Below are 230,686 nucleotides of genomic sequence, written 5' to 3'. Positions count from 1 at the left end.
GTTCGCCTAAAAGATGTGCGCCGCCCCCTTTTTGGGGCGTTATTTAATCGATTTGTAAGAAACGTGCGCCGGATATCGAATTCGTGTGATTAATTCCGGAGCACTTGCACGTAAAAGCGGCGTGATGCACCGCAAAGTCCGGTAAACCGGGGATGCCGGACAGCGCACGTGCGACGTGTTTGGCGAACGGCTTCTGGCGCTGTCGTTTTCGTCAACGCTCCTGGCTTGTCGCTGCGCCGGATTCGCCGTTGCCGCGCCCGACAACCGACGTGAGCAAAAGCGCTGCTCCCGCCGCGAACATCACCGCGCGCCATGGATGCTTGCGCACGTAGCGGTCGGCGGCGGCGGCGCGGCGCTCGGCTTCCAGCAGCGTCGCGGCGGTGGCGCGGGTGGCCCGGCGTTCGGCCCGAGCGACCTTGCGCCCGAATTCCAGCGCTTGCCCGGCCGCGTCGCCCGCCTCGCCGGACGCAGGCGTTCCCGCAGCGGCCGAAACCGTCGAAGCGGCAAGCGCCGACGCGAGCATCGCGCGGCTGCCCGGCGGCGTCTCGTCGCTCTGCAGCCCCCAGGCGCCGCGCGGGTCGTGCAGGTGGCCGCGGGCCGAGGCGAACTCTGCGCCGAGCAGCAGCACGGCCGCCGAAAAGTACAGCCACATCAACAGCACCGCGAGCGACCCCGCCGCGCCGAACGAATTCGCCATGCCCGCATGCGCGAGGTACAACGCAAACAGTTTCTTGCCGGCGGAGAACAGGACGGCGGCGAGGAGGCCTCCCGTGATCGCGTCGCGCCAGGCGACCGGCGCATCGGGCAGGAATTTGAGTAGCGCGGCGAACGCGAAGGCGAGCACCAGCAAGCCGACGGCCAATTGCAGCAGGTTGCCGATCACGATGTATGGCGTGTTGCCCCACAGCCATTGGCCGACGAACGTGATGGCCGTATCGAGCACGAGCGAAACGATCAGCAGAAACGCAACGCCGAGCACGAGCCCGAACGAAATGAGCCGCACCTTGACGAGCGCGACGACGGTCGACGTGCGCGAGCGGGTCGCCGGCCAGATAATGCTGAGCGCCGTGTTGAGCGACGAGAACGTCGCCGACGCGCCGACGGCAAGCAGTGCAAACGAAATGATGGCGGCGACGCCGCCCGCGCTGCCGCTGCGATGCGCGTTCTGGACGATGGTCTGCACGCCGGCGGCGGCGTCATTGCCGAGCAGGCCGTGGACGTGGCTGAAGATCTGCCCACGCGCGGCCTCGTCGCCGAAGAACCAGCCTGCCACCGCGATCACCATGACGAGCATCGGCGCGAGCGAGAATGCGGAGTAAAACGCGATGCTGGCCGCCATCGCGGCGCAGCGGTCTTCTCCGAATTGCTTGAATGCGCGAAGGCCCCAAGACGCTTCCCTGCGTAGCGATGCGTGCAGTTTTTGGGTCGAGCGTGTGCTCATGGTTCGGCCTCGCTGCTTCAAGAGGTGTAGATGCTACAGGAACTGAGCGTGATGCAGTAGGGATGATGGCAGATGAGCGCTGTTGTTCGCGGATGCCTGTCGACAGCTCTGCATGGGACCCGAGTAAGCGCTAAAGCGCTAACTCGGGTCGACAAAAACGCGGCATGGCTCCCGGAATGGAGCGACGCCGCGTGACAGAGCAAGAAAGTCAGGTCAGGAAACCAGCGCCTGCCTGATCGCGGCGGCCAGATCGGACGCCGCGAATTTCGCCACATAGCCGGTCGCGCCGGCGTTTTTCACATGCGCTTCGTTCGCCGCGCCCGTCAGCGACGAATGGATGACGACCGGAATATCGCGCGTGCGCTCGTCGCTCTTGATGAGGCGCGTCAGCATGAAGCCGTCCATCTCGGGCATTTCGAGGTCCGTCAGCACGAGCGCGATCTTGTCGCGGGCGCGCAGGCCCTCGGCCTGTGCCTCGCGGGCGATCCGATCGAGCATGTTCCAGGCTTCCTGGCCGGTCTTCGCGATCACGTGCTCCGCGCCGATCGCGGTCAGGCTCTGTTCGATCAGCTTGCGGGCGAAACCCGAATCGTCGGCGGCGAGAATCTTCGTCCCGGGCCGCATGCGGATCGACGTGCCGACGTCCTTCGCCTCGACGCTCGGATGCTGCGCCGGGAACACGTCGCGCAGCACCTGCTCGACGTCGACCACTTGCGCGAGCCGCGAATCGCCGGTGTTGCCGTCGATGCGCGCGATGCTGGTCACCGAGTTGCCGCCCGTTGCCGCGCCTTCGGCCGACAGCACCTGGTTCCATTCGAGCCGCACGATGTCGTCGACTTCCTCGACCGCGAACCCTTGCGTCGAGCGCGCGAACTCGGTGACGAGCAGGATGTTGAGGCCGCGCGTCGGGTTGCAGCCCATCAGCCTCGACAGGTCGATGACGGGAATGATCTGGCCGCGGATATCGACCGCGCCGATCATGTGGTCCGACGCGCCCGCGATCGGCGTGACCGCCGGCATCGTCATGATCTCGCGGACCTTGAAGACGTTGATGCCGTAGAGCTCGTGTTCATCGCCATCGGCAACCGTACCCAGGCGAAACAGCAGCAGTTCGAACTTGTTCGAACTCGTCAGATTGGTGCGTTCGTCGATCGAATGATGATCTGCCATCGATATGTTCTGCTCCGCGATTGCGCCGCCTGGCCCCGTGCCGGCCCGGCTCGCACGCGTGCGAAACCGGTGCGCAGTTCTCTATCTTCGATATCGGCGCGGCGCGCGAAAAGTTGAATGGATACAGGGCTTTCCGGCATTTTCTTGCTCGGCGTTTGCTTACTTGGGGTCTTTTATCAGCGTGAACAGGCCCTGAATATTGCCCAACGAATTCGGGCGAGGTAAGTTTGCAACCTTCAAGTCGCGGCATTGATGTGACGTTATCCAGGGGAGGAGACCAAAAAGCGCCCTGCGGCCAGGCCGGCAGCGCGGCCAATGCACCCCGCACTTTATCGACTTTATTAAAAAACGCTTTCATGATCGATGCGCAACACCCCAGCCTGCCGAGCATAGAGAGCGCGTTCCAGCCGATCTTTTCGCTGGCGCATCAGGCGCCCGTGGGCTACGAGGCCCTGCTGCGCCCGTCGTACCAAGGCGAGGCGTGCTCGCCCGCCGCCGCTTTCGGCATCGCCCGGCGGCTCGAGTCGAGCGGCGAATTCGAGCGGGCCTGCGTGCGTAACCACGTCGACCGCTTTCTTCGCATCGCCGATGCCGACAGCGTGCTGTTCCTCAACGTGCATCCGGCCGTGCTCGTCCATCCCGTCCACGGCCGAGGGCTCATCGACGACATCCTGGCTTGCCGGATTCCGCCGTCGCGCGTCGTGATCGAGATTCTCGAGGCGCCCGAGGACACGGAGGCCTTGCTCGCGGATGCCGTCGCGCGGCTGCGTCTCGCCGGGTTTCTGATCGCGCTCGACGATTTCGGCGCCGGCCTCACGAATCTGGGACGGGTGTGGGATCTGCGCCCCGATGTCGTAAAGATCGACGGCGAGCTGATCCGCAAGGCCGTCACGAGCTATCGGAACGCGCGCAGCCTGCTGCGCCTGATCGAATTGCTGCACGACATCGGCACCTTCATCGTGGTGGAGGGCATCGAGACCGAAGCGCAAGCGCTCTTGAGCATGGATTGCGACGCCGATTTCGTGCAGGGCTACTACTTCGCCCGCCCCGAAATCCTGACCGACGGCAAGCACAGCGCGTTGCCGGTGACGGAGCCGCTCGCGCGCCGCTTCATGGACGCCCGGAAAATTCCGCAGGTCGCCGACATGGAGGAGTTGACGCCTTACCGCCGCGCCTTTCGCGCGACGATCGAAGCGTTTGTCCACGGGCACAGTCTCGCGGAAAGCGCCGCGCATTTTCTGGCGCTCGAATGGTCGATGCGCGTGTTCCTGATCGACGAGCAAGGCGTGCAGGTCGGCGAGAACGTCGAATCGGACGCGCACCGCAAGCGCCGGCGCGTCACGTTTCCGCTGCTCTCGCGCCGGGCCGGCGCCAATTGGGCGAAGCGCGCGTACTTCAGGAACGCGCTGGCCCACCCGGGAACGATCGTGGTGAGCGAGCCGTATATGTCGTCGAGTTCGACGAATCTGTGCGTCACGCTCTCAATCCATATCAAGACCGCGCGCGGCGGGCGGGTGGTGGGCGGCGACGTGCTGTTCGAGGGATTGAGCCGCCTGCTCGAATAGCGGCGGCTATGCCGTGCCCCTGGTTGCGCCCTTAGGTGCGCTCTTAGTTGCGCTCTTAGTTGCGCCCTTAGTTGCGTCCTTAGCCGCGTCCTTAGCCGCGTCCTTTCCCGCGCCGTCGTGGGGCCACCACCCGAGCCTTCGCGACAAGTGCTGGACCGCCTCTCGCAGACGATTCGCCGGCTCGCCGTGAGGATCGCAATCGAAGCTGCCCGCCGAGCCCATCAGCGCGATGACGAGGCAGATGTCGCCCGTGTGATCGAACACGGGGGCCGCGAGCGAGTCGATGCCGGGCACCGGCTTGCCGAGCGCGGTGTCGATGCCGGCGGCGCGAATCTGCGCCAAGCGCCGCCGCAGCGGCGCGCTCAGCGCGGTCTTCCCGGCTGCGGAATCCTCGAAGATTTCGCCGGGCGCGGCGCCCGCCAGCCGCAATCCGTCCTGCGCCAAGAGCGGGGCGAGCACGTCCGCGCTCAGATGCGCCGCGCAGGTCCTGCCGATCGCGGTGTTGACGAGCGACATCACCGTGCCGACTCGCAAGCTCACATGCTGCGGCGTCGCCGATTCTTCGAGTCGCACGACCGTGGGCCCGAGCGGCCCGAGCACGGCCATTGCGACGCTCAACTCCGTGGCCGATGCAAGCTCGATGATCTCGGGCTCCGCTTCGCGGGTGGGCGAGAGCCGCTGCAGCGCGATCAGCCCCAGTTCCAGCGCAAGCGGACCGGCTTCGAAATCGCCGTTGTCGTCGCGGCTCAGCAAGCCGATCTTGAGCAGGCTGACGAGATGCGGAAACGCTTTCGCCGGCGGCATGTCCGCCGCCGCGGACAGATCGCGCAACGACAAGCGCTCGCCCGAGCCGACGAGCGCGACGAGCAACTCGCCCGTCGTGTCGAGCGAATTGATCCCGCGTTGCGGCTTCGCGCTGGAAGCGGTTTCAGCTCGCTTGCGCGAGGCGATCGGGGAAGAAGGAGTCTTAGGCATCGCGTGAGCCGGTCAATCAAGGCATCGGTGCATCAGGACGGGGACGCGAGTTCGCGGCCGATCGCAGCGCTTGCCGAGCGCAGCGCACGGGCGATCGCGCCGTCGAATCCGACGTCGATCGCGCCCGACGAACCGATGGCCGTCAGCGCGGCGCCAAGCTCGCTGTTCGCGTCGAATACGGGCACGCTCAGGCTGCTGATGCCGGGGCTCGGCGCATCGACGGCGCGCTCGATGCCGCGCCGGCGGATTTCGCCGAGCGTCGCTTCGAAGGCGCGCTGTTCGTCCGCCGATGCGAACGCGTCGCGCGCGCGCTTGGCTTGCGTCGCCCACATCGCCTGCACGCGCTCGGCCGGCAGGAACGCGCAGAAGACGCGGCCGGTGGCCGTTTTCGTCAGCGACATGACCGTGCCGACGTGCAAGTTCACATGCAGCGGAAATCCCGAGCGCTCGTAGCGCACGATGGTCGGGCCCTGGGGCCCGGCGATGCAGATCGCGACCGTATGGCCGATCGCCTCGGCGAGCGCCGCGGCGTGCGGGATGGCCGCGCGATAGACCGGCTGATGTTCGAGATGCAGGAGACCGAGGCGCAGCGACAGCGGCCCCGGCTCGTAGCGGCCGGACAGCTCGTCGCGCTTGATGAGGCCGAGGCGGGTGAGGCTGACGAGATACGTATGCGCCTGCGCGGGCGCGAGTTCGGCGCTTTCGGCGAGCTCGGTGAGCGCGAGCGGCTCGCGCGAGCGCGCCAGCGCGTGAAGCAGGCGGCCGCCGACTTCGGCGCTCTGCACGCCCCGCTGCGCTTTCTCCTTCTGCGCGCTGCCGGCATCGCCCGCTGCCGAATGCTTCATACGCTGGACCCTGTTGAAAAACGGCGAGTGTAATCGATCGCGTCCCGGAATATTAGCAAATAGCAACGTGATTTGTTATTGACAAATATTTCGGGCGCCCGCATGATTGACTCCACCCCGGCGCCGCAGCCGCATACTGAGAAACGGGGCGAGACACCTGCCGTTCCCTCAAGCCGCGCGCAACCCGCGTTTCGAGTGTCCCGCCGCCGTCAGTCCACCCTCTTGACGGAGACAACCATGGCGAAGGCATTCGCATCCCAGGCCGACCTCGAAGCGAAAAAAATCACGTTCACGCAGTTGTCCGAGAACGCGTACGCGTACACGGCCGAAGGCGATCCGAACTCGGGCGTCGTCATCGGCGACGACGGCGTGCTGATCGTCGATACCACTGCGACGCCCGCGATGGCGCAAGACCTGATCGCGAAGATCCGCACCGTCACCGACAAGCCGATCAAGTACGTCGTGCTGTCGCACTACCACGCGGTGCGCGTGCTCGGCGCGTCCGCGTATTTCGCCGAAGGCGCGCAGCAGGTGATCGCGAGCCGCGGTACGTACGAGATGATCGTCGAGCGCGGCGAGGCCGACATGAAGTCGGAAATCGAGCGCTTCCCGCGCCTGTTCGCGGGCGTCGAAACGGTGCCGGGCCTCACGTGGCCCACGCTCGTCTTCGAAAGGGAAATCACGCTGTGGCTCGGCAAGCTCGAAGTGAAGATCATGCACCTGGGCTCGGGTCACACGAAGGGCGATACGGTGGTCTGGCTGCCGTCGCAGAAGGTGCTGTTCTCGGGTGACCTCGTCGAATACGACGCCGCGTGCTACTGCGGCGATGCGCAGCTCGAACCATGGCCGGCCACGCTCGAAGCGCTGCGCGCGCTCGCTGCCGACAAGCTCGTGCCGGGACGCGGCCCGGCGCTGCTGAATCCGGCCGACGTGAACAAGGGCCTCGACTACACGAAGGATTTCGTCACGACATTGCTGGCGCAAGGCCGCAAGGCGGTCGAGCAGAAGCTCGATCTGAAGGCCGCGATGGCGCTCGCGCGCGAAGCGATGGACCCGAAGTTCGGTCACGTCTTCATCTACGAGCATTGCCTGCCGTTCGACGTGTCGCGCGCCTTTGACGAGGCGAGCGGCATCACGCATCCGCGGATCTGGACCGCCGCGCGCGACCAGGAAATGTGGGCCGCGCTGCAGGACTGAATACGAATGCCGGAGAGCAGGAGCAGCATGGAGACGCTGGAGGGAGACAAGGAATGAGCATCGACTACCAGACCGTGTCGTTCGATTACCGGCGCTGCGCGGAACAGGAGCGCGCAAAAGGCGATGAGGCGCCTCTCTATCCGGTGATCGTGGTCGGGGCCGGGCCGGTGGGCCTCGCCGCCGCGATCGACGTGGCGCAGCGCGGCGTGCCGGTGGTGCTCGTCGACGACGATTGCACGCTGTCCACCGGATCGCGCGCGATCTGCTTTGCGAAGCGCTCGCTCGATATCTTCGACCGGCTCGGCTGCGGCGAGCGCATGGTCGGCAAGGGTGTGCGCTGGCACGTCGGCAAGGTGTTCGTGCAGGACGAGCACGTTTATACGTTCGACTTGCTGCCCGAAAGCGGACACCGGCGGCCGGCGTTCATCAACCTGCAGCAGTACTACGTCGAGGGCTTTCTCGTCGAGCGGGCGCAGGAACTGCCGAATCTCGAGATCCGCTGGAAAAGCAAGGTTACGGGCATTCGCCAGGAGGACGGCGACGGCGGCGCGTGCGTGACGCTCACGGTGGAGACGCCCGATGGTTCATACGATTTGCGCGGCCGTTACGTCGTGGCGGCCGACGGTTCGAGGAGCCCGTTGCGCACCTTGCTCGGGCTCGACAGCAAAGGGCGCATTTTCAAGGACCGCTTCCTGATCGCCGACGTGAAGATGAAAGCGGACTTCCCGAGCGAGCGCTGGTTCTGGTTCGATCCGCCGTTTCATCCGAACCAGTCGGTGCTGCTGCATCGCCAGCCCGATAACATCTGGCGCATCGACTTCCAACTCGGCTGGGACGCCGACCCCGCACTCGAAAAGACGCCGGAGCGGATCATTCCGCGCGTGCGCGCGCTGCTTGGCCCCGATGTCGAATTCGAACTGGAATGGGCGAGCGTCTATACGTTTTCGTGCGTGCGGATGGAGCGCTTCCGCCACGGCAACGTGCTGTTCGCCGGCGATTCCGCGCACGGCGTCTCGCCGTTCGGCGCACGCGGCGCGAACAGCGGCATCCAGGACGCGGAAAACCTCGCGTGGAAGCTCGAAATGGTGCTCGCCGGCCGCGCGCCGGACAGCCTGCTGGACAGCTACGCAAGCGAGCGCGAATACGCGGCTGACGAAAACATCCGAAATTCTTCGCGCTCGACGGATTTCATCACACCGAAGACGCCGGTCTCCCGGGTGTTTCGCGACGCCGTGCTGAAGCTCGCGCGGCATCATCCTTTTGCGCGGCAACTGGTGAATACGGGCCGTTTGTCGGTGCCTGCGGTGCTCAGCGAATCGACGCTCAATACGCCGGATCGCGACCGTTTCGAAGGCCGGATGGTGCCGGGAGCGGCGTGCGCCGACGCGCCGGTGCGGTGCGGCGGCAAGGACGACTGGTTGCTCTCGCAACTGGGCGGCCGGTTCACTGCGCTGGTGTTTTGCGGGGCGGAAGGTGTCGACGCGGCGAGCGTTGCCGTTTTGAGCGCTTTGGGTGACTCGGCGCTGCCGGTGAAGCGAATCGTAGTCAGCGCCAGGCCGCTCGACTCATCCGACCAGACAGGCGCCGCGCTCGCCGACGCCGTGCTGCTCGAAGATACCGAAGGCATCGCGGCGCAGCGTTACGACGCGAGCCCCGGCACGTGCTATCTGATCCGTCCCGATCAGCACGTTTGCGCGCGTTGGCGGCACGCGGAGGCGGACGACATAGAAGCGGCGTTAAAGCGTGCGCTGGGTGTGCGCCAAACGGACGCCGAGGAGACGATATGAACGACCCCCACGCTCACTGTCGTTCGCTGTCGACCGGAGTTAGCGCTTTAGCGCTTAAACCGGTCCCATGCAAAGCGCCCCCCGATGGAGGCAATAGCCCCCTCGGGGGACGGGAGGCAATATGCCGCTGAACACGCAACCCAATCTGTCGCGCCCCGACGACTTCTACGAGGCCCTGCTCGAGATGCATCGCGATCTCGACGAGGCCGCGAGCCAGTCGGCCAACGCGCAATTGATCCTGCTGCTCGCGAACCATATCGGCGACTACGCGACGCTCGTCGAAGCGATTCAGCACGCACGCGAAGGCGCCGTCAGCCGGCGTGAGCCGGCACAGACGCGCGCGCCGTAGTCGACATGCTGGAGGCCGGCGGCGCGCAATCCTTCTGGTACTTCGCTTGCAGCGCCCGCTGCGCGCGTTGAAGGTTGGTGGGGTAGTCGGGGTCGTCGAAAGCCGGGTCGTAGCCGACCGACTCCAGCTCGCCGAGCTCGCGTATCAACTGCGCGTGCGTGACTTCGCCGGAAGCGGGCTGGAACGGATAACTGCTGCATTCATGCGGCGTAAGGGGCGCCGCCATTGCGCGAGCGCTGACGAGCGACAACGCCAGCAGCGCGATCGCAGTCGTGGTCGATTTCATGATCGTGCTCCATCCTTCTTTTCGCGTCTTGCCGGATTCGATCCGCCGATGGACGCGGCATCCGGCGGCAAGTTCACGATAAGCGAACACCGCTGCCGAATAGCTGTCACACGCATGAAGGATGTTTCATCGAAGCCTTGCCGAATAGGGCGCAGCCCACACGCCGGGGCGGAAATTAAAATTTTTTTAATGAAGCGGAAATCCGGCGTTTAGCGAGTTACGGGTAATCTGCAACGTGGCATCTGCCGAAATTTCCCGTTGAACCGCCCAGCCCCACGCTGAACGTTCGAGCCACATATGGCATCATGTCCCCCTGCTGATAATCTGCCGCGCCCGGTGCGTCCTCATGCCGGGGCGCTCGACCCGATCATGTCGCGAGTCCTCACGATCGAAGACGACGAAATCACCGCGAACGATATCGTCGGAGAATTGAAAAGTCGTGGCTTCACTGTCGACTGGGTTGCAAATGGCCGTGACGGCATGGCTCGTGCGATCAGCGACGAATACGACGTCATCACGCTCGATCGCATGCTGCCCGGCGTAGATGGTCTGACGATTCTCACCACGATGCGCAGCATCGGCATCCAGACCCCCGTATTGATGCTAAGCGCGCTTGGCGATGTCGACGAACGCGTGCGCGGCCTGCGCGCCGGCGGCGACGATTACCTGACCAAGCCCTTCGATCCCGAGGAAATGACCGCGCGGCTCGAAGTGCTGTTGCGCCGCCGCCAGGCACCCGCCGCTCAATTCGAAACCACGCTGCGCGCCGGGCCGCTCGAACTCGACCTGATCTCGCGAAAAGTCCAGCGCGACGGCGAAGAAATCGCGCTCCTGCCCACCGAATATCGCGTGCTCGAATTCATGATGCGCCACGCGGGGCAGACCATCACGCGCACGATGCTGTTCGAGGCGGTATGGGGTTATCACTTCGACCCCGGCACGAATCTCATCGACGTCCACATGGGCAGGCTGCGCAGGAAAATCGATCCGCCGGGCGTGCCCCCGATGATCCAGACAGTGCGCGGCTCCGGCTACATCCTCGCGTGAGCGCAACAAGTTGACGGACATCACTAACTCGACGCCGCCCGTCGAACTGGGAGGCCGCTGGCATTCGACGACGTTCCGGCTCCTCTCGATCTACGCGGTCATCTTTTCGTTTTCCGTCATGCTGCTGGTCGGCTTCATCGGCTGGACGGTGACGGGCGACATGGAGCGCAGGACCGACGTCGTGATGGATTGGCAGCTCATTTACTTCGACTCGCTGCCCGACGATCAGCTCAACGAGGCGGTTCACCGCCGGCTCGAACGCGAGCGGATGCATACGAATTACTACGGCCTTTTCGCACCTGACGGCTCGCACATCGCGGGCGACGTGGTGGCGCTGCCGCCCGGCGTGCCGGCGAACCGCAAGGGCGTGACGCTGCACCATACGCTGCCGATCGAAGGCGACGGCGAAGCGCCCGTCGTGCGTGCGATGGCGCAAAAGCGCAAGGACGGCAACACGCTCGTCATCGCGCGCGATCTCACGCATATCCTGCTGATTCGCGAAACCATCATCAATGCATTGCTCGCGGGCGGGCTGCTCTGCCTGGCGGCGGGCGTCGCGAGCGGCCTCGCGTTGAGCCTTCGGCAGATGCAGCGCGCCAAGGAAATTCGCCGCGTCACGCAGCGCATCGCGCAAGGCGATCTCGGACAGCGTTTGCCGGTGGGCGGGCGCGACGAACTCGACATGCTCGCGCACCTCGTCAATCACATGCTCCAAGAAGTCGAGCGGCTCATGAACGAAGTGAAGGGCGCGTGCGACGGCATCGCGCATGACTTGCGTACGCCGCTCGCTCACGTGCGGGTGTTGCTCGCGCGCATTGCCGAGCGTACCGGTCATTTGGACGACGAATCGATTGCCGTTCTCGTGGAGCGCGCGCGCACCGAAACCGATGCGCTGCTCGATCGCTTTCGCGCGATGCTGCGCATCTCCGAGATCGGCACGCTGCAGCGGCGCGGCGGCTTTGGCGAGGTCGAGCTCGATTCGCTCGTGCGCGAAGTCGGGGAACTGTATGAGCCGCTTGCGGAAAGCCGCGGGATTCGGTTTGCAGTGACCGCCGAGCCCACCGAATCGATTCACGGCGACCGCGCGCTGCTCTTCGAGATGTTCAGCAACTTGATCGACAACGCAATCAAGTTCACGCCCGATGGCGGCAAGGTGGAAATGGAACTCAGGCAAACGCATGCGGGGCCGCGCGTCGATGTCGTCGACAACGGCACAGGCATTGCGCCGGACGAGCGCGAAGCCGTGCTGCAGCGCTTTTATCGCGGCGAACGCACGCGTCATCTGAATGGCTCCGGCCTCGGGCTCAGCATCGTATCGGCAGTGATTCGCGTGCACGACTTCACGATGCGGATCGACGATGCGAAGCCCGGCACTCGCGTGACCATCGAGTGCTGGTCGCGCACGCTCGCTTGATAAAGAAGGTAATGCATGTCAGACAGCAGGTGCCGTTGAATGCGCGTTCTATTCATTGCTTTCCCGCATCCCGAATCCGCGTGGCTCTTCAAGGCGCTGCAGGAGAGCGCGCACAGCCTGCAACGCGCCGACGACATGCGCGACGGCATCTTCCTCGCAGGGCAGGAGCCGTTCGATGCGATCGTCGCGATGATGCTCGAGCCCGCCGCCTACGGCGGGCTGCTTGGCGTGCTGCCGGAGTTGTCGGCTGCGGCGGGGGGCGCGGCGATCATCGCCGTGCTCGGCCCCGCGGCAGCGCAGGATCGCACGCGCGTGCTGCGCGCGGGCGCGGACGCCTGCTTTTGCCAGCCTTACTCGTTCATCGAATTGCATGAGCGGATGCAGGCCTTGCATCGCACCGCACAGGCGCGGACTGTGCAGGACCAGCTTGCTGCGCCTTCGTTGCAGCTTGACGGATTGACGCGCGAGCTCGTCGACGGCGACCGGCGGCTTGCGGTGACGCGCCGCGAGTACCTGCTGCTCGAATGCCTGATGCGCCAGTTCAACGCGCCGGTGCCGCGCGACCAGCTGATCCGCTATGCGTGGCCGGAGACGGAGGATGTCGATCCGTCGAGCGTCAACCTCGTCGTTTCGCGGCTGCGCCGCAAGCTGGGGCAGCACCTGCCCGAAGTCCGCATCGAAACGGTGAGCCGCTACGGCTATCAAATCTGCATGTCGGCTCGCTAATTCGCGATTCGATGTGACGGGCGATACGTCTCGCGCGAGAAGTTTAAGAAGGGGGTGTGCCCTTTTCTCCTTATGAACCGAAGTACGGCGTGCAAAAGCCGGGCGGGCCGACGCAACCGTTCGCCGTATTCGCCGAAGCGCCGGCGCAGCCGGCGAGCAGCACGCCGACTGCCGTGGCTGCCGCCGCGTAACACGCGGCGCGTTTGATCCAGTTACGACATTTCATCGGGTTCGAAACGCCAAGAAATTGAGGAGAAGCTGAGGCGGCTAGTGAAGCCGCCTCAGCGAGGCGCGTTGCGAGCCGCAACGCGCGCGCGAGCGCGGTGCGCGTTTCGGGATCGGCGGCGCTCAGTGCGAGTACAGCGTCGAGTTCAGGTAGTTGAGCTGGCCGTCCTGCTCCGCCTGAACGAGTTCGTGATAGACCTGCGCGCGCGTTTTTTCCTGCACGGGCTGGCCATACGGCGCCGTCCATTGGCCCGGCGAGACCGTGACCGCCGTGGCGGCGGGCACATTGGCCGAGGCCACCTGTGCGGTCGAGTACGTCTGTTGCTGCTGCGTCGCCGGAGCCGATTGGGCGAATGCCGAAGCGGTTGCGGTGGCGCCGATCAGGGCAATGGCAATTATCGTGATTTTCATGTTAGCTATCCTCACAATTTCATGTTTAAAGACCGAAGCACGAATCAGAAGGGGAGTGAGCGTATCGTGGATCGGCTGATGAGAAGGATAGTCAACCGCAGATAGCGGATTGATGGTGCGAGTATGAAAATAGTTTTAGAAGCTTTAATGATGGCGGGGGAAAATCCCATCAGCGCGTTTAAGCGAATTGCGCCGCCGAATTAAAGACCAAACAACATTTGCGGCCAGCAATCGATCGTGACGTTCGGACCCGGCGCTGCGTCGTCGACGCGGATCGCGAAATCGTGGCTTCTTGCGACCGCCCACGCGATGCCGAGATGAAGCCCCGCATCTTCATCCGGCAACGCTTGCGCAGCGAGAACTGCGCCGGCATGCACGATGGCATCGCCCTCTGCGCTGTTGTCGTGAATCTCGATGCGCGGTCCCTGCTGCGTCATGGCCAGTCTCAGGCGAACTTGCGCTCCCGGCTGCGAAACGTCGACGGCGTTGCCTATCAGGATGCCCAGCATCTCGAACAGCAGCGCACGATCCGCGTGCAGCGGGGGAACCCGGCTCGCGGCTACCGTCAGCATGACGGACCGGCTTTCCGCCAAGGGCGCGTAGAGGTCGGCGACGTCGAGCACCAGTGCTTGCAGGTCGATCGTTTCGAATCCTCCGCGATGCTGCAGCCCTGCGATTTCCGCCACGCGCAGCATGGCCTTGAAGCGCACGAGCAGCGTATCGGTTTCCGAGCGGGCCTGATCGAGCAAACGGGAGAGCGGCAAGTCCCGCCCGACCCGCGGGTGCTCCGCCGTTCGTACGATCAGCGAGCGGACATGAGCGAGCGGCGTGCGCAGATCGTGCGCGATGCCATCGCATGCGCCTTTGACCTCGAACATCAGCCGCTCGATTTCGCCGAGCATGCGGTTGACGAGGTGCGACAGCATGTCGATCTCGTCTCTTCCGCCGACCGGAAATCTTTGGCTCAAGTCGCCTCGCGCCACGAGCTGCGCGACATCGCGAATCGCGCCGATGCGGCGGCGCTGCCGTATCCCGATTGCCACGCCGACAGCGCCGCTCGCCAGCAAGCAGCAGAAACCGCCGGCGATCAGCGCGGCAGTGATGGCTTCGCGAACCTTCAATAGGCGGGTCATGTCTTGCGCAACGAGCAGCGTGCGGCCGTCGCTGCGCGTTTCGGCCATGACACGCACGGTCGGCGGAGCAGGGGCGGCCACCGTCAGCGTACGTTCGAGCGTGAGGCCGGTTTGGCGCGGCGGCAGATGCGGCGGCAATGCAAGCACGTCGCCTGCCACAGGCACGCCATGCTTGTCGAAGAGCCCGTAGTAGTTCGGATGCATGTGCTCGTATTCGAGGCGTCTGTTGACGGCTCGCGCCAAATCCGCGTCGGGAATCGTGCGGAAATAGCGCAATTTCCAGGTCAGTACCCTGTCGGTCTCGTTCGTCAGCTCGTTAGAAGCCACCCAGCCGATCGACGCCAGCAGCGTCACTAGCAAAGCGGAAAACACGAGAAAATAAGCAAAGAGAAGCCGCAGCGACATCATGTTGTAGAGCCGCATCCATGTCTTGCGCCTTATCGGACGCATGCGTTCTTTTACCTGGCCGGATCGGCTAGCGCAATTTGAATTGCAAGGAAGGCCGGCACGAGGCGCAACGCCGCCTCGTGCCGGCAGTGGGAAAAGCCCGGCGCGGCGCATATGGGCCGTATCAGTGGTGGGCGTAGAGCGTCGAATTCAAGTAAGAAAGTTGACCGTCGCGTTCGGCGTGAACGAGGTCGTGATAGACGTCCGCGCGAGTCAGGCCCGATGTGGAAGGGGCCTCCGGAGAAACCCACTGACTGCCGCCCACCTGCGCGACGGACAGTGTTTGGCTTGGTTGGCTATTCGCATTCTGTGCGGCGGGCGCCTGGCTTTGCGCGAATGCCCAGCCCGGAACGGCGGCGACGGCGAGTGCAAAAACGAACGGCAATGATTTCATGTCGAACCTCATATCAACGTAGGACGGAATCGCGGCAACACGCTTTAGCGTGAGTTCATCCGCTGAGGCAAACAATAAGGTGCGTCGTTTGGCGTTACGGCCGCATCAGCATGAAGAAATGTTCACCTTTATTTCGTTCCATGTTGATCGCTCGATTTCTGCTTCCGCTTGAATGGCGTTGCTGTTCTTTAAATAAACCTTCATCTAAAGATCGCGGGTAAGCAACGTTCGCCTCGGCAGGGCGCTTCATAATTTCCGTATCGAGATCGAGTGAGGAACGGTGTTATGACACGCCCAATGAGTATCGAACTGGTGAATGAATACGGCGCGCATGCGGTGTGCGTCAAGGTCGAAAACAGCTCTGTGTTGCTGGAGGCCGACGAGGTCGATGCGATGATCGAACATCTCAGCTTCATTCGCGCATCGATGCGCCCCGAGGTGCCCAAGGTGCCGTCGCGCACGCACCAGTATGTGATCGAGATGGACCCGTGCTGGCATGCCGAAAGAAATCCGCTATTCGATGGGGCCGTGCTGTTTCTGCGGCATACGGGCCTCGGTTGGGCCGGCTTTGCGATTCCGCAGGCGAGTCTCTTGAAGCTCAACGAGGTGCTGTCGAACCATGCCGGCGCGTCGATGGAAGCGGCCGGCCTGGAACGTTCGCCGATGCTGCCTAACTGATTCGCTGCACAGTCCGGCTCGCTGAACGAACGGCGGCCGGACGTCGCGATGACGTGTCGGCCGCCCGCGTGTTGCTTCACACGCTTTACACGTGCGCCGCGAACACGTTGAAACGTTGCTTAAAAGCGGTGCCGCATGCCGACCGTCACAGCGACCTGCTTGTTGGTCGAGGACGGATCGACCCCCGTGATGTCCGCGTTGCCGAGGATCGTGCCGTCGCCGCCGACAGCGCGCTGGAAGACACCTTCAAGATAGACGTCAGTGCGCTTGCTGAGCGCGTAGTCGCTTTGCAGGCTGACCGTGTGGTACTTGAGCGTGGAGTCGCCCGTCTTCGTGCCGAATTTGCCGTCGGTGAACGTGTACGCGCCAGCCACGCTCAGCATCGGCGTCAGGAAGTAGCGTGCGTTGACCTCGTAGTTGTCGAAGCGCAGGCTGTTGCCGCTGAGCGCGTTGAAGTTGCTCGCAAGGTTCAGGCCCGTGAGCTGATCGATCTTCGTGTGCGTCCAGAGGAAACCGACCGTTGCCGGGCCGAAGGCGTAGTTCGCGCCGGCGCCGAACGTGCGCTGGCGCTGGCCGAAGAAGTCGCCCGTGCCGTCCGTGCTGCTCACGGCGCCGCCCGGGTTCGTGCCGATTCCGCCGGGGTTGTCGATCTGCAGGTAAGCCGCGGCGATATTGAGCGGGCCGTTGCCGTACGAAGCGCCGGCACTGAATGCGCGGTTGTCGGCAAAGGAGCCGGCCGAGTTGGAGAAGCCGTACAGGCCGCCGAAATGGAAGCCCGCGTAATTCGCACTTTGGAACTTCACCGCGTTATTGATGCTGTACTGGCCGTTCAAGTTGTCGTTATCGAAAGGATGCGAGGCCAGGTTGCCGCCGAAGTCTGTACCGGCCGCCGACAGCGGGCCCAGGTAGTCCACCACGGAATCGTATTGCTTGCCGAGCGTCACGGTACCGTATTGATCGCTCTGCAAGCCCACCCATGCCTGACGCCCAAAGATTTGATTGGACTGCTTCAGCGCGCCGTTGTTCAGATTGAAGCCGTTTTCCAGCTTGAAGATCGCATGCAATCCGCCGCCCAGATCTTCGCTGCCTTTCAAGCCCCAAAGCGTGTTGCTTACAGCCCCGCTGCCCAAGCTGAAGTTTTGGCCCGACGTAGAGGTGCCCGGTGCGTGAGCGTTGTTGTGAGCGTTGTTCGCGTAGACGATCCCCGCATCGAGCACGCCATAGAGCGTCACGCTGCTCTGTGCGTGTGCTGCGCCAGCAAAAGCGCCTGAGAGGCCGGCGATAAGAATGAGTTTCTTCATGTTCTACTCCTTGTGGATAGCATTTGCCAAAGCCGTGCATGACCGTTCGCTAAGCGGCTTCAGCGGCGTGAGTCTAGGAAAGCGTACGAAGAAACCCGAGACGTAATATCGCAATTCAGTTTTTCGGAATGGGAAACTGCGCTTGCCTTGACAGGTTGAGCGCTTGTCCGGCTTGGCGAAGCGAGAAATCGGCCAGCGCTTTCGCAAGCATGGACCGAGGTGGTGATGTGGCCGTCGAGCAACAAAATGCGTGTGGAGAAGCGCGCAATCGCATCGCCGGTTTGGCGTTCTTTATTTCGAATCCGGCACTAATGTATTTCAGACTGAACCGACGAACATCGTCGCGGGAGCCTTATACTCTTCGTACCGCCGAAAGCGGTGCTTTTTCATCTAAATCTCTTTAGCGCGAGCTCGGCTCGCGCTTTTTTTTTGTTGCTGTCAGGAAAAGAGCAAAGCGCCGACGGTTCATGAACATTGCACAAAATTAAACAAGACTTAATGTACCTGGCAGGAAGGATTTAATCGCCATCGTCCATGATGCACGCCATTGCGTTTTTTTTCTGTCAGAAAGAACATGAATCAGCTACAGGCAATGCGGGTGTTCACACGTGTGGTGGATCTTGGCAGCTTCAATCTGGCTGCCAAACAGCTAGGCATGTCGGCGGCGGCGGTGACGCGCAGTGTCGGCATGCTGGAAGCGCACCTGAACATGCGGCTTTTGAATCGCACGACACGCAGCCTGTCGCTGACGGAAATCGGCAAAGACTATCTGGACGGTTGCCGCACGATCATCGAAAAGCTGGACGAGATGGAATCCAATCTCGTGCAGGCCACGCGCGACCCGAGCGGCACGCTTCGGATTGCGGCGCCTATGACGTTCGTCGCATCCGGCCTCGGCGCGTTGCTCGCGTCATATCGCACGTTGCACCCGCGCATCGATTTCGACGTGACGACGTACGATACGCATATCGATATCGTCGAAGGCGGTTTCGATGTGTGCTTCTCGGATGACCGGCGCTTCACCAGCTCGACGCTCGTGAGCCGCCGCTTGACGAGCGTCGAGGAAGTGGTCGTCGCGTCGCCCACGTATCTCGCGCGACATGGCGCCCCGCGCGATCCATCGGCATTGAGCGGCCATAGTCTGCTTTCGGTATCGGACGGTTCGTCGCGCATGTGGGAGTTCAGCGATGCGAACGGCGTTTATCGCATCTGCACCGGGCGCGGCGTCAGCGCGACGGGCAGCTCGATGGTTCGCATGGCGGCACTGAATCACATCGGCATTGCACTGCTGGCCGCGCCGCTGGTGGCGGACGATCTTGCGCGCGGCACGCTCGTGCCGCTGCTCGAGCAGTTCGAAGCGAACGGCGGGCCGCGCCAGATTTCGATTCTCTATTCCGGCCGCAACAACCTGTCGAGAAAGATTCGCAGCTTCATCGATTTCACCGTGAGCCAGTATCGCGCGCCTGACAAGCCGGTCGCGCTGCGTGCTGTCGCCTGAGAAAGCGTCGAAACATGGCAAAGGTACTGACGATTGAGGACGATGAGCTGATTGCGCGAGACGTCGTGCGCACGCTCACGGCGAGCGGCCTGACGGTCGACGTCGCGCACACCGGCCGCGAGGGCTTGGCGAAAGTGATGGTGGGCGACTACGACGTGGTGACGCTCGATCGCATCCTGCCGGACCTCGACGGACTGACGATCGTCGCGACCATGCGCGGCGTGGGCATGGAGACGCCCGTGCTGGTGATGAGCGCGATGTCGGATGTCGATCAACGTATCCAGGGCTTGCGCGCCGGCGGCGACGACTATCTGACGAAGCCGTTTTCGCCGGAAGAGATGTCGGCGCGCGTGGAAGTGCTGCTGCGCCGCCGCCCGCGTGGGGCCAAGACGGAGACCCTCTTGCGTCAAGGCGCCTTGGAGCTCGACCTCGTGCGGCGCAAAGTCAAGTATCGCGATCGCGAACTCGATTTGCAGCCAACCGAACTGCGCGTGCTCGAATTCATGATGCGGCATGCAGGCCAGATCCTCACGCGCACGATGATCTTCGAAGCCGTATGGGGGTGCCGGTTCGATCCCGGCACGAACCTGATCGACGTGCACGTCGGGCGTTTGCGCAAGAAGGTCGAGATGCCTGGCGAGCGGCCGATGATCCGTACGATCCGCGGGTCGGGTTACCTGTTTGGCTGAAATGCCTGGAACGAAATGCCACGAAGGACGCGCGCTCGCTGAAGCGCGCGTCTTTGCTTTAGGGCCCGCCGCCTCAAGGCTCAGGGGCAGCGTCAAGAGAAGCTAAAACTTCTTTCATTCATTTAGCCGCCGGCTGTTAGGCCGCGCTCCTCAGAATGCTGACTCAGGTATCGCGGCAAGCGGCGATACCGCAGATTCAAGCCCGCGCCGATTCATGAGCGCCTCTGAACGGAGCAGTCGCAGATGCTGAAAATCGTCCGGTTGGCTTTGACCCGGCCATACACGTTCATCGTGCTTGCGTTGCTGATCTTGCTGGCCGGTCCGCTCGCCGCGTTGCGCACGCCTACCGATATCTTTCCCGACATTCGCATACCGGTCATCAGCGTCGTCTGGAACTATGCCGGGCTTCAACCCGACGATATGGCCGGCCGTATCGTCACTTACTACGAGCGCACGCTTGGCACGACCGTCAATGACGTCGCGCATATCGAATCGCAGTCGTTCCGCGGCTACGGCATCGTGAAGATCTTCTTTCAACCGACGGTCGATATTCGCACCGCGACCGCGCAGGTGACGTCGGTCTCTCAGACCGTGCTCAAGCAAATGCCGCCCGGCACGACGCCGCCGCAGATCATCAACTACAACGCTTCGACGGTGCCGGTGCTGCAGCTCGCGCTGACCAGCGGCACACTCGACGAGCAAAAGCTCGCTGACTATGCGGTGAACTTCATCCGGCCGCAATTGCTGAGCGTGCCCGGCGTGGCGATTCCGACGCCCTATGGCGGCAAGACTCGCGAAGTGCAGATCGACCTCGATCCGCAGGCGCTGCAAGCGAAGAAGCTCTCCGCGCAGGACGTCGCTACTGCGCTTGCGCAGCAGAACCAGATCATCCCGGCCGGTACCGAAAAGATCGGCGAATTCGAATACAACATCAAGCTCAATAACAGTCCGCTGACGATCCAGGAATTGAACGACCTGCCGATCAAATCGGTGGATGGCACGACGATTTACATTCGCGACGTGGCGCACGTGCGCGACGGCTATCCGCCGCAAACCAATGTCGTGCGAGTGGACGGACACCGCGCGGTGCTGATGAGCATCATGAAGAACGGTTCGGCATCGACCCTCGACATCATCGCGGGCGTCAAGGCCAAGCTGCCTCACATCGAGGAGACGCTGCCGCCGGGGCTCAAGATCGTCACGATGGGCGACCAGTCGGTGTTCGTCAAAGGCGCGGTGAGCGGTGTGGCGCGCGAGGGGATCATCGCGGCGGCGCTGACGTCGCTGATGATTCTGCTGTTCCTCGGCAGTTGGCGTTCGACGCTGATCATCGCGTCTTCGATTCCGCTTGCGGTGCTCGCGGCAATTGCGGGGCTGTCCGCGATGGGGGAAACGCTCAACGTGATGACGCTCGGGGGCTTGGCGCTCGCAGTCGGCATTCTCGTCGACGATGCGACCGTGACGATCGAGAACATCAATTGGCACTTGGAGCAAGGCAAGGACGTGAAGCGCGCGATTCTCGACGGCGCCGCGCAGATCGTCACCCCGGCGTTCGTCTCGCTGCTGTGCATCTGCATCGTGTTCGTGCCGATGCTGCTGTTGAAGGGCATTGCACGCTTCCTCTTCGTGCCGATGGCCGAGGCGGTGATCTTCGCGATGATCGCGTCGTTCATTTTGTCGCGCGCGTTCGTGCCGATGATGGCGCAGTATTTGTTGCGTCCGCATGCATCCGCCGGCCGCGCATCCGGCGAACTCGCCGCGATCATGGCGCCGCACGGCGCGCATGGGCATGGGCACGGAGGACGTTCGATGCCGCGCTCGCGCAATCCGCTCGTGCGTTTCCAGCGTTCGTTCGAGCATCGCTTCGAGCGGTTGCGCGCGGTGTACCGCATCCTCCTCGGCCTGGCGCTGACGAATCGCAAGCGCTTTGTCGGCGGCTTCCTGCTGGTGGTTTGCTTGTCGTTCCTGCTCGCGCCGTGGCTCGGCAGAAACTTCTTTCCGAACATCGACTCCGGCGAAATCGCGCTGCACGTGCGCGCGCCGATCGGCATGCGGATCGAGGATACGGCCGCGATGTTCGATCACATCGAGACTTCAGTGCGCGAGACGATTCCCCCCGATCAGCTCGCGAGCATCATCGATAACATCGGCTTGCCCAACAGCGGCATCAACCTGACCTACAACAACAGCGGCACGACGGGCCCGCAAGACGGCGACATCCTGATCTCGCTGAAAGAAGATCACAGCCCGACCGCCCAATACGTCAAAACGCTGCGCGAAAAGCTGCCGCGCGAATTCCCGGGCACGACGTTCTCATTCCTGCCTGCCGACATCGTCAGCCAGATCCTGAACTTCGGCTCGCCGGCACCGGTCGACGTGCAGGTCGCGGGCCCGAATCAGGCCGCAAACCGCCGCTATGCGGCGGAGCTGCTGCGCCGCGTGCGGACGATTTCCGGCATCGCGGACCCGCGCATCCAGCAAGACGCGACCTATCCCGAGCTCACGATCCACGTCGACCGCTCGCGCGCGGATCAACTTGGCATTACGGAGCAGGACGTCACGAACTCGGTGGTGGCGAGCCTGTCGGGCACGAGCCAGGTTTCGCCGGCGTACTGGCTCAATCCGAATAACGGCGTGTCGTATCCGATCGTCGCGCAGACCCCGCAATACCGCATGACGTCGCTTTCGAGCCTGAACAACCTGCTCGTGACCGGCAAGAGCGGATCCGACCAGATCCTCGGCGGAATCGCGACGATTACGCGCGGCGTCGGCGATACCGTGGTCTCGCACTACAACATCGAACCGCTCTACGACATCTTCGCGACGACGCAAGGGCGAGACCTCGGCGCAGTGGCCGCGGATATCGATCACATCGTGCGCGCGACGGCGAAGGACGTGCCGAAAGGCTCGACCGTCACCGTGCGCGGCCAAGTGCAGACGATGAACAGCGCGTTCACCGGCTTGCTGCTGGGCCTCATGGGCGCGATTTTGCTGATCTATCTGCTGATCGTCGTGAACTTCCATTCGTGGAGCGACGCGTTCGTCATCGTGAGCGCGTTGCCCGCGGCGCTCGCGGGCATCGTGTGGATGCTGTTCACGACGCACACGCCGCTTTCGGTGCCCGCGCTGACGGGGGCCATCCTCTGCATGGGCGTGGCGACCGCGAACAGCATTCTGGTGGTGAGCTTTGCGCGTGAGCGCCTCGCGGCAACCGGCAACGCGCTCGTCGCCGCAATGGAAGCGGGCTTCACGCGTTTCCGCCCGGTGCTGATGACGGCGCTCGCGATGATCATCGGCATGGCGCCGATGGCGCTCGGCATGGGCGACGGCGGCGAGCAGAATGCGCCGCTCGGCCGCGCGGTGATCGGCGGCCTGATCTGCGCGACGTTCGCCACGCTGCTTTTCGTGCCCGTCGTATTCAGTCTCGTGCATCGGCGCGACACGGCCGTCGGCGAGCCGCCCACTTCCGAATCCGAAGAATCTGGAGCCCTCAATGTCAACTGAAATCGACCTCGTTGCGTCGCCGAAACGTCTTCGCCATCTAAGGCTCGCCGGCATCGTGGCGCTGCTGGCGGCGGCCGCCGTCGTGACCAACGGCATCGTCGGCCGCGTGCACGCCAAGCAGGAGATGACCACCTGGTCCGCCGAACAGGCGATCCCGTCCGTGACCACGTTCGTGCCGAGCCTGCAGGCGCCGACGCAGTCGCTCGTGCTGCCGGGCCATCTCGCCGCGTATGTGAACGCGCCGATCTATGCCCGCGTGTCCGGCTATCTGCACGCGTGGTATGCGGACATCGGCACGCGCGTGAAGGCGGGGCAGCTGCTCGGCGTGATCGATACCCCCGATCTCGACCAGCAATTGCAGCAGGCGAAGGCGGACCTCGCGAACTCGATCGCACAGGAGAAGCTCGCGCAGACGACGGCGACGCGCTGGACCAAGATGCTGCAGCAGGATTCGGTCTCGGAACAGGCGGCCGACGAGAAGACCAGCGATCTCGCCGCGAAAGAGGCGACGGTCGCGGCCAACCAGGCGAACGTGGGACGCCTCGAAGCGCTCGAATCGTTCAAGCGGATCACCGCGCCGTTCGACGGCATCGTGACGGCGCGCAAGACCGATGTCGGGCAGCTGATCGCCGCGGGCAGCGGCACGGGGCCGGAATTGTTCACGGTGTCCGACGCGCATCAGCTGCGCGTCTACGTGAGCGTGCCGCAGGACGAAGCGGCCGCGATCAAGCCGGGCATGACCGCTACGCTGACCGTGCCCGAGCGTCCGGGCATGAAGTTCGACGCCAAGCTCGTCGACACCGACGATTCGATTGCCGCGTCGTCGGGCACGCTGCTCGTGCAGCTGGAAGTCGATAACAGCGCCGGTCTGCTGATCCCAGGCGAGTACACCGAAGTCCATTTTTCGCTGCCGACGAACGCGCACTCGCTGTTGATTCCCGCGAGCGCGCTGATCTTCCGGCAACACGGCTTGCAGGTCGCCGTGGTCGGCAAGGACAACCGCGCGGTGCTGAAACCCGTGAGCGTTGCGACGGACCTCGGCACGCAGGTGGAAATCGCGTCGGGTCTCAACGCGGATGAACGCGTGATCGACAATCCTCCCGATTCGCTGGCCTCGGGCGACGAAGTGCGCCTGGTGTCGAACACGGCGTCGCCGGCAGCCGATGCCTCGCTCGCCGACCACCGCGAGGCGGAGCGGGCGCATGGTTAAACGCAGTCTTTGTATCGGGCTTGCCGTGGCGGCCCTGCTGAGCGGCTGCTCGCTGGCGCCGGTCTATCGGGTGCCGCCGACGGCGATGCCCACGGCGTTCAAGGAAAGCGGCAACTGGCAACTGGCGAAGCCCGCCGACCGCATTCCGCGCGACGCGTGGTGGAGCGTGTACCGCGACCCGATGCTCGATCAGCTCGAATCGCAGGTCGCCAAGGCAAACCCGACCGTCGCGGCAGCGGTGGCGCGTCACGACGAGGCAATGGACTATCTCGACGTGCAGCGCTCGGGCCTGTTCCCGACGATCGGCGCCGGCGCCCAGGTCCAGCGCGACCGCCAGTCGGACAACCGGCCGCTGCGCGGAGGCGGAGAGCCTGACGTGTACGACGCGGATACGCTCGACGTGAGCCTGAACTACGACGTCGACCTGTGGGGCAGGGTGCGCAACGAAGTGGCCGCGGGCAAGGCCGCCGCGCAGGCGAGCGCGGACGACCTGGCCTCGGTGCGGCTGAGCCTGCAGGCGAGCCTCGCGAATGCCTATTTCGACCTGCGAGGGCTCGATGAGCAGCAGCGGCTCCTTGCCGATACGATCAAGACTTACCAGCGCGCGCTCCAGTTGACCGAGAGCCGCCACGCGGGCGGCATCGCATCGGATCTCGACGTGTCGCGCGCGCAGACGCAGCTCGAATCGGCGCAAGCGCAAGCGGAGGACGTCAAGGCGCACCGCGCGCTTTACGAGCATGCGATTGCGACGCTGATCGGCGTGCCTGCCTCGAACTTCTCGCTGGCCCCCGATACGGCGGCCGCCTACCTGCCTTCGGTGCCGGCCGGCATCCCGGCGGCGCTGCTGCAGCGCCGCCCCGATATCGCGGCCGCCGAGCGGCGCGTGGCGCAGGCGAACGCGAAGATCGGCGTTGCCAAGGCCGCGTTCTTCCCCGATCTCTCACTGGGGCTCGACGGCGGCTACCAGAGCGACACGTTCTCGCCCTGGATCGCTGCGCCCAATGAAATCTGGTCGATCGGCCCGAATCTCGTGGCGACGCTCTTCGACGGCGGCCTCCGCGAGGCGCTCACGCAGCACGCGCGCGCCAAGCTCGCGGAGAACGGCGCGCAATACAAGGAAACGGTGCTGCAGGCGTTCCAGCAAGTCGAAGACAATCTTGCGCTCGAGCATCACTTGGGCGACGAAGCGGCGCGAGAAAGCGAAGCGCTTGAATCTGCACGGCGCACGCTGAAGCTTTCCATGTCGCGCTATCGCGACGGCGTGGTGAGCTACCTCGAAGTCGTGACTGCGCAAACGACGGAGCTTCAAACCGAGATCGTCGATCTCAATCTGAATACGCAACGGCTCGTGGCTTCGGTGGGCCTGATCGAGGCGCTCGGCGGCGGCTGGACGGCCGATGGGCGTCCCGCTGCCCAAAGCCTTCACCCCGCGTCTTCTGCATGACACTCATATTTCCGAGTTGCCCGCTTGAAACGCAGAATCTGAAAGACTAACTTTCACGTGGGCCTCCCGCTACCCGACTCTATATTTTCGCAGTCCGTTCTTTCGACGCCTCGTAAATAAAGCAAGGGTAGAACCACCATGAAGAAACAGGTTATCGCCACGGCGATTCTCAGCGCGCTCGCCGGGGTTGCACACGCGGACGACGGCAACAGCGTCACGCTTTACGGCATTCTCGACGTTGCAGTCGGCACCGTCGAGCACAACCCGAACGGCAGCCCCACGTTCGCCCCAACCGTCAATCCGGTGAACAAGGTTTCGACCGCTTTCAACCATTCCGTGACCGGCATGTTCAACGGCGGCATTTCGGATTCGCGTTGGGGCATCAAGGGCACGGAAGATCTCGGCGGCGGACTGCACGCGTTCTTCGATTTGGAGTCGGGCATCAACGTGCCGTCGGGCGACCTCAACAACGCAGCCGCTTCGATCGCGGGTTCGAAGAACACCACGGGGGCGGCTTCCGCTCTCGACGGCCAGCTGTTCAATCGCGGCGCTTACGTCGGCTTGAGGCACGACGTCTACGGATCGGTGGAATTAGGCCGCACGCCGACAATCGGTCTCGATACGATCAGCAACTATGACCCGGTGTTTGCCGCGCAGCTCTTCTCGCCGCTCGGCTTCTCGGGTTCGTATTCGGCGGGCGGCATCACCGAAGGGTCGCGCACGGATAACAACATCAAGTACCAGAACCATATCGGCGACTTCAACGTCGGGCTGTCGTACAGCTTCGGCGGCGTCGCGGGCAACTTCGGCGAAGGCTCGACTTGGGGCGCGAACATCGGCTATGAAGCCCATCAGTTCGGCATTCAGGCGGTCTATTACTCGGCGCGCGACGCCGTTCACTCGGGCGCGCTCACCGGCGTGAACCCGGTGGGCAGCACGCTGATCGGCCAGAACGTCGGCGCGCTGACGGTCGCGAACGATAACGATGTGCTCGTCGCCGCGAAATATTCGTTCGGCGCGTTGACGGTGAAGGGCGGCTACGAACACTATGAGCTCAAGCCGCCGACCGACCCCGCCGCGGCCAACGCGGCCTACGACTACTACGGCTATTCGGGCACGCTGTCGAATACGGTCTACACGACGAAGTCGAACGTGTACTTCTTCGGCGGCGACTACGAGTTCACCCCGGAATTCGACGTGGCTGCGGGCTTTTACGACACGCAGACGGTGCAAACCACCGGCGTGGCGGGCGGCAATCAGCTTCAGTACTCGATCCTCGCCGATTACCACTTGAGCCGCCGTACGGACGTGTATGCAGGCTACATGTTCTCGAAGTACAACGGCGCCGCCTTCATTGGCGACGAGCCGACCAACTACATCGCCGCGGCGGGTATTCGCACGTTGTTCTAAGCAAGCGGAAAACGCCTCAAGCACCGCTTAAGCGGTGCTTGAGGCGCGTGAGTGGAAACGAGGGCGGCGCTAATGCGCCGCTTTTTTTTGCACGCACATCTCAAGACGAAGGTGTGGGATTCGTTGTTGCGCCGCGTTGAAAGACTGAATTTCAGGCAAATTTCGCCGCCCCGAAAAGTGGCTTCTTAGACTCACACCGCAATCGCATTCCGTAGGTCAGTCAAACTTCACTAAGGTGATTTACTCATGAAAATGAAATGGAAGGTTTGGATTCCTGCGCTGCTGGTTTGCAGCGGTGCACACGCACAAAGCAGCGTCACGCTGTACGGCTTGATCGATGAAGGCCTGAACTTCACGAACAATGCGGGCCACGGCCAAAACTATCAGCTCAAGAGCGGCGACACGGCGGGCAGCCGTTTCGGCCTCAAGGGCTCGGAAGATTTGGGCGGCGGCCTCAAGGCGATTTTCCAGTTGGAAAGCGGCTATAACGCGAGCAACGGCGAGCAGGGGCAGGGCCAGCGCATGTTCGGCCGTCAGGCGTTCGTCGGCTTGGCGTCGGATCAGTACGGCACGATCACGCTCGGCCGCCAATACGATCCGACGATCGACCTGTTCAGCGACCTGACCGCGGCAGGCAATTGGGCGGGCGATGTCGGTGCCACCCCGTTCGACAATGACAACTCCGACTGGGATTTCCGCGTCAACAACTCGGTCAAGTACGTTTCGCCGACGATTGCCGGCTTCACGGGCGAAGCGATGTACGGCTTCAGCAACACGGCGGGCGGCTTTGCGGACAACCGCGTGATCAGCGCGGCCGGCCAGTACCAGATGGGCGGCCTGACGGCGGCGGTCGCTTACATGAAGATCGACAACCCGGGTCTCGGTTCGTCGGGCGCGGTGACGAACGACAGTGTCTTCGCCGCCTCGTCGCAGCAGAACATCGATGCGGCCGTCGCGTACAAGTTCAGCAAGGCGATGATCGCGTTCGACTACTCGCACACGAGTATCGACGATCCGACCAGCAACGCGTATCTGAGCGGCTCGATCTTGCCCGCCAACGGCGGCGCGTGGTCGAACTGGAAGTTCGACAACTTCCAATTGAACGGCCAGTACTATTTCACGCCGGCCTTCTGGCTCGGCGCATCGTACACGTACACGATGGGCAAGCTCGATTCGACCGCCGGCAACTACAGCCCGAAGTGGCACACCGTTGCGCTGATGCTCGACTATGACCTGAGCCATCGCACCTCGGTGTACGTGCAGGGTGCGTATCAGCATGTCCAAAGCGCGAACACGGGCACGCAGTTCGACGATGCGCAGGTCCTCGCAAGCTCGGGTCCGTCGTCGACGAGCAACCAGATGGTGTATCGCATCGCGATGATGCATCGCTTCTGATTTTTGCTGCGTAGTTTGCCGCCCCGCATTGGGTTGTTGGCTGCCCAATGCGGGGCGATGCCGTTTTGGCGAACCGGCACCGGCGAGCCAGCGCGCAGGATTCGCGCGATCGTCGTCGAGCGTCGCCTGCACTTCGCCGACGCTCATCTTCGCGAGCTTTTGCGACCAGAACGCGTCGAAATGCGGGAACCGTCCACGTCGCCGCTAAAGCGCTAAAAAAATCCGCTTCAGTGACCTGTACTGCCGCATCCGCTATCTTGACCGCGTGGGCGTCGTCGTGCGAAAAGGAAAGCGGCGCGTTTGAAGCTGTTCCAAAGTGTCGCCCAGCGCGCCACGGGCGAACAGCGCCACGGGCGGCGTCAGCTTGTTGCAACTTGTCGTTCTTGAATCAACTTGCTTTTTTCAGGAGAAATCGTCATGAAAGCAAAGTGGGCACTCGTTTTTGTCGCAGCGTCGGTATTTAGCGCGGTTTGCGAGTCGGCAAGCGCACAGGTAGCGGGCGCGCAGACCATCGGCGTCTCGGTCGAGCAGTCGCAGTTGATCGTCGAGGGGTGGAGCGTCAAGAAGAGCCTGCTCGGCAAAAGCATCTTCAACGACAGCGGCGAGAAGGTCGGCGTGCTGCACGACATCATCGTCGCGCCGGATAACGCCGTTTCGTTCGCGATCGTGGCGGCGCACCAGTTTCTCGGTGTGTCCCAGCACGACGTAGCAATCCCAATGTCGCAACTCGACGTTGTGGACGGGAAGCTCGTGTGGGCCGGCGCCACGCGCGATGCAGTCAAGTCGATTCCGGCCTTTCAGTATGCGAAGGTCAAGGAGGTTCCGGTTGCACGCAAGGAGTATGGCCGCCATTGACCACAGCGCCACCGGCTTGCTCAGCAGGCCGGTGGACGCAACGGTTGCACCTGCCTATCCGGAAACGCCGAGCCGCCCTTGGCCGTTTCGCAACCACAGGTATCCCGATGACACTCGCCTTGTACGACACGTGGACGCGCTCAGTGCGCCCCTTCGAACCGATCCGGCCGGGCCACGCGGGCTTGTATTGCTGCGGCCCGACCGTGTACGACTACGCCCACATCGGCAACCTGCGCACCTACGTATTCGAAGACGTGCTGCGGCGCGTGCTGGCGGAGAACGGCTACGAAGTGCGGCATGTCGTGAACATCACCGACGTCGGCCACCTCGTTTCCGATGCCGATGACGGCGAAGACAAGATGGAAAAAGGCAGCCGCCGCACGGGCGAGACGGCGTGGGCGATCGCCGAGCGCTACACGGCCGCGTTCATGGACGACTGGCGCGCATTGAACCTGCTCGAACCGGCGATCTGGTGCCGCGCAACCGGCCATCTCGCCGAGCAGATCGACTTCATCGCCGCGATCGAGCGAAACGGCTACACCTACCGCACTGCGGACGGCCTCTATTTCGACACCAGCAAGCAGGACGACTACGGCTATCTGGCGCGCCTCGACCCTGCCGGCTTGCAAGGCGGCATGCGTGTGGCGATGGGCGAAAAGCGCCACGCCACCGACTTCGCGCTATGGAAATTCAGCCCGCCCGATGCGAAGCGCCAGATGGAATGGGAGAGCCCCTGGGGCCGCGGCTTTCCCGGCTGGCACATCGAATGCTCCGCGATGTCGGCGAAGTACCTGAGCCCGTGGTTCGATATCCATTGCGGGGGCGAGGATCACATCCCGGTGCACCACAGCAACGAGATTGCGCAGACGCAGGCGTGCCACGGCACGCGTCTCGCGAACTTCTGGATGCACGGCCGGTTCCTGACGAGCGCCGACGACGCGAAGATGTCCAAGTCGGCGGGCGATTTCCTGCGCATGCAGACGTTGACCGAACGCGGCGTCGATCCGCTTGCGTATCGCTATCTGTGCCTGACGGCGCACTATCGAAGCGAGCTGCGCTTTACGTTCGATGCGCTCGACGCCGCGCAGGCCGCGCTCGTCCGCTTGCGCAACGCCTATTCGAACTGGCCCGAAGGCGGCGTGGCCGACGAGGGATTTGTCGCGCGCTTTCGCGCCGAGATCGACGAGGACCTCAACATGCCGCGTGCGCTGGCCGTGCTGTGGGAATTGGTGAGAAGCGATTTGCCGCCCGCCGTGCGGCGGGCGACGGTCGATCGGTTGGACGTCGTGCTCGGCTTGCGGCTCGCCGATTGGAAGGCGGCAGACGAAGCCGTTCCGTCCGATGTCGCCGCGTTGCTCGCGCAACGGGAAGCGGCGCGCGCCGCGAAGAACTGGGCGCTTGCCGACCAGTTGCGCGACAGGTTGAAGCAATTGGGCTGGCGAGTCGAAGACAGTGCGAACGGCCAGCGCGCGACGCGTCGATGATCGCCGCTGCCGCTTCAGTCGGCTTCGACAGCATCGGCATGTGGCTTGCCTCCACCTTTTTCGCCAAGCCAGGACAGAACCGCGCTTACTTACGCTGCGCGACGAGCACTTCGAACGTGCCGGGAATGACCGTCGGACGCGGATGCGGATTCTGCGCAGTCGCCGCTTCAGCAGGACCGAACTTTGACGACACCAGATACACGCGGTGCCTCTGCGGATCGAGCGCCATCGTCTTCGCACCTTCCAGCGTCTGCACGTTTTGCACGACGCTGTAGTGGTCCGCGTCGTCTTCGTGAATCACCGTCAGGGTGCCATTCGCCCCATTCGAACTGAACGCAAGCTTCAACGCAGGATCGAACGCGGCAGCGTCCGGATGGCCGCCAATCGGCAAGTCGGCAACCGCATGACCGGAAGTCGCATCGACCACCATCATGTGCTGGTTCGCGCAAACGGTGAACAGACGATTGTTCTTCGCATCGATGGCGAGCCCGCTCGGCGCCTCACAAGGTGCGACCGGCCAATGCGCCAGCGCGGCGGCAGACGCTGCGCCGATCTCCACGATCTCGTTCTTGTCTTCCACATTGACGAAGACGTGTCCGTGATTGTCGGCAGCGAGAGACTCCGGTTTGCCACCCACCGGCGTGGTCGAAACCACCTTGCGCGTCGCGACGTCGATTGCGCTCACGCTCTTGTCGTGTCCGTTGCTCACATATACACGCTGCAGTGCGGGCACATACAGGATGCCGTCCGGATCGCGACCCGCAGCTTTGATCGTGTCGATCACCTTCAGCGTGTCGAGATCGAAGACGGTAATCGTGTTCGCGCGGCCATTGGTCGCGAAACCGAGCTTGCGGTCCTGCACGAACGCAAAGCCGTGCACGCCGTCGGTGTTTTCAATTTCGCCGATCAGCTTGCCGGTATGCGTATCGATCACCTGGACATGGTTGTCGCGGCTGACGAACAGGTGGTGGCGCACCGGCTCGTAAGCCACATAATCCCAGCGCTCGGCTCCGGCGAGCGCGTACCGCTCGGCTACTTCGAACTGTGCGCCGGCCTTGGCAGTGGCCGCATGCGCGCCGCCACACAGCAGTGCGGACACGAGACCGCCGGCGATCAGCGTTTGCAGAATGTTGCTTCGTTTCACGTTGAATTGGCTCCGGTTAATTCTATTAATTTGCTTCTCGGATTCATGAAATACCCGCGGCGATGCTCGACGCTTCTTGCGCCGGATCAGCGCGGCCAAAGAGTCGTCAGTCGTGGTCGTCGAGATTGAACGTGACCCATAACTGCTCCGACAGCGTCTTGCCCACGAAGGCCGGCTCGGGCTTCGGATAGGCCGCGTCACGCACCGCCGCCAGCGCGGCTCGATCCAGCAGTCCAATGCCGCTTGACACGACAACGCTCACATCCGACACCACGCCGTCGCGATACTGAAACGCGACGCGTGTGCGGCCGGCCATACCGGCCATGCGCGCGGACTCCGGGTAATGCAGCGCTGCCTGAATTGCCGCGCGCAATGCGCTCTCGAAACTCGGCGACGCCGACGTAGCAGCCGGAGCAGGCGCCGGTGCCGGCGGGGGACGCGGCGCGGGCGCCGCCTCGGTCGGCGCGGCCGAAGGCATCATCGGAGCGGGCGTTGGAGCCGGCTGCGGCGGCGCAACCGCTGGCTTCGGCGGCGGCATATGTGTCACGACGTGATGCACCGGCACGACCGGCCGCACCGGAGGCGGCGTCTGGGGCTTCGGCGGCGTTTGCACAACCGCTTTTGGCGCGGGAGGCGTTGGCGGCGCAGGAGGCGCAGCAAGCGTCAGCATGGTCGGCGGTGGTTCGACCGGGGCCGGAGCCTTGTGCGTCAGGAGCACGAACGCGCCGCCGAGCAACAGCACCTCGGCGACTAGCGCGATCGCCGCGGCGGGATACAGACGGGTGCGTTCTTGCGGCATGCCGGAGACGGGTACAGTCGCCATATCAGTTCGCCACGGGTTGCGCGGCCAGCGCGATTTGCGTCACGCCTGCCGCCCGGCACGCATCCATTACGGCGACGAGCTTCTGAATCTGTGCTTCCTTCGAGCCGGTAATCGTCACCGCCGTATGTGCCGCGTCCGCGCGCGCCGCGAGCATCGCGGTCAATTGCGTCGTGCTCAGCATTTGACCGTCGACGGACAAACTGCCGTCGGCGAAAAGCGCGACCGTCACCTTCGGCGGCGGCAAGGATTGCGTGGTGGCGCTCGAAGGCAATTGCGTGCGCAGACCGGCATTCGGGATCATGTGCAGGGTGATCATGACGAAGAACACCAGCAGAAAGAACATGATGTCAATCATCGGGATGATCTCGATGCGAGCCTTGCGCGCTTCGAAGTACTTCATCGTCACACTCCCTGCGACGCGAGCTTGCCGACTACCGCGCGCGGCGCTTCGCGCACCGCCTTCGAGGCTTCCTGCGACGTAGACGTCAGGCGGTTGACGAGCGCCGCCTTCATGGTCTCGAGCTGGTGCAAAACGGCGCGCACCCGATTGTGCAGGCCGTTGAAAAACACCAGCCCGATCATCGCCACGAACAAGCCCGATGCGGTCGCGACCAGCGCTTCGGCGACGCCGCCCGTGACCTGGGTCGGCGCATTGCCCGGATTCGAGAGGACCTGAAACGCGTTGAACATGCCGACGATCGTGCCGAACAGGCCGAGCAACGGCGCCAGCGTGACGATCGTATCGAGCACCCACAGCAGGCGGTCGATGCGCGGCGCTTCGCGCATGATCGCTTCGTCGAGGCACGCGCCGAGTTCTTCGCGCGACGCCTGCCCGCCAAGGCTCGCGGCCGTCGTCATCAGTCTGCCGGTGGGCAAGTTGTCGAATTGCTCAGCGCAGGATGCGAGCGTGGCCGCATTCAGCGGGTTGAGGTGGTCGAGCTGTTCGAGTGCGGCGCGGCCACTGCCTGCTACGCGGTGCAGATACCAGAAGCGCTCGATGATGATCGTCAAGGCGACGAACAGCATCGCGGCGATGACGTAGAGTACGCCGCCCGAATCGTTGGCTAGGTCGGTGAGGTGGGCAAAGTTCATGGATATACGTTTCCTGGTGAAGATCAGAAGTCCATCTGCATCGTGCCGATGAACGCGCGGCCTGGGACTGTGTAGTAGAGCGGCGTGCCGTCAGCTACGGTTTGGCCGGCGAGCCAATTGATGCTTGTCCGATTGAAGAGGTTGTCGATCTGGAAGCCAAGCCGTACATCGCGGAACCACGGCGAGGGGCTCTTGAATGTGTATCCCGTTGCGAGGTTTGTCACGGCATAGCCGCCGATCGGGATCTGGTTGCCCGTGAGGCCGTACTGCCGGCCGATGAACTTTGTGATTAGCGAGCCGGTCAACGGTCCGTGTTCATAGATCAGACCGAGCGCGGCCGTGTCGCGCGGCGCGTTCGGCATCCAGTCGTTGGTGCCCTTCTGCTTGGCCGAGTTGATCGTGAAGTTGCCGTACAGGCTGAAGCCGAGCCCCGCGTAGTACGTCCCTTCCGTCTCGACGCCCTTGTAGATCGCCCCACCGGCGTTCTGGAAGAATGTGACGCCGCCGATCGTCTGGCTCGTGACCGCGTTCTTGAAGTCGATGTAGTACAGATCGACGGAGGCCGTCAAGCGATCGGTCTTATAGGTGGTGCCGATCTGGTAATTGTCTGTCTGCTCCGGCGAGGGTTGGCCGGAGATAGCCGGATTGTTAACGTAGAGGGCGTTCAGATTGGGCGCGAGCAAGCCCTGCGCATACTGAGCGTAGGCACTCCAGCTTGGATTGATCTGCTCATGGATCTGGAGCGAAGGCAGCACCTTGCTCCAAGTATGGCTGAAGTCTACGGGCGTGCCCGAGCCCTGGTTCATGTCCGAGTACAGATGACGCGTGAACGAAACGTATTTCGCGCCGGGCGTGATCGTGAGACCGTACGGCAACTTCAGCGCGTATTGCAAATACGGCTGCCACGAGAGGAAGTTGTCGTTCATGGAGAAGTTCGGCGACACGAACGCGAAGTTAAGGGTGTCGTCGACGTTGAAGTTGTTGCGGAAGTTCGTCTGGTACGTGAGCCAGGTTCCAAGCTCAAGCGTACCCGGGCCAAGATCCCTTTGCGCGCGCAGCACGTCGCCCCACGCGCGGTAGTTGTTGTTCATCTCCTGGCCAGGTACGTTGTTCGCGCCGTAGATCGTGCCGTTCGGCGTTTCGCCGTTCGGATCCATACCGTTGAAGCCGTTATGGTAGTACCCGTACGTGTAGAGCTTGTTGTCGATCGCCCACTGCGCGACCTTTGTCTGGAGACCGATGTACTCGAAGTCCGTATTGATCAGGTCGAAGTTGTAACCCGAGAACGCCTGGCTCATCGGGTCGCTGGAGAGGCCGTAGTTGGGGCCCAATTGCGCGATCTGGGCCGCGGTCGTGCCGTACGATACGTCCTGATGGATCTTGGTGTAGGTGGCGAACAGCGTGAGCAGCGTATTGTCGCCAAGCGGCTTCTTGAGCTTGAAGTAGACGTTCTGACGACGCTGGGCCGCACCGGTCAGATAACCGTCGCTGCTGCTTTGCGTGTAGCCGAACATCGCGCGCGCGTCGCCGAGCTGCTGTATGTCGCCCGTGTTGAACTCGGCGCCGGCGAGCCAAGTGTTATAGCTGCCATACGAGCCGATCAGCGAGGCCGACGGGGTCATCGTCGGGTCCTTCGACTCCATGCCGAGCGTGCCGCCGAACGTGGCGAAGCCAATTTGCGACGCGTCGCCGGGCCCGCGATCGACGTTGATGCTGTTGAGGAATTGCGACGTGAAGAACGATGTCGAGTGGTGCGTGAAGTCGTTCGTGTCGCCGAAGGGAATGCCGTCGAAAGTCACATTGTACTGGCCGTCCTGGAAGCCGCGAATGGTGACACCCGCCGACTCCATCAAGCCGGGTCCGTTCGGATTGACGCTCTGAACACTCGGTGCGATCTGGGCGATGTCGCTGTAGTTCGCGGTCGGCGCGGTGCTGTTTTCGATGTAGCGGCGGCCGATCGTCGACTGCGGCTCAGTCGCCGTGAGCGAGCCTTGCGAAGGCGCTTGAGCCGGTGCGGTTTCTATTTTCTTGCTTGCAGCCGCGCTGTTAGCCGACGATGAAGCAGCCGTGCTTTGCACCGTGCCCAGGTCACCCGAGGTCTGGGCCCCGATGGTTTGAGCGTAAGAAACCTGTGTTCCGGCGGCGCAGAGTGTGGCGAGAACGAACTGCGTAAGCGGTTTTTTACGAAGCTTTGAACGTACCAGTTGCATGGTGCATGCATCCTTGTTTTGGAATGTGGCCGTGAGGCGTTGAGTCAGACAAGGCGCGATATTAGAGACGGTGCGTTAATACCCAGTGATGGCTAACTTACGAAGTTAAGGTTCTTATTACGGATCCCAAACAAGTTGCGGGAAGCACACTACAGGTCCCGCGCGAGCTTAGATTTGTAAGTTTGCGGACACCGCTCATTCATCGGTTCAAGCTAGGATCGTCACCTTCAGCCGCGCTTGATGCGTAGCTGCAATCCGCTAGCCTGACGCGCATTGCGTGCGCCATGTCCGGGCTTCGCTGCAACCCATCCTCTTTTCGCGGGCACCATGAAACGTCTTTCTTCTTTGTCGCTGGTTGTTTCTTTATTGATTGCAGCAGGCACAACGGGCGCGGCAATCCAGCCTGTGCAGGCGCAAACCGCCACGTATTTCGACGCGCACCAGGTCGACCTGAGCAAGCTTCTTGCACCTCCGCCCGCAGCGGAGTCCGCGCGTGGACAGGCGGATATGGCGACTGTTTTAGAAGTGCAGCGAACCCGCACGCCGGAACAAGTCGAGCGCGCGAGAGCCGATGTTAAAAAATCGGTGTTCCGTTTTGCAGATGTGTTCGGCCCCGCGTTCAACGAAGCCAATCTGCCGAAGACGACGGCGCTCTTTGACGCCGCGAACCATGACGCGTCGATGATCGCGAAGAGCGGCAAGGACTTTTTCTCGCGTGCACGGCCTTATATTGCAAACAGCGATGTGCATCCGTCGGTGCCGCTCAATCCGAAGGACGGTTACGATTCGTATCCGAGCGGCCACGCGACCTTTGGCTATATGACCGCGATCTTGCTCGCGCAGATGGTGCCGGAAAAACGTGATGCGATCTTCGCACGCGGCCGCGAATACGGCGAGAACCGGGTTGTGGATGGCGTTCACTATCCGAGCGATGTGGAAGCCGGCCGGGTCGACGGCACACTGGTCGCGGAGGCGCTGATGGCCAATCCCCAGTTTCAGAAGGCCTTTGCCGAGGCGAAAGCCGAAGTGCGCGCAGCCTTGGCGCTCAATTAAGACGACGTGAGCGAACGGGTCGTGCCAGCCTGTCACGAAGCGGCAACATTCACATGTCACGCTGCGCGCCCGGACGGAGTACGTCACAACGTGTAGCGCAATGCGCGGCGAATTGGGAAAAGCTTCAGGGCTCAACCCCGTGCCGCATGGATCAAATGGGAAAAAGTCCTTTTGGAAAGTGAATCGCCGCCCGCCTGGCCGAAGGCCCGCAAACCGCGCGTGCTGGTTGTTGAAGACGATGATCACGCGCGTCTCGAAGTCACCGCAGCGTTCGAAGACTACGGCTTCGCAGTAGAGGGTGTCGCAAGTGGACACACCGGCCTGCTGCGCGCGCTGGATGGCGATTTCGACGCGGTCGTACTGGATCGCATGCTGCCGGACGTCGACGGCCTGTCGATCCTGTCTACGTTGCGCAACGTCGGCAAGCAAACGCCGGTGCTGATCCTGAGCGCGCTGTCGGCCGTCGATGAGCGCGTGCGAGGCTTGCGCGCAGGCGGCGACGATTATCTGACCAAGCCATTCGACAGCCTGGAACTGACCGCACGTCTTAACGCATTGCTGCGGCGCCGTTCGGCGCCGAAAGAGCCGTCGGCGATGAGCGTCGGCGATCTCGTCCTCGATATGGGTACGCACGTTGTCAAACGCGCGGGCGAGGTGATCGATCTGAAACCGCGTGAGTATCAATTGCTCGAATACATGATGCGTCATGCCGGGCAACCGGTCACGCGCGCGATGCTGTTCGAATCCGTGTGGAATTACCATTTCAACGCGCAAACCAACGTGATCGACATGCATATCGGCCAATTACGCCGCAAGATCAGCCTGAACGGCCGGCTTTCGGTGTTGATCCACACGGTGCGCAATGTCGGTTACATCCTCCATGCCGGCGAATAAGCGCCGGCCCCGCGTGCACATCAGCAGCGTTGCGTGGCTGCTGGCGGTGTTTATCAGCTCGGCGATCGTGCTTTTCGCGATGCTGTACTGGGTGACGCACAGTTATTTAATGCACGAGGTCGATGAGCGTTTGCTCGGAGAAGTCGCCGAGTTTCATTCGGTTGGACGTGCCGAGGCAATTGCTGACATCACGGCGTTGAGCGAGCGCGATGTGGCGAGCAGCAGACCGTACGGCGTGTTCGATGCGGACGGCATGTGGCTCGCAGGCAATATCCCCGTGCTGCCTGACGCCCGCGACGGCAAGCCGTTCGACTACGATCAGACGATACGTGACGGCAATCGCATTAAAGACGCGCATTATCGCGGCATCATCGTGCCGACGCGCGGCGGTCTGCGCATTGTCGTGGGCCACTCGATTGACGAAACACGCAGCTTCGATCGCACGCTCGTGAACATGCTCTGCGTCGGCCTGACGCTGACGATCGTTCTTGCAGTGGGGTGCGGCGCGGCGCTCAACGTGATGTCGAACCGCCGTATCAGAGCGATCAGCCTGACCGGGCGCGAGATCATGGCGGGGCAGCTGAGCCACCGCTTGCCGACGCGCGGCACGCATCACGACCTGGATCGCCTGGCCGGAATCGTCAATACGATGCTCGACGAAATCGAGCGGCTCGTTGCCGAGGTACGCGGCGTGTGCGCGGGCATCGCACATGACTTGCGTACGCCGATGACGCATCTGCGTGCGGGCCTCGAACGCGCGCGGCGCCGCTCTGAGACCGTGACCGACTATGAAGACGCCGTCGACGCCGCCATCCTGCAATCGGACGTCGTGCTGAATCGCTTTACGGCGCTGCTCCGAATTGCGGAAATCGAAGCCGACGGCAGGCGCGCGAGCTTTGGCGATGTGTCGCTGGACACGGTCTTGCGTGATGTCGTCGAGTTGTACGAGCCGGTGGCGGACAATCGTGGCTTGTCGATCTTCGTGCGTGCGCCGGAATCCGTGAAAGTGCACGGCGACGTCGACCTGCTGTTCGGCGCGATTGAAAACCTGCTCGATAACGCGCTCAAATTCACGCCCAGCGGGGGCATGATTACGCTCGAAGCGGGCATCAATGCAGGACAACCGGTCTTGCACGTTGCAGACTCGGGCCCCGGCATCGAAGTCGGCGAGCGCGAAGCCGTGCTGCGTCCGTTCTATCGCGGCCCGAGTCAGCGTGCGCGTGCAACCGCCGGGCATGGCCTCGGCTTGAGTCTCGTCGCGGCTATTGCGCGCGTCCATGACGCGGACGTGGAAATTCACGACAACCAGCCCGGTTGCAAAATGGTGCTGCGTTTCAGGGGGTGTTTGCTCGCGCGGTGATCCGTCCGCGCTTGCCTTGTCGATTGGAAGCATGGGCCGGCCAATCCAGACCGATCGCATCAGGGTCATACGATTCTCTTGGCTTTGGAACGCCGAGCGCAAACCCGGTCAAGCCGATTGCGGCATCCGCGCCTAGCCCGCGTTACCGCGACTCCTGCGTGCTCTGCACGATATGGAGCTCGCGGGTGCGGATCGGCCACGAGCACTGTGCGTCGGCGAGCGTCTTGCGGACCTTGCGCGCGAGATTCCAGCGCATGTCCCAGAAGGTGTCGATGCTCGACCAGACGCGAATGTTGAGGACGGCCGTGCTGTCGTCGAAGCGGAGCACCATGACTTGCGGCGCGGGATCCTTCAACGCGGCGGGCTCGCTCTCGGCGAGCCCGCGCAATGCTTCGAGCGCGCGATTGACGTCGTCGCGCACCGACACTTCCACTTCGAGATCGAGCCGGCGAGTGGGGTTGCGCGTGTAGTTGCGGATCGAATTGCTCCACAGCGCGCTGTTCGGCACGTATTCGCAGATGCCGTCGGGTTTCGTGAGGCGTGTCGTGAACAGGCTGATCTCCTCGACGGTGCCGGCCACCGTTGCCCCGCCTCCGTCGATGTAGTCGCCGACCTTGAACGGACGCAGGAGCAGCAGCATGATGCCGGCCGCGATGTTCTGCATCGTGCCTTGCAGCGCAAGACCGATTGCCAGGCCGGCCGCGCCGAGCACCGCGACGATGCTGGCGGTCTGGATGCCGAGCTGCGAGAGCGCGCCGACGATCGCGACGATGCGGATGCTCCAGACGCTGGCGTCGCAGACGATCGGGCGCAGCGTCGTGTCCACGCGCGCTTGATTGGCCAGCACGCGATTGAGCCAACGGCCGACGCGCGTCGATATCCACCAGCCGATGCAGAGCACCAGTACCGCGGTGCAGGCATTGATCGAGAACGTCGAGAGCGCGTTCCACAGGAAGGTCCAGCGGTCCGGATGAAGGTGAGCGAGAAGGTCTTGCACGATATCGCCTCCTGGTGAGGTCCGCAGACGGCAAGTCACTGCGGAGTTCAAGTAAGCCGGGGATTCTAATCGATCTCTGCGGCGGGCCGCCCGCCAGGAACCAAGCGGCTACGGGAAGGCCCCGTTTGTGCATACGCATGGCGGGATTGGAGAAAACCCGCATTCTATGAAAATATATTTTTCTAATAAAATTTTTGTGTAAATATACTTTCATTACCGATTGAAAGTTTTCCGTCCCCACTTCAGCCAACGCTCCTGTTGAACCGCATGGCCCGTCACGCTTCCACGCAGCCGCCGCCCGTCGAACAGACGATTTCCGCGCGCATTTCCGCTGCGATGCCGAACCTCACGCCGATTCACCGGCGCATGGGCGAGTACGTGCAGGCCAACCTGTTTCGCGCGGCGACGATGCGCATCGACGAACTGGCGAACGCCATCGGCGCATCGGTCGCGAGCGCCAATCGCTTTGCGCGCGCGCTCGGTTTCGATGGCTACCCGGCGTTTCGCGAAGCGCTCGTGCGCGGCTTCGAAGCCACGCTCGCGCCGGTCGAGCGCCTGCGCAGCGCGCAGGAATCGCCTGCGGGCGGCGGCGAATTGCTCGGCGCGTCGCTCGATCAAGCCATCGCCAATCTGCGCGCCACGAAAAGCACGATCGATGCGGCGAGCGCCGAGGCCGCCGTCGAAGCGATCCTCGCCGCGCGCCGCGTGTTCGTGCTCGGCTACGGCTCGAGCGCCTTCCTCGCCGGGCTGATGGAGCACGGCCTCGCGCCTTATCACGAGAACGTCGAATCGCTTGCGTTGATCGGCGGCCCCACGCACGCGGCGCGGCGCCTCTTCAACGCGAATGCCGGCGATCTCGTCATCGCCATCGCGTTTCCGCGCTATGTCGACGATACGATCGCGCTCGCTTCGCGCGCCGCGGGGCTCGGCGCGCGCGTGCTCGCGCTGACCGACAGCGTCGATTCGCCGCTCGCGCAGTTCGCGCACCTTGCGCTATACGTTCGGGCCGAGCGGCGCCTCGCGGCGAATTGCGATGCGTCGGTGCTCGCCGTGATCGAGGCGCTCTGCGATGCGGTCGCGCACCGCAAGACGCGCTCCGTCAAGGCCGCGGCCGAGATGACCGAATTCGTGCTGCCGTGGCTCACGAAGCCGCGCGCGGCGTCCGAACCGGCTGTGGCCGGCATGCCGCAGAAATCCCGTCTTTCCAAAGGTTCGAAAAAACCATGACTCGCACCGCCGTTCTCGCCATCCATGGAGGCGCAGGCACGATCCTGCGCGCCGCGATGGATCCAGCCGCCGAACAGTCGTATCACGCGGCGCTCAACGATGTGCTCGCCGCCGGCCAGCGTGTGCTCGCCGATGGCGGCAGCGCGCTCGATGCAGTGAGCGTCGCCGTGCGCCTGCTCGAAGACTGTCCGCTCTTCAACGCCGGGCACGGAGCGGTCTTCACGTCCGACGGCACGCATGAACTCGACGCTTCGATCATGGACGGCCGCACGCTCGAAGCGGGCGCCGTGTGCGGCTTGAAGCGCGTGAAGAATCCGGTCCTGGCCGCGCGTCGCGTGATGGAGCAGAGCGAGCACTTGATGTTCGCGGGCGCCGGCGCCGAAGCGTTTGCCGAGAAGCAAGGGCTCGAAATGGCCGACCCGTCGTATTTCCATACCGACGCGCGCTATCGGCAATGGCAAATGGCGCGCGAAGCCGGGAAGGCGCTGCTCGATCACGATGCCGCCACGCTCGCGGCGCGCGCCGATGCAGAAGGCATCCCGCACGAACCCATCGATCCGAACCGCAAGTTCGGCACTGTCGGCGCGGTCGCGCTCGATCTGCACGGCCACCTCGCCGCCGCGACGTCGACGGGCGGCATCACGAACAAAGAGCCTGGCCGCGTCGGCGATACGCCGCTGATCGGCGCGGGCTGCTACGCGAACGACGCGACTTGCGCCGTCTCGACCACGGGCAGCGGCGAGATGTTCATGCGGATGGTCGCCGCGTACGACGTGGCCGCGCAGATGGAATATCGCGGTATCTCGCTCGAGGCCGCTGCCGCCGACGTCGTGATGAACAAACTGCCGCGCATCGACGGACGCGGCGGCCTCATCGCCGTCGACAAGCACGGCAACGTCGCGCTGCCGTTCAATACCGAAGGGATGTACCGCGGCTTCGCGCGCGTGGGCGAGGCGCCCGTGACCGCGATCTATCGATGAGCGCGGCTCGCGAGCACAACAGGCACTAAACCCAAGCGCCAAACGACCAGGACGAGGAATCGATCGTGTTGACTTCATCGAATGCGGCGGGGCCGCTTGCCGGGCTGTTGCCTCAGTTGCTGACCGAGCCGCGCGTGATCGCTGTGGACGGCCTGTCGGTCGCGTTCAGGCGCGATTCGCGCACGTTCGAGGCGGTGCGCCATCTGTCGTTCTCGGTCGATCGCGGCGAGACGCTCGCGATCGTCGGCGAATCGGGTTCGGGCAAGTCCGTGACGTCGCTTGCGCTGATGCGGCTCATCGAGAACGGCGGCGGCCGGCTCACGAGCGGCCGCATCGCGTTCAAGCGCCGCAACGGCCGCGTGCTCGATCTCGCGCAGGCGTCGAACGCGACGATGCGCTCGATTCGCGGCGCGGACATCGCGATGATCTTCCAGGAGCCGATGACGTCGCTGAACCCGGTGTTCACGGTCGGCGATCAGATCGCCGAGGCGATCGCGCTGCATCAGCGCAAGAGCCGTTCGGAAGCGCGCGCCGAAGCGCTGCGTCTCCTCGATCTCGTGCGCATTCCGCAGTCGCGGCGCGTGTTCGCGCGCTATCCGCATCAACTGTCGGGCGGGATGCGGCAGCGCGTGATGATTGCGATGGCGCTTTCGTGCAGGCCGGCGCTCCTGATTGCCGACGAGCCGACCACCGCGCTCGACGTGACGATCCAGGCGCAGATCCTGCAATTGATCCGCGGCTTGCAGGACGAGATGAACATGGGCGTGATCTTCATCACGCACGATATGGGCGTAGTGGCGGAAGTCGCCGATCGCGTGCTCGTGATGTATCGCGGCGAGAAGGTCGAAGAAGGGCGTTCGGACCGGATTTTTGCGGCGCCGTCGCATGCTTATACGAAGGCGCTGCTCGCCGCGGTGCCGCGTTTGGGCTCGATGCAGGGCACGGAGCGGCCCGCGAAGTTTCCGATTTTACAGGTGGAGACGGAGGCGGCTGCGGACGCCGCGGCCAATGCCGTTGCGCGCGCAACGGTCGCGAAGGCCGCAAAGTACGATGCAGCGCCCGCTCCCGTGTCCGATGCCCAGCAACCGGAAGTGCACGAAAGCACCCCGCCGATCCTGCGCGTGCGCGACCTCGTCACGCGCTTCCCCGTAAAAAGCGGTCTGTTCGGACGCGTGTCGCAGAACGTGCACGCGGTCGAGCGGGTGAGTTTCGATCTGCGTCCCGGCGAGACCCTTGCGCTCGTCGGCGAATCGGGCTGCGGCAAATCGACGACCGGGCGCTCGCTCTTGAGGCTCGTGGAAAGCCAGAGCGGCACGATCGAGTTCGACGGCCGCGATATCAGCGCTTTGACGGGCGCGGACTTGCAAGCGTTGCGCCGCCATATCCAGTTCATTTTCCAAGACCCGTTCGCATCGCTCAATCCGCGCCTCACGGCAGGCTTTTCGATCATGGAGCCGCTGCTCGTGCACGGCGTCGCGCGCGGAGAAGAGGCGCAAGCGCGCGTCGCGTGGCTGCTCGAGAAAGTCGGCCTGCCTGCCGACGCCGCGCGCCGCTATCCGCACGAGTTCTCGGGCGGCCAGCGCCAGCGCATCGCGATCGCGCGTGCGCTCGCGCTGAATCCGAAGGTCGTGATCGCCGACGAATCGGTGTCCGCGCTCGACGTTTCGGTGCAGGCGCAGATCGTCAACCTGATGCTCGATCTGCAGCGCGAGCTGGGCGTCGCCTATCTGTTCATCTCGCACGACATGGCGGTCGTGGAGCGCGTGAGCCATCGCGTGGCGGTGATGTATCTCGGCCAGATCGTCGAGATCGGCCCGCGCCGCGCGGTATTCGAAACGCCGCGCCATCCGTACACGAAGAAGCTGATGAGCGCGGTGCCGGTCGCGGACCCGGCGCGCCGGCATGCGAAGCGGATGCTCGCCGCCGATGAAATCCCGAATCCGATTCGCGCGCTCGGCGACGAGCCGGCCGTCGCGCCGCTCGTCGCGGTCGGGCCGGATCACTACGTCGCCGAGCACCGGATCGGCGGCGCGTACTAAGAACCGATTTCACCCACGAATGGCAGCCGCCGGACCTGCGCGGCGCGTTACGTTGATAGACCACAAGGAGCCCAAGGCATGACGTCGTCTCTCTCATCTTCCAAGTTCCGCTTGCGAGCCCTGATCGCCGGCGGCGTGTGCGTGTTCGCGCTCGCCGCGGGAGGCCCGGCGCATGCCGAGCAGCAGGCCGTGATGGCGGTCGCGTCGACTTTCACGACGCTCGATCCGTACGACGCGAACGACACGCTGTCGATAGCGGTCGCGAAGTCGTTCTACCAGGGCCTCTTCGGCTTCGACAAGGACATGAAGCTCGTCGACGTGCTCGCGACGAGCTACGAGTCGAGTCCCGACGCGCGCGTCTATACGTTCAAGCTGCGCCAGGGCGTCAAGTTCCAGGACGGCACGGACTTCAACGCGGCGGCGGTGAAGGCGAACTTCGACCGCATCACCGATCCGGCGAACAAGCTGAAGCGCTACAACTTGTTCAACCGCATCGAGAAGACCGAGGTGGTCGATCCTTACACGGTGCGCGTGACGCTGAAGACGCCGTTCTCCGCATTCATCAACGTGCTCGCGCATCCGTCGGCGGTGATGATCTCGCCGACTGCGCTCAAGAAGTGGGGCAAGGACATCGCGTTCCATCCGGTCGGCACGGGCCCGTTCGAGCTGGTCGAATGGAAGCAGACCGACGATCTGAAGGTGAAGAAATTCGACGGCTACTGGAAGAAGGGCTACCCGAAGATCGACGCGATCGACTGGAAGCCGGTGGTCGACAACAACACGCGCGCCGCGCTGATGCAGACGGGCGAAGCCGACTTCGCGTTCCAGATTCCGTTTGAGCAGGCGGGCGTGCTGAAGGCGAGCCCGAAGGTCGATCTGATTTCGGTGCCGTCGATCATTCAGCGCTACGTGAGCCTGAATACGATGCAAAAGCCGTTCGACAATCCGAAGGTGCGTGAAGCGCTGAACTACGCGATCAACAAGGACGCACTTGCGAAGGTCGCGTTCTCCGGTTTCGCAACGCCTTCTGACGGCGTCGTGCCGCAAGGTGTCGACTATTCGGTGAAGCTCGGCCCGTGGCCGTACGATCCGGCGAAGGCGCGCGCGCTCCTGAAGGAAGCGGGCTATCCCAACGGCTTCGAGACGACGCTCTGGTCGGCGTACGACAACACGACCTCGCAAAAGGCGATCCAGTTCATCCAGCAGCAGCTCGCGCAAGTCGGCGTCAAGGCGCAGGTGCAGGCGCTCGAAGCGGGGCAGCGCGTCGCGAAGGTCGAGAGCGCGCCGGACCCGGCGAGCGCGCCGGTGCGGATGTACTACATCGGCTGGTCGTCGTCGACGGGTGAAGCCGATTGGGCGATTTCGCCGCTGCTCGCGTCCGCGTCGTTTCCGCCGAGGCTCGAGAACACCGCGTACTACAAGAACGCGGACGTCGACCAGGCTTTGTCGAAGGCGCTCGAAACGACCGACCGCACGCAGAAGGCCGCGCTCTACGGCGACGCGCAAAAGCGCATCTGGGCCGACGCGCCGTGGCTCTTCCTCGTGCAGGAAAAGATCGTCTACGCGCGCAGCAAGCGCCTGTCCGGCGCGTACGTCATGCCGGACGGATCGTTCAACTTCGACGAAATCGCCATCAAGTAAGGGTGGCCCAGTGGTGCCGCCGGGCAGCGTCGTTCGATGGCGCTTGCCGGGCGGTTTGGTTGCGCGCACAACGAGCGCGCACGCTGACCGCGTCTCGATCCGGACTCGTTCGTATGCTGAATTTTCTCGTCAAGCGTCTTTTCGGCCTCTTGCCGACGCTCTTGATCGTCGCCGTGCTGGTGTTCCTGTTCGTGCACGTGCTGCCGGGCGACCCCGCACGTCTTGCGGCGGGCCCCGAGGCCGACGACGCCACGATCGCGCTCGTGCGCGCCGACCTCGGGCTCGACAAGCCGCTGCCCACGCAGTTCGCGAACTTCTTCGTCCGCATTGCGCACGGCGACTTCGGCGTATCGACGCGCAGCAAGCGCCCGGTCGCGACCGAGATCGGCGAGCGCTTCATGCCGACGATGATGCTCACGCTCGTGAGCATGGTGTGGGCGACGGTGTTCGGGATGGCGATCGGCATCGTCTCGGCCGTGTGGCGCAATCGCTGGCCGGACCGGATCGGCATGACGCTGGCGGTTTCCGGCATCTCGTTTCCTGCGTTCGCGCTCGGCATGCTGCTGATGGAAATCTTTTCGGTGAAGCTCGGCTGGCTGCCGATCGTCGGCGACGGCACGTGGAAGAGCTACGTGCTGCCGTCGATCACGCTCGGCGCGGCGGTGGCCGCCGTGATGGCGCGCTTCACGCGCGCGTCGTTCGTCGAGGTGATGAACGAAGACTTCGTGCGGACCGCGCGCGCGAAGGGCGTGCGCGAATCGATCGTCGTCGTGAAGCATTGCCTGCGCAACGCGCTGATTCCCGTCGTCACGATGATGGGCCTGCAGTTCGGCTTCCTGCTCGGCGGCTCGATCGTCGTCGAGGCCGTGTTCAACTGGCCGGGACTTGGGCGGCTGCTCGTCGATGCCGTTTCGATGCGCGACTATCCCGTGATTCAGGCCGAAGTGCTGCTGTTCTCGCTCGAATTCATCGTCATCAATCTGGTCGTCGACGTGCTGTACGCCGTCATCAATCCGACCATCCGCTTCAAGTGAGGTCTCGATGAATACAACAGCCAATCAAGACGGCGCGGTGAAATCCCTCTCCACGGCCGCCGCCGCGCCCGAAGCACGCGCGATCCGCACGCCGTGGAGCGAGTTCTGGCGCAAGTTCAAGAAGCAGCCGGTGGCGCTTGCCGCCGGCGTGTTCGTGCTGCTGCTCGTGATCTGCGCAATCGTCGCGCCGCATCTCGTGCCGTACGATCCCGAGAACTACTTCGACTACGACGCGCTCAACGCGGGCCCGTCCGCTGCGCATTGGTTCGGCGTCGATTCGCTGGGCCGCGATATCTTCAGCCGCATTCTCGCGGGCACGCGCATTTCGCTCGCGGCGGGATTCTTCTCGGTGGCGATCGGCGCGGTGATCGGCACGTTCTTCGGGCTGCTCGCCGGTTACTACGAAGGCTGGTGGGATCGCATCACGATGCGCGTCGCCGACGTGCTGTTCGCGTTCCCCGGCATCCTGCTTGCGATCGGCGTCGTCGCGATTCTCGGCAACGGGATGGTCAACGTGATCTGTGCGGTGGCGGTGTTCAGCGTCCCGGCGTTCGCGCGGCTCGTGCGCGGCAACACGCTGATGCTCAAGCACCTCACGTACGTCGAAGCGGCGCGCAGCATCGGCGCGTCCGACTGGACGATCATCGTGCGGCACATCCTGCCGGGGACGATCTCGTCGGTGGTCGTGTACTTCACGATGCGTATCGGCACCTCGATCATCACGGCGGCGAGCCTGTCGTTCCTCGGCCTCGGCGCGCAGCCGCCGATGCCCGAGTGGGGCGCGATGCTCAACGAAGCGCGCGCCGACATGGTGACGGCGCCGCATATCGCACTCTTTCCGAGCCTCGCGATTTTCCTGACGGTGCTCGCGTTCAACCTGTTCGGCGACGGCCTGCGCGATGCGCTCGATCCGAAGCTGGACCGGTCATGAGCGGGCGCACGATGACCGAGGGGGTGTCGCAAACCGCGCGCGCGCCTGCGCCTCACGTGGGCGCGCTGCCTGCCGGGCCGCGCGGCACGATCGCCGATGTGGCGGGTGTCGTCGTCGGGCATTGCACGCTCGACGACGGGCCGGTTCAAACAGGCGTGACCGTGGTGCGCCCGCATGACGGCAATCTCTATCGCGACAAGGTTGCGGCGGCGGCGACGGTCATCAACGGCTTCGGCAAGAGCATCGGTCTCGTGCAGGTCGAGGAGCTGGGCGTGCTCGAGACACCGATCGCGTTGACGAACACGTTCGGCGTCGGCGCCGTCGCGCACGCGCAAATTCGCGCGGCGATTGCGGCGAATCCGCTGATCGGCCGCGAATGGCCGACGGTCAATCCGCTCGTGTTCGAATGCAACGACGGTTACTTGAACGACATTCAAGCGCTTGCCGTGCGAGAGCGGCACTACGACGCCGCGCTCGCGGCGGCGGGCGATACGTTCGCGCGCGGTGCGGTTGGTGCGGGCCGCGGGATGTCTTGCTTCGATCTGAAAGGCGGAATCGGTTCGGCTTCGCGCGTGGTATCGGTCGCGAGCGCCGCGTATACCGTCGGCGCGCTCGTGCTCGCCAACTTCGGACGCCTGCCGATGCTGTCGATCGGCGGCATGCCGCTTGGCCGCGCGCTCGCCGAACGGGCGGCCTTGGAGCCGCGCGCACGCGAAGACGCCGCAAAACCCGAGCAAGGCTCGATCATCATGCTGATCGCAACCGACGCAGCGCTCGACGCGCGCCAATTGAAACGCCTGTCGATGCGTGCAGCTGCGGGTCTTGCGCGCACCGGCTCGACGTATGGCCAGGGCAGCGGCGATATCGCGCTGGCGTTCTCGACGGCGTACACGGTGCCGCACGAAGCGGACTTCGTCGCCTTGCCGCCATGTGTGGCCGATGCCCGGCTCGACCCGCTCTTTCAGGCGGCAGCCGACAGCGTCGAACAAGCGATCGTCGACGCGCTCTGGCAGGCGACGACAGTCGCGGGCCGCGACGGTCATCGACGCTTGTCGCTCGCCGACGCGGCGCCCGATCTCACGCGAATCCTCGCTCAAACGACACGATGAAAGTTCTGATTTCCACCGATATTGAAGGCGTCGCGGGTGTCTTCCACGCTGAACAAACGCGCCCCGGCAACGGCGAATACGAACGCGCCCGGCGCTGGATGACCGAAGAGGCGAACGCGGCGATAGAAGGCGCGTTCGCGGGCGGCGCGACCGAAGTGTGGGTCAACGATTCGCACGGCGGCTTTCGCAATCTGCTGCCCGATCTGCTCGACGAGCGCGTGCACGCGGTGCTCGGCAAGCCGCGCACGCTCGGGATGATGGCGGGACTCGAGTCCGGGGCCGAGCTGGTGTTCATGATCGGTTATCACGCGAAGGCGCAAAGCCGCGGAATTCTTGCGCATACGATCAACAGCTTCGCGTTTGCGCGCGTGCTGATGAACGGAGCGGAAGCGGGCGAGGCGGGATTGTATGGGGCGCTGGCGGCGGAATACGGCGCACGGGTGGCGCTGCTGTCGGGCGACGACGTGTTCGTCGAGGAGACGCGGGAAGCGTTTCCTGAAGCGGATTTCGTTACGGTGAAGACGGCGTCCGGTCATGCCAGCGGCACGACGCAGACGCCGGCCGCTGCGTGTGCTGCGATTCGCGCGGCGGCGCGAGAGGCGGTGGCGCGGCGAATTGGCGGTGGCGCCGGCCGGTCAGAGCGATTGAACGTGACGCGCAGCGCCGCGCAGGGCCGCCCTATCGAATGCGAACTCCGCGTTCAGACGACCGCGCTCGCCGACCTGTTCTGCCAATGGCCGACTCTCGCACGCGTCGACGGCGTGACGCTGCGCTTCGAGACACCCTCCGTCGAACACGCGGTGCGGACGCTGAACTGCCTGTCGGCGATGTCGTTTATGTTGCGGTAGTGGGCGGGGCTGCCATAAAACCATCGCGAAACGCGGCCAGCGTCTTATCGGAGCCATCCGCAAAATCGTCGAGCAACTGCGCGGCGGCGCGCGCCAGCATGTCGCGCCTTAGCGTTTCGTACGTGCCTTCGTCTGCGAGAAGTGCCGTGACGGCGGTGAGGGTTGCGGGAAGCGCGGTCTGCCTTGCTTGACGTCCGAGCAACGCTGTCGAGGCCAAATCGACGTCGAAGTCATGTGCATCGAGCAGGTCGGCCCCGATTTCCCAGATGCGTTCCTCGTTCCCAGCCTTGTGGCAGTTGCGAAGAATCAGTAGCAGGTCCGCTGCGTCCGTGTTCTTACTGGTGCGGCGGTCATGCCACGCGAGGAGCTTCAGCAAGGCGAGCGCTGGCAGCGCGGCGACCGGTACCGAATAATTCTCGCCGATGTTGATATTGATCGACGTGTCGACTGCTTCGCGGAATCCGAGCACGTTCATCACAAAGTCGCCTTTCGGCGGCCATGCGATGTAACCGTCAGGCGCTTCGAGTGGGCCAAACGGAACCAGGTCGAGCGGCACGGGTTTGCCGATGCTGGCGTCGTCGAAGATCAGCGACTGCTGCGACCTGCCATCTGCCTTGAAGCGTCCGGTTGCCTCGAGTGCTGCGATGAGATCACCGTGGGCTTCCCAATTGACCGCACACACCGCAACGTCGACGTCTCGCGTGGCTCGCTCCGCGCGAATGCCATGGACGTGCCATAGGACGATATCGCGCGCGGTGGCACCCGCTGCGACGAACTCGCTTTTCAAGCTGCGTACGGCCTCGCTGACGTGTCTCAACAGCGCGATGGTGACCGGGTGGACTGGGCGATCCTCGCCGACTTTAAGGCTGGAGTTGGGCAAGATGCTTGTCATAGATTTGCTCTGCAGCGGAGGCATTGCGACTGTCGCCCGAGGCGAGCAGGTCGGCGTATATCAGAAGCGGATGAACCAGCGGCGGATCGTGAGCCTCCCAGGCCGTCGCGGACTGAGCCGGCCAGAAGGCATCGAGGATCTCGACGTCGCCATGTTCATCCGGCCGCAGACGTGCTTTGAGCATGAAACGACTCGTTATCGCGCCTTGAGCGTAGAGCGTGACGTTTGCCGCTTTCAGCTCGTGCGTCAAGATGTCGGCGGCTGCTTCGCCTCCGAGCCGGGCGCCGAATTCGGCGAAGTCGAACGAGCGCCACCAATCGCGCGACGCGCTGGAGTAGCGCCGTGTGCCCAATTTGGCGCGCAGGCGGGAAGGATAGAGATTGACCCACTCTTGTACGAGCCGCACCCAGTCGGGCAGTATCCGCTCGCCATTGCGCTTCGTCGCGACTAGCCCGCGTGTGATCAAGTCGTCGACGACTTGATTGACGGTATTCAATGCCACTCCGGAAGCGTCGGCGATCGCGCGGTACGACTGTGCAACGAGTGCGGGCCGGGTCGCGAGGATGAACGTCACCTGCATGCCCTTGGGAGTGGTAGCGCGCGCGCTTGGCGTGGCGAGCGTGACCCGCGATTTCGGGCGGCCGGTAATCATGATCATGCACTCGGGTTCGTTGACGAAGACGTTGCCGGCTGCATCAAGAAACGGCGCGTTTTGTTCGATGAGCTTTTCGGCGAGTTTCGGCCCGATGTAAGGGGCGACGAGCATGAGCGGCCGACGGCGTTCATCTCCTTCGCCGACGCCATGATGGAGTCGCGCGAGGAGTGAGTAAGAAGCAGGGACGCGCGAGCGCACAAGCACCTGCATGTCGAGTAACTTCCCGCCAACTTCGAACCGGATTGCGCCGCTGCGCGGGCCTGGCTGCCCGGTGCGCGCGCGAACGGGCTTCGCCTTGTAGTAGCGAGTGGCACGCTGGAACGCGTCGCATGCTTCGTCGAGAAGCTGCATTTCCGAGAACGAGAGTTCGGACGAGGGCGGCATCTAGAGGCTCATGTACGATTTCATGAGAGTGTACGATAAAAGCGTACGCGCATCAAAAAACGTACAAAATTAATATAAGCTTTTGATAAATATAAAAAATATCCATGTGACACCCGGCGACATAATTTGTAGCCGCTCAGAAATTGCTTTCCAGGCCCCCGTGGCCAAGAATTCGCCCTGCCGCCGAACGCATCGCAGCACAACGCCAGCGACGAACGGCGGCTCGCCCCACGGAGAACCTCATGAACGCAATCCACAAGATGCTGGCCATTCAAGCGCTGTGCCTCGCCTCGACCTGCGCCTTCGCGCAAACCGCGCCGCAGCCCGGCATGGGCAACATGAGCCCCCAGCGGATGGAGCGCATGGCCCAGCAACTGCAGACCCGCTTCGCGAACGCGAACACCACCCGCGACGGCAAGCTCACGCGCGAACAAGCCGCCGCCGGCATGCCGATGGTCGCCAAGCACTTCGACGAGATCGATACGCAAAAGCTCGGCTACGTGACGCTGGCGCAGATCGCAGCATTCGTCCAGCAACGCGGGGTAGCGAACTGAAACGCGCAAACATCGGAGGGATCGTAGGCGTGTCGCGCGCCGCGAGTCGCCGCGTGCGGGACATTGCGCGCAGCGTGACTGCCGGCTGCCTTGATCCGGACATCGACCTGGCCTCAGCAAAAAATCGCAATGAAACCTGTCACGTCACGTCGGCTGTGGCTCGCTTGTGCGCTGTGCACTGCGCTCGCCGGCTGCGTGACGGTCGGCCCCGACTTCAAGCAGCCGGACGTCACGCTCGAAGAACAATGGTTCGAGAGCCTGCCTCCAGCGGCGCAAGCGTCGCCCGCCGCCGAGGCTGCGTGGTGGAAAGCCTTCAACGATCCGGTCCTGAGCGCGCTCGAACAGCGCGCTTATGAGCGCAACCTCTCGATTCAAGTCGCTGGGCTCAACGTTCTCAAGGCGCGCGCGCAATTGTCGATCAGCGACGAAAACCTGCTGCCGCAGCAAGGCGGCGTGTCGGTGGGCGCGAACCATATCAACAGCAGCGGCGTCGGCCCCATTCCGCCCGCCCACTTGTGGACCGAGCACGCCAAGGCCACCGCGAGCTGGGAAATCGACTTCTGGGGCAAATACCGCCGCCAGATCGAGTCGGACAAGGCCGCGCTGCGCAGTTCCGAAGCCGCTTACGACAACGCCCTCGTTTCGTTGTTCGGCAACGTGGCCAATGCGTATATCGACCTGCGCGCGCTCGAGCAGCGCATTGCCATCGCGCAACGCAACCTGCAGTCGCAGCAGAAAAGCCTCGATTTGACGAAGGCGCGCTTCAAGCGCGGCTCGGCGAGTCAGCTCGATGTCGAGCAGGCGGCGACGCTCGTGGCCGAAACGGAAGCGCAAATCCCACCGCTCATCAAAGGCCGCGCGCAGGATCGCGACACGCTCGCCTTGCTGCTCTCCGATACGCCCGAGGCGCAGCTCTTGGGCTCGAGCGGCATTCCCGTCGCGCCGGCGCAGATCGACGCCGGCATTCCGGCGGATCTGCTGCGCCGCCGTCCCGATGTCCGCGAGGCCGCGCTCAATGCGGCGTCGCAATCGGCGCTGATCGGCGTCGACAAGGCGAAGCTGTATCCGTCGCTGTCGCTGACGGGGCTCTTGGGGGCGGCGTCGGGCGAGCAGCAAGGGCTCGGCTTGACGTCGTGGGGGACCAAGACGATCGGGTTCTTCTCTGCGGGCGTCTCGATGCCGATTTTCGATCGCGGACAATTGAAGAACGCCGTGCGCATTCAGGACGCCGTGTTCCAGGAAGCGGTGCTCGACTACCAGAACACCGTGCTGCAGGCGCAAAAGGACGTGGAGGACGCGATCGCCAACCTGCGCACGACGCTCGACGCGCTCGACGCCACCGCGCGCGCGGCCGACGCGTCGCAGCGCGCGCTGCGTCTTGCGAACGCGCAGTACCGCGCGGGCAAGGTCACGTATGACACGGTGCTCGATTCGTCCCGCTCGCTGCTGCACGACGACGATTCGCTTGCGCAGAACCAGGGGCTCGCCGCGCTCGCGGTCGTGCAGCTCTATATCGCGCTTGGCGGCGGATGGGAAGTCGCGAAGGACCAGCCGCTCGTGAGCGAGCGCATTGCAAAGGAAATGGCGCAACGCACCGACTGGGGGCGGCTCATCGATCCGCCCAAGGGTTCGCCGCTTGCGCGCACCAGTGGAGGCCCGCTTGAAACCGGTAAATAAATGCGTCGCGGCGCGGTCGCGGGCGGCGTCTGCTGTCTTGTTGCTTGCGCTGTCGTCGCTGACGGCGTGCAGCGACCGCGGCACGGCAAGCGCGGCGGCGGCGCCTGAGGCGGCCCCGCCCAAAGTCACCGTCATGCACCCGATTACGCGCGAAGTGCATCCGCAGATCGATCTGGCGGGTACCGTCGCGCCGTCCGCAACCGTCACGCTCGTGGCGCGCGTGCAGGGCGAGCTGAAGGAAATCGGCTTTACCGACGGCTCCTACGTGAAGCAAGGCCAGTTGCTGTTTCGGATCGAGCCCGACACGTACCGCGCGCAACTCGCGTATGACCAGTCCGTGCTCGACAACGCCCAGCAGAACCTCACGCGCGAGACACAGCTGAGCTCCGACCAGGCGACGTCCGAATCGTCGCTGCAAACCGCACAGGCGACGCGCGATCAAGCGCGCGCAAAACGCGACATGTCGCGCATCAATCTCCGCTATACGGAGATCCGCGCGCCGTTTGCCGGGCGCATCGGCGCGCGCGCGTTCGATGTCGGCAACGTGGTCGGCACGTCCGACACGGCCAAGCTCGCGACGCTCGACCGGATTGCGCCTGTCTACGTGAACTTCACGTTGAACGAGCGCGACGCGAACCGGATCGGCCTCTTCACGAACCCGCCGCGCACGGTGCGCGTGAACGTATTGGGCGCCCCGGCGGCGCAGGGCGACGACGCGGCGCTCGAATTCGTCGATACGCGCATCGATTCGGGAAGCGGCACGCTCGCGCTGCGCGCCGATGTGGCGAATCGAGACTCGCATTTGATTCCCGGCATGTCCGTCGAGATCCACATTCCGGCGGGCCCGCCCCAAACCGTGCTGCTCGTGCCCGACGCCGCGCTGCAGCGCGATCAGGCCGGCGCTTCGGTGTTCGTCGTGAATGCGGCAGGGGCAATCGAGAAACGCGCGATCGTCACCGGCGGGCTCTATGAGTCGCTGCGCGCCGTGACCTCCGGCCTCGAGCCTCGCGACCGGGTCGTGACGAGCGGCGCGCTGGCCGTGGCTCCAGGGGTCAAGGTGCAAGCGGTGAACGCGGCGAACGAAGAGGGGCAGTCATGATTCGCTTCTTCGTCGAACGCCCGGTGCTGGCGAACGTCATCGCGGTGATCGTGATGCTGCTCGGCGCGGTCGCGCTCGTCAACCTGCCGATTTCGCAGTACCCGCCGATCACGCCGCCGACCGTGCAAGTCGTCGCCCGCTATCCGGGCGCGAGCGCGGCGACGCTGATCGATCGCGTCGCGCTGCCGATCGAAACGCAGGTGAACGGCGTCGAGAACGCGCTCTACATGCAATCGACGAGCACCAACGACGGCACCTATACGCTCACGATCACGTTCGCCGTCGGCACCGATGTCGACAAGGCGCAAGTGCTCGTGCAGAACCGCGTCTCGGCCGCGACGGCGCAGTTGCCGCAAGCCGTGCAGCAGCAAGGCGTGACGGTGAAGAAGCGCTCGACGGCGATCCTCCAGCTCTACACGCTGCAATCGAGCGACCCGAAATACGATTCGCTGTTCCTCAGCAACTACGCGGTGATCAATCTCAAGGACGCGCTCGCGCGCATTCCCGGCGTGGGCGATGTGACGGTGTTCGGCACCGGGCAATACAGCATGCGTGTCTGGCTCGATCCGCAGCGCCTCGCCGAGCGCAACCTGACCGCCGCCGACGTGATGCAGGCGATCCAGAGCCAGAACCAGGACGTGAGCGCGGGCCAGCTCGGCTCGGAGCCCGGCTCGGGCGGGCAGGCGTTTCAACTGACGCTGACGATGCGAGGCGGCCTCACCGGCCCGCACGAGTTCGACGACATCATCGTCAAGGCGGACCCGTCCGGCGGCGGCCGCTTCATCCGGATTCGCGACGTGGGCCATACGGAACTCGGTTCGTCGAGCTACAGCCAGTTCTTCAACATCGACGGCAAGTCGGCCGCCGGCATCGCGATCTACCAATTGCCCGAAGCGAACGCGCTGGAAGTCGGCAACGCGGTCAAGGACACGATGGCGCGGCTTGCCGCGTCGATGCCCAAGGGCATCGCCTATCAACTGCCTTTCGATACGACGCGCTTCGTCCGGCAATCGGTGAACGACGTCTACAAGACGCTTTTCGAAGCCGCCGCGCTCGTGCTCGTCGTGATCCTGCTGTTCCTGCAGAACTGGCGCGCGATGCTGGTGCCCGCCACGACGATCCCCGTGACGATCCTCGGCACGTTCGGCGCGATCTACGTGATGGGCTTTTCGATCAACCTGCTGACGCTCTTTGCGATCGTGCTCGCGATCGGCATCGTGGTCGACGATGCGATCGTCGTCGTGGAAGGCATCACGCAGCACATCGAGCGCGGCAAGTCGCCGAAGCAGGCGGCCATCGACGCGATGCACGAACTGCTCGGGCCGATTGTCGGCATCACGCTGGTGCTCGTGTCGGTGTTCCTGCCGTCGGCGTTTCTCGGCGGCGTGACCGGGCAGATGTACCGGCAGTTCGCGCTCGTGGTCGTGACGACCACGATCATCAGCGCGATCAACGCGGTCACGCTCAAGCCGGTGCAGAGCGCGAAGTGGCTCAGGCACAAGCCGCCCGGCAGGCCCAATGTGGTCTATCGCGGGTTCGAAGCGGGCTATGGGCGGATGGAGCGGTTCTATGTGGGCGTGGTGTCGTGGCTCGTGCATCGCAGCGTGCTCGCGCTGGCGGTGGCGCTCGCGCTCGCGGCCGGTTCGGCGTATTTGCTCACGCGCGTGCCGACGAGCTTCATTCCGCTCGAAGACCAGGGCTACATGCTGATCGCCGCGCAACTGCCGGATGCGGCGTCGCTGAACCGCTCGCGCGCGGTGAGCCACGAAATCGAGCAGCGCATCGGGCAGATTCCCGGCGTCGATCACGTGGTGTCGATCGGCGGCATTTCCGCGCTCGACAACAACGCGTCGCTGCCGAATGCCGTGCTCGTGTACGTGACGCTGAAAGACTGGAGCGTGCGCGGCAAAGGCGAAGACTTGCGTTCCCTGTACGCGCGCATGAACAACGAGCTCGCGCAACTGACCGACGTGAATTCGATCGTGATCGTGCCGCCGCCTATTCAAGGTCTCGGCAACAGCGGCGGCGTGCAGATGCAGGTGTTCCTCACCGACGGCTCGCAGAACTATCAGCGGCTGCAGGATGCGACCGGCGCGCTGATCGCGAGCGTCGAAAAGCACCCCGAATTGCAGCGCGTGTTCACGCCGTTTCGCGCGTCGGTGCCGACCGTCGAGCTGACGCTCGACCGGGCCAAGGCCGAGTCGCTGCAGGTGCAGGTCGGCGACGTGTTCGGTCTGCTGCAGGACTATGTGGGGTCGAGCTACGTGAACCAGTTCACGGCGTTCAATCACACGTTTCCGGTCTTCGTGCAGGCCGACGGCGAATTCCGCCGCGAAACCGGCGACGTTCGCCGCCTGAAAATCCGCAACAACAGCGGCAGCATGGTCGAGCTCGGCACCTTCATCGACGCGCACCCGAGCATCGGCCCCGCGGTCGCGACGCTCTACAACCTCACGCCGTCGGCCGCGATCAACGGCAATCCGGCTGCGGGTTACAGCACCGGCCAAGCGATTGCGGTCTTCGAGCAGGAGGCGAAGCGCGTGCTGCCGCCCGGCGTCGGCTACGACTGGACCGCGATGTCGTACCAGGAGAAACTCGTCGGCAACTCGGCGTACTGGGTGTTCGCGATCGGCGTGCTGCTCGTGTTCTGCGTGCTCGCCGCGCAATACGAAAGCTGGCTGCTGCCGCTCGCCGTCGTGCTGGCGGTGCCGCTCGCGCTGCTCGGCACGGCGACCACGCTCGCCGCGCTCGGCGTCGCGAACAACTTGTACACGCAGATCGGCCTCGTGCTGCTGATCGCGCTGTCCGCGAAGAACGCGATCCTGATCGTCGAATTCGCGCGGCAGCGGCGCGGGGAGGGGGCGGGCATCGTCGATGCCGCGATCGAAGCGGCGCGCCTGCGCCTGCGGCCGATCATGATGACGTCGTTTGCGTTCATACTCGGCGTCGTGCCGCTCGTGGTCGCCACCGGCGCGAGCGCGAGCGCGCGCCGCTCGTTGGGGATCGCGGTGTTCTCCGGTATGCTGGCCTCCACCTGCATCGCCGTGCTGTTCATCCCGTCGTTCTATGTGTTGCTGCAGCGGCTCGCCGAGCGTTGGGACGCACGTCACCCGGCGCACGATTGAGCGTTGAAGGAGCCCGAGATGAACGACCCCCACGCTCACATTCGTTCGCTGCCCCCCGAGGGGGCGTATGCCTCCTTTGGGGCGGCCCGGCAGGAGGCATAAATGGACCGTCCCGCGAAGATCATCGTGCTCGACGACGAAGCCGAGCTGCGCAACATGCTGCAGCGCTTTCTGGCCCAGCACGGATTCGAAGTGCGCGTCGTCGAGGACAGCCGGCGCCTCGATCGCTATTTGCAGCGCGAGCCGTACGATCTGCTGGTGCTCGATCTGATGATCGGCGAAGAGAACGGCCTCGAAATCTGCAGCCGTTTGCGCGCCCAAGGGCTGACGCTGCCGATCCTGATGCTGACGGCCAAGGGCGATCCGCTCGACAAAGTGGTCGGCCTCGAGACCGGCGCCGACGATTACCTCGCGAAGCCGTTTCTGCCACGCGAACTGGTCGCGCGGATTCGCGCGCTGCTGCGGCGCCAGAAGATCGCGTCGGGAGACCCGACCGTGACGACGCAAACCGTGCGCTTCGGCGATTTCAGCCTCGATGTCGGCAAGCAAGAACTGAGGCGCGCGGGCGAGCCGGTCGAAATGCACTCCGCGCAGATGCAGCTGCTCGTCGCGCTGGCATCGTCTCCGAATCGTCCCGTGAGCCGCGACAACCTGATGGCGCGCGCCCGCGGACGCGAACACGAGGCCCTCGACCGCAGCATCGACGTGCAGGTGCTGCGCCTGCGGCAGATGGTCGAAGGCGACCCGTCGAAGCCGCGCTTCATCAAGACCGTTTGGGGCGTGGGCTATATGCTGATCGCCGACGTCGAATCATGAGCCGCTTCGTGCTGCCGAAATCGGTGCTCGCGCGCAATATCGCGCTTCTGATCGTGCTCGTGATGCTGAGCCAGGTGTGCTCGCTCGCGGTGCTGCTGCATTACGTGCAAAGGCCGCGCGTCGAGCGTGCGGCGACGGTGTTCGCGAACTACGTCGCGATCCTCGATGCGCTGCTCGAGGCCGTTCCGGACAACGCTCGCGATGCGGTGATCGCGCGCTACCACGGCCGCAAGAGCGTACCCGAGGAAGCGGCATCCGCGCCGACGCCGAATCTCTTCAAGCTCTATCGCACGTATCAGCGCGACGTGTTCCTCGACAGCCTGCGCCGGCATCTGCCCGGCGACATGCCCGTGCGCTGGCAAAGCGAAGGCGGGGAGCGGCTGTGGATACGGATGCATGCGCAGCACTCGCCGGTTTGGATTGCGCTGCCGATTCCCGAGGATGCGCAGGGCGCGGGCCTCGAAGCGGCGATCCTGTTGTCGCTCGGTCTCGGCGCGCTGGCCGCGTTCACGGGCTATCTGCTCCAGCGCCACCTCAACCGGCCGCTGCAAGACCTCGCGCGCACGGCGCGTCACGTGAGCGCGGGCGACACCCCCGCACCGCTGCCGACGGACGGACCCACGGAAATCGCCGAAGTCAGCACCGCGTTCAATCAGATGACGGCGGCGCTGCAGCAAGCCGAGGCGACGCGCGCCGTGATGCTGGCGGGCATCTCGCACGACATCCGCACGCCGCTGACCAAGCTGCGGCTCGCGATGGCCATGGCGCCCACGGATCACGGCGACGACAGCTTCACCGTCGCCGCGGAATCGTATCTCGACCAGATCGACACGATCGTCCAGCAGTTCATGGACTTTGCGGGCAGCAGCGAGCGCGAAGCGCCGCAACTCGGGGATTTGAATGCTCTGGTGAACCGGCTCGCGGGCGACTTTGCAGGGTTGGGCCACGAGTTCGAGCTGACGTTGAGCGACGTACCCCCATTTCCGTATCGTCCGATCAGCATGATGCGCTTGCTGATGAATCTGATGCAGAACGCGGTCGTGTACGGGCGCGTCGGCCTTTCGGTACGCACATGGTTCGATGCGGGGAAGGCTTATGTCGCGGTAGGCGATCGCGGCGAAGGGCTGACGGCGCAGGAACTCGAAGCGCTGAAAGCGCCTTTCCAGCGCGGCCGCAATGCGCGCACGCACAGCGGCGGGACGGGTCTCGGCCTCGCGATCGTCGAGCGGATCGCGAAGCTGCACGGCGGCGCGCTGCAGTTTCACGCACGCGATGGAGGCGGGCTGGAAGTGTGGGCCGTGCTGCCCGTCGACCCCGCGGCAGGCGCCGCTTCGCGCCGGTGACATCGCGCGAAATAATTCTTGAATAGTGTTGCGCGGGCCGCTCGGCCATACTTCGTCCCGCGTGCAGGAGCCTTGTTAAAACGACATCAGATCAGGCGTATCACGCATCGGTGAGATCTGCGATGACTGACTAGAACGCAGCGGTTTGCATAGTCATCGGCTGATACGTATGAGCTAACGGCGGCACGCCACTGTTGATGACAAGGCTGAACATTGTGCTTACTTCATTCGGAATCGTAGGAAAAAAAGCGGCGCGCTGCGCCACCGTCGCGCTGACGTTCGGCGCGCTGCTGCTTGGCGGATGTGCGTCGGGCATCAGCAACAAGGCGCAATTCAGCGGAGAGCCGCAGGTGCATCCCGACAACGTCTACGTCTACACCTTCGCGGCCACCCCAGATCAAGTGAAGCTCGATACGGGCGGCATCGCGCAGAAGCTGAAGTCGCAGATGAGCGGCGCGTCGGCTGAAACGGAGCAGGCCGAGGCGGCCTCGGAAGTGCGCGAGGCATTGGCGAACGAAATCGTGCAGAAGCTGCAAGCGATGGGGCTGCGTGCGATCCGCTCCGATGTGCCGCCGCCTGCCGGCCAAAACGTTTTGATCGTGCAGGGCAGCTTTGCGAAAGTGGATGAGGGGAATCGCCGGCGCCGCGTCGTGATCGGGCTTGGCGCTGGAAAGAGCGAGGTCGGGGCGTCGGTCCAGGTGCTGTACAAGCCGGTGGGCGGCGCGCCGATCGTCGTGCAGAGCTTCGATGCCAACGCGGATAGCGGCAAGATGCCGGGCATCGCGGAAACGGCCGGCGTTGGCGCCGCCGCAGGACACGTGGCGACTTCGGCTGCGGTGGGCGGCGGCTTGCACGGCATCGGCGAAGTGAAGCACGCCACCCTGACGGCAGTTTCCAAGAAGCTCGCGGATAAGATCGCCAAGCAGGTCGGCGACATCGGGGTGAGCCAGGGCTGGATGGCGGCGGATCGGGTCAAGTAGGCGGCCGGCGCATCGGCCGGGAATTAAGCGGGAATGAGGTTTAGCGTCTATACAAGAGGAGTGCGTTCACAAAGGAAGTGCCGAAACACAGAGTGAACCAAGAGCGCGGCATCGTTCTTGCGCACTCACGCGCTGCAGACCGGTATCCGGCGTTTCGCGCCGGATTCGGGATGCAGCGTGCAAGGGTGGACGTCAAGCGGCCTTTACACGGGGCAAGAGGAATCGAGATGTCTCATGAACTCTACGTCCAGGCGCTGAGCGCGATGTTCCTGTTCTGGAACGGAGCGCGTGTTCTGACTTACTTGCCTACCATCGGCAAACTGCTCGCCAGGGAAACCGATGTGCGCAGCTACAGCCTCTTGAGCTGGGGCAGTTGGGTGCTCAGCAACGGCACGTTCGCGCTCATGCTGCTCGAAATGAGCCGGGGGGTGCCGACTCAGATGTTCTGGATGAACGTCGCGAACACGCTGATGTGCCTCGTGGTGTCCTTCATCATTGTTCACCGGCGTTTCCTGAAGTTGCGCGCCTGCGTGAATGCGCCGGGGGAACCTCAGGTGAAGCGCGGACGCATCGTGCTTTGGGGGGCGACGACCGGCATCTTGGCCATTGGGCTCGCGAGCGCTGTCGCGTTCGGTGTGCGGGCCGGCCAAGATCAGGGCAACCCGGTCACGACGCAGGCGAGCACGCGCGAAGCGCTCGAAACCGAAGGCTCAGTTGCTTCAACGCGATCGACGCCGTCGGCCGCGTCTTCCGTGCTCGCGTCGGCGCCCTCGACGAACACAACTGCAGCCGCCGGCGCTCATTTCGCTTCGAATGCAGCCGTCGCGCAGTCCGATCGCGGCTCAGCGACACTCGCAAATTCCGCGGCGCCGAAGGTGGCGGCTGTGCAGCCCGTGCAAGCCAAGAGAAACGTCGAGCAGAATCGCCGGCATGCTGCTGCACGTGGCGTCAGAACCGACGACACCCTGTTCACGCGCATGAGTTTGCTTTTTCGTCACGTGATCTATCGGAGACACGGCACGAAAAACCGGTCCGATGACTACGCCCATCGTTAGGGCCTGTCATTTGCCTGAACAGGCCCTTCTAAGCAGCTTCGCTCGCAGTGTGGCTTTTATTGCCGGGCAGTGACGCGCCGCCAAGTGCTCAATGGAAGCCTGGGGGCATCACGGGGCCGTCCGGCATGTCGGGACCCGGGCCCGGCGGCAGGTCGATCGCGCCTGAATCGACGATCGAGCGCTGGACCATCGCCTTCGCTTCGGCGCTGCTGCTGTCGATCGCGAGCGCCTTGCCCGCGCTGTGCCACGCGCAGCGCCATTGATGCTGCGCGGCGCAGCCGCGCGCGGCCTCCAGCGCGCCGTCGCGTGCCTGTTCGCGCGACAGCAAGTCCTGACGCAGCATGAACGCTTCGCTGTTGTTGGGATCCGCCGCAAGGGCACGGTCCAGTGCCCCCTGTGCGCTTTTCAGATCGTTCTTCTGCAAGCTCGACCATGCGGCGGCAAGTTCATGCGGTACAGCCTCCCTGCGCTGCCACTCGCGCGGGGATGGAACGGGCGGCGTGGACGGGGTTCGCGCGCGCGTGTTTGCATACATCGACGGCGTAGGGGCAGGCGCCGGCATGGCAGCGGGCTTGCGTTGCGGCGCCGGCGGTCGTGGTACCGGAGCGGCAATCGCCGGTGCAGGTGGCGGATGGAGCACCGAGGTCGTTTGTGCCGGTGCGGTCGCCGCTGGCGCAGGGGCTGTTGGTGCCGGTGCGGGTGCCGGTGCCGGTGCGGTTGGGGCTGGCGCCGCGGCAGTCGGAGTCGGCGCGGTAGTGGCGGGTGCCGCGGCAGTTGGAGTCGGAGCCGGTGCGGTAGCGGCGGGTGCCGCGGCAGTCGGAGTCGGAGCCGGTGCGGTAGCGGCTGGTGCGGGGGCAGCCGGCGCCGGAGCCGGTTGTGAAGCACGCGGTGTCACAGCCGGTTGCGGCGAAGGTGCCGGAGAGGTCATCGCCAACGCTTGGGGCGCGGGTGCCCGATGGGCAGGCGGATTTTGCGCGACAGAGGGCGTTACCGGAGCGTGTTCCCCGGACCCGGGTGTGACGGCACCGACTACCGTGTGCATCAATACGTCGCGCGTGTGCTGTTCGGTTTTATCGCTCTGCTGGCTCAGGAGCACGGAACCGCCGAATAGCACCACGAACGCAAGCAGCGTGAATCCCGTGCCGGTTTTCAGGCCCCATTGACGCGCATTGCCATACGTCGCCGCGCTCGAACCGCCACCGCCACCGCCGTGCGCGGCCGCGCCGGCCGGCATGAAGAGCGGGACCGGACGCGGCGGGCGGATTGCATCGCCGAGCGGCCCTTCTGTGCTCGCGTTCTTTGCCGGCGACTTCGCATTGGGAAATGCCAGCATCGCATTCGCGCCGCAATGCGGGCAGAACGATACGGGTCTCGATACGCGACCGCCGCAGTTGCGGCACGTCGCAGAAAAAGTCGAATTGGAGGCGGTTTGGCTACTCATCGCTGATCCTGTGGGCGATCTTGCTGGCCGCGGCGACGTGTAGATTTTGCAATCGCCCGGCCTCTCAGGTCCGTGACCGAAGTAAGCGATTGGTACGCTTTATTGAACCGTGCGTGACGACAATAGAACCGAACCAGTGACCAATATGTGTCCGTTTACTCGGAGCGTCAAGGAACGTAGCAATTTGAAACGTAGCACTTTCACGCCAGAAAAATCCGCCATAAATGTAAGATTTCGTTATTTACTTCGGATGCCATAGTAACGGTTCTTGAGAGGTGACTTTGTCTTTCGGCTCGAAGTGATTGATGCGTTGCTGGTTTTTGTGGTCGATCGGAAAGTGATCGATTCGTGTATGACCCCTGCCGGTATCCGGCAAGCACGCCTCGGCGGTATGACGCGCCCTGACCGAAATACCCCTCCTCTTTATACGGTTTCATCGATTGATATATACTCCCCTACCCTATAGGAGGGCTTTCGATGAGCCACACCATTCGCGAGAAACAAAAGCTGCTCAACCGCGTTCGCCGTATCAAGGGCCAGGTGGAGGCCATCGAGCGGGCGCTCGAGGAAGAGCGCGGCTGCCATGATGTCCTGCAACTGCTCACGAGTTGCCGTGGAGCGATGAACGGTCTCCTGGCCGTGGTGCTGGAGGACCACATCCGCACGCATCTGGTCGACGCCGACGAAGGCGGCGGCGAGCACGAAGGCAGCGCGACGGAGCAGCTGATCGAAGTCGTCCACAGCTATTTCAAATAGAGGCAGAGATGGGCGATTTCAAAAACGCGGCATTTGGCGCCGGGCACGACCACATTTTTCTGGGGGCGGCTCACGAAGCGAACGAGCGCAGGACATGGGCCGTGATTGCGCTGTGCAGCGCGATGATGGTGGCCGAAATCGTCGGCGGCAGTATGTTCGGCTCGCTCGCGCTGGTTGCCGATGGCCTGCACATGTCGACGCACGCGGGCGCGATGCTGATTGCGGCGCTGGCCTACACGTACGCGCGCAAGCACGCGAGCGATTCGCGCTTCGTCTTCGGCACGGGCAAGCTCGGCGATCTCGCGGGATTCACCAGCGCCATCGTGCTCGCGATGATTGCGCTCTTGATCGGCTATGAGGCGGTTTCACGATTTCTCTCGCCGGTGCCGATCGACTTCGGCCAGGCGATACCGATCGCGGTGCTGGGCCTCTTGGTCAATATCGCGAGCGCGTGGCTGCTGAGCGGGGGCCATCATGGACATAGCCACGGTCACCGTCACGGTCATGAACAGGATGAGCACGAGCATCATGGTCATGAGCACGGCCATCACGGCCATCACGAGCACCACGCTCGCCGACACCGCCACGACGACGACGTCCACGCAGCCGCAACCCGCGACCACAACATCCGCTCGGCGTATCTCCACGTGATCGCGGACGCGGCGGTCTCGGTGCTGGCCATCGCCGGTCTCGTGCTGGCGCGCGCTTTCGGCTGGGTCTGGATGGACCCGCTTGCGGGTGTCATCGGCGCGCTGGTGATCGCCAATTGGTCGTACGGGCTGCTGCGCGACACCGGCGGGATTCTGCTCGACATCAGCCCCGATCGCCGCATGGCCGACGACGTTCGCCACCTGGTCGAGGACAACGGCGACCAGGTGCTCGACCTTCACGTGTGGCGCGTGGGGCCGGGTCACATGAGTGCGGTGGTGTCGGTCGCGACCAGCGAGGCACAGCGCAATCCGAGCTTCTATCACGCGGCCCTCAAGCGTTTCGAAGGGCTATCGCATGTGACGGTCGAAGTGAACCTTGCGCGTGCTGCAGCTTGACAGGCTGCCCGACCGGCTCAGCCCCACATCGATTCGATCAAGGCTGCCGCGACGCAAAAGACAACGACAACCAGCGGCGGCACCTTCCAGCGCGTCAGCAAGCAGAACCCGATCGCTGCGACGACGAAATCGATCTTGGTCACGACCGCGCTCGTCCATACCGGCGAGTACAGCGCGGCACCGAGCAAGCCCACCACGGCGGCGTTTGTCCCATTGAGGATCGCGGTCAACGCCTGACTGGCGCGGAGCCGCCGCCAAAAGGGAAGCGTGCCGAGCACGAGCAGCAAGCCTGGCAGGAAGATGCCGGCCGTCGCGAGCAATGCGCCGGTCCAATGGTGGGGCGCCGCGAGCATCCGCCAGCCGAGGAATGCGGCGAACGTGAACAGGGGGCCGGGAGCCGCCTGTGCCGCGCCGTATCCGGAGAGAAAATCGCCCGGCGCGACCCAGCCGGTCGCCACGGTCTGTTGTTGAAGAAGCGGCAACACGACGTGCCCGCCGCCGAACACGAGCGCGCCGGACCGATAGAACGCATCGAATACCGCGAGCGTGTGGCTTGGGTCAATCGCCGCTATGGCCGGCAGTCCAAGCAAGAGCGCAAAGAAAGCCGCCAAGGCGAGCAAGGCGAACGTGTGCGAAACAGGAAACTCCTCTGCGCCGACGGGGCGTGCACGCGCGGCGGCAGACGGCTTGGTTCGGCAGAAGACGAGTCCAAGCACCGCGCCAAGGACGATGACGATGAACTGCCCGTAGGCGTTGGTCGACCCACTCGCGGCCGCGAGCGCAAGAAGTGCAATGGCTGCACGCGTGAGATCCGGGCAAAGACGGCGGGCCATGTCCCAGACAGCCTGCGCGACGACCGCGACGGCCACGAGCTTCAGGCCGTGGATCAAGCCGGCTCCGAGCGTGCCGTGCAAATCCGGCGCGACGGCGGCAAAGGCCAGCAGCAACGCGACCGAAGGCAGTGTGAAGCCGCACCATGCCGCAAGACCGCCTAGCCATCCGGCACGCAACAGTCCGATGGAGAACCCCACCTGACTGCTCGCCGGGCCGGGAAGCAGCTGGCAAAGCGCGACCAGATCCGTGAACGATTCTTCATCGAGCCAGCCGAGCTGCTCGACGAATTGCCGCCGGAAATAGCCGAGATGAGCGATCGGCCCCCCGAAGCTCGTCAGGCCGAGCTTGAGAAAGACGAACAGTACGGCAAGCGCCGAGCGTGGTTGTTTGTGCGGATACGGTATCAGCTCGGTTTCCATGACGACGCGCGGGAGGGCTCCGAAGCGGGCGGGTGTGGGTCATATTACTTTGTTCGGGGGGGCTGATTGCCGCAACGTGTCGGCTTCGCTAAGCCTGCGCCGCCGATGTGACGCGTGCCGGCACCTTGACGGCAGCGGGAAACGCGACCTCCGCGCCAAGCCCCGCGCCTCCGATTCCGGCATCGAACGTCAATTGCGCGCCGAAGTATTCGACGATGCGCGCCACGATCGACAGGCCCAAGCCGCTGCCGCCCGCGCCCGCGCCTTTGCAGCGGAAGAATCGATCGGTGAGGCGCGCGCGGTCCTCGGCGGTGACGCCCGGGCCGTCGTCCCTCACCGTCAGCAGCACGGCTCGCGTGTCGCGCCGTATCGCCACTTCGACGCGGCCGCCCGCGTCGCCGTACTTGATCGCGTTGTCGATCAGGTTGTCGAGCAAGATGCCCATCAAGAGCGGTTCGGCGACCACCTCGCAAGGCTCGCCATCGATCAGCGCGACCTGCATGCCCTTGCGCCGCGCGTTGGGCTCTTTGGCCGCAATCGCATGTCGTGCGAGCGTGTCCAGTTCGACAGGCGCCGCCGGCAGCGGGTCGTGCTCGTCGAGTCGCGCGAGCAGCAGCAATTGCCCGGCGAGATGCGCGCTGCGATCGACGCCTTGCACCACGCGCTGCATCGCAAGCTGTTGCGATGCCGTGTCCGTTGCGCCGAGTGCGACCTGCGCCTGAACCTTGATCGCTGCGAGCGGCGTTTTCAATTCGTGCGCAGCGTCGGACGTAAACGCGCGCTCGCGCTTGATCGATAACGCGAGCCGCGCAAGCAATTGATTGATGGCGTCGACGAGCGGGCGGACTTCCGTCGGCGTCGGTCCCATTTCGATCGGCTCGAGCTTGCCGACATCGCGCGTGCGGATCGCGTTCGACAACATCCGCAGCGGCGCAAGGCTGTGGCCGATGCTGATCCAGACCAAGAGCGCGAGGATCGGCAGCGCGAACGCGATCGGCCGCGAAATGCGGCGGGCGGCGCCGGTCGCGAGATCGCTGCGCGTGTTGGCGGGCTCGAGCACGCGCACCGTCCGGCCGCTGGCGTTGTCGCGGAGCGTGTACGCGTGCCACAGCTTGCCGCCGAGCGTCAGCGTGCATATGCCAGGAGCGGCCGGCGTCCGCGCGTCCCACCCTGGCAGCGACCCGAGTTCCGGGCTGCTCGCGAGGATGCGGCCGCCGGCGTCGCGCACTTGCAGCAGGATGTCCCGCGGCAGCGGGTCTTCGTCGTCCGTGCTATTGGCGTGGTTCGTGTCGTATTCGTCGCGCGCGTCGATGTGCGTCTTCGCCAGCGCGGCGAGATCGGCAGGATTCAAGACGACGAGGAATTGCGCGAATTCGGCGAGGCGTGCGTCTTCCCACTCTTCGACCTCGCGCGCCGCGTGGCGAAAGCTCGACACCAGCGCAACCGTCCACACCAGCGCGATGCTGGCCAGAATCAGGAACACGAGACGGCGCCGTATCGATGCGGGCATCAGGCCTTCTCCATCACATAGCCGATGCCGCGCACGGTCGTGATCAAATCCGCGCCGAGCTTCTTGCGCAGATTCGACACATGCACTTCGATCGCATTGCTCTCGATTTCCTCTTGCCAGCCATACAGGCTCTCTTCGAGACGCGATTTCGATTGAGGCACGCCTTGATGGGTCAGCAATTGAACGAGAACCGCCAACTCGCGCGCGGTGAGCGGCACGCGCGCGTCGTCGCGCAACACGGTTTGTCCCGCCGGGTCCACCACCAGGCCGCGATAGCGGATCACTTCGACGCTGCGTCCTTGCGAGCGGCGCAATAGCGCGCGGCTGCGTGCGACGAGCTCGGTCAGATCGAACGGCTTGCCGAGGTAGTCGTCGGCGCCGGCCTCCAGTCCGCCCACTCGGTCGGCGACGGTGCCTCTCGCGGTCAGCACGAGCACCGGCACATCGTTGCCGGCGTCGCGCAGCCATTTCAGAAGCTCGTTGCCGGACAAGAGCGGCAAGCCCAAATCGAGCACGACGAGCGCATAGGCGGTGGTTTCGAGCGCGAGCATGGCCTTGCGGCCGTCTCGCGCCCAGTCGACCGCATAGCCGGCTTGCCGAAGACCTGCCTCGACACCGCTGCCGATCAAATCATCGTCTTCGACCAGGAGAATGCGCATGAGAAAGAGCCCCGTAGAGTCCGGGTAAGCATAAGTCATCCGCGGCTCGATCGCGAGGGGCGAACCCGTGCGCTTCACAGCTCCACGCGAGCCCCAAGCTCGATGACGCGGTTGGCGGGCAGCTTGAGATAAGCCGCAACGTTGCCGACGTTATGCAGCATCACCGCGAACAGCTTTTCGCGCCACAGCGCCATGCCTACGTTGGAAACCGGGACCACATTGGCGCGGCTCAGGAAGTACGACGTCTCCGAAGGCTCGAATACGAGGCCGAACGGCTTGCAGGATTCGAGGGCGACCGGCAGATTGACTTCGTCCTTGAAGCCGTAATGGATCGTGACCTGGTAGCAGTCCTCTTCGAGCCGATGCACCGTCGCGCGCTTGCTGAGCGGAACCCAAGGGATCTCCTTCGTGCTCACGGTCAGGAACACCACACGCTGGTGAAACACGCGATTGTGGATGAGATTGTTCACGAGCGCATGCGGCACGCTGTTGGGATCGGGCGACAGGAAGATCGCGGTGCCGCCCACGCGCGTCGGCGAGTGCGAGAGCAGCGTATTCAAATACGACTTCAGCGGCGTGGCGCCCGCGCGTACCGCGGCTTCGGCCAGCATCATTTCCCAGCCGCGTCCCCAGGTGGCCATCACCGTGAACATCACGATCCCGATCGCGAGCGGGAACCAGCCGCCTTGCACGATCTTGAGCAAGTTGGCCGAGAAGAACGTGGCGTCGATGATGAAGAAGAACACGGTTGCGAACACGCACAGGAACCAGTTGTAGTGCCATGCGTAGCGCACGACGAAGAACGTCAGGCAGGTCGTGATGAGCATCGTGCCGGTCACGGCGATCCCATAGGCGGACCCGAGCGCGGTCGACGAACCGAAACCGATCACGGCGGCCACGACCGCGCAGAGCAGCGACCAGTTGATGCCGGGAACATAGATCTGGCCGATCTCCTTGGCCGACGTGTACACGACGGTCATGCGCGGCAGGAAGCCGAGCTGCATGGCCTGCTTGGCCATCGAATAGGTGCCCGAAATGACGGCTTGGGACGCGATGATGGTGGCGATCGTCGAGAGCACGATCATCGGAAACAGCGCCCATTGCGGGAACAGCAGGTAAAACGGATTCTGCATCGCCGACGGATTGGCGAGCAGCAATGCGCCTTGTCCGAGGTAATTCAGCGCGAGCGCCGGAAACACGAGACCGAACCACGTGAGGCGGATCGGGTTCGCTCCGAAGTGGCCCATGTCGGCATAGAGCGCTTCGGCACCGGTCAGCGACAGCACCACTGCGCCGAGCGCGACGAATGCGAGCCAGCGGTGATGCAGGCAGAAGGCGAGCCCCTGGAACGGATTGAGCGCGGTCAGGACGGCGGGCGCGTCCATGATGTTGATGAGCCCGGCCACGGCCAGCACGAGGAACCAGATCACCATGACCGGCCCGAATACGGCGCCGATGCCCGCCGTGCCGTGCTTCTGCATCAGGAACAGCGTGATCAGCGCCGCGAGCGTGACGGGTATCACGTAGGTCTTGAGCAGCGGCGCCGCGACTTCGAGCCCTTCCACCGCGCTCAGCACCGATATCGCCGGCGTAATCACGCTGTCGCCGAAGAAGAGTGCCGCGCCCATGATGCCGACCATGAGCAGGGTGCCGCGCAGCCGCTTCTTCGTTGCCACCGACGAGGCGGCGAGCGACAGCAGCGCCATGATGCCGCCTTCGCCGTGGTTGTTCGCGCGCAGGATGAGCGCCACGTACTTGAGCGAGACGACCACCATCAGCGACCAGAAGATCAGCGAGACGATGCCGATCAAATTGAACCGGTTGAGCGCGAGGCCGTTGGCGGGGTCGAATACGGTCTGGATCGTGTAGAGCGGGCTTGTGCCGATGTCGCCGTACACGATGCCGAGCGCGGCGAGCGCCAGCGCGGGCATGGCCGGCTTGTGCGGCCGAGGCTCGCCGACATGCCCGGCGCCGGATGTTTCGGTTGCAGGTAGGCTCATGTCTCCCTCCAGATTGACGCTCGCAGCGCAAAGGAAGAGCACCTCCGTGTGCGCCGCATGTCGGTTCGTCAGTCTATTCGGCCTGTCCGGTCTGAAAGCGAGTTGTATTGTTTGACGCTTGGCTTTCTATCTGCAGCAGTTCGAAGTATAGGGAAGCATCGAGGTAAGAATCGTGACGCGTAAAAAAATTGTCTACGCGCCGCTGGGGACGCCGTAGGCGGGGGCTGCGAGTGGACTGGCGTGCGCGCTATAGCGCGGCTTACGTCATATCAATGCGGAACTGCTGAACCGCCGGCTCATTGCAACGCGGGCCTTCCCGACAAATGCCGAGAAGGCCCGCGCGGTACAACGTCATGCAAGCTGAAATAAGGCTTCCTCAACGTATTTCAACGTCCATGGGCAATACGCAGGGGCCGTGCCAACGATGTTTCGCTTCTATGGCTGGCGGTCTGGGCGCCGCTATGGCTGTCTGCCGCCCGGCTGCTTACCCCTGAAGCGGGAGGCAGCAACCCCGTCGCATACCGACCATCAACGCCAGAAACTTTCAAAAATATTCAACAAAAATTACAAGAAGGATGCATTTGGCAAGGTGGTGTGTAGCATGTGCCGTGGTCTTCCGACTCGCGCTTCAAGAAACCAAAAAAAGGTCGATTTTGGCGATCGAATTTCTTGATGCCGCGGCACTGACCGCCTTGCGTGCGTGGCATGCGGGACTGCCAACGCGTGAAGTCCTAGTCAGTGCAGTTGGAGATTGCGGCAGCGGATCGCCCCAAGGCAACTCAAATTCTGATGCGGTTGATTGATAAGGATGACGAAATAGATCACGTCCCGGTTTTTCAAACCAGACTACGCGAACAGCGTCTCGAAAAGGGACCGAAATTCAATTTCCCCGCATTCTAGGAGGCATCGTGAATAACGATAAGTTCGACCCAATTAAATTTTCCTCGAGAGTCCGTGATTTGCTGGAGAGCGAGTAGGGGATTTCAGTTGGCAACATGGAAGTTCTTCCGCTTGCCGAGAAATTGTACAAGCTGGTGCGCAACCAGGCATACAACGAAGGTGTGCTGGACGCGCAGCAAGTGCTGGATCGAAAGTTATCCGATATTTCAGAGCAGCTTGATCTTTTGTTGCAATATGAATAAGAAGTATTCGCTCAAGCAGATGAGAGAGGTCTGGATCGATGCCTACCTTAATGGCGAGGTAGATTGGCTCGCATATCTGGAGGCTCCATCTTTCTTTGTAAGAAAAGGAGCCGAGCAGATATCCAAGGCTGGGCAGATGGCAAATATCGAACGAAGCCAGGCCAAATTTCCGAACAGGAGGCCCGGCGATGTGGAGTTCAAGGAATTGATCAGCGAGATTCGTGAGCACACCGAGTGGGCCACCGTATCGGGTTTCGCGTCGTTCAGGAGAAAGGGCGAAATCGTCAGCCAATGTGAGTTTTTTGAGTTGTGGCTGGTTCTTGAGAATCGATGGCAAATCGCTTCGCTGTGTATCGAGGATATCAATCGGGCTGCTAGGCCATAACGGTAGTGCATACGCGCCAAGAGGACAATAAGGCTATGTCGACGGTCCTGGTTTTTATCGGTGAGTACCGCGGGGCGAGAGCAGGCGGGCTGCTTGCGTGCTCGCTTGACCTCGTACATCGCTCAGTTTGGAGATGAGTGCGGCGGGGGCTGCCAGGATACGCGCTCCGCAGACGCCAAAACAGCCTCGCGCCGCACACAACCTCAGTCATTCAAGACCGAGCGATGAAGGCCTCGCTTATACCGCCGCGACCGTCACCGACTTGGTCACCAGATAGGCTTCCATCGCTTCCGGTCCGCCTTCGGAGCCGTAGCCCGAATCCTTGACGCCGCCGAACGGCATTTCCGGCCACGGCGTGGCGGGCTGATTGACCCACAGCATGCCGACTTCGAGCTGATGCGACAGCAGGTGCACGTTGCGGAACGACTTTGTGAACGCGTAGCTCGCGAGGCCGTAGGGCAGGCGATTGGCTTCGGCGATCGCCTCTTCGAGCGAGTCGACGCCGCGCACCGCCGCGACCGGTCCGAACGGCTCGTTGTTGAACACGTCGGCTTCGAGCGACACGTTCGACAACACCGTCGGCGCGAAGAAGTTGCCTTCCGCACCGATGCGCTCGCCGCCCGTCTCGACCGTGGCTCCCGTGGCGCGCGCGTTCTCGAGCACCTTGCTCATCGCGCTCAGGCGGCGCGCATTGGCGAGCGGACCGAGGTTGGTGCCTTCGGCGAGGCCGTCGCCGAGCTTGAGGCCTTCGGCGTGCTTGACGAGCGCCCGCACGAATTCCTCGCGGATGCTGTTGTGGACGAGGAAGCGCGTCGGCGAGATGCAGACCTGCCCGGCGTTGCGGAATTTCGCGCCGCCCGCCGCCTTGACGGCCAGTTCGACGTCGGCATCTTCGGCGACGATGACCGGTGCGTGACCGCCCAGCTCCATCGTGGCGCGCTTCATGTGCGCACCCGCGAGCGCCGCGAGTTGCTTGCCGACCGGCGTCGAGCCGGTGAACGTGACTTTGCGGATGACGGGGTGCGGAATCAGGTAGCCGGAAATCTCGGCGGGGTCTCCGAACACGAGGCCGATCACGCCGGCGGGCACGCCCGCATCGACGAACGCTTTCAAGAGGGCCGCCGGCGATGCGGGCGTTTCCTCGGGCGCTTTCACGAGGAACGAACAACCGCTCGCCAACGCGCCGCACAGCTTGCGCACGACCTGATTGACCGGGAAATTCCACGGCGTGAAGGCGGCCACGGGCCCGATCGGCTCCTTGAGCACCGTTTGCTGGACCGAGAGATTGCGCGGCGGCACGACGCGCCCATAAATGCGGCGTCCTTCGTCGGCGAACCACTCGATGATGTCGGCGGCCGACAGGATTTCGATGCGCGACTCGGCATACGGCTTGCCTTGCTCCATCGTCATCAGGCGCGCCACCTCTTCGGCGCGTTCGCGCAGCAGGGCAGCGGCCTTGCGCATCGTCGCCGCGCGCTCGTGGGCCGGGACCTTGCGCCACGTTTCGAAGCCGCGCTGCGCGGCGGCCAATGCGCGGTCCAGATCGGGAATGCCGGCGTGGGCGACCTTGCCGATCGCTTTGCCGGTCGCGGGATTGATGACGTCGAGCGTCTTGCCGCTCAAGGCGTCGCACCATTCGCCGTTGATCAAGAGACGGGTATCGGTATAGCTCGGTGTGACCATGCTTTTTTCCTGAAAAGTGGGGGACGACAGGCTGCGTTCGCTATGAAAGCAGCCGGGGGGAGCCTGCGGATAGAGCGATCTTATCTGATTACGCGGCAACGCATTCTCCGACGGGCGCGGCGGCGCGCTGCGATCCGGCGCGTCAGCCGCGCGTCGCAAGGCCGCACGTCGTCGAGCGCTCAGTAGGCGGCGCGCAACGCTTCGTCGGCGACGGCGAGCCGCGATGCGATGACCTTGACGAGAAAGCGGTGGAATTGCTGCGCGGTCATCGGGTCCTCCTGCTCGAGCGCGCACAACGCCTGCAGTGATAAGCGCCGCACACGCGTGGGCGCCTCGGCGAGCACGTCCGCGCTGCGCCGCTGCTGCGTGTACACCGCCATTTCGCCCACGACCGTGCCGGGGCCGAACGAGCGGAGCCGCACCGAGCGGCCGTCGCCAAGCGGCAGCGAAATGGCGACTCGCCCGCGTTCGACGAGATACAGCGCGTCGCCCGGTTCGCCGCGCAGAAAGAGCGGTTGACCGGCCTCCAAGTCGCGCACCTCGAGCCGGGCGGACAGCGCCTCGAGAGCCGGCGCCGTGAAATGCGGCGCAAGCGTCGCGGCGAAACCGCCGTCGCGACCCGGCGCCCGCGCATTCGATGCGAGCACCTGTTCTTCGACCCATTCCAAGCCGGCGTCCAGCGTTTCGAACTCGTGAATCCGGAGCTTGAGCGTGCCCGTTTTCATGAGCAGATCGCGCGAGCGGGGCGGCAGCGCTGTCAGTACCAGGTCCGCATCCATCGTCGCGCAAAGCTGCCGGAGCTTGACGAAGCTGATCGACACCGAAGCGTCCATGCCATGGGTCGAAGCGAAGTCGAGGACGACGAAGCGGACCGGCGCCGACCCGCACGCGGCGAACCGTACGCGCATGCGCTGCAGGATCGAATTGGCCGTGCCGAAGAAGAGAAAGCCTTGCAGGCACATCCCGCACACCTGCGCGCCGAGCCGATGGAGCTGCTGGGTCTCCTCGATGCTGCGCTCGACAGTCGACGTGCGCGTGCCGGCGTCGAACTCCATGCGTATGCAACTGACGCGGCCGTACAGCAGTGTGAACATCACGCAGGCAGTGACGACGCCGGCCGCGACACCGGCGATCACGCCATAGCCCGCAATCACACCCAAGATGAGCGGCACGAGCAAATACTCGTACCAATTGAGCTTCGCATAGGCGCTGACCAGCCACTCCATCAGCAAGCGCAGCCCCATGAAGACCTGGAGCCCGACCAGCACCGGCACCGGGAAGAGTGCCGCCAGATCCGGCGAGACGGCAAGCACGGTCAGGCACGCGAGCGACGCGAACACGCCGGCGACGCGGCTCGTGGCGCCGGCGCGCGCGTTGAGCATCGACCGGTTGAAGGATTGATAGCCGACCATCCCGCCCAGCAAGCCGCTTGCGACATTGGCGAGGCCCGCTGCCCGCATCTCGCGATTCAAGTCGACATCCTCGCCTGTCGCCGCGCCGATCGCCGTCGAATTCATCAGGATCGTGATCGCCGATGCCGATGTGACCACCAGGGTTTCCGGAAAGTGCGCGCCGATGGCCCGCCAGTCGATGTTTGCCTGCGCCAACGGTGCAGGCAGATGCAATTCGGGAAGCCGGGGCAGATGCAGGGCGGCGCGCGGGAGCAAAAGGCCCATGCCGCGCGCGTCGTCGATCGACAGGCCGGCCGCGTGAAGCAGGAGGTAGAAGAGCGCGATCCCGAAAGCAAGCACGAGCGGCAAGGCGGCAGCGTGCTTCCAGGTGCGGGTCAGGAGCGTGGACAGCGCGCCCACGAGCAAGGCGGGCGTCCATGCGAGCCAGTGCAGGTGAGTCAGCACCGCCAGCGTGCGCCAGTGCAGCGGCTCGCCCGTCAAGACGCGAAACGCCCCCGCCAGCAACAGGTAGCCGGTGCCGGCCAGAAATCCGCCTACGACCGGGTAGGGCAGGAACTGCAGCGAGCGGCTGCGTTTCGACGAACCGATCGCATACAGCACGATGCCCGTCACGATCGAGCACAGGGCGATCGCGATCAGCACGGTCAAAAGGAGGGTCTGCGGGGAGCCGCCGTCGGCACGGACGCTGCTGGCCACGCCTGCCGCGACGCCCGCGAGAAACGCCGTGGCATTGCTGTCGGGCCCGCCGATGTTCAGGCGCATCGAACTCGTCAAGGCGATCACCAGCGCGGTCACGACGCAACTGACGAGCGCGGTGGGTACCCCGAGCACGGCATAGCGGGCGAGATCCGCGCTGAAGATCATCGTGCCGAGGCTCATCGCATAGCACAGCATGACGAGCGTCGATACCGCGCCGCCGGTCAGGTCGCCGAGCAGGCCGGCGATGCGGGAGCTTGGAGGAACCTCGGAGACTGAACCTGTCGTACCAGGCTTCACGGGGATCTCCGGTGAAATGCGGCGGCGCGCGGGAGGCGCTGCTCAGTATCCGTCCGCGCTTCGAAACCTGTCAAACCCCATACGGCCCGCTTGGCGAAGACCTACACTGGGTAATCGAGGCGGTCATGGCGAGGCGGTCATGGCGAGGCGGTCGCGGCAAGCGTGCCGCGCGGCAGCGGATACGGGCGACGACGATGGACATCGAGCAATGGTTGGCCGGCTTGGGCCTCGAGCAATACGCGCGAGCGTTCGGCGAGAACGACATCGATATGTCGATGCTGCCGCAGCTGACCGATGCGGACTTGAAAGAGCTTGGCGTTCATTCGCTCGGCCACCGCAAGCGCATGCTCGCGGCCGTTGCCGAACGTGCCGCGGCGGCGCCGCTCTCCGCGCCGTCCGCGCCTGCGCCCGCGGCCGGCGCACCGGCGGACGAGCGCCGGCAAGTCACGATTCTCTTTGCCGATCTCTGCGGCTACACCGCGCTTTCGCATTCGCTCGACCCGGAAGAATTGCGCGCGCTGATCGGCCGCTATACGGCCCTCGTCGACGGCGTCGTGCTTGCGTATGGCGGCACGATCGACAAGCACATCGGCGATGCCGTCATGGCGCTGTTCGGCGCGCCTCGCGCGCACGATACCGACACGCTGCGGGCCGCGCGCGCCGCGCTCGATATCCACGATGCGCTCGCGCAATTGAGCGGACAAGCGGCGCGGCAATTGCAGGCGCACGTCGGCATCGCGAGCGGCGAAGTGGTCGCGGGGGCGCTCGGCCGCGCCGACGCGCAGGACTACACGGTGCATGGCGATCCGGTCAACCTGGCCGCGCGGCTCGTGGCCGCCGCGGGCAGCGGGGAGACGCTGCTGTCCGACGACGTGCGGCGCGCACTCGGCGACAGCGCCGTATGCGACCTGGCCGGCGACATGCGCTTCAAGGGCCTCGATGCGCCGGTGCGCGTGTGGCGGCTGCGCAGCATGGCGTGCGAGCCGGCGGCGGCCAGCCGCAGCCGCTTCATCGGGCGCCATGCCGAGCTCGAGCAATTTCACGGCATCGTCCGCGCGTGTCTCGCGCAGCGGGCGGGTCACGTGGTGTATGTGCGCGGCGAGGCGGGCATCGGCAAGACGCGTCTGGTCGACGAGATGCGCAGCCATGCGCAGGCGCAGGGCTTCGCGGTCCATCGCGGTCTGGTGCTGGATTTCGGCGTCGGCAAGGGACAGGGGCCCGTGCAGGCGATCGTCGGCAGCCTGCTTGGCCTGCCGCCCGCGGCTCCGGGCGACACGCGGCGCAGCGCGGCGGAACGCGTCGCTGCGGCGGGCATCGTCAAGCCCGAGCAGCTCGTGTTTCTCCACGACCTTCTCGATCTTCCGCAAGCCGGCGAATGGCGGACCCTCTACGACGCGATGGATCACGGCGCGCGCAAGCGCGGCAAAGAGGCGCTCGCCGCGAGGCTCACCGAGGATGCGTGCGGGCGCGCGGCGACCATGATCGTGGTCGAAGACCTGCATTGGGCCGACCCGCAGGTGCTCGACTATCTGGCGGCCTTCGCCGCGGGGGCCGCCAATGGCCCGGGCCTCGTCGTCATGACGTCGCGCGTGGACGGCGATCCGCTCGACGCCGCATGGCGCGCGCGCTGCCGCGATATCCGGTTCGCGACCATCGATCTCGGTCCGTTGCGAAAGGAAGAGGCGCTGAGCCTTGCCGGCAACTACATCGATGCGACGCAGCGCGTCGCGCTTGCGTGCATCGAGCGCGCGGGCGGCAATCCGTTGTTTCTCGAACAGTTGTTGCGCAACGCCGAGGAGGGCAGCGGCAAGACGGTCCCGGCATCGATCCAGAGTCTCGTGCTCGCGCGCATGGACCGGTTGTCGCCGCGCGACCGCCTGGCATTCCAGGCGGCCGCGGTGATCGGCCAGCGCTTCGACCTCGCCTTGCTGCGCCGGCTCATCGACGAACCGGATTACGTCTGCGACGGGCTGCTCGCCAACGCGCTCGTGCTGCCGGAAGGCGGCGATTATCTGTTCGCCCATGCCCTGATCCAGGAGGGCGCTTATTCGACGCTGCTGCGAACACGCCGGCGCGACTTGCACCGGCGCGCGGCCGGCTGGTTCGCGGCCAGCGACCCGACGCTCTACGCCCAGCATCTCGACCGCGCGGAGGACGACCGCGCACCGCAGGCGTATCTCGACGCCGCCATCGCGCAGCGCACGGCCTACCTTGCCGAGTCCGCGCTGCGCCTGAGCGAGCGGGGCCTGGAGATCGCGAAAACGGCTGCGGACCGCCACGCGCTCAGCTGCTGCATGGGCGAGCTGCAGCGGGACTTGGGCGACATCGAGGCATCGATCGCCACGTACCGGGCGGCGCTCGCGGCCGCGCCCGACGACATGAGTCTCTGCCGCTGCCAGCTCGGGCTCGCGGAAGGCTTGAGAGTGAACGAAGGTCTCGCCGAGGCGCTCGCGCTGCTGGACTCCGCTCAGAAGGTGGCGGAGCGCGAGGACAGGGTGGCGGAGCTCGCGCGCCTGCATCATCTGCGCGGCAACATCCTCTTTCCCCTCGGAAGGATCGCGGATTGCAGCGCCGAGCACGAACAGGGGCTTGCGTGCGCCCGGCGCCTGGGCTTGCCCGAAGCGGAGGCTCGCGCGCTGGGCGGTCTTGCGGACGCGGCGTATGCGCAGGGGCGCATGCGGACCGCTTTCGAGCACTTCAGCCGCTGCGTCGCATTGAGCCGCGAACACGGCTTTGGCCGCGTCGAGGTGGCCAATCGTTCGATGCAAGGCTTCAGCCGCATCTATCTCAACGAGGCGCGGCAGGCGCGTGAGGACGCGGTCGCGGCCGCACGCGCGGCCGGTCTCATCGGACAGCCGCGCGCGCAAATGCTGTGCGAGACGCTGGGCGTATACGCCTGCCACGAACTGGGCGACGGGCAGGCGGCGCAGATTCATCTCGAGCAGGAAATGCGGCTGATCCGGCAGCTTGGCGCGCGCCGTTTCGAGGCGCAGAACCTGGAGATGCGCGGGCGCGTGCTGCTCGATTGCGGGCGCCGCAGCGAGGCCGTTCACGTTCTGCAGGAAGCGCTGGAAATCTGCCGCGAAATCGGCATGCAATTCTGTGCGCCGAAAGCCGTCGGCGCGCTGTGCCGGGCGGTCGAGGATGACGCTCAGCGCAACCGGCTCCTGGCCGAAGGCGCGGACTTGTTGCAGCGTGGCGCGGTGGGCCACAACCACCTCTGGTTCTACCGCGACGCCATCGAAGCGATGCTTTCGACGGGCGATGCGGACGGCGCGGCGCGCTACGTGACAGCCCTCGAAGACTACACGCGCGGCGAACCGCTGCCTTGGGCCGCACTCTTCGCGGCACGCGGCCGCGCCCTTGCCCGCTTTCTGCGGGGGCACGGCGGCGAAGCCGCGCGGCGCGAACTCGAGCGCGTGCGCGCGGGGTTGCTGGAGGCCGGATTCAGGAGCTACCTTGCCGCGATGGATGCGGCGCTTGCTGCCTGACTTTCACGCGCAAAAAACGGCGTGACCCGGTGGACTTCGAGTCACGCCGCTCAACCACACGCAATGCTTAGCCGCTGCGCTTAGAACGGAAGCATGCCGATCGCGCCATTGCCTTGGGCATCCTGAGCGCCCTTGTCTTTACCCGGCGGGACGAATCGGAACGCGTCGAACAGATCGTCGAGCGCAGGCGAATTGACCGGCACGTACGGATTCGTCGGCAACGGCATCGGGTTCGGAAGGTTGTCCCGGCTGCGCGAGGTGATCGGCCCAAGCGACCAGTTGCGCTCGATGAATTTGACGAGCGAGACGTGATCCGCGTAGTCGTGCACGACGCGTCCGCCGCGCGAATACGGCGACACGACGATCAGCGGGATGCGCGGCCCGTCGCCGAAGAAGTCGACCGGCTGGATATAGCCCGAGTCGTAGTAGCCGCCGCCCTCGTCGGTCGTGATGAAGATCGCGGTCGAGGCCCACAGTTTCGGGTTCGCTTGCACGAGATCGACGATCTTGTGCACGAAGCCCTCATAGAGGCCGAACTTCGACGACTCCGGGTGCCCGTCGAGCAGTCCCCCCGGCTTCACGAAAGAGACGGCGGGCAGGGTGCCGTTCGCGATGTCCGAGTAGAGGTCGGGCGTGTCCACCAGGTGTGCGGCGTTAGTGGGATTCGTCATGATCGCCGTTTCGTACAGGAACGGATTGCAGATGTTGCAGTAGACGCTCGTCTTCGATTTCGCCTTGTAGGTGGCCCAGCCTTCGCCGTAGTACTTCCACGAGATGTTCTTCGCGATCAGCGTATCGGCGATCGTGCGCACCGGCGAGGGCGGAATCGTGAACGTGTCCGTCGTGTTCACGGTGCCGTCGCCGTAATAGCCCGGGTTGTAGTTGTTGAGCAGGTAGTACGTGTTCGGCGCGCAGTTCGCTTTCGGGTGATAGGGCAGCGAGCCGAGGTAGTCCAGCACCGCGCCCACGCCCGGCTGCGTCTTGTCGGAGCAGTTGCTGTAGGTGCCGCCCGAATAACCGTCCTGCGAGTACCAGTTATTCGTGTTTGCCAGCGGCTTCGGGTTTTCGATTTCGTCGGCGGGCGGCGTCATCGGGTGGCCCTTGCCGTCGGTGTAATAGAGCGCGTCGGCCGTGCCGATCATGATGCTGTTCGCCCCCGTGCCGCCCATCACCGGCTGGTGATAGTTGTCGCTGATCGTGTAGTGACGCGCGAGGTCCGTGAAGTACGGCATGTCGCCGGTGTTCACGTTGTAGAAGCCGAGCGCGGTGGCCCCTTCATCGGTCGTCTCGTCGGTGAAGTTCGCGGCCGGGGCGTTGCCGTTCGAACCCGCGCCGATCGTCGTCTCGACCCACGCGAACAAGTCCATCTTGCAGCCGCTCGGGTTGTCGGAGGTCATATGGGAAATGTTGCAGTCCGATTGCTGCCAGTTCTGGTAGAAGCGGTGCACCGGGCTGTTCATGTACTGGTCGTAGTCGGGGCCGACCTTCGAGATTTGATAAGGACCGTTCGGCAGGATGTACGCGTTCGAGCCGAAGCGCGTATCGACGACGTCGTTCGGCACGCCCGATGCGCCGGTCGTCAAGTGAACGACGTCTTGCGATTCGAGCGCGTAGCCCTCGGCCGCTTGCGCAGCGGCAAGCGTGGCAAACGGCGGCGCCTTGGTGTCGCTTGCCGCGGTGGGCACGCCTGCCGTGTTCGGCGCCGGCAGGTAGGGATAAGGCTGCTTCGATCCCGGGCTCAGCTCGAAGCTGGACGGATCCGTCGCTTTGGCCGTGTTTTGCGCGGCAAGCGAGAAGTTGGGGCCCGGCGAACCGTCGGCGGTGATGATGCCCTTCGACAGCAGGTTCGACACGGTTTGTCCATGACGCGGCTGATAAGCGCCGAAGACATGATCGAAGGTGCGGTTTTCGCCGACGATCACGATCACATGCTTGATCGGCGAAACGGTGATCGCCGAGGCGTCGGCGGGCGTTTGCGACTGGCTGTCCGCAATCGATGGGAAGACGGCGCTGCCTGCGGCCAGGACCGCGGCACCGCATAGCAATGCGGCATGCCGCAGCGGCATGCTGAACTTGCTGGTTCGCTTCATGTAAATCTCCGTTGACGTGGTGCGCTTGGGGGCATTGCGAATGCAAGCACCGTTGCGGTGCTTGCGATTTCTTACGGCTCGTTACAACGGAGAAACTTAGAACCCGACGGTGACGCAGCGGAGGCGGAAAGATGTCACGTTCGTGCCAGTCATGTGACGTCATCCACGCTGGCTTGAGAAGTATTGCTTCAGGCCGCAGACGAGGCCGGCGAACGGGATACCCAATGCAGCGTAGACGGCTTGCGCTTCGGGCGCGGCGTTGTCGGCGAGAATCTCGACCGCGACGTTTAAAAGGGAGTGACCATGCTTGATCTGAACGATGTCTACTACTTTGTGCAGGCGGTGGAAAACAAAGGGATCACCGCGGCAGCACGCGCGCTTGACCTGCCCAAGTCGAGCCTGAGCCGGCGCATTCTCGCGCTCGAGGCAGCGCTTGACGCGCGGCTGATCCAGCGTACGTCGCGGCGCTTCGTCGTGACCGATGTCGGTGAAGCGTTCTATAAGCACGCGGTTGCGATGCTGGTAGAAGCCGAAGCGGCCGAGAGCGTCGTCCGCCAGCGCACGGCGGAGCCGAGCGGAACGATCCGCCTCTCCTGCTCGGTCGCTTTTGCGCAACTGGCGTTGGCCGAACTGATTCCGAAATTCATGGCCGAATATCCGCGTGTACGCATCGTTCAGCACGCAACAAACCGACACGTCGACCCGGTACAGGAGGGCTTCGACTTGTGTCTGCGCGCACACTCCACGCCACTGCCGGATTCCACCCTGGTCCAGCGGCCCTTGGCGACGACACCTTGGCATCTCTTTGCCGGACCGGCCTATCTGAAGCGCAAGGGTGTGCCGGACACGCCAGCCGCGCTTGCGGCCCACGACGGCATCGCGCTCGGCGGCGTGCAGGACACACACGCATGGCGATTGCGCCATGTCCGGCATGCCGACCAGGCCGAAGTCATTCCCTTCGAGCCGTATTTGCTGAGCGACGACATGGCGACTCTGAAAGTCGCAGCTTGCCGGAGCATCGGCATCGTTGCGCTGCCCGGATATGTGGGCCAGTCCGAGGTAAAGACGGGGCAACTTGTGCGCGTACTGCCTCAATGGACGGCGGGCGTCGCGACGATCAGCCTGCTGATGCCGTCGAGGAGGGGCCTGCTTCCCTCCGTTCGGGCGTTCATTGACTTCCTGGTGGAACACGTCCCAATTGCTGTGCAGTGCTGAGCGTGGCCGTCGGCGCTATGCGTGCCGTCAACGCGCAGAGCCTTGCCACGGAAGGTCCAGTCTTGACGAAAGGCCTGCTTTGCGAACGATCTCAGGGGCAAGACGTTCCACGCTGTCCAGAATGTCGCGAGTATCGCTGCACCGAGTGAATCGACCTTCACGGTAAACAATCTCGCCGTTCACCATCACGTACTTTGCATCAGTGCCTTTGCCGGCACCAATGAACGCGGAAAGAGGGCGCTGCAAGGAGCCGATATGCTGTTTCCGCATATCAAAGACTGCAATGTCGGCGAGCTTGCCGGTTTCCAGGGAGCCTAATTCATCGGCGACGCCCAACACTTGAGCACCGTTGATTGTGGCCATTTCCAGGCTGCGCTCGAACGACATCCGGGTCGGGTCCAAATGACGTTGATGCTGGAAAAGCACGCACGCTTTCACCTGTTCAAGCATGTCGTTCGTATAGTCGACCATGGCTCCGTCAGTCCCGAGGGCGGTAGGAACACCGGCGCGCAGCGCATTTGCGGCTGGCGCGATACCCCCTCCGCGGATAGCTTCACTGGTCGGCGTATAAACCAGCCCTGCGCCGACCTCTGCCATTTGCTCGAGATCTAGTTCCGTGCAATGGATGCCGTGGATCAGCATCCAGTGTTGATCCAGGACGCCGAGTTGCATCAAATAGCGTACATCGGTCCGTCCGGTCTCCCGAAGATGTTTAAGGAAGCCTTTTTCGGTCGAGAACGTTCCTGCGGCAGTGTGGCTGCTGATTCTGACGTCAAGTTTTCGCGCCAATTCGGTACCCTGCAATATGAGCTCTTCAGTGCTCATGCCGGACGATGTCCAATGTGCATTCGCCTCGATTACCAAGCCCATCCGGACCAGGCCATCGTGCTTTCCATTCCAGTAACGGATTTCTTCTTCAGACGAAGCGAGCGATTCTTCCAGTGTGAGAGGGTGGTCGAGAAAGCGGTTGTTTCTGCAACGTAGTTCCTTACCGAAGAACTGGCGTATTCCAATCTCGGCCTGTGGTTCAATCGTCGCTCTAACTGTATTTGAGTCAGTTACAGTCACCGAGTGATTGAAAGACGTGGTCGTGCCTGTGGCAAGCATTTCCAGTCCGCACTGGTAACTTCCCAGCCGCATGGCTTCGTCCGAGAGATTCGTGACGAGCGGAAACACAATGTCTGTAATCCAGTCTTCGAGCAACAGGCCGTCGGCGATGCCTTTGAACATCGAATACCAGGTATGTTGGTGAAGATTGATTAGCCCCGGAATCACCAGGCAGCCGCGCGCGTCGATGACTTCGTCGAATCCGTCGGCCGGGGTGTCTTCATGTGAATAGACCCCCGAAATATGTCTTCCCGTAACAGCTACAGCGCCGCCGTCGAAAATTCTCCGCTCACCGTCAACTGTTACCACGTAGCCGTTCTTGATAAGAACTTTCTTCATCGCCTCTCTTCCATCGTCACTTGATCTTTACGGGAGTCCGCCGCGCGAGCTGAACTGCGGGCGGCAGTCCTCCTAGGTCTCGCCACTATTCATGGCCTTGAGGTGTCAATCCTTCGGCGGCCAGGTTGGGATGGGCGCTTTACCGGAAGGGAAACGAACGTTCTTCGAGCGCACGAATTCCTTCAAGGTTTCCGTCGCGTTTTCGCGGCCGAAACCGCTACCCTTCACGCCGCCGAACGGCGATCCGAGGAACGCGCGGCGCATATAGTTATTGACGAAAATCATGCCTGCGTCCAGCCTCGGCGCTAGTTTCCACGCTCGGTTCTCGTCGGTTGTGCAAATCGCCGCGGTCAGACCGTAAGCAGTCCCATTCGCGATCTCGACCGCCTCATCCTCGCTCTTGAATCGCATCAGACATGCAACTGGGCCGAAAATCTCTTCCTGTGCAACCGTCATTGTCGGCGTGACGTCGCCGAGGACCGTCGGCGGCACCCAGTAACCGTTTTTGTATTGCTCGTCGTCGGGAAGCTTGCCCTGCGTGACCATTCTTGCGCCTTCACGTAGCGCGATATCGATATATCCCATCACACGGTCTCGTTGTTTTGCGTCGACCATCGGTCCGATATCGGTTCGGGCGTCGAGACCATTGCCGACCACCAGCTTCTCGGTTGCGCGCGCAAATTTCTCTTCGAACTCAGCGTACCGGGATTCGTGGACGAGGATGCGGGCGGTGGAGGTGCATGCCTCACCCTGGTTATAGAACATGCCTTCGAGCGCGACGTTTAGCGCGACTTCCATGTCGGCGTCTTCCAGCACGAGCAGGGCGTTCTTGCCGCCAAGCTCCATCGTTGCGTAAGTAATGTTTTCCGCGGCACTTTGCAAAACCCGACGGCCCGTTGCCGTCGCTCCAGTAAAGCTGATGCGCTCGACTTTCGGGTGCGATGCGAGCGCGGGACCCGCCTTGATGCCGGGAACAACGTTCAGGACGCCCGGCGGCAGCACCTGATTGGCCAGCTCGACTAGTCGAAGAACCGTTAGCGGCGCTTGCTCGCCGGGTTTGACGACGACGGTGTTTCCGGCAGCCAGCGCGGGCGCGGATTTCTTGGCAAAGTGAATGGGGGGCCAATTGAACGGCAGAATCGCGGCTACCACGCCGTACGGCTCAAAAAGAACACGCGCTTCAATCGGCCCCTGGTCCAGGATCTCGCCGTGAAGCGTATCGGCAAGACCGGCAAAGTAGTCGAAACAGGCATGACAGTAAGAGACATCGAAGCGCAATGCGTCGCGCTTGGGCTTACCGACTTCGCGAGCTTCCAGTTCAGCGAGTTCGTCCGCATGCTCGCGAATTTTGGCTGCGACCTGATGCAAAAGCTGCGCACGCTCGCGCGGCGAGCGATGCTTCCAATCAGACTCGTACGCTTGCCGCGAATCGCTGACGACCCGATCCACGAGATCTTCGTCCGACGAGACGACCTTGGCAATTTGACTTGCGGTCGCCGCCTCTTCAACCACGAAGAAGGTCTGAGCTGCGTCCACCTCGACCGCCTTTCCGCCGAGGATGGCGCTCCAGTATGGGCGGTTCAGCTTTGATCTATCCAGAGATGGCTCGGCCATATCAAACAACTCCTTTGCAATCGATTGCAATAAAATGGTGCCGCTTCGAACGAACGTCGATCTGACGTTTCGTTCGGCTCGACAGTCGTGAGGCGCACGGCAAATCGCCATCAAAAACGAACGTGGCTGAGGCATGCGCCGGTTTTGTCGCAGTTTCTGTCTGCAGTGAAAATGTGCATTTCAGGAACGCTATTCAGCTGCCGTTGGCGGAGTTCGGCTCCGACATGGATCACTATAATGCAATCGATTGCAGAGTTCAAGTCGCGTTGAGAAGGGCGAATTGCCGGGTCGAGCGCCCGGGAGGCGTATCATGCCGCCCTAAATACAATCGGTTGCAAAATATTTGCAGCGGCCTGGTTATAATCCGGGGCGTGACGTCGACCGGATGTGGCCGGTTGACGAGGCTGTTTCATCCTCCTGCAATCAGCCAAGGCGGGGTTACTGCTGGTCGTGGTTGCTTGAAACGTTCCATGTAGAAAGCGAAACGGTAGGGCTGTCGTGAAAGCAAAATCATCTCCAGCGGGCAACAACAGGCGATCTGTCACGATGAAGCAGGTCGCGGAACTGGCAGGGCTGCACGTCTCGACCGTTTCACGTGCGCTCAATCCGGACACGCGATCGATGGTCGTTCCCGAGTCCGTCGCACGCGTTATGAAGGCAGCCGACGCGTTGGGATATCGACTCGATCCTGTGGCGGCAAGTCTGCGAACCGGCCGTTCCAAGCTAATCGGTATTTTGGTTCCGGATATTGCGACTAATGTCTTCACGCCGATTTTGACCGGTGCGGCGGAGCGTCTTTCCGAACACGGCTACTCCACGATCGTTGCCTATGTCGGAAGTGATAGCAACAAGCAGTTCGATCTTGCCCAGGGATTGATCGCCCGGCGTGTCGATGGGCTCATTCTGGCGACGGCGAGCCGCGATGATCCGCTTGTGTCCTTCTGCATTGAAAGGGGCGTACCCAGTGTTCTGGTCAATCGTGCAGAGAAGGAAACACGGTTGTCCGGGGTGGTGTCGGACGATTTGCTCGGCGCGCAGCTCGCGGTCGACCATCTGGTGGAACTGGGACACCGCACAATAGGGCATCTTGCGGGCCCACCCGAACATTCAACCGGCTTTTTGCGGCACCGCGGTTTCATCCAGGCTCTTTCTGCCCACGGTCTCGATGCAACCTCGGCCCCGTGCGAGTTCGCGGGTACCTATACTCGCGAACAGGGAGCGGAAGCGGCGCGACGGCTTTTGAGCGCGCGGCCCGACATCACCGCAATCGTCGCTGCGAACGACTTGCTTGCGCTAGGCGCGTACGACGCATTGCGCGAAATAGGTTTGAACTGCCCTCGCGATATCTCGGTTGTGGGACATAACGACATGCCTCTAGTAGACATGGTCGAGCCTCCCCTGACGACTATTCGCATCAGCCACAAGGAGATGGGGCGCCAGGCTGCCGACCTCCTTCAGCAAGCCATCGAAACACGCGATAGCCCGGCACGCAACGTGGTGCTGCCGCCGAAACTAATCGTGCGGGGTTCGACGGCTGCTCCTCGTAAGAGCGCTGCGAAGAAATCGACCGGCGCCGCAGCATCGAAGAGCGCCAAGCCTACGTGGAGCAACGCTTAGTCACTGCTGCTTTTATCGAGGAGAGGGTGCATCTGTCGAACCTTTCCCGTGTCGTCAGGATGGGCTAAAAGGCTGTCCGAATTCCACCCCCGAGCGTATAGCCGGACGATAGCCGGCTTGCTCGATCGGACAGAAAGGCCGCGTAAATGTCCGTGCGCTTGGACAGTGGGTAGTCGTAGCCGATTGCCCATGTGTTGCGGTATACGGTGCTGCCGCCCGAACTCTTCGAATACGCGTCGGAGCCGAGTATGCGGCCGAGGCCGACGGGTATCGAGAAGCCTATTTGGCCGGTGTCGATTGCGATGTTGCCGGCTGAGTCCCGATCCCGGATGTGTTGATATTGGCCGAACAGTTCAACGAAATTGGTGCCATACGACATGCCGAAGTTGGCAACGGATTGTGTCGTCAAACCGGGGAGGGAAGTTGCCAGATCGCCCGGGGTGATGCTGAATTTGATTTGCTGCCAGACTGCCGACGCCGCAAAGGAGCCGTGATTATAGGAAACCTGCCCACTCCACTTGTTTTGCCCTAAATGTCCTGCCTCGTTGCCGAAGGAGTACATCGCCTTTCCAGTAAAGCCGCCGACGAGCGGACTTGCGTAAGCCACGGAGTTCGTCCACTCGCCGGCGCCGCCAAATACGCCCTGACCGTTCACGCCAAGATAGCTATGCAGTACGATAGGCGAGAACACGAACGAATTAAAAAATGGATTGAACGTGATCGTCGAGAACCAGAGCGGGGGCGGTATGAGGCCGGCTGTCAGCGTGCCGTAGTTTCCCTTTAGGCCGACATATGCGTTACGCGAAAAGAGGCCGTCCGACGGATAGCCTGGACGTCCGTACTGTCCGGTCTGGATGTTGACGTAGCTCTCGAGAGCAAAGATCACACTGGTGCCCCCGCCGATATCTTCACTACCCCTCATTCCCCAGAACGAAGAGGTCATGCCGCCATTGCCGGCAAGTACCGCCGTGTGGCCGCCAAGCAGTTTTTTCTCGCCGACAAAAGCATCGAGTATCCCGTACAGCTGAACGCTCGACTGCGCGAACGCGCTTTCAGCGATAAGTCCGGCGCTCAAAATAATCGCCTGCATAAGTCTCTTCAGTTTCACGCTTGTATCCTTTTGCGCCTTCAATATCTCTACCCGGTAATTTAATAAGGATAACGATATTTAAGATATGCTTAGTTACGAATAATTCTGTCAGAGCTTGTCGAGTCATCCTCGATGACCGCCGCCTGTCCAACCGGTGCAAGACTCCTCGCGGGGGCTCTGGTCAGACGGCCGTCGGTAATCGCTTGCCTGTCGAACCGGCGCCGTAGATTGATCTAGCCGGCAGTCCGCGCGCAGACGACGGACCGTGCTCGTTCATTTCGAATTCCTCTGACCGACTGCGACATCAAAATAGGGACTCTCCGGTGGCTGTAGACTGCGTCGACGATAGACCGCCAGCCCGTATATGCTGGCCGCCGCTACTGCAATCGGAATCGAAACGACCGCGAACATGACTGCGGACGCCCAGTGCGCGGCCAACATCAGGCCACCGATCATCGACCCCACAATCGAACCTACGCGACCCATGCCGAGTGTCCATGCGACGCCAGTGGCGCGCGCAGCCGTCGGATAGAAACCGGCCGACAAAATGCTGGTGCCGGTCATCGCGCCCCCTGTGCCGACGCCCGTTACGAAGAGCGCAACGAGAGCGAGCGCGGGCACTCCGGTGAGGTGGCCAAATGACGCCAGACTGACGGCGGCGCATAGAAACGCTCCAGCCACAACATACTGAGGGTTCATGCGGTCCATCAGAAAGCCAAGCAAAACAGCGCCAAGTGCATTACCGGCTAGGTAGAGTGCTGTCATCAACGACGCGTGATCGAACGGCACCCCGCTTTGCTGAATAAGGAGGGTCAGCCAATTACCCAGAAAGTAGACGACGAGCAATGCCATGAATCCGGTAACCCACAAAAACAACGTACCGCCGCGCAGACCTCGTCTCAACAGCTGAGTCATTGGAAGACCAGGCATAGGCGTCTCGTCGCGAGTGAGGTGGGGCGGAGCCGATGAAACGTCTGGTGCGATGCGCTGCATAATCGCGTGCGCATCGAGCTGGCGATTGCGCGTGACGAGATAAGACATCGACTCTGGTAGCCAGATAGCCAATATCACCGCCAGCAGTAGCGGCAACGCACCACCCAAGATCAGCATGGATTGCCAGCCGAAGGTCCCGATCATGCGCGATGCGGCAAGGCCACACAGCACTCCGCCTGCCGAAATGCCGCAGCCAAGCGGAGCGACAAGCGTTGAGCGTAGACGGTCGGGGCTATATTCGACTGCGAGAGTGTAGGCATTTGGCATGGCCCCGCCCAAGCCGAGGCCAGTCAGGAAGCGCAGCGCGATCAGCATGTTGATTGACGCGGACCACGAGGATGCGATACTAAGCATACCGAAAAGTAATACCGCGCAGATCAGCGTGACTTTCCGTCCGAAACGATCTGCTAGCGGGCCGAAGAAAAATGAACCGATTGCGAGGCCGAAAAATCCAGCGCCGAATACCGGTGCCAGCTCTGCAGCGCTCGCGCCAAAGTGAACTTTGAGAGCGGGGGCGATGAAGCCAAGAACGACAGTGTCATAACCATCGAGAACGAGTATCAGAAAGCAGAGAAAGAACGTCCGGATCTGAAAGCCGGACATCTTTCGATCGTTGATAAACGTTCGGACGGTTACAGATTGTACAGCTAGCATTCTGATACTCCTGTTGTGTGAACCACTTCGTCAGATCTATCGACTCGGGTCGTGAACACGCGCAGCCGTTTTCGGGTGGCGACGCACTCAGTGACGTCCTCTTTGGCTTCACAGCGCACTCGGCTTTCTGACGCGTGCCTTTGGTGCTTCGCGGATGACTCCGCTGATTCGGTCCCGCTCAATGCCGGATACGCCGCTTTCATTCTGCGGGCAGGAGCGAATGTATTGCAATCGATTGCATAAGAGAACTAGGGTTTACCTAAATTCAAACGGAGGAAAATTGAAGCCGTTGCCCCGTTCCGGGGCGATAGTTTCGGGTTTTGATCCGTGTTAACCCTGAAAACCAGCCTTTGACAACGTCGACCAAGAAGACACATAATGCAATCGATTGCATCTGACCTTCGCCTGAGCCGCCTTCCTGCGGGGCGTCGAGTCACCAGACGTGCCGCGAATCACATGGCCGGAACCCTACTTTTTAATTACCTAATCAACGAGGCAAACATGGAACAGAACCAACCGTCAAAGCAGGTTCGTGAATATATCAAGCGTGATGCTGCACAAGAGCGAGCGTTTTCCCCCGCAGTGATCACGCAGGGGGGCAGAATCGTCTGGCTGGCAGGGCAGACAGTGGTCGAAGACTCGAACGGCAAGTCGCTGTCGGGCGATTTCGCTGGACAAGCACGCGAGATTTTTTTGCGAATCGGAAAGACGCTCGAACAGGCGGGTGGAACATTGGCGGACATCGTGACGATGACCGTGTCGATCACAGACGCGCGATTCGGCGATCAGTTCACCAAAATCCGCAAAGAGATTTATGGTGATAATTTTCCGGCCAGTGCCTTGATTACTGTAGCGGGACTGGCTAAACCGGAAATGCTCCTGGAGGTGCAGGCAATCGCGGTGGTTGGCTAGTCGTCTGCGATGGCGATATGGAGAATCCGGCGGGTGGGGGGGCGCTCATGCAGTTCACCCCCGCTTTTTTTGCCCCTGCTTCCTAAGTCGCCCAACGCGCCGATGCCCTGGCTTCATCGAGATACTGGCGATCCACGCAAGGCGTTCGCGGCTGGCTGATCTGCGTCGCCGCATGGGTGTCCCGGATGCGCGCTACTTCTGCGAACCCGGCTTCCGCAATCTCCATGTCCTGGATCAACCCGTGCATAGGGTCGACAAGATCTTCGAGCACTGCGTGCGCCTCCGTATCCGAAAGATCACGAAACTGTGTGCGCAACAATTCGCAACAGGCTGTCGAATTGCCAGCGTTAAAAATCCAATTCAACGCCTCGCGGTAAGCAAGAAGGAATCCGATCATCTGCGGGCGGTTTGCGGTCGCCCATGATTTGAGTACCGCCCCGACCGTGCCGAGATAGTCCGGAAACAGCGCGTTGGCCGAGACTAATGTCTTGAATCCTTGCCGTGCGGCGAGTTTTTCGAAAGGTGTGCGCACAAGGGTCGCATCGTGTTTGCCCGCCATCAGGGCACGATATCGATTGCCAGTGCCCCCAGCGGCGTCGAATGTCACTGCGTCGGCGGTAATGTCGTTGCGCAAAAGAATCTCACGCAAGACGTACGCAAAGCCCGTTGTCATGGCGTCGACGGATAGTGTTTTTCCTCTCAGTTGCTGAACCGACGTGACATCCGGGCGCGACACCAGCGAAAGAAAGCCGTGATCGCCGCCCATGAATGCAATCAGATCCGGTGCGCTGCCACTTGCCGTTTCGCCTTGTCCGCCGGTGTACGCAATGACGTTGTCTACACTTGTCAACGCGATATGGGCTGACCCGGCGTTCATCCGGTTGATCATGTCGACCGAGCCTTTGACGTATTCAAGGTCGGCGTCTAGGCCGTGCTTTTCGAACAGGTGCTGGTCCTTGCCAACCCAGAATGGCAGATTAAACGCACCTTCGAACCCGAGAATGCTTAAAGTCGCCAGATCAGTTTTCAATTGTCCCGCCCGTGTTAAAATGCAATCGATTGCATCATACGCAGGGCGCCTGGCGCCGTCAAGATCGTCGCTTCCCGTGTTTTGAATTCGAGTCAACAGCAGACCGCTGAGCAGCTCCCGAGCGCCGATCGCTGCACTCAAGCGGCCGCACGGTCGTCCAACTGAGAGCAGGCACCAGTGCTCAGGAATTTCCAGCTCCTGCTTTGACACATGCGCAATCACGCAGTATGATGCAATCGATTGCAGAGGAGATGAGGCATGTCCAGACTAATGCGGCGCAGCAGTATCGTTACTGACGCAGCGTCGGTAACGGAGATCGTCCATGCGGCGATGAGCAACACTGTAAATCCGCGTCTGAAGGAAATTCTGAATGCGTTGGTCAAACACGCGCACGCATTCTTGAATGAAGCGAAGCTGACAGACGAGGAGTTCGAGCAGGGGCTGGATTTCATCAGACAGGTCGGGCTGACCTGCACGGACAGCCATAACGAGGTTGTGCTCCTAGCCGACGTGCTAGGGTTCTCGACCCTGGTCAAAGTGCTTAACAATTCGGCTCACGACGAGCGCACGGGCGGCGCGTTACTGGGGCCGTTCTATCGCGGTGGTTCGCCTCGTTACGAGCTCGGCGAATCCATCGTGCAGGATGACACACCGGGATCCCCAATCTTCGTAAGCGGGCGCATTCTCGACACGCGCCGCGAGCCGATATGCAATGCAAAGGTCGACGTGTGGCAGGCATCGCCAGCGGGCCTCTACGAAAATCAGGACCCGCACCAGCCCGAGATGAATCTGCGCGGTCATTTCTTAACTGACGAACACGGCGTTTTCAACTTCAGAAGCATACGGCCATCTGGCTATCCGGTTCCAACACATGGTCCTGTCGGGGATTTGTTGCGCATTCAGAAGCGCCATCCATATCGCCCGGCACATCTTCACTTTGTGGTGGTCGCGGATGGTTACTCGACGCTGATCTCACAGATATTCGCCGACGATGCCGAATATCTGGATTCTGACGTCGTGTTCGGCGTGACCCGGGACCTGGTCGGACAGTTCGAGCGACATGAAGTCGGCACCGGCCCCCATCCCGGAGTGAAAGAGCCGTATTACACGCTGGATTGCACTTTCGTTCTTGCAAAAGGCGATTCGACGTTTCCGACGCCGCCTATCAAATGACAGGGTTAGCTGACATGGCAAAAAATACTCTTGAAGGCAAGATCGCGGTGATTGTCGGCGGTGGTGGCGGCATAGGAAAGGCTACGGCACTTCGGCTCGCGTCGTCGGGTGCGCGCATCGTCGTCGTCGGACAACATGATCTCGCACCCGTTCAGGACATCGCAGACAGTCTTGCGGGTGACGGGCACACTGCGGGCTTAGCGTCGATTACCGACAGTGCTACCTTGACCGCGCTCGCACAAAGCGTTCGAGAGCGGTATGGAAAGGTGGATATTTTGGTCAATGCTGCGGGCTTTACTCAGCCTGTCAGACACGCCGACCTCGAAGCTCTGACAGATCAGTTGATTGACGAGATTTTTAAGGTCAACTGGCGAGGGCAATTCGCGGCGATCCGCGCATTCCGAGAACTACTGGTTGCATCGGGCGATGGACTCGTTGTCAACGTGTCGTCGATTTCCGCAACTACCGGCATTGGCAGCAATATTGCGTACTGCGCAGCAAAAGTCGGGCTCGACATCATGGCGGCTTCCCTCGGGCGTGCGCTGGCACCGCACGTCCGCGTAATCAATGTCTCCCCAGGCGTGGTGGATACCAGCTTCGTGCCTGGCCGCGGCGCCGATTTTAACGACAAGGTCGCGAGCACCACGCCGCTCGGTCGGATCGGCACACCGGAAGATACTGCCGCCGCAATCGAGGCATGTGCAACGCACCTTACATTTACCACCGGCACGACTCTTGTGGTCGATGGCGGTCGGCAATTGAACTAGTTGGTTCGGTACTGAGGACATGACATGCACGCACGCAAAACCATCATTACCTGCGCGGTAACTGGAAATTTGACTAAACCGGAACAGCACCCGGCACTGCCCGTCACGCCGGAACAGATCGCTGCCGCATCTCTCGACGCGGCGCGCGCTGGTGCCGCCGTCGTCCATATTCACGTCCGAGACCCTCAAACAGGCCGTCCTTCAATGGACATCGCTCTCTACGCGGAAGTGATCGAACGTATCCGGGCGGTCAACAAGGACCTCATTATCAATCTGACTACGGGGCCTGGCGGCCGCTTCATTCCCGGTGACGAAAACCCGCGACTAGCGGCTGCCGGCACGACCCTGATGCGACCGGAAGACCGCGTGGAACACATTCTCAAGTTGCGGCCGGACATCTGTAGTCTCGACCTTAACACCATGAATTCCGGTGGCGATGTTGTCATCAATACGCCGAAAAACGTCACGCGAATGGCGGCCGTGATTCGCGAAGCAGGGGTCAAGCCGGAACTCGAAATATTTGATTCCGGCGATATGCACCTCGCGCGGGATTTGATCAACGCCGGTGTACTGGACGGCCCAGGATTGTGGACCTTCGTGATGGGTGTCAAATACGGGTTTTCAGCTTCGCCCGAGACCCTGCTCTATGCGCGCAGCTTGCTGCCGAGTGATGCAACTTGGGCGGCATTCGGTGTCGGCCGTTTCGAGTTTCCAATGGTCGCGCAGGCATGGTTGGCGGGTGGACACGTACGCGTCGGTCTCGAGGACAACATCTATATTTCAAAGGGCGTACTTGCGGAAAGCAATGCGGCGCTGGTTGAGCGCGCTCGTGACATCGTGTTGTCTCTCGGCGGCGAGCAGGCTTCAGCACAGGAGGCCCGCGAGCTGCTGGGGTTGAGCCAATGAGCGCAAGACATTGTCCGGATTCGGTCATGCCATCGGTAGACCGAAGTGCGTTTATCGCCACGGGTACCCGATTGATAGGCGAAGTGGATGTCGGTGCACAAACCTCCATCTGGTTTAACTGCGTGTTGCGCGGAGACGTGCAGAAGATCGTGATAGGTTGCCGGACCAACATTCAGGATGGCACGATTGTCCACGGCACTACAAACGGTCTGCCGGTTATGGTCGGGGATGATGTAACCGTGGGGCACGGCGCCATTCTGCATGCGTGCACGATCGAGAATGGTGGTTTTGTTGGATTTGGCGCTCGGGTGCTGGACGGCGCCGTTGTCAGATCGGGCGGGATGCTTGCCGCCGGTGCCGTATTGCCCCCGCGCAAGGTGGTAGAACCCGGTGAGCTTTGGGCAGGCCATCCTGCTCGCCTGGTGCGCACGCTAACTGATAAGGAGCGTGCGGACATGGTCGCAACGACAATGCGTTATGTGGTGCTCGCCGATCGCTACAACGCTGCGAAATATACTATTTTTAATTATTAGGATGACGAATAATGAAGGCAATTTATGTTACGGCGCCGAGTGCCAACCTCGACTCCCTCGTGCTCGATATCGTGGCGCAGAACGAACCCGAAGTTGGCGCGGAAGAGTGTCTGATCGAGGTGGTAAGCGCTGGTGTTAATCCAAGCGATGTCAAGGCGGTTCTCGGCGCGATGCCAAATGCGATCTGGCCTCGCACGCCGGGGCGCGATTACGCGGGTGTTGTGCTAAGAGGACCGTCGGCGCTGGTCGGCAAGCATGTGTGGGGTAGCGGCGGCGAGCTCGGGATTCGCCGCAACGGCTCCCATGGGCGCTTTCTTGTTGTGCCTGCGAGCGGAGTGCGGGAAAAGCCCGCGAACCTGACCATGGAAGAGGCGGGCTCGATTGGCGTGCCGTTCATCACGGGCTTTGAAGGACTGCGGCGTGCAGGCAGCGTAAAAAAGAACGACGTTGTTCTTGTATTAGGCGCAAACGGCAAAGTGGGGCAGGCGGCAATTCAGCTTGCGACCATGGCCGGTGCAAAGGTGTTCGGCGTTGAACGCACCGCCCAGCCATACCTTGGGCACGCGAGCGGCGACGTGATCATGATCGACGCCTCGTCGCAATCAATAGACGAGATCGTGCGTGAGAAGACAGGTGGCCACGGCGCTGATATCGTATACAACACGGTCGGCAGCCCATATTTCGAGCAGGCTAACAAGGCGCTCGCTAAACGCGGCACGCAGATCTTCATTTCGACAATCGATCGAGCAGTGCCGTTCGATATCTTTTCGTTTTATCGCGGCCAGCACACCTTTGTTGGTGTCGATACGCTCGCCATCGACAGTGTCAACGGTGCGCAGATACTCGACCAGCTATTGCCCATGTTCGAAAGCGGCGCCTTGAAGCCGTTCCCAATTGATCACGAGTTTGTTTTTTCCATCGATGACGCTGTGCTCGCTTATCAGGCTGTATTGCGAGGCAGTACCAACCGGGTGTTGCTCAAACCATGAACGTCACCCGCTACGGCGACGCGCCGCAATACTTCCCGGACGGCCATGTTTCGATGCGTTGCGTAAGACTGCAGGGGCACGAAGCGGGCCCAGCGGAATCGCTGTGGTTAGGCGTGTCGACGATCGAGCCCGGAGGATACACGACCATGTCCGCATCAGCGGTCGAAAAGCACTATGTCGTGCTGGCGGGTGAACTTACCGTGGAGACAGACGACGGCGCGATGTTGTTGCTCGCCAACGACTCCTGCAGACTGGCGCCGAATGAACGACGGGCGTTGAAAAATCTATCGTCTGCACCCGTTTCGGTACTGTTGGCAATGCCGTTCGCATAGTTGCCTGCAAGCCGCATGACGTACGGATTCGGCAGATGCGAAAGAATGACGTCAGGGCAACGACGAGTTGTCGCACCGTTCCGAGCAGCAGGCGGCGGCGCTGCAACAGACGGCGGCGAGTGTCGAGGAGTTGACCGCGGCCGTGCAGCAGAACGCAGCGAGCGTGTTACACGCGACGGACCTCGCTCGCCTCGCGCGCGCCTGTGTTGTCACCGAAGGCATTGACTATGAACGGGAACCCGCTCCTGCGTTCGACAGCAATCGACGCCGAACAATCATCAGCATGCAAATGCCGACTGACGCCACGATGTTGACAGTCGGATAAAACGCGACTGCTACAGTCCACTTTCTCAGGGCCAGCACTGCCAGAGCATATTTGAGGACACACAGCGCGAAATAGGTGAGGCTTTCGCTCCAGGGATCGCGGATAGTCTTGCGGACTGTTGGACCGAGACCTGCAAGTTCGATTAGTGTCACAAGGCAGACTGAGATCGTCGGGTCCTCAGTCAGTACCAGAAAGGGAATTGCTGAGAAGGCGGCTCCGAGAAAAAGCCAATCAGATCCTGTCCAGCCTCTCTCGCCTCGAAAAATGCTGGCCAGGAAGGTAAGAAGACATGTGATGGCAATCGCCGCCGTGCACCAGGCCGAAGGACCGGCACCCGCAACAAATTGACCGGCAGCAGCGATAGCCGTTACGACCGACCAGATTAGCCACGTGAAAAGATGGGGACGAACGGCGCGTCTACAAATCGCGAGTCCATACGGAACGGCTGCTATAAGAGACACGGCAGAACCGACGACTCCAAAGATCGAAGCAGTACTCTGATCGACGTTCACCATTGTCGTGCCCTCGTTCATCCAAATCGACCAGTATGTGGTCGGTCGGGTGGGATGCAACGTTTCGAGCTTCTCGCGAATCGGCGCTGGCGTAAGTGTCGCCCAGCATCGTATGCCAGCTCGTCGAGCCTTGTATTTTTCGGACGGGAGCTAACCGTATATACGTTTTTATATTGTTCCCGCTGTTAAAACGTCTGACGTTCAACGTGCCGCACTACGATGGACGAACGGTTGCCAATCGGGCGCCGGCAAGCGGGTCTCTGCTCCAGTCGATAGTCGCGTGTCCGCGGTTAGTCGACTTTGATGCGCTCGCAACGGCGAAGTGCTCCAACGGCTGCCCAGCGCTTTCGGCTTGATTTAGCCATTGGGGCATATCGCCTTTGCCGTCCCAGGTCTCGCCAAAAGCGTTCCTATGGCGCACCGACTTCCGTTAGCGGCGCGGCTTGCCATGCGCTAAGTATCGGCGTGCGAAGGGTCTGCGTCGATATCGAATCCTGAAAACACTGTTTTTCCCGGGATACAAGTGTCGAAAACGGCTGAGCTCAACACCGTCACGCGCGTAAATCGCTGCCTGCCGGTAAGCGGGGAGATGATCACAGAACGTTCCCACCAGCACATGCGCGAGCAGCCCCGGACCCGGCGTACCGCGATCCGTGCACCATGACCGGCAGCAATGTATCTACACGGTCATGATCGGGCGGTTACCCTGAAAGTCGGTTCGGCCAGCATTCTTTAAGATCGCACAGGCTTGCCGCACATCATGATGAAATGGGAGGGGGATCCATGGCTCCTTCGAACTGGGTATGTCGGAAGCTATGAGCGGAGAAGTGTTTGCCGATCGTGAAAGGTACGCCTCTGACAGGTTTCGTGATGCGGATCGAACTTGCGAGCATGAGATGCCACCTTAGATATGGGTGTGTGTGCCGATGGTGAGTCCATTCCAGCAAGCGGCCAGACACCCCGTTGAGCTGGCATTCATAGTAGTTGGAAACGCGCTGCGGTATAACCGTGCGAAATTGGACATAGCGTGCTACAGATGGGACGATGTCGCTCTGCCGCTGTCTGGTGTTAAGAGGTGCCGTGCTCTATTGGAAGAGATGCATGGACTTGCTAAGCGATTTTCTTGGCACAGAGGGTGTACACGCGCGTCAAAAAACAAGGACCTTGGGAATCTCGTTCAACAAGAAATCCACGAAGGCTCGCACCGACGGTAACATCCCGTGCCGAAACGGGAGCAATGCTGTAAGAGTCGACTCGCCTGCAGACCACTCCGGCAGGATTGGCTTTAGCGTTCCCCGAATCACTTCCTCCCGGCAAATATAGGCCGGTAACGCAACGATTCCCAAACCTTGTTGCGCCGCGGATTTGAGCGCAAGCATGTCCTCACTCATTAGCCGAGGGCGCAGCGGTACCCTATGCTCCGCTCCTAGGGCATCTCGAAGTCGCCATTCAGCTCGAACACCCGCTCTTACCATAAATAGAGCGTGGTGTTCCTCAAGTTGAGAAGGGCTGATTGGAATACCATGCTTTTCGGCATATGGTAGTCCTGCAAATAAGCGCCAAGGCGCAGAGCCAAGCTGCCGTCCAATCAGGTTCGAGTCTGGCAGCGCGCTCGAATGCGCCCTGATAGCCAGATCAAAATTCTCCGCCACCAGGTCTACCGATGCATCGGTTACATGCTGGACGACGCTGATCTTCGGGTGCCTGTTGAGGAAATCGGGCAATAGCCTATCCGTTGCAAACTGTGCTATCGCCGCGGCGGTGGTAAAGCGGATACACCCACTGGGTTCGATCTGTGCGTCACGCACGACCGCTTCTGCCGCCTGGGCCTCTTGCAGCATCAACGCCGCGTGCTTATAGAAATTTTGTCCGGCCTCAGTCACGCTGAACGTTCTCGTCGTCCTGTTGATCAAGCGTGTGCTCAACGCCGCTTCGAGTTGCTGAATTCGATAACTGACGGTCGACTTAGGCACAGACAAAGCACGGGCCGCCGCAGTTATTCCATGACGGTCGACGACATGAACGAAGTAATAGAAATCGTTGAGATCCAGCATAATTTCCTGACAGTTTCAGCTGGCCAGCATCCGAACAAACACAGTTCGCGCAGCGCAGTCGCAGTTGCCGTCGTCAAGGCCCCTCGCCGACGCAATGCTTTCTGACCGTGTGATTTACTGTCCGTAATCTTAGCTGTCAAATTTGCCTGGCAACCTCCCGCATTCGGGACTGATCGTTCACAGGCTGGAACGATCAGTCCCGGGCCGAATATCCTCGGCCTTTGCCTGGATCCGCCGCTCAACGCGATGCATAGGTTTGGTTGAGCGTGACAATAAGAAGAAAGAACAATACGAGCGGATATTGCATTCTCATCCATTCTCTCGATCGTGCGAACGAAACCAATACTCCCAGCGTGACCACAAGCAAAACGAAAGCCCCGAACCATTGCGTTCTTGTCACGAATAGCAAGAGCGAGCCAACCAGTTCGACGATCGCGATGGTGACTCTGAACCCGTCCGGGTATCCCCATTTTTCAAACTCGGCGCGGATGACCCTTGGGCCGATGAGATTGACGACACCTGCGGAGAGAAAAGCACATGCGATGATAATGTTCACGTATTCCATGGTTCCAAGGTTCAGTTGGCTACGCACAGCCGGGTATCGTCGGCTGTTCAGCCGGCCTGCGCCGAGGACTGCCAATAGTGTTTCAGACCGAACACCATGTTGCTGAAAGGAATGCCCAAGCCAGCATATACGGCCTGCGATTCAGGTGCCGCGTTGTCGCCGAGCAGCTCGACAGCAACCGTCGAATAGCCAACCGGGACGACACCGGCTTGCACCATGCGGGCGACGCCGAGGTCTACCTGAATCTGTGAAAAACCGCCTGAAGCATCGACCACCGCGTACGACGCATATCCGTCGCGTAGCGCTGCGATGGCGGGGAACGCCAAACATACGTCGGTGGAGATGCCGGTTACGATGATGTGCTTGCGACCGGTCGCCTGAACTGCCCGGACGACTCGGGGGTCATCCCATGCGTTGACGGTAGTTCGTTCGATAACATCGTGTTTTCCTAGCGCGGCAGCCAGTTCGGGGATCATAGGTCCCCACATGCTTTCAGTCGTGGTTGTAACCACAATTGGAATATCGAGCGCGAGGGCTGCCTTGGTGAGGCCGATCACGTTGTGCTTGAGTTCAAGGGCGGCAATGTCACGCACCCCGGTGTAGAGCCCTTCTTGGTGGTCGACGTGCAACAGAACGGCGTTGTGTTTGGTAAGCTTTTCCTTCGATGGCAGTTGTCCTGACATGACACACTCCTTGAGTTTTCGGCAGTGAACATTCTGACACCGCCGTCTATGCCGGAGGGGAGCTTTGTCGGCCAATGCATCGGATTCAGTTTCCTGATTGATGAACGATGGATGTGAATTAATCATTCGAAGACGTTTTTCAGCTATGAACAAGTGCCGTTACTGCGGAAAAGTCCGTGACGAATGGGACTGCCACGGGCAGGAGTGCCGCACGGCCATCGCCAAAGCCTTGCGTCGTCAGCGCTCGGGCCTGCCGATGGTGCGCGATGTCATCCGCAACGAGATTCCCGCTGGCGCGACGACGGGCGAGGTGATCGCCGTGCTGTCGCGCCAGCGCTTGCGCGCCCGCCGCAGCAACGAAGAGCGGCGCGAGCGCAAAGCCATAGAAGACGGCGACGGCGATTGATTCGCTCTGGATCGGCACAAAAAAAGGAGTACGCCATGCACGAAAAGCACGCTGCTGCGCCGGACAGCACAGCGATAAGGGTCGCTCTGTGGCGGGCCATGCACGTTCAAATCGATTCGCCGCCCCATGTGCTCGAAGACGAGATCGGCTTGCAGCTGGCCGCACCGGACGAAGGCTGGCGCAGCCGGCCGGACATGCACCCGCAAGGCACCAGCGGCTACCGCGCGGCGATCGTGGGCCGCGCGCGCTACATCGAGGACTGGGTCGTCGAACAGGCGGGCCGCGGCGTCGAACAGTACGTCATACTCGGCGCGGGCCTGGACAGCTTCGCTCAGCGCAGGCCGGCGATCGCTTCGCGCATACGTGTTTTCGAGGTGGACCAGCCTGGCGCGCAGGCATGGAAGCAGGAGCGCCTGATCGAACTCGGTTTTGGCATTCCCGATTGGCTGCGGCTCGTGCCGGTCGACTTCGAGGCGGGCCAATCGTGGTGGGAGCAGATGGCGGCCGCCGGCTTCGAGGCTGAACAGCCTGCAGTGGTGGTCTCCACCGGCGTCTCCATGTACCTCACCAGAGAAGCAAATCTCGCAACGCTGCGTCAGATCGCGAAGCTCGCGCCGGGCTCGACGCTCGCGATGACGTTCTTGCTGCCGCTGGAACTCGTCGACCTGGAGGATCGGGCGCAGCATCAGATGGTTTATGAACGCGCCCGGGCGGCGGGGACGCCGTTCGTCAGTTTCTTCAGCCCGTCGGAAATGCTGGAGCTGGCCCGCGAAGCGGGCTTCAGGCAGGTTCAGCACGTTTCCACCGGCGACCTCGTGCAGCGTTACTTCGTAGGCCGAACCGATGGTCTGCGGCCGTCGAGCGGCGAGTCGTTTTTGGTGGCAGCGATCTAGGGTCGGTGCAAGGCGTGATTGACGTCAATGCAACAAGCCGTGCGCCAACACGCGCAGCTCGTCGAATTGCGTCGTCAACTCGAAAGTCAGCAGGAACGCCCCGCCGTAAAACACGCCGGGATAGCGCTGTGCGAATGCCAGCATCGGTGCAGCGATGCGCGTGCGTATGGCGTTCACGTTCATCAAGCATGCGATGCCGATGCCGAGTACCGCACCGGCGAGCACGTCCGTTGGGTAGTGCAGACCGAGAAAGATGCGCGGCAGGCCGATCAGCACGATCGCGTGGAATAGCGCGTAAATGCCCACGGGCCGCGAGGCGAGGAAAATGCCCATGGCGACCGCGGACCAGAGCATCACGTGATCGCTCGGAAATGCACTCCACGTTCGCAGCACCGGCTCATCGACCTTGGCCTCCGGAAAGAACGCACGCAGCGCAGGTTCATACATCGGCCGCAGGCGGAAGGGCAGATAGTGCGCAAGCAGGCGACCGGCCGCCAGCGCGATAAACCCGCTTGCAATCGCGATCACGACGATTTCGCACTCGCGTCGCCTCAAGGCCGCACCGTCAGGCCCTTCCGCGCGTTCGGACCTGAACCAGATCCACCATAGCAGCGCAGTCAATGCCACGCCCTTGAACAGATACATGCTCACCATGGTTTCGAGTACGTGGTCGAAACGCGGCGAGTGGATGGCCACCGGACTCATGAACCCGATGAGCCATGTATCGATGTTGTTCATTGGCCTATACGTCCTTCCCGGCTGGTAAGGACAATTATTGGATTCCCATGAACACGCGGTATGTGCGCTGACGCATGGTGTGCCGGACTTTTACGCCAGCCTAGATCGCCATGCCCCCCGACACCTCGATACGCTGCGCGTTGACCCAGCGATTGTCTTCGGACAGCAGCGACGCGATCATCGGACCGATGTCGTCGGGCAAGCCTGCACGGCCGAGCGCAGGCATGGCCGCCGCGATCAACAAGCCTGTTCCCGGACCACCCGTTCGACGACCTGCAGGGCCGCGCGCAACCCGTCGAGGCCGACGGAGCCGAGCGCCAGGCGGATCGCGTGCGGCACCTGTTTCGAGGTCGCGAAGGGCTCTGCCGTCGACACGGACAGGCCTTCGTCCAAGAGCGCGGCTGCCACACGGTCGGCCCTTACCTCCAGCGGCAAGGCGAGCCAGACGAAGTACGACGCCGGATGGCCGACGAGCGTCAGCCCGGCCAATGTCTCCCTTGCGATGGCCTGCCGCGCTGCCGCATCGCGCCGCTTCTCGGCTTCGAGGCGTTTCACCGTACCGTCGTCGAGCCACGCGCAGGCAAGGGCTGTCACGATTCCCGGCGTGTTCCAGGTCGTCACTCGGATGGCCCGTTCGAGCTTCGGCACCCACGCGGCCGGGGCGGCGACAAAGCCGAACCGCAGGCCGGTTGCCACGCTCTTCGACAGTCCCGAGACGTAGACCGTCGCTTCCGCTGCCAGCGTCGCGAGCGGGGCGGGCGGATCTTTTTCCAGGAACGCGTAGGCCGCGTCCTCGATGGCGATCAGGCCATGCCGGCGCACGATGGCCGCCAGCCGGCGCCGCCAGCTTGCGCTGCTCACCCAGCCGAGCGGATTGTGGAGCGTCGGCATGACGTAGGCCGCGCGAACGCGGCGGCGCAGGCACAGCCGCTCCAGGGCGTCCAAGTCCGCTCCCTGTCCGGCCGAGGGAAGCGGCGCCAGTTCCAGACGAAGCATTTCGGCAAGCACCTTGAAGCCGGGATAGGTCAGGGCGTCGACCGCGACCACGTCGCCCGGCCGCAGCAGCGCCATCGCCGTCACGGCCAAGCCGTGCTGCGCGCCGTCGACGACCAGCACATTGCCCGGCTCGACAGCGAGACCCCGTGACAACAGGTGCCGCGCAACGCAGGCGCGCTCATGGGGCCAGCCGCCGTGCGGCCCATAGCGCAGCAGCGCCTCGAGATTGCCTCCCGCCGCGAGCTGCCGCAAGGCGCGGCTCAGCAGCTTGGCTTGCCCCGGCAGCGCCGGATAGTTGAAGTTCAGATCGACGAGGCCGGCGGCCACCGCCCATTGGTCGACGCCCAAGCCGCGCGGCAGGACGGTCTCGCGCACGAACGTGCCGCGGCCCACTTCGCCGCTGACGAGGCCCATCGATTCGAGTTCGGCATACACGCGGGTGGCCGTGACCAGCGCGATGCCGTGGCGCTCCGCGAGCCGGCGGTGGGTGGGCAGGCGGGTGCCCGGCGGCAGACGGCCGGAGCGGATCTGCGCCGCCAGTTCATCGACCAGCGGCAGATATCGGGCTTGGGTCATGGCACGCGATGTACTAAGGACAATTTTTTGATTGTATTGGGTATTGAGCCTACGATGCCTCACATCTCAGCCCGGCCGGGCTCCGTGCCCGGGAACGCCATGCATATCGCCATCCTCACGTTCGAAGGTTTCAACGAGCTCGACTCGATCGTCGCCCTCGGCATCCTGAATCGCGTCAAGAAGCCCGGCTGGCAAGTGACTTTGTGCTGCCTGCAGCAAGAGGTCACTTCCATGAACGGCGTAACGGTTCGCGCCCAGACGGCACTGGAGGACGCGCGTACAGCCGACGCAGTCATCGTCGGCAGCGGGATACGGACACGGGAGGTCGTCGAAGATGCAGGACTGATGGCCCGCCTGGCGCTCGATCCGTCGGGTCAACTGATCGCCGCACAGTGCTCGGGCACCCTGGTCTTGGCCAAGCTCGGTCTGCTCGGCAACGTCCCGGCGTGCACCGACCTGACGACGAAGCCTTGGGTGCAGGCAGCGGGCGTGGAGGTTTTGAACCAGCCGTTCTATGCCCACGGCAACGTCGCGACGGCGGGCGGCTGCCTGGCTTCGCCTTACCTCGCGGCCTGGATCATCGCTCGTACGGAAGGCAGCGAGACTGCCGCCTCGGCACTGCACTACGTTGCGCCCGTCGGCGAAAAGGAGGTGTACGTGGAGAACGCCATGAAGAGAATTACGCCGTACTTGCCGCGATGATTCGTGCGACGCGGCTCAAGGCCCATGCGTCGGGTCAGTGAGCGCCTTGAGTGACGCTCGCCGCGACCGCCTAGTATCTCGCTTGTTTCCTGGAACGGCGTTTTTGTCAGCGCCTGTATCGACGCACGCAATGGATACATTGCAATACAAAGAGGACCCGCGCCGTCCCGATAGAACGGCTAAGCTGGCGTCTCATGACCCTTGCGTGTCGCTTCAGGAGAGGAAAAGTGCCGGAGAAAATCGATTCGCGCCGTCGCGGCTTCATGGGCGCCTCGGCCTTGATGCTGGCTGCTGCCCAGTTCGGCGTGTTGGGTTCCGCAAGCGCCCAGACTCGTTTGTCGAAGCCGGCGACGCTGCCGCCGATCAAGCCGGGCAGCCACACGTCATTTGCGTCGCTCAAGCAGATCAATGCCGGACTGCTCGACGTAGGCTACGCCGAGGCGGGTCCGGCCGACGGACCCGCGGTCATCCTGCTGCACGGCTGGCCCTACGATATCCACAGCTTCGTCGATGTCGCGCCACTGCTGGCGTCCCACGGGTATCGCGTGATCGTCCCGTACCTGCGCGGCTACGGTTCGACACGTTTCTTATCCGGCGAAACCATGCGCAACGGCCAACCGTCTGCCATCGCAGCCGATATCGTCGCGCTGATGGATGCGCTCAATATCCAGCAAGCGATCCTCGCCGGTTTCGATTGGGGCGCGCGCACCGCCGACATCATCGCGGTGCTGTGGCCGCAGCGTTGCAAGGCTTTGGTGTCGGTCAGCGGCTACCTGATCGGCAGTCAGAAAGCGGGCATGACGCCGTTGCCGCCCGAGGCCGAGCTCCAGTGGTGGTATCAGTTCTATTTCGCCACGGATCGCGGCCGGGCCGGCTACGAGAAATACACGCACGATTTCGCGAGGTTGATCTGGAGGCTGGCCTCGCCCAAGTGGCAGTTCGACGACGCGACCTTCGAGCGCAGTGCGGCGGCCTTCAACAATCCCGACCATGTCGACATTACCATCCACAACTATCGTTGGCGGCAGGGTCTCGCCGCGGGCGAGGCGAAATACGACGTGTTCGAGCAGCAACTCGCGTCGGCTCCGCCGATCGACGTGCCTAGCATCACCATGGAGGGTGACGCCAACGACGCTCCGCACCCGCCGTCCAGCGCCTACGCAGCGAAGTTCACCGGCAAATACGAGCATCGAACCATCACGGGCGGCATCGGCCATAACCTGCCGCAGGAAGCGCCACGGGCATTCGCTCAGGCCGTGATCGACGTCGACAGGTTTTAGTGCGGCCATCCGGCGCGCGGAGGGCTGCACTCAAATTCAGCCGAGCGCCTTCGATGTCCGAGGCGAGGCTGCGGGCGCGGGCTGCCTGCGGCTTTGCAGGAGATACACACCGCCGAGAATGGCCGCCATGGCGAACAGGTCGAGCGGGCGCATCGGCTCGTGAGCGATCGTCAAGCCCATGAGCAACGCGACCACCGGCGGGATATAGGTCACGCTCGAAGCCGCGAGCGCACCGAGCCGCCCGACGATGAAGTAATAAAGGATGTAGGCCACGCCCGTGCCCGACAGACCGAGCCCCAGCACGAGGCCGGCAAAGGCGCGCGGATCGCCGGTGACGCGAGTCATGCCGTGAAAATCGGTGACGCAACTGAGCACGACAAGCGCGAAGCCGATTTGCCAGGTGGACAGCGCGAGGGGCGAGAGATCGAGGCCGGAGAGGAAGCGCCGCGCGTACACGAACGAGCATCCGACGCTCAGCGAACCGGCGGCCATATAAAACACCCCGAGCAGATTCACGCCCGCACCGTGCGCATTCCACGGCTGTGCGATGAGGAGCACACCGGCGAACCCGGCGAGGATGCCGCAGATCATCCGCCCGGTCGGGCGTTCCTGCCGCAACAGCGCCCATGCGCAAAGGAACGAAAACAGCGGAATCGCTCCGCTCAGCATGCCGGCCACGCTGGACAGCAGCAGCGCCGCGCCCTTCGCAAACGCGTAGTAGTAGACGGCGGTCGCGAGCAGCGACATGACGAAGAAATGATGCGCGTGCTTCAGATGCCGCCACTTCAGCGCCCCGGTGAAGAGCGCGAAAGCCAGTATCGGCACGAAGCCGAACAGCACGCGGAGAAACACGATCTGGCTGGCGGATAGATCGACGCTCGCCCACTTCATGAACATGAAGTTGGTGCCCCAGATGAGGCCGAGCGCGGCGAAAGCGAGGTAGGCAGGATTCACGGCAATGAGCTTGAAGAAAGGTTCGTGGCTTCATTGTCGTTACGGCGCCGATGCGGTACAAATGATTTAATGTCCCTCGATGCTATAGAGAAACTATGCCATGCGACCTATCCCGCCCATGAAAGCCTTGGTGGCTCTGGAGGCTGCTATGCGGCTCGGCAGTTTTACTCTAGCTGCCGAAGAGCTGAGCGTGACGCCTGGCGCGGTCGGCCAGCAAATCCAGAAGCTCGAAGCGTGGCTCGGCGTCGCCCTGTTCGTGCGGCAGATAAGGCAGGTGACGCCGACTGCCGAAGGCCGCGCGTATTTCGCACGGATCCAGCCGGCGCTCGCGGAGATCATCCATGCAAGCCGCCGCTTGCGGGAACGTCAGAACAAAGGTCTGCGGCTTTCGATGCCGCCGAGCTTCGCCGCCAAGTGGTTCGCTCCGCGCATGGCGGACTTGCTGCAGGCGCACCCGGGGATCGCGCTGAGCCTCTCGACGTCCGCTACGCTGGTCGATTTCGATCTCGATGCCGTCGATCTTGCGGTCCGATACTTCAATGGCGCCGACCCGCGGCTTTCGGTCCAACTGCTTTGCCCCGATGAGGGGCGCGTCTACTGCAGCCCGGCTTACGCGAAGAAGTGGCAATTGAAGCAGCCCGAAGATCTTCGATCCGCGACGCTGCTTCACAATTCGTTGCATCCGCACTGGTCGGCCTGGTTGGCGCGCTTTGGCAACCTTGGCGATGCGCAGATCGAGGCGATCGCCGGCATTCAATTCGACCAGTCGCTGATGGCGATCGAAGCGGCCGTGCGCGCGCAAGGGGTGGTTCTGACGAGTGCCATCCTGGTCGAAGCCGAGCTTGCAGAGGGATCGCTTGTCGAACCGTTCGGCAAAGCGCTTTCATTGCCGACTGGATACTATCTCGTGCACCCCGATACGGATGAACTTCCGCAAGGCGTGAAGTTGCTGAAAGCGTGGTTCGCCGACAGGATGGCGGCTTGACGCAGCCCTTCCGAATGAATCACGCAGATGGACCAAAGTCCTATTTCGATTTCCGCACTTACCTATTAGCCTGAATCTGCGGGACTGCGGCTGCAGCAAGCGCGGCCCTGGCAACGGGAGCGCAGACTATGGGCAAATTCAGATTCGTCAGGCTCGCCGACGGAGTCAGGCGTACGACTGCTTGCAAAGCGCGTGTGGCGGATGCGCTGCTTGTGGGAATTGTCTCGGTGACTTTGTCCGTTGCGCCGGGCCGAGCGCGAGCGCTACCCCCTGGACCTCCGGCCGGCAGCATTTGCATGCCGCCCGGCAATTACCCGGTTGCGGACCGCGCGGACCTCGTGCTGCGTTCGCCCCTTTGTTTCAGCCCGCCTGCACGTGTTGCACAAGGCGGCAAAGCCACCTTGGGTCGCAGCGTCAAGCGCGATTCGTTCAGCGGTACGGCAGTGGGCGGCTATACCTACGGCGAGGCAGTCCACTATTGCCTCGAGCGTCACATGCGCTTGCCGTCGACCGACGAGCTCAAAGCGCTGGTCGGTTACGCCAATGGCCCTGAGCATCCTCACGGCGGCTACGCGATCGTCGCTTCCAAGGACGACGAGCGCTATCCCGGAGGGGTGTACGGGTGGGGCGGACAACTTGCGTACTGGTCCTCGACTTTCGGCGGAAGCCGGTTCCACCATGTCGTGTGGTTGACGGACGGCCGAGGCGGTCCCTATCACGACTCGCATCGCGCTTACGTTAGCTGCGTGAAATAGCGGCGGCGGTCACTGGCCGAGGACAGCGAGCGCCACGCGCATGGGCAAGACGGAGACGGTGAGATCCTGGATCAAGCAAAAATATGGCCACTACGGAATGGCGGAATGGCCCAGCCGCTCGGTGAAAACGATTCCGCAAATATGTCGGGCAAGCGAAGAAAAAGTAACTATCATCCAATGGTGTCTGCCGCACGATCGTATCGATGGCTACTGCCACTCGAAAATCCAAATAAATCCATACGTTGTGAAGGAGGTGCGTCGGCGTTTGCCGCGATGCACATCCGCCTAGCTCCCTTCGGTTGCAACTGCCTCTTTGGCGCGACTTTGAATGTTTTGGCCATTTTCATGCCTCGCGCGACGGCAGGGGGAAATTCGCCATGCATTTCGCCTTGTCCGGTTACGAGGTTGTTCTGGCCGCCAGCATCGCTGCGTTCTTGTGGTGTTTACATGAATGCGATGCACAGCGGAAATCCCGGACGCGGACGTGTCTTTGCTGGGTCGATGTAAAAGGGCCGGTGCGTCCTTTCGGCAAGGCTCCCTATCCTTGCGAGCGCGAATTCGTCACATTATTGAGCGCCGCGCGCAAGCGTGAATTTCACGCGGGGAAGTTGCTCTCCGGTTCGGGAGCGACCTTTGGCCAAGCGCTACGGTTGGCGGCAAGCGCTGCCGAGCGCCTGCCGTCGCTCGTCAAACACACGAGGCCAAATGGTCGAGCCGAGGGCGCGACGGCCCCGATGCACGCCGCGCTGGAATTCGTGCCGGTCGCGGTCGTCGGCATCGGACAGTCCGGACAAATCGAATTCTTGAATGCGAAAGCGAGGGAGCTGTTCGGCTACGGTAGCGAAGAACTGACCGGAATGTCAGTCAGCATGCTGATATCCGAGTTGGAGCCGGCCGGCTTGCACGTAGCGGGGAACCCCCCTTTGCCGGACCCTGGGGCTTTGGCCGCGCCCACCATGCAAACCTTCTCGGCGAAGCGCCGCGACGGGACGGAATTTCCTGCCGAGGTGACGACGCGCCAATGCGATGTCGACGGCGTGCCGACGCTGCTTGCCGTCATCGTGGACCGAAGCGAACGATACGAGCTCCATCGCAATCGCCAGGAACTGGCGCATCTGACGCGCATCTCCGCGCTCGGCGAGCTGGCCGGCTCGCTCGCCCACGAACTGAACCAGCCGCTCACGGCGATTCTGAGCAATTCGCAAGCGGCGCAGCGCTTCATGGAAGCGGACCCGATCAACGTCTCCGAGGTGCAGGAAACCTTGAAGGACATCGTCGCGGACAATTGCCGGGCGAGCGAGATCATCCGCAAGATGCGGGCGCTCGTCAGGAAGGGCGATGTGGAGCTGCAGCCGCTCGATGTCGGCAGCGTGGTTCGCGACGTGGTCATGCTGGTGCACAGCGACGCGGTCGTACGCGGGATTCGGACGAGGGTCGACATCGCTGCGGACTTGCCCGCCGTGCGCGGCGACAAGGTGCAGTTGCAGCAGGTGGTGCTCAATCTCCTGCTCAATGCGTTCGACGCCATGCACGAGTGTCCGGCTGCCGATCGCGTGGTCGACGTTCAGGTTGCGGCGAAGCCCGGCGCGACGGTGCGCATAGCCGTTCGGGACCGCGGGCATGGACTGACGGTGGACCAGATGGACACGATATTCAAGCCTTTTTTCACGTCGAAGCCGCATGGTCTGGGGCTGGGTCTGTCGATTAGCCGGAGCATCGTGGCGGCCCATGGAGGCCGGCTCTGGGTGGAGAACAACGACGAACGAGGCGCAACGTTTTATGTAGCGTTACCAGCGGGGGGCATGGCGGGACCGAACCAGACGTGAGGACAACGATGAATGATTTTGCTTCCCGTGTTTTCGTCGTCGACGACGACGCCGGCGTTTGCCGCGCATTCGCACGGCTCTTACGCTCGGCTGGGTATGAGGCCGAAGTCTATGAATCCGCGCGCTCGTTTCTGGATGGCGCCGACCTGTCGAGCGGCCCGGCATGCGTCGTGCTGGACCTGCAATTGCCGGATTTGAACGGGCTCGAGGTGCAGCGCGAATTGAACATGAGCTTGCCGATCATCTTCGTCACGGGGCACGGAGATATCGGCACGACCGTCGATGCCATGAAGGCGGGCGCAACCGACTTCCTGACCAAACCGGTACGTGACACGGTTTTGCTCGAAGTGGTCGAGCGCGCGCTCGAGCGCGCCCGCGAGATTTTCGAGCGCCGGCAGGAACTGGCGGACATTCGACTGCGGCTTAGCCGCCTGACACCGCGCGAGTGCGAAGTGATGGCGCGCGTCGTAACCGGCCGTCTGAACAAACAAATCGCCGGCGAGCTCGGCATTGCCGAAAAGACGATCAAGATTCATCGTGCCCGAGTGATGAAGAAAATGGGCGCGCGTTCACTGGCCGATCTGATCCACCTTGCCGACAAGGCCGGCATCGGCGCAATCGAGCCGATGCGGCTGCTGCACTGAGTCGCCGCGCGGACCGTTCCGGCGTGCACGTGGACCAAAGTCCTATATCGGATTCGCCTTGCACTGACTAGCCTGAATCTGCGGGATTGCAGTTATACGGGCAACCATCAGATTCGGATTTCTCATAATGGGCAATCTCAAACCGTTCGTTGCGGTGGTCGACGACGACGATTCGGTGGGTCGGGCTATCAAGCGTCTGCTGTCTTCCGTTGGCATCGGGGCGGACACGTTTTCGAGCGGCGACGACTTTCTGGACATGCTCTCGTCCATGCCCTCATACCGTCCGGGTTGCGTCATTCTCGACATCCAGATGCCCGGCATGAACGGGCTGGAGGTCCAGCGCCGCCTGGACGGCAGCGGCATGCCCGTCATCCTGATCACCGCCTACGACGACGTGGGCGTGCGCGCCCAGGCACTGGCTTCGGGCGCCGTGGCCTATCTGCGCAAGCCGTTCAACGACTCGATCCTGATCAAGACAGTGCAGACTGCGCTGGGCATGGCACCGGCGCCCTGAGTTCCCGGCAAGCCGGGGGATATCGGACCAAAGTCCCATTGTCTTCGGCAAAACCGGCTACCAAACTTGTCAGCATCGGTCTGCGCTCTGTCGCCGCGGTTGTCACGCGGCCTAATTCCAGCGGCTGCCATTCGTAGAGGTGCACATCATGATCCATTTCGCCCGCAAGATCGCGATGGTCTCTCTAGTCGCCGTGGGCGCGGCCTGCTCGACGGGGCAATCGCCGCCGGCCTCCGATACGGCGGGGCAGTCGCCCGATCCGGTGCTCGACCAGGATTGCCAGGCAGCGCTGGCGAGCTTGTACCAAGCCACGCCGAAGGCGAAAGAACTGAGCGGCCAGGCCAAAGGGATCCTCGTCTTTCCGGGCGTGGTGAGGGCGGGATTCATCGCCGGCGCCTCGCATGGTACGGGCGAGCTGATCGAGAACGGCAAGATCACGGGCTATTACGCGACGACATCGGTCACGTATGGCCTTCAGGCCGGAGTCCAGAAATATGCGTACGTGATGATGTTCATGTCGGATTCCGCACTGAGCTCGCTGAAAACAAGCTCGGGATTCGAAGTCGGCATGGCGCCGACAATCGTGATTGGAGACCAGGGCGCAGCGAAGAACGTGACGACTGCCACGCTCCAATCCGATATCTATGCCTTCATTTTCGATCAAAAGGGGTTGATGGGAGGGATCGGATTGAGAGGGTCGAAGATCACCCGGCTTAATAAGTGACGCTTGCGTTCCCCTCGGCAAGGAAAGTGAATTGAAATTAATTCGGATATCGAATCGATAGGGTGTAAGCAGATGAAGCAGCTGATGGCAGTGGCGCGCGATCGACCCGAGCGTGCGCGGTCTGAAACGCGCGAGACGGCCGAAAGATGGCGGGTCGCAGCGATTGCCGCGGGCGCGCTAGCGCTCGTGTTTGCAGGCGCGGCCTCCGCGCAGCAGTCGATCTTCTACCCCGCAAAAGGGCAGAGTGCGCAGAAGCAGCAAACGGATACCGCGGAGTGCCAGGTATGGGCGAAGCAGACCACGGGCGTCGATCCGGTCGTGCTCGCGCAGCAGTCCGCTCAGCCCGGCGCACCTCAACCCCAGGGCGGGGCGGTAAAGGGCGCAGCCGGTGGCGCAGCGCTGGGTGCCGCGATTGGCGCGATTGCCGGCAACGCAGGCAAGGGCGCGGCGATCGGCGCGGTGACCGGCACGGCGGGTGGCGGCTTGCGTCAGCGGCGGCAAACGCAGGCGGCGAGCCAGCAGGCACAAGCTGCGCAGCAGAACACCGCGAGCCAGCTCTCGACCTTCAATCGGGCCGTGACTGCATGCATGAACGGTCGAGGCTACACCAGCCAGTAGCGTCGCAGCCGATTGGAGGTGCGCAATCGTGAACAGGTTCGAAACTGCGGGATTAGCGGCGATCTTCTTGGTGAGTGGCGCAAGCGCGTGGGCCGGCGATTTCGACGGCAGCAAGACGCTGCTTTGCGCGACCATTGAAGGCCATGCCTGCGATCCCGGCTTCGCCTGCGAGCGCGAGCTGCCGGCGGATCTGGGCGCGCCGCGTTTCCTGTCCATCGATTTCGCTAAAAAACTCATTTCGGGACCCATTCGCGCGACGCCGATCGTCTCCATGAACAAAGCCCAGGGCCAGATTCTCATGCAAGGCACCGAGCTCGACTACGCATGGACCGTCGTGCTCGACACGAACGACGGGGAGATCACCCTGACCCTGGCGAATCGCCATGACGCGCTGGTGTTATTCGGAGACTGCACGGCGATGTAGTTTCGAGGAGCGTCCGATGAAACCCGCACTCGCCCTTTATCGCGTCCTTCGGCAGCCGACGCTCGCCTTGAAGTTGCGGCTCGGCGCAGTTGGGCCGGCGCGAGGCGCGTTGTCCTTGATGATCGTGGCGGCAGCGCTAGCGTTGTTCGGCGGCTGCAAGAAACCTTCCGGCCCGCCGGCGCTCGGCGCCCCCGAGGTGACGGTCATGACCGTCACCGCACGCGACACCCCGGTCGACTTCGAATTCACCGCGCAGACCCAAAGCTCCCGGGAAGTCGAGATTCGCGCGCGCGTGGACGGCTTTCTCGACAAGCGGACCTACGTCGAAGGCCAGACGGTGAAGACCGGCCAGACGATGTTCCTGATGGACCCCAAGCCGTTCGAAGCTGCGTTGCAGACGGCGAAGGGCGAGCTGGCGCAGCAGCAGGCGAGGCTTACGGTTACCAAGCAGAACCTCGCGCGGGTCAGGCCGCTTGCCGCACAGAACGCGTTGAGCCAGAAGGATCTCGACGACGCGGTCGGCAACGAGCAGCAGGCCGCCGCCGCGGTGATCTCCGCCCAAGGGCAAGTCCGGAGCGCGGAGCTCAACCTCGGCTACACGACGATCAAATCGCCGCTGAACGGCCTCGCGAGTTATGCGCGGCAGCAGGATGGCAGCTACGTCACGGCCACTGCAACGGGGCTGCTGACGTACGTGTACCAGCTCGATCCCATGTGGGTGAACTTCAGCATCTCCGAGAACGAGTTGCTCCGCTATCAAGACCAGATTCGCGCCGGGAAATTGCGTTTTCCGCCGAACAGCGAGTTCGTCGTGACGGTCGTGCTCGCCGACGGCTCCGAGTTTCCGGAGCGCGGCAAGATCAGCTTCGCCAATCCGGCGTTCAGCACCGAGACCGGGACGTTTCTCGTGAGGGCGGTGCTCGACAACCCGAAAGGCCTGTTGCGCCCTGGACAATTCGTGCGCGCGCGGGTGTCCGGCGCGACGCGGCCCGGTGCGATCCTGATTCCGCAGCGCGCGGTGCTGCAGGGCGCGCGAAGCCATTACGTGTGGGTGGTGGACAACGAGTCGAAGGCGCATCAGCGCGTGGTGGAAGTGGGCGACTGGAACGGCGACAACTGGTTCATTACCGATGGCCTGAAATCCGGCGAGCGCGTCGTGGTGGACGGCGCAATCCGGGTCGCGCCCGACGCGCCGCTGAAAATCGTCGGCACGCTGGCGCCGACCGAAACCGGCGGCAAGGCGGTCGTCGAGCAGACGAACACGACGGGCGCGGTCCCCGAAGGAAAGCCGCCCGAAGGAAAGCCGGCCGATGCCAAAGCATCCAGCGGCGCAGCGCAGTAAAGCGGAGAGCCCATGAACATCTCCCACTACTGCATCGACCGCCCGATCTTCGCCTCGGTCATCTCCATCGTCATCACGCTCGGCGGCGCGTTGACGATGCTCGCGTTGCCGATCGCCCAGTATCCGGACGTCACGCCGCCGCAGGTGACGGTATCCGCCACCTACCCGGGCGCCAGCGCCGAGGTCGTGGCCAACAACGTGGCGGCGCCGATCGAGGAGCAGGTCAACGGCGCGGACAACATGATCTACATGTACTCGTCCAGCTCGTCCACCGGCAATGTGACGCTCAACGTCTTCTTCGAGATCGGCACCAATCCGGAGCTCGCGCAGGTCGACGTGCAGAACCGCGTGAACCTCGCGCTGCCGCAATTGCCGCAGCAGGTGCAGGCCCAGGGCGTCCAGGTCCAGAAGAAATCGAACGCGTTCATGATGGTCATCGCGATCTATTCGCCGGACCAGCGCTTTGATCCGACCTATATCGCCAACTACGCCAACATCTATGTGCTCGATTCGATCAAGCGCATCGGCGGCGCGAACCAGTCGGCCATCTTCGGCACGCCGGACTACGCGATGCGAATCTGGCTGAAACCGGATCGCATGGCGCAACTCGGCATCACGGCCGGCGACGTGCAGCGGGCGGTCTCAAGCCAGAACCAGCAGTTCGCGGTGGGCAGCATCGGCCAGTCGCCGACCGGCAGTCCGGTCGAGCAATCGTTTGCCGTGACAAGCCCCGGGCGTCTCGCCACGCCGGAGCAGTTCGACAACATCATCCTGCGCGCGGCGAGCAACGGCGCGGCGATCGTGCGTCTGAAGGACGTCGGCCGTGCCGAACTGGGGCAGAAGAGCTATGCGAACCGCAGCACCTTCCAGGGCAAGCCGGCCACGATCATCGCGGTCTATCAGCAGCCGGGCGCGAATGCGCTCGACGTCTCCAAGCAGGTGCGTGCGCGACTCGAGGAACTGAAGAAGTCGTTTCCGCAGGGTCTCGACTACGAGATCGCGATGGACACGACGGATTTCACGCGAGCGTCGATTACCGACGTCGTGCACACATTCTTCGAAGCGCTCGTGCTGGTCGTGATCGTGGTCTTCGTGTTCCTGCAGAACCTGCGCGCAGTGGTGACCCCGATTCTGGCGGTGCCCGTCTCCATTGTCGGCACCGCCATGTTCATGCTGGTACTTGGCTTTTCGATCAACATGCTGACATTGTTCGGCATGGTGCTCGCCATCGGCATTGTGGTGGACGACGCGATCCTCGTGATCGAGAACGTCGAACGGAACATGAGCGTGCACAGGCTGGGCCCGAGGGATGCCGCGAAACGGGCCATGGACGAGATCTCCGGGCCGATCGTGGCAACCACGCTCGTCCTATGCGCCGTGTTCGTGCCGGTGGGGTTTCTCGGCGGCATTACCGGACAGTTGTACAGGCAGTTCGCGCTCACGATTGCGATCTCGGTGGTGATCTCGGGGATCGTGGCCCTGACGCTGTCGCCCGCCCTTGCCGCGTTGCTGCTCAAGAGCGCGCACCACGAGAAGAAAGGCTTCTTCCGGTGGTTCGACAAGGTGCTGGCCCGGATGACGGCTGGCTACACGAATGCGGTCAGGTTCGTCATCAAGCACTTCGTGACCGCCCTGCTGCTGTTTGTCGGCATGATCGCACTGGCGGTGGTGATGCTGAAGACCATTCCGGGCGCATTCCTGCCGCCGGAGGATCAGGGTTACCTGCTCGGGGCCGTGATCATGCCGGACGCAGCGAGCCTCGATCGCACGGGCGACGTAGGGCGGCGCGTCACCGACTATTTCATGAAGCAGGAAGCCGTCAGCAGCGTCGTGATCGTGAATGGCTTCAGCTTGCTCGACAGCCAGAACAAGAACAACGCAGGCACGTTCTTTATCGGGCTGAAGAGTTTCGACGAGCGCTACAAGTTTTCGAACATCAAGACGCAGAATGCGCGCGCGGTGCTGATCAAGGCGTATGAAACGCTCTCCAAGATTCAGGAGGGCATTGTCATTCCGGTCAATCCGCCGTCGATACCGGGGCTCGGCACCACTGGCGGCACGGAGATGTGGATCGAGAGCCAAGGCGACGGCTCCATCGCGCAGCTTGCCGGCGTCGTGCAGGATTTCGTGCAGAAGGCGAAGGCCCGGCCGGAGCTGTCCGGCGTCACGTCGACCTTCAACGCTTCTTCGCAGCAACTGCTGGCCGACGTCAACCGCGACCAGGCCGAAACGCTCGGCGTGCCGATCGACGAGGTGTACAGCGCGATGCAGACGATGTTCGGCTCGCTCTACGTGTCGCAGTTCAACCGCGACAGCCGCCTCTGGCAAGTCATCCTGCAAGCGGAGCCGCAGTATCGGCTCACGCCGCAAGACCTCGACCAGATCTACGTGCGCAGCAGGACCAACAACATGGTGCCGATCAAGGCCGTGATGAACTACAAGTTCGTCACGGGCCCCGACCTGGTGACGCGCTTCAACAATTTCCCGGCCGTCAAGGTCACGGCCAACGCGGCGCCCGGCTACAGCTCGGGCCAGGTGATCGGCGCGCTCGAGGACCTCGCCGCACAGATGCCGCCCGGTTACGTGGCCGGCTGGAGCGGCGAAGCGTTTGAAGCGCGCCAAGCCGGCGGAAAGTCGGGCCTCGTGTTCGTGTTCGGGATCATCATGGTGTTCCTGATCCTCGCCGCGCAATACGAGAAGTGGTCGCTGCCGTTCGGTGTGCTGATGGCGGTGCCGTTCGCCTTGTTCGGCGCGCTGCTCGCGATCCTGCTGCGCGGGCTCAACAACGACGTCTACTTCCAGATCGGCTTGACGATGCTGGTCGCGCTCGCCGCGAAGAACGCGATCCTGATCTTCGAGTTCGCGGTGTTGAACCGCGAGACGGGCGCATCGCCGTACGACGCGGCGGTGACCGCAGCCGAAGAGCGCATGCGCCCAATCATCATGACGTCGCTCGCGTTCATCCTCGGCTGCGTGCCGCTCGCGATCGCGCTCGGCGCGTCGGCCAACAGCCGCCATTCGATCGGCACGGGGGTCATCGGCGGGATGCTGGGCGCGACGGCCATCGCCGTGTTCTTCATTCCGATGTTCTATTACCTGCTCGAGTCGATGGCGTCGCGCTCGAAGAGCGGCACAGAGACGCCCGGTCCCGGTTCGCCGCACGTCACGCCGTCCGCGCGGCGCGAGGGCGACTGACATGCGCCGCACCGCGCTCGCGCGTGTCATCGCGCCTATCCTGCTGCTCGCCGGGTTGAGCGGCTGCCTGCTCGGCCCCGACTACGTGCGGCCGAAGGTGGACGTGCCGCCGTCGTACCGCTTCGAGTACAAGGATGCCGCGGACGTCGCCAACACCCTGTGGTGGGAGCAGTTCCAGGACCCCGTGCTGAACGAGCTGATCGAGACAGCGCTCGCGAACAACCTGGACGTCAAGGCTGCGACGGCGCGCATCGATGAATTCCTCGGCCAGTTCGTGAGCACGCGTTCGGCGTTGTTCCCCCAGATCAGCGCGGGGTTCGACGCGTCGCGCCAGCGCGCCTCGAAGAGCGCCGCCGTGCCGCTGCCCGCCGGCGTCAGTCCGGTCTTCAACCAGTTCCAACCGAGCCTCTCGGCGGCGTGGGACATCGACTTGTTCGGCCGGGTGAGACGCGAGACCGAGGCCGCGCGCGCGAACCTGCTCGCAAGCGAGCAGAGCCGCCGCGCGACGATCCTGACGCTCGTGGCTTCCGTTGCCTCGTCGTATATCGCGCTGCGCAGCCTCGACCGGCAGCTCGAGATCGCACAAAGCACGACCGAGAGCCGTGCCGAGTCGGTCCAGGTGTTCGAGCTGCGCTTCAAGGGCGGGCAGATGTCGCAAATGGAGCTCGCGCAGAGCCAGTCCGAGTACGAGGCGACGGCGGCGACGATCCCGCAGCTCGAAACGCAGATCGCGCAAGCGGAGGACGCGCTATCCGTGCTGCTGGGCCACAACCCGGAACCGATTCTGCGCGGCCGCGTGCTGGCGGCGCTGGGGACGCCGGCCGTGCCCGCAGGCCTGCCGTCTGACCTGCTCGAACGCCGGCCCGACTTGCAGCAGGCCGAACAGAACCTGATCGCGCAGAACGCGCTGATCGGCGCGGCACGCGCGCTGTATTTCCCGTCGATAACGCTTACCGGGCTATTCGGTTCGGTCAGCTCGCAGTTTTCGAATCTCCTCACCGGGCCCGCAAAGGTCTGGTCGTTCGCCGGATCGGTCACGGTGCCGATCTTTACCGGCGGCAACATCACGGGGCAGGTTCATCAGGCGGAGGCGCGGCAGCAGGAGGCGCTCTTCGCGTATGAAAAGGCCATTCAGGTTGCATTCCAGCAGGTCGAGGATGCGCTGATCACGCTGCAGAAGTCGCGCGAGCAACTGGACATCCAAGGCAAGCAAGTCGATGCGCTGCGCACCTATTTGCGGCTCGCGCGGATGCGATACGAAGGCGGCTATACGAGCTATATCGATGTGCTCGACGCCGAGCGGAGCCTCTTCAACGCTGAGTTGCAATACACGCAGACGCAGAGCACGACTCTCACGAGCGTCGTCAACCTCTACATGGCCATGGGCGGGGGATGGGTCGTTCAGGCGGAGCGCATGATCGCGCCGCCGCCAGCGGGAGGCCAGCCGCCCGCTGCGGCCGAGCCCGTAGCGGAGATGCCGCAATGAGCCGCGCCGATCTCATTGCCTGCCACGAATGCGATCTCCTGCAGCGCGAGGTCGCGGTGCCGCCCGGCGGCGTGCTGCGCTGCCGGCGCTGCCATGCCGAGTTGTACCGGCACCGCACCGCCGGTCTCGAGCGCTCGCTCGCCCTTTCGCTGGCGGCGGCCGTGCTGTTCGCCGTCTCCAACCTGTATCCGATCGTGGGCTTGTCGGTGAGCGGGACGGTTGTCGAAACGACGCTGCTAGGTGCCGTGAGCGTGCTCTATCGGGATGGCATGTGGCCCATCGCCGGACTCGTCTTCGCGACCACCTTCCTGATGCCCGTGGTGCAGACGCTGAGCATGCTCTGGATGCTGCTGCCGCTGCGGTTCAACCGCGTGCCCCGGGGCCCGGCTTTCGTGTTTCGCTTGAGTCATCTGGCCGCGCCGTGGGGCATGACCGAAGTGCTGATCCTCGGTTTGCTCGTGGCGCTGGTCAAGCTCGCGCACATTGCGAGTGTCGTCGTGGGGACCGCGCTGTGGTCGTTCGGTGCGCTGATGCTGATATTGGCAGCCGCCGGCGCGGCATTCGATACGCGGGTGCTGTGGTTGCGCATCGCCGCCGTGCAGGCGGGCGGCGGCGGTGAAGAGGGCGTGAGCGCGCCGTTGCCCCGCGGCGCCGTCACGGCGTCGCAATGCGGTCTCGCGTTATGTCACGACTGCGGGCTGCTCGCGCGAGCGCCCGCCCACGCACACGCGTTCTCATGCCCGCGTTGCGGCGCTGCCATGCACATGCGCAAGCCGGCGAGCTTCTCGCGCACCTGGGCGCTGCTGATCGCCGCCATGGTGCTGTACATCCCTGCGAACGTGCTGCCGGTGATGTACACGAGTTCGCTGTTCGGCGCCCAGGACGACACGATCCTGAGCGGGGTCGTCTACCTCTGGACTTCGGGTTCGTGGCCGCTTGCCGTCGTCGTCTTCATCGCGAGCATCGCCGTGCCGATGCTCAAGATCCTCGCCATTGCGTATCTGACGATCTCGACGCAGCTTGGCTCGCGCTGGCTGCCGGAGCAGCGCACGCGCATCTACCGCGTGGTCGAGTTCGTCGGGCGCTGGTCGATGCTCGACATCTACGTGATCACGATGCTCGTCGCCCTGGTGCAGTTCCAGGCACTGGCGACGATTCAGGCCGGCGGCGCGGCGATCGCATTCGGGGCGGTGGTCATACTGACCATGTTCGCGGCGATGGCGTTCGACCCGCGCCTGATCTGGGACGCAGTGGAGCAAGATCATGCCAGGACCCGAGCACAAGCCTGATGCCCCGGAATTGCCCGAGGCGGTCGTCACCACGCGCTCGCGCTGGCGCATGCAGCTCGTGTGGCTCGTGCCGATCGTCGCGCTGCTGATCGGCGGGTGGCTCGCGGTCAAGGCCGTCATCGAGAGGGGGCCGACGATCACCATCAGCTTCGAGACCGGCGAAGGGCTCGAGGCGGGCAAGACGAAGATCAAGTTCAAGAACGTCGATGTCGGCGTCGTGAAGACGGTGACGCTTTCGCCCGACAGCAAGAGCGTAGTGGCGACGGCCGACATCACCAAGGACGCAACGAAGCTGCTGCTCGACGACACGCGCTTCTGGGTCGTGCGCCCGCGCATTTCGGGAGGGACGGTCTCGGGATTGAGCACGCTCTTGTCCGGCTCCTTCATCGGCATGGATGTCGGCAACTCGGACAAAGAGCGCCGCGATTTCGTCGGGCTGGAAGTCCCGCCGGTGCTCTCGGCCGGCGTGCCCGGCCGGGAGTTCGTTTTGAAAAGCGCGGACATGGGGTCGCTCGATGTCGGCTCGCCCATATTTTTCCGCCGTCTGCAGGTCGGGCAGATCGCCGACTTCCAGCTCGATCCGGACGGCAAGGGCGTGACGCTGCGCGCGTTCATCAACGCGCCCTACGACAAGTTCGTGAAGCCGGGAACGCGCTTTTGGCACGCGAGCGGCATCGACGTGGTGCTCGACACCAACGGCGTGCGCGTGAGCACGCAGTCGCTCGTGTCCATCATGATCGGCGGCCTTGCCTTCGAGACGCCGAACGACGCGCTAGCACAGCCCGCGGCTGCCGCGAAGACCGAATTCACGCTGTTCGCGAGCCAGGCCGACGCGCTGAAGCGGCACGACCGCATCGTCCAGCCGTATATGGTGGACTTCACGGAATCGGTAAGGGGCCTCACCGTTGGAGCACCGGTCGAATTTCGCGGCATCGTGGTCGGCGAAGTCACCGCTATCTATACGCGCTTCGATCCCGTTACCCGCCAGTTCAGCATTCCGGTCGAATTCAACCTCTTCCCGGAACGCTTCACTTCGCGTTACCAGACGGGCGAAAAGGGCGGACCTCTGACCGACCGCCCGCGCCAGCTGGGTGACTTCCTGGTCGAGCGCGGACTGCGCGCGCAGCTGAGGACGGGCAACCTGCTGACCGGGCAACTCTACGTCGCGCTCGACTTCTTCCCCGGTGTGCCGAAAGCGAAAATCGACTGGACTTCGAACCCGCCGCAGCTGCCTACCACGCCAGGCGCGTTGCAATCGTTGCAGGACTCCATGACGCGCCTGATGGCGAGGATGAACTCGATTCCGTTCGAGGCGATCGGCAAGAACACGCAGGAAACACTCGCGAGCGCGAACGCGATGCTCTTGCGGCTCGACTCCGACGTGCTTCCTCAAGCCACCGGCACGATCGCCGCCGCCCATGCCGCACTCGACTCGGCCAACAACGCGTTGCAGCCTGGCTCGGCGCTGCAGCAGAGCACCAGCGACGCGATGCAAGAACTGGCGCGTACCGCCGCGGCCTTCCGCACGCTTGCCGATTATCTCGAGCGGCATCCAGAGTCGCTGATTCGCGGCAAACCGGAGACCCAGCCGTGAATCGTTCCCTCTCTTTCCTCACTGTCATGCTGGCAGCGGTCGTGCTCGGCGGCTGCGGCAGCTCGCCGATCGCGCGTTTCTACACGCTCAAGCCGGATGCGACGTTGACGAGCGCCGGGGACGCCATGCCGCTTCATGTCGTCGTCAGTCCGGTCACGATTCCGGATCTGGTCGACCGTCCGCAGATCGTTACGCGGGTTGCCGGCAACCAGGTCTCGCTCGACGAATTCGATCGCTGGGGCGAACCGTTGAAAGGCGATATCGCACGCGTGATCGCCGCAGACCTGGGCGCATTGCTTGGCTCGGAACGCGTGAGCGTGTTCGATACGGGCGCCGATGTGCCGCCGGCATGGCACGTGCGCGTCGATGTCATGCGCTTCGATTCGATGCCGGGCGACGCGGTCACAGTCGAAGCGCAGTGGACGGTGTGGCCGCCGAAAAAGTTCGCGCCTGTCATGGGACGCTCGCTCGAACACGAACCCGTGCGGGGTCAAAGCTATGACGCCCTCGTCGCGGCTCACGATCGTGCGCTGGCGGCAGTGAGCCGCGATATCGCGTCGGCCATTCGCACGAGCCTGGCTCAATGAGGTGCAGGTCGCGCGTCGCGCGGTGGCCGTCTTCCCCGCACAAACGCTTGCCGCGGGCCGACCCCGCGCGCGAGAGGCCTAAAGATGCCCAGGCTCGACCCCGCGCCTTACCGTAGCCGAAAAACCCCCAAGACACGGGGGCGCCGGCCGCTTCTCATCGTTGGCGCAATACTGTTGTTGGCCGCGCTCGGCTGGGCGCTCGCGGCGGCGCTCGAGCCCGCTTTCCAGCGCACGATCGTCATCACAACCGGGGCGGACAAGGGGATCTATCGCGGCTTTGCGGATCGCTATGCCCCCATCCTGAAGCGCGAAGGCATCACGCTCGATATCCGAAGTTCCGCCGGATCGATCGAAAATTATCAGCGGCTGAGGGATCCGGACAGCGCATACGAAGTGGGCTTTATCCAATCCGGCACTACCACTCCGAACGAAACAGACCGCCTGCAGACCATTGCTGCAGTCTCATATGAACCGATCTGGGTGTTCTACCGCGGCGACGCCACCCTCACTAGGCTGGCACAACTGCGTGGCAAAAGGGTTTCCGTAGGCGTCTCCGGTAGTGGCCTGCTCAACGTCTCCCTGGTATTGCTTGCCTACAGCGGCATCACCGGCGACAACACTACGCTGCTGGAAATGGACGCAGCCAACGCGTATCGAGGTCTGGAAGACGGCCGACTGGATGCGGCTTTCTTTATCGGCAGGCCCGATGCTCCGATGCAAAAGACGCTGCTGAACAGCGATCTGAGACTGATGAGTTTCGCTCAGGCCGATGCGCTGGTCCAAAAATTTCCGGCTCTCTCCAAGATCATTTTCCCGCGTGGGTCGACCAGCATCGCCGATGACCTTCCGCAGGCCGATGTCACGCTGCTGGCCGCGACCGCCCTGCTTGTCGCTAAAGAAACGCTGCATCCCGCCCTGGTCTACCTTCTGCTCGACGCGGCCAAAACCGTCCACGGCGGCGAGGACTACTTCACACCGATCGGCACGTTTCCCAACCTGAACACCGAAGAATTCCCCATTTCCGACGAGAGCACGCGCTACTTCAAATCCGGCCGTCCCTTCCTGCAGCGCTACCTTCCATTCTGGCTGGCCAGCCTTATCGAAAGGCGCCTGCTGATCGTGCTGCCCTTCATGGCGCTACTAGTGGGCTTGCTGCAGGCATTGCCGCGCATGGTGGAGGCGCGGATAAAAAAACGGCTGGTGGTTTGGTATCGTGAAATCAAATCTTTGGAAGATGAAATATGGAGAACCCGGCAACCGACCCGTGACCAGATTGCGCAGTGGCGCGATGAAATCGAGAGCATCGACGCGCATGCCAGTCAGATACGGATTCCACAGCGCTATTTCCAAGATGTTTACGCCCTTAAACAAGCGATTGGCGTCGTACGGGACCGGATCTTCCAAGTGGCCGGCAAGGCTAAGGAATAGCGCCCCGCATCAAAAGCGGAATCGCAATGCAACGACGAAGGCTCTTGATCATGGCTCGTCCTCCATCCGGAAAAGTTACCCATAAATCGGCAGCAGCAGGAACAGTTTGATGACGATCGCGTTAGCGATATCGATGAAGAATGCGCCCACCATCGGCACGACCAGAAACGCCAGATGGGATGGGCCAAACCGCTCAGTGATGGCTTGCATGTTGGCGATCGCAGTCGGCGTGGCCCCGAGGCCGAACCCGCAATGCCCCGCGGCCAGGACCGCAGCGTCATAGTTGCGGCCCATGACCCGAAAGGTCACGAACATCGCATAAGCGGCCATCGCAATCGACTGTACGGCGAGGATCACGAGCAACGGCAGCGCAAGCGAGGCCAAGTCCCATAAGCGCAGGCTCATCAGCGCCATCGCGAGAAAAAGACTGAGGCTGACGTTGCCCAGCATCGAAACGGCGAGTTCGGAAACCACGTACCAGCCGCGTATGGCGAGCACGTTGCGCAGCACGACGCCGACGAACAGCACCCACACGAAAGCGGGCAATTCGAACGCCGTGCCGTTTGACCAGGAAGCGAGCGCCGAGCCGACGGCGAGACTGACCGCAATCAAGGCGACGGTTTCGATGACGGCGTCCGGCGTAATCGGGCGCACAGCCTTGGGCTGCTCGAAACCGGCGGCGCTTGCGGGGCCATCGGACTCCTGCTTGGCGGCGAGACGATGGCGCGTGATCAGGAAACGCGCGACCGGGCCGCCGATCAATCCGCCGAGTATCAAGCCGAAGGTGGCGCAAGCAATGGCGATCTCTGTCGCCGCCGCGAGCCCGTGGCGTTCGGCGAACACCTTGGCCCACGCAGCCCCCGTGCCATGACCGCCCGAGAGCGTCACCGACGCCCCGAGCAAGCCGAGAATGCGTTCTTGCCCCAACGCCCAGGCAAGCGCGATACCGAGCACATCCTGCATGACGAGCAAGCCGGCTACAACGCCGAGAAAGACGACCAATGCCCGCCCGCCGGATTTCAGCGCCGCCAGATCGGCGTTCAGACCGATGGTGGCAAAGAAAGTGAACATCAGCGGCGATTGAAGGGCGTTGTCGAAGCGCACCTCGATGTGGGAGAAGCTGCGCGCCGCAAAGACCAGCAACGCGACGAGCAGTCCGCCTGCGACGGGTTCCGGGATGCTGTAGGTGCGCAGGATTCGCGTTCGAGCCAGTATTTGCCGCCCGAGCAGCAGCACGAGGCACGCTGCTGTCAGCGTTTCCAGCGCGTCGAGGCTCACCATGTTCTTCTCCGGATGATGGTTCGACGGGTCAGCCGCGCGGCGAGGTGGTGCTGGAATGCCCGGACGCGAACCTGAGCAGCAGATAGCCGGTGATGCCCGCGAGCAACGAGCCTGCAATCACCCCCAGGCGGATCGGCGTGAAATATTCCGGTCCTTCGAACGCAAGGGAGCCGATGAACAAGCTCATGGTGAAGCCCACGCCGCACAGCGCGGCAGCGCCGGCCAACTGCGGCCAGCTCGCGCCGGCAGGAAGTTTGCCGAGCCCGAGTCCGATCAGCGCGGCGCTCGCTCCGAAGACGCCGACGAATTTCCCGGCGAAAAGACCGGCGGCGATGCCGAGCGGCAGCGGCTCTGCAAGAGCGGCGAGCGTGATGCCGGTGAACGAAACCCCGGCATTGGCGAACGCGAAGACCGGCAAGACCCCGAACGCCACCCATGAGTGGAGGTTGTGTTCGAGCCGGTGCAAGGGAGCGTGTCCTTCGACGTCCGTTGTTTTGAGCGGAACCGCGAAAGCGGCCGCAACTCCGGCGAGTGTCGCGTGGACGCCGGACTTCAAAACGAACACCCACAGGATCACGCCGATAATCATGTAAGGCGCGATTCGCGTGACTTTGAAGCGGTTCAAGGCAATCAGCAGCGCGATCGCAACGGCTGCGAAAAGCAGCATCGAGAGCGAGAGATCCTCGGTATAGAACAGCGCGATGATGACGATTGCGCCTAAATCGTCGGCAATCGCCACGGCAGTCAGGAATATTTTGAGCGACACCGGCACTCGATCGCCGAGCAGCGACAGAATGCCGAGTGCGAAGGCGATGTCGGTTGCCGTGGGAATGGCCCAGCCATTCAACGCCGCGCCGCTTTCGCGGTTGACGGCGTAAAACACGAGCGCGGGTACCAGCATCCCGCCCAATCCCGCAACGACAGGCAGCACGACTTGAGCGGGCGTGGACAGTTCGCCTTCGATGACCTCGCGCTTGACCTCCAGGCCGACGAGGAGAAAGAAGATCGCCATCAAGCCGTCGTTGATCCACAGCAAAAGCGGCTTCGCGAGGGCGAACGATCCGAAGCGAACCTCCACGGGAATCTTCAGCAGTTCGTCATAAGCGACGCGCAGCGGCGTGTTACTGCAGATCAATGCGAGCGCGGCTGTTGCCGCAAGCAGCAAACCACCTGCCGACTCCAGTCTGAGGAAGTCGGTAATGCTGTCGGACGTCTTGCGAATCGCGTTGCCGATCACCATACCCGTTCCGTTGTTTGCGCATTCGCTCCGGATTGGAGGTCGATGAGGATCTCACGTCAAGCCGAAGTCTTGGTTTGATTTTGTCACGCGGTCCGGCAGAAGCAATAAGACCTTAGTCCGACGATCCACCTAAGACCTTCGTTAACATCGACCAAGAAAATAAAAGCCTTGTGCGAGTCATTTCGGATAACTGCTTGGATGTGGTGAAAAGCCGCCAATCAATAGGCTCATTTGACACTTCACCTTGGATACCCCGACAAGCTTGCCGATAATAGCGAATGTTGCCTAGACGTTAAGCCCATTGTTCTGCTCTTTGGCGGCATGCGAAGCACTCACACGTGCTCGTGCGCATCGCTGTTCATCATTCGTTTAAGTGAGATTTTCTGCGCGACTTGGATTCTCCGGTCGAGCTGGATTGCGACCGGATGGATGAGTTTGTCCGTTTGATTTCCAGCAGGCCGGCTGTGATACGGGTAATTCCGGATGACCCATTACCCGAGGTGTCGATTGGCAACGCGTCATTTGCTCGATTCCCCCGCAAGGGGTAAGAAAAAGAGGCCCGGCGATGCGCAAGAATTCCGTTTCCTCCTCCCGTTTGCAGCCGACAATTGCGCAGCCCGACAGCGTGCCTAAAGCGATGCTCATGCGCCTCGCCTTTCTCGCGTGCGCCTTGTTGAGCGTCGTTCCGATCGGCGGGCACGCGCAAAGCACGCTGACCATCAGCGGCGTCGCCTATACGCTTTGCGCGACGGAAGGGCAGTTTTGCTCGTTCACCGGCACGGCGAACGTCGTATTCGGCACGACCTCCCCGTCGTTGATGTACGACATCAACGGGCCGTTCACGAACGGCGTGAGTTGCGTCAACGGCAAGGTGTCGCAGACCGACCCTGCATTCGGATACTCGAAGAGCTGCTGGTATGGCGCCACTTCGTCTGGGTCGTCCTCCGGTTCATCGGGCTCGTCCGGTTCGACGGGCTCATCGGGGTCCTCCGGCTCCTCCGGCTCGTCCGGTTCCTCCGGATCGTCCACGTCAGGCGGTTGGACGCAGTGCGCCACGGAAAATGGCTTTTGCGCGTTCTCCGGGGCCATGACGGTTCTTTACGGCGGCAGCACGACGGCCAACAACATCACGAAGACCTTTACCAACGGCGTGGCGTGCAACAACGCTTCGTTCGGAACGGACCCGGACTTCGGCGCGACGAAGGCCTGCTGGATTCCGTCGTCGTCGTCAGCATCGACGGGGGGAAGCTCCGGTTCAACGGGCTCGTCCGGTTCGACGGGTTCCTCGGGTTCGACGGGCTCGACGGGCTCGACGGGTTCGACGGGTTCGACGGGCTCGTCGGGTTCAACGGGCTCTTCCGGTTCCTCCGGCTCGTCGTCCGCGTCGGGAAGCTGGACGCAGTGCGCCACGGAGAATGCCGTTTGCTCATTCACCGGGACCATGACGGTCCTCTACGGCGGCAGCACGACGGCCAACAACGTCACCAAGTCCTTTGCCAACGGCGTGACGTGCAACAACGCTTCGTTCGGAACGGACCCGGACTTCGGCGTGACGAAGGCCTGCTGGATTCCGTCTTCGTCGTCAGCTTCGACGGGTGGAAGCTCGGGTTCGAGTTCGGGTTCCTCAGGCTCCTCTGGCTCGTCCGGTCCATCGAGCTCGTCCGGCTCGCCGCCCACGTCGACCGTCGACGTTGCGACCTATCACAACGACATCGGGCGCACCGGGCAGCAGCTCGCCGAAACGATCCTCTCGTCCGCCAATGTCAATTCGACGACGTTCGGCAAGATCGGCTTCGATACCACCGACGGCAAGGTCGACGCCGAGCCGTTGTATCTGTCGCAGGTGACGATCGGGGGCAGCAAGCACAACGTGCTCTACGTCGCGACCGAAAACGCGAGCGTCTATGCGTTCGATGCCGACTCCGGCACCGCGCTCTGGCAAGTCTCGACGCTCGGCACGAACGAGACGGCGGGCGACAACCTCGGGTGCTTGCAGATCACGCCGATGATCGGCATTACCTCGACGCCCGTCATCGACCGCTCGAAAGGGCCGAACGGTGCGATCTATGTCGTCGCGATGTCGAAGGACTCGTCGGGCGCCTATCACCAGCGCATCCACGCGCTCGACATCACGACCGGCGCCGAGCTGTTCGGCGGTCCGATTTCGATCAGCGCGACGTATCCCGGCGGCGGGCCGAACAGCTCGGGCGGCGTCCTCACGTTCAACCCGCAGCAATACGCGGAGCGCCAGTCGCTCCTGGAGCTGAACGGCATCATCTACACGGGCTGGACGTCGCACTGCGACAACGAGCCGTATAACGGCTGGGTGATCGCTTACAGCGCCACCACGCTGCAGCAGACGAGCGTGCTGAACCTCACGCCGAACGGCAACGGCGGCGCGATCTGGATGAGCGGTGCGGGGATGGCGTCGGACGGCCAATCGATCTACTTCCTCGACGCGAACGGCACCTTCGACACGACGCTCACCGCGAGCGGCTTCCCATCGCTGGGCGACTACGGCAACGCGTTCCTGAAGCTCGGCACGACGAACGGGCTGACCGTCTCCGACTACTTCAACATGTCGAACACGGCGGCCGAATCGCAAGCGGATGAAGATTTGGGCTCGGGCGGCGCGCTGGTGCTGCCGGATCTCACCGATTCGAGCGGGGCTGTCCACCATCTCGCGATCGGCGCGGGGAAGGACTCGATTATCTATGTCGTCAACCGCGACTCGATGGGCAAGTTCAATCCGAGCACGAACAACATCTATCAGCAGATCAACGGACAGCTCGTCGGGCCGGAGTTCGCCATGCCCGCGTATTTCAACAACACGATCTACTTCGGCTCGATCGGCGACAAGATCAAGGCGTTTCCAGTGACCAACGCGCAGGTGGCGACGGCACCGACCAGCCAGTCGGCCGAGAGCTTCGGCTCGCCGGGTGCGACGCCGAGCATCTCGGCGAACGGCACGTCGAACGGAATCGTGTGGGCGGTGCAAAACGGCACGATCGCGGCGCTCTTCGCGTACGATGCGACGAACCTCTCGCACGAGCTGTACAACAGCAACCAGGCGGCCAGCGCGCGCGATCAGTTCGCAGGCAACAAGTTCATCACGCCGATGATCGCGAACGGCAAGGTTTACGTCGGCACGACGACCGGGGTGGCGGTATTCGGGCTGCTCGGCAGCCCATAGCCGCCGCCGTGGCGGGCTGGCGGGCCGCGCGGTATCGATCCTTTGAGAGGGAGGTTCTCATGGATTCGGCTAAAGATTGCTGCATGACCGATCACCCGAAGGACAGCGGACGGCGAGCGTGGCTGAAAGGCGGTACGGGCGCTTGCACCGTGGCGTTGTTGAGCGGGATCGGATTTGGGCCGGCCGAGGCCGTTGCGGCCGCCTTGACCAAGGCGCAAAGGGACGCCTTGACGCCCGACCAGGTCGTCGAAATGATGAAAAAAGGCAATGAGCGGTTTCGCTCCGGGAACATGAAGGAGCAAAACTACCTTGCGCAGAAGCGATCCAGTGCGGCGGGCCAATACCCGGCGGCCATCGTGCTCGGCTGCATCGACTCCCGTGCGCCGGCTGAAGTCATTTTCGACATGGGCATCGGCGACACTTTCAATGCACGGGTAGCCGGAAACGTCGCCAATCAGGACATGCTCGGCAGTATGGAGTTCGCTTGCGCGGTGGCGGGCGCGAAGGTGATCCTGGTGTTGGGGCATACCGCTTGCGGGGCAATCAAAGGCGCCATCGACAACGTGCAGCTTGGAAATCTCACGGGGCTGCTCGAAGCGATCAAGCCGGCGATCCAGGCAACGGACTACGAGGGCGAGCGCACGAGCAAGAATGCCGACTTTGTCGATGCGGTCGCGCGGTCGAACGTACGGCATGCCATCGTCCAGATACGCAGCAATAGCGAAGTCCTCGCGGACCTGGAGAGGAAAGGCCAGATCAAGATCGTCGGCTCGATGTACGAGTTGCACACCGGCAGGGTGACGTTCATCAGCTGACTGGCACCTAAGGGTCGAGCCTGTTTAAAAGCGCGTCTTTCTTGGCGCTTGCGCGCCGTAATTCATTCCCATTGCAATTTTCCTTGCGCCCCAGGTATCGAATAGCACGGGAAGTCATGTTCGACCGGGTCACGTCTGACTGGTGTTGTTACGCAAGCTCTCGCGAACGCGCCTGGCGACCAAGACGGGCAGGTAATCCATGATCCGCGCGCCTTCGCTGAATTGGGTCCACGTCTCTTCGCACATTTTTTCAACGGCCTCGAAGGGGGCGTGGGTGTCCGAGGCAATTGCCCTGGCGACGCCTTCGATGTGGGGCAGGGTCATGATGCTCTCCTGTGGTTGAACGAGATGGGAGCGGTGCCTACGAAAGGCCGATTAGATCGTGTTGCCGTGCCCGATACCAATTGAATTGACCTATCTGCCTGGGAAGATTGGTCGCCGTTATTTTGTCTGCGGAAATTCGTCGATCTTCCAGTCGGCCGCCATAGACTAGTCTGTTCGCGGAGCGCTTTCTCTGTTGCTGCACAGCGGCATGAAATGCGGCATCGGGACAATTAAGCGTTTACGCCAAATACGAATCAAAAACCCAATCGGCACGACACGGAGAGCGCGATTAAATCGGCGAGCGATGGTACAAGTTACCGGCATCAAATTGCACCGTGTAGTTAGTTATATTTATTAATTTAAATTGAGTAAGCGATATTCTGACTGTTGGAAAAATGAAGGCCGAATGTCAGCCGCTGTTTGCCGAAGCGCTCTGCACGTGCTGTTTGTTCTCTTGACCTCAAGTCGACTCGAACTCGTATAGTGTAGCGTCGACATCCGGCCGATCGATGTCGCCTGCACCATGCCGGAGGCTGCGTTGTTCCAATACTTGAGCAGGCTCGGTCCGGTCGGTCTGATGCTTCAAGAGGCGGATGACCGGACTCGCGAGCAGGTGGTCGAAACGGTCCGCGCGGCCTTTGAGCCCTACGTTCACGGGGGTGAAGTTCGCTTTACGGCGGCCTGCTGGATGGTCGCGGCTCGAGCGGCGTCTGCGTGAGGTTCGTCGAGCGCGGCAATCCGTGCCTGAGGAAGGTTTGTCGTCGAAGGGCGCTGCTCCGCGCCGGCTCAACCGGCCGCCGAATGAACAAGCCTCGCCGCGCGACGGCAAAGGAATGTTCTCGAAGTAGTGCAAACCCGCCCTCAAGAACCGCACGGCGTTGCCGATAATGCGAACGGAGCTTTTCGATTTTCCACGAGGGGGCACTGTGATTCGACACGGTATTGCCGGCTTGCTGCTGGCGCTCGGCGCTTGCAGCGCATTCGCGGGCGGCCCCGATTGCTCGCGCCCCTACACGTTGGCGCTGCACGATCACGGCCTGCTGTATTCGGTCGACAGCGACACCGGCATCGACAAAGACTTCGCCGACGAACTGATCCGCCGCAGCGGCTGCAAGATCAACGTCAGCCTGATGTCGCGTGCGCGGATCTGGAAGCTGATCGAATCGGGTGCGCTCGATTTCAGCTTGTCGGGCATCGCCAACGACGAACGCAATCAGTACGCGTCTTTCGCGTGGTACTTCAGCGACAAATACTATCTGCTCGTGCGCAAGGATTCCGGCATCCGCACGATGTCCGATTTCGAGCACCACGACCAGTTCGAACTCGGCGTCATTCGCAGCTTTCGCTATAGCGACTCGGCCAATCGACTGGTCGACAAGCTCGCGGCCGAAAACCGCGTGAGCCAGGGTGGCGGCCTGGAACCCCTGTACGAAGCACTGATCCTGCGCCGCATCCAGGGGATGATCATCGAGCCGTTCGATTACCCGGCGATCGATGAGAAGCGCATTCGCGATGTCACGACGGTCGTCGACTTCAACGATCCCGCCATTCCGCACGGGCTCATCATGTCGAAGAAAGCCTTGTCGCTAGAAGAGCAGCAGAAGTGGCGCGATCTCGTGAATCAGATGCGCGCCGACGGCACCGTGCGCCGTATCTTCCGCAAATATTTCAAACCCGACCTGGCCGATTCCATGGTCGACGTTCAATTGCCGCCGTGAGCTGGGCACGTCAATTCCTGATTCCACTGCTGGTCTTGTCCGGCGCGCTCGGCCTGACCTGGATCGTGTGGGATCACGAACGGCAAGCGGCGCGGCACGAATCGCTGTCCCAGTTCGATTTCGCACTGGGCGACGCAGTGAGCCGGGTCGACCAGCGCATGGCGACATATCAGCTGATGCTGCGCGGCGTGCAGAGTCTGTTTTCCGCGACCGGCACGATGGACCGCGGCCATTTTCGCGACTATGTCGGCACGCTCGGTCTCGACCCGACCTTCTCCGGCATCCAGGCGATCGGCATCGTGGCGTGGGTGCCGGCTGCGCAGAAAGCGGCGCATGTCGCCGAGATGCGCCGCCAAGGCGTGACGAACTACATGATTCAGCCCGGCGGCGCGCGTGGCGACTACGCGCCCATCATTCAGCGCGAGCCGTATGTCGGCCGCAATCGAACGCGGATCGGCTTCGATACCTGGGCGGACCCGGTGCGGCGCAACGCGATGGAAAGGGCGCGCGATTCCGGCATGGCGGCGATCACCGGCAAGCTGCGCCTCGCGGTCGATTCGGAGACCGACGCGCATCCCGGCTTCATCATGTACCTGCCGATCTATGCGCAAGGCGAGCCGCAGGACACCGTCGCTCAACGCCGGGCGCACCTGATCGGCTGGGTCTACGCATCGTTCCACATGCGCGACATCATCGCGAGCCTGTACGGCGAGGAGCCGCCGGGTCTCACGCTGGCGGTGTACGACGGCGTCGAACCGTCGTTGGCTTCGCTGATGCACCGCTCGTCGCGCGCGGCGGCGCATCAGCCGCCCGCGCTCTCGGCCAGCGAGTACCTCGTTGTCGCCGGACACGACTGGACGCTGACGCTGAACGCAGGCGACGACTTCAAGGCCCGCTTCGGCCGCCACGCCGAAATGGTGATCGCGCTCGCCGGCACGGGCTTGAGCCTCTTGCTCGCACTGCTCGCGTGGCTGCTCGTGACCGGCCGCGGCCGCGCGATGCGGCTCGCTTCCGCGATGACGCGCGAATTGCGCGAGCACGAGGCCGAGCTGCGCATCGCCGCGGTCGCCTTCAACTCGCTGGAGGCGATGATGATCACCGACGCCGGCGGCAAGATCTTGCGCGTGAATTCGGCCTTCACCGAATGCACGGGCTACACGGCCGATGAAATCGTCGGCAAGACGCCGCACATCCTGAATTCGGGCCGCCACAAAGCGGCTTTCTTCCGCGAGATGTGGGACACGATTCGCCGCGAGGGCGGTTGGCAGGGCGAGATCTGGGACCGTCGCAAGAACGGCGACATCTATCCGAAGTGGCTCACGATTGCGGCGGTGACGGGAGAGGATGGCGTCGTCAGTCATTTCGTCGGCACGCATCACGACATTACCGAACGCAAGATCGCGGAAGAGCGCATCAAGGAGCTGGCCTTCTTCGATGCGCTGACGCGCCTGCCCAACCGCACGCTGCTGATGGACCGGCTGAAGCAGGCGATCACGTCGAGCGCGCGCAGCGAAGCGTGCGGTGCGCTGCTCTTCATCGACCTCGATCACTTCAAGACGCTGAACGACACGCTCGGCCACGACAAAGGCGACTTGCTGCTGCAGCAAGTGGCGCAGCGCCTCGCGGCGAGCGTGCTCGAAAGCGATACGGTGGCGCGCGTGGGCGGCGACGAATTCGTCGTCGTGCTCGGGAGCTTGAGCGAGAACCGGCAGGAGGCTGCGCGTCAGACGGAAGCGCTCGGCGAGCAAATCATCGCGGCCCTCGGCAATCCGTATCAGCTCGACGACATCGACTACCGCACCACGGCCAGCATCGGGGCGACCGTGTTCCGGGGGCACCAGGCGTCGATGGACGAGCTGCTGAAGCAGGCCGATCTCGCGATGTACAAGTCGAAGGAGCGCGGGCGCAATGCGATGTGCTTCTTCGATCCGGACATGCAGACGGTCGTCGTCGAGCGGGCCGCGCTGGAGGCGGCATTGCGCCACGCGATCGACGAGGATCAGTTCCTGCTGCACTACCAGGCGCAAGTCGACGGCGATCGCGTGACGGGCGTCGAAGCGCTCGTGCGCTGGCAGCATCCGCAGCGCGGGATCGTGCCGCCTTCCGATTTCATTGCGCTCGCGGAGGAGACCGGGCTGATCCTCGCGCTCGGGTACCGCGTGCTGGAGATCGCGTGCGCTCAACTCGCGCGCTGGTCGGCGCGGCCGGAGATGGCGCGCCTCACGATCGCCGTCAACGTCAGCGCGCAGCAGTTCCGCGAGCCCGGCTTCGTCGACAAGGTGCTGGCCGTCCTCGATCAAACCGGCGCGAGGCCGGACCGGCTCACACTGGAGCTGACCGAAAGCGTGCTCGTCGACAACGTGCAGGACATCACCGAGAAGATGGGCGCGCTCAAGGCGAAAGGCGTCGTGTTTTCGCTCGACGACTTCGGCATCGGCTATTCGTCGCTTTCCTATCTGAAGCTGTTGCCGCTCGATCAGTTGAAGATCGACCGCTCGTTCGTGCGCGACGTGCTGGTCGATCCGAACGATGCGGCGATTGCCCGAACCATCGTCGCGCTCGCGCGGAGCCTGGGCTTGGGCGTGCTCGCCGAGGGCGTCGAGACCGAGGCGCAGCGCGACTTCCTCGCGGCCGCGGGATGCCATGCCTACCAGGGCTACTATTTCTGCCGTCCGTTGCCGATCGACGGGTTTGAAGCGTTTGCGAGCGGGCTCGAGACCCGTCAATGCGTCGCCGAATAGTTCGACGAGCCGCGCATCGCGCCGCTACGTGCTCGCTTGCGCCCAGTGCGGGTCGTTCAGGTGGGCACGCACAAAGCCGACGTGCTCGCGCAGCACATAGAACGTGTCCGCATAGGCGAGCGGCATGCGCAGATGATTGAGCGAGTCCTCGATGTCGTCGAGTTCCGCCATGAGCTGCCGCCGTTCTTCCTCCGTGGCGCCGTCGAGCACGCTGCGCTCGATCGCTATCAGCGCGCCGTAGTAGCGATAGATGCGCGAGCGCACGCGCCAGCGGAAGAGGGCGGGGATGAGCCGCAAGCCGGGGATCAGCAGCACCGCTATGGGCAGCAGCAGAACCAGCAGGCGATCGGCGACCGTCGCGAGCCAGAACGGCAGGTAGCGGTAGAGAAAGCTCTTGCCGGACTTGTAATAGCGCGACGCGTCTTCGCTGATCGGAAAGTCTTGCGCGACGGGATTCGGAAATTGCCCGGCGCTCTGCAGCAGTCCGGCCGTGCCGTGAACTTCCTGCGCGGCTTCGATGATGAGGTCCGAGATGGCCGGATGCAGGCTCGGGCGCGCGATGATTTCGACCGTCGGGCCGATCAGGTGGATCGTCTTAGGCGGTACCGTGCTTTTCAGATCGAGGACGCCCGGCGGCAGATCGATTTCGTTGAGATACGGAAAGAGCCGCGTGTAGGCGCTCGCCTCCGTGAAGTCCAGCGCGGAAATGCCGGGTATCGTGAGCAATCCCTGCATCATCTCGCGCGTGGCCGAGTCTCCGCTGAAGAGCGCCGCGTCGATATTCCCCTTGATCAGCTCCGTTGCGGCTTGCATGCCGTCGTACGGCAACAACGTGGCGGTGCCGCCGGGCACGATGCCGTTCGCCGCAAGCAGCTTGAGCGACAGCAAGCGCGTGCCGCTGCCCTCGCGGCCGATCGCGATCCGCTTGCCGTCGAGGTCGGCCAGGTGAGTCACGCCATGGCCGCGGTAGAACACGGCGATCGGCAAGTAGCGAATGCTGCCGAGCGACACCAGCGACGACACATTCACGCCGTCCGCCACGCCGCCTTGCACGAGCGCGAAGTCGACGTGCTGTTTGGGATCGAGCAAGCGCTGCAGGTTTTGCACGGAGCCGTCGGACTCGAGCACGTTGAGCGTCACGCCATTGCGCGCGAGGATTTTTTTGTATTCCGCGGCCGTCTGCATGAATATGCTGTTGCGCGGCCCGGCGCTCATCGTGATGATCTTGGGCGGCGCGGGATCGATCAGCCAGACGATCGCCGCGATCACGGCGGCGAACAGCAGGACGACCGGAATCGTCGTCACGGCCAGATCGCGCCACACGGGATGTGCGTGGTCGCGAAGGAAATTAGGAGTATGCGGGCGATATCGTTTCATCGGATCGAAGGCCCTTTCGCAAGGCGTTCATTCTACTGCGCGAACCAAAGCCTGCCCGGGACGAGCCGCCACCTTCGCGCGACGGCGTCACTAGACGCCCCGGTCCATCGCAAGCCTGCTGTCGGGTTCTCCCGCCGAATGCCGGATACAATTCGGCTGCGCCTGATTCGGCCGCCAACGACTCCCATTCATTCATGAGCAACCGTACTCGGGCCTTCCTGCTTGGCCCTCTGCTAAAAGGCGTTTCGCGTTCGTTCTACCTCACGCTGCGCGTGCTGCCCGCCGGGATGCGAGATCCCGTAGGCCTTGCGTATCTGCTGGCGCGCGCGGCGGATACGATCGCGGACACGTCGCTGATTTCGCCCGAGCAACGCCTGGCCCTGCTGCTGGCGCTGCGTGCGCAGGTCAACGGCACGGCGGACGATCCGGCGCTGACGCGGCGTCTGGCTGAGGAAGTCGCGGGCCAGCAAACGCAGTCCGACGAGAAGGTCCTGCTCGAATCGATTGGTCCGGCGCTGACGGTGCTCGCGCAATTGAGCGATGCCGACCGGACGGCGGTGCGCGAAATCGTGACGACGCTCACGCAAGGCATGGAATTCGATCTGCGCACGTTTCCCGACGAACGTTCGGGGCGGGTTGCGGCGCTGCGCGAATTCGCGGAACTCGACCGATACACCTATCTGGTAGCCGGATGCGTGGGCGAGTTCTGGACCAAGATGACCGACGCACACGTGCCGGGCGCGCTCAAGGCGGAACTCGAAACGATGGTGCACCGTGGCGTGCGTTTCGGCAAAGCGCTGCAAATGGTGAACGTGCTGCGCGACTGCGGGAAGGATTTGCGCATTGGGCGCTGCTATCTGCCGACGGCGATGCTGGACCGTTACGGCCTGCGTCCGCAAGACCTCATGCTGCCCGATGGTTCGCTTCGCGCGCGGCCCTTGATGTTCGAGCTGGTACGCACGACGCTCGATCACTTTCGCGAGGCGCTCGATTATATGTTCGCGATTTCCGCATGCTCCGTTCGCTTGCGATTGGCGTGCTTGTGGCCGATCGTCATCGGTCTGGAGACGCTGCTGCTTCTCGTGCAGAACGAATACTGGCTGGACCCGGCGAAGGTATCTAAAGTGCGGCGCAACGACGTCTATCGAATCCTCGCGTATTCGCTGCCGGTTGCGCCGTCTAACGCGATGCTGCGCGGCTGGGCCGAGCGGCTGACCGGGAAAGTGGAAGCCGGGCTAAAGCGGTGATGGCGGCATCCCGGGCAGTCTTTGACCAAGACATTGATCGGGGTTATCTTGTTTAGGCTTCCGGTCGCGCCTCCGTCTAATTGCATATTTCAAATCGTCTTGGCTCCGAGGAGTGCCGCGCCGCACGAATGCGGAGAACGTCATGAATGGCGTACGAGCCTTTTCGCAATAGAGGAAACTCGACACAGTCTGATGAAAATGAGCCAGAGAGTAGTCCTCATGGTTGCGCGCATCAAAGCGCTCATGCACCAGCAGGGAATGACCGACGCCGACTTGGAGCGCAAGACGGGCATTTCTCCGGCTACGCTTAGCCGCGTGCTATCGCTTTCGACGGAAGATCCCCGGATCAGTACTCTGACGGCCATCGCGGAAGCGCTGGGGTCCACCGTCGGCTACCTGTTGCACAGCGAACGCGCATACCCGATTCCGATTCTGGGTTGGGGAGAAATGCTCGCTTTTGCGCGCGGCGGTAACAGCGGCGGCCTCAGGACTGAATGGCTGACGGTAAATTCACCGAAGAAACGAGGTACCTTCGCTGCCCGGGCGACGCCTTGCATGGCGCCGCGGTTTCGTGAAGGCTCAATCATCGTCGTCGAACCCAGCGACGTTTACCGAGATTTTCAGGTCGCTGTCGTGTCGTTTGACAATTGCGTGCCGACCCCGCGACGAATCGTCAAGGACGGCAACGAAATCTACCTTAAGCCGATGAATCAAACGGCCAATGAAGCAGCAGCAATCTTGAACGATAGCGTTACCATTCTGGGCGTAGTTACCGAGTCGAGAATATTCAATCCTTGAATGAAAAAGGATTGAAATTGGTGTGGTAGTCGTAGTAATCGACCCCATCCATTTTCTTGAGGCGCCTCGATACGGTCGTCACCAGCGGAAGCAGGACCAATTCGTAGAGGGTCTTCACCATCACCTGAACACCAATGATGGCGAAAATCACCTTCCCGGGCAGTCGTCCCCAGAACAGGATCGTACAAAACAGAGCGCTATCGATGACGATGGCGATGCTTGTGCTGAATACGACGCGAGCCCACAGGTGCCGCCCTGCGCTTGCTATCTTGAGCTTTGCCAAGGAAATGGTGTTCAGAAACTCTCCGGCGAAATACGCTACCGTCGATGCCACGAACGTTCTCGCGAATTCGCCGGCGAGTACCGCGTAGGCTTGAGCAAGAGCGATATTGCGCGCAGCCCAAACCGGCGAGCTGGGCAGCAAGGATAGCAGCCACATCCCGATGACGAGCATGAAATTGACCGCCAGCCCGCCCCAAATCACGATTCGGCTCACGCGAAATCCGTAGACTTCCGTAATCATGGTGCTAAAAGCGTAGGTCATCGGAAATACGATGAGTCCAGCCGGCAGATCAACGCTGAAATTTCCAGGCAATACATGCCAAGCCAGGTTGATCGCTATCAGGCGCCCTCCCGTTACGTTCGACAGCATGAGAAAGCCGACGAAGAGCAACGCAAGCGCAAGAACCGCTTGCGTCAGCTGACGCTTGCGAGTCGGAAAGTATTTGAGGGGGACGAGCCCGTCGGTATACGTTGCCGCGTTGAGAAAGCCAATGTGCGCAACATCTTCCATCGAGAATTTTTCAAGCCATGCCTTTTTGTTCAGGTCGTGTGGTGACACTTTAAATGTGGCCCCGGAGTCGCGCACGCGGACCAGAACGAAAATCTTTTCGTCTTTGGCTGTGGGCTCGAAGACCGCTTCAATTTGATGGGATGGCTGTTCCATGGCTCGCGTGTGCAAAATGCGCTCACTGCCTCACGAGGCGCGTGTTCAAGATCTCCGGAATGGGCTCTGAACTCCGGATAGGATTGATGTCAATGCCGCCTCGGCGAGTGTAACGGGCACCTACGGTAAGACGAGACGGTGCGCACTGGTCCCAAATATCCTTGAAGATGCGCTCTACGCATTGCTCATGGAATTCTTCATGATTTCGGAACGACACGATGTACTTCAACAGCGATGCCGGGTCGATCCGATGCCCGTCATAGGAGATCGATACCGTTCCCCAATCGGGCTGGCCGGTGACGAGGCAATTTGATTTGAGGAGATTCGAATGCAACGTCTCGTTAATCCGTTCGTCACATGTGCGCAGCAGTTGTCGATCAACTTGATAGTGATCGATGGGAATTTCCTGGTTGTCGATCGATGTTCCATGAGGTAGGCCGAACATGGCACTGATGGGGTTATCCAGTGTGTGGAGGCTGACGGAAACCGGTGCAGCCGCGCATATCGACAAATCACGTGACGTTACGTTTTCGACTTCATTTGCGTCGTCGAATGAGGTGTTGTTTAAGGTATTGAAATACAGCTTCAGCGACTTCGATTCGATAACGTTGGCCGAATCGCACGGCACCACGATTTGCGCAAGGGCGACGCGAGGCAGGCCCTTTGGCGTCAGCCAAGACACTTCGTAGTGGTTCCAAACATCAAAACCGTGGAATGGCAGATCGCCTGTTATGCCAATTTCACGCCGTTTTGCTTTCCGATCTATGCCGAAAAGCTTGGCCGGATTGTATTTTGATTGGTAGGTCGACTGTTTTCCGAGTTCCATGATTCCTCTTTGCTCGCGGCCGGTGCTCAGCACGTCACGCTTGCGGCCACCAGGCGATGGCTGCCGTTTGGGGCATCAATCATTCAGTGCTAAACGCGACGTCGCACCTATCTATCCTGATGGGTTGTATCTTTGGACCGCTCATTTAAATTAACCAGAATGAGATAAGCGTTGCATTTTTGCAATTCGATAACTTTGGCCGACGGCATGCGAGAAATTGGTCAGACACTTTTCGGATTCGCTGTCAACAAGCGAGCATTCCGCCAAATGGCCAGCTACATCACCGAGTTAGCCTTTTTGATTCGACCCATGGGCGGACGATCGCCGATTTCCGGCGGAAGAAGCCACCGATGATCCATGCAATGAGAACAGCTATCAGATTCCAGATCGGCTCGACATGGCTGTGCGTCGAGGACGGCAACGGGTGCGCGCCGGGGCATCCGGATGCTGTCACCGTAGCATTGCGCGCGAGCCGGCCCGACGGCCGGCTGGGGCGGCGCATAGCGGCAAACCATGCGACGCGCCGCGACGAGATACTGGCGCTCGGGTTGCGCTTATTGGATTTGGCCGACCGCATGACGCCCGAAACCTTCGGGTCGTCCGGCCAAACGGCGGGCGATATCGGCGAGTCGCCGAAATCAGTGAACTTCGGCCCCGGCGATCGGGATCTGATCGAACACCTGTCACCCGGTAGGCCCATCGATTTTGCGCGCCATGTGTACGCAGGCGCGGAGCGCCTGCGGGCTCGCATGCCGATCCTGCGGGCGGCGCAATGCGTGCTCGAACACTGCGACGACGAAACGGCGAAGGGCCTGCATTCCATATTGGCGGCAGTCGACATGCACGGATGTCAGCCGTTCAGGTCGGGTTTGGCCCTTGGCGCAGAGTAGACCGCACATTTCGCGATCTATGGGACTCGCTTTCTCGTGCAAACCGCGGATCACTTCCCATTCATTTGCATCGCGCGATATCCAATCGCGTATGTTGCATCTTGCAAGAAATGGAGAATTGTTAATACATTTCTAATTGGAAATATAAATTATATCGAAAAACGGACGACATATTTTGCCGATGTCTGGGCGTGTATGTTGCTATACCACGTCCCTGTAGTGTCTTTCCGCCGCTATTTGCGTCACGAGATCATATACCTAATCTAAATGACTTTACGCGGGAGGCGCGATGTGGGACCGCTAATTAGAAAGCTCGATGATTGTACCGAGGCAGCAATTAGAGTTAACACGGTGGAAGCCTTTAAAAAGTGGATTTGCCAATTCGTGCGACCAATCGTTAATCATCGCGCATTGGCTTGCGGACACGGAAGACTTCATTCTGCCGGCGTTTCAATGGACTATGTGGTTACAGTCGATTATTCCGTCGGACATCTTGCTGCGATTTCGAATACTTCTGGAGGTATCGATACGCCGCTAATGCGTCGCTGGCTCTCCGAGCGCAGGCCTGTTTTTTTTCGACGGCAACGATCCTTGGCCAACTATGAGTGAACAGTGGTTGCAAAATTTCAGAAGACACGGGTTGATCAATGCTGCCGTCGACGCAGTCCTAGACGATCGACAATGCTGGTGGACTCGACTTCGTCTTCTGCGTTCCACATCCTGCTATGCCGCTCGATCGAATCGACGATGCAGCGCCTTATCACATCGATATCTCTTTACAACCTATCTCCCTGATGGATTTTTCTTAAAAAAATATAGGGTTAAATTGTGCAATCTCAAGATCACATTGAATGGGCGAAATCTAGAATCGGTTGATGTTCGTGAAGAATGGAGCGGCTCTAGTTGCCATAAGAAATATGAGCGTTGGTAATCTTTCAACGAAGTGCTGTGTTTACTAGCAGAGGGACACTTTGTCCATGTGGCGCTGTGGACTCGCCGCAGGGCGTGACACCGGATGATCCGAACGACTTGGATATCTCACGCAATCACTTACTTTAAACTCTGCTTTGCTCGTATTAATTCGAGTAGATCGAGTATTTCACGAAGAAATAGGACATTAGATGAGCGATGTTGTGCTTTTGTATCGCGACGCAAATCCGGCGCAAGCGCCCGAAGGAGATTTGAAACACGACGTCGAGTTGAGCCTTGCGTTCGTATCGGGAAAGGACCTGCGGCAATCTCTCCCACCCGAAGTGTTTGTTCGAAAGCCGCTACATTTTATTACAAAATTTTTGATCGCGTTGCTGATTATTGCAGGCGCGACCGCACTCGTTACGCTGACGCGCAATTATGTGCTGATCGCGATAGCGGTGCTCGTGAACGGCCTGATGTTCGCACACCTGATTGAATTGCAGCACGAATGCATGCACGGCCATGCATTCCGCTCGCCGGCTCTTAATCGCCTGTGCGGTGTGATATGCGGGATATTCATCGCGAGTTCGAATGCGCATTACCGCTACGATCACATGCGCCATCACGCTTGGCTCGGGACATCGCGCAATCTGGAGCATTTCAATTATCGTTTCTCGAACCTCAATTCCGTGATTGGCTTCACACGCACTTTCTTCGACCTGAGTCGCTACAAGCGCGTCGCACGGATCCTCTGGCGCACACTGCTCGGCAAGACGTTGCCGGGTGTCGACAAGGCCAAGGCGAGCCGCGAGATCAAGCAGGAATACATGCTTTATTTGCTGCTATTCCTGGCCAGCGTCGGGGCGGCGATCGCCTCGCAAACACCACCATGGCGTACCGATGTGCAACGTCGAGAAGTTGCACAGACTGATAGAGGATCACATCGTCGTCGAGCCGTCATACCTGTCGCTCTATAAGGACATTCTTGCCGGACGCATCAAGCAGAAGATGGACGAAGCCTGCATGGATCGCTGAGGCGCTATTACGAGCTTGTCCGCGAACCGGAGCGGATCGCATCGATTTCCGCTTACCTCGCGGTATGTTTCGACGCGCTCGGGTACCGCAATGGATTCGCGCACACCGAGCTGTTTGTCACGGCAAACGGCCCGGTGCTGATCGAACTCAATCCGCGGATCGGCGGCATCCGCGGCTCGACTAACGCCAACGCGCATCTCGGCGGGCTCGCGACGCAGCCCGAGATCCTGTCCGATGCGCTGCGGGGCCGCCCCGCGCAGCGCAGCCCGGAACCAGGCTACGCGCCCGTTCATTCGCGCGCGCTGACGCTTTTCAATTTTCGGGACGCACCGCTGCCCGATTTCCGCGATGTGCTCGCTGGGTACTCGACGATCCGCTCAATCGATCAGGCAGGACGCGTCGGCAGCACGCGCGGCGTGCCGCCGAGGTCGTTGTCCGACCTCGTCGCGATCGTGATCTGCAGCAGCCACGATCCGCACGAACTCGAAGGGCAGTCGGAAGAGATCCTCGAACGCGATCTGGCGGGCTGGTAACGAATGGATACTACGCGAGGTGACGGATGAGGCACGGGCCATTCGCGCCGGGAATTCGTGATATCGCATTTTCCGAGAGCAATTCGGCCCGGCGAAATCATGCAATGTTGAGCTTGGTTCGAAAGAATCGCGATAATTTTTCACCAAGGTAGAGACAATGACAAAAGTTGGACTGGTAGGTTGGCGCGGCATGGTGGGTTCCATGCTGTTGAAGCGGATGTGCGACGAGGGCGATTTCTCGAAAATCTCGCCGACGTATTTCAGCACGTCGGCAGTGGGGCGCACGTATCGCGATCCGCTCGGCGTCGAGCACTGTTTGCGAGATGCGAACTCGGTCGAACAGCTCGGCGAGGTGGACATCGTTATCACCTGCCAGGGTGGCGAGTACACGAAGGCCATTTATCCGGTGCTCCGTGCTTCGGGTTGGGGCGGCTTCTGGATCGATGCCGCCTCCGCGAAGCGGATGGACGACGATTCAATCATTGTGCTAGACCCCGTCAATCGCGCACAGATCGAGGCCGGCATTGCGTCAGGCGTGCGCAACTATATTGGCGGCAACTGTTCGATTACGCTGTCGCTTGTCGGCCTGACAGGGCTGTTCCGCGCCGGGCTCGTCGAATGGATGAGCATGATGACCTACCAAGCGGCGTCTGGCGCCGGCGCACCGCACGTGAAGGAACTGCTTGGCCAGATGTCGGCCGTTGGGAAGCGCGTGGACGATAGCCTCGCCGACCCGAATACGCCGGTGCTCGACGTACTGACGAAGGCGCACACGGCCGCACGCGCGAGCGACTACCCGACCGAGGCATTCGGCGTGCCGCTCGCGGGCAGCATCATTCCGTGGATCGACAGCGACCTCGGCAACGGCTTGAGCCGCGAGGAATGGAAGGGCGAGGTTGAGACGAACAAGATCCTCGGGCTGCCTCCACGGACGATTCGAGTTGACGGACTCTGCGTGCGCGTCGCTGCGCTGCAGAGCCACTCTGCAGCGATCACGCTGAAGCTCAAGGAGGACTGCGAACTCGACCGTCTTGAAGCGCTGATTCGCGACGCGCATGAGTGGGTCGACCTCGTGCCGAACAACAAGCAGGAGACGATCGACCGGCTGTCGCCAGCAGCTGTCGGCGGGTCGCTAAAGGTCGGTGTAGGCCGGTTGCGACGCCTCAACGTCGAGTCGCAGGTTTACAGCGTGTTGACCACGGGCGATCAACTGCTGTGGGGTGCGGCCGAACCGCTGCGGCGTGTGCTTAACATCATCCTCAACGCGCGGTAGGCCGACGTCTCTTTGCGAATAACATTTGGGATAGCGGCTGGGGAATACTAAATGGAGCCTCAGATTACCCAGTGCAGGCGGCCGGACGCTGGCCCTCGGATTTTGAGGTATGGCATCTAGTAATGCCGCCTTTCGAAATCGCTATAAACGACTCAATTCTTAACGATTCCGAACGCGCGCGTGCTTCGCAATACCGCCAACCAGCCGACCGAATCCGCTACTTAGCTACGCGAGTGGCGCTGCGCAAACTGCTTGGATTTCGACTCAAGCTGAAGCCCGCGTACATTCATTTAATCACGACGCAACGCGGTAGACTGGAACTGGCCGGGGCTGAGCAGAGACTGTCATTCAATGTCTCCCACTCGGGCCGGCACGCAGGCATCAGTCGAGCGAACCGCGAATGACAAGGAACCCGCGACCAATAGATGAGTTGTGGCCGGATGCGTTAACGCACCTCTGACCGATAACGCGACGGGATGCGACCTAATCCCGCAAACTCGCTTCAACTCCCATTCATCCGCATCGCCCGATACTCCCGCCGCACGATATCCATGAGCTCGGCCACCGACGTGCTCGCCGAATCCCGCTGATACGTCACATGCCCGCGCTGCATCAGCATGACGCGATCGGCGATATCGAGCGTCTGTGCGTAGTTGTGCATGATCATCACGATCGAGATGTTGCCCTTCTGCTTGAGCCGCATGATGAGATCGATGATGAGGCCCGCCTCGCGCGCGCCCATTGCGGCAAGCGGCTCGTCGAGCAGGAGAATGCGCGCATCGGAATTGACCGCGCGCGCAACGGCAATCGCCTGGCGCTGGCCGCCCGACAGCTTTTCGACCGGCAGATCCACCGACGGCACGTTCACGCCGATGTCGTCGAGGCACTCGGCGGCGCGGCGGCGCATCGCGCGGTTGTTCAGCAAGCGGATCGGCCCCGGATAGACGATCTCGCGATTCAGGAACATGTTGTGATAGATGCTCAGCGAATTCGCGAGCGCGAGGTCCTGATAGACGCATTCGATGCCGAGCGAACGCGCATGGTCGACCGAGCGCAGCAACGTCTCCTCGCCGCGCACGAACACCTTGCCGCTCGTCTGCTGATGAAAGCCCGTGAGGATCTTCATCAGCGTCGATTTGCCCGCGCCGTTGTCGCCGAGAATGCCGAGGATCTCGCCTTCGGCAAGCGTCAGCGATACGCCGTCGAGCGCTGTCACCGGCCCGAAACGCTTGACGATGTCTTCGACACGCAAGGCGTCTTTCGCGTCCGGCATCACAAGTCTCCCTTGCGCGCGAGACGCGACACGTGGATGTTGAAGATCATCGCGACGAGAATCGCCGCGCCGAGAATCATGTTGAACGTGAACGCGTTGATGCCGATCAGCGTGAAGCCGTCGTTGAGGATGCCGAGCACGGCCGCGCCGATGAGCCCGCCGATGATCGTCCCCGAGCCGCCCGCGAGCGGCGTGCCGCCGATCACCGCAGCGGCCACCGCGAGGAACATGATCTGATTGCCGCCGGCCTGCGGATCGATCGACGTGATGCGAAAGCCTTCGAGAATCCCCGTGAATCCCGCGAACACCGCGGCGATGATGAAGTTGCCGAGCTTGAGGCGGTTGATCTGAATACCGGCTTCGCTCGCGCCTAGCGGATTGGCGCCGGCGGCCACGGTATGGAGGCCCCATCGCGTTTGGCGTAAAAGCACGTGCATGAATAGCGCGATCACCACGGCCCAGATGATTTCGCTGTAACCCCAAGCGCCGAAGATGGAAGCGAAACCGGCATCTTCGGGCGGCGAAACCGGCGTGCCGCGCGAGATCGTCAGCGTGAAGCCGTTGACGAAGAAGAGCGTGCCGAGCGTGGTCACGAAAGAAGGAATGCGCAGGTACACCGTCAATGCGCCGTTGACGAACCCGACCGCCGCCGCCGCGAGCACGCCTAAGACCAGCGAGGCCCACGCGGGCAAGCCCGCATCGTTGGCGAAGTGCATGATGAACGGTGCGAACGCGAAGACCATCCCGGCCGAGAGATCGATTTCGCCGCCGATCATCAGCATGATCTCGCCGCAAGCGATGATCGCAGCCGGCGCGATGAACTGCGACAGATTCTGAAGGCTCGCGTTGGTCAGGAGGAAGTCGTGATTGACCACCTCGAAGTACGCGCTAAGAATCACCGCAACCAGCAGGATGCGGGCTTCGCTCGATCGTGTGATCGCGCCCGCCCAGAACTTCGGGCGGGCGCGCGCTTTACTGCTGTCTGTCACGGATGCCATTACGCTTTGATTGCGCCGCTGCGCGGCACGATTTGCGGCTTCGTGCTCTTGCCTTCATAGCGCGTCGAAGTGTTCAGATACGGATCGACCGTGCCCTTGGTGACGAACTTCAGACCGGTATTGATGTTGGCGGGCCCGACCAGTCCGCCCGATGCGAGGAACACGAACGCTTCCATCATCGTGTAGAAGCCTTGCACGTACGGCTGCTGGTCGATCGTGAAATCGAGCACGCCTTCGTGGATCAGCTCGACGGTGCGCGGCAACAGGTCGAAGCCGCCGCCATGCACGCCCTTCGATTGCAGGTTCGACTCCTTCATCACTTCTGCGACGCCCTGCGTGCTGCCCGCATCGACCGCGAACATGCCCTTGAGATCCTGGTGCCCCAGATAGAACGACTTGATCTTCGACAGTTCTTCGTTGACGGTCGCGCCCGTTGCAATCATCTGCGCGTCGATGTTCTTGCCGGACTTCTTGATCGCGGCCATCGCGCCGTCGAGACGCGGCTGGATGTTGAGCTGTCCCGGCGTCGCGATGAAGAGCGCGACGAGCCCGCTATCGACGAGCCTCGCGATGCGCTCGCCCATCTGGTAGCCGGACAAATAGAGATCCTGGCCGATATAGGCGAGGCGCGGATTGGTCGTGCCGGCCGGCGCATCGGCGTTGTACGCGAAGACGGGAATGCCCGCGTCGAGCGCGTTCTGGATCGGTTTGTCGAAGGCTTTCGGATCGACGATCGGCACGGCGATCGCATCGGCTTTGGCGGCGACCGCGGCATTGAGCGCGTTGACCATTTCGGCGACGTCCGCATTGGCCGAGCCGGTCCATTGATAGTCCATGCCGAACATGGCCGCTGCGTCTTGAATGCCGTATTGCGTCGGCACGAAGAACGGATTGGTCGTGACGTGATTGACGAATACGACTTTCCAGCGTTTGTGCCCTGGGAACGGATTCGCTTCGGCCGCCTGCGCCGGCGTTGCGGCAGCCCCCAGAAGCGCTAGTGCCGTCGCGAGGCCGGCACCCTGCAGCAGCCCCCGACGCATGCCCTGAACTTCTTCTTCCTTGTCTTCGCGCTCATGCGCCATGTCATCCTCCGTTTCTCTTCGTTGTTAACACCACCTTCATCAAAAGGCCGAGCCGGCCGTGGCAGACACGGGGCTCCAAGTCTGACAACTGCTGCGAAACCTGCGGATTCGTCAAGTGTATGCGCGCGCATAACGACTGTCTCGAAAAATCCTATAACAGGGATTTTTCGCTAATAATCGATGTATACCCTTATATAGTCCGACTATTTCACTAAGTGGTCACTGGCATTCAGGAATGCGGGCGAGCGACGCGATTGCGCCTTGCGATCGCTGAGAGACGAAGCCTTTAAGCAGATTGATGGCAGCCTTCGTCTTAAATAGTAAGACTAAAAAGGCGCCTAAATGAAGGGGCTACTCGCTCAGGGGGTCAAGCGAAAACACCGCCCGCGCTTCGTTCACACGCTGGCAATCAAGTGCGTTGCGTGTCGAGTCAGCTCACATTGCGGCTGCCGACTTCGAGGATCGAATCGGCATCCGCGCGCGCGTTTTCGAGCTGCACGAGGCTCGCGTGGCGAGCGGCGAGCGGATCGCGATTCTGGATCGCGACGAGAATCGCCTTGTGGCGCGGCAGTGAGAGCGCGTGAGTATCCGGATGGCGGCTCGTCAGCTTGATCGATTCCGACAGCGCAAGCGACATCATGTTGCCGATGAACGCGAGCATGTCGTTGTGCGTGGCCGCCATGATCGCGCGGTGAAACTCGAGATCGGGCTCGAGCAGTGCCGCCGCGGTTTCGGCGCGCTCCATGCGCTCGTAGGCGGCGCTGATGCGCGCGAGGTCTTCGTCGGTGGATTCGGTGGCGGCGAGCGCGGCCGCCGCCGGCTCGATGATGCGGCGCACGGTCAGGAGCGAACGGAAGAACTCGCCTTCGGGAATGCTGTTGAGCGTCCAATAGAGGACATCGGGATCGAGCATGTGCCAGTCTTCGCGCCGGCGCACGACGCTGCCCACGCGCGGCTTCGACACCACGAGGCCCTTGGCGACCAGCACGCGAGTCGCTTCGCGCAGCACGGGGCGGCTCACGCCGTACATTTCGCACAGGCTCGGCTCGGGCGGCAGGCGCTCGCCGGGCGCGAGTTTGCCGCTGACGATCTGGATGCCGAGTTCCTGCACGATGCGCCCGTGCATGCTCTTGCGATTCTGAAGGTGCCGATAGTCCATAGTGTTCGATGTTGCTTGGGGGAGGTGTCCTCGGAGGAGGGAGGACGCTTGGACGCACAGCCGGGTGCCTGCACACGAGGATAGCATGGGGCATGCCGGAAAATGACGAGTTGTGGCGGCAAGCGGGACAAAGGGAAGCCGGCGCGCGGCACTTGATGCGATGCGGGCGCAACGTCAATTCGGCGCTTCCAGGTACGCTGCTACCGTGAGAACGAATCGAAAATCAACTGCCGCAGCCAGCGGTTGACTGGCTCCTTGTCGTTTCGCGCGTGCCAAATGATGTTGATCACGATGTCCGGGATCTTCACCGGACAAGGGGCCATCTTCAGATCGAAGGGTGCGAGCGTACGGCTCGCATAGGCTTCGGGAACGACCGCGATCATATCGTTCGTCTGCAGGATGTGGCCCGCGGCGACGAAGTGCGGCACGGTCAGCCGAACGCGGCGTGCCACGCCCGCGCGCTGAATGACGTCGTCCACCATGCTGTGGCCCGTGCCTTTCGCGACGATCGCGACCTGCTCGGCGTTCGTGAACGACTTGAGCGTCATACCCTCCTTCGCGAACGGGTGTTCTTTGCGAAAGAGGCAGACGTACCGTTGCCGGAACAAGCGCCGCTGAAAGAAGCCCGCCTTGAGACCGGGCACGAATCCCAGCGCGAGATCGACGCGCCTCTCTCCATAGCCTCGCGCAAGTCCGAGGTGTGTTCGCGAACGGTGCTGATCGTCACGCCGGGTGCGAAGTCTGACAGCCTGCGCATCGGCTCGGGCAAGAAATAGATCTCGCCGCTGTCGGTCATCGCGAGCGCGGCGATGTGCTGGTGGAGCTGTCAAGCAACGAAGACAACCGTTGCGGGAGTTTGTAAGGAAGCGTAAGTCGTGTTACCGGCGTGTTTGCCCGCCAAGCGGGATGGGAGCGCGACGAAGCAAGAACGGCGGCGCAAGCGCCGGCACGGCGCCGTGTATTCGCCCTCGGCATAATTCACGATTGCGTTTCCACGGCGCTGAACTCAGTCTTAAGGCACGGGTCTGAGGGGCCAGTACAATCTTTTGGCTTCCGTGTGCGTGTTCTTCTGCCCGGCACGGGAAGTCAAACTCTCTCCTTAGAGGAAACATCTATGCGTCGACGTCAATTCCTTCTCGGCACCGGCGTTAGCGTCGCCGCGAGCGGTCTGGTGCTTGCCGGCTGCACGACTACACCGCTCGGTTCGGGAAACACCACCGCGGAGAACACGGATAAGCGCAATACGATCAACGCCGATTACGACGCAACGCTGGCTCGCCTCTACAACGCAGTGAGCGGATCGCACGAGCTGCTCGACAAGGCGCGCGGCGTGCTCGTCTTTCCGTCTGTGATTGCAGCCGGATTCTGGATCGGCGGGCAGTACGGCGAGGGCGCATTGCGTGTCAACGGGCAGACGACGGGTTACTACAGCATCCTAGGCGGCTCGTTCGGCTTGCAGATCGGCGCGCAATCGAAGGCGATCGTCTTTGCGTTCATGACGCAGGAGGCGTTCGATCGCTTCCTCCAAAGCCAGGGGTGGGCGGCTGGAGCGGACGCCACGGTCGCGCTGGTCAAGATCGGCGCCAACGGCAACGTGGACACGTCGACAGCGACCGCGCCCGTCGAAGCCTTCGTGCTGACCAACGCCGGGCTGATGGCGGGGGTGTCGCTCGAAGGGACCAAGATTTCGCGGCTGCTCATCTGAAAGGTAACGCTGGCGCAGCGGCGAACCCGTCGATTGGCCCACGCTGCGCTCGCCCTGCGTCCGCGAACGATCGACCGGAAGGTTCGCGAGTTTCTCCCGCAGCGTTATGACGTCCTAGTGCCGGTGGACACGCTTTATGCGTCTGGGTTGCGCGGGTTGGGCACCTCGGCACCGAACAGGCAGGGCCGTATCTCGGGTACCGGGGGCGCGACGCACAGCGATAGCGGCTTCCTTGGGATCGCTGCCTGTGTTCGTGTGAACCATGTAGCGCACACGATACGCTGGCGAGCGTCGTGGGTTGTACAGGTGCGATGGCGACAGGTGTTGCGGTCGCACGAAACGTTCGTCACGCTGGACCTGATACATGCGCCGCACCACAGCCACCATAGTTGGACCGGAGAGTCGGCCACATTCGCGCTCGGCCTCGGTCGGCGCGTTCATATCGCCATCCATGGAGCGCAACACAAAAGCATTAGTGGGCGCGCTTTGGGAGCGAACCCGCTTATTGCGGTTCAGCCTGCGTCGCACGAGCGAGTTGGCGCGTGCTTGGCTGAAACCGCTTAACTGGCGAAGGTACACAGCACAAGTCTGCGGTTTGCGCGCCTGATCTGACGGTAGCGCGGGCGTCCGAGTATCGATGCGACCCACGCGCAGCGCGTAGATGTCAGATGCAGGGACAGGTTCGAGGATCCGGGTGCCGTCCGGTACGGCGCGCACCTGCTCGATGGTGTGAATTCTTGGTCATACAAGTTGATGACCATCCGTAGATGAGCTCCCAATCCACATAGTCCGCTACCCGTCGGCGGTCAACCCCGGTGTTGTTTCGCTTGAGCCGGGCGCAGCATCGCGTGGAAACGCGTCGCGAATCGTCCATTCACGATCACGTTCCGGAAGACAGCGCTACTAGCAACGTGGAAGTCGCATTTCGGACTATTCCGATTTCGTCGCGTAAGCACTCTTCATAGCATGGGAAACGTGCTGTTCTCCCAGTCGATGTGTGCGGAACACTTATCAATTTTCACAATGGAGAATTTCATGGTCATTCCTCTTGAGAAGATTATGTCCAATTTTAATATTGAGAAAAACGATATCGCTCGTGCTCGTGTCAACAATGAAAGAGTTGGAATCGCATATGGGGATTCAGGTAAAGCAGACACATCCTTTCGCTGGACCCCGCTGCGGATGATCGCTCACGATCAAACCGGCGAAGCCTATTGATAGTTAAATTCACCACCTAGACGGCCGCCTAGGGCGGTCGTCAGCTAAGAGGGATAGGGGAGGGGAAATGTATTATCTAGATGGAATTTCGCAAAATGTTCGCTCAATAATGACGCTGGCAAGCTTGGAAAATAGGATGCTAAGTTCTCCTCGCGATCTAAGGGTTGCCTATATCGAATTTTGTCGAAATCATCGATGAACGTGTTCACGGACACTACCGATCCCATGAAGGCCTATCAGACGATAGGAATTTTGCTCACTACCTGAGCGATGACCGACTCTCGTGGTGGCATCAGGATTACATCGTTCTCCAGCGGAATGCCAACCGCATCGGCATGGATCGGTTCGAATGCCCGGACCTTGGGGTGCCGCAGAAAGCGTTGCCCGGCATCGATTCAGTCGACATGGCAACCTGCCAGACCCTGCTGATGCATTGCCGTGACCCTGCGACTGTTGCGCGTGAGATGGTGCGCATTGTTCGGCCCGGTGGCGCATTGTCAAGACCGTGGCTTTGGGGGATTGCCATCAATTCGCTGCTCATGGCGAATATAAATGGTCTTTATCTCGCCGCAGGCCAACACGTGCTGTCTGTGGCGTTCGGCACCATACGCCGGCGCTGCGACACCAGAACGTTTTCTAGAATTCATGCCCGGCTTGCCGCAGATGTCGTGCTGGATCAGCATGCCCGTAATGTCGATATTTCATACATTGCGGCCAGAGCTAGGTTGTCGCGCGAGTTGGTCGATTTTCTGGAGCGGGATCTGTATTCACTCGTACAGGGGGTGTTCTACTTGCTCGGAGCCGCGATCGCCATCCGTTCCATAGATGCGATTAACATTCCCCGACTGATCGAGCAGGCAAGCAAGATTCGGGACGCTATCCGCAGGCTACGCTAAAGTACTTGAATTGCGTTTAGGGTAGGCGTGTTGGCCAATCGCGTGTGAATGCCTGATGGAGCCCGGGACAGCGTGCCTTCAGCGAGAGCCCTCGCTTGCGGCGGCGCCCCGGTGGTGGTCCGCTCCAATGAACATATACATCGCGGGCACCACGAACAGCGTAAAGAGCGTGCCGATCGACAACCCCGTAAAGATCACGAGCCCCATCGCATTGCGCCCCGCCGCGCCGGCGCCCGACGCGATCACGAGCGGCACCACGCCGAACACCATCGACGCCGTCGTCATCAGGATCGGCCGCAGCCGCACGCCGGCGGCTTCCTCCAGCGCTTCGCGCTTCGTGCGTCCCGCGAGCTGCAGTTGATTGGCGAACTGCACGATCAGAATGCCGTGCTTGCTGACGAGCCCCATCAGCGTGACGAGCCCCACTTGCGTGTAGATGTTGAGCGTCGAGAGGCCGATGTTGATGAAGATGAGCGCGCCGAAGAGCGCCATCGGCACCGACACCAGAATCACGACCGGGTCGCGGAAGCTCTCGAACTGCGCGGCCAGCGCGAGAAACACGATGATCGTCGCGAACAGCAGCGTGACGACGAAGCCGCCTGACTCCTGCACGAACTGACGCGAGAGACCCGAGTAGTCGACCGAATAGCTCGCGGGCGCAACCTGCTTCGTCGTATTGCGCAGGAAATCGAGCACCTCCCCTTGCGATACGCCCGGCACGAGCACGCCCGAGATCGTCGCGGAGTTGAGCTGCTGAAAGTGGTTGATCGATTCCGGCACGACCTTGTGCTCGATGTGCGTGACGGTCGACGCGGGAATGACGCTGCCGTCCGGCGTGCGCAGGTAGTAGTCGAGCACTTGCGAAGGATTGAGGCGATCGGTCTGCAAGACCTGCGGGATCACCTTGTACGAACGTCCGGCGATCGAGAAGTAATTGACGTAGTCGCCGCCGAGCCCTGCGCCGAGCGTCTGCCCGATGTCGCTCTGCGAGAGACCGAGCGATGCGACTTTATCGCGGTCGACGACGAGCGTCGCTTCCGGCTTGTCGAGCTTGAGGTCGCTGTCGACGAAGAAGAACATGCCGCTTGCGCGCGCCGTTTGCAGCACGGCTTGCGAGATGTCGTTGAGATTCTCGAACGGCTCGGTCGTGCTGATCACGAACTGCACGGGAAGCCCTTGCGAGCCGGGCAGCGGCGGAAACTGGAATGCCGCGATGCGCGCGCCGGCAATCGTATTCCACTGCTGCTGCAGTTCCTCCTGCAGCTCGGTCGCGCCTTTCTTGCGCTTGTCCCAGGTCTTGAAGAGCACGCCGCCGAACCCCTGATTGATCGTCGGCGAGCCGGTGAGCTGGAACATCTGCGAGTATTCGGGCAGCGACTTCGAGATCTCGAACACCTGGTCCGAATACAGCTGCATCTGCTGAATCGTCGCGTTCGGCGGCCCCTGGATCTGCGACAGCACGATGCCCTGGTCCTCTTGCGGCGCAAGCTCCGACTTCGACGTCATGAACAGGTACACCGTGCCCGCGAGCAGCAGCGCGCCCATCACGACGACGACCGGCCACGTATCGAGCAGGCCGTGCAAGAGGCGGCCGTAGCCGCGATGCACGCGGCCGAACTGGCGATCGATGACGCGCACGAGGCGCCCGCCTTCCTGCTCGGAACGGAAGAAGCGCGAGCACATCATCGGCGACAACGTCAGTGCGATCACGCCGGATACCGTCACCGCACCCGCGAGCGAAAACGCAAACTCGGTGAAGAGCGCACCCGTCAGCCCGCCTTGAAAGCCGATCGGCACATACACCGCGACGAGCACGACGGTCATCGCGAGAATCGGGCCGCCGAGTTCGCGCGCGGCGATCAGTGCCGCTTCGAGCGGCGGCTTGCCCTCGTGCTTCATGTGGCGATCGACGTTCTCGACCACGATGATCGCATCGTCGACGACCAGCCCGATCGCAAGCACGAGCGCGAGCAGCGTCAGGAGGTTGATCGAATAGCCGAGCATCAGCATCACGAAGAACGTGCCGACGAGCGACAGCGGCATCGCGATCACGGGAATGATCACGGCGCGCAGGCTGCCGAGGAACAGATAGATCACGGCGGTGACGATCAGGAGCGCCTCGATCAGCGTCTTCACGACTTCGTTGATCGCGGTGTTGACGAAGTCGGTCGCGTCATAAACGATTTCGCCGGTCATGCCGATCGGAAACTGCTGCTGCAGCGCCGGGAACGCGGCCCGCACGCGCTTGGCGACGTCGAGGATGTTCGCGTCCGGCGCGACCTTGATGCCGATGAACACCGAACGCTTGCCGCTGAACGCGACGTTGAAATCGTAGTTGTCGGCGCCGAGCACGACGTTCGCCACGTCTTCGAGGCGCACGATCGCGCCGTTCTTCTCCTTGACGACGAGCTTCTTGAATTCGTCGACGGTGTGCAGGTCCGTGCCTGCGTTCAGGTCGACGCTCACCATCTGCCCCTTGGTCGTGCCGAGCGTCGCCAGATAGTTGTTGTTGCCGAGCGCCGTGTAGACGTCGGAGGCCGTTACGCCGTGCGCGGCGAGACGTGTCGAATCGAGCCACGCGCGCAGCGCGAACTGCCGCCCGCCGAGCACTTCCGCCGTCTGCACGCCTTCGATCGAATCGAGCTTCGGCTTCACGACGCGCAGCAAATAGTCGGTGACATTGTTGCTCGGCAGCACGTCGCTGTAGAAGCCCATGTACATCGCGTCGGTGGTCTGCCCGACCTGGACGTTCAGCACCGGCTGCTGCGCTTGCGGCGGCAACTGGTTGCGCACGGACGCGATCTGCGTGTTGATTTCGGTCAGCGCGCGGTTCGAGTCGTAGTTCAGGCGCAGCGTCGCCGTGATGACGGACGCGCCCGTGATGCTCGACGACGACAGATAGTCGATGCCTTGCGCCTGCGCGATCGCCGCTTCGAGCGGCTGCGTGATGAAGCCGGCGACCGTATCGGCGCTCGCGCCGTAGTAGGCCGTGGTGATCGTGACGACGGCGTTTTCGGTTTGCGGATACTCGCGCACTTTCAGCGCGACGAGCGAGCGCAAGCCGAGCACGAGGATCAGAAGGCTCACGACCGCGGCGAGCACGGGACGGCGGATGAAAGTGTCGGTGAAGTTCATGATGCCTCCCGCCGGGCCGCCCCAAGGGAGGCATCCGCCCCCCCGGGGGGCAGCGAACGAAGTGAGCGTGGGGGTCGTTTCATCTCGCGGGTCCCCCTTCATTGCTCTTGCGGCGTGGGGTTCGGATTGTCCGCGGGCTGCACGCGGTTGTCGACGATGAGCGGCGTGCCGTTCTTGAGCTTCAACTGGCCGCTCGTCACGACCTGCGTGCCTTCGGAGACGCCCTTCGTGATCGCAACCTGGTCGCCGCGCGTCGGCCCGGGCGTCACGAACACCTGCTGCGCGAAGGGCAGGATCTTGCCTTGCGCGTTCGGCTTCGTGCCCGGCTTGACGACGAACACCGTCGCGCCATACGGGTTGTAGGTGATGGCCGTTTGCGGCAGCGTCAGATAGCGCTCCTGCGTCCCCGCATCGACTTTCACGTTCGCGTACATGCCCGGCAACAGCTTGCGTTCGTGGTTGTCCACGGCCGCTTCGATCTGCACGTTGCGCGTATTGCTGTCGACTTTCGGATTGATCGACAGGATCTTGCCGGAGAACGTGCGTCCGCTGTACGCGCTCGTATCGACGATGACACTCTGGCCGATCGCGAGCTGCCCGAGTTGCTGCTGCGGGAGAAAGAAATCGGCGTAGATCGGATCGACGGCCTGCAGCGTGACGATCGCGTCGCCCGGGTTGAGGTACTGCCCCGGGTTGACCGTCGTGATGCCGAGGCGCCCCGCGAACGGCGCGCGTATCGTCTTCTTGTCGACGAGCGCGGCCTGCTGCGCGACCTGCGCCTTCTTGCTGCGCAAGTCGGCCTCGTCGGCGTCGAGCTGCGCCTTCGCGATCGCCTTGATGTCGTATTGCGCCTTGTCGCGCTGGTAGACGGTCTGCGCGAGGTCCGCCTGCGCCTTGAGCGATTGGAGCAGCGCGACGTCGGAGTCGTCGTTGAGCCTCACGAGTATTTGTCCCGCTTTCACGTCCTGGCCTGAGTTGAACGCGATTTCGCGCACGAGGCCCGCGACTTCCGTCGTCACGTCGACGCCGCGCACCGCGCGCAGGCTGCCGACCGCGGAGAGCTGCGGCTGCCACGTCTGATAGCCCGCGGTGATCGCCGTGACCGTGGCAGGGGGCGCCGAATTCGACGCCATGAACTTCGCGAACATATGCGCCCGGAACAGGTTGAAGCCGACCAGCGCGCCGAGCAGCAAGCCGACGCAGATCAGCATGATTGTCATTCGCTTGGCCATCGGTCGCTTCTGGTTCATCGTCATGTGCGAAGTCCCTGTTCGTTGTAACGGTGCGCGTAGGTGCCTATTCCTTTCTCTCGATGCGAGCGATGTGAGCGATGCGCCTAATGCGGCCGCGTTGCCGGGCCGCGGTCAGTGCGGCGTCCCGGCGGCGGCTACCGGAGCCGGCGCGTTCCACCAGCCGCCGCCGAGCGCCTGGAACAGCGCCGCCGTGTCCGCATAACGCGACGCCTGTGCCTGCGCGAGGCTCACCACCGTTTGCTGGTACTGGCGCTGCGCGTCGAGCAGCGCCAGGTAGCTCACGCCGCCGACGCGATACTGGCCGCGCGTGAGCGTGAGCGAATCGCTGGCGGCGCGCCATGCTTCGGTCTGCGCCTTCAGGCCGGTCGCGTCGTGATCGAGCGCGCGCAGCGAATCGGCGACGTTCTGGAACGCAAGCAGTACCGTCTCGCGATACTGCGCGCCGGCTTGCTCGTACGCGGCGACGGCTGCGCGTTTCTTCGAGAGAAGCTGCCCGCCCTGGAAGATCGGTTGCAGCAGGTTCGCGCCGAGGCTCCAGATCGTGTTCGCGGCCTGGAACGCGCCGGCGGGCGTCAGCGCCTCGGTGCCGTAGCTCGCGGACAGCGTGATCTGCGGATACATCGCGGCGGCGGCTACGCCGACCTGCGCGCTCGCCTGATGCAGCAACGCTTCGGAGGCGAGGATGTCGGGCCGCTGCCTGACGAGCGACGACGGCAGGCTCACCGGCAGCGTCTGCGGCAGCGTGAACATCTCGAGCCGGAATTCGGGCAGGGCGGGGTCGCTCGGCAGCATGCCGGCGAGCACCGCGAGTTGATGGCGCGTTTGATCGAGCGATTGGTGCAATGGCGGCAGCGTCGCGCGCGTTTGCGCGAGCAGGGTCTGCTGCGCGAGCACAGCGGTCTTGGCCACGCCGCCGAGCTCGAACTGCTGGTTGAGAACTTGGAGCTGCTGGTCTTGGTCCGCGGCGATGCGCTCGGTGGCGTCGATTTGCGCGCGCAGCGACGCTTCCTTGACTGCCGCCGTGACGAGGTTGGCCGTGAGGGCCAGATAGGCGCCCTGCAACTGATAGCGCTGGTAGTCGATCTGCGCGGCGAGCCCTTCGAGCTGGCGCCGCGCGCCGCCGAACACGTCGAGCTTGTACGACACGTTCACCGACGCATTGTAGAGATTGAGGTAGTCGACGACACCGGGCTCGCCGAACGTGACGCCGTTGAATTTCTCGCGTTGTCCGCCGAGCGACGCATCGACGCTCGGCAAGAGCGACCCGCCGAACTGCGCGCGGTAGTTTTCGTGGGCCTCCCGCAACGCGGCCTGCGCCGAGGTGATGTTCGGGCTGTTGACGAGCGCCTGACGGATCAGCGTATCGAGCGGTTCGCAATGAAAGAGCGTCCACCACGCGGCGGGAATCTCTACGCCCGGCGCGAAGCGCTGCGGCACGCCCGCGGCGCCGGGCGCGGACGCCGTCTGCTCGGGCAGCGGCGCGACCGTGTAGTGGTCCGTTTGGGGCGCCGCCGGCGCTCGATAGTCGGGACCGACCATGCAGCCGGCGAGCGCGGCGCAGCACAAGGCGGCGCTGTAGCGCGGAAACCGGCGGGTACGCGGAGTAGGAGCCATCGTCGATCCAACCTTTTGGGGATGATCGGGGCAAGCAGCGCTAAATCATAGCTCCGAGAGGGCGCGAAACGGAACCTTAAGCACTGAGTTGGTGCGACAACCCCCAGTCAACGGCGTATGGCAGCTATCGCAGGCGGTACTGTTGTTTCGAAAGAACGATCAAGCACACGAAATGATTCCATCTCGTTTCAGGCGCAGCCTCAGGACGGTATCGCAGAAAAAATTTTCGCATGGACGACGTATTCGGAGCGCGTCCGGGGCGCAGACTTGGGAGCAGGACGTTCGCAAGCGGCTTCGATGAACGCTCAATCCCGAGGCAACCCGTTTAACCCGCGCGATTCACGCAGTCGATCGAACGCTTTCTCAGTGTGTATTTCGCGCGCGCTCTTGGCCGCGAAGAAGCCTTTGCTGACCCAATGCCCGACTATCACCAGCGCGTAGCCTAGGGCTCCTGTCATCCGCACCCATGCGGTGTTCCGTCGAGCCAGCTTGGTGACGGTGTCCATCGCATTCGCCCCGGCCTTGTCCAGCTCCGCGAACAAGTAGTCGGCAAACCAGTGGAGCCCTTGCTCATGAGGGTTCGACGTTCTTCTTTCGAGTTCGGGAAACTTGGGTATGAGCGATTGATTGCTGACGCGGATGAAGGGCGGCGTGCCGGACCGGGCCATGGCGCCGCTTTGGATCGCCACGCCGATGCTGGCGGCGTTGGCCGTTCTTGCGCCAAGCGGCCCGAGTTCCCACTTGTCCTGCAGGTATTTCAGCAAGCTGCAATGGTCGAACCGTTCGTGGCATGGATGGGGCTCGCACCACGGTGAAACCAGAATCGCCGGTACTCGCACGCCGAGCTGCCTGAAGGGGAAAGCGCTCGGGTGCTCATCGGGAGGCGTGGCGTCCGCGGGCGGCACGACGTGGTCGAAGAAACCGCCGTGCTCGTCATACAGCACCACCAGCAACGTCGTCTCCCACAGCTTCGGGTTGGAACGGATCGCGTTGTAGGTGTCGGCGATCAGCTTCTCCGCTTTCATGATGTTGTGCGGCGGATGGTCGTCGTTTTGCGCCTGGCCGAAATACTTCGGTTCGATCAGGACAAACTCGGGAAAGGCGCTGGCGTCGCCGGCTGTGTCTTCGAAGAACTGCTTGAACAGGCAATAGTTTTTGAGGTTCTCGGGTTTCCTTTGGTTCACGAGCAGCAAGGAGGCGGGGAAATCGTAGAAATAGACCTTCCAGCTTTTTTGTTTTTCATTCAGCCGATCGAAGATCGTCTCTTGCTTTTGCTCGGTGTACCACTTCGGTTCGAGCGCATTGATCCCGTCCGGCATATCGACTTCGCCCATTGACGTGCCCGACAGCGCGAAAAACCGGTTGGGCCAGGTCGGGCCGGGCAGCGAAGAAAACCATTGGTCGCAAATCGTAAACTGCCGGCCCAGCGTGTGCAGCGCGGGCAGGAAATCGAGCGGGTAATACCCCATGATGTCCTGGCGCTGGGCCTGGGTGCTGCGCGGATAGTGGTAGACGAAATTACGGACGAAGCCGCCGTTGTCTCCCTCGAGCTGTTTCAGCACGTCTCGATGGTCGTGCTGCGGGTCGAGCTTCATTTGACGCTCTTGCGTCTCTTTTAGACGATAAGACTTTCCGTGGCCGTCGTCGTTGATTTTTCCCTGCCCGTTTTTTATACCGTCGAGACCCTTGTGCACTGCGTCGAGCGATCCGAGCATTTGATCGAACGAGTGGTTCTCCATCAAGAGCAGAACGACGTGCTTGATAGGGTCGGTTTTCGCATTGTTTGCTGCATTGTCGCCGTATCGCACGTCACTCATGTCATCTCCTAGTGGAAATTACGGAGCAAAGCGTTACCAGAACTGCGCGTCTATCGATCAATTGTGTGAATATTAGCCCCTGATAAGCGCAAGCGCGAGAAGGGAGGCCGGCGCATCCCGTTGCGCCGGTCAAGCGGCAGCGTCCAGCGCACGTGCCCGACGGTACTCGTTCATCATCCGCTTATGCTCGAGTGCTGCCTGCTGCACCGCGCGCTCCTTCACGTGACCGTAGCCGCGAATGTCGTCGGGGAGCGTTGCCAGCTTGATCGCGGTGTCGAGCTTTGCCTTGTCCAGCGTGGCGCAGAATTCGTCGACCATCGCGACGTAGTCCTCGATCATCGCGCGTTCGTTGCGCCGCTCTTCGGTCTTGCCGAACACGTCGAAAGCGGTGCCGCGCAGGCCCTTCAGCTTCGCGAGCACGCGGAACGCCGGCAGCATCCACGGCCCGTAGCGCCGCTTCACCGGATGCCCATGCTCGTCGCGCTTCGCGAAAAGCGGCGGCGCGAGATAGAAGCTCAGCTTGTAGTCCTTGCCGGGCTCGCCTTCGAATTGCGCGCGCAGCTTGTCCAAATACGCCGGGTCCGCATAAAGGCGGGCGACCTCGTATTCGTCCTTGTACGCCATCAGCTTCGCCAGATTGCGCGCGACGGCCTGCGTCAGCGGCAGGTGAGGGCGCTTCGCGTCCGGTGCGGCGGCGATGGCGAGCTGCATTTCCTTCGCCTGGATACGATCGACCACGCTGCGATAGCGGGCCGCGTAGGCGGTGTTCTGATAGGCGGTCAGCAGCTGTTCGCGCGCGGCGACGAGCGGGTCGAGCGATTCCGCGGTTTTGAACGCGATCACCTGTTGCGACGATTTGCGCGGCGCAAATGCTTCGATCGCTTCAGCGCCGTGCTGCGCGACATAACGGCCCCAATCGAACGCAAGACGGTTCTTGTCGATCGATACGCCGTTCAAGTCGATCGCACGCACGAGGCTTGCGAGTTCGAGCGGCAGCCAGCCCTTTTGCCAGGCGAAGCCGAGCAGCAGAGGATTGGCGTAGATCGTGTCGCCGAGCAGCGTCAGCGCGAGCGCGTTCGCATCGATGAACGCGCAGCCGTCGCCGATGCTCGCGCGAAGATCCTGCTCCGCCTCAACGCCGGGGAACGACCACTTCGCATTGCGGACGAAATCGGCGGTCGGCGTCGCGCCGCTGTTGATTGCCGCGTTCGTCACGCCGAATTGCGTGCGCGACAGCGCGTCGAGCGAGGACGACACGATCGCATCGCAGCCGATCACGAGACGCGCTTCGCCGGTCGCGATCCGCGTCGCGTGCAACGCGTCCGGCGATGCCGCGACCTGCACGTGGCTCAGCACGGCGCCGCCTTTTTGCGCGAGGCCTGCCATGTCGAGCACCGTCACGCCCTTGCGCTCCAGATGCGCGGCCATGCCGATCAAGCCGCCGATCGTCACGACACCCGTGCCGCCGACGCCCGTCACGAGAATCCCATACGGCTTCGCAAGCGCGGGCAATGCAGGCTGCGGCAGCGCGGCGAAGTCAGGCATGGCGGAATCGCCGGACGTGCCGACAGCCGCCTTGGGCTTGCGAAGCTGTGCGCCTTCGGCGGTCACGAAGCTCGGGCAGAAACCCTTCACGCAAGAGAAATCCTTGTTGCAAGACGACTGGTTGATCTTGCGCTTCGCGCCAAGCGGCGTCTCCAGCGGCTCGACCGACAAGCAGTTCGATTGCACCGAGCAGTCGCCGCAGCCTTCGCAGACGGCGTCGTTGATGAACGCGCGCCGCGCCGGGTCCGGATAGGTGCCGCGCTTGCGGCGGCGGCGCTTTTCGGTCGCGCAGGTCTGGTCGTAGATCAGCACGGTGGTGCCCGGCATCTCGCGCAGCTCGCGCTGAATCGCGTCGAGCCGGTCGCGATGGTGGACGGTCACGCCGTTCGGCAGCGACACGTTCGCAGCGTATTTCTCGGGCTCGTCGGTGACGACGACGATCCGTTTCGCGCCTTCGGCGAAGACCTGATGTGCGATCTGCGGCACGGTCAGCACGCCGTCGACCGGCTGGCCCCCCGTCATCGCAACCGCGTCGTTATACAGAATCTTGTACGTGATGTTCGCGTTCGCGGCGATCGCCGCCCGGATCGCGAGCAGCCCGGAGTGAAAGTAGGTGCCGTCGCCGAGATTCACGAACACGTGCTTGTCGCCGGCGAAGTGCATCTGGCCGAGCCACGCGACGCCTTCGCCGCCCATCTGGCTGAAAGTCTCCGTCTTGCGGTCCATCCACATCGACATGTAGTGGCAGCCGATGCCCGCGAGCGCACGCGAGCCCTCGGGCACGCGGGTCGACGTGTTGTGCGGACAGCCGGAGCAGAACCACGGCTTTCTTTCGACCGTCACGCGCGGCTTTGCCGCCTCGCGCTCTTTCGCTTCGATGATCGCGACGCGCGCGACGATGCGCGCGCGCACGTCGCCGGGCAGATCCGCTTTTGCGAGCCGCCGCGCGATCGCCTTCGCGATCAGCGCGGGCGAGAGCTCATAGTGCGCGGGCAGCAGCCAGTCGCCGCGCGGCACCGACCATTCGCCGCCTTCGTTGTCGCGCTCGTCGAACTTGCCGTAGATTTTGGGACGCACGTCCTCGCGCCAGTTGTACAACTCTTCCTTCAGCGCATATTCGAGGATCTGGCGCTTCTCTTCGACCACGAGAATCTCTTCGAGACCGGTCGCGAACGCGCGTGCGTCCTGCGCGTCGAGCGGCCATACGCAGCCCACTTTCAGCACGCGCAAACCGATGCGCGAGCAGGTTTCGTCGTCGAGGCCGAGGTCGACGAGCGCCTGGCGCACGTCGAGATACGCCTTGCCGGCGGTCACGATGCCGAAGCGCGGCGTCGGCGAATCGAGCACGATCCGGTTCAGCTTGTTTGCGCGCACGTAGGCGAGCGCGGCATACCACTTGTAGTCGAGCAGACGCGCTTCCTGCGCGAGCGGCGGATCGGGCCAGCGAATGTTCAGGCCGCCTGCGGGCATCGGATAGCCGGTCGGCGTGACGATCTGCACGCGGTCCGGATCGAGATCGATCGAGGCGGTCGATTCGACCACGTCGGTCACGCATTTCATCGCGACCCAGAGGCCCGAATAGCGGCTCATCGCCCAGCCGTGCAGGCCGAAGTCGAGATATTCCTGCACGTTGGCCGGATACAGCACCGGAATGCCGGCGGCGATGAACGCATGGTCGGACTGATGCGCGACCGAGGACGACTTGGCCGCATGATCGTCGCCGGCGAGCACGAGGACGCCGCCGTGCGGATCGGTGCCTGCGGAATTGGCGTGCTTGAAGACGTCGCCCGTGCGGTCGACGCCCGGGCCTTTGCCATACCACATGCCAAATACGCCGTCGCGCTGCGCATTCGGCCATAGATTGAGCTGCTGGGTACCCCAGACGGAGGTGGCGGCGAGGTCTTCGTTGACGCCGGGCTGGAACACCACATCGTTCGCCTGCAGATGCTTTTTCGCCTTCCACAGCGCCTGGTCGACCCCGCCGAGCGGCGAGCCGCGATAGCCGGAGATGAAGCCCGCCGTATTCAATCCGGCGCGCCGGTCGCGTTCCTTTTGCAGCATCGGCAGCCGCACGAGCGCCTGCGTGCCGCTGATGTAGATGCGGCCTTTGTCGAGCGTGTACTTATCGTCGAGCGTGACTTGGGGGAGCGATGCGGGGGAGGCGGACGGCGCTAGCGCGTCGCGCTGTTCGGCGGATAGGGGCGCGTTCATGCTTGAAGTCTCCGGTCAAGCGAGTTTGAGGCGGAGTATAGGAAGCCGATTTCCTATCGTAAAATCACAAATAATTAACTCGGGTATCCGAAAAACGCATGGCTAAAGACATCACGCTGCGCCAGTTGCGCTACTTCGTCGCCGCTGCCCGGACGGGACAGTTCTCGATGGCCGCCACCGACGAGCACGTTTCGCAATCGGCGATCACGAATGCGGTGCTGGCGCTCGAAAGCGCGCTCGGCACGCGCTTGTTCGAGCGCCTGCCGCAAGGCGTGACGCTCACGCCCGACGGACAGGATTTCTATCACCACGCGCGGCACGTGCTCGATTCGGTGCGTGATGCGATGCACAAGCCGCGCTCTCGCTCGCACGATTTGCGCGGGACGGTGCGGATCGCAGCGTCGTACACGGTGTTGGGGTACTTTTTGCCGGAGTTGTTCGCGCGCTTTCGCGCGAGCTATCCGGATGTCGAGATCGATCTGCGCGACGTCGATCGGCCTGGAATCGAAGAGGCGGTGCTCAACGACGACGTCGATTTGGGCGTGACGCTCTTGTCGAATGTCGAGCGCGTTTCGCGTTTTGGTCACCAGGTGCTGATCCGCTCGCGGCGTCAGCTATGGGTGGCGCCGACGCATCCGCTCGCGCAATTGCGCACGCCGTCGCTCAAGGACATCGCACAGTACCCGTATATCCTGCTGACCGTCGATGAAGGGGAGCAGTCGACGCTGCGTTACTGGGCGAAGAAGCGCATGACGCCGAATATTGCGTTTCGCACGAGTTCGATGGAGGCGTTGCGCGGGCTGGTGGCATATGGGTTCGGGGTGACGGTGCTGTCGGATATGGTGTTTCGGCCCTGGTCGCTGGAAGGTAAGCGGATCGAGGCGCGGCCGGTGCTCGATACGATTCCTCAGATGGATGCTGGGATGCTGTGGCGGAAGAACGCGGAGATGAGCGCGCCGGCGCTGGCGATGCAGCAGTTTTTGATTCATGCGTGCGGGAGTTGATAGGGAACGCTTGAAACCAAGCGTATGTGTCGCCCACCGTATGTCGCGTGCCGGACCAGGGCAGCCACTCGTGGGGAGCACCTGGGTTTTTGCGTGAAAGGCGCGGTATACCGCGCCTTTCATCGGCTATCCGAATTTGACGAGATTAAGCACCGGCAGCGGGCCGCCCGGAATTTGAACCAGCCGTCCCCCGCCTTCGAGCGAACCGAGGTCGATGCCGAAGAAGCCGAGCCGCTCGATCAGTCCGCTCACAGCCGATTTCGCATGCGCGTCGTCTCCTGCGAAGAACAGCACGCGGTGTCCGCCCTCGGCCCGTGGATCGTCGGAGATAAGGTGCGCAGGCAGATGATTGAACGCCTTCACGACGCGTGCGCCCGGCACGAGGCCCGCGAATGCTTCACTCGACGTCCGGCCATGCAATTCGGCGGGTTCGAACAGCGGCGCCTCGATCGGGTTGTTCGCGTCGATCACGATGCGCCCGCCGAAGTCCGGCAGCCCGGCGAGGGCGGCCGGCAGCTTCGACCAGTTCACTGCGACGAGGACGATGTCCTGCGCGGCCGCTTGTTCGCGCGTTCCCGGCTTGATCGAGGGGCCGGATTCGCGCGCGAGGTCCGCGAGCGAATCTGGGCCTCGGCTGTTCGCAATGATGGCTTCGAGGCCTTTGCCCGCCAGCGCTTTCGCGAACGCGGACCCGATGGCGCCTGCTCCGATGATACCGATGGTGCTCATGACGATGCTCCTGGTGAAGGGTGATGAATCAAGTGGTAAAGCCGCCGTCGGCGACGATATCCGCACCGGTTGACGGCGGCGTCCGGGCTGGCGAGGAATGCGATGGCGCTCGTGATTTCGCGAGAACGTTCACTCCGGCGGCTAGGTGAGCGAATATTGCCGCCTTTATTGCAGGAGCATTAGCGTGTAATGGCTTGAATTATTTTCAATCGATGCTTTAAGATTCCCGCATGGAAACCCTCGCCAACCTCGAGTCGTTCGTCCGCAGCGCCGAAACGGGCAGCTTCTCCGCGGCTGCGCGGCGTCTTGCGCTGACGCCCGCTGCGGTCAGCCGGAACGTTGCGCTGCTGGAACGCAATCTCGGCGTGCGACTGTTCCAACGCTCGACGCGCAAGCTCACGCTGACCGAGGCGGGCGAGCGCTTTCTCGTGGAAATCGGCGGCAATCTTGACGCGCTGCAGGCCGCGATCGCGTCCGTCTCGACCGATCGCAGCGAGCCGGCTGGCGTGCTGAAAGTCAGCATGGCGCCGACCTTCGGCATGACGTACGTCATGCCGCTGCTGCCGGCGTTCCTCGCACGCTATCCGATGATTCGTCCGGATTGGCACTTCGAGAACCGGCAGGTCGACTTGATCGCAGAGGGATACGATGCGGCGCTGGGGGGTGGATTCGATCTCGCACCGGGCGTCGTGTCGCGTGCCTTGGCGCCTGCGCATCTGGTGGCGGTGGCGTCGCCGGCTTACATGGCCGGCCGCGTGCCACCGGCCGATCCCGGCGATCTTGCGGAACTCGACGGCATCGTGATGCGCTCGAGCCGCACCGGCCGCGTGCGCCACCGGACGATGCGCGACACAGTGGGTGGCGAGATGTCCGCGCGGCTCAGCGAGACCATCATGGTCAATGACCCGGCAGCGATGCGCGAGGCTGCGATTCTCGGACTGGGTGTTGCGCTGCTGGCGGTGTCGGACGTGCTGTCGTCGATCGAACGGGGGGAACTCGTGCGATTGCTGCCGCGCTGGTACGCGGACGCCGGGGCGATTTCGATCTATTACGCGACGCGAGCGCTGCTGCCGGCGAAAACACGAGTGTTCGTCGATTTCGTCGTCGAGGTGTTCGAGCGGGAGCGGTTGGCCGAAAGGTTTGCGGGAAGCATCGACGCGCTCAGTCGCGCACCGCGACCACCGCCTCGATCTCCACCGTGATATTGCGCGGCAGCGACCCCACGCCGACTGCCGATCGCGAGTGTCGCCCCGCGTCGCCGAGAATGTCGACGAACAAGTCCGAGCAGCCGTTGATCACGCGCGGATGCTCTTCGAAATCCGGTGTCGCGTTGATCATGCCGAGCAGCTTGACGATGCGCCGCACGCGTCCCAGATCCCCCAGCTCCTGATGCAGCACCGACAGCAGGTTGAGCCCGACGAGCTCCGCGTGGCGATAGGCTTCGTCGGCGCTGACATCCGCGCCGACCTTGCCCGTCATCAGCTCGCCCTTTTCGTTGACGGGCCCCTGTCCGGACAGGAACAGCAGATTGCCTTCGCGCACGCAATGAGTGAAGTTGCCGATCGGCGCGGGCACCTGGGGCAGCGCGAGGCCGCGGTGGCGCAGACGGTCGTAGCAGGTCGTCAAGAGCGGAGAGGCCATGAAATGCGGGAAAACGGTTTGAAGGTGAGAAGTGAGACCGGCATCGCGAAGCGGCGAGCCGGATTCGCTGTTTAGGCCGCCGGCTCCTCGCGGCGATATTGCCAGCCGAGCCGCGTTTCGATGCGCGCGGCGACGTCGCGCACGGCGCTCGCGAACGGTTCGGCGCTTGTCGCGGCTTTGGCCTCGGGCATCACGATCGAGATCGTGAAGACGCAGACGCCGGCGTTATCGACGACCGGCGCGGCGAGGCACGCGACCGATGCATCGGACTCGCCGATCTGGATCGACAGCCGCGCATCCAATGCTTCGCGTGCGCTCTTCGCCAGCACGTCGGCACGCGTTTCCGCCCGCCCGGTGGGCGACGGCCGCGCGTAGCGCTTGAAGAAGGCGATGCGCTCGCCGTCGGGCAGATGACCGACGAGCAGCCGCCCCGACGCGGTCCAGTTCGGCGGCACGCGGCTGCCGACCCGCGACGTCACGCGGAAGTGGCCCGGCCCCTCGGCCATCTGCAGCACGACCATCATCCCTTCGACGAGCCCGCAGATCTGCATAGTCTCGCCCGCTTCCGCCGACAACCGCTGCATCTCTTCGGTGGCGACCGTCATGTAGTCGAGCGCACGCGCGTAGCTGAGCCCGTAGCCGTAGAGGCGCGAGCCTAGCCACAAGGTGCCGTCCGCGGCGCGCGACAGCAGGTTCCGCTCGACGAGGTCGTTGATGATCGAATAGACCGTCGACAACGGCGCGCCGACCGTGTGCGCGATTTCGTACGCGGTGGCCGGGCGTTCGGCTTCCTGGAGCGCGTCGAGAATCTGCACGACCCGTTCGAGTGCGTTGGCGCGGCCGCGCGGCGCGGGCGCGGAAGCGGTGCCGGATTCCGCCTGCTGGTTGGCGGCCGCGGGGCGCGCGGCGCGCGGGGACGTGCGTGTCATCGTGTTCCTCGAGTACGCGGCGAGCCGAATTTTGATCAGTTGACCCGCCGTCATCGTATGCTAAACTAATACGCAATTACAACATATATTTCACAGTTGTGGAATGATGGTTCGGGAGACAGTGGCGATGGACATCCGCTCGCGTTTCGGCTTGCGCCCGGTGATCAACGTGTCCGGCACGATGACGAGCCTCGGCGCGTCCATCGTCGGCCCGCAGGCGGTCGACGCCGTTGCCGGCATTCTGCCGCAGTTCGTCGAGATCGACGATCTGCAGCGCAGGGCGTCCGCCGCGATCGCGGCCGCCTGCGCAAGCGAAAGCGGCTATGTGACCGCATCGTGCTCGGCGGCGATCACGCTCGCGATCGCCGCCACGATGACGGGCGACGACCTCGGCCTCGTCGAGCGGCTGCCCGACACGACCGGTCTTTCGAACGAAGTCGTCGTGCAGACCGGGCACCTCATCAACTACGGCGCACCGGTCGACCAGGCGATCCGCCTTGCCGGCGCGCGCGCCGTGCCGGTCGGCGCGGCAACCGAAGCGCACGGCTACCAGCTTGCCGCCGCCATCAGCGAACGCACGACCGCCGCACTCTTCGTCGTTTCGCATCATACGGTCAGCTACGGCTTGATCCAGCTTGAAGAATTCGTCGCGGTCGCGCACGACAAGGGCGTGCCGGTCATCGTCGATGCGGCGTCGGAATACGATCTGAAGCGTTTCATCGCGGCCGGCGCCGACCTCGCGCTGTATTCGGCGCACAAGTTTCTCGGCGGCCTCACGGCCGGCATCGTCGCGGGACGCAAGGCGCTGGTTCGCGCGGCGTACTTCCAGAACGGCGGCATCGGCCGCGGCATGAAGGTCGGCAAGGAAGGCATCGCCGGCACGATTGCCGCGCTGGAGGCCTGGCGCACGCGCGATCACGCGGCCGTGCGCGAGCGCGAACGTCGTTATCTGCAGCTTTGGCACGACACGCTGAACCGCCTGCCCGGCATCGCCGCGACGATCGATCCCGACCCGACCGGCAATCCGCTCGACCGCCTGAAGGTGTCGATCGACGCCAGCCGCGCCCGCATCAGCGCGTGGGATCTCGCCGACGCGCTCGCCCGGCCGCGCGACGATGCGCGCCCGGTGATCGTGCGCGATCACGAAGTCGAGCTGCACTACTTCTTTCTCGATCCGTGCAATCTGCATCCTGGCGAAGAGCAAATCGTCGCCGCACGTTTCGTCGAGGAAATCGGCCGCGCGCAGAGTGCGCGCGAGCCGGTCGTGACACCGTTCCATCAACGCGACGCGAAGCGCCACGCCGCACGCCGGAACTGGCCTGACTGAGTTTCACCGTTCGTGACGACAGCGGGCACGGCATCGTACCGCGGTCTGAACGCACGTCGTTTTAAATAAGTACTACTACCTAAGACGCGGAACACCGGTTCAACGCGGTGTCGACGCACGACTTGAGAAAACCACCATGCACAAACCTTTCCTTCGCACGGCGCTTGCCGCCGGCATAGCCGGACTCGGCGCAAGCGCCGCGTGGGCGCAGAGCAGCGTCACGCTGTACGGCATCGTCGATGCCGGCTTCACGTTCACCAACAACCAGGGCGGCAGCCGCGCGTATCAAGCCACTCAGGGCAACGTGCAGGGCTCGCGCTTCGGCTTGCTCGGCACCGAGGACCTGGGCGGCGGCAACAAGGTGCTGTTCCGCCTCGAAAACGGCTTCAGCGCCGAGACCGGCGCTTCGGGGCAGGGCGGCCGCATGTTCGGCCGCAGTGCATGGGTCGCGCTCAGCAACGACCGCGCCGGAACGTTCACGCTCGGCCGCCAGTACAACAGCGTGCAGGACTATTTGTCGAACCTGCAGATCAACGGCGTCGGCGCATTGAGCCAGTACGCGAACGCGGTCTACGACAACGACGATCTGAACAACACGTACCGTACCGACAACGCGGTCAAGTACACGACGCCGACCTTCTCCGGCTTCACGGCCAACGCGATGTACGCATTCTCGAATACGGCCGGCCAGTTCGCGAACAACCGCGCATGGAGCGTCGGCGCGGACTACGTGTCGGGTCCGTTGCGCCTCGACGCCGCGTACTCGCTGACGGACAACCCGGCGTCGAACACCGTGGGCGCCGCACCGTCGGACAACTACTACGGCACGAGCACGTCGATCATCAGCAACGTGAAGCGCAACCAGGTATGGGGCGCGGGCGGCGCGTACGTGTTCGGCCCGGCCACGCTCGCGCTGCTCTACACGAACTCGCAGTTCGAGATCCTGTCGGGCGGCAGCCTGCGCTTCGCGAACTACGAGGCGAGCGTGCGCTACCAGTTCACGCCCGCGACGCTGCTGTCGCTCGGCTACATCTACACGAGCCAGAACAGCAGCGCGGCGAGCGCGACGAATGCGCACTACAACCAGCTCGCGCTGGGCGGCGAGTACTTCCTGTCGAAGACGACCGATCTCTACCTGAACGGCATCTACCAGCGTGCATCGGGTGCGAACGCGTGGATCGAGGGCATCGGCAAGGCGTCGAGCAACGGCAACCAGTTCGCCGCGGTCGCGGGCATCCGTCACAAGTTCTGACCGCGTGTCGCCGCAGCGCTTCCGGCTGTCGTCAAGCGATGACTGACGGCGCGGGGCGCGCTGCGCTCCTCCCTTACTTCTTTCTGGAAACAACATGGCGACTGTTCAGGGAAGCCTCCTTCTCGTCTATGCGCTGATCGCGATCGTCGCATTGATCGTGCTGATCGCGCGCTTCAAGCTCAATCCGTTCATCACGCTGATGGTCGTATCGGTCGTGCTTGCGCTCGCGGTCGGCATGCCGATGACGTCGATCCTCAAGTCGTTCGAAACCGGCGTCGGCGGCACGCTCGGCCATATCGCGATCGTCGTCGGGCTCGGCACGATGCTCGGCAAGATGATGGCCGAATCGGGCGGCGCGGAACGCATCGCTCGCACGCTGATCGAGCTGTTCGGACCGAAGAACGTTCACTGGGCGATGATGTGCATCGCGTTTCTGGTCGGTCTGCCGGTGTTCTTCGAAGTCGGCTTCGTGCTCTTGATCCCGATTGCGTTCAACGTCGCGCAGCGCACCGGCACGTCGATGGTGCGGGTCGGCATTCCGATGGTCGCGGGGCTATCGGTCGTGCACGGGCTGATTCCGCCGCATCCGGCCGCGCTGCTCGCGGTCACGGCCTATCACGCGGATATCGGCAGGACGATCTTCTACGCACTGATCGTCGGCATTCCCACCGCGGCGCTCGCCGGTCCGCTATTCTCCAAGCTTGCGAGCCGGCTCGTCGTGCTCGAAGGCGAGAATCCGATGGCGCAGCAGTTCGTCGAAGCAGCCAACGCGCGGACGGCCCAGTCGCTGCCCGGCTTCGGCATCACGCTCTTGACGGTGTTGCTGCCGGTGCTGCTGATGCTGGTCGGCAGTTGGGCGGATCTGCTGGTTGCGCCGAAGACGACCGCGAACGATTTGCTGCATGTGATCGGGCATCCGGACATGGCGCTGTTGCTCGCGGTGCTGCTGAGCTTCTATACGTTCGGCACGGCGCGCGGCTTCGGGCGCGAGTCGATCCTGAAGTTCACCAACGAGTGCCTCGCGCCGACCGCGAGCATCACGCTCGTGGTGGGCGCGGGCGCCGGGTTCGGCCGGATCCTGATCGACAGCGGCGTAGCGAAGGCGATGGTCGACGGCGCGACGAGCGCGCAGATACCGCTCCTGCTGCTCGCGTGGCTCGTGGCGGCGCTGATCCGGGTCGCGACCGGCTCGGCAACCGTGGCGATGTCGACGGCCGCCGGCATTCTCGCGCCGATCGCGGCCGCGGCGGCCGGCACGGCGTCCGCGGTGCGGCCCGAACTGCTGGTGCTGGCAACGGGCGCGGGCTCGCTGATCCTGTCGCACGTGAACGATGGCGGATTCTGGCTGGTCAAGGAGTATTTCAACATGACCGTGACTCAGACCTTCAAGACGTGGACCGTGTGCGAAACGATGATCTCCGTCGTCGCGCTGGCTCTGACACTGGGTCTGTCGGTCGTCGTCTAGCTATGCATGGGACCCGGGTAACCGCTAAAGCGCTGACTCGGGTCGACAAGAGGCAATCGATGAGCAAAGCTCGGCATCTCGAAGTTCCCGGTTCAGAGGGGCGGCGCGTCTGGCTGAAAAGCATGAGCGCGATGGCGGCGGTGTCCGCGATGGGCACGCTCGCGAACCCGCGGCCGGTGCGTGCGGCAGGTATTGGCGCGGTGTCGGGCGCGCCGGCGCAGCACACCAAGCCGCTGTTCGCCTACGTCGGCACCTATACGCCGCACGGTCTCGGCATTCACCGTTTCCAGGTCGACCGCGCGAGCGGCAAGCTCGATCCCCTGGAGCCGGTGCAGGGCATCGAGAATCCGAGCGCGCTCGCGATCGACTCGCAACAGCGCTTTCTGTTCAGCGTCAGCGAGGTGAAGAACTATAACGGCACGACCAACGGTTCGGTCAGCTCGTACGCGATCGAGGCGGGCACCGGCGCGTTGCACCCGATCAACACGGTCGACTCGCAGGGCACGGGACCGGTCTATCTGAGCCTGCATCCGAATGGCCGCTTCCTGCTGGTCGCGAACTACAACAGCGGCAGCGTCGCGGTGCTGCCGGTCGCGATCGACGGCGTGCTCGGCGAAGCAGTGTCCGTGCAGGCGCCCCAGGCGCCGGCGGGCGCACAGCGCGCGGCCGTAGGCGTGCCCGGCAGCTTCGCGATCAGCGACCACGACGGCCCGCACGCGCACACGATCGTGCCGTCGCCGGACGGCCGCTTCGCGATCTCGACGGATCTCGGCGTCGATCGCACCTATGTGTGGAAGTTCGACGAAGCGACCGGCGCGTTGTCGTCGAACGATCCGCCGTTCGTCGCGGCGTCGGCCGGAGCGGGGCCGCGGCACGTCGCGTTCCATCCGAACGGCCGCTATCTGTACGAAGTCACGGAGGAAGCGTCGACGCTCGTCTGCTACGGCTACGATGCCGCGCGCGGCACGCTCACGCAGCTGCAGTCGGTGTCGACGTTGCCGCCGGGATATCAGGGCACGAGTTTCGCGTCGGAAATCATGCTGTCTCACGATGGCCGCTTCGTCTATGTCGCGAATCGCCTGCACGACACCATCGTGCAGTTCGGCATCGGCGCGAACGGACACGTTCAACCGATCGGCGAGACACCGGCCGGCGGCGACTATCCGCGCGTGATCCGCTTCGATCCGTCGGGGCGTTTTCTCTATTCGTTGAACCAGCGCAGCGACCACATCGCGATCTTCGCGGCCGACAAGGCGAGCGGCAAGCTGCGCTTTACCGGCAACTACGTCGCGGTTGGAAGTCCGTCGGATATCGCGTTTGCATCGGTGTAAGCGAACCGGATCGGGGTTGCTGCCCGTTCCGGGGGATCGGCTGGACCGGAGAGCCGCGGCGATACGCTCCGTCCCGGCGACGGAGCGTGCGCGGCTTAGTGATGTGCGTAGAGCGTGTCGCGCGGCATGAGGGCGGTACGGCCAGCCGATTGGGACTGGCCGGAGATCGCACCGCCATAGGCCGATTGCGACATGTCGGCGCCGTCCCGCTCGGCGGCGAGGATCGACGCGCTCTGACCGCGCTGCGACGCGGGTGCGCCGACAGAGGGCTGGTAGAACGGGGCCGGGCCGTAGCCGCCGGCAAACGCGGGGGCGGCGGCGGAAGCCGACAGTGCGGCGAGCAGGGCGGCGATGAGTTTGGTCTTCATGATGGAATCTCGCTAAAACAGGGTTCAGTGGTAGATCGAGGAGGCGCGTGCCTTGCCGGAGCGCGCCCCGAAGTGGGTTGAATTCGCGTACCGGGTCAGCGCACGTTGATGGCGACGTCGATGTTGCCTCGCGTGGCTTTCGAGTACGGGCATATTTCGTCCGCGGCATGCACGATCGCCTCGGCGACTTCGCGCGCGATGCCCGGCATGCCGACGTCGATGCGGGCTTGCAGGAAGTAGGCGCCGCCGGTCATGCCGAGATCCACCTCGATGTCGAGGGACAAGCCGGACGGCAGCACGACCTTTTTCGCCTTGGCCGCGAGCCCGATCGCGGAAATCAAACACGCTGACCACGCGCCCGCGAACAACCGCTCCGCGCTCGGATGCGCGTCGACGTCCGAGAACAGCTGCTCAGGGTGTTTGTCGTTGCCGGGTGACGAGAGCTGGAGGTTGACGCGCTCATGGCCGCTTAACGTCGTGTGGGTCTTGCCGGTGAGCAGCACGGTTTCGATCTTGGTCATCACAAATTTCCTTGTCCGATACTGGAAGAGGTTTATATCGCATGCGATGTAATCGCATGCGTCACATGATGATGGAAAGGTCGAGCTGTGTCAAGCGTATGAGATTTAATCGCGTACGATATTTAATAGCCGGCGAAGCTGGAAATCTGCTGACGAATCGCAGCGATGCCGACGTTCGATAGCGATATTCGGGTCGAATTCAAAACGTGCGCTATGTTTGAAATAAATGGTGAATATTTTGCCGGTTTGGACTTTGCGTTTGCACTGATTGTGGAGAGGCGATTAGAATAATTCGGCCAATATGATCTCGATATTGGCGAATGGGTGCTAACAGAGAAATCCACTCACTCTTTTTCAGAGATTCTCCAAAAAGGGTCGTACGCTCCGCACCCAACCTGAAGCCCGCGCGATGCCCATCACTGTTGGACAGATGTCTGCTAAATATGGTGCTCTTCAAGCATTTTGACCCACGTATCCCGATGTAAATAAAGCATTTATTTCCGGTGCCAGATCGCCAATATCACTTATCGTTGTTCAAGTCACGTAATTTATTTCGAGTTAATTCCCTTTGACCAAAAAAAGATTTCCATTAGCATCCGACGTGCCTGAATCCTCAGACCCAACACCGCAAAAAAGGTCACGTCGTGTCGAACTCAGACTTCCTAAATCTTCGCGTATCCGCCAATCCGCGCTGGCGTATCAATACTAGGGAACTTATTACTGGAGTTTTATTGACGTTGCTTTTGAGTCTCGCGACGCTGTGGGCCACGAGCGCCCACGCTCAAAGCACGCTCACCGTGAACGGGGTCACTTATACGCTTTGCGCGCAAGAGAACCAGTTCTGTTCGTTCACCGGGACCGCAAACGTTGTCTTCGGCACCAGCACCCAGTACAGCGTCAACGGACCGTTCAAGAACGGCGTGAGCTGCACGAACGGCGTCGTTGCGTCGACGGACCCGGCCTACGGATATCAAAAGAGCTGCTGGTACGGCAGTTCGACATCGAGCGGCACAGGCTCGAGCACGAGTTCCGGCACGAGCCCCTCCACGCCGCCGACGACCACCTCGTGGACCAAATGTGCGTCTGAAAACGGCTTCTGCTCGTTCACGGGGACGACGAATGTCCTCTTCGGCGCGAGCACGACGGCCAATAACGTGACCAAGAGCTTCACCAACGGCGTGGCTTGCACGAATTCGGCGTTCGGCGGCGATCCCGCCTTCGGCACCAGCAAGAGTTGCTGGATTCCCTCGTCGGGCACCGCCTCCGCGGGCTCCGGTTCGACGTCGAGCTCCGGCACGGGCACGACTTCCGGCTCGACGTCGGGCACGGGCACGACTTCCGGCTCGACGTCGGGCACGGGCTCGACCTCGGGTTCGACGTCCGGCTCGGGCTCGACCTCGGGTTCGACGGCGAACAACTCCGGTTCGAACACGTCATCGAGCGGCGCCATCACCTGCGCCGCGCCCGCCACGGCCGCAGGCGGCAGCACCAACGGCCTGATCAGCGCCGATACGCCAAGCTCGGACGGAACGCGCCTGTTCGCCGCGGGCAGCACGTTCAAGCTGTCGTTCGTCACTAACGCGCCGGCGTCCGATTCCGTCGCGTGGTCCATCCAGGATCAAGTCGGCAACATCAAGGGCAGCGGCACGTTCCCTGTCGCGAGCGGCGCTCAGACGAACACGCTCTCGTGCCAGTCCTCGCTCGGCGGCTACTTCGCCGTGACGGCGACGCTGTCCAACGCGGGCGGAACCTTGCCGCAAGCCGGCACCCGCCCGACCGGCATCGCCACGTTCGGCATCCTGCCCAACGTGTCGAGCGTCGTGCCGGCCGTCACGTACGCGCATCAAGATCAGCACCGCTTCGGGATGCAGGGCTTCAACAGCAATGCCGCCGCCCTGTCGGACCTCGGCGTGTCGCAAACGATCGACGACCGCGAGCTCTCCGCCATGGAGCCCAACGGCCCGAACACGTGGACGCCTTCGCTCTCGAGCCTCAATCCGTCCTACACGAGCGGCAACGTCATGCGCCTCGTCCGTCTCGACGGCATTCCCGCGTGGGCCAGCCCCACCGGCGGCTACCAGGACGACACGAACGCGCCGGCGAATCTCACCTACTACCAAAACTACATGTCGCGCGTCGGCACGGATACGGAGGCGGACCGCAAGACTTACTTCCCGAACCAGCAGAAGAACTACTACCAGGTGACGTGGGAGCCGCAGTGGGCGGATTCGCAAGCGAACTTCGTCGCGATGTATGCCGCGGTCTACGCCGGCTTGCACTCGACGGATCCGAACGCTGTCGTCATGGGCCCGACCAACCCGTTCCCGGCCAATTGCCAGACCGAGTGCACGAGCGGTTATCTGCAAACCTACGCCGCACTGGGATTGGGCCAGTACCTCGACGGCGTCACGACGCACGGCTACTACAACGCAGGCACTTACCCGGCGCATCCGCCCGAGCTGTACGACACGGATCCGAACCCGGCGAACGTCGCCAATGCGCTCGACAAGCAGATGCAGGCGCTGCGCTCGGAAATGCAGTCGATCAAGCCGAACATGAAGCTCTGGTCGACCGAACTCGGCATCAGTTACGACGCCGGCGCGGCTTACGGTCCGAACTACCCGTCGAGCAACCAGCTCTATGCACAGGCCGCCGTTGCCGCGCGCGCGCATCTCATCGTCCTCGGCGAGGGCGCACAGGTGACGTACTTCTTCTATGGGTCCGACTACCCCGGCGAGGCGGGATACGGTTCGTTCTTCGACATCGTCGATTCGCAGGGAAATTACGGCGCGACGAACCTGAGCCCGAAGCCCGAAGCGATGGCGTTCGCCGCGATGACGCGCATCATCGACGGCACGCAGACGCTCGGACGCCTGAAAGGCTTGCCCTCGATGGTGTATGGCTATGCGTTCCAGCAACTCACGGGCAGCACCGTCATCACCGCCTTGTGGACGCACAACAACGCGCAGTGGCCCACTTCGTCCGGCAGCTATAGCCCGACCTACAGCACGAACTACGCGCTGACCGTCGATTCGAGCGGTGCGAGCGGCAACGTGACCGTGCTCGACATGATGGGCAATGCGAGCACCGTGCCTTACTCGAACGGCGTGGTCAATCTGAAGCTGACCGAGGCGCCGATCTACGTCGTATCTTCGAACGCGACCGTGATCAAAAACAACGTTACGGTGCCGGTCGGTTACACCGGACAGTAAGCGTTGCGATCGACGCAGCCACACTCAACGGAAAGGACGGTTGAAACAGGACCTGCCAAGCACCAACGGTGCTTGGCAGGTTTTTGCCGGCCCTCAAATTTTCCCGGATCCTTCGTGTCAAAACCTCATGTACGCCTTCACGCGCGGGGTTCGGCATGGCACAGCGAAGATCGACCACACTCTGCCCACATCGGTATCGTTTTGACCGCAGGCGCTTCGCGCTCGCCTTTGCGCTGACGCTGACCCTAAGTGCCTGCGTCCAACCGTGGGAGCGCTTCCAAGCAGGCGAGCCCGAATCCGCCGTCACCGCGGCCCTGGGCCCGCCCAAGGAAACCTACGACCTTTCGAACGGCGGCAAGCGCCTGATGTGGCCGTCGCAACCGATGGGCGAAACCACCGTCGCCGCCGATATCGACGCAAACGGAAAAGTGGTCGACGTCCGCCAGGTGCTGCAGCCGTCCGAGTTTTACCGGGCGGAACCCGGCAAGTGGACACGCGCCGACGTGCTGACCCACTTCGGCCGGCCTGAGGAGACGACGTATCTGCCGCTCGTCAAACGCGAGGTCTGGAGCTACCGGTATTTGGAAGACAACACGTGGTACCAGCTCTTCCACTTCTATTTCGACGACACAGGCCTGTTGCGCTCGACGCAAAAGAGCCCCGACCCGCTTCACGAGCATCCCGACAACGAGAATATGAATTGAGCAGCGTCGGCCCGAGGTCTGTCGGCAGGCAGACTTCGGGCCGCGTCGAAACGCGCTCGCGAAGACGCGCGTAAAGCGCCCTCAGGCGCTAATGGTTGCTCGGATGACCGCGATCTTCGTCGTTGCCGCGCGCCTCGCCGCCGCCGTGCCCGGCGGGCGGTCCGCCCGGGCGAGCCGCCTGTCCTTGAGGCCCGCCCATCGCGTGCGCGGGCGGCTGCGCGGGCCCATGGGCATACCCGGGCTGCGGCTGCTGTTGCTCCGGTCCGTGAGCGTAGCCCCGCTGGGGTTGCTGCTGCTGTTGTCCCGGCCCGTGAGCGTAGTCCGGCTGAGGGTGCGGCTGCTGTTGCTCCGGTCCGTGCGCGTAGCCCCGCTGAGGTTCCGGCGGCGGACCGCCGTGAATGACCGGTCTCGGGTTCAAAGCCGGTCCGCCGCCCTGCGGCGGCTCATGGTGCGCCCAACGGTCCCGATCGTGAAACCACGGCCGGTCGCGGTAGTAGTGGTCCCAATAGCTGCCGAACGCGAACGTCACGACCGGCACCCCGATCTGCACGCCGTAAGTCATGATCGGCACTTCCGAGCCCTCATACGGATAGCCCAGATAACCTCCATAGACCCATCCGCGAAACTCTGGCGTCGAGACGTCGCACCAACTGTAATCGGACACGCAGCCCATCACCGCGAGCTCCGCTCCCGGCGGCAACTCGGCTACGACGGGGTAATCGGCAGCAGGACCGGCGTAGACGTCCACCGGCTGGGTCGTGTACGCCTCCGATTGCGCTGACGCTGCGCCGGACAGCGCCATCAAGAAGGCGCTTGCCGCGGCGGCGCGAATGACGATTTTCTTGTTCACGATTCCTCCCTCGGAAAAGAGGCTGCCTGCAGGCTTCATGTGTTCCTCGTTGCGTCCCCGGCAAATCGGCTCGAGGCCCTATTCCTTGGACAGGTTTAGTGTCTGCCGAATTGCGCCCGCTTGCCTGCGCAATTACCGTTTGTCAGCTTTCTTACCGTTGAGCAAGTTTCGTGCAGCGCCGCTCACGCTTCGAGCTGTTCGAAGAGCCAGTCCTGGAAACTGCGCAGCTTAGGCAGGTCCGCGCGCGACTTGAGCAGGTTCAGCGTGTAGCCATGAACCCTCAGGCCCTCCGTTCCCAGCGGCGCCACGAGCCGCCCCGTCTCCAGCTCGCGTTGCACGAGCAGCAGGCTTTCCAGGCACACCCCCAGCCCGTCCACCGCCGCGCTGATCGACATGAACGAGCGGTCGAAGCGCGGTCCGCGTGTGATGTCGAGACGCGTCCGGCGATTCAGGCGCATCCAGTCGCGCCATCCGACGAGGCAGCTTTCGCTGTGGATCAGCGTGTGGCGCTGCAAATCGGCGGTCGTGCGGATCGGATGCTCGCCGTTCGCGAGGTGCGGCGCGCAGAGCGGCACGATCGTTTCGGGCGGCAGCTCCAGCACCATCGTGCCGACCGGCTGCAGCTTGCGCGCGCCATAGCGGATGTCGACGTCGACGGCATCCGTCGCCAGGTCGGCCGGGCTCGACGACGCGTTGAGCCGCACGTCGATGTCGGGATTGAGCGCGGAAAAGCGCGCGAGGCGCGGCATCAGCCATTGCGTCGCAAAGCTCGGCGTGGCGTGCACGGTGAGGATGTCGCTCTTCGCGACGCGGCCGATGTTGCGCGTCGCCGCATCGATGCGGGCGAATGCGGCGGCGATCTCCTCGGCGTACTGCCGTCCCGAGTCGGTCAGCACGACCGCGCGGTGCACGCGATGAAAGAGCCGCACGCTCAATTGCTCTTCGAGGAGCTTGACCTGGTGGCTGATGGCGGAAGGCGTGACGAACAGCTCGTCTGCGGCAAGCGCAAACGACGCGAGCCGCGCCGCCGCCTCGAACGCCTGAATCGATTTGAGCGTAATGCGATTGTGCATCACAGCATTCCGATGAATTGAATTCAGCGATAGGGCCACTTTAATTCGTTTGAGCACGAGAACTCAAGCGCTTACGCTTACTACACCTCGCAGCGGCATCGTTCAAGACGCTGCCGCGAGCGTCGAGAGAGACGAACGGAGCGCGCGCCGCTCGGCTCATTTCGCAATCGATACCGGCTTTGCGCAGCGAAAACGCGCGGGCCATAAGGAGATCACAGTGACTATGAGCGAAGCCGGGCGGAAGACCGAATCCGTCCAACTCGCGGAACGCGCGTATCGCATCCGCCGCAACGCGCTCTTGATGGGCGAGGTGCAAGGGCAGGGCTACGTCGGCCAGGCACTGGACATTGCCGACGTGCTGGCCGCCGCCTACTTTCATGCGATGAAATACCGCTCGGACGACCCCGACTGGGAAGGCCGCGACCGCTTCCTGCTGTCCAACGGCCACTATGCGATCGCGCTCTACGCCGCGCTGATCGAAGCCGGCATCGTCCCCGAGGAAGAGCTGCAGACCTACGGCAGCGACGACAGCCGCCTGCCGATGTCCGGCATGGCGAGCTTCACGCCCGGCATGGAGATGTCCGGCGGCTCGCTCGGGCAGGGCCTCGCCATCGCGGTCGGCCGTTGCCTCGGGCTCAAGCGCAAGGGCTCCGGTTCGTTTGTCTACACGTTGTTCTCCGACGGCGAGCTCGATGAGGGCGCCGTGTGGGAAGCGATCATGTCCGCTGCGCACTGGCAACTCGACAACCTGATCGGGATCGTCGACGTCAACAACCAGCAAGCGGACGGCCCATCGACGCAGATCATGGCGTTCGAGCCGCTGGTCGAGAAGCTCGAAGCGTTCGGCTGGTTCGTGCAGCGGGTGAACGGCAACGACCTCGCAGCGGTGGTCGCGGCATTCGACGCGGCGCGCGCGCATCGCGCCCCGCAGCCGCGGATGATCGTCTGCGATACGAAGATGGGCTGCGGCGTGCCGTTCCTCGAAGCCCGTGAGAAGAACCACTTCATCCGTGTCGACGCGCACGAATGGCAACTCGCGCTCAAGGCGCTCGAAGACGGGAGACAAATGTCATGAGCCAGGCCACCGCACAAAAGCCGCGTCTGAAGACGTCGGCGATGATCGCGTCGATTGCCGCTGAAGGACAGGCCACGCGTTCCGCACCGTTCGGGCATGCGCTCGTCGAGCTTGCGCACCAGCGTTCCGAGGTCGTGGGCATGACGGCCGATCTCGGCAAGTACACCGACTTGCACATTTTCGCCAAGGCGTTCCCCGAGCGTTACTACCAGATGGGCATGGCCGAGCAGCTTCTGATGGGGGCCGCCGCCGGCATGGCACACGAGGGCGCGCAGCCGTTCGTCACGACCTACGCCGTGTTCGCCTCGCGCCGCGCATACGACTTCATCCACCAGGCGATCGCCGAGGACAACCTCGACGTGAAGATCGTCTGCGCGCTGCCCGGCCTCACGACCGGTTACGGCCCGAGCCATCAGGCCGCCGAAGACCTCGCGCTCTTCAGGGCGATGCCGAACCTCACCGTGATCGATCCGTGCGACGCGCACGAGATCGAGCAGATCGTGCCGGCCATCGCCGACCATCGCGGCCCGGTCTATATGCGCCTGTTGCGCGGCAACGTCCCGCTCGTGCTCGATCAATACGGCTATCGCTTCGAACTCGGCAAGGCCAAGCTGCTGCGCGACGGCGCCGAAGTGCTGATCGTCTCGACCGGGATCATGACGATGCGCGCGCTCGAAGTGGCGAAGGCGCTCGAACAGGACCGCGTCGACGTGGGCGTGCTGCACGTGCCGACGATCAAGCCGCTCGATACGGTGACGATCCTGCGCGAGGCGCGGCGCTCGGGCCGCCTCGTCGTGGTGGCCGAGAACCATACGACGATCGGCGGTCTCGGCGAGGCGGTCGCGACCACCTTGCTGTGCGCAGGCGTGACGCCGCCGTTCCGCCAGATCGCGCTGCCCGATGCGTTCCTCGATGCGGGCGCGTTGCCGACGCTGCACGACCGCTATGGCATCTCCGCGAACGCCATGGCCGACACGATCAAGGGCTGGCTCAACTAGGCCGTTTTCATCGCACCGCTTCACTACACGACATTCGGCGCTCGAATCGCGCCCTATCAGGAGAACTCAACATGTCAGAGTCGACACTTCTTGCCGGCAAGGTCGCCGCCATCTCGGGCGCCGCCTCGCCGCGCGGAATCGGCATGGCGACGGCGCGCATGTTCGCCGCCCACGGCGCGACGGTCGCGATCCTTGATCTCGACGAACGCGCGGCCGTCGAGGCCGCGTCTTCGATCGGCCCGGCCCATCGCGGCTACGCCTGCAACGTGACCGACCGGCAGGCGTGCCACGCGGCAGTCGAGCGCGTGGTCGCCGACCTCGGCAAGATCGATGTGCTCATCAATAATGCCGGCGTCACGCAGCCGGCCAAGCTGCTCGACATCGATCCGGAGAGCTGGGACCGCATCCTCGATGTGAATCTGCGCGGCGTGCTGTATCTGTCGCAGGCCGTGGTGCCGCAGATGAAGAAGCAGGGCAAGGGGTCGATCGGGTGCATGTCGTCGGTGTCGGCACAGCGTGGCGGCGGCATTCTCGGCGGCCCGCATTACTCGGCCGCGAAGGCCGGCGTGCTGGGACTGGCCAAGGCAATGGCGCGCGAGCTCGGCATCGACGGCATTCGCGTGAACTGCGTGACGCCCGGCCTGATTCAAACCGACATCAACGCCGGCAAGATCAGCGACGACAAGCGCGGCGAAATCCTCGCGGGCATTCCGCTGAACCGGCTGGGCGTGCCTGACGACGTCGCGGGCGCGTTCCTGTTTCTGGCCTCGGATATTTCGTCGTACATCACGGGCGCCGTGATCGACGTGAACGGCGGGATGCTGATCCACGGCTAAGCGCAGGGCGGCGGATCGTCCGGCCGGCGCTTGACGGAGGAGCGACCGGACGATCGCGTGGCGCCATGCGCGCGTCGCCGGTTCGAGTCACATTAGCAATCACACGACATAACAAGAATGAAAACCCATATTGGAGGAGCACATCATGACCCAGTCGAACGCTCGAAGCGGCGTCGATCGCCGCACGTTTCTGAAGGCCGGTGCCGCATTAACCGTGGCAGTGCCGTTCGCGGGCGTGGCGCGCCGTGCGTCGGCGGCCGAGTTCTCGTATAAGTTTGCGACCGGGCAGGACCCGTCGCATCCGGTCAACGTGCGCGGCAAGGAAGCGCTCGACCGCATCCGCGAGGCGACCCACGGGCGCCTCGACATCAAGCTGTTCCCGGCCAATCAGCTCGGCTCCGATACCGATCTGCTCTCGCAGGTGCGCAATGGCGGGGTCGAGTTCTTCAATCAAGCGTCGTCGATTCTCGCGACGCTGACGCCCGCAGCCGGCATCGTCAACACCGGTTTTGCGTTCAAGGACTACGACGCGGTCTGGCGCGCGATGGACGGCGACCTCGGCAGCTACGTCCGCGCGCAGATTGCGAAGTCGGGCATCGTCTCCGTGTGTCCGGTGTGGGACAACGGCTTTAGGCAGATCAGCTCGTCGACGCGTGCGCTGAAGACGCCCGCCGACCTGAAGGGCTTCAAGATCCGCGTGCCGCAGGCGCCGATGCTGACCTCGCTGTTCAAGGCGCTCGATGCGGGCCCCACGCCGATCAACTTCAACGAGCTTTATTCGGCGCTGCAAACGGGCGTGGTCGAAGGCCAGGAGAACCCGCTGCCGATCATCGCGACGGCCAAGCTCTACGAAGTGCAGAAGTACATCAGCCTCACATCGCACGTGTGGGACGGCTACTGGATTCTCGGCAACGTCGCCGCCTGGAACAAGCTGCCGCCCGACCTGCGTGCGATCGTGCAGCGCGAGTTCACGCGCGCGGGCACGGAGCAGCGCGCGGATATCGCGAAGCTGAGCCAATCGTTGCGCAACGATTTGAAGGCCAAGGGCATCACGTTCGTCGACGTCGACCGTGAAGCGTTCCGCGGTGCACTGGCGAAGACTTCGTTCTATGGCGACTGGAAATCGAAGTACGGCGCCGAGGCCTGGGGCCTGCTCGAAAAAACCGCCGGCAAACTCGCCTGAGCCTCAAGGGGAAGTCATGATCACGATGTCCTACTCGCATCATTCGCCCCGGCGTTTCGCGTGTGCGCTCGACGCCGCGCTCGGGCCGTTGGTGGAAATCCCCGCCGCGCTGCTGGTGGTCGCGGAAATCGTCGTGCTGCTCGCCGGCGTGACGAGCCGCTACGTGCTGCGCTCCCCGCTCGTCTGGTCCGACGAGCTCGCCGAGATCCTGTTCCTGTGGCTCGCCATGCTCGGCGCGGTGGTGGCCTTGCGCCGCGGCGAGCACATGCGGATGACCGCCGTGGTCGGCATGTGCGCGCCCGGCGTGCGGGCGTTTCTCGACATGGTCGCCATCGCGGCGCCGCTCGCGTTTCTCGCGCTCGTCATGTGGCCGGCCATTCAGTTCGCGCAGGACGCGGCGATCGTCACCACCCCGGCGCTGAGCCTGTCCGACTCGTGGCGCGCGGCGGCGCTGCCCGTCGGGTCGGGGCTCATGCTGCTCGTGGTCGCCGTGCGGCTGGTCCGTGAGGCGAACTGGCGCCTCGTGCTGGCGGCGCTGGCCACGGTTTTTGCGCTCGGCTGCGCGTTCGTCGCGCTTGGCCCAGTGCTGCGCGATCTCGGCAACTACAACCTGCTGATCTTCTTCGTCGGGCTCGTGGCGCTCGGCGTGCTGTCCGGCGTGCCGATCGCGTTTTCGTTTGCGCTCGCGACGTTCGGCTATCTCGCGCTGACGACCAGCACGCCGATGACGGTCGTCGTCGGCCGCATGGACGAAGGCATGTCGCACTTGATCCTGCTGTCGGTGCCGCTCTTCGTGTTCCTCGGCCAGCTGATCGAGATGACGGGTATGGCGGCCGCGATGATCGCGTTTCTCGCGAGCCTGCTTGGGCATGTGCGCGGCGGTCTTTCGTATGTGTTGGTCGGCGCCATGTATTTGGTGTCCGGCATCTCAGGTTCGAAGGCCGCGGACATGGCGGCGATCGCCCCCGTGCTGTTTCCCGAGATGAAGGCGCGCGGCGCGAAGCCGGGCGAACTCGTCGCGCTCCTGGCCGCGACCGGCGCGCAGACCGAGACGATTCCGCCGAGCCTCGTCTTGATCACGCTCGGCTCGGTGACGGGCGCGTCGATCTCGGCGCTCTTCACGGGCGGCATGCTGCCGGGCATCGTGCTCGCCGTGACGCTCTGCGCGCTCGTGTTTTGGCGCAATCGGCGCGAGGATCTTTCGCACGTGAAGCGCGCCGCCGCTGCGGAGATTGTCCGCAAGCTGCTGATCGCGCTGCCCGCACTCGCGTTGCCGTTCGTGATTCGCGCCGCCGTGATTCGCGGAATCGCGACGGCCACCGAAGTCTCGACGATCGGCATCGCGTACACGGTGCTCGCGGGCCTTTTGATCTATCGCCGCTTCGAATGGGCGCGCCTGAAGCCGATGCTGATCGATACGGCGTCGCTGTCGGGCGCGATTCTTCTCATCATCGGCGCGGCGACGGGCATGGCCTGGGCGCTCACGCAGTCGGGCTTCTCGGGCGAGCTCGCCGACACGCTCGCCGGTTTGCCGGGCGGGGCCGCGACGTTCATCGCGGCGTCGATCGTCGTGTTCATCGTGCTCGGCAGCGTGCTCGAAGGCATTCCCGCCATCGTGCTGTTCGGGCCGCTGATGTTCCCGATCGCCAAGCAGTTGGGCATCAACGACATTCACTACGCGATGGTCGTGATTCTTTCGATGGGCGTGGGCCTTTTCGCACCGCCGTTCGGGGTCGGCTACTACTCGGCCTGCGCCGTGAGCCGCATCCATCCCGATCAAGGCATGAAGCCGATCGTCGGCTACATGGTCGCGCTCGTCATCGGGCTCGTCGTGGTTGCCGCGGTGCCCTGGATTTCGACGGGCTTCCTGCATCCGTAACCCCGCTCGCGCGCCTGCCCGGGCTCTACGCAGCCGCGGCGGCGCGCGACGCTCTCACTCACGGTTCTCATCGACGCCGCTTCTTCGGAAACGGCGCGCAAGGAGTTTTTTTGCCATGTCTACCTACGACGAAGCGCCGCTCGCGAACGCCATCCGCTTTCTTTCGATCGACGCGATTCTGCGCGCGGGAGAAGGGCACCAGGGCGTGCCGCTCGGCATGGCCGAGATCGCCGCGGCGCTGTTCACGCGCCACTTGAAGTTCAATCCCGCCGACCCGCAATGGCCTGACCGCGATCGCTTCGTGCTCTCGAACGGACATGGCTCGATGCTGCTGTATTCGCTGCTCTATCTGACGGGCTACGCGCGCATCGGTCTCGATCAGATCAAGACGTTTCGCGAGTTCGGCTCGCACTGCATGGGACACCCCGAATACGATCAGGCGTCCGGCATCGAAGTGACGACCGGCCCGCTCGGACAGGGGATCGCGAACGCGTTCGGGATGGCGGTAGCCGAGGCGTTTCTCAACGCGAAGTTCGGCAGCGGCATCGTCGATCACTACACGTATGCGTTCGTCGGCGACGGCTGCCTTCAGGAAGGCGTCGGCCAGGAGATGATCTCGCTCGCGGGGCATTTGCGCCTCTCCAAGCTGATCCTGTGCTGGGACGACAACCGCATCACCGACGACGGCAGCACCGAGCTGTCGATCAGCGAGGACGTGCGCGAGCGCTTTCGCGTCGCGGGCTGGCACGTGATCGACGTCGACGGGCACGACATCGACGCCGTATCGGCGGCGCTCGAACTCGCGCGCAAGGATCCGCGTCCGTCGATGCTCGCGTGCCGCACCCTCATCGGCCGCGGCATCGCGCGGCTGCAAGGGCAGCGCGGCGGCCATAGCGGCAAGCTGTTCGACGCGGACGCCGAGGCGGCCCGCAAGCTGCTCGACTGGCCGCACCAGCCGTTCGAAGTGCCCGCTGAGATCCTGTCGGCGTGGCGCCGCGCGGGACAGCGCAACGTGGCCGAGTATCGCGCGTGGCAGGCCCGCGTGGCCGCGCTGCCTGCGCACGAGCGCGCCGAATTCGAGCGCGTTCAGGCGGGACGCCTGCCCGACGGCTGGCGCGACGTGCTCGAAGATTACCGGCGGCGCGCGGCGGAAAGCGTTGAAGCGCAGCAGGGAATCATGGTGTCGGCCGAGATCAACGATCTGTTTGCGGCGACGCTGCCGGAGCGGATGGTCGGTTGCGCCGACCTCGAAGCGCCGACGAGCCACAAGCGCCGGCTGCACGCGTTCACCGCGCAAGACCGCACGGGCGCATACGTGCATTGCGGCGTGCGCGAGCACGTGATGGGCGCGATGGCGAACGGCATGGCCGCGCACGGCGGCGTGATCGCGACTTGCGTCACTTATCTCGCGTTTTCGGACTACGAACGGCCCGCGATGCGGATGGCCGCCCTGATGGGCCTGCCCGTGAAGTTCGTGTTCAGCCACGATTCGATCGGCCTCGGCCGGAACGGGCCTACGCACCAGCCCGTGGAAATCCTCGCGTCGTTGCGCGCGATGCCGAACATGCACGTGATGCGTCCCGCCGATGCGGTCGAGGCGGCGGAGTGCTGGGAAGTCGCGCTGGAGCGCAAGGACGGGCCGAGCACGATGGTGTTCGCGCGGCAGGCTTTGCCGCCGGTGCGCCGCGGCCACGTCGCCGAAAACCTGTCGCGGCGCGGCGCCTACGTCATTGCCGAGGCCGAAGGCGGCAAGCGTCAGGTCACGCTGCTCGCGACCGGCTCCGAAGTGGCGATCGCGCTCGACGCGCGCACGCGGCTGCAAGCCGAGGGCGTGGCCACGGCTGTCGTCTCGATGCCGTGCTGGGAAATTTTCGACGAGCAGGACGCCGGCTATCGCGCCGCCGTGCTCGGCAGGGGCACGGTGCGCGTCGCGGTGGAAGCGGCGGCGCGCTTCGGCTGGGATCGCTACCTCGGCGAGCGCGGCGGTTTTGTCGGCATGAGCGGCTTCGGTGCATCGGGTCCCGCCGAGGTGCTGTTCGAGCACTTCGGCATTACGGCGAGCCACGTCGTGGGCGAAGCCCGCCGCCATCTTTTGAAGGGAATCGAACAGGAGCTCAAGGAGGCATCATGATGGAAAAGATCGTCTTTCTCGACCGCGCGACGCTTGCGCCGCAAATCCAATTGCGCAAGCCGGGCTTTCCGCACGAACTCGTCGAATATGAAAAGACCGCCCCCGAAGACGTGCTGGCCCGGCTCGCGGGCGCAACGATCGCGATCACGAACAAGGTGGCGCTGACGAAGGACCTCATCGACCGGCTGCCGGCCTTGAAACTCGTCGCCGTGGCCGCGACCGGCACCGATTGCGTCGACAAGGCCGCTTGCCGGCATCGCGGCATCGCAGTGGCGAACATTCGCGGCTACGCGATCAACACCGTGCCCGAGCACACGTTCGCATTGATGCTCGCGCTGCGCCGCAATCTCGTCGCGTACCGCAACGACGTGCTCGCGGGCGTCTGGCAGAAGTCGGGGCAGTTCTGCTTCTTCGATCATCCGATCCACGATCTTGGCGGAGCGCGGCTCGGCATCATCGGCGAAGGTGTGCTCGGGCAGCGCGTCGCCGAGATCGCCAAGGTGTTCGGCATGGCGCCGATGTTCGCCGCGCACAAAGGCAAGCAAGGCTTGGGGCCGCTCTATACGCCGTGGTCGGAAGTGCTCGCGACGAGCGATGTCATCAGCATCCACAGCCCGCTCACGCCCGAGACGCGCAACATGCTGGCGATGCCGGAGTTCCGCGCGATGAAGCGAAAGCCGCTCATCATCAACACGGCGCGCGGCGGGCTCGTGGACGAAGGCGCGCTCGTGCAGGCGCTCGATGAGGGGTTGATCAGCGGCGCGGGTTTTGACGTCACCGACGGCGAACCGCCACGCCTCGATAGTCCGCTCATGCGTATCGCCGGGCGGCCGAACGTGATCCTGACGCCGCACGTGGCGTGGGCCTCGGATGAAGCGCAACAGGCGCTCGCCGATCAGTTGATGGACAACATCGAAAACTTCGTCGGCGGCACGCCGGTGAATCTGGTGCAGAGCGCGTACTGACCGACGCGTTACACGTCGAAGAACGCCGTTTCCCCTTCACCCTGCATGCGGATATCGAAGCGATACACGTTGCTGCCTGCTTGAGGATCGCGCCGTGCGACGAGCGTCGCGCGGCGATTCGCAGGCACCGCTTCGAGCACCGGGTCCGTCGCATTCGCCGCCGCTTCGTCGTCGAAGTAGAGGCGCGTGAACGCATGCAGCAGCATGCCGCGCATCAGCACCGTCACGTTCACGTGCGGAGCGCTGTCGGCGGACGTCTTGCCCGGCTTGACCGTTTCGATCACGAAGCGGTGTTGCGCATCGGTGCCCGTGCCCACGCGGCCGAAGCCGCGAAAGCCGCTCGCCGCGATGTCGGCGCGCGAAGCCGGATAGCGGCCTTCGCTGTCGGCGTGCGTCACTTCGATGAGCGCATCGCTGACGGGCTTGCCGTCGCCGTCGAACACCTGCCCGATGATCGTGATGCGTTCGCCCGGCGTTTCGGGCGCGACGAGCACCGGCGTGAACAGGCTCTTCAGATCGAAGTGGTATTGCTCCGGTACGAGGCCATAAGCGAAGTACGGGCCGACCGTTTGCGACGGCGTTTGCTTGAGTGTCCGAGTCATGGCTTAGCGCTCCATCGGCGTTTCGTTGCGGCCGCGCAGCACGATGTCGAACTCGTAGGCGAGCGCGTAGCCTTCTTCGGTGCGGTCCATCGAGAAGCGCGCGATCAGGCGGTCGCGTGCCTGTTCCGGCGTGCCTTGGAAGATCGGGTCGTACGCGAGCAGCGGGTCGCCCGGGAAATACATCTGCGTGACGAGGCGCGAACCGAAGTATTCCCCGAACAGCGAAAAGTGGATGTGGTTCGGACGCCAGGCGTTCGGATGGTTGCCCCACGGGTAGGCGCCGGGCTTGATCGTCAGGAAGCGATAGCGGCCATCGCCGTCGGTCATCGTGCGGCCTGCGCCGAGGAAGTTCGGGTCGAGCGGCGCGTCGTGCTGGTCGACCTTGTGGACGTAGCGCCCAGCGGCGTTCGCCTGCCAGATCTCGACGAGCGTGTTGCGCACCGGACGGCCGCCTTCGTCGAGCACGCGGCCCGAAACGATGATGCGCTCGCCGAGCGGCTCGCCGTTCTTCGCGGCGTTGCGCGTGAGGTCGTGATCGAGCGCGCCGAGATCCTCGGTGCCGTAGACGGGCGCGTATGGGTCGCGCAGCTTGTCTTTCAGCGGAATCAGCGGCAGCGTCGGGCCGCGCTTGACCGACGAACGATAGGGCGGGTGGATATAGGCCGGATGCGACGGCCAGTCGCGCTCGGTCAGGATGATGGGGTGATCCATCGTGTCGTCTCCTATGGGGGTGCCGCCGTTGGGGCGTGGTGTACTGGACTTTATATAAAGCGGAAAGTTATGCAAAATGACCTTTTTTCACGCTTCGTATAACAGATGGTTATGCAACGCCGCCTCGCGGACAGCCGTGTCAAATTCCGTCATCTCCAGTGCTTCCTGGCTGTCGCGCAGTTCGGCGGCGTGCAGAAGGCGGCGGAGAGTTTGTCGATTACGCAGCCGGCAGTGTCGAAGACGGTCGCCGAACTGGAGGCGATTCTCGGCGTGAAGCTCTTCGAGCGCGGGCGCCACGGCGCGGCGATCACGCGCGAAGGGCAGCTCTTCGTGCCGCACGCGAGCGCATGCGTGAGCGCGCTGCGCCAGGGCGTCGATCTGCTTACGCGCGAGGGCGGCGGCGCGACGGCGTCGCTCGAAATCGGCATGCTGCCGACCATCGCGCCGGCGCTCGTGCCGCCGATGCTCGCGCGCTTCGCCAAGGATTGGCCGCAGGTGGTCGTGCGGCTCGTCACGTCGTCGAACGCGGAACTGCTCGAGCGTTTGAAGGCGGGGACGATCGAGTTCGCGATCGGCCGCCTCGCCGACCCCGAAAAGATGATCGGCTTGAACTTCGAACAATTGTTTAACGAACCGCTTGCGGTGGTCGTCCGCGCCGGTCATCCGCTCGCGTCTAGCGCGTCGAGCGCGGCGTCGCCCGCTGCGCTGCCGGCCGCGCTCGCCGGGCCATTTCCGGTGGTGCTGCCGCCGTTCGGCACGCTGATCCGGCAGTCGGCGGAGAGCCTCTTGACGATGAGCGGCGCGGCGCCGCTCGCGTCGTTCGTCGAGGTGCTTTCGGTGTCGGTGGGGCGGGCGCTCGCGCTCGAAAACGACGCGCTGTGGTTCGTGCCGCTTGCGGCGGTCGAGCGCGATCTCGATGACGGCGCGCTGGTCCGCCTGCCGCTGCCTTACGCGGGCACCGAAGAGCCGGTCGGGCTGATCCGCCGGACCGATTCGGAGCCGTCGCCGGTGGCGCGCACGCTGATCGAGGCGGTGCGCGGCGTGGCGCGGCGGCGCCTGGCGGCGCAAGCCTCGCCGCCGCGCGGGAAGCCCGGGCGGCGGGGCCGGCGCGACCCCGGCATTTTGTGAAATTTTCACAAAATGCCGCACTTGTCGTGTGTCGCCGTGCGCTAGGCAACAACCGAGTCACGAGAGGTCACCATGCTGGTCCAGTTCACAACCGAGAACTTCCTGTGCTTCAAGGACGAAGCCACGATTTCGATGGTTGCTGCGAAGCGTCGATCAAAGGACAAGGCACTAGATGCCGCTGCAACGTTTGACGCATCCGACGAATTGAAGCTTCTAAAATGTGCCGCGCTGTACGGCGCGAATGGTAGCGGCAAGAGCAGCCTCTTCAAGGCGATACATTTCATGAAGAAATTCGTCCTGGATTCTTCGAAAGAATCTCAAGCCGACGAAAAAATCAAAGTGACACCTTTTCGGCTATCTGCGGAGATCCAAAACGCTCCATCTCGATTTGAGATTATCTTCGTGTGGAAAGGCTATCTTTATCAATATGGCTTTTCTGCAGATGAAAATTCAATTCATACGGAATCGCTCACCAGAAAGAGTATCGCAAAAGGGCGTGAGGAATCGCTTTTCAAGCGAGTTCACGATCGAATCACGGTGTACAAGCGCTTCAGCGAAGGCGAGGGTCTTCAGAACAAGACTCGAAAAAATGCGCTCTTTCTTTCTGCGTGCGCAAACTTCGACGGCAAAATTTCAACCGAAGTGGTACGCTGGTTCCGCACAGTTCGCGTCATTTCAGGTTTGACTGACGAGGGTTTGTTTGGTTACACATCAGGTAAGCTGGGCGACGCGGCATGGAATGGAAAGATCAGAAACTTGCTGAAGGATTTCGATTTGGGAATCGAGCGCCTGGAGGTGGGTGCCCCTGAGGCTAATCTTTTTGCAGATCCCGATTTTCCTGCAGCATTGCAACCGCTCACTGAGGCATTAGGCAAACTCAAGATCACTCCCGCGAAGACAGTCGCCACGTACCATCGCAGTTTCGACGGCACCGGCAATATCGGCGGCGAAGTCGCCTTTGACTTAAAGCGCGACGAATCCGAGGGAACCAAGAAACTGGTTTCTATATCCGCGCCCTTGATCGATGTACTCGAGAAATATTATATTTTGATATTTGACGAATTCGATGCGCGCCTACACCCAATTATCACGAAAAACATAATCAAGCTATTTAACTCCTCCGAGATTAATGTAAACCATGCGCAGTTGTTAGTTGTGACCCATGATACAAATCTTCTGGACCGCGAGCTTATGAGGCGAGATCAGGTGTGGTTCACAGAGCGTGATTATTACGGCGCTTCTCACCTCACTTCGCTTGTCGAGTACAAGGTCAGAAATGATGCATCGTACGAAAAGGACTACATCACTGGTAAATACGGTGCCATACCCATCGTCGGAGACATCAAGCGCGTCTTCGGCCCTTTCACGAGCGAAGAAAGCCCTGCCACTCAGGAGACTGACTGAGCCACGGCGATCAAAATCAAGGGGCGTAACGAGAATCGCCTGAACACCCGAAAGGAAAATTTTGATCGTTTGCGAGAGGGCAAAGACCGAGCCAAACTACTTTAAGGGTTTCCGCGTTGCAAAGGATGTGTGCGACGTGAAGGGCTTTGGAGCGAACACCGTATCACTTGTGCGGAAGGCAGAGGAGTTAAGGCAACAAGGCGATTATCGGGAAGTTTGGTGCGTATTTGATCGCGGCCGGCGCGGCGCGGGCGCTTTCTCCCTACCTTCGGATGCCTCGCTCTAGCCACATGACAGCGCCGCCACACCCTCCGCTGCGTCTCATCCGAGCCTCCACGCACTCAGCGTGCACCAAGCCGCTATAGCGCAGGAACGGGTTAGATGCGCGAATGAAACGCGAGCCTCAATCGCGATCGGGCGCGCCGAGCGGAAACAACGGGCGATAAGGGCGCGCTTCGTCGACGGCGCGCGCAAACGACGGCCGTTTCAGCAGCCGTTGCCGGTACGCGATGACATGCGGAAAGTCGGCGCCGATGCGATGCGTCCAGTCGGCGTAAAACAGGTGCGGCGCGGCGCCGCAATCGGCGAGGCTGAAGCGCTCGCCCGCGGCCCATTCGCGGTTTGCCATGACTTCGTCGAGCCAGCCGTACGCGGTGTCGAGCATCGCGCGTGCTTCGGCGACGCCGCGCGCATCGCGCTCCGCCTCGGGGCGCAGGCTGTCGAAGACGATCTTTTGCTGCGGCGTCGCGATGTAGTTGTCGAAGAAGCGGTCCATGAAGCGGACTTCGAGCGCGGCGCGCGGATCGGCTGGAAGCAGTGCAACCGGCCCGGGGTAGTGGAGGCCGAGGTACTCGATGATGACGGTCGATTCGCGGATCGTCCGGTCGCCGTCGACAAGCATCGGAAAGCGCTTGATCGGCCACAGCGCGGCGAATTCTTCCATTACTTGCGGATCGTCGTGCGACAGCCGGCGCCATGCGAACGGCGTGCCGTTTTCGTAGAGCGCGGTCAGGACCTTTTGGCAGTATGAGGAAAACGGGTGGGCGTAGAGCTTCAAGGACATCGCGATTCTCCTTGGGACCGGGGGGGATCGAACCAACAAGCTAGCGCAAGAACGCCGCTTTATCCAACGACGAACGAGGCCGCACGAAATCGACACGGCGCCGAAAAAATCTTACGGGCGGCCTCCTGCGCCTTCTACACGCTTCGCATGTCCAGGCTTTCCGTCACGTACGGCGCGTAGCGGAAGTCGCGAATGGCGACGATGCGCTCGTCGGCCCAGTCGAGCAGGATGACATACGCGATTTCAGCAGTTGCCACCGCCGGATCGCTCGCGAGCAGGACCGCACGTCCCTCTGCGAAGCCGAGGCGGAGCCGGCAGGCGGCGGCCTGCTCGTAGCGCGTGAAGTAGACCGAGACGTCCTTGCGCCCGGCGAGCCGAACCCGGTTGACCAGGTCGAGCCGCACCTCTTCGGAGAGGAGGTCGCGCAGCGCGTCGAAGTCGCGTGCGTTGAATCGATCGGCGTAGCGATTCAGCCGTTCGCGATCGGCGTCGGAGAGGCTCGGCATCGAATCATCGGGCGTGTCGACCAGTTCCTGAAGCCGGACTCGGCCGCGATGCAGCGCCGACTTCACGGCCGCAAGACTGACGCCGAGCATGTCGGCCGTCTCGGCCGGCGAGTAGCCGAGCACGTCCGCGAGCACGACAGTGGACCGCTGGATCGTCGGCAGATGCAGGAAGTTCGCGAGACTGGCCGCGGCCGCCACTCTCGCATCGGCGTGGGCGCCGTGATCGGCGAGATTCGACAGCGCTTCGTCCGATTCCGCGAAGCCCTGACGCTTACGGCGCCGCAGCGCGTCGAGTGCCGCGTTATGGGCGATGCGCAACAGCCAGCTTTCCGGATGCTGAATCTCGCCCGCCGAGGGGAAGGCCTGGATCGCGCTGGCGAGCGCGTCCTGGACGACATCTTCCCCGTCGAAAGCCGAGCCGACCATGCGCGTGCAGTAGCGGTGCAGGCGCGGGCGCAGGTCCGTCATCAATCGTGCCAATCCGTCCGAATCCAAGGCGCAAGTCTCCTTTTCACGCGGCCAATCTCGGTAGACGTTCCGGCCTGCCCAAAGGATTCGCGGACGAAGAAATATTTTTTCCGCGAATCCTTTGCGTGGCGCGCGTCGTCTTTGGCGTTATCGGCACACTCCCGTGTCGAGTCCATTGAAAGGAAAACGTCATGCAACGAGCTGTTTTTGTCCGCTATGCCGTCAAGCCGGAATGCGCTGCCGAAAACGAGGCGCTGGCGCGGGCCGTGTTCGCCGAACTGCGCGAAACCAAGCCCGAGAATGCCGCCTACGCCGTGTTCAGAAACGGCCTTGAGTTCGTCCACATTTTCGTGAATTCGGCCGCGGACGATTCCGCGGTCATCACGGAACTGCCGAGCTTCAAGGCGTACTCCAAGGATATCGCCGCGCGCTGCGAAAAGGAGCCGGAGGTGGCGCGATTGAGTGTCGAGCTGCTCGAATCGTATGGCTTGGCGACGACGCAAAGGAGCGGCCGAAGCTAAAGAAAACGGGGATAATCCGGCCAGCGTTAAAGAAAATCTTATGGCCGATTATCCATGCGTCCCCGACTGCCGCTGCATCGCAAAAGTCGGGCACGCTAACCTTGCGTCGCTCCGCAGACGCATTTCGACCCACAATAGTCCTTCGACAGGCTCGATAGCAGACATAGCGAATGCGGACCAAATAGGTCGGCGTTAGGCCAAGATAACGGGGACCGCAATTTATGACCCGGCGTGAGAGGTTGCGCCGGGTCTGTGCTCATAACAACGGCTTCAACTCTGCAGGTAACTGAGACGGAAGGGCCTTGCTGGCAATGGCCTTCCACAGTTGATAAACCTGCGTTGTCGGTCCGGTAGGATTGTCTCCACCGCCTACCGATTGATCTAAAATCTCCGCGCGAGCACAAGCGGTTGCAACGGTTGGCAGCGGGAATTGGGTCATGTCGAGTCGGGTCTTGTTATACCGCCCCAGTGTGTTCCGAAGCAACTGTTCTGTCGCGGCCGCGTTGCGCAAGTCAGTAACCGCAGAACCATCGAGGCGGTGAAGCAATAGCCATAGTTCAAATTAAGGTTTGCTAAGCGCTACGTTCATGCCCTTCCGCTTGGCCTCACCAATCGCGCCTAAAAAAGTTCCTATATGGTTGTCCCGAGTGCAGTGATCGGTGTCCAGCAGCATCCATAGCTCATCGTCGTCTTCATGGTCAAATTTGCTCAATCGATCGAGAACATGCGGCGCAGCCGATGTTCCGTCGACCGTTGGCACGACGTGAATTTGGATTCTGGGAATGGAAAAAGAGTCGAAATACTGCTTCGGTGCGTAGGTGTCATCGCGCGCAATAATGAACAGCCGGTCATCGCTAAGTGTTTTCTCGTCCCGTTTTAGCGGTCTAGGTTTTCGTTCAAAAAGGCTCATCAGACGTTACCCCGCTCGACAAGCATCCGATCGAGGTTGCCGAGGAACGGGACGGCTCCGAAACGCCCTTGGAGATAATGTTTGCGAATTTCCGGATCCTTCCGCACGCGAAAGTCTGTCAGGGGGTAAATGTGCGTCTCGGATGTCGCGCTTTTTTCCGCAAACCAGATCTCATCCCTTCTCAGCAAATCCAAGTCAAGCAGATTTGATTCATGCGTTGTAATAATAATTTGGTGCCTGTCCGCCTTGCAGGATTCAAGGAAGAATTGCAAAAATTTCCAGATCAGCATCGGATGCATACTACGATCGATTTCGTCGATGAAATAAACTGCGCCGCTATCGTCGTCATGATTCAACGCCGGCATCAAACTTAACAGGCGCCTAGTTCCATCAGATTCATCTGCGAGGTCGAGTGGCGCGACACTGCCCGGCGCATATTCGTGCGCGGCTTGGATGCTGATGCGGTAGTAATGATGAGCGTCTGTTTTCTCGATGAGCAGTTCGCCCCGTTCCGCCATATCCACGACAGCCGTATTGTGCGGGCTCTTGGATACATCTTGAATCACTTGTTCAACGACGGTTTCGGGTAGAATCGCACGGAGTTCCTCCTCGGTAATCTCTTTCTTTTGGACGCTGAGATGATCCACGCCAGTGGAGGATGACTTGAGGAAGTTCCCAGCAAACGTCAGGTATTTGGGATCCGAGCTCAGAAGATGACCCAATGGTGCAGTGGTTTGCGTCGGGTCAATTAGTTTCAAGCCTTCCAAAAACCAATCAATAATCGAAGCGAGTTCTGAGCCGATATCGTCTTCGTCAAGGGTTGCTCTGATTGTCGCCAGAAACGACTGATTTTGCGGACCCCCGACCGTAACAAGAGCAGACAGCTTCTCATTTACCGATTTAAGATAGTTGCCTTCAATCCGCACTCGACCGCTTTCATCAGTGGCTCGTTCGTAAAGAACCCGCTCTTTGTTGCCGGTGATTTTCACGAGCCATTCCTGAACGATCTTGTGATCGTCGATCCTGAAGCCAAATCGGTAGAGCTGCTCGCGCACGATGAACTGCAAATCGAAGCTTGACGGCTCCTCGCTCGCGCCTCCGAACCGGAATGCCTCACGACCCGTACCAGTATTCTTTTTCCTGGGCCTCAGGGCCACCAACTTGAGATACTTCAGCGCCTTGAACAAATTAGATTTGCCCGCGCCGTTTGCCCCGTATAAGACTGCGGTTTTTAATACTTTCTCTTCTGAATCAGGGACCGCGATCGCGTGCCCCTCGTGTTCCTTCCCTAGACAGCGGAATTCCGCGGTGTGGGGCGCGGGCTCCGGGCTCAAACATTCGAATTCCAAGGGGTGGAGGCCGTGCCTCGCCCTCAAACGGTCGAACCCCGAGGTCCGACGCTCGCATTCCGCCCTCAAACAGTCGGCACCTCCACGGTCTGAGGCCCACGTTCCGCCGTCAAGCAGTCGAAGTCGCCGGTCCGAGGCCCAAGTTCCGCCGTCAAACAGTCGAAGTCGTCGGTCTGAGGCTCAGATTTCGGCCCTCCAACAGTTGAATGCGTCGGTTTGGGGCTCGCGTTCCGCCTTCAAACATTCGAACTTCACGGTCGAGGGCTCGCGTTTCAGTCTTGGACGTTCGAGTTCGACGGTTTGATGTTCGCTTTTCAGCCTCAGACCTCGGAGCGGGACCCGTGACTTGCCGCTAACGTCGCGCCAAGCGCAGCCGCGCGTCTTCTTTCGCGCTCGCATTGAGCTCCGATGCGTACTCGAATTTTCCGGCGATCAGCGTGGCGATCGGCACGCCGTCGCGAAACAGCACACGGTTGCCGGCGAGCGCGGGGATCTTGTCGCCGGGCAGGATCGTGCCGACGAGATTCAGCGGATCGGCGCCGCAAACGCAGATCGTCTGCGCCTGGCCTGCTCCGCTTTGGCGTTGCTTGCGCACCTCGCGCAGCAGCGGGATCGCTTCGGGCAGCGCGAACTGCTCACCCGAAATGCCATTGACGAAGCGTCCGCCGCGCACCTGTCCGCGCGCTTCGAGCCGCTGCAGCACGCGCAGCAAGTCGCGCCATCGCGGCAGCCACGCAGCCTCGCGTTCGAGCAGCAGCCAGCACACGACGCCGTAGCGGCGCAGCAGCGTCATCGCAATGTGTTCGAGGACTTCGGGAGCGGCGCTGCGCGAAGCGGCTGCGGCAGCGCCGGGTGACGCGCCGGCGGTATTCGCGCTCGGGTCCGCCGCGTCTTCTTCGGCGCCCAAGCCGTCACGCGACGGCCGGCGCACGAGCGCCCAGCGGCCCGCATCATCCATTCCGCCGATCAGCGCGCCGCGCAGATGACGGCCGGCGCGGCGGCGCGCGCTATGCCGCGCGGCAGCGGGTGTCAGCAGCGCGCGCAAGCCGGCGAAACTGTCCGCATTCACGCGACCGGCGGCGACCAGCTCGCCAAGCGCAGTTTCGAGCTCGACGCGCAACAGATGCGTGTCGCCGAGCAGCTCGTCGAAGAACATCGCGCCATGCAGCGTGAGCGCGTCGTGAACGCGCTGCGCGCGCGGCGACAGTTCCGGCTCGTTCGACGGATCGCCGAGCGCGTGCCACACCGGCAGTTCGCGGCGCGGCAGCAGCACGATCGGCGTGGTCCGCACGGGCGCGCTGGCGCCGTGCTGCGCGGGGCGCACCGAAAGGCGTCCGCCAAGACGCGTCCACACGACCTTGCCCGAGCGGCACAGCGCGTCGAGTGCCGTGATCGAATAGTCCTTGAGCCGCGCAGGAAGAATCTCTTCCTCCCAAGCGGCCGCGGCCGCCTCGAAGCCTTCGAGCTGATCGGCGACCGCGGCGAGCGCGTCGCGTCCTTCGCCGCGCGTATCGGGCGTCAGATGCTGCCACTGGAACAGGAAGCGCATGAAGTCCGCGCGCTCGACCGGCTCGATCTCGCGCCGCAAGCGCCGCACCGTATAGCGATGAATGCGCGCGAGCAAGTGCCGCTCGCACCACTCCTCTTGCTCGGCGCCGGGGGTAAAGCGTCCGCGCATCACATAGCCTTCGCGTTCGAGCCGCACGAGCGCGGCCGCGACCGTGGAAGCGGGCAGCGCGAGCGCGCGCGCAATCGCGGGCACCGGCAGCGGACCGAAGCCGGTCAGCCTCGCACGCACGATATCGACGACGGCGCCGTCTTCCGTCCACGCACCGGTGAAGCCTTTGGGCGGTGCGAGAGGCGGTTCGAGCGGCGCATCGGGATAGATCGCCCGCAGGCACATTACGCGCTCGGCGGGAAGCCACAGCGCGTCGCTTCGAGCGACTTGCAGCCGCGCGGCGCGCCCTGATGCCGCCAGCGCTTCGAGCCGCGCGAGCCAGCCTTCGTGATTGCGCGCCTCGGCGTCCGTGATGCAAGCGAGGCCCGTGAGCGCCTCGTGCATTTCGTCGTCGCTGCGCACTTGGGGCCACGCTTCCTCGCGCACGCTCGCAATCGCGTCGGCGTCGAGCGCGCCGAGGTCGCCGGCGCTTTCCGGGTCGCTCCAGCGCCGCGACAGCACAGCCTGCGTGCGGCGCTCTTCGAGCGGCGCGTCGTCGAGGAACGCGTACGGTTTCGCGTTCAGGATTTCGGCCGCGAGCGGCGACGGCGCGGGCAGCTCGCGCGTCACCAGCGCGATCTCGCCGCGCTCGATCCGGCGCAGCAGCGCGAGCCATCCGTCGGCGTCCATCGCGTCGTGCAGGCAATCGTCGATCGTTTGATCGACGAGCGGATGCGACGGCAGCTCGCGTTCGCCCACCACGTTCTCGAGGCACGCGACTTGATCGGGGAACACCGACGCCAGCAAGTCTTCGCTCTTCATCCGCTGCAATTGCGGCGCGGTCTTGCGGCCGCCCGTGTAGCGCGGCAGGGCCAGCGACGTCGTCGCATTCCAGCGCCAGCGCACGTTGAAGAGCGGCGCGTCGAGCAGCGCCTGGATCAGGATGTGCTCGGCCGTGTTCGAATGCAGATAGTGCCAGACGTCGTCGAGCGTGAAGCTGTGGCTGCCGGTGAGCGAGAGGACGATCGCGTCTTCGGTCGCCGCCGCTTGCAGCTCGAAGTTGAAGGTGCGGCAGAAGCGCTTTCTGAGCGCCAGGCCCCACGCGCGGTTGATGCGGCTGCCGAACGGCGCGTGGATCACGAGCTGCGTGCCGCCGGATTCGTCGAAGAAGCGCTCCATGACGAGCGTGTCCTGGGTCGGCAGCACCGTGAGCGCGGCGCGCGCCCGCGCGAGGTAGTCGACGATTTGTTGCGCGGCGCTGTCGCTGACGCCGAGTTCGCCGACGAGCCAGGCGATGGCGGGTTCGTGCGTCTGCGCTTGGGCTCGCTGCTTGATCGCCCTCGTACGAACGGGCGCGGCTTCGCCGCCCAGCAATCGATCGAGATTCGCCCGCAACCGCGCCACCGCCGCCGACAACTCGACGCTGCGCCCCGGCGCTTCGCCGAGCCAGAACGGGATGTTCGGCGCCTGGCCTTCCGCATCCGCGACGCGCACGCGCCCCGGCTCCACACGCAGGATGCGATACGACGTGTTGCCCAATTGGAAGACGTCGCCCGCGAGGCTTTCGATCGCGAAGTCTTCGTTGACCGTGCCGATGTTGACGCCTTGCGGCTCCAGCAGCACGGCGTAATCGGCGTTGTCGGGAATCGTGCCGCCCGAGGTGACGGCGGTCAGCTTGCCGCCGCGCCGGCCGCGCAGCATGCCGCTCACGGCGTCGCGATGGAGATACGAGCCGCGCGGCCCGTGCCGGCTCGTATAGCCCTCGGCGAGCATGCGCAACACGGCGTCGTACTGCTCGCGCGTGAGCGCCGCATAGGGCGACGCATGCCGGAAGCAGTCGAACAGCGCGTCTTCGCTCCATTCCTCGCAAGCGACTTCGGCGACGATCTGCTGCGCGAGCACGTCGAGCGGCGCGCGCGGGATCACGAGCGCGTCGAGCTCGCCGCGCTTCACGCAATCGATGAGCGTCGCGCACTCGATCAGATCGTCGCGCGAGGTCGGGAACAGCCGCCCCTTGGGCATGCCGCCGACCTGGTGGCCGGAGCGCCCGACACGCTGCAGGAACGCCGCGATCGCACGCGGCGAGCCGATCTGGCAGACGAGCTCGACATCGCCGATATCGATGCCGAGCTCGAGCGACGCCGTCGCGATCAGCACGCGCAGCTCGCCGCGCTTCAAGCGCTGCTCGGCATCGAGCCGGTGCTCCTTCGCCATGCTGCCGTGGTGCGCGGCGACGGCGAGCTTGCCGAGCCGCTCGGTCAAATGGCGCGCGGCGCGCTCGGCCATGCGCCGCGTGTTGACGAAGACGAGCGTCGTCTTGTGCGCGGCGGCGAGCTCGGCGAGCCGGTCGTAGACGCGCTCCCACACGTCGTTGGCCATCACGGCTTCGAGCGGAACGGGCGGCAGCTCCAAAGCGAGATCGCGCGGCCGGCCGTGGCCGGTATCGACGATCTCGCAAGGCTCCGTCTCGCCGCCCGTGCCGCCGACCAAAAAGCGCGCGACGGCGCCGATCGGCTTTTGCGTCGCCGAGAGCCCGATGCGCGGCAGGCGCCGCTTGGCGAGCGCGTCGAGCCGTTCGAGGGAGAGCGCCAGATGACTGCCGCGCTTGCTGCCCGCCATCGCGTGAATCTCGTCGACGATGACCGTGCGCGTGGTGGCGAGCATGCGGCGCCCCGAATCCGACGACAGCAGCACGTACAGCGATTCGGGCGTCGTCACGAGAATGTGGGGCGCGCGTTTCCTGAGCGCGTTGCGCTCCGCTTGCGTGGTGTCGCCGGTTCGGACCGCGGTGCGGATCTCGACGGCGGGCAGGCCGCGCCGGGCCAGCTCTTGCGCGATGCCGGCAAGGGGCACCTCGAGATTGGCGTGGATGTCGTTCGAGAGCGCCTTCAACGGCGAGACGTAGACGACCATCGTCTCGTCGGGCAGCGCGCCGCCGTTGGCGAGCCCTTCGCGCACGAGTTCGTCGAGCGCGGACAGGAAGGCGGTGAGCGTCTTGCCCGAGCCGGTCGGCGCGGCGACGAGCGTCGAGCGGCCGCGCAGGATGGACGGCCACGCGCGGGCCTGGGCGCGGGTGGGGGCGGAGAACGTCCGCGAGAACCAGGCCGCGACGGCGGGATGGAAATCGGCCAGCGGTTCGGCAGAGGGGGAAGGGCGCGGTTGACTGCTCATTGGCGCGGCGAGAGCGCGCGGCGCGCGCATCTGCGTCGCGCGCCGCGCCCTGTTTTTCGACTGGATAAGCGGAAAGTTTGCCAGAGAGCAGGACGGTGCGCTTGCGGCGGCGCGATGGCACTTGCTGTCGACAGACAGCGAATTCGACAGCGTCGATCGAGGCTACAGTCGCCGCAGAAAATGCGGCACGTCGATGCCGCCCATCCACACGTGACGGCAGACGAAAAACGCAATGCCCCACGCAGCGGCGACGATCAGGAGATCGCAATGTCCGCTGTTCCACCAATTCAGCGAATGTCTGCGCGCGATCCACGGCACGCCGAGCGGATTGGGCCAGTCGGCGAGCAGGTGCATGAGACCGCCGCATGCGAATCCGAATGCAAGCGCCGCCACGTGATGATGCCGAAGGGACAAGTACGACCCGGCCAAGAGCGCGACCCACGCGATGCCCCAATGCGTGAGCGTGCGATGGGTGATCCAAAGCCTTCGGGATTTCGACCACCACGCGAGCTCCAGCCAATCGGGCGCGGTGCCGCCGGCAATGCCCGCGAGGCAGCTCAGCACGCTCCACACGTAGGCGGGACCGCCCGCGCCGGCTCGGGTGACGACGGCCGCGGCGATGACGCCGGCGGCCCATCCGGTTGCGTGGTGTGCTTTGTTGGAGGCCATGATGAAAAGCAGGAGAAACGGACGGCGCGCAGGGACGTGCATGGGCGCGCAGTGACGAACACGGGCGCGTATCTTCGCAGATCGCCGCGCGCGCGTGTACAAGCGTTACACCTCGAAACGGACTGGCTCAGGCGCGGGTCTTCCTGCGCGCCGGTCCTTCTTGGCCGGATGGCATAGGACGCGCAAGCACGCGCACGAACGCGGGTAGAATCCATCGCTCGCGCTTGAAGCGCTCGCAACACCTTTGCACTCGAAACGCCTCCGCCATGACCGAAGTCCCGATGCCATCCTCCGACGACCCGACGCTCGAATCCAACCCGGACGACCAGTCCGACATCCGCGAACCGCGTCTATGGCGCTGCGACGGCTGGACGGCGCGCGTGATCAAGAACGAGGACGACGAAGGCTGGGCCGTCGCAATGATTCAGGACGGGGAGGCGGAGCCCGCGCTCGTCGGCCCGTGGACGATGGGCCGCGACAAGAAGAACCCCAAGCCGCTCGACCAGGCGGCGTTCAATACGCTCGTCAAGACGGCATCCGAAGTGCTGCGCCGCCACGAGCAGCAGTTGCAGGCGATGCTGCACAAGAGCGTGACGGTGTCGGGGGCGTCGGGCGATATCACGGTGACGCTCGACATCGTCCCCGACGAATACGAACCGCACGCGATCCTGGCCGCCGTCGACGAAACCGGGGGCGAGCTCGCGCGAGTCAAGACCGCGCCCAACTTCAAGCTCACGCAGGCGAGCGCGGCCAAGTGGATCGAAAGCGAATTCACGCGCCCGGGCTGAGCAGCGCGACGGCGTCACGCGCCTTCCTTCAGGACGATCGGGACGGCTCAGACGATTCGGGCGATTCGATCGAAAAGAGGTCGCGGCAGGCCGCGACGGTCGACAGATAGATCAGCGGCACGATCACCACCAAGCCGAGCCCGAGCGTGACGATCGACGCAATGGCGAGACCCGCGACGATCAACCCGTAGATCAGCGTGGGCCATACGTTGCGGCATGCGGCGATGAAGCTCTGCTTGAGCGCGTCGATGGGGGCGGCATCGGTCAGCACGATGAGCGGCGGCGCGAGCCATAGCGCCATGGTGCCGCCTACGGCGGCCACGACGTAGACGAGGAGGTAAGCCCACGGCACGTCTTGCCAGACCCCCGAGACCTGATGGCTCGGCACCGTCTTCAGAAGCAGCGAAAAGCCGTCCGACACGCGGCTGCCCGTCAGGTCGCAAACGATCGTAATCAGAAAAGCGAACACGCTGGCGGCGAAGAGCGGCTGGAGCTTGGCCCGCATGCCGTCGGTCACATCGGCGATGCGCACGAGCCCAGTCGTGCGGCAGCGCTCGGCGGCGGCGGCCATGCCGCCCGTCCAAAGCACCGCGAACACGGAGGTCAGGGCGCTTGCATAAGGGATCGAGTCGAGGATCAGGCCGACGACCACGTTGATCACGCCGAGCGCGATCCAGATCCACGGATGCAGCCGGAACAGCGCCCATCCGTCGGCAATCCATTGGGCGCCTTGCCTGGCGGGGACGGTGCGCATGAACATGGGGAGTCGCTCCGCAATGGTATGAGGGTCTGATGCTCGAATGTAACGAGCAGAGGTGGCGCGCGCAAGTGCGCTTGGTGGCCGAACGTTGGTTAGCACTGGTTCGCAAACCATTTACGTCGTGGTATACAGGCGCCGGCAGACTTTCATGTGACCAAAGGAGAATTTTCGTGGGGGACACCAAGTGAATAGCATGGACCGAGTCAAGAAAGCCGTCGCCAGCATGACCGTGGTTGCCTGCGCAAGCATTTCGACGGGCTTCATCGAAAGCGCGCCGGCCTATGCCAAGACGACCGCGGTACAAACGCCGGTGCTGAACGCCTCGGCGATCGCGGTCGCCGACAAATTCAGCGCGGACGCGGCCGGGCAGATCTTCAAGGAAGGCGGCAACGCCGTCGACGCGGCCGTCGCCATCGCGTTCACGCTCGCCGTGACCTATCCCGAGGCGGGCAACATCGGCGGCGGCGGTTTCATGACGCTCTATGTCGACGGCAAGCCTTACTTCATCGATTATCGCGAGAAGGCGCCGCTCGCCGCCACGAAGACCATGTATCTCGACAAGGACGGCAACGTCATCACGGGAATGAGCCTCGTCGGCGCCAAGGCGGTCGGCGTGCCGGGCACCGTGGAGGGCATGTGGGAGGCGCAGCGGCGCTTCGGCAAGCTCAAGTGGAAGCAGGTGCTGGCCCCGGCGATCCAATACGCGACGGGCGGCTTCGAAGTCAGCGAGCAATTGCAGCAGCGCCGCGACGATGCGGCCAAGGACTTCGAGGGCAAGACCGATTTCAACAAGTACTTCGGTTCGATGAAAGCGGGCGAGGTCTTCAAGCAGCCGGCGCTCGCGGCCACGCTCACGCGCATTGCCAACGAAGGCGCGAAGGGTTTCTACACGGGCAAGACCGCGGACCTGATCGCTGCCTCGATGCGTGAGGACCGCGGCCTCATCACGAAGCGCGACTTGCTGGAGTACAAGGCTGTCTGGCGCCAGCCGGTCGAGGCGACTTGGAACGGCTATCGCGTGATCACCGCGCCGCCGCCCAGTTCCGGCGGCATCGGTCTCGTCCAATTGCTGAAGATGAAGGCCGACTTGAAGCCCGACTTCGACGGCGTCGCGCTGAATTCGCCGCAGTACATTCATTTGATGGCGGAGATCGAGAAGCGCGTGTTCGCAGACCGTGCGCAATATCTCGGCGATCCTGACTTCTACAAGGTGCCGATTGCGCAGTTGATCGACGATCCTTATCTCGCCAAGCGTGCGGCCGAAGTGAACCCGACGGCGCCCAGCAACACGAAGGACATGCAGGCGGGCCTCGGCACGTCGATGCCCGAGCGGGCCGAGACCACGCACTTCTCCGTGGTCGACAAGTGGGGCAACGCGGTATCGAACACCTATACGCTCAACGGCTATTTCGGCTCGGGCGTCGTGGTGCCGGGCACAGGAATCGTGCTGAACGACGAGATGGACGACTTCTCGGCGAAGCCGGGCGTGGCGAACATGTTCGGCGTGGTCGGCAGCGATGCGAATGCGATCGAACCGGGCAAGCGTCCGCTCTCTTCGATGACGCCGACGATCCTGACGAGGGACGGCAAGGTCGCGCTCGTGATCGGCACGCCGGGTGGTTCGCGGATCTTCACGTCGATCTTTCAGGTGATCAACAACCTCTACGACTTCAAGATGCCGCTTCACGACGCGGTCGCGGCGATGCGCTTCCATCATCAGTTGCTGCCGGCGAACACGATTTTCTGGGAGCCGTACGCGCCGATCGACGGCGAGCTCGCCAAGCAAGTCGAAGCGAAGGGCTACGCGCTGAAGCCGCAGTCGTTCAATGGCGACATTCAGGCGATCAAGATCAATGGAGATACGCCCGAGCCTGCGGCCGATCCGCGTGGGAGGGGGGTGACGCGGGTGATTCAATAATTTGAGCGGCTGCGCGTGTGGCGAGTCGATTGGCCGCGGGCGTCGTTTCCTATTGTTTCTTTGGCTCTAGCCGGACGGTTACACCTGTTCAACCGGCGTAACCGTCAGCACCAACCGCTGCACCCCCCGCACCGCCGCCACCTCGACCGCCTTCCCGATCCGCGATACATCGAGCACCCGCTGCAACCCATCGATTCCATCGACCGTCACCGAATCGATCGCCACGAGCGTATCCCCCGCGCGCAGCCCGGCCAGCGCAGCCGGGCTTCCTCCCACGACCTCCATCACGCGGACCCCCGTTGCGGCCGGCAGCTCGAAAAACCGCTGCACCTTGCGCGGAATCGGCGTGGTCGTCCCGGCGATGCCGATATATGCACGCCGCACGCGCCCATGCGCGAACAACTGCATGACAACCCACTTGGCCGTATCGATCGCAGTCGCAAACGAAAGCGCCTGCGCGCCCGGAATGATCGCGGTGTTCACCCCGATCACCTGTCCCGCCGAATTGACGAGCGGACCGCCGGAGTTCCCCGGATTGAGCGCCGCATCGGTCTGAATCACGTCGTCGATCATCCGCCCCGAATACGAGCGCAACGATCGCCCCAGCGCCGACACGACCCCGGCGGTCACCGTCTGCGTCAGCCCAAGCGGATTGCCGAGCGCAATCGCAATCTGTCCGACGCGCAGCCGCCCCGATTCGCCGAGTTCGACGTGCGGCAGCGTCTCGGCCGAACCGATGCGCAGCACCGCGAGATCGGTGTTCGGATCGTCGCCGACGACGCTCGCCTCGTACTGCGAGCCGTCGGCGAGCGTCACGCCGATTTGCGCCGCGCCGTGAATCACGTGACTGTTCGTCAGCATGTAGCCGTCGGGCGTAAAGAGGAAGCCGGAGCCGCTGCCGCCGCGCGGCGCGCCACGGGTCGAGCCGCCGCGCGGGTGCCGCTCGACGGCGACGTAGGCAACCGACGGCTGCACGCGCTCGAGCGCGCCGATCACGGTGCGCGAGTAGGCGTCGAGCAGCGCGTCGTCGTCGAGCGGATTCGGTTCGGCCGCGCCCGACGGCGCGCGCGTCAGGTCGTCGACGAATTGCGGGCGGCGTCCCATGATGCCTCCCGCCGGGCCGCCCCAAGGGAGGCATCGGCCCCCTTGGGGGGCAGCGAACGATAGTGAGCGTGGGGGGGACTTCATCTTCGCTCCTGATCTTGAAGAAGAGGCTCGAAGATGCGTGGCGAGCCGCTTGATTTCAAGATGTGCGCCGGAGGCCGGGTATCGAGGCTTCAGCGTGCGCCGGCGCGCACTAGAATCCCGTAAGGAGTCACTGCACGAGGCACGCCGCCGCACCGGCCCCATGCAGAGCGCTGACTCGGGTCCCATGCAACGCTGTTCTACGACACTTACAACGAGCACTGCGATGACAACGAAGCCAAATCCGGAGCCGCCGGAGCCCCGCATCGAATCCTTGAGCGCAATTACGTTGATCACGCGCGACATGGCCGCCGCCGTGCGCTTTTACGAAGCGCTCGGTTTCCGGCGCAAGTACGGCGGGCCGGATGCGCCGTTTACGTCGTATGCATTCGGGCCGTCGTTCCTGAATCTGAGCGCGGAGGCGGGGCGGCCGCCCGGGCCGGGCCCGGGCTGGGGGCGGGCGATCGTCTATGTCTCGGACGTCGACGCGATGTACCGGAAGGCGCTGGCCGCGGGATTGACGCCGGAATTCGCCCCGGCGGACGCGCCGTGGGGCGAGCGCTATTTCCACATCCTCGACCCCGACGGGCACGAACTGAGCTTTGCGATGCCTTTGGGCTAAGCCATTAGCGACAGGTAACACGCGTGACACCGGCGGCTTCGATAATTCATGGTTGCACCACTATTTGCCGTAGAGGAGAAAATCGATGAACGAGAAGGAAACCCAGGCCGACGAGCTCAACGCGGAACGTCAGCGCCGTTTCGAAGAAGACCTGATCGATGCCTACGACGAAGAACTCGAGATGGAGATCGACGACCGCAATCTCGACGGCAATCGGGTGTTCTCGGCGGACGCGCGGGAGGCGCGCAAGGTGTACTTCCGAGAGCTGTTCCGTTTGCAAGGCGAGCTCGTGAAGTTGCAGGACTGGGTGGTCAGCACCGGCCACCGGCTCGTCGTGATCTTCGAAGGCCGCGACGCCGCAGGCAAGGGCGGCGCGATCAAGCGCATCACGCAGCGCCTGAATCCGCGCGTCTGCCGCGTCGCGGCGCTGCCTGCGCCCAACAACCGCGAGCGCACGCAGTGGTACTTTCAGCGCTATGTCGCGCATCTGCCCGCGGGCGGCGAGATCGTGCTGTTCGACCGGAGCTGGTATAACCGCGCGGGCGTCGAGCGCGTGATGAACTTCTGCACCGATGACGAGTACGAAGAGTTCTTCCGCTCGGTTCCGGAGTTCGAAAAGATGCTGTCGAGAAGCGGCATTCAGATCATCAAGTACTGGTTCTCGATCACCGACGAAGAGCAGGAAGTGCGCTTCGAAAGCCGCATCCTCGATCCGCTGAAGCAGTGGAAGCTGAGCCCGATGGACCTCGAAAGCCGGCGCCGCTGGGAGGATTACACCCAGGCGAAGGAAATCATGCTGCAGCGCTCGCATATTCCCGAGGCGCCGTGGTGGGTCGTGCAGGCCGTCGACAAAAAGCGCGCGCGCCTGAACTGCATCCGCCACCTGCTGAGCCAGGTGCCGTATTGTGAGGTCGAGCATCCGTCGGTGACGCTGCCCGCGCGCGTGCATCACCCCGAGTACATCCGCCAGCCGGTGCCCGCCGACATGATCGTGCCGGAAGTGTACTGATCAGAAAAGTTGCCGGAACACCCAGTAAAGCGCGCCGGACAACATGATCGACGCCGGCAGCGTCAGCACCCATGCGAGCACGAGGCTGCGCACCGTGCTCCATTGCAGGCCGGAACCGTTGGCGGCCATCGTGCCCGCCACGCCCGAGGCGAGGACGTGCGTCGTCGAAACCGGCAGGCCCCAAGCATCGGCCATGCCGATTGTCGCCATCGCCACCGCTTCGGCGGAGGCGCCTTGCCCGTAGGTCAAGTGCTGCTTGCCGATCTTTTCGCCGACGGTCACGACGATCCGCTTCCAGCCGACCATCGTGCCCAGGCCGAGCGCAATCGCGACGGCCACTTTCACCCAGGTCGGGATGAACTTGGTCGCGTGGTCGACTTGCTTCTTGTAGTTGTCGATGGCTTTCTTGTCGTCGGGGGCGAACGCGACGGCGTTGGACTTTTCGATCAGCCGGATCGCTTCGGACGTGACGTACATGTTGTTGCGCACATTGTCGACGACCGATTGCGGCACGGCGGCCATCGAGCCCGACTCGCGGACCTGGGAGCCGATCAACTCGGTCAGCTGCTCCAACGCGGGCAGCGTATCGGGCGCCAATCGACGGGTGCGCACGTACGTTTCGACGTCCGCGCGCGGGTCCTGGGACGGCGGGGCGCCGTTCGTATATTTCGCGAACACGGTGGATACATGCTGCGTGACCGCTATGAACGTCTCCGTTTCCGAAGGCGTCACGGCCTTGTTCAGCGCGTAGGCGGTCGGCACGGTCCCGATCAGGATCAGCATGATGAGGCCCATGCCCTTTTGGCCGTCGTTCGAGCCGTGCGCGAACGACACGCCGGTGCAGGTGAGGATCAGGAGCGAGCGAATCCAGAACGGCGGCGGCGTATTCTTCGTCGGTTCCGCATACAGCTTCGGCACGCGCACAACCGCCTTCAGCACGACCAGCAGCAGGCCCGAAAGCAGGAAGCCGACGATCGGCGAGAAGAGCAGCGCCTTGCCGACGCCGAGCGCTTGTCCCCAATCGACGCCGCTCGTGCCCGAAGGTCCATGAATCAGCTGATTCATCAGGCCGACGCCGATGATCGAGCCGACGAGCGTGTGCGAGCTCGACGAAGGCAGCCCGAAGAACCACGTGCCGAGGTTCCAGATGATGGCGGCAATCAGCAGCGCGAACACCATCGCGAAGCCCGCGCTGCTGCCGACCTGCAAGATCAGCTCGACGGGCAGCAGTTGCAGGATGCCGAATGCGACCGCGCCGGTCGACACGAGCACCCCGAGAAAATTCCACGCGCCCGACCAGACCACCGCGAGATGCGGCTCGAGTGAATTGGTGTAGATGACCGTTGCCACCGCGTTGGCCGTATCGTGAAAGCCGTTCACGAATTCGAAGCCGAGCGCGATGACAAGCGCGACGCCGAGCAGCAGGTAGGGTAGTGCGGAGCCTAGTTTGACGGGCTGCAGATCGGACGCGATGTGAGTGGCGACGTAGATGGCGCCGATCGCGATGATTATTAGAAAGATGGCGAAACTGATATTGCGCCCGCGTTCGCTGATCGTGCTCGTCTGAGGGTAGGAGAGGTCTGGCATGGCCGGCTCCGTGATCGCGAGACTTACGATGCTACTGCGCAAGTCTCAAGATAAATGTGAAGGATTTATGTCGCTTTACTTTCAATGATTGGCAATGCGAAATAAATAGTTCGTGGTATTTGATATGAGTAATTCGGAATTGCAGGGTGCAGCAGAAACGGGCTGACGGCTTGTGACGGGACCGCTGGCTAAGCAATCCGGTTAGTTCATCGTGGATTGGATTTTGCCCGGTGTTATTTGAACGGCGGTGATCGGCGGCGTGTTTCGCCTGCATGACGGTGCATTATCTTGAACAAATGCGATTGCCGGCAAGCGTTATCCTTTGACTTTTCGCAAACAGACGATTGAAACACTGGATGAACCAGATTCGGCCCACGGTCAGACGCTTGCCCCTGCTCCGCTCGATTGCCGTGTGGGGCCCCGGGCTCCTCGTGATGCTCGCCGACACCGACGCCGGCAACGTCGTCACGGCCGCCCAGGCGGGCGCGCAATGGGGCTATCGGCTGCTGCCGCTGCTCGTGCTGCTGATCCCGCTGCTCTATATGGTGCAGGAGCTGACCGTGCGGCTCGGCATCTTTACCGGACGCGGGCATGGCGAGCTGATTCGCGAGCACTTCGGTCCGGTGTGGTCGTGGGTGTCGGTCGCGGGCCTGGGCGTTGCGACCGTCGGTTCGCTCGTCACCGAGTTCACGGCCGTGGCGGGCATCGGCGAGACGTTCGGCGTATCGCGCTCGCTGACGCTGCCCGCCGCCGCGCTGGCGCTCATGGCCATTGTCGCCACCGGTTCTTATCGGCGCATCGAACGGACGGCCTTGCTGATCGGCTTGCTCGAACTCGCGTTCTTCGCGGTCGCGTGGACGACGCATCCGGATTGGCGCGCGGTGGCCGCCGATGTCGCCGACCTGCCGCTCCGAAACCACGAGTTCCTGTACCTCGCGGCCGCGCTGATCGGCGCCGTGTTCAACCCGTGGATGGTGTTCTACCAACAGTCGGCGGTCGCCGACAAAGGGCTGACGCCCGCCGACTGCCAGGCCGAGCGCTGGGACACCGCCGTCGGCGCCGTGCTGACGCAGTCGCTCACGGCGGCCGTGCTCGTTGCCGCAGCGGCGACGCTTGGTGCAAATAGCGGAAATGGCGCGCATGGGTCGCTCGACAGCGTCGGCGAGATCGGCAACGCGCTCGCGCCGCTGCTCGGCGCGCAGTGGGGGCGCCTGGTTTTCAGCGCCGGCGTGCTCGGCGCGGCATTGGTGGCCGCAATCGTCGCGTCGCTCGCGCTGGCGTGGGGTGTCGGCGAGGTCACGGGCATCAGGCGCTCGCTCGAATACCGGCCGCAGCAGGCGCCGTGGTTCTACGGCGTCTACGCGGCGGCAGTGGCGGGCAGCGCGGCGCTCGTCTGGGCGGCGCGCGATCTCGTGTGGCTCAACATCGGCGCGCAGGTCGTCAACGCGTTCCTGCTGCCGCTCGTGCTCGGCCTCCTGATCGCGCTGGCCGCGCGGGCGCTGCCGGACGGCGCGAAGCTCTCGCGCGCCTACCAATGGATACTGGCCGGCGCGACGTTCGCCGTCTGTGCGCTGGGCTGGTTCGGCGCGGTGTGGGGGTGGATCGGCAGCGTAAAATGAGCGCCCGGTTCCGCTGCGACACCGTCTTCGCCATCCTCGCTGTTTTTGCAATAGGCCCCGCGACTTGAAACGAAAAATGCCCGCGCTGAACGCGCTCAAAGCCTTCGAGGTGGCCGGCCGCACCGGCAGCTTCACGCGTGCGGCCGAATTGCTGAACGTGACGCAAAGCGCGGTCAGCCGCCAGGTCCGGCAACTGGAAGAGCAACTCGAAGAGCCGCTGCTGCAGCGCCGCCATCACCGTCTCGAGCTGACCGCGGCGGGCCGCGTGCTGCTGCAGGCGCTGCAGCAGTCGTTCGACAAGATCGAACTCACCGTGCGCAGCATCCAGGAGAAGACGCACCTGAACCGCCTGCGCGTGAACGCGCCGCCCACGTTCGCGAGCCGCTGGCTGATGCCGCGCCTCGGCCGGCTGCGCGAGCAGCACCCGGAACTCGAAATCAGCCTCACCACGCGCACGCAGGACAGCCTCGCCGAGTCGAGCGTGCTCGACTGCGCGATCCGCTTCGGCAACGGCGAGTGGGACGGGCTCGACAACGTGCTGCTGATGCAGGAGCGTCACGTCGCCGTCTGTTCCCCGGCACTGCTCGCGCGAAGCCAGGATCAGGACGGCATCGATTTGAACCGCTTCACGCTGCTGCACGTGCTCGCGAGCGACGATCAGCGCTACCTGACGTGGCAGCATTGGCTGAAGGCAGCCGGCATCGAGGGCGTCGACACCCAGGGCGGCTACGAATTCGATTTGCTGGACCACGCGATTCGGGCGGCGGTCGACGGTCTCGGCATGACGATCGCGGACCGCAACATGGTGGCGCGCGAACTCGCGAGCGGACAACTGACGCAGGTGCTCAACGTCCACGTGGACGGCCACCAGTCGTACTGGCTCGTGACGCGGCCCGAGCAGAGCGCGCTGCCGCATCTCGTCCAGTTCAAGGAATGGCTGCAGCAGGAGGTGTGGCTTGCCGGACGCAATCTGGAGCCGTCGTCGCCGTCGCGCGAACCGCTTCAAGCGCGTCTTTGAGATGCTTTAATCTCATAGTTGATTCGCGCCGGCTCGCCTTGGTAATTTCCCTAGGATGGCCTCGAGCCCATGACCGGGCGCGGGCCGCCGCCTTCAATCGCCATCGGTCTTAGCCGGGTAACGTGAGTTTTTCGAATGGTTTCCGCTCGAAATACTCGCTTGCTGTGCCCGCGTCCGACACCAAGAATTCGGCCATTCCCCGTGATTCGCGGCGTTTCGCCGCCCGCATTGAATTTTGAGCCCGGCGGCGTCGCCTTTTTCCGTCGACGGATTACGTACTTGGCGCCGCTCGCGAGCGGCTACGCTTTCACCCTCTTGGGCAATGACTATGCGAGTCGATCGAAACTACATCAACGGTCAGTTCACCGAGCCCGCCGGCGCCGCGCGCATCGCGGTCTACAACCCGGCGACCGAAGCGCAGATCGCCGAAATCTCCGCAGCCACGAAGGCCGAGGCTGTCGCGGCCGTGGAAGCGGCGGCCGCCGCGCAAAAGCGCTGGCGCAAGCTGCCCGCGGCCGAGCGCGCCGTCTACCTGCACAAGCTCGCCGATGCGCTGACCGATCTGGCGCCGGAAATCGGCCGCGCGCTCGCGGCCGAATCGGGCAAGAGCGTTTCCGACGCGACCAACGAGTCCATCTACGCAGGCCAGATCACCCGCTACCACGCGGAATGGGCGCGCCGCATCGAAGGCGAAGTCATCCCGAGCGATACGCCGGATGAAAACCTGTTCCTGCAGCGCGAGCCGATCGGCGTCGTCGCGTGCCTGATTCCGTTCAACTACCCCGTCTACACGCTGATGCGCAAAGTCGCACCGGCGCTGATCGCGGGCAACACCGTGGTGGTCCGTCCGAGCAACAACACGCCGACCTCCGCGTTCGAAATCGCCAAGGCGGTCGACCGTGCGGGCTTTCCGGCGGGCGTCGTCAACATCGTCGCGATGGATCACGCAACGGCCGAGGCCGTCTGCACGCATCCGGCGGTCGGCATGATCACGCTGACGGGCAGCGTCGACGCGGGCCGCAAGGTGCTCGAGTACTGCAAGGCGAACATCGCGAAGCCGTCGCTCGAACTGGGCGGCAAGACACCCGCGATCATCGAGGCCGACACCGACCTCGAAAAGGCCGCGCAAGCGCTCGTCGCGTCGAAGACCACCCATTGCGGCCAGCTCTGCACGGCGATCGAGCGCGTGTACGTGCAGGAAAGCGTCCATGACCGCTTCGTCGCGCTGCTCAAGGCCAAGCTGAGCGCGGTGAAGACCGGCGATCGCAGCGAGCATCCGGAGCGCATGGGCCCGCTCGTGAACGACGCGTCGCGCAAGGGCATTCACGCGATGGTGGAACGTGCGGTGGCCGAAGGCGCGACGCTCGAAACGGGCGGCAAGATTCCCGAGGGCAAAGGCTACTTCTATCCGCCGACGCTGCTCACGAACGTGCGCCAGGACATGGAGATCGTTCAGGAAGAGACCTTCGGCCCGATCATGCCGGTGCTCAAGTACCGCACGATCGACGAGGCGATCGAGCTGGCCAACGATCACCAGTTCGGCCTGTCGTCGGTGCTCTATACCGAGAACTACCGCACGGCGATGAAGGTGGCGAATTCGATCGAAGCGGGCGAGCTGTATGTGAACCGCACGCCGGCCGATCCGTACCAGGGCTTTCACGCAGGCTGGAAGCGCTCGGGTCTCGGTGGCGACGACGGCAAGCACGGCATGCTCGAATTCACGCAGACGCGCCTCGTCGTCATGAAGTATTGATCTCCGGCGCCGTTGCGTCGACGCATCGATGCATGAGATACGCCGTGCTCATCCGGCACGGCGTATCGGTGGAAGAAGCAGAAACGTCAGAAGGCTCGTCAAACAGCGTGTGATTAGGATCACTACGCTTGCGCGATGTCTCGGTCGCGTTCATGGCGTTCCTGCGCGCGATCGCCGCGCTGGTATTGAAAAGCAGGCTCTACAGCAAGGGTGCGAAATGAAAGTTGTCTCGCTTGAAACGCATGTCGTCGCTGTTCCGCCGCCGCACGTGGGCGGCATGTACTGGATCTTCGTGAAGCTGAAGACGGACGACGGGATCGAAGGCGTCGGCGAAATCTATGCGGCGACGTTCCATCCGCAAGCGATGGTGCCGATCGTCGAAGACGTGTTCCAGCGTTACTTGCTTAACCACGATCCGCACCGCGTCGAGCGGCTGTTCCGCGAGACGTATTCGAGCGGCTTCACGCAGCGCCCCGATCTGACGATGATGGGCGTCGTGAGCGGCTTGGAGATGGCGTGCTGGGACATCATCGGCAAGGCGGCCGACAAGCCCGTCTACGAGCTCTTGGGCGGCCTCGTGCACGAGAAGCTGCGTTCGTACACGTATCTGTATCCGAAGAATTCGAAGGGCGAGTACGACTACGACGATCCGGATCTCGCCGCCGAATGCGCGGCCGAGAACGTGAAGCTCGGCTTCACGGCAGTCAAGTTCGACCCGGCTGGCCCGTACACCGCTTACTCGGGGCACCAGCTCTCGCTCGAAGTGCTCGACCGTTGCGAAACGTTCTGCCGCAAGGTGCGCGAAGCGGTGGGCAACGACGCAGACATCCTGTTCGGCACGCACGGGCAGATGGTGCCGTCCTCGGCGATTCGTCTGGCGAAGCGCCTCGAAAAATACGACCCGCTGTGGTTCGAAGAGCCGGTGCCGCCGGGCCAGCCCGATGCGATGGCCGAAGTCGCGAAGCACACGAGCATTCCGATCTCGGCAGGCGAGCGCCTGACGACCAAGTATGAATTCCACAAGCTGCTCGAAGCGGGCGGCGCTTCGATCATCCAGTTGAACGTGGCGCGCGTGGGCGGTCTCCTCGAAGCGAAGAAGGTGGCGACGCTCGCCGAGGTCTACTACGCGCAAATCGCGCCGCACCTGTACAACGGGCCGGTCGGTGCGGCGGCGAGCGTCCAGCTTGCTGCCTGCACGCCGAACTTCCTGATTCAGGAAAGCATCATGACGTGGGGCGGATTCCACGCGCAAGTGGTGAAGACGCCGATCCGCTGGGAGCAGGGCTACATCATTCCGTCGAAGGCGCCGGGCCTCGGCATCGAGCTGAACATGGACGTGGTGAAGCAGCACAGCCCGTACACGGGCGGACGCCTGCACCTGCAGATGGCTGCGAAGCCGCAGGACGTCAACGACGTTTCTCCGGCCAAGGGCTGAGATCATGAACTACGACTACATCATCGTCGGCGCGGGCTCCGCGGGCTGCATCCTCGCCAATCGCCTGACCGCGTCGGGCAAGCACACCGTGCTGCTCGTCGAAGCCGGCGGCAAGGACAGCTCGTTCTGGTTCAAGGTCCCGGTAGGCTTCACGAAGACCTACTACAACGAGACCTACAACTGGATGTACTACAGCGAGCCCGAGAAAGAGCTCGACAACCGCTCGATCTATTGTCCGCGCGGCAAGGTGCAGGGCGGCTCGGGCTCGATCAACGCGATGGTGTACGTGCGCGGCCAGCGGCACGATTTCGACGATTGGGCGAAGGCGGCCGGCGACCAGGGCTGGTCGTACGAAGGCGTGCTGCCGTACTTCAGGAAGCTCGAATCGCACCCGCTCGGCAACACGAAGTACCACGGCGCGGACGGTCCCATCGGCATCACGCCGATGAAAGAAGGCGCGCACCCGATCGTGCACACCTTCCTCAAAGGCTGCGAGCAGCTCGGCTATCGCCGCAACGAAGACTTCAACGGCGAGCAGATCGACGGCGCGGGTATCTACGATCTGAACACGAAGAACGGGCAGCGCGCATCGAGCAGCTTCATGTATCTGCATCCGGTGCTCGGCCGTCCGAACCTCACTGTGGAGCGCGACGCGCTCGTCACGCGCGTGCGCTTCGACGAGAAGAAGCGTGCGGTCGGCATCGCGCTGACGCAGCACGGCAAGCCGCGCGAGTTCACCGCGAGCAAGGAAGTCATCATGGCGGCGGGCGCAGTCGACACGCCGAAGCTCCTGCAGTTGTCGGGCGTCGGCAGCGAAGCGCTGCTCGCGAAATACAACGTGCCGCTCGTGCATGAGCTGCCGGCTGTCGGCCAGAACCTGCAGGACCACCTGTGCGTGAGCTTCTACTTCCGCGCCAACTGCAAGACGCTGAACGACGAGATGCGGCCGCTCCTCGGCAAGCTCAAGATGGGGCTGCAATATCTGCTGACCCGCAAGGGGCCGCTCTCGATGAGCGTCAACCAGGGCGGCGGCTTCTTCAAGGGCGACGAATCGCTCGAGCATCCGAACCTCCAGCTCTATTTCAATCCGCTGTCATACCGGATTCCGAAGAGCAACAAGGCGAGCCTCGAGCCGGAACCGTATTCGGGCTTTCTGATCGCGTTCAACCCGTGCCGGCCGACGAGCCGCGGGTCGATCGAAATCGGCTCGAATCGGGCGGAAGATGCCGCGAAGATCCGCATCAACGCGCTGACGACGAAGAAGGACATCGACGAAGCGATTCAAGGCAGCATCCTGATTCGCAAGCTGATGACCGCGCCGGCGCTCAAGGACATCACCATCGAGGAAATCTCGCCGGGCCCGCGGTGCAAGACCGAAGCCGACATGCTCAAGTACTTCCGCGAGAACTCGGGCTCGATCTATCACCTGTGCGGCTCGTGCACGATGGGCGATGACGCAGCGACGTCGGTCGTCGACGCGCGTCTCAAGGTGCATGGCATCGAGGGCTTGCGGATCGTGGACGCGTCGGTGTTCCCGAACGTCACGTCGGGCAACATCAATGCGGCGACGATGATGGTGGCCGAGAAGGGCGCCGAGATGATTCTCGACGACGCCAAAGCGTCGGCGCAGCGTGACAGCGATGCCGCGCGCGCTTCCGAAGCGCTGCATTCTCATTGATATCGTTGCGATAGCGGCACGCGCGGGTTGGCTTATCCGCGCGTGCCGTTTTTGCGTTTACGGCGTGAACACGGCACGCCCTTGCGTGAGATCGCGCAACGCGCCGCGTGCTGCATCGACGGCCGTTGCGGGCATGCGGATCGCCAGGCGCACAGTCAATTCGTAGACGCTGTCGATCAGCTCGGCGCCTTCCTGCTCGATCCAGCGCCGCACGCGCGCCTCGTCGGGATAGCCGATCTCGACGAAGAGGCGCGCAAGCGCGATCCGCTCGACGCGTTCGGCGTTCAAAAGCGCGCTTGCAATCGCATCGGTGTACGCGCGCACAAGACCGCCCGCGCCGAGCTTCACGCCGCCGTAGTAACGCACGACGGCGGCGAGCACGCCATCGAGATCCTGATGGCGCAGCACTTCGAGAATGGGCCGGCCGGCGGTGCCCGACGGCTCGCCATCGTCCGACATTCCCGACTGCCCGCCCGCGAGCAGCGCCCAGCAGACGTGCGTAGCAGCGGGGTGGGCTTCGCGCAGACGGCGCAGTTCGTCCATCGCGGCGCCACGGTCCGCGACCGGGAGGGCGTGCGCGATGAAGCGGCTTTTGCGGATTTCGAGTTCGGCGCCGACGGCGGCGGCAAGCGTGAAAGTGGGCAAGGCGAACGGTTCGGTCGGTGCGGGACCGATAGTCTAAAACTCCACGTCCAGCTCGTCGATCTCTTCCGTTTCCCCTTGCGCCGCGGCGATCCACGTCTTCATCTCAGGAAGCGCGAGAATGCGTGCACAGAATTGCGCGATGTCCTCGGCGAGCGGCACATCGTAGGTGTTGAAGCGCGTGACGACGGGCGCGTACATCGCGTCGGCCTCGCATTTGTCTGCGCCGAACAGGAAGGGCCCGCCGTAACGCGCAAGACAATCGCGCCAGATCTCGAACACGCGCTCGCTATCCGCCTGCGCGCGCGACCACACCTTGAAGCCCGGGAAGTGTGCCTTCAGGTTCATCGGCAGCGCGCCGCGCAGCGCGCTGAAGCCCGAATGCATCTCGCCGCAAATCGCGCGGCAATGCGCGCGTGCCGCGCGGTCGACGGGCAGCAATCCGGCTTGCGGACAGACTTCGTTCAGGTACTCGGCGATCGCGAGCGTGTCCCAGATCTTGATGCCGTCGTGCTGCAGGCACGGCACGAGAATCGACGGCGACAGCAGCAGGATTTCGGCGCGCACGCCCGGGGCGTCGATCGGCACTTCGATTTCGTCGAACGGCAGGCCGCTGAACTTCGTCAGCAACCAGCCGCGCAGCGACCACGAAGAGTAATTGCGGCTGCTGATGGTCAAAGTGGCTTTCGACATGTCATGTCTCCCAATGCGGCGCGGCGAACATGAGGGCACGCGCATGCACTGCTTTGATGCGACCATGCACCCATTCGTCGCGATGGCGCACGAACGAATTGGCGCGGCGCCCCAAGGCGTCCTCGCGAATCGCAAGCAGCCCGCGATGCGCCGCGAGGCGGTGCGATGAGCGCGGGCACGCGCCGCACGCCATTCCAGGCCGCGCGCAATAGCCGTGCCAACGGTTGCGTCGTCTGCTGCGCATGCGGACAAGGCGGCTCGCGCAGCGCTGAATCAGGCGCTTACAAGACAGCGCGAGTGCGCGCGCCGTGGCATACGTATTGCGTTGGTTCAGCCTGCTCCTTTCCGGTGGCGGAATCATGAATTGGCTAGCGTATCCGACCTACCAGGCAGTGTCCGACATGATGCGCCCAGTCTCCGGCGTCGCGCGCATGTCGGGCTCGCTCATCGATGCGTGGTCGCCCGGCGTCGCTGCGCTCGACAGCGTGCGCTACTACGGCGCCGCGTGCGACGTGCTGATGCTGTCGACGCTCACGCACAAGCGGCCGCCGTTCGGCATTGCGAGCGTCGAGATGGACGGACGCGAGATACCGGTGATCGAGGAAGTCGTCGCGGCCACGCCGTTCTGTTCGCTGCTGCACTTCAGAAAAGACACGCCCGCCGTGCATCCGCGCGTGCTGATGATCGCGCCGATGTCGGGCCACTTCGCGACGCTCTTGCGCGGCACCGTGCGCACGATGCTGCCCGAGCACGATGTCTACATCACCGATTGGCACAACCCGCGCGACGTGTCGCTGAAGCACGGACGCTTCGGCTTTGCGGAATTCGTGCAGCACGTGATCGGTTTTCTGGAGCACCTCGGCGAGGGGGCGCACGTGTTGGCGATCTGCCAGCCGACGGTCGCGGCGCTCGCAGCCGTGGCGCTCATGGCCGAAGACAGGAACCCGGCGCAGCCCGCGAGCATGACGCTGATGGCCGGGCCGATCGATACGCGCATCAATCCGACGCGCGTGAACGAATTGGCGAAGAGCAAGCCGATCGAATGGTTCGAGAAGAACCTGATCAGCACGGTACCGTCGGGTTTTGCGGGCGCGCATCGGCGCGTCTATCCGGGCTTCGTGCAACTGAGCGCGTTCATATCGATGAATGTCGAGCGCCACGCGAACTCGCTTGCCGACATGTTCTACGAGCGCGCGAAGGGCGATGCGGAAAAAGCCGAGGCGATCCGTCTCTTCTACGAGGAATACTTCGCGACGATGGATCTCGCCGAGGAGTTCTACATCGAGACGGTCGCCACCGTGTTCCAGCAGCACGCGCTGCCGCTCGGCAAGCTGGAAGTAGGCGGGCGGCTCGTCGATCCGTCGGTGATCCGGCGCACGGCGCTGTTGACGGTAGAGGGCGAAAAGGACGACATCTGCGCGGTCGGGCAGACGCTAGCCGCGCAGGATCTCTGTTCGCGGCTGCGTCCGTATCTGAAGACGCATCACGTGCAGACCGGCGTCGGGCACTACGGCGTCTTCAACGGCAAACGCTGGGAGCGGCAGATCTACCCGCTCGTGCGCGCGGTGATTCACGACAACGAGGCGGCGCCGACGCTCTCCGCGCGCGTGCAGCCAGCGCCTCTCGCGGGCGGCGATGAACCGCATGCGCCGGCGACGGCGCCGTTGCCGGGTTAGCGAGCCGGCGCGCTCACGTTGTTTCAGGCCACGGCGTGACGGCAGGCACGTCGCAGACCGGTTCGACGCCGATCGTCTTGAAGTCTGCGGGCGCGACGATCTCCAGGTATTCCATATCCGGCGAATAGTCGAACAGGTAGTGGACGATGCCGGGCGCCTGATGCACGCAGTCGCCTGCCGCAACGAGCGTTTCCTTGTCGCCGTACATGAAGCGGGCCCAGCCCTTCAACATGATGACGATATGAAACTCGGCTTCGTGACGGTGCCAGCCGGTGCCGCGCTCGGGCGGGATGTTTGCCTTCACGAGCTGCGCGAGCACTTTGCCGCCCGTGGCGTCGGCGATGCCTAGATCGCGATAGAGAAAGAAATCTCGCAGGCCGTTGCCGGCATACTGCGTGTCTTGCGGGCGGACATGCGAGAACCGAGTGGTGAGTTGGGCGGTCATGTCGATGCTCCTCGGCCGGAGGGCCGTCGGGAAGAAAAGCATCAAGTGTTCCATCGCGCTGAGTGCTGCGCGCGTGAGTACTCAATATGTTAGCGCTGATTTCCTCAAGACTGCCCCGCGCCAGCGGTTATATCGACGGTTGGGGCCTTCTCGCCTCGTAACGGTTCGGGCCGTCCCCCGTACAACGTGACCGACTCGGCATCCGGAGGCACGCCGAACAACTGCAATGTGCCGCCCGTGACCGAGGAAAATACCGGCCCGGCCACCGTCCCGCCATAGAAGCCGCGTCCCGAGGGCTCGTCGATCATTACCGCGACGATGATCCGCGGATCGCTCATCGGCGCCATGCCGACGAAAAGCGAACGGTATTTGTTCTTCGCGTACGACGTGCCGGCCTGCTTGCGGGCCGTCCCCGTCTTGCCGCCGACGCGGTAGCCCGCCACTTGCGCCGCGCGTCCTGTGCCGCCCTGGCCCACCGCCATTTCGAGCATCGTCCGCATTTGCGCGGCGGTGGCGGGCGTCGTCACGCGGGTGCCGGGATGCGCGTGAGCGCCTTCGTCCGGGCGGAGCTCGACGCCTGTGGCCGCGTCGACGCCGACGAGCAGCGTCGCGGGGTGCAGCGTGCCGTCGCCGGCATAAGCGGTGTACACCTGCGCGATTTGCAAGAGCGAGGTCGACAGCCCGTAGCCGTATGCCATCGTCGCCTGCTCGATCGGACGCCAGCGTTTGTACGGACGCAATCTGCCCGACGCGACGCCGGGAAACGTCAGATCCGGCGCGCGGCCGAGCCCATACTCCTGGTACTTGGTCCAGATCGTGTCGGCCGGCAGATTGAGCGCGAGCTTCGCGAGCGCGATGTTGCTCGACTTCTGGACCGCCTGCGCGACCGTGATCGTGCCGTGGTTCGACGTATCGTGAACCACGTTCGGGCCGATCTTGTAGCTGCCCGGCGACGTGTTGATGAGCGTCTGAGCGTTCACCTTGCCTTCGTCCATCGACAGCGTGACGACGATCGGCTTGATCGTCGAACCGGGCTCGAACGTGTCGGTCAGCGCGCGGTTGCGCAACTGCTTGCCCGTCAGCCGCGCGCGGTCGTTCGGATCGAAGGTCGGGTAGTTCGCGAGCGCGAGGATCTCGCCGTTCTGCGCATCGAGCACGACGACGCTGCCGGCCTCCGCGTGGTTCAGCGTGACCGCCGCCTCGAGCTGTGCGTACGCGAGCTGCTGCACGCGCCGGTCGATCGTCAGCCGCACCGTCGCGCCGTTTTGCGGCGGCACCAGCGGACGCGTGTCCGAGACGATGCGGCCGAGGCGGTCGCGAATCACCTCGCGCTGACCGGGGGCGCCGCTCAAGCGCGCATTCGCCGCGAGCTCGACGCCTTCCTGGCCGATGTCCTGGATGTCGGTGAAGCCGACCACATGCGCCGCCGATTCCCCTTCCGGATAAAAGCGCTTCGAATCGGCGAGCTGCGTGATGCCCGCGACGTCGAGCTTGGCGATCTGGTTCGCGGTGTCGGCATCGATCTGGCGCTTGAGCAGCACGAACGCGCGGCTCGGGTTCAGGCGCCGCGCGAGCTCGGCCTCCGGCATGTCGAGCAGCTTCGCCAGCGCCGGGTAGGCGGCTTTGTCGACGAGCTTCGGCGTCGCCCAGATTTCGTAGGTGACCAGGCTGACGGCAAGCAGCGCGCCATGCCGGTCGACGATGCGCCCGCGCATCGCATCGAGCTCGATGGTGCGCTGATAGCGCTTTTGTCCCTGGTCGGCGTAGAAATCCTGGTCGACGATCTGAATCCAGAACGCGCGCGCGGCGAGCGCGGCGAAACCCACAAACACCAGCACCACGATGAACGTGGAGCGCCACGCCGGCAAGCGCGGCGCGAGCACCGCGTTCTTCGCCACGGGCGCGTACATGTCCTGCGATTGCGATTTCTTCTTGAAGATCATGGTCCGAATATTGGATGCACGCGCTTGGCGAGCGCGCTGCCGGTTGGCGGTTGGCGAAGGGTCAATGGACACCGCCTGAATCGGCGGGCTCACGTCCGTTTCCGCGGCGACCACCGTTGCGGCACAGATTGTAATAAAAACGTAATGTGGATGCGAGATCCGGCCGAGCGAGTCGTGCCCGAGCAGCACGTTGCGCACGGTGCCGCCGCCGAGCCGGAACGGCGTTCGGCGACGTGACATCCAATGCCGTGTACCCGGTCGCGACGTCGAACTAGACCTGCTCCGCATGTGCGGCGCCGAACCCGCGACCGTCGCCGAGGAGGCAACATGAACCACCCCCACGCTCACATCCGTTCGCTGTCGACCGGAGTTAGCGCTCTAGCGCTTACTCCGGTCCCATGCAAAGCTCCCCCCGAGGGGGCTAATGCCTCCCTTGGGGCGGCCCGGCGGAAGGCATTCATGAAGCTGATGAGCATTGCATTGTCCGGAGCGCTGGCGCTCGTTTGCGCCGCGGCGCAGGCGCAAAGCGCCGGTCCCACCGATCCTCAGATCGCGGCCATCGTCGTGACCGCCAACCAGGTCGATATCGACGCGGGCAAGCTCGCGGAGTCGAAAACCCAATCGAAGGACGTGAAGGCCTTCGCGCAGCGAATGATTACGGATCACACCAGCGTCAACCAGGCGGCCACCGACCTCGTGCACAAGCTCGGCGTGACCCCGGAGGACAACGCGACGAGCCAAAGCCTCAAGCAAGGCGGCGACGCGAACCTCGCCAACCTGAAGACGCTCTCCGGCAAGCGCTTCGATCGCGCGTATATCGACCACGAAGTGGCGTATCACGAGACCGTGATCGATGCGCTCGACAAGACGCTGATACCGAGCGCCAAGAACGAGGAATTGAAGGCGCTGCTCGTGAAAGTCCGGCCGGCCTTCATCGCGCACCTCGAGCACGCCAAGCGTTTGCAGCAAGCGCTGGGGAAGGGCGGTGCTTAAGCGTCCGGGATGCCTGGGCGCAAGGCGCCGGCGGAGGTTGAGCACGCATGCTTCGTGGCTTGCGCTCGCGCTTGGCGGTTTGCTCGGCGGCACGGTGCCGACCGCGCCAGCCGCGCATGCCGATGCGGCGCCCGGCACGTTCGTCGTCACGATCGAGCAGATGCGCTTCGATCCGCCGGTGCTGACGGTGCGGCGCGGCGACCGCGTCGTGTGGGTCAACCAGGACCTGGTTCCGCACACGGCGAGCGCAACATCGAAAGCGTTCGATTCGCACAGCATTGCGCCGAACGCTTCCTGGAGCTATGTCGCTCGAACGCCCGGAAACTACCCGTACGGATGCGATTTTCATCCCACGATGCGTGGCACACTGGTCGTACGGTGAGCGAGCCGGCGAGGACCCCATGATGGACAGCGCACAAACCTCTTTGCCTTCGGCCGCGGACGACGACCTGTCGATCGTGCGCCGCATTGCCGCCGGCGACCGGGCCGCTTTCGAGCTGCTGATGCGCCGCCACAACCGGCGCCTCTATCGGCTCGCGCGCGCCACCTTGCGCAACGACGCGGAAGCGGAGGACGCGCTGCAGGACGCCTATATGTCGGCTTACCGTTCGATCGGGCAGTTTCGCGGCGACGCCGCGCTGCTCACGTGGCTGTCCCGGCTCGTGCTCAACGAATGCTTTGGCCGCCTGCGCCGCGAGACCCGGCGCCAAAATGTGTTTCCGATCGTGGACCTGAACCCGCACGCCGATGTCGACGCCATGAGCGCAAACGATTCCGATTCTCCAGACAAGGCCGCTGCACGCGCCGAAGTGCGCGCGCTGCTCGAACGCAAGCTCGACGAGCTGCCCGAGGCGTTTCGCGTGGTCTTCGTGCTGCGGTCGGTCGAGGAAATGAGCGTCGAGGAGACCGCGCAGTGTCTCGACATTCCCGAGGCGACCGTGCGCAGCCGGCACTTCCGCGCGAAGGGCCTGCTGCGCGAATCGCTCGCGCGCGAGATCGATCTGGCCGAGCGCGATGTGTTCGAATTCGGCGGCGCGCAATGCGACCGGGTGGTCGCCCGGGTTTTGCAGGCGGTGGGCGAAGGGGATGGGGCGCGGACGTGAGGCATGCAATGAGTGCGTTTCGTTGTGGGGATTTCGCTAAACACACCGGCGTTTTGCGTATCGTCGGCGCGCTATCGAGCATCGCTGTTTGCGTGAGCGGATGCAGTGCCCAAGCGCGCGAGATCCGGGTCGTGTCGGGCACCTATGGCGGGAACTGCGGAGCGCCGCACGGTAATGCCACGCCGGACCTTGCTCGCCAGTGTGACGGCAAAACGATATGCCGGTACGTCCGCGCGGAATCGCTTACGGGCCGGCGCAAGGAATGCAGGGAGGATTTCCTTGCCGAATGGACGTGCAATGCTGCCGAATTTCATGGCGCGGCGCTGAGTCCCGGCGTCACGCCGGGCAGTACGCTCGAATTGAGTTGCGTCTGGGAGACCGGCGCAGGCAAGTAGTCATAGCCGACAAAACCCGCACGGGTGTCACGCACCGAACTGCCTCCAGGTCGACGGCGGATTGCACCGCGGGATGCTTTGAGCGTCGATGCGAAGCGATCTTCGGACGAAAGCCTGGCGCAACCGCAACGGCGTCGAATGGCGACCTAAACTGTATTTATTGTTGCCGGACGGAAACGATCGCCGTGCTCGATCTCAATGATCTGTATTACTTTTCCGTCGTCGTCGAAAAACGCGGCTTTTCCGCCGCGGCGGATGCGATCGGCGTGCCCAAGGGCACGCTGAGCAAGCGCGTGCGGGCGCTCGAACAGGCGCTTGGGCTGCGGCTCGCGAACCGCACCACCCGCAAGTTTTCGCTGACCGAGGCCGGCGCCGATTTTTACGCGCATTGCGCACGCGTGATGAGCGAGGTGGACAGAGCCGAGCAGGCGGCGCGGGCGCGGCTCGACGAGCCCGTCGGCCGCGTGCGCATCACTTGCGCCACGGGCACCGTGCGCATGGCGCTCGACGAGTTGCTGCCAGTCTTCATGGCTCAGCATCCGAAGATCGATATCGAACTGCTGACGTCCAACCGCTACGTGGATCTCATCGAGGAAGGCTACGACCTCGCGCTGCGCAGTCATACCGAGCCCTTGCAGAGTTCTTCGCTGATCGCGCGGCCCGTC

Annotated in this window: 195 protein-coding genes and 4 pseudogenes (1 of these 199 running past the window's edge); 119 read left to right on the top strand and 80 right to left on the bottom strand. The window is 63.2% G+C overall.

All coding sequences use genetic code 11. The annotated features are described in order from the left end of the window. Positions 1-211 precede the first annotated feature (211 nt). Both J3489_RS08045 and J3489_RS08040 read right to left on the bottom strand, forming a co-directional pair. On the bottom strand, positions 212-1,441 hold the full coding sequence (locus J3489_RS08045) for a YihY/virulence factor BrkB family protein (protein WP_206997172.1): 1,230 nt from the start codon (positions 1,439-1,441) through the stop codon (positions 212-214). Positions 1,442-1,654: 213 nt separating this feature from the next. Beyond that, complete coding sequence (locus J3489_RS08040) at positions 1,655-2,611, bottom strand: chemotaxis protein CheV (protein WP_206997171.1); 957 nt, start codon at positions 2,609-2,611, stop codon at positions 1,655-1,657. A gap of 356 nt (positions 2,612-2,967) precedes the next feature. Between J3489_RS08040 and J3489_RS08035 the strand changes: the two genes are divergently transcribed. After that, positions 2,968-4,176: a sensor domain-containing phosphodiesterase gene (locus J3489_RS08035; protein ID WP_206997170.1), complete on the top strand. Its 1,209-nt coding sequence runs from the start codon at positions 2,968-2,970 to the stop codon at positions 4,174-4,176. A gap of 6 nt (positions 4,177-4,182) precedes the next feature. Here J3489_RS08035 and J3489_RS08030 read toward each other — a convergent pair whose 3' ends face one another. Beyond that, positions 4,183-5,151, bottom strand: a complete 969-nt coding sequence (locus J3489_RS08030) for an IclR family transcriptional regulator (protein WP_206997169.1) — start codon at positions 5,149-5,151, stop codon at positions 4,183-4,185. A 32-nt stretch (positions 5,152-5,183) separates the two neighbouring features. After that, on the bottom strand, positions 5,184-5,996 hold the full coding sequence (locus J3489_RS08025) for an IclR family transcriptional regulator (RefSeq protein WP_206997168.1): 813 nt from the start codon (positions 5,994-5,996) through the stop codon (positions 5,184-5,186). A 237-nt stretch (positions 5,997-6,233) separates the two neighbouring features. Between J3489_RS08025 and J3489_RS08020 the strand changes: the two genes are divergently transcribed. The 3 genes from J3489_RS08020 to J3489_RS08010 all read left to right on the top strand — a co-directional run bounded on the left by J3489_RS08020 (position 6,234) and on the right by J3489_RS08010 (position 9,329). Next, complete coding sequence (locus tag J3489_RS08020) at positions 6,234-7,193, top strand: MBL fold metallo-hydrolase (protein ID WP_206997167.1); 960 nt, start codon at positions 6,234-6,236, stop codon at positions 7,191-7,193. A gap of 53 nt (positions 7,194-7,246) precedes the next feature. Further along, a complete protein-coding gene (locus J3489_RS08015; protein WP_206997166.1) occupies positions 7,247-8,980 on the top strand; it encodes an FAD-dependent oxidoreductase in 1,734 nt (577 codons plus the stop codon). A gap of 121 nt (positions 8,981-9,101) precedes the next feature. Next, positions 9,102-9,329, top strand: coding sequence for a DUF2783 domain-containing protein (locus tag J3489_RS08010; RefSeq protein ID WP_206997165.1), 228 nt, complete (start codon positions 9,102-9,104; stop codon positions 9,327-9,329). On the opposite strand, the gene J3489_RS08005 is transcribed toward J3489_RS08010, so the two are convergent. Continuing rightward, entirely contained in the window at positions 9,292-9,615 is a 324-nt protein-coding gene (locus tag J3489_RS08005) for a DUF4148 domain-containing protein (RefSeq protein WP_206997164.1), read from the bottom strand. The two genes, J3489_RS08010 and J3489_RS08005, sit on opposite strands and share 38 nt — an antisense overlap. A gap of 369 nt (positions 9,616-9,984) precedes the next feature. Between J3489_RS08005 and J3489_RS08000 the strand changes: the two genes are divergently transcribed. The 4 genes from J3489_RS08000 to J3489_RS38300 are packed head-to-tail and all read left to right on the top strand — an operon-like array spanning position 9,985 to position 12,993. After that, entirely contained in the window at positions 9,985-10,662 is a 678-nt protein-coding gene (locus tag J3489_RS08000) for a response regulator transcription factor (RefSeq protein WP_206997163.1), read from the top strand. Between the two features lie 10 nt (positions 10,663-10,672). Beyond that, positions 10,673-12,076, top strand: a complete 1,404-nt coding sequence (locus J3489_RS07995) for a sensor histidine kinase (protein ID WP_242539868.1) — start codon at positions 10,673-10,675, stop codon at positions 12,074-12,076. A gap of 39 nt (positions 12,077-12,115) precedes the next feature. Continuing rightward, the gene (locus J3489_RS07990) at positions 12,116-12,802 is read left to right on the top strand and encodes a winged helix-turn-helix transcriptional regulator (RefSeq protein WP_206997162.1); all 687 of its coding nucleotides are present in this window, start codon (positions 12,116-12,118) and stop codon (positions 12,800-12,802) included. 56 nt (positions 12,803-12,858) lie between these two features. Then, a complete protein-coding gene (locus J3489_RS38300) occupies positions 12,859-12,993 on the top strand; it encodes a hypothetical protein (protein WP_255554988.1) in 135 nt (44 codons plus the stop codon). Positions 12,994-13,150: 157 nt separating this feature from the next. Here J3489_RS38300 and J3489_RS07985 read toward each other — a convergent pair whose 3' ends face one another. The 3 genes from J3489_RS07985 to J3489_RS07975 form a co-directional block, all read right to left on the bottom strand. Then, positions 13,151-13,438 carry a DUF4148 domain-containing protein gene (locus tag J3489_RS07985; protein WP_206997161.1) on the bottom strand — a complete coding sequence of 96 codons (288 nt, stop codon included), beginning with the start codon at positions 13,436-13,438 and terminating at the stop codon, positions 13,151-13,153. Positions 13,439-13,638: 200 nt separating this feature from the next. Then, positions 13,639-15,021 carry a sensor histidine kinase gene (locus tag J3489_RS07980; protein ID WP_242539867.1) on the bottom strand — a complete coding sequence of 461 codons (1,383 nt, stop codon included), beginning with the start codon at positions 15,019-15,021 and terminating at the stop codon, positions 13,639-13,641. A gap of 121 nt (positions 15,022-15,142) precedes the next feature. Continuing rightward, entirely contained in the window at positions 15,143-15,412 is a 270-nt protein-coding gene (locus tag J3489_RS07975; protein WP_206997160.1) for a DUF4148 domain-containing protein, read from the bottom strand. Positions 15,413-15,697: 285 nt separating this feature from the next. Between J3489_RS07975 and J3489_RS07970 the strand changes: the two genes are divergently transcribed. Next, entirely contained in the window at positions 15,698-16,090 is a 393-nt protein-coding gene (locus tag J3489_RS07970; protein ID WP_206997159.1) for a hypothetical protein, read from the top strand. A 119-nt stretch (positions 16,091-16,209) separates the two neighbouring features. Here J3489_RS07970 and J3489_RS07965 read toward each other — a convergent pair whose 3' ends face one another. Next, entirely contained in the window at positions 16,210-17,391 is a 1,182-nt protein-coding gene (locus J3489_RS07965) for a porin (protein ID WP_206997158.1), read from the bottom strand. A 574-nt stretch (positions 17,392-17,965) separates the two neighbouring features. Between J3489_RS07965 and J3489_RS07960 the strand changes: the two genes are divergently transcribed. The 9 genes from J3489_RS07960 to cysS all read left to right on the top strand — a co-directional run bounded on the left by J3489_RS07960 (position 17,966) and on the right by cysS (position 30,880). Beyond that, complete coding sequence (locus J3489_RS07960; protein ID WP_206997157.1) at positions 17,966-18,889, top strand: LysR family transcriptional regulator; 924 nt, start codon at positions 17,966-17,968, stop codon at positions 18,887-18,889. A gap of 14 nt (positions 18,890-18,903) precedes the next feature. Then, a complete protein-coding gene (locus tag J3489_RS07955) occupies positions 18,904-19,578 on the top strand; it encodes a response regulator transcription factor (RefSeq protein ID WP_206997156.1) in 675 nt (224 codons plus the stop codon). Between the two features lie 243 nt (positions 19,579-19,821). Continuing rightward, on the top strand, positions 19,822-23,082 hold the full coding sequence (locus tag J3489_RS07950) for an efflux RND transporter permease subunit (RefSeq protein ID WP_206997155.1): 3,261 nt from the start codon (positions 19,822-19,824) through the stop codon (positions 23,080-23,082). Then, a complete protein-coding gene (locus J3489_RS07945; protein ID WP_206997154.1) occupies positions 23,072-24,292 on the top strand; it encodes an efflux RND transporter periplasmic adaptor subunit in 1,221 nt (406 codons plus the stop codon). The genes J3489_RS07950 and J3489_RS07945 overlap by 11 nt, the downstream gene beginning before the upstream one ends. After that, positions 24,285-25,736 carry an efflux transporter outer membrane subunit gene (locus J3489_RS07940; protein ID WP_206997153.1) on the top strand — a complete coding sequence of 484 codons (1,452 nt, stop codon included), beginning with the start codon at positions 24,285-24,287 and terminating at the stop codon, positions 25,734-25,736. The genes J3489_RS07945 and J3489_RS07940 overlap by 8 nt, the downstream gene beginning before the upstream one ends. A 138-nt stretch (positions 25,737-25,874) precedes the next feature. Next, positions 25,875-27,146 carry a porin gene (locus J3489_RS07935; RefSeq protein WP_206997152.1) on the top strand — a complete coding sequence of 424 codons (1,272 nt, stop codon included), beginning with the start codon at positions 25,875-25,877 and terminating at the stop codon, positions 27,144-27,146. A 246-nt stretch (positions 27,147-27,392) separates the two neighbouring features. Continuing rightward, positions 27,393-28,541, top strand: a complete 1,149-nt coding sequence (locus J3489_RS07930; protein WP_206997151.1) for a porin — start codon at positions 27,393-27,395, stop codon at positions 28,539-28,541. A gap of 417 nt (positions 28,542-28,958) precedes the next feature. Continuing rightward, positions 28,959-29,396: a PRC-barrel domain-containing protein gene (locus J3489_RS07925; RefSeq protein ID WP_206997150.1), complete on the top strand. Its 438-nt coding sequence runs from the start codon at positions 28,959-28,961 to the stop codon at positions 29,394-29,396. Positions 29,397-29,503: 107 nt separating this feature from the next. Continuing rightward, complete coding sequence (cysS, locus tag J3489_RS07920) at positions 29,504-30,880, top strand: cysteine--tRNA ligase (RefSeq protein WP_206997149.1); 1,377 nt, start codon at positions 29,504-29,506, stop codon at positions 30,878-30,880. An 85-nt stretch (positions 30,881-30,965) separates the two neighbouring features. Here the strand turns inward: cysS and J3489_RS07915 are convergent, their stop codons facing one another. From J3489_RS07915 to J3489_RS07895, 5 genes are all read right to left on the bottom strand, one after another. Beyond that, the gene (locus J3489_RS07915) at positions 30,966-32,024 is read right to left on the bottom strand and encodes a YncE family protein (RefSeq protein WP_206997148.1); all 1,059 of its coding nucleotides are present in this window, start codon (positions 32,022-32,024) and stop codon (positions 30,966-30,968) included. 106 nt (positions 32,025-32,130) lie between these two features. Continuing rightward, positions 32,131-32,847: a TonB family protein gene (locus J3489_RS38465; RefSeq protein ID WP_206997147.1), complete on the bottom strand. Its 717-nt coding sequence runs from the start codon at positions 32,845-32,847 to the stop codon at positions 32,131-32,133. 1 nt (position 32,848) lies between these two features. Beyond that, complete coding sequence (locus tag J3489_RS07905) at positions 32,849-33,247, bottom strand: ExbD/TolR family protein (protein WP_206997146.1); 399 nt, start codon at positions 33,245-33,247, stop codon at positions 32,849-32,851. A 2-nt stretch (positions 33,248-33,249) separates the two neighbouring features. Continuing rightward, positions 33,250-33,939: a MotA/TolQ/ExbB proton channel family protein gene (locus J3489_RS07900; protein WP_206997145.1), complete on the bottom strand. Its 690-nt coding sequence runs from the start codon at positions 33,937-33,939 to the stop codon at positions 33,250-33,252. Between the two features lie 23 nt (positions 33,940-33,962). Further along, positions 33,963-36,149: a TonB-dependent receptor gene (locus J3489_RS07895; RefSeq protein ID WP_206997144.1), complete on the bottom strand. Its 2,187-nt coding sequence runs from the start codon at positions 36,147-36,149 to the stop codon at positions 33,963-33,965. 327 nt (positions 36,150-36,476) lie between these two features. Here J3489_RS07895 and J3489_RS07890 point away from each other — a divergent pair, with 327 nt between their 5' ends. The 3 genes from J3489_RS07890 (at position 36,477) to J3489_RS07880 (ending at position 39,456) form a co-directional block, all read left to right on the top strand. Beyond that, the gene (locus tag J3489_RS07890) at positions 36,477-37,202 is read left to right on the top strand and encodes an acid phosphatase (protein ID WP_206997143.1); all 726 of its coding nucleotides are present in this window, start codon (positions 36,477-36,479) and stop codon (positions 37,200-37,202) included. Positions 37,203-37,373: 171 nt separating this feature from the next. Next, positions 37,374-38,096 (top strand): response regulator transcription factor, encoded by a 723-nt coding sequence (locus J3489_RS07885; RefSeq protein ID WP_206997142.1) that lies wholly within the window; start codon positions 37,374-37,376, stop codon positions 38,094-38,096. Beyond that, on the top strand, positions 38,083-39,456 hold the full coding sequence (locus J3489_RS07880; protein ID WP_206997141.1) for a sensor histidine kinase: 1,374 nt from the start codon (positions 38,083-38,085) through the stop codon (positions 39,454-39,456). Before J3489_RS07885 ends, J3489_RS07880 begins: the two co-directional genes overlap by 14 nt. A gap of 142 nt (positions 39,457-39,598) precedes the next feature. Here J3489_RS07880 and J3489_RS07875 read toward each other — a convergent pair whose 3' ends face one another. Further along, positions 39,599-40,453 carry a mechanosensitive ion channel family protein gene (locus tag J3489_RS07875; protein WP_206997140.1) on the bottom strand — a complete coding sequence of 285 codons (855 nt, stop codon included), beginning with the start codon at positions 40,451-40,453 and terminating at the stop codon, positions 39,599-39,601. Positions 40,454-40,720: 267 nt separating this feature from the next. Here J3489_RS07875 and J3489_RS07870 point away from each other — a divergent pair, with 267 nt between their 5' ends. The 8 genes from J3489_RS07870 (at position 40,721) to J3489_RS07835 (ending at position 50,262) form a co-directional block, all read left to right on the top strand. Beyond that, positions 40,721-41,680: a MurR/RpiR family transcriptional regulator gene (locus tag J3489_RS07870; RefSeq protein ID WP_206997139.1), complete on the top strand. Its 960-nt coding sequence runs from the start codon at positions 40,721-40,723 to the stop codon at positions 41,678-41,680. Beyond that, entirely contained in the window at positions 41,677-42,660 is a 984-nt protein-coding gene (locus J3489_RS07865) for an isoaspartyl peptidase/L-asparaginase family protein (protein WP_206997138.1), read from the top strand. The genes J3489_RS07870 and J3489_RS07865 overlap by 4 nt, the downstream gene beginning before the upstream one ends. Before the next feature lie 68 nt (positions 42,661-42,728). Next, positions 42,729-44,699 carry a dipeptide ABC transporter ATP-binding protein gene (locus J3489_RS07860; RefSeq protein WP_374193440.1) on the top strand — a complete coding sequence of 657 codons (1,971 nt, stop codon included), beginning with the start codon at positions 42,729-42,731 and terminating at the stop codon, positions 44,697-44,699. A gap of 78 nt (positions 44,700-44,777) precedes the next feature. Next, positions 44,778-46,340, top strand: a complete 1,563-nt coding sequence (gene gsiB, locus J3489_RS07855; RefSeq protein ID WP_206997137.1) for a glutathione ABC transporter substrate-binding protein GsiB — start codon at positions 44,778-44,780, stop codon at positions 46,338-46,340. A 113-nt stretch (positions 46,341-46,453) separates the two neighbouring features. After that, positions 46,454-47,374, top strand: coding sequence for a glutathione ABC transporter permease GsiC (gene gsiC / locus J3489_RS07850; protein ID WP_206997136.1), 921 nt, complete (start codon positions 46,454-46,456; stop codon positions 47,372-47,374). A gap of 7 nt (positions 47,375-47,381) precedes the next feature. Next, positions 47,382-48,305: a glutathione ABC transporter permease GsiD gene (gene gsiD / locus J3489_RS07845; protein WP_206997135.1), complete on the top strand. Its 924-nt coding sequence runs from the start codon at positions 47,382-47,384 to the stop codon at positions 48,303-48,305. Next, positions 48,302-49,414, top strand: coding sequence for a DmpA family aminopeptidase (locus J3489_RS07840; protein ID WP_242539865.1), 1,113 nt, complete (start codon positions 48,302-48,304; stop codon positions 49,412-49,414). The genes gsiD and J3489_RS07840 overlap by 4 nt, the downstream gene beginning before the upstream one ends. Continuing rightward, positions 49,411-50,262 carry a M55 family metallopeptidase gene (locus J3489_RS07835; protein WP_206997134.1) on the top strand — a complete coding sequence of 284 codons (852 nt, stop codon included), beginning with the start codon at positions 49,411-49,413 and terminating at the stop codon, positions 50,260-50,262. The genes J3489_RS07840 and J3489_RS07835 overlap by 4 nt, the downstream gene beginning before the upstream one ends. On the opposite strand, the gene J3489_RS07830 is transcribed toward J3489_RS07835, so the two are convergent. Further along, positions 50,249-51,154 (bottom strand): nucleotidyl transferase AbiEii/AbiGii toxin family protein, encoded by a 906-nt coding sequence (locus J3489_RS07830; protein ID WP_206997263.1) that lies wholly within the window; start codon positions 51,152-51,154, stop codon positions 50,249-50,251. The two genes, J3489_RS07835 and J3489_RS07830, sit on opposite strands and share 14 nt — an antisense overlap. After that, positions 51,123-52,193 (bottom strand): type IV toxin-antitoxin system AbiEi family antitoxin, encoded by a 1,071-nt coding sequence (locus J3489_RS07825; RefSeq protein ID WP_206997133.1) that lies wholly within the window; start codon positions 52,191-52,193, stop codon positions 51,123-51,125. Before J3489_RS07825 ends, J3489_RS07830 begins: the two co-directional genes overlap by 32 nt. A 251-nt stretch (positions 52,194-52,444) precedes the next feature. On the opposite strand from J3489_RS07825, the gene J3489_RS07820 reads away from it, so the two are divergent. The 8 genes from J3489_RS07820 to J3489_RS07785 all read left to right on the top strand — a co-directional run bounded on the left by J3489_RS07820 (position 52,445) and on the right by J3489_RS07785 (position 62,842). Further along, positions 52,445-52,747, top strand: a complete 303-nt coding sequence (locus J3489_RS07820; RefSeq protein WP_206997262.1) for an EF-hand domain-containing protein — start codon at positions 52,445-52,447, stop codon at positions 52,745-52,747. Between the two features lie 129 nt (positions 52,748-52,876). After that, positions 52,877-54,424 carry an efflux transporter outer membrane subunit gene (locus J3489_RS07815; RefSeq protein WP_206997132.1) on the top strand — a complete coding sequence of 516 codons (1,548 nt, stop codon included), beginning with the start codon at positions 52,877-52,879 and terminating at the stop codon, positions 54,422-54,424. After that, on the top strand, positions 54,408-55,523 hold the full coding sequence (locus J3489_RS07810) for an efflux RND transporter periplasmic adaptor subunit (RefSeq protein WP_206997131.1): 1,116 nt from the start codon (positions 54,408-54,410) through the stop codon (positions 55,521-55,523). The genes J3489_RS07815 and J3489_RS07810 overlap by 17 nt, the downstream gene beginning before the upstream one ends. Beyond that, complete coding sequence (locus tag J3489_RS07805; protein WP_206997130.1) at positions 55,520-58,648, top strand: efflux RND transporter permease subunit; 3,129 nt, start codon at positions 55,520-55,522, stop codon at positions 58,646-58,648. Before J3489_RS07810 ends, J3489_RS07805 begins: the two co-directional genes overlap by 4 nt. Positions 58,649-58,750: 102 nt before the next feature. Beyond that, positions 58,751-59,464, top strand: a complete 714-nt coding sequence (locus tag J3489_RS07800; RefSeq protein ID WP_206997129.1) for a response regulator — start codon at positions 58,751-58,753, stop codon at positions 59,462-59,464. After that, positions 59,461-60,807, top strand: coding sequence for an ATP-binding protein (locus tag J3489_RS07795; protein ID WP_206997128.1), 1,347 nt, complete (start codon positions 59,461-59,463; stop codon positions 60,805-60,807). The genes J3489_RS07800 and J3489_RS07795 overlap by 4 nt, the downstream gene beginning before the upstream one ends. A 215-nt stretch (positions 60,808-61,022) precedes the next feature. Next, the gene (locus J3489_RS07790; RefSeq protein ID WP_206997261.1) at positions 61,023-61,787 is read left to right on the top strand and encodes a DUF4410 domain-containing protein; all 765 of its coding nucleotides are present in this window, start codon (positions 61,023-61,025) and stop codon (positions 61,785-61,787) included. Between the two features lie 227 nt (positions 61,788-62,014). Next, entirely contained in the window at positions 62,015-62,842 is an 828-nt protein-coding gene (locus J3489_RS07785; RefSeq protein WP_206997127.1) for a hypothetical protein, read from the top strand. An 88-nt stretch (positions 62,843-62,930) separates the two neighbouring features. Here the strand turns inward: J3489_RS07785 and J3489_RS07780 are convergent, their stop codons facing one another. Further along, the gene (locus J3489_RS07780; RefSeq protein WP_206997126.1) at positions 62,931-63,266 is read right to left on the bottom strand and encodes a hypothetical protein; all 336 of its coding nucleotides are present in this window, start codon (positions 63,264-63,266) and stop codon (positions 62,931-62,933) included. 862 nt (positions 63,267-64,128) lie between these two features. Here J3489_RS07780 and J3489_RS07775 point away from each other — a divergent pair. The 3 genes from J3489_RS07775 (at position 64,129) to dmeF (ending at position 66,085) form a co-directional block, all read left to right on the top strand. Beyond that, entirely contained in the window at positions 64,129-64,326 is a 198-nt protein-coding gene (locus J3489_RS07775; RefSeq protein WP_206997125.1) for a hypothetical protein, read from the top strand. Between the two features lie 434 nt (positions 64,327-64,760). Further along, positions 64,761-65,039 (top strand): metal/formaldehyde-sensitive transcriptional repressor, encoded by a 279-nt coding sequence (locus J3489_RS07770; protein WP_206997124.1) that lies wholly within the window; start codon positions 64,761-64,763, stop codon positions 65,037-65,039. 8 nt (positions 65,040-65,047) lie between these two features. Then, entirely contained in the window at positions 65,048-66,085 is a 1,038-nt protein-coding gene (gene dmeF / locus J3489_RS07765; protein ID WP_206997123.1) for a CDF family Co(II)/Ni(II) efflux transporter DmeF, read from the top strand. A 17-nt stretch (positions 66,086-66,102) separates the two neighbouring features. Here dmeF and chrA read toward each other — a convergent pair whose 3' ends face one another. From chrA to J3489_RS07745, 4 genes are all read right to left on the bottom strand, one after another. Continuing rightward, on the bottom strand, positions 66,103-67,338 hold the full coding sequence (gene chrA / locus J3489_RS07760; protein WP_206997122.1) for a chromate efflux transporter: 1,236 nt from the start codon (positions 67,336-67,338) through the stop codon (positions 66,103-66,105). 88 nt (positions 67,339-67,426) lie between these two features. Next, on the bottom strand, positions 67,427-68,848 hold the full coding sequence (locus tag J3489_RS07755) for an ATP-binding protein (RefSeq protein ID WP_206997121.1): 1,422 nt from the start codon (positions 68,846-68,848) through the stop codon (positions 67,427-67,429). Next, entirely contained in the window at positions 68,848-69,507 is a 660-nt protein-coding gene (locus J3489_RS07750) for a response regulator (RefSeq protein WP_206997260.1), read from the bottom strand. Before J3489_RS07750 ends, J3489_RS07755 begins: the two co-directional genes overlap by 1 nt. A 74-nt stretch (positions 69,508-69,581) precedes the next feature. Continuing rightward, positions 69,582-71,507, bottom strand: coding sequence for a potassium transporter Kup (locus J3489_RS07745; protein WP_206997120.1), 1,926 nt, complete (start codon positions 71,505-71,507; stop codon positions 69,582-69,584). A 995-nt stretch (positions 71,508-72,502) separates the two neighbouring features. Between J3489_RS07745 and J3489_RS37495 the strand changes: the two genes are divergently transcribed. After that, positions 72,503-72,649, top strand: a complete 147-nt coding sequence (locus J3489_RS37495) for a DUF2164 family protein (RefSeq protein WP_242539861.1) — start codon at positions 72,503-72,505, stop codon at positions 72,647-72,649. Beyond that, the gene (locus J3489_RS07735) at positions 72,642-73,034 is read left to right on the top strand and encodes a hypothetical protein (protein WP_206997119.1); all 393 of its coding nucleotides are present in this window, start codon (positions 72,642-72,644) and stop codon (positions 73,032-73,034) included. Before J3489_RS37495 ends, J3489_RS07735 begins: the two co-directional genes overlap by 8 nt. 237 nt (positions 73,035-73,271) lie before the next feature. Here J3489_RS07735 and J3489_RS07730 read toward each other — a convergent pair whose 3' ends face one another. Both J3489_RS07730 and J3489_RS07725 read right to left on the bottom strand, forming a co-directional pair. After that, positions 73,272-74,717, bottom strand: coding sequence for an NAD-dependent succinate-semialdehyde dehydrogenase (locus J3489_RS07730; protein WP_206997118.1), 1,446 nt, complete (start codon positions 74,715-74,717; stop codon positions 73,272-73,274). A 179-nt stretch (positions 74,718-74,896) separates the two neighbouring features. Further along, positions 74,897-77,125 (bottom strand): SulP family inorganic anion transporter, encoded by a 2,229-nt coding sequence (locus tag J3489_RS07725; RefSeq protein ID WP_206997117.1) that lies wholly within the window; start codon positions 77,123-77,125, stop codon positions 74,897-74,899. Between the two features lie 194 nt (positions 77,126-77,319). On the opposite strand from J3489_RS07725, the gene J3489_RS07720 reads away from it, so the two are divergent. Next, positions 77,320-80,616: an adenylate/guanylate cyclase domain-containing protein gene (locus J3489_RS07720; RefSeq protein WP_206997116.1), complete on the top strand. Its 3,297-nt coding sequence runs from the start codon at positions 77,320-77,322 to the stop codon at positions 80,614-80,616. Between the two features lie 80 nt (positions 80,617-80,696). Here J3489_RS07720 and J3489_RS07715 read toward each other — a convergent pair whose 3' ends face one another. Beyond that, positions 80,697-82,706, bottom strand: a complete 2,010-nt coding sequence (locus J3489_RS07715) for an alkaline phosphatase family protein (protein ID WP_206997115.1) — start codon at positions 82,704-82,706, stop codon at positions 80,697-80,699. A 303-nt stretch (positions 82,707-83,009) separates the two neighbouring features. On the opposite strand from J3489_RS07715, the gene J3489_RS07710 reads away from it, so the two are divergent. Then, positions 83,010-83,921, top strand: coding sequence for a LysR substrate-binding domain-containing protein (locus J3489_RS07710; RefSeq protein WP_206997114.1), 912 nt, complete (start codon positions 83,010-83,012; stop codon positions 83,919-83,921). A gap of 27 nt (positions 83,922-83,948) precedes the next feature. On the opposite strand, the gene J3489_RS07705 is transcribed toward J3489_RS07710, so the two are convergent. Continuing rightward, entirely contained in the window at positions 83,949-85,367 is a 1,419-nt protein-coding gene (locus tag J3489_RS07705; RefSeq protein WP_206997113.1) for an amidohydrolase family protein, read from the bottom strand. Positions 85,368-85,472: 105 nt separating this feature from the next. Then, on the bottom strand, positions 85,473-86,981 hold the full coding sequence (locus tag J3489_RS07700; protein ID WP_242539860.1) for an aldehyde dehydrogenase family protein: 1,509 nt from the start codon (positions 86,979-86,981) through the stop codon (positions 85,473-85,475). Between the two features lie 546 nt (positions 86,982-87,527). Between J3489_RS07700 and J3489_RS07695 the strand changes: the two genes are divergently transcribed. Continuing rightward, complete coding sequence (locus tag J3489_RS07695) at positions 87,528-88,598, top strand: LacI family DNA-binding transcriptional regulator (RefSeq protein WP_206997112.1); 1,071 nt, start codon at positions 87,528-87,530, stop codon at positions 88,596-88,598. Positions 88,599-88,662: 64 nt separating this feature from the next. Here J3489_RS07695 and J3489_RS07690 read toward each other — a convergent pair whose 3' ends face one another. Then, on the bottom strand, positions 88,663-89,706 hold the full coding sequence (locus tag J3489_RS07690) for a porin (RefSeq protein WP_309491347.1): 1,044 nt from the start codon (positions 89,704-89,706) through the stop codon (positions 88,663-88,665). 255 nt (positions 89,707-89,961) lie between these two features. Then, positions 89,962-91,335 (bottom strand): MFS transporter, encoded by a 1,374-nt coding sequence (locus J3489_RS07685; RefSeq protein ID WP_206997111.1) that lies wholly within the window; start codon positions 91,333-91,335, stop codon positions 89,962-89,964. Between the two features lie 501 nt (positions 91,336-91,836). Between J3489_RS07685 and J3489_RS07680 the strand changes: the two genes are divergently transcribed. Continuing rightward, complete coding sequence (locus J3489_RS07680; RefSeq protein ID WP_242539859.1) at positions 91,837-92,247, top strand: RidA family protein; 411 nt, start codon at positions 91,837-91,839, stop codon at positions 92,245-92,247. Between the two features lie 82 nt (positions 92,248-92,329). Here the strand turns inward: J3489_RS07680 and J3489_RS07675 are convergent, their stop codons facing one another. Beyond that, positions 92,330-93,418: an ABC transporter substrate-binding protein gene (locus J3489_RS07675; RefSeq protein WP_206997110.1), complete on the bottom strand. Its 1,089-nt coding sequence runs from the start codon at positions 93,416-93,418 to the stop codon at positions 92,330-92,332. Between the two features lie 117 nt (positions 93,419-93,535). On the opposite strand from J3489_RS07675, the gene J3489_RS07670 reads away from it, so the two are divergent. The 6 genes from J3489_RS07670 to J3489_RS07645 are packed head-to-tail and all read left to right on the top strand — an operon-like array spanning position 93,536 to position 97,977. Beyond that, positions 93,536-94,450, top strand: a complete 915-nt coding sequence (locus tag J3489_RS07670; protein WP_206997109.1) for a dioxygenase family protein — start codon at positions 93,536-93,538, stop codon at positions 94,448-94,450. 14 nt (positions 94,451-94,464) lie between these two features. Next, positions 94,465-95,217: an SDR family NAD(P)-dependent oxidoreductase gene (locus tag J3489_RS07665; protein ID WP_206997108.1), complete on the top strand. Its 753-nt coding sequence runs from the start codon at positions 94,465-94,467 to the stop codon at positions 95,215-95,217. A gap of 24 nt (positions 95,218-95,241) precedes the next feature. Further along, positions 95,242-96,123: a beta-keto acid cleavage family enzyme gene (locus J3489_RS07660; RefSeq protein ID WP_206997107.1), complete on the top strand. Its 882-nt coding sequence runs from the start codon at positions 95,242-95,244 to the stop codon at positions 96,121-96,123. A gap of 26 nt (positions 96,124-96,149) precedes the next feature. Then, positions 96,150-96,656 (top strand): gamma carbonic anhydrase family protein, encoded by a 507-nt coding sequence (locus J3489_RS07655; RefSeq protein WP_242539858.1) that lies wholly within the window; start codon positions 96,150-96,152, stop codon positions 96,654-96,656. An 11-nt stretch (positions 96,657-96,667) separates the two neighbouring features. Continuing rightward, a complete protein-coding gene (locus tag J3489_RS07650) occupies positions 96,668-97,645 on the top strand; it encodes a quinone oxidoreductase family protein (protein WP_206997105.1) in 978 nt (325 codons plus the stop codon). Then, entirely contained in the window at positions 97,642-97,977 is a 336-nt protein-coding gene (locus J3489_RS07645; protein WP_206997104.1) for a cupin domain-containing protein, read from the top strand. Before J3489_RS07650 ends, J3489_RS07645 begins: the two co-directional genes overlap by 4 nt. Before the next feature lie 225 nt (positions 97,978-98,202). Here J3489_RS07645 and J3489_RS07640 read toward each other — a convergent pair whose 3' ends face one another. The 6 genes and pseudogenes from J3489_RS07640 to J3489_RS07620 all read right to left on the bottom strand — a co-directional run bounded on the left by J3489_RS07640 (position 98,203) and on the right by J3489_RS07620 (position 102,116). Then, positions 98,203-98,817: a hypothetical protein gene (locus J3489_RS07640; RefSeq protein WP_206997103.1), complete on the bottom strand. Its 615-nt coding sequence runs from the start codon at positions 98,815-98,817 to the stop codon at positions 98,203-98,205. 211 nt (positions 98,818-99,028) lie between these two features. Then, positions 99,029-99,235 carry an H-NS family nucleoid-associated regulatory protein gene (locus J3489_RS38770; protein ID WP_374193437.1) on the bottom strand — a complete coding sequence of 69 codons (207 nt, stop codon included), beginning with the start codon at positions 99,233-99,235 and terminating at the stop codon, positions 99,029-99,031. Between the two features lie 111 nt (positions 99,236-99,346). After that, a pseudogene (locus J3489_RS07635) lies at positions 99,347-99,466 on the bottom strand (IS66 family transposase); the annotation flags it as partial. 496 nt (positions 99,467-99,962) lie between these two features. Beyond that, positions 99,963-100,868: a LysR substrate-binding domain-containing protein gene (locus J3489_RS07630; protein WP_206997102.1), complete on the bottom strand. Its 906-nt coding sequence runs from the start codon at positions 100,866-100,868 to the stop codon at positions 99,963-99,965. A 238-nt stretch (positions 100,869-101,106) separates the two neighbouring features. Then, entirely contained in the window at positions 101,107-101,433 is a 327-nt protein-coding gene (locus tag J3489_RS07625; protein WP_206997101.1) for a DoxX family protein, read from the bottom strand. Positions 101,434-101,480: 47 nt separating this feature from the next. Further along, a complete protein-coding gene (locus tag J3489_RS07620; RefSeq protein WP_206997100.1) occupies positions 101,481-102,116 on the bottom strand; it encodes an isochorismatase family protein in 636 nt (211 codons plus the stop codon). A gap of 145 nt (positions 102,117-102,261) precedes the next feature. Here J3489_RS07620 and J3489_RS07615 point away from each other — a divergent pair, with 145 nt between their 5' ends. Both J3489_RS07615 and J3489_RS07610 read left to right on the top strand, forming a co-directional pair. Next, complete coding sequence (locus tag J3489_RS07615) at positions 102,262-102,522, top strand: hypothetical protein (RefSeq protein WP_206997257.1); 261 nt, start codon at positions 102,262-102,264, stop codon at positions 102,520-102,522. 35 nt (positions 102,523-102,557) lie between these two features. After that, positions 102,558-103,415, top strand: a complete 858-nt coding sequence (locus J3489_RS07610; RefSeq protein ID WP_206997099.1) for a class I SAM-dependent methyltransferase — start codon at positions 102,558-102,560, stop codon at positions 103,413-103,415. Positions 103,416-103,439: 24 nt separating this feature from the next. On the opposite strand, the gene J3489_RS07605 is transcribed toward J3489_RS07610, so the two are convergent. The 3 genes and pseudogenes from J3489_RS07605 to J3489_RS07595 form a co-directional block, all read right to left on the bottom strand. Continuing rightward, a complete protein-coding gene (locus J3489_RS07605; protein WP_206997098.1) occupies positions 103,440-104,153 on the bottom strand; it encodes a phosphatase PAP2 family protein in 714 nt (237 codons plus the stop codon). A 100-nt stretch (positions 104,154-104,253) separates the two neighbouring features. Continuing rightward, positions 104,254-104,385 (bottom strand): annotated as a pseudogene (locus J3489_RS07600) (3-oxoacyl-ACP reductase); the annotation flags it as partial. 5 nt (positions 104,386-104,390) lie between these two features. After that, positions 104,391-105,725 (bottom strand): aminotransferase-like domain-containing protein, encoded by a 1,335-nt coding sequence (locus tag J3489_RS07595; RefSeq protein ID WP_206997097.1) that lies wholly within the window; start codon positions 105,723-105,725, stop codon positions 104,391-104,393. Between the two features lie 99 nt (positions 105,726-105,824). On the opposite strand from J3489_RS07595, the gene J3489_RS07590 reads away from it, so the two are divergent. Together J3489_RS07590 and J3489_RS07585 are read left to right on the top strand one after the other, a co-directional pair. Further along, positions 105,825-106,427, top strand: coding sequence for a DJ-1/PfpI family protein (locus J3489_RS07590; protein WP_206997096.1), 603 nt, complete (start codon positions 105,825-105,827; stop codon positions 106,425-106,427). A 227-nt stretch (positions 106,428-106,654) separates the two neighbouring features. Next, positions 106,655-107,707: an alpha/beta fold hydrolase gene (locus J3489_RS07585; protein WP_206997095.1), complete on the top strand. Its 1,053-nt coding sequence runs from the start codon at positions 106,655-106,657 to the stop codon at positions 107,705-107,707. A gap of 36 nt (positions 107,708-107,743) precedes the next feature. Here J3489_RS07585 and J3489_RS07580 read toward each other — a convergent pair whose 3' ends face one another. Then, a complete protein-coding gene (locus J3489_RS07580; RefSeq protein ID WP_206997094.1) occupies positions 107,744-108,661 on the bottom strand; it encodes a DMT family transporter in 918 nt (305 codons plus the stop codon). A gap of 100 nt (positions 108,662-108,761) precedes the next feature. Between J3489_RS07580 and J3489_RS07575 the strand changes: the two genes are divergently transcribed. The 15 genes from J3489_RS07575 to J3489_RS07505 all read left to right on the top strand — a co-directional run bounded on the left by J3489_RS07575 (position 108,762) and on the right by J3489_RS07505 (position 126,072). Beyond that, on the top strand, positions 108,762-109,646 hold the full coding sequence (locus J3489_RS07575; protein ID WP_206997093.1) for a LysR substrate-binding domain-containing protein: 885 nt from the start codon (positions 108,762-108,764) through the stop codon (positions 109,644-109,646). Positions 109,647-109,942: 296 nt separating this feature from the next. Further along, positions 109,943-110,401, top strand: a complete 459-nt coding sequence (locus J3489_RS07570) for an Lcl C-terminal domain-containing protein (protein WP_206997092.1) — start codon at positions 109,943-109,945, stop codon at positions 110,399-110,401. A gap of 734 nt (positions 110,402-111,135) precedes the next feature. Further along, positions 111,136-112,227 (top strand): PAS domain-containing sensor histidine kinase, encoded by a 1,092-nt coding sequence (locus J3489_RS07565; protein ID WP_206997091.1) that lies wholly within the window; start codon positions 111,136-111,138, stop codon positions 112,225-112,227. An 8-nt stretch (positions 112,228-112,235) separates the two neighbouring features. Beyond that, positions 112,236-112,871 (top strand): response regulator transcription factor, encoded by a 636-nt coding sequence (locus J3489_RS07560; protein ID WP_206997090.1) that lies wholly within the window; start codon positions 112,236-112,238, stop codon positions 112,869-112,871. 127 nt (positions 112,872-112,998) lie between these two features. Next, the gene (locus J3489_RS07555; protein ID WP_206997089.1) at positions 112,999-113,385 is read left to right on the top strand and encodes a response regulator transcription factor; all 387 of its coding nucleotides are present in this window, start codon (positions 112,999-113,001) and stop codon (positions 113,383-113,385) included. Between the two features lie 148 nt (positions 113,386-113,533). Beyond that, positions 113,534-114,109, top strand: coding sequence for a lipid-binding SYLF domain-containing protein (locus tag J3489_RS07550; protein WP_206997088.1), 576 nt, complete (start codon positions 113,534-113,536; stop codon positions 114,107-114,109). Between the two features lie 72 nt (positions 114,110-114,181). After that, on the top strand, positions 114,182-114,727 hold the full coding sequence (locus J3489_RS07545) for a glycine zipper family protein (RefSeq protein ID WP_242539856.1): 546 nt from the start codon (positions 114,182-114,184) through the stop codon (positions 114,725-114,727). Between the two features lie 28 nt (positions 114,728-114,755). Then, positions 114,756-115,151: a hypothetical protein gene (locus J3489_RS07540; protein ID WP_309491346.1), complete on the top strand. Its 396-nt coding sequence runs from the start codon at positions 114,756-114,758 to the stop codon at positions 115,149-115,151. Positions 115,152-115,269: 118 nt separating this feature from the next. After that, entirely contained in the window at positions 115,270-116,493 is a 1,224-nt protein-coding gene (locus J3489_RS07535) for an efflux RND transporter periplasmic adaptor subunit (protein WP_242539879.1), read from the top strand. Positions 116,494-116,505: 12 nt separating this feature from the next. Continuing rightward, positions 116,506-119,688, top strand: a complete 3,183-nt coding sequence (locus tag J3489_RS07530) for an efflux RND transporter permease subunit (RefSeq protein ID WP_206997086.1) — start codon at positions 116,506-116,508, stop codon at positions 119,686-119,688. A 1-nt stretch (position 119,689) separates the two neighbouring features. Continuing rightward, complete coding sequence (locus J3489_RS07525; RefSeq protein ID WP_206997085.1) at positions 119,690-121,174, top strand: efflux transporter outer membrane subunit; 1,485 nt, start codon at positions 119,690-119,692, stop codon at positions 121,172-121,174. Then, a complete protein-coding gene (locus tag J3489_RS07520) occupies positions 121,171-122,463 on the top strand; it encodes a paraquat-inducible protein A (protein WP_206997084.1) in 1,293 nt (430 codons plus the stop codon). Before J3489_RS07525 ends, J3489_RS07520 begins: the two co-directional genes overlap by 4 nt. Continuing rightward, the gene (locus J3489_RS07515; protein ID WP_206997083.1) at positions 122,438-124,057 is read left to right on the top strand and encodes a PqiB family protein; all 1,620 of its coding nucleotides are present in this window, start codon (positions 122,438-122,440) and stop codon (positions 124,055-124,057) included. Before J3489_RS07520 ends, J3489_RS07515 begins: the two co-directional genes overlap by 26 nt. After that, positions 124,054-124,644, top strand: a complete 591-nt coding sequence (locus tag J3489_RS07510) for a PqiC family protein (RefSeq protein WP_374193435.1) — start codon at positions 124,054-124,056, stop codon at positions 124,642-124,644. Before J3489_RS07515 ends, J3489_RS07510 begins: the two co-directional genes overlap by 4 nt. Positions 124,645-124,728: 84 nt before the next feature. Next, positions 124,729-126,072 carry a TAXI family TRAP transporter solute-binding subunit gene (locus J3489_RS07505; RefSeq protein WP_206997082.1) on the top strand — a complete coding sequence of 448 codons (1,344 nt, stop codon included), beginning with the start codon at positions 124,729-124,731 and terminating at the stop codon, positions 126,070-126,072. A gap of 75 nt (positions 126,073-126,147) precedes the next feature. On the opposite strand, the gene gltS is transcribed toward J3489_RS07505, so the two are convergent. The 4 genes from gltS to J3489_RS37490 all read right to left on the bottom strand — a co-directional run bounded on the left by gltS (position 126,148) and on the right by J3489_RS37490 (position 130,036). Then, entirely contained in the window at positions 126,148-127,353 is a 1,206-nt protein-coding gene (gene gltS, locus J3489_RS07500) for a sodium/glutamate symporter (RefSeq protein ID WP_206997081.1), read from the bottom strand. Positions 127,354-127,381: 28 nt separating this feature from the next. Continuing rightward, positions 127,382-128,593 carry a Na+/H+ antiporter NhaA gene (gene nhaA / locus J3489_RS07495; RefSeq protein WP_206997080.1) on the bottom strand — a complete coding sequence of 404 codons (1,212 nt, stop codon included), beginning with the start codon at positions 128,591-128,593 and terminating at the stop codon, positions 127,382-127,384. Positions 128,594-129,325: 732 nt separating this feature from the next. Beyond that, the gene (locus J3489_RS07490) at positions 129,326-129,682 is read right to left on the bottom strand and encodes a hypothetical protein (protein WP_206997079.1); all 357 of its coding nucleotides are present in this window, start codon (positions 129,680-129,682) and stop codon (positions 129,326-129,328) included. Between the two features lie 9 nt (positions 129,683-129,691). Then, the gene (locus J3489_RS37490; RefSeq protein WP_242539855.1) at positions 129,692-130,036 is read right to left on the bottom strand and encodes a hypothetical protein; all 345 of its coding nucleotides are present in this window, start codon (positions 130,034-130,036) and stop codon (positions 129,692-129,694) included. Here J3489_RS37490 and J3489_RS07485 point away from each other — a divergent pair. Next, positions 130,035-131,786, top strand: coding sequence for a PQQ-binding-like beta-propeller repeat protein (locus J3489_RS07485; RefSeq protein WP_242539854.1), 1,752 nt, complete (start codon positions 130,035-130,037; stop codon positions 131,784-131,786). The two genes, J3489_RS37490 and J3489_RS07485, sit on opposite strands and share 2 nt — an antisense overlap. Positions 131,787-131,845: 59 nt before the next feature. Further along, positions 131,846-132,601 carry a carbonic anhydrase family protein gene (locus tag J3489_RS07480; RefSeq protein WP_206997077.1) on the top strand — a complete coding sequence of 252 codons (756 nt, stop codon included), beginning with the start codon at positions 131,846-131,848 and terminating at the stop codon, positions 132,599-132,601. A 129-nt stretch (positions 132,602-132,730) separates the two neighbouring features. Here J3489_RS07480 and J3489_RS07475 read toward each other — a convergent pair whose 3' ends face one another. Next, the gene (locus J3489_RS07475; RefSeq protein WP_206997076.1) at positions 132,731-132,925 is read right to left on the bottom strand and encodes a DUF3562 domain-containing protein; all 195 of its coding nucleotides are present in this window, start codon (positions 132,923-132,925) and stop codon (positions 132,731-132,733) included. A 484-nt stretch (positions 132,926-133,409) separates the two neighbouring features. Here J3489_RS07475 and J3489_RS37485 point away from each other — a divergent pair. From J3489_RS37485 to J3489_RS07460, 3 genes and pseudogenes are all read left to right on the top strand, one after another. Continuing rightward, positions 133,410-133,643, top strand: a pseudogene (locus tag J3489_RS37485) (SAM-dependent methyltransferase); the annotation flags it as partial. A 169-nt stretch (positions 133,644-133,812) separates the two neighbouring features. Next, entirely contained in the window at positions 133,813-134,643 is an 831-nt protein-coding gene (locus J3489_RS07465; RefSeq protein ID WP_374193434.1) for a substrate-binding periplasmic protein, read from the top strand. Further along, the gene (locus J3489_RS07460; protein WP_206997073.1) at positions 134,640-137,384 is read left to right on the top strand and encodes a bifunctional diguanylate cyclase/phosphodiesterase; all 2,745 of its coding nucleotides are present in this window, start codon (positions 134,640-134,642) and stop codon (positions 137,382-137,384) included. The genes J3489_RS07465 and J3489_RS07460 overlap by 4 nt, the downstream gene beginning before the upstream one ends. A gap of 24 nt (positions 137,385-137,408) precedes the next feature. Here the strand turns inward: J3489_RS07460 and J3489_RS07455 are convergent, their stop codons facing one another. Beyond that, positions 137,409-138,761 (bottom strand): TAXI family TRAP transporter solute-binding subunit, encoded by a 1,353-nt coding sequence (locus tag J3489_RS07455; protein WP_206997072.1) that lies wholly within the window; start codon positions 138,759-138,761, stop codon positions 137,409-137,411. Positions 138,762-138,955: 194 nt separating this feature from the next. Here J3489_RS07455 and J3489_RS07450 point away from each other — a divergent pair, with 194 nt between their 5' ends. Beyond that, positions 138,956-140,008 carry a phytoene/squalene synthase family protein gene (locus J3489_RS07450; protein ID WP_206997071.1) on the top strand — a complete coding sequence of 351 codons (1,053 nt, stop codon included), beginning with the start codon at positions 138,956-138,958 and terminating at the stop codon, positions 140,006-140,008. A 219-nt stretch (positions 140,009-140,227) separates the two neighbouring features. Further along, the gene (locus J3489_RS07445) at positions 140,228-140,806 is read left to right on the top strand and encodes a LexA family protein (RefSeq protein WP_242539853.1); all 579 of its coding nucleotides are present in this window, start codon (positions 140,228-140,230) and stop codon (positions 140,804-140,806) included. On the opposite strand, the gene J3489_RS07440 is transcribed toward J3489_RS07445, so the two are convergent. Further along, positions 140,796-141,752: a queuosine precursor transporter gene (locus tag J3489_RS07440; protein ID WP_206997069.1), complete on the bottom strand. Its 957-nt coding sequence runs from the start codon at positions 141,750-141,752 to the stop codon at positions 140,796-140,798. The two genes, J3489_RS07445 and J3489_RS07440, sit on opposite strands and share 11 nt — an antisense overlap. 22 nt (positions 141,753-141,774) lie before the next feature. Further along, on the bottom strand, positions 141,775-142,578 hold the full coding sequence (queF, locus tag J3489_RS07435; RefSeq protein WP_206997068.1) for an NADPH-dependent 7-cyano-7-deazaguanine reductase QueF: 804 nt from the start codon (positions 142,576-142,578) through the stop codon (positions 141,775-141,777). 362 nt (positions 142,579-142,940) lie between these two features. Here queF and J3489_RS07430 point away from each other — a divergent pair, with 362 nt between their 5' ends. The 5 genes from J3489_RS07430 to J3489_RS38765 all read left to right on the top strand — a co-directional run bounded on the left by J3489_RS07430 (position 142,941) and on the right by J3489_RS38765 (position 147,625). Then, complete coding sequence (locus J3489_RS07430; RefSeq protein ID WP_206997067.1) at positions 142,941-143,468, top strand: hypothetical protein; 528 nt, start codon at positions 142,941-142,943, stop codon at positions 143,466-143,468. A 1,121-nt stretch (positions 143,469-144,589) separates the two neighbouring features. Next, complete coding sequence (locus tag J3489_RS07425) at positions 144,590-145,357, top strand: fatty acid desaturase (protein WP_206997066.1); 768 nt, start codon at positions 144,590-144,592, stop codon at positions 145,355-145,357. 192 nt (positions 145,358-145,549) lie between these two features. Further along, on the top strand, positions 145,550-145,948 hold the full coding sequence (locus tag J3489_RS07420; protein ID WP_206997065.1) for a hypothetical protein: 399 nt from the start codon (positions 145,550-145,552) through the stop codon (positions 145,946-145,948). Between the two features lie 157 nt (positions 145,949-146,105). Continuing rightward, on the top strand, positions 146,106-147,221 hold the full coding sequence (gene asd, locus J3489_RS07415) for an aspartate-semialdehyde dehydrogenase (RefSeq protein ID WP_206997064.1): 1,116 nt from the start codon (positions 146,106-146,108) through the stop codon (positions 147,219-147,221). Between the two features lie 122 nt (positions 147,222-147,343). Further along, positions 147,344-147,625, top strand: a complete 282-nt coding sequence (locus J3489_RS38765) for a 4'-phosphopantetheinyl transferase family protein (RefSeq protein ID WP_374193433.1) — start codon at positions 147,344-147,346, stop codon at positions 147,623-147,625. A gap of 98 nt (positions 147,626-147,723) precedes the next feature. On the opposite strand, the gene J3489_RS07410 is transcribed toward J3489_RS38765, so the two are convergent. The 5 genes and pseudogenes from J3489_RS07410 to J3489_RS07390 all read right to left on the bottom strand — a co-directional run. Then, positions 147,724-148,494, bottom strand: coding sequence for an ATP-binding cassette domain-containing protein (locus J3489_RS07410; RefSeq protein WP_206997063.1), 771 nt, complete (start codon positions 148,492-148,494; stop codon positions 147,724-147,726). After that, entirely contained in the window at positions 148,494-149,492 is a 999-nt protein-coding gene (locus J3489_RS07405) for an ABC transporter permease (protein WP_206997062.1), read from the bottom strand. The genes J3489_RS07410 and J3489_RS07405 overlap by 1 nt, the downstream gene beginning before the upstream one ends. Further along, positions 149,492-150,574, bottom strand: a complete 1,083-nt coding sequence (locus tag J3489_RS07400) for a sugar ABC transporter substrate-binding protein (RefSeq protein ID WP_206997061.1) — start codon at positions 150,572-150,574, stop codon at positions 149,492-149,494. The genes J3489_RS07405 and J3489_RS07400 overlap by 1 nt, the downstream gene beginning before the upstream one ends. 430 nt (positions 150,575-151,004) lie before the next feature. After that, positions 151,005-151,733 (bottom strand): FadR/GntR family transcriptional regulator, encoded by a 729-nt coding sequence (locus tag J3489_RS07395; protein WP_206997060.1) that lies wholly within the window; start codon positions 151,731-151,733, stop codon positions 151,005-151,007. Positions 151,734-151,933: 200 nt separating this feature from the next. Continuing rightward, a pseudogene (locus J3489_RS07390) lies at positions 151,934-152,535 on the bottom strand (LysR substrate-binding domain-containing protein); the annotation flags it as partial. 312 nt (positions 152,536-152,847) lie between these two features. Here J3489_RS07390 and J3489_RS07385 point away from each other — a divergent pair. From J3489_RS07385 to J3489_RS07375, 3 genes are all read left to right on the top strand, one after another. Further along, entirely contained in the window at positions 152,848-153,438 is a 591-nt protein-coding gene (locus J3489_RS07385; protein ID WP_206997059.1) for a BPSL1445 family SYLF domain-containing lipoprotein, read from the top strand. 1,035 nt (positions 153,439-154,473) lie between these two features. Then, a complete protein-coding gene (locus J3489_RS07380) occupies positions 154,474-154,656 on the top strand; it encodes a hypothetical protein (protein WP_206997058.1) in 183 nt (60 codons plus the stop codon). Positions 154,657-154,820: 164 nt separating this feature from the next. After that, positions 154,821-155,552, top strand: a complete 732-nt coding sequence (locus J3489_RS07375; RefSeq protein ID WP_206997057.1) for an ABC transporter six-transmembrane domain-containing protein — start codon at positions 154,821-154,823, stop codon at positions 155,550-155,552. Positions 155,553-155,630: 78 nt separating this feature from the next. Here J3489_RS07375 and J3489_RS07370 read toward each other — a convergent pair whose 3' ends face one another. The 5 genes from J3489_RS07370 to J3489_RS07350 form a co-directional block, all read right to left on the bottom strand. Continuing rightward, positions 155,631-158,687, bottom strand: a complete 3,057-nt coding sequence (locus J3489_RS07370; protein ID WP_206997056.1) for an efflux RND transporter permease subunit — start codon at positions 158,685-158,687, stop codon at positions 155,631-155,633. Positions 158,688-158,785: 98 nt separating this feature from the next. Beyond that, a complete protein-coding gene (locus tag J3489_RS07365; protein WP_206997055.1) occupies positions 158,786-159,937 on the bottom strand; it encodes an efflux RND transporter periplasmic adaptor subunit in 1,152 nt (383 codons plus the stop codon). A 114-nt stretch (positions 159,938-160,051) separates the two neighbouring features. Beyond that, positions 160,052-161,554, bottom strand: coding sequence for an efflux transporter outer membrane subunit (locus J3489_RS07360; protein WP_206997054.1), 1,503 nt, complete (start codon positions 161,552-161,554; stop codon positions 160,052-160,054). A gap of 305 nt (positions 161,555-161,859) precedes the next feature. Further along, on the bottom strand, positions 161,860-163,371 hold the full coding sequence (locus tag J3489_RS07355; RefSeq protein WP_206997053.1) for an alkaline phosphatase family protein: 1,512 nt from the start codon (positions 163,369-163,371) through the stop codon (positions 161,860-161,862). A gap of 129 nt (positions 163,372-163,500) precedes the next feature. Next, a complete protein-coding gene (locus J3489_RS07350) occupies positions 163,501-167,127 on the bottom strand; it encodes an indolepyruvate ferredoxin oxidoreductase family protein (RefSeq protein ID WP_206997052.1) in 3,627 nt (1,208 codons plus the stop codon). Between the two features lie 98 nt (positions 167,128-167,225). Here J3489_RS07350 and J3489_RS07345 point away from each other — a divergent pair, with 98 nt between their 5' ends. After that, entirely contained in the window at positions 167,226-168,131 is a 906-nt protein-coding gene (locus J3489_RS07345; RefSeq protein WP_206997051.1) for a LysR substrate-binding domain-containing protein, read from the top strand. Positions 168,132-168,257: 126 nt separating this feature from the next. Here the strand turns inward: J3489_RS07345 and J3489_RS07340 are convergent, their stop codons facing one another. Next, entirely contained in the window at positions 168,258-168,860 is a 603-nt protein-coding gene (locus tag J3489_RS07340) for an NADPH-dependent F420 reductase (RefSeq protein ID WP_206997050.1), read from the bottom strand. A gap of 230 nt (positions 168,861-169,090) precedes the next feature. Between J3489_RS07340 and J3489_RS07335 the strand changes: the two genes are divergently transcribed. Next, a complete protein-coding gene (locus J3489_RS07335) occupies positions 169,091-170,062 on the top strand; it encodes a LysR family transcriptional regulator (protein ID WP_206997049.1) in 972 nt (323 codons plus the stop codon). Here J3489_RS07335 and J3489_RS07330 read toward each other — a convergent pair. Together J3489_RS07330 and J3489_RS07325 are read right to left on the bottom strand one after the other, a co-directional pair. Next, positions 170,022-170,501: a RidA family protein gene (locus J3489_RS07330; protein WP_206997048.1), complete on the bottom strand. Its 480-nt coding sequence runs from the start codon at positions 170,499-170,501 to the stop codon at positions 170,022-170,024. The genes J3489_RS07335 and J3489_RS07330 overlap by 41 nt on opposite strands. A 71-nt stretch (positions 170,502-170,572) precedes the next feature. Continuing rightward, positions 170,573-171,430 carry an IclR family transcriptional regulator gene (locus tag J3489_RS07325; RefSeq protein WP_206997047.1) on the bottom strand — a complete coding sequence of 286 codons (858 nt, stop codon included), beginning with the start codon at positions 171,428-171,430 and terminating at the stop codon, positions 170,573-170,575. A gap of 127 nt (positions 171,431-171,557) precedes the next feature. Between J3489_RS07325 and J3489_RS07320 the strand changes: the two genes are divergently transcribed. The 4 genes from J3489_RS07320 (at position 171,558) to J3489_RS07305 (ending at position 176,805) form a co-directional block, all read left to right on the top strand. Then, positions 171,558-172,757: an aminotransferase class V-fold PLP-dependent enzyme gene (locus tag J3489_RS07320; RefSeq protein ID WP_206997046.1), complete on the top strand. Its 1,200-nt coding sequence runs from the start codon at positions 171,558-171,560 to the stop codon at positions 172,755-172,757. A 136-nt stretch (positions 172,758-172,893) separates the two neighbouring features. Then, entirely contained in the window at positions 172,894-174,009 is a 1,116-nt protein-coding gene (locus J3489_RS07315) for a porin (protein WP_206997045.1), read from the top strand. A 94-nt stretch (positions 174,010-174,103) separates the two neighbouring features. Further along, entirely contained in the window at positions 174,104-175,474 is a 1,371-nt protein-coding gene (locus tag J3489_RS07310) for a GntT/GntP/DsdX family permease (RefSeq protein ID WP_206997044.1), read from the top strand. A 59-nt stretch (positions 175,475-175,533) separates the two neighbouring features. After that, the gene (locus J3489_RS07305) at positions 175,534-176,805 is read left to right on the top strand and encodes a lactonase family protein (RefSeq protein WP_206997043.1); all 1,272 of its coding nucleotides are present in this window, start codon (positions 175,534-175,536) and stop codon (positions 176,803-176,805) included. 95 nt (positions 176,806-176,900) lie between these two features. On the opposite strand, the gene J3489_RS07300 is transcribed toward J3489_RS07305, so the two are convergent. Next, on the bottom strand, positions 176,901-177,173 hold the full coding sequence (locus J3489_RS07300) for a hypothetical protein (protein ID WP_206997042.1): 273 nt from the start codon (positions 177,171-177,173) through the stop codon (positions 176,901-176,903). Between the two features lie 95 nt (positions 177,174-177,268). After that, positions 177,269-177,694: an OsmC family protein gene (locus tag J3489_RS07295; protein ID WP_206997041.1), complete on the bottom strand. Its 426-nt coding sequence runs from the start codon at positions 177,692-177,694 to the stop codon at positions 177,269-177,271. 731 nt (positions 177,695-178,425) lie between these two features. On the opposite strand from J3489_RS07295, the gene J3489_RS07290 reads away from it, so the two are divergent. Both J3489_RS07290 and J3489_RS07285 read left to right on the top strand, forming a co-directional pair. Beyond that, positions 178,426-180,906 (top strand): hypothetical protein, encoded by a 2,481-nt coding sequence (locus J3489_RS07290; RefSeq protein ID WP_242539852.1) that lies wholly within the window; start codon positions 178,426-178,428, stop codon positions 180,904-180,906. A 155-nt stretch (positions 180,907-181,061) separates the two neighbouring features. Continuing rightward, positions 181,062-181,610, top strand: a complete 549-nt coding sequence (locus J3489_RS07285; RefSeq protein WP_242539851.1) for a hypothetical protein — start codon at positions 181,062-181,064, stop codon at positions 181,608-181,610. 88 nt (positions 181,611-181,698) lie between these two features. Here the strand turns inward: J3489_RS07285 and J3489_RS07280 are convergent, their stop codons facing one another. Together J3489_RS07280 and gcvA are read right to left on the bottom strand one after the other, a co-directional pair. Beyond that, positions 181,699-182,499 carry an SH3 domain-containing protein gene (locus J3489_RS07280; protein WP_242539850.1) on the bottom strand — a complete coding sequence of 267 codons (801 nt, stop codon included), beginning with the start codon at positions 182,497-182,499 and terminating at the stop codon, positions 181,699-181,701. Between the two features lie 143 nt (positions 182,500-182,642). After that, complete coding sequence (gene gcvA / locus J3489_RS07275) at positions 182,643-183,533, bottom strand: transcriptional regulator GcvA (RefSeq protein WP_206997040.1); 891 nt, start codon at positions 183,531-183,533, stop codon at positions 182,643-182,645. 223 nt (positions 183,534-183,756) lie between these two features. Between gcvA and J3489_RS07270 the strand changes: the two genes are divergently transcribed. The 7 genes from J3489_RS07270 to J3489_RS07240 all read left to right on the top strand — a co-directional run bounded on the left by J3489_RS07270 (position 183,757) and on the right by J3489_RS07240 (position 192,600). Continuing rightward, positions 183,757-184,608, top strand: a complete 852-nt coding sequence (locus J3489_RS07270; protein WP_206997249.1) for a transketolase — start codon at positions 183,757-183,759, stop codon at positions 184,606-184,608. Then, entirely contained in the window at positions 184,605-185,606 is a 1,002-nt protein-coding gene (locus J3489_RS07265) for a transketolase family protein (RefSeq protein ID WP_206997039.1), read from the top strand. The genes J3489_RS07270 and J3489_RS07265 overlap by 4 nt, the downstream gene beginning before the upstream one ends. Positions 185,607-185,677: 71 nt before the next feature. Continuing rightward, a complete protein-coding gene (locus tag J3489_RS07260) occupies positions 185,678-186,442 on the top strand; it encodes an SDR family NAD(P)-dependent oxidoreductase (protein ID WP_206997038.1) in 765 nt (254 codons plus the stop codon). Positions 186,443-186,587: 145 nt separating this feature from the next. Then, on the top strand, positions 186,588-187,625 hold the full coding sequence (locus tag J3489_RS07255) for a TRAP transporter substrate-binding protein (protein ID WP_206997037.1): 1,038 nt from the start codon (positions 186,588-186,590) through the stop codon (positions 187,623-187,625). A gap of 16 nt (positions 187,626-187,641) precedes the next feature. After that, positions 187,642-189,504: a TRAP transporter large permease gene (locus tag J3489_RS07250; protein WP_206997036.1), complete on the top strand. Its 1,863-nt coding sequence runs from the start codon at positions 187,642-187,644 to the stop codon at positions 189,502-189,504. Between the two features lie 115 nt (positions 189,505-189,619). Next, positions 189,620-191,635: a transketolase gene (gene tkt / locus J3489_RS07245; protein ID WP_206997035.1), complete on the top strand. Its 2,016-nt coding sequence runs from the start codon at positions 189,620-189,622 to the stop codon at positions 191,633-191,635. Further along, complete coding sequence (locus tag J3489_RS07240; protein WP_206997248.1) at positions 191,635-192,600, top strand: D-2-hydroxyacid dehydrogenase; 966 nt, start codon at positions 191,635-191,637, stop codon at positions 192,598-192,600. Before tkt ends, J3489_RS07240 begins: the two co-directional genes overlap by 1 nt. An 8-nt stretch (positions 192,601-192,608) precedes the next feature. Here the strand turns inward: J3489_RS07240 and pcaG are convergent, their stop codons facing one another. Together pcaG and pcaH are read right to left on the bottom strand one after the other, a co-directional pair. After that, complete coding sequence (gene pcaG, locus J3489_RS07235) at positions 192,609-193,202, bottom strand: protocatechuate 3,4-dioxygenase subunit alpha (protein ID WP_206997034.1); 594 nt, start codon at positions 193,200-193,202, stop codon at positions 192,609-192,611. Positions 193,203-193,205: 3 nt separating this feature from the next. Then, the gene (gene pcaH, locus J3489_RS07230; RefSeq protein WP_206997033.1) at positions 193,206-193,913 is read right to left on the bottom strand and encodes a protocatechuate 3,4-dioxygenase subunit beta; all 708 of its coding nucleotides are present in this window, start codon (positions 193,911-193,913) and stop codon (positions 193,206-193,208) included. A 111-nt stretch (positions 193,914-194,024) separates the two neighbouring features. Here pcaH and pcaQ point away from each other — a divergent pair, with 111 nt between their 5' ends. The 3 genes from pcaQ to J3489_RS38760 all read left to right on the top strand — a co-directional run bounded on the left by pcaQ (position 194,025) and on the right by J3489_RS38760 (position 196,731). Then, positions 194,025-195,041 carry a pca operon transcription factor PcaQ gene (pcaQ, locus tag J3489_RS07225; protein ID WP_206997032.1) on the top strand — a complete coding sequence of 339 codons (1,017 nt, stop codon included), beginning with the start codon at positions 194,025-194,027 and terminating at the stop codon, positions 195,039-195,041. Between the two features lie 72 nt (positions 195,042-195,113). Then, positions 195,114-196,445: an AAA family ATPase gene (locus tag J3489_RS07220; RefSeq protein WP_206997031.1), complete on the top strand. Its 1,332-nt coding sequence runs from the start codon at positions 195,114-195,116 to the stop codon at positions 196,443-196,445. Positions 196,446-196,506: 61 nt separating this feature from the next. Continuing rightward, the gene (locus J3489_RS38760) at positions 196,507-196,731 is read left to right on the top strand and encodes an RloB family protein (protein WP_206997030.1); all 225 of its coding nucleotides are present in this window, start codon (positions 196,507-196,509) and stop codon (positions 196,729-196,731) included. 117 nt (positions 196,732-196,848) lie between these two features. Here J3489_RS38760 and J3489_RS07210 read toward each other — a convergent pair whose 3' ends face one another. Then, the gene (locus J3489_RS07210) at positions 196,849-197,508 is read right to left on the bottom strand and encodes a glutathione S-transferase family protein (RefSeq protein ID WP_206997029.1); all 660 of its coding nucleotides are present in this window, start codon (positions 197,506-197,508) and stop codon (positions 196,849-196,851) included. 134 nt (positions 197,509-197,642) lie between these two features. Next, positions 197,643-198,509 carry a sigma-70 family RNA polymerase sigma factor gene (locus tag J3489_RS07205; RefSeq protein WP_242539849.1) on the bottom strand — a complete coding sequence of 289 codons (867 nt, stop codon included), beginning with the start codon at positions 198,507-198,509 and terminating at the stop codon, positions 197,643-197,645. Between the two features lie 164 nt (positions 198,510-198,673). Here J3489_RS07205 and J3489_RS07200 point away from each other — a divergent pair, with 164 nt between their 5' ends. After that, positions 198,674-199,003, top strand: coding sequence for a hypothetical protein (locus tag J3489_RS07200; protein WP_206997028.1), 330 nt, complete (start codon positions 198,674-198,676; stop codon positions 199,001-199,003). Positions 199,004-199,565: 562 nt separating this feature from the next. On the opposite strand, the gene J3489_RS07195 is transcribed toward J3489_RS07200, so the two are convergent. The 4 genes from J3489_RS07195 to J3489_RS07180 form a co-directional block, all read right to left on the bottom strand. Continuing rightward, positions 199,566-199,913, bottom strand: a complete 348-nt coding sequence (locus J3489_RS07195; RefSeq protein WP_206997027.1) for a hypothetical protein — start codon at positions 199,911-199,913, stop codon at positions 199,566-199,568. Beyond that, positions 199,913-201,247, bottom strand: a complete 1,335-nt coding sequence (locus tag J3489_RS07190) for an AAA family ATPase (RefSeq protein ID WP_206997026.1) — start codon at positions 201,245-201,247, stop codon at positions 199,913-199,915. The genes J3489_RS07195 and J3489_RS07190 overlap by 1 nt, the downstream gene beginning before the upstream one ends. 367 nt (positions 201,248-201,614) lie before the next feature. Beyond that, positions 201,615-206,090, bottom strand: a complete 4,476-nt coding sequence (locus J3489_RS07185; RefSeq protein ID WP_242539848.1) for a DEAD/DEAH box helicase — start codon at positions 206,088-206,090, stop codon at positions 201,615-201,617. A 162-nt stretch (positions 206,091-206,252) separates the two neighbouring features. Next, complete coding sequence (locus J3489_RS07180; protein ID WP_206997024.1) at positions 206,253-206,759, bottom strand: metal-dependent hydrolase; 507 nt, start codon at positions 206,757-206,759, stop codon at positions 206,253-206,255. A gap of 266 nt (positions 206,760-207,025) precedes the next feature. Between J3489_RS07180 and J3489_RS07175 the strand changes: the two genes are divergently transcribed. Next, positions 207,026-207,547, top strand: coding sequence for a hypothetical protein (locus J3489_RS07175; RefSeq protein WP_206997023.1), 522 nt, complete (start codon positions 207,026-207,028; stop codon positions 207,545-207,547). A gap of 28 nt (positions 207,548-207,575) precedes the next feature. On the opposite strand, the gene J3489_RS07170 is transcribed toward J3489_RS07175, so the two are convergent. After that, positions 207,576-208,307 (bottom strand): BPSS1780 family membrane protein, encoded by a 732-nt coding sequence (locus tag J3489_RS07170; protein WP_206997022.1) that lies wholly within the window; start codon positions 208,305-208,307, stop codon positions 207,576-207,578. Between the two features lie 193 nt (positions 208,308-208,500). On the opposite strand from J3489_RS07170, the gene ggt reads away from it, so the two are divergent. Continuing rightward, a complete protein-coding gene (gene ggt, locus J3489_RS07165) occupies positions 208,501-210,225 on the top strand; it encodes a gamma-glutamyltransferase (protein WP_206997021.1) in 1,725 nt (574 codons plus the stop codon). A gap of 78 nt (positions 210,226-210,303) precedes the next feature. Here the strand turns inward: ggt and J3489_RS07160 are convergent, their stop codons facing one another. Continuing rightward, the gene (locus tag J3489_RS07160; protein ID WP_206997020.1) at positions 210,304-211,329 is read right to left on the bottom strand and encodes a S1C family serine protease; all 1,026 of its coding nucleotides are present in this window, start codon (positions 211,327-211,329) and stop codon (positions 210,304-210,306) included. Positions 211,330-211,636: 307 nt separating this feature from the next. Between J3489_RS07160 and J3489_RS07155 the strand changes: the two genes are divergently transcribed. Next, on the top strand, positions 211,637-212,032 hold the full coding sequence (locus J3489_RS07155; protein ID WP_206997019.1) for a VOC family protein: 396 nt from the start codon (positions 211,637-211,639) through the stop codon (positions 212,030-212,032). Between the two features lie 85 nt (positions 212,033-212,117). Then, positions 212,118-213,041: a polyphosphate kinase 2 gene (gene ppk2, locus J3489_RS07150; protein ID WP_206997018.1), complete on the top strand. Its 924-nt coding sequence runs from the start codon at positions 212,118-212,120 to the stop codon at positions 213,039-213,041. Here the strand turns inward: ppk2 and J3489_RS07145 are convergent, their stop codons facing one another. Continuing rightward, on the bottom strand, positions 213,042-214,628 hold the full coding sequence (locus J3489_RS07145; RefSeq protein WP_206997017.1) for an inorganic phosphate transporter: 1,587 nt from the start codon (positions 214,626-214,628) through the stop codon (positions 213,042-213,044). Positions 214,629-214,984: 356 nt separating this feature from the next. On the opposite strand from J3489_RS07145, the gene J3489_RS07140 reads away from it, so the two are divergent. The 5 genes from J3489_RS07140 (at position 214,985) to J3489_RS07120 (ending at position 222,131) form a co-directional block, all read left to right on the top strand. Beyond that, positions 214,985-216,247 (top strand): NRAMP family divalent metal transporter, encoded by a 1,263-nt coding sequence (locus tag J3489_RS07140; RefSeq protein WP_206997016.1) that lies wholly within the window; start codon positions 214,985-214,987, stop codon positions 216,245-216,247. Positions 216,248-216,323: 76 nt separating this feature from the next. Then, complete coding sequence (locus J3489_RS07135; protein WP_206997015.1) at positions 216,324-217,265, top strand: LysR substrate-binding domain-containing protein; 942 nt, start codon at positions 216,324-216,326, stop codon at positions 217,263-217,265. A 328-nt stretch (positions 217,266-217,593) separates the two neighbouring features. Continuing rightward, on the top strand, positions 217,594-219,018 hold the full coding sequence (aldA, locus tag J3489_RS07130; RefSeq protein WP_206997014.1) for an aldehyde dehydrogenase: 1,425 nt from the start codon (positions 217,594-217,596) through the stop codon (positions 219,016-219,018). Between the two features lie 217 nt (positions 219,019-219,235). Further along, positions 219,236-220,453 (top strand): mandelate racemase/muconate lactonizing enzyme family protein, encoded by a 1,218-nt coding sequence (locus J3489_RS07125; RefSeq protein WP_206997013.1) that lies wholly within the window; start codon positions 219,236-219,238, stop codon positions 220,451-220,453. 4 nt (positions 220,454-220,457) lie between these two features. Continuing rightward, positions 220,458-222,131 (top strand): GMC family oxidoreductase, encoded by a 1,674-nt coding sequence (locus J3489_RS07120; RefSeq protein ID WP_206997012.1) that lies wholly within the window; start codon positions 220,458-220,460, stop codon positions 222,129-222,131. A 57-nt stretch (positions 222,132-222,188) separates the two neighbouring features. Here the strand turns inward: J3489_RS07120 and J3489_RS07115 are convergent, their stop codons facing one another. Together J3489_RS07115 and J3489_RS07110 are read right to left on the bottom strand one after the other, a co-directional pair. Next, positions 222,189-222,776 (bottom strand): IMPACT family protein, encoded by a 588-nt coding sequence (locus tag J3489_RS07115; RefSeq protein WP_206997011.1) that lies wholly within the window; start codon positions 222,774-222,776, stop codon positions 222,189-222,191. 33 nt (positions 222,777-222,809) lie between these two features. Further along, entirely contained in the window at positions 222,810-223,466 is a 657-nt protein-coding gene (locus J3489_RS07110; RefSeq protein WP_206997010.1) for a glutathione S-transferase family protein, read from the bottom strand. Positions 223,467-223,825: 359 nt separating this feature from the next. On the opposite strand from J3489_RS07110, the gene J3489_RS07105 reads away from it, so the two are divergent. Continuing rightward, positions 223,826-225,142: a polyhydroxyalkanoate depolymerase gene (locus tag J3489_RS07105; protein ID WP_206997009.1), complete on the top strand. Its 1,317-nt coding sequence runs from the start codon at positions 223,826-223,828 to the stop codon at positions 225,140-225,142. Positions 225,143-225,155: 13 nt separating this feature from the next. Here the strand turns inward: J3489_RS07105 and J3489_RS07100 are convergent, their stop codons facing one another. After that, entirely contained in the window at positions 225,156-225,587 is a 432-nt protein-coding gene (locus J3489_RS07100) for a cupin domain-containing protein (RefSeq protein ID WP_206997008.1), read from the bottom strand. A 104-nt stretch (positions 225,588-225,691) separates the two neighbouring features. Beyond that, on the bottom strand, positions 225,692-227,530 hold the full coding sequence (locus tag J3489_RS07095) for a peptidoglycan D,D-transpeptidase FtsI family protein (RefSeq protein WP_206997246.1): 1,839 nt from the start codon (positions 227,528-227,530) through the stop codon (positions 225,692-225,694). A 459-nt stretch (positions 227,531-227,989) separates the two neighbouring features. Here J3489_RS07095 and J3489_RS07090 point away from each other — a divergent pair, with 459 nt between their 5' ends. From J3489_RS07090 to J3489_RS07075, 4 genes are all read left to right on the top strand, one after another. After that, positions 227,990-228,523, top strand: coding sequence for a DUF4142 domain-containing protein (locus J3489_RS07090; RefSeq protein WP_206997007.1), 534 nt, complete (start codon positions 227,990-227,992; stop codon positions 228,521-228,523). A gap of 94 nt (positions 228,524-228,617) precedes the next feature. Then, positions 228,618-228,905, top strand: coding sequence for a cupredoxin domain-containing protein (locus J3489_RS07085; RefSeq protein WP_309491350.1), 288 nt, complete (start codon positions 228,618-228,620; stop codon positions 228,903-228,905). A gap of 19 nt (positions 228,906-228,924) precedes the next feature. Further along, entirely contained in the window at positions 228,925-229,626 is a 702-nt protein-coding gene (locus tag J3489_RS07080) for an RNA polymerase sigma factor (RefSeq protein ID WP_242539847.1), read from the top strand. Between the two features lie 580 nt (positions 229,627-230,206). Then, a protein-coding gene (locus J3489_RS07075; RefSeq protein ID WP_206997006.1) for a LysR substrate-binding domain-containing protein crosses the window boundary here: on the top strand, positions 230,207-230,686 show its 5' portion. Its footprint extends 423 nt past the window's final position; the window shows 480 of its 903 coding nt (coding positions 1-480); it begins with the start codon at positions 230,207-230,209; the stop codon falls past the right edge of the window.

This window comes from Trinickia mobilis, assembly GCF_017315705.1.
GTDB lineage: Bacteria > Pseudomonadota > Gammaproteobacteria > Burkholderiales > Burkholderiaceae > Trinickia_A > Trinickia_A mobilis.
The sequence above is the reverse complement of the archived record's forward strand: the minus strand, read 5'-3'. Positions and strand labels throughout refer to the sequence as shown.

Excerpts from the sequence above, each read along its gene's own strand:
- J3489_RS07605 (WP_206997098.1), bottom strand. The coding sequence starts at position 104,153 with ATGAACAACATCGATACATGGCTCATCGGGTTCATGAGTCCGGTGGCC.
- J3489_RS07400 (WP_206997061.1), bottom strand. The coding sequence starts at position 150,574 with ATGGCGCATGAGCGCGAAGACAAGGAAGAAGAAGTTCAGGGCATGCGT.
- J3489_RS07210 (WP_206997029.1), bottom strand. The coding sequence starts at position 197,508 with ATGTCCTTGAAGCTCTACGCCCACCCGTTTTCCTCATACTGCCAAAAG.
- J3489_RS07195 (WP_206997027.1), bottom strand. The coding sequence starts at position 199,913 with ATGAGCCTTTTTGAACGAAAACCTAGACCGCTAAAACGGGACGAGAAA.
- J3489_RS07795 (WP_206997128.1), top strand. The coding sequence starts at position 59,461 with ATGAGCCGCTTCGTGCTGCCGAAATCGGTGCTCGCGCGCAATATCGCG.
- J3489_RS07525 (WP_206997085.1), top strand. The coding sequence starts at position 119,690 with ATGCGCCGCACCGCGCTCGCGCGTGTCATCGCGCCTATCCTGCTGCTC.
- J3489_RS07475 (WP_206997076.1), bottom strand. The coding sequence starts at position 132,925 with ATGACCCTGCCCCACATCGAAGGCGTCGCCAGGGCAATTGCCTCGGAC.
- J3489_RS07715 (WP_206997115.1), bottom strand. The coding sequence starts at position 82,706 with ATGAAGCGAACCAGCAAGTTCAGCATGCCGCTGCGGCATGCCGCATTG.
- J3489_RS07595 (WP_206997097.1), bottom strand. The coding sequence starts at position 105,725 with ATGACCCAAGCCCGATATCTGCCGCTGGTCGATGAACTGGCGGCGCAG.
- J3489_RS07930 (WP_206997151.1), top strand. The coding sequence starts at position 27,393 with ATGAAAATGAAATGGAAGGTTTGGATTCCTGCGCTGCTGGTTTGCAGC.
- J3489_RS07110 (WP_206997010.1), bottom strand. The coding sequence starts at position 223,466 with ATGTCGAAAGCCACTTTGACCATCAGCAGCCGCAATTACTCTTCGTGG.
- J3489_RS37490 (WP_242539855.1), bottom strand. The coding sequence starts at position 130,036 with ATGGTCCCGGTGAATGAGCAAACGGCATTCTCCGTGGCGCACTGCGTC.
- J3489_RS07705 (WP_206997113.1), bottom strand. The coding sequence starts at position 85,367 with ATGAAGAAAGTTCTTATCAAGAACGGCTACGTGGTAACAGTTGACGGT.
- J3489_RS07665 (WP_206997108.1), top strand. The coding sequence starts at position 94,465 with ATGGCAAAAAATACTCTTGAAGGCAAGATCGCGGTGATTGTCGGCGGT.
- pcaQ (WP_206997032.1), top strand. The coding sequence starts at position 194,025 with ATGCAACGCCGCCTCGCGGACAGCCGTGTCAAATTCCGTCATCTCCAG.
- queF (WP_206997068.1), bottom strand. The coding sequence starts at position 142,578 with ATGGAACTCGGAAAACAGTCGACCTACCAATCAAAATACAATCCGGCC.
- J3489_RS08010 (WP_206997165.1), top strand. The coding sequence starts at position 9,102 with ATGCCGCTGAACACGCAACCCAATCTGTCGCGCCCCGACGACTTCTAC.
- J3489_RS07265 (WP_206997039.1), top strand. The coding sequence starts at position 184,605 with ATGAGCCAGGCCACCGCACAAAAGCCGCGTCTGAAGACGTCGGCGATG.
- J3489_RS07730 (WP_206997118.1), bottom strand. The coding sequence starts at position 74,717 with ATGGTCACACCGAGCTATACCGATACCCGTCTCTTGATCAACGGCGAA.
- gsiC (WP_206997136.1), top strand. The coding sequence starts at position 46,454 with ATGCTGAATTTTCTCGTCAAGCGTCTTTTCGGCCTCTTGCCGACGCTC.
- J3489_RS08030 (WP_206997169.1), bottom strand. The coding sequence starts at position 5,151 with ATGCCTAAGACTCCTTCTTCCCCGATCGCCTCGCGCAAGCGAGCTGAA.
- J3489_RS07330 (WP_206997048.1), bottom strand. The coding sequence starts at position 170,501 with ATGGCCTCTCCGCTCTTGACGACCTGCTACGACCGTCTGCGCCACCGC.
- J3489_RS07395 (WP_206997060.1), bottom strand. The coding sequence starts at position 151,733 with ATGGACTATCGGCACCTTCAGAATCGCAAGAGCATGCACGGGCGCATC.
- J3489_RS07155 (WP_206997019.1), top strand. The coding sequence starts at position 211,637 with ATGACAACGAAGCCAAATCCGGAGCCGCCGGAGCCCCGCATCGAATCC.
- J3489_RS07645 (WP_206997104.1), top strand. The coding sequence starts at position 97,642 with ATGAACGTCACCCGCTACGGCGACGCGCCGCAATACTTCCCGGACGGC.
- J3489_RS07590 (WP_206997096.1), top strand. The coding sequence starts at position 105,825 with ATGCATATCGCCATCCTCACGTTCGAAGGTTTCAACGAGCTCGACTCG.
- J3489_RS07640 (WP_206997103.1), bottom strand. The coding sequence starts at position 98,817 with ATGGTGAACGTCGATCAGAGTACTGCTTCGATCTTTGGAGTCGTCGGT.
- J3489_RS07485 (WP_242539854.1), top strand. The coding sequence starts at position 130,035 with ATGACGGTCCTCTACGGCGGCAGCACGACGGCCAACAACGTCACCAAG.
- J3489_RS07630 (WP_206997102.1), bottom strand. The coding sequence starts at position 100,868 with ATGCTGGATCTCAACGATTTCTATTACTTCGTTCATGTCGTCGACCGT.
- gltS (WP_206997081.1), bottom strand. The coding sequence starts at position 127,353 with ATGGTGAGCCTCGACGCGCTGGAAACGCTGACAGCAGCGTGCCTCGTG.
- J3489_RS07170 (WP_206997022.1), bottom strand. The coding sequence starts at position 208,307 with ATGTTCATGCGCACCGTCCCCGCCAGGCAAGGCGCCCAATGGATTGCC.
- J3489_RS07100 (WP_206997008.1), bottom strand. The coding sequence starts at position 225,587 with ATGACCGCCCAACTCACCACTCGGTTCTCGCATGTCCGCCCGCAAGAC.
- J3489_RS07285 (WP_242539851.1), top strand. The coding sequence starts at position 181,062 with ATGGCACAGCGAAGATCGACCACACTCTGCCCACATCGGTATCGTTTT.
- J3489_RS07750 (WP_206997260.1), bottom strand. The coding sequence starts at position 69,507 with ATGCGCATTCTCCTGGTCGAAGACGATGATTTGATCGGCAGCGGTGTC.
- J3489_RS07905 (WP_206997146.1), bottom strand. The coding sequence starts at position 33,247 with ATGAAGTACTTCGAAGCGCGCAAGGCTCGCATCGAGATCATCCCGATG.
- J3489_RS07380 (WP_206997058.1), top strand. The coding sequence starts at position 154,474 with ATGGTCATTCCTCTTGAGAAGATTATGTCCAATTTTAATATTGAGAAA.
- J3489_RS07735 (WP_206997119.1), top strand. The coding sequence starts at position 72,642 with ATGAATAAGAAGTATTCGCTCAAGCAGATGAGAGAGGTCTGGATCGAT.
- J3489_RS08015 (WP_206997166.1), top strand. The coding sequence starts at position 7,247 with ATGAGCATCGACTACCAGACCGTGTCGTTCGATTACCGGCGCTGCGCG.
- J3489_RS07695 (WP_206997112.1), top strand. The coding sequence starts at position 87,528 with ATGAAGCAGGTCGCGGAACTGGCAGGGCTGCACGTCTCGACCGTTTCA.
- J3489_RS07520 (WP_206997084.1), top strand. The coding sequence starts at position 121,171 with ATGAGCCGCGCCGATCTCATTGCCTGCCACGAATGCGATCTCCTGCAG.
- J3489_RS07720 (WP_206997116.1), top strand. The coding sequence starts at position 77,320 with ATGGACATCGAGCAATGGTTGGCCGGCTTGGGCCTCGAGCAATACGCG.
- asd (WP_206997064.1), top strand. The coding sequence starts at position 146,106 with ATGACAAAAGTTGGACTGGTAGGTTGGCGCGGCATGGTGGGTTCCATG.
- J3489_RS07985 (WP_206997161.1), bottom strand. The coding sequence starts at position 13,438 with ATGAAAATCACGATAATTGCCATTGCCCTGATCGGCGCCACCGCAACC.
- gcvA (WP_206997040.1), bottom strand. The coding sequence starts at position 183,533 with ATGCACAATCGCATTACGCTCAAATCGATTCAGGCGTTCGAGGCGGCG.
- J3489_RS07240 (WP_206997248.1), top strand. The coding sequence starts at position 191,635 with ATGGAAAAGATCGTCTTTCTCGACCGCGCGACGCTTGCGCCGCAAATC.
- J3489_RS07355 (WP_206997053.1), bottom strand. The coding sequence starts at position 163,371 with ATGAGTGACGTGCGATACGGCGACAATGCAGCAAACAATGCGAAAACC.
- J3489_RS37495 (WP_242539861.1), top strand. The coding sequence starts at position 72,503 with ATGGAAGTTCTTCCGCTTGCCGAGAAATTGTACAAGCTGGTGCGCAAC.
- J3489_RS07950 (WP_206997155.1), top strand. The coding sequence starts at position 19,822 with ATGCTGAAAATCGTCCGGTTGGCTTTGACCCGGCCATACACGTTCATC.
- J3489_RS07270 (WP_206997249.1), top strand. The coding sequence starts at position 183,757 with ATGAGCGAAGCCGGGCGGAAGACCGAATCCGTCCAACTCGCGGAACGC.
- J3489_RS07090 (WP_206997007.1), top strand. The coding sequence starts at position 227,990 with ATGAAGCTGATGAGCATTGCATTGTCCGGAGCGCTGGCGCTCGTTTGC.
- J3489_RS07360 (WP_206997054.1), bottom strand. The coding sequence starts at position 161,554 with ATGGCTCCTACTCCGCGTACCCGCCGGTTTCCGCGCTACAGCGCCGCC.
- chrA (WP_206997122.1), bottom strand. The coding sequence starts at position 67,338 with ATGGAAACCGAGCTGATACCGTATCCGCACAAACAACCACGCTCGGCG.
- gsiB (WP_206997137.1), top strand. The coding sequence starts at position 44,778 with ATGACGTCGTCTCTCTCATCTTCCAAGTTCCGCTTGCGAGCCCTGATC.
- J3489_RS07925 (WP_206997150.1), top strand. The coding sequence starts at position 28,959 with ATGAAAGCAAAGTGGGCACTCGTTTTTGTCGCAGCGTCGGTATTTAGC.
- J3489_RS07620 (WP_206997100.1), bottom strand. The coding sequence starts at position 102,116 with ATGTCAGGACAACTGCCATCGAAGGAAAAGCTTACCAAACACAACGCC.
- J3489_RS07970 (WP_206997159.1), top strand. The coding sequence starts at position 15,698 with ATGACACGCCCAATGAGTATCGAACTGGTGAATGAATACGGCGCGCAT.
- J3489_RS07425 (WP_206997066.1), top strand. The coding sequence starts at position 144,590 with ATGAGCGATGTTGTGCTTTTGTATCGCGACGCAAATCCGGCGCAAGCG.
- J3489_RS07315 (WP_206997045.1), top strand. The coding sequence starts at position 172,894 with ATGCACAAACCTTTCCTTCGCACGGCGCTTGCCGCCGGCATAGCCGGA.
- J3489_RS07325 (WP_206997047.1), bottom strand. The coding sequence starts at position 171,430 with ATGACACGCACGTCCCCGCGCGCCGCGCGCCCCGCGGCCGCCAACCAG.
- J3489_RS07955 (WP_206997156.1), top strand. The coding sequence starts at position 18,904 with ATGGCAAAGGTACTGACGATTGAGGACGATGAGCTGATTGCGCGAGAC.
- J3489_RS07125 (WP_206997013.1), top strand. The coding sequence starts at position 219,236 with ATGAAAGTTGTCTCGCTTGAAACGCATGTCGTCGCTGTTCCGCCGCCG.
- J3489_RS08000 (WP_206997163.1), top strand. The coding sequence starts at position 9,985 with ATGTCGCGAGTCCTCACGATCGAAGACGACGAAATCACCGCGAACGAT.
- ppk2 (WP_206997018.1), top strand. The coding sequence starts at position 212,118 with ATGAACGAGAAGGAAACCCAGGCCGACGAGCTCAACGCGGAACGTCAG.
- J3489_RS07610 (WP_206997099.1), top strand. The coding sequence starts at position 102,558 with ATGCACGAAAAGCACGCTGCTGCGCCGGACAGCACAGCGATAAGGGTC.
- J3489_RS07310 (WP_206997044.1), top strand. The coding sequence starts at position 174,104 with ATGGCGACTGTTCAGGGAAGCCTCCTTCTCGTCTATGCGCTGATCGCG.
- J3489_RS07800 (WP_206997129.1), top strand. The coding sequence starts at position 58,751 with ATGGACCGTCCCGCGAAGATCATCGTGCTCGACGACGAAGCCGAGCTG.
- J3489_RS07560 (WP_206997090.1), top strand. The coding sequence starts at position 112,236 with ATGAATGATTTTGCTTCCCGTGTTTTCGTCGTCGACGACGACGCCGGC.
- J3489_RS07160 (WP_206997020.1), bottom strand. The coding sequence starts at position 211,329 with ATGGGACGCCGCCCGCAATTCGTCGACGACCTGACGCGCGCGCCGTCG.
- J3489_RS07320 (WP_206997046.1), top strand. The coding sequence starts at position 171,558 with ATGGACATCCGCTCGCGTTTCGGCTTGCGCCCGGTGATCAACGTGTCC.
- ggt (WP_206997021.1), top strand. The coding sequence starts at position 208,501 with ATGGACCGAGTCAAGAAAGCCGTCGCCAGCATGACCGTGGTTGCCTGC.
- J3489_RS07660 (WP_206997107.1), top strand. The coding sequence starts at position 95,242 with ATGCACGCACGCAAAACCATCATTACCTGCGCGGTAACTGGAAATTTG.
- J3489_RS07805 (WP_206997130.1), top strand. The coding sequence starts at position 55,520 with ATGATTCGCTTCTTCGTCGAACGCCCGGTGCTGGCGAACGTCATCGCG.
- J3489_RS08025 (WP_206997168.1), bottom strand. The coding sequence starts at position 5,996 with ATGAAGCATTCGGCAGCGGGCGATGCCGGCAGCGCGCAGAAGGAGAAA.
- J3489_RS07975 (WP_206997160.1), bottom strand. The coding sequence starts at position 15,412 with ATGAAATCATTGCCGTTCGTTTTTGCACTCGCCGTCGCCGCCGTTCCG.
- J3489_RS07650 (WP_206997105.1), top strand. The coding sequence starts at position 96,668 with ATGAAGGCAATTTATGTTACGGCGCCGAGTGCCAACCTCGACTCCCTC.
- nhaA (WP_206997080.1), bottom strand. The coding sequence starts at position 128,593 with ATGGTGATCGGCAACGCGATTCGCAAGACGTCCGACAGCATTACCGAC.
- J3489_RS07965 (WP_206997158.1), bottom strand. The coding sequence starts at position 17,391 with ATGAAGAAACTCATTCTTATCGCCGGCCTCTCAGGCGCTTTTGCTGGC.
- J3489_RS07825 (WP_206997133.1), bottom strand. The coding sequence starts at position 52,193 with ATGCCGCCCTCGTCCGAACTCTCGTTCTCGGAAATGCAGCTTCTCGAC.
- J3489_RS07250 (WP_206997036.1), top strand. The coding sequence starts at position 187,642 with ATGATCACGATGTCCTACTCGCATCATTCGCCCCGGCGTTTCGCGTGT.
- J3489_RS38765 (WP_374193433.1), top strand. The coding sequence starts at position 147,344 with ATGCCGCCTTTCGAAATCGCTATAAACGACTCAATTCTTAACGATTCC.
- J3489_RS07405 (WP_206997062.1), bottom strand. The coding sequence starts at position 149,492 with ATGGCATCCGTGACAGACAGCAGTAAAGCGCGCGCCCGCCCGAAGTTC.
- J3489_RS07530 (WP_206997086.1), top strand. The coding sequence starts at position 116,506 with ATGAACATCTCCCACTACTGCATCGACCGCCCGATCTTCGCCTCGGTC.
- J3489_RS07135 (WP_206997015.1), top strand. The coding sequence starts at position 216,324 with ATGCCCGCGCTGAACGCGCTCAAAGCCTTCGAGGTGGCCGGCCGCACC.
- J3489_RS07280 (WP_242539850.1), bottom strand. The coding sequence starts at position 182,499 with ATGAAGCCTGCAGGCAGCCTCTTTTCCGAGGGAGGAATCGTGAACAAG.
- pcaH (WP_206997033.1), bottom strand. The coding sequence starts at position 193,913 with ATGGATCACCCCATCATCCTGACCGAGCGCGACTGGCCGTCGCATCCG.
- J3489_RS07505 (WP_206997082.1), top strand. The coding sequence starts at position 124,729 with ATGCCCAGGCTCGACCCCGCGCCTTACCGTAGCCGAAAAACCCCCAAG.
- J3489_RS07105 (WP_206997009.1), top strand. The coding sequence starts at position 223,826 with ATGAATTGGCTAGCGTATCCGACCTACCAGGCAGTGTCCGACATGATG.
- J3489_RS07655 (WP_242539858.1), top strand. The coding sequence starts at position 96,150 with ATGCCATCGGTAGACCGAAGTGCGTTTATCGCCACGGGTACCCGATTG.
- J3489_RS07685 (WP_206997111.1), bottom strand. The coding sequence starts at position 91,335 with ATGCTAGCTGTACAATCTGTAACCGTCCGAACGTTTATCAACGATCGA.
- J3489_RS07980 (WP_242539867.1), bottom strand. The coding sequence starts at position 15,021 with ATGCGTCCGATAAGGCGCAAGACATGGATGCGGCTCTACAACATGATG.
- J3489_RS08040 (WP_206997171.1), bottom strand. The coding sequence starts at position 2,611 with ATGGCAGATCATCATTCGATCGACGAACGCACCAATCTGACGAGTTCG.
- J3489_RS07180 (WP_206997024.1), bottom strand. The coding sequence starts at position 206,759 with ATGGCCTCCAACAAAGCACACCACGCAACCGGATGGGCCGCCGGCGTC.
- J3489_RS07550 (WP_206997088.1), top strand. The coding sequence starts at position 113,534 with ATGATCCATTTCGCCCGCAAGATCGCGATGGTCTCTCTAGTCGCCGTG.
- J3489_RS07755 (WP_206997121.1), bottom strand. The coding sequence starts at position 68,848 with ATGCCCGCATCGATACGGCGCCGTCTCGTGTTCCTGATTCTGGCCAGC.
- J3489_RS07830 (WP_206997263.1), bottom strand. The coding sequence starts at position 51,154 with ATGACAAGCATCTTGCCCAACTCCAGCCTTAAAGTCGGCGAGGATCGC.
- J3489_RS07295 (WP_206997041.1), bottom strand. The coding sequence starts at position 177,694 with ATGACCAAGATCGAAACCGTGCTGCTCACCGGCAAGACCCACACGACG.
- J3489_RS07175 (WP_206997023.1), top strand. The coding sequence starts at position 207,026 with ATGACCGAAGTCCCGATGCCATCCTCCGACGACCCGACGCTCGAATCC.
- J3489_RS07140 (WP_206997016.1), top strand. The coding sequence starts at position 214,985 with ATGAACCAGATTCGGCCCACGGTCAGACGCTTGCCCCTGCTCCGCTCG.
- J3489_RS07745 (WP_206997120.1), bottom strand. The coding sequence starts at position 71,507 with ATGAGCCTACCTGCAACCGAAACATCCGGCGCCGGGCATGTCGGCGAG.
- J3489_RS38465 (WP_206997147.1), bottom strand. The coding sequence starts at position 32,847 with ATGGCGACTGTACCCGTCTCCGGCATGCCGCAAGAACGCACCCGTCTG.
- J3489_RS07960 (WP_206997157.1), top strand. The coding sequence starts at position 17,966 with ATGAATCAGCTACAGGCAATGCGGGTGTTCACACGTGTGGTGGATCTT.
- J3489_RS07870 (WP_206997139.1), top strand. The coding sequence starts at position 40,721 with ATGGCCCGTCACGCTTCCACGCAGCCGCCGCCCGTCGAACAGACGATT.
- J3489_RS07940 (WP_206997153.1), top strand. The coding sequence starts at position 24,285 with ATGGTTAAACGCAGTCTTTGTATCGGGCTTGCCGTGGCGGCCCTGCTG.
- J3489_RS07570 (WP_206997092.1), top strand. The coding sequence starts at position 109,943 with ATGCCGCCCGGCAATTACCCGGTTGCGGACCGCGCGGACCTCGTGCTG.
- J3489_RS07815 (WP_206997132.1), top strand. The coding sequence starts at position 52,877 with ATGAAACCTGTCACGTCACGTCGGCTGTGGCTCGCTTGTGCGCTGTGC.
- J3489_RS07465 (WP_374193434.1), top strand. The coding sequence starts at position 133,813 with ATGCGAACGGAGCTTTTCGATTTTCCACGAGGGGGCACTGTGATTCGA.
- J3489_RS07835 (WP_206997134.1), top strand. The coding sequence starts at position 49,411 with ATGAAAGTTCTGATTTCCACCGATATTGAAGGCGTCGCGGGTGTCTTC.
- J3489_RS08045 (WP_206997172.1), bottom strand. The coding sequence starts at position 1,441 with ATGAGCACACGCTCGACCCAAAAACTGCACGCATCGCTACGCAGGGAA.
- J3489_RS07220 (WP_206997031.1), top strand. The coding sequence starts at position 195,114 with ATGCTGGTCCAGTTCACAACCGAGAACTTCCTGTGCTTCAAGGACGAA.
- J3489_RS07545 (WP_242539856.1), top strand. The coding sequence starts at position 114,182 with ATGAAGCAGCTGATGGCAGTGGCGCGCGATCGACCCGAGCGTGCGCGG.
- J3489_RS07260 (WP_206997038.1), top strand. The coding sequence starts at position 185,678 with ATGTCAGAGTCGACACTTCTTGCCGGCAAGGTCGCCGCCATCTCGGGC.
- gsiD (WP_206997135.1), top strand. The coding sequence starts at position 47,382 with ATGAATACAACAGCCAATCAAGACGGCGCGGTGAAATCCCTCTCCACG.
- J3489_RS07670 (WP_206997109.1), top strand. The coding sequence starts at position 93,536 with ATGTCCAGACTAATGCGGCGCAGCAGTATCGTTACTGACGCAGCGTCG.
- J3489_RS07840 (WP_242539865.1), top strand. The coding sequence starts at position 48,302 with ATGAGCGGGCGCACGATGACCGAGGGGGTGTCGCAAACCGCGCGCGCG.
- J3489_RS08005 (WP_206997164.1), bottom strand. The coding sequence starts at position 9,615 with ATGAAATCGACCACGACTGCGATCGCGCTGCTGGCGTTGTCGCTCGTC.
- J3489_RS07410 (WP_206997063.1), bottom strand. The coding sequence starts at position 148,494 with ATGCCGGACGCGAAAGACGCCTTGCGTGTCGAAGACATCGTCAAGCGT.
- dmeF (WP_206997123.1), top strand. The coding sequence starts at position 65,048 with ATGGGCGATTTCAAAAACGCGGCATTTGGCGCCGGGCACGACCACATT.
- J3489_RS07300 (WP_206997042.1), bottom strand. The coding sequence starts at position 177,173 with ATGAAGACCAAACTCATCGCCGCCCTGCTCGCCGCACTGTCGGCTTCC.
- J3489_RS07345 (WP_206997051.1), top strand. The coding sequence starts at position 167,226 with ATGGCTAAAGACATCACGCTGCGCCAGTTGCGCTACTTCGTCGCCGCT.
- J3489_RS07335 (WP_206997049.1), top strand. The coding sequence starts at position 169,091 with ATGGAAACCCTCGCCAACCTCGAGTCGTTCGTCCGCAGCGCCGAAACG.
- J3489_RS07200 (WP_206997028.1), top strand. The coding sequence starts at position 198,674 with ATGCAACGAGCTGTTTTTGTCCGCTATGCCGTCAAGCCGGAATGCGCT.
- J3489_RS07680 (WP_242539859.1), top strand. The coding sequence starts at position 91,837 with ATGGAACAGAACCAACCGTCAAAGCAGGTTCGTGAATATATCAAGCGT.
- J3489_RS07565 (WP_206997091.1), top strand. The coding sequence starts at position 111,136 with ATGCACGCCGCGCTGGAATTCGTGCCGGTCGCGGTCGTCGGCATCGGA.
- J3489_RS07625 (WP_206997101.1), bottom strand. The coding sequence starts at position 101,433 with ATGGAATACGTGAACATTATCATCGCATGTGCTTTTCTCTCCGCAGGT.
- J3489_RS07385 (WP_206997059.1), top strand. The coding sequence starts at position 152,848 with ATGCGTCGACGTCAATTCCTTCTCGGCACCGGCGTTAGCGTCGCCGCG.
- J3489_RS08035 (WP_206997170.1), top strand. The coding sequence starts at position 2,968 with ATGATCGATGCGCAACACCCCAGCCTGCCGAGCATAGAGAGCGCGTTC.
- J3489_RS07445 (WP_242539853.1), top strand. The coding sequence starts at position 140,228 with ATGGTTGCGCGCATCAAAGCGCTCATGCACCAGCAGGGAATGACCGAC.
- J3489_RS07865 (WP_206997138.1), top strand. The coding sequence starts at position 41,677 with ATGACTCGCACCGCCGTTCTCGCCATCCATGGAGGCGCAGGCACGATC.
- J3489_RS07710 (WP_206997114.1), top strand. The coding sequence starts at position 83,010 with ATGCTTGATCTGAACGATGTCTACTACTTTGTGCAGGCGGTGGAAAAC.
- J3489_RS07770 (WP_206997124.1), top strand. The coding sequence starts at position 64,761 with ATGAGCCACACCATTCGCGAGAAACAAAAGCTGCTCAACCGCGTTCGC.
- J3489_RS07555 (WP_206997089.1), top strand. The coding sequence starts at position 112,999 with ATGGGCAATCTCAAACCGTTCGTTGCGGTGGTCGACGACGACGATTCG.
- J3489_RS07880 (WP_206997141.1), top strand. The coding sequence starts at position 38,083 with ATGCCGGCGAATAAGCGCCGGCCCCGCGTGCACATCAGCAGCGTTGCG.
- J3489_RS07480 (WP_206997077.1), top strand. The coding sequence starts at position 131,846 with ATGGATTCGGCTAAAGATTGCTGCATGACCGATCACCCGAAGGACAGC.
- J3489_RS07430 (WP_206997067.1), top strand. The coding sequence starts at position 142,941 with ATGAGAACAGCTATCAGATTCCAGATCGGCTCGACATGGCTGTGCGTC.
- cysS (WP_206997149.1), top strand. The coding sequence starts at position 29,504 with ATGACACTCGCCTTGTACGACACGTGGACGCGCTCAGTGCGCCCCTTC.
- J3489_RS07305 (WP_206997043.1), top strand. The coding sequence starts at position 175,534 with ATGAGCAAAGCTCGGCATCTCGAAGTTCCCGGTTCAGAGGGGCGGCGC.
- tkt (WP_206997035.1), top strand. The coding sequence starts at position 189,620 with ATGTCTACCTACGACGAAGCGCCGCTCGCGAACGCCATCCGCTTTCTT.
- J3489_RS07900 (WP_206997145.1), bottom strand. The coding sequence starts at position 33,939 with ATGAACTTTGCCCACCTCACCGACCTAGCCAACGATTCGGGCGGCGTA.
- J3489_RS07700 (WP_242539860.1), bottom strand. The coding sequence starts at position 86,981 with ATGGCCGAGCCATCTCTGGATAGATCAAAGCTGAACCGCCCATACTGG.
- J3489_RS07535 (WP_242539879.1), top strand. The coding sequence starts at position 115,270 with ATGATCGTGGCGGCAGCGCTAGCGTTGTTCGGCGGCTGCAAGAAACCT.
- J3489_RS07990 (WP_206997162.1), top strand. The coding sequence starts at position 12,116 with ATGCGCGTTCTATTCATTGCTTTCCCGCATCCCGAATCCGCGTGGCTC.
- J3489_RS07450 (WP_206997071.1), top strand. The coding sequence starts at position 138,956 with ATGAGCAACCGTACTCGGGCCTTCCTGCTTGGCCCTCTGCTAAAAGGC.
- J3489_RS07440 (WP_206997069.1), bottom strand. The coding sequence starts at position 141,752 with ATGGAACAGCCATCCCATCAAATTGAAGCGGTCTTCGAGCCCACAGCC.
- J3489_RS07890 (WP_206997143.1), top strand. The coding sequence starts at position 36,477 with ATGAAACGTCTTTCTTCTTTGTCGCTGGTTGTTTCTTTATTGATTGCA.
- J3489_RS07490 (WP_206997079.1), bottom strand. The coding sequence starts at position 129,682 with ATGGCCCCGGAGAACGCGCAAAAGCCATTTTCCGTGGCGCACTGCGTC.
- J3489_RS07365 (WP_206997055.1), bottom strand. The coding sequence starts at position 159,937 with ATGAACCAGAAGCGACCGATGGCCAAGCGAATGACAATCATGCTGATC.
- J3489_RS07120 (WP_206997012.1), top strand. The coding sequence starts at position 220,458 with ATGAACTACGACTACATCATCGTCGGCGCGGGCTCCGCGGGCTGCATC.
- J3489_RS07895 (WP_206997144.1), bottom strand. The coding sequence starts at position 36,149 with ATGCAACTGGTACGTTCAAAGCTTCGTAAAAAACCGCTTACGCAGTTC.
- J3489_RS07455 (WP_206997072.1), bottom strand. The coding sequence starts at position 138,761 with ATGAAACGATATCGCCCGCATACTCCTAATTTCCTTCGCGACCACGCA.
- J3489_RS07095 (WP_206997246.1), bottom strand. The coding sequence starts at position 227,530 with ATGATCTTCAAGAAGAAATCGCAATCGCAGGACATGTACGCGCCCGTG.
- J3489_RS07350 (WP_206997052.1), bottom strand. The coding sequence starts at position 167,127 with ATGAACGCGCCCCTATCCGCCGAACAGCGCGACGCGCTAGCGCCGTCC.
- pcaG (WP_206997034.1), bottom strand. The coding sequence starts at position 193,202 with ATGACTCGGACACTCAAGCAAACGCCGTCGCAAACGGTCGGCCCGTAC.
- J3489_RS07615 (WP_206997257.1), top strand. The coding sequence starts at position 102,262 with ATGAACAAGTGCCGTTACTGCGGAAAAGTCCGTGACGAATGGGACTGC.
- J3489_RS07255 (WP_206997037.1), top strand. The coding sequence starts at position 186,588 with ATGACCCAGTCGAACGCTCGAAGCGGCGTCGATCGCCGCACGTTTCTG.
- J3489_RS07370 (WP_206997056.1), bottom strand. The coding sequence starts at position 158,687 with ATGAACTTCACCGACACTTTCATCCGCCGTCCCGTGCTCGCCGCGGTC.
- J3489_RS07080 (WP_242539847.1), top strand. The coding sequence starts at position 228,925 with ATGATGGACAGCGCACAAACCTCTTTGCCTTCGGCCGCGGACGACGAC.
- J3489_RS07515 (WP_206997083.1), top strand. The coding sequence starts at position 122,438 with ATGCCAGGACCCGAGCACAAGCCTGATGCCCCGGAATTGCCCGAGGCG.
- aldA (WP_206997014.1), top strand. The coding sequence starts at position 217,594 with ATGCGAGTCGATCGAAACTACATCAACGGTCAGTTCACCGAGCCCGCC.
- J3489_RS07935 (WP_206997152.1), top strand. The coding sequence starts at position 25,875 with ATGAAGAAACAGGTTATCGCCACGGCGATTCTCAGCGCGCTCGCCGGG.
- J3489_RS07145 (WP_206997017.1), bottom strand. The coding sequence starts at position 214,628 with ATGCCAGACCTCTCCTACCCTCAGACGAGCACGATCAGCGAACGCGGG.
- J3489_RS08020 (WP_206997167.1), top strand. The coding sequence starts at position 6,234 with ATGGCGAAGGCATTCGCATCCCAGGCCGACCTCGAAGCGAAAAAAATC.
- J3489_RS07185 (WP_242539848.1), bottom strand. The coding sequence starts at position 206,090 with ATGAGCAGTCAACCGCGCCCTTCCCCCTCTGCCGAACCGCTGGCCGAT.
- J3489_RS07575 (WP_206997093.1), top strand. The coding sequence starts at position 108,762 with ATGCGACCTATCCCGCCCATGAAAGCCTTGGTGGCTCTGGAGGCTGCT.
- J3489_RS07785 (WP_206997127.1), top strand. The coding sequence starts at position 62,015 with ATGTCTCATGAACTCTACGTCCAGGCGCTGAGCGCGATGTTCCTGTTC.
- J3489_RS07340 (WP_206997050.1), bottom strand. The coding sequence starts at position 168,860 with ATGAGCACCATCGGTATCATCGGAGCAGGCGCCATCGGGTCCGCGTTC.
- J3489_RS07945 (WP_206997154.1), top strand. The coding sequence starts at position 23,072 with ATGTCAACTGAAATCGACCTCGTTGCGTCGCCGAAACGTCTTCGCCAT.